Annotated in this window: 181 protein-coding genes, 5 tRNA genes, 2 pseudogenes and 1 riboswitch; of the genes and pseudogenes, 89 read left to right on the top strand and 99 right to left on the bottom strand. The window is 58.6% G+C overall.

The window, feature by feature from the left end; all coding sequences use genetic code 11:
• Nucleotides 1-325 precede the first annotated feature (325 nt).
• From focA to pflA, 3 genes are all read left to right on the top strand, one after another.
• Nucleotides 326-1,186, top strand: a complete 861-nt coding sequence (gene focA / locus ET34_RS0120685) for a formate transporter FocA (RefSeq protein WP_031525242.1) — start codon at nt 326-328, stop codon at nt 1,184-1,186.
• Between the two features lie 44 nt (nt 1,187-1,230).
• Nucleotides 1,231-3,513 carry a formate C-acetyltransferase gene (pflB, locus tag ET34_RS0120680; RefSeq protein WP_031525239.1) on the top strand — a complete coding sequence of 761 codons (2,283 nt, stop codon included), beginning with the start codon at nt 1,231-1,233 and terminating at the stop codon, nt 3,511-3,513.
• Nucleotides 3,514-3,717: 204 nt separating this feature from the next.
• Entirely contained in the window at nt 3,718-4,458 is a 741-nt protein-coding gene (pflA, locus tag ET34_RS0120675) for a pyruvate formate lyase 1-activating protein (protein ID WP_031525238.1), read from the top strand.
• A gap of 62 nt (nt 4,459-4,520) precedes the next feature.
• On the opposite strand, the gene ET34_RS0120670 is transcribed toward pflA, so the two are convergent.
• The 6 genes from ET34_RS0120670 to lrp form a co-directional block, all read right to left on the bottom strand.
• On the bottom strand, nt 4,521-5,669 hold the full coding sequence (locus ET34_RS0120670; RefSeq protein ID WP_031525234.1) for an MFS transporter: 1,149 nt from the start codon (nt 5,667-5,669) through the stop codon (nt 4,521-4,523).
• A gap of 315 nt (nt 5,670-5,984) precedes the next feature.
• Nucleotides 5,985-7,277, bottom strand: a complete 1,293-nt coding sequence (serS, locus tag ET34_RS0120665) for a serine--tRNA ligase (protein ID WP_031525233.1) — start codon at nt 7,275-7,277, stop codon at nt 5,985-5,987.
• 188 nt (nt 7,278-7,465) lie between these two features.
• Entirely contained in the window at nt 7,466-8,809 is a 1,344-nt protein-coding gene (locus tag ET34_RS0120660) for a replication-associated recombination protein A (RefSeq protein ID WP_031525231.1), read from the bottom strand.
• An 8-nt stretch (nt 8,810-8,817) separates the two neighbouring features.
• Nucleotides 8,818-9,429 carry an outer membrane lipoprotein periplasmic chaperone LolA gene (gene lolA, locus ET34_RS0120655; protein ID WP_031525229.1) on the bottom strand — a complete coding sequence of 204 codons (612 nt, stop codon included), beginning with the start codon at nt 9,427-9,429 and terminating at the stop codon, nt 8,818-8,820.
• Nucleotides 9,430-9,563: 134 nt separating this feature from the next.
• On the bottom strand, nt 9,564-13,550 hold the full coding sequence (locus tag ET34_RS0120650) for a DNA translocase FtsK 4TM domain-containing protein (protein WP_031525223.1): 3,987 nt from the start codon (nt 13,548-13,550) through the stop codon (nt 9,564-9,566).
• Between the two features lie 120 nt (nt 13,551-13,670).
• Nucleotides 13,671-14,165 carry a leucine-responsive transcriptional regulator Lrp gene (gene lrp / locus ET34_RS0120645; RefSeq protein WP_024550911.1) on the bottom strand — a complete coding sequence of 165 codons (495 nt, stop codon included), beginning with the start codon at nt 14,163-14,165 and terminating at the stop codon, nt 13,671-13,673.
• Between the two features lie 485 nt (nt 14,166-14,650).
• Here lrp and trxB point away from each other — a divergent pair, with 485 nt between their 5' ends.
• The 5 genes from trxB (at nt 14,651) to infA (ending at nt 20,500) form a co-directional block, all read left to right on the top strand.
• Nucleotides 14,651-15,619, top strand: a complete 969-nt coding sequence (gene trxB / locus ET34_RS0120640; protein ID WP_031525222.1) for a thioredoxin-disulfide reductase — start codon at nt 14,651-14,653, stop codon at nt 15,617-15,619.
• Nucleotides 15,620-15,757: 138 nt separating this feature from the next.
• Nucleotides 15,758-17,524, top strand: coding sequence for a heme ABC transporter permease/ATP-binding protein CydD (gene cydD / locus ET34_RS0120635; RefSeq protein ID WP_031525221.1), 1,767 nt, complete (start codon nt 15,758-15,760; stop codon nt 17,522-17,524).
• Nucleotides 17,525-19,246, top strand: coding sequence for a heme ABC transporter ATP-binding protein/permease CydC (gene cydC / locus ET34_RS0120630; RefSeq protein WP_031525220.1), 1,722 nt, complete (start codon nt 17,525-17,527; stop codon nt 19,244-19,246). It begins immediately after the preceding gene.
• 45 nt (nt 19,247-19,291) lie between these two features.
• Nucleotides 19,292-19,996: a leucyl/phenylalanyl-tRNA--protein transferase gene (aat, locus tag ET34_RS0120625; protein WP_031525219.1), complete on the top strand. Its 705-nt coding sequence runs from the start codon at nt 19,292-19,294 to the stop codon at nt 19,994-19,996.
• Nucleotides 19,997-20,281: 285 nt separating this feature from the next.
• Nucleotides 20,282-20,500 carry a translation initiation factor IF-1 gene (gene infA, locus ET34_RS0120620; RefSeq protein WP_001040187.1) on the top strand — a complete coding sequence of 73 codons (219 nt, stop codon included), beginning with the start codon at nt 20,282-20,284 and terminating at the stop codon, nt 20,498-20,500.
• Nucleotides 20,501-20,653: 153 nt separating this feature from the next.
• On the opposite strand, the gene clpA is transcribed toward infA, so the two are convergent.
• Nucleotides 20,654-22,930, bottom strand: coding sequence for an ATP-dependent Clp protease ATP-binding subunit ClpA (gene clpA, locus ET34_RS0120615; RefSeq protein ID WP_031525217.1), 2,277 nt, complete (start codon nt 22,928-22,930; stop codon nt 20,654-20,656).
• 30 nt (nt 22,931-22,960) lie between these two features.
• Nucleotides 22,961-23,281: an ATP-dependent Clp protease adapter ClpS gene (gene clpS / locus ET34_RS0120610; protein ID WP_031525213.1), complete on the bottom strand. Its 321-nt coding sequence runs from the start codon at nt 23,279-23,281 to the stop codon at nt 22,961-22,963.
• Between the two features lie 323 nt (nt 23,282-23,604).
• Here clpS and cspD point away from each other — a divergent pair, with 323 nt between their 5' ends.
• A complete protein-coding gene (gene cspD, locus ET34_RS0120605; RefSeq protein ID WP_024547785.1) occupies nt 23,605-23,829 on the top strand; it encodes a cold shock-like protein CspD in 225 nt (74 codons plus the stop codon).
• Nucleotides 23,830-23,902: 73 nt separating this feature from the next.
• On the opposite strand, the gene macB is transcribed toward cspD, so the two are convergent.
• Nucleotides 23,903-25,849, bottom strand: a complete 1,947-nt coding sequence (gene macB, locus ET34_RS0120600) for a macrolide ABC transporter ATP-binding protein/permease MacB (protein ID WP_031525212.1) — start codon at nt 25,847-25,849, stop codon at nt 23,903-23,905.
• Complete coding sequence (gene macA / locus ET34_RS0120595) at nt 25,846-26,961, bottom strand: macrolide transporter subunit MacA (protein ID WP_031525211.1); 1,116 nt, start codon at nt 26,959-26,961, stop codon at nt 25,846-25,848. Before macA ends, macB begins: the two co-directional genes overlap by 4 nt.
• 158 nt (nt 26,962-27,119) lie before the next feature.
• Here macA and ET34_RS0120590 point away from each other — a divergent pair, with 158 nt between their 5' ends.
• The gene (locus ET34_RS0120590; RefSeq protein ID WP_031525210.1) at nt 27,120-28,064 is read left to right on the top strand and encodes a VirK/YbjX family protein; all 945 of its coding nucleotides are present in this window, start codon (nt 27,120-27,122) and stop codon (nt 28,062-28,064) included.
• Between the two features lie 4 nt (nt 28,065-28,068).
• Here ET34_RS0120590 and ET34_RS0120585 read toward each other — a convergent pair whose 3' ends face one another.
• A complete protein-coding gene (locus tag ET34_RS0120585; protein ID WP_031525209.1) occupies nt 28,069-29,721 on the bottom strand; it encodes an ATP-dependent endonuclease in 1,653 nt (550 codons plus the stop codon).
• A 298-nt stretch (nt 29,722-30,019) separates the two neighbouring features.
• Here ET34_RS0120585 and aqpZ point away from each other — a divergent pair, with 298 nt between their 5' ends.
• From aqpZ to hcr, 4 genes are all read left to right on the top strand, one after another.
• Nucleotides 30,020-30,712, top strand: coding sequence for an aquaporin Z (gene aqpZ / locus ET34_RS0120580; RefSeq protein WP_031525207.1), 693 nt, complete (start codon nt 30,020-30,022; stop codon nt 30,710-30,712).
• A gap of 136 nt (nt 30,713-30,848) precedes the next feature.
• Complete coding sequence (locus ET34_RS0120575) at nt 30,849-31,748, top strand: LysO family transporter (RefSeq protein ID WP_031525204.1); 900 nt, start codon at nt 30,849-30,851, stop codon at nt 31,746-31,748.
• Nucleotides 31,749-31,891: 143 nt separating this feature from the next.
• Nucleotides 31,892-33,544, top strand: a complete 1,653-nt coding sequence (hcp, locus tag ET34_RS0120570) for a hydroxylamine reductase (RefSeq protein WP_031525202.1) — start codon at nt 31,892-31,894, stop codon at nt 33,542-33,544.
• Between the two features lie 10 nt (nt 33,545-33,554).
• Nucleotides 33,555-34,523 carry an NADH oxidoreductase gene (gene hcr / locus ET34_RS0120565; protein ID WP_031525201.1) on the top strand — a complete coding sequence of 323 codons (969 nt, stop codon included), beginning with the start codon at nt 33,555-33,557 and terminating at the stop codon, nt 34,521-34,523.
• Between the two features lie 44 nt (nt 34,524-34,567).
• Here the strand turns inward: hcr and ET34_RS0120560 are convergent, their stop codons facing one another.
• Nucleotides 34,568-34,999: a DoxX family protein gene (locus ET34_RS0120560; RefSeq protein ID WP_031525196.1), complete on the bottom strand. Its 432-nt coding sequence runs from the start codon at nt 34,997-34,999 to the stop codon at nt 34,568-34,570.
• 152 nt (nt 35,000-35,151) lie between these two features.
• On the opposite strand from ET34_RS0120560, the gene poxB reads away from it, so the two are divergent.
• The 3 genes from poxB (at nt 35,152) to ET34_RS0120545 (ending at nt 39,071) form a co-directional block, all read left to right on the top strand.
• Entirely contained in the window at nt 35,152-36,870 is a 1,719-nt protein-coding gene (gene poxB, locus ET34_RS0120555; RefSeq protein ID WP_031525194.1) for a ubiquinone-dependent pyruvate dehydrogenase, read from the top strand.
• A gap of 34 nt (nt 36,871-36,904) precedes the next feature.
• Nucleotides 36,905-37,906 (top strand): low-specificity L-threonine aldolase, encoded by a 1,002-nt coding sequence (ltaE, locus tag ET34_RS0120550; RefSeq protein ID WP_031525192.1) that lies wholly within the window; start codon nt 36,905-36,907, stop codon nt 37,904-37,906.
• Nucleotides 37,907-38,057: 151 nt separating this feature from the next.
• On the top strand, nt 38,058-39,071 hold the full coding sequence (locus tag ET34_RS0120545; RefSeq protein WP_031525190.1) for an NAD-dependent epimerase/dehydratase family protein: 1,014 nt from the start codon (nt 38,058-38,060) through the stop codon (nt 39,069-39,071).
• A gap of 452 nt (nt 39,072-39,523) precedes the next feature.
• On the opposite strand, the gene ET34_RS0120540 is transcribed toward ET34_RS0120545, so the two are convergent.
• Nucleotides 39,524-40,354, bottom strand: a complete 831-nt coding sequence (locus tag ET34_RS0120540; protein ID WP_031525188.1) for an N-acetylmuramoyl-L-alanine amidase — start codon at nt 40,352-40,354, stop codon at nt 39,524-39,526.
• Nucleotides 40,351-40,674: a heavy metal-binding domain-containing protein gene (locus tag ET34_RS0120535; RefSeq protein ID WP_031525184.1), complete on the bottom strand. Its 324-nt coding sequence runs from the start codon at nt 40,672-40,674 to the stop codon at nt 40,351-40,353. The genes ET34_RS0120540 and ET34_RS0120535 overlap by 4 nt, the downstream gene beginning before the upstream one ends.
• 125 nt (nt 40,675-40,799) lie before the next feature.
• Here ET34_RS0120535 and ET34_RS0120530 point away from each other — a divergent pair, with 125 nt between their 5' ends.
• The 6 genes from ET34_RS0120530 to artJ all read left to right on the top strand — a co-directional run bounded on the left by ET34_RS0120530 (nt 40,800) and on the right by artJ (nt 45,791).
• A complete protein-coding gene (locus tag ET34_RS0120530; protein WP_031525182.1) occupies nt 40,800-41,333 on the top strand; it encodes a lipoprotein in 534 nt (177 codons plus the stop codon).
• Between the two features lie 214 nt (nt 41,334-41,547).
• On the top strand, nt 41,548-42,276 hold the full coding sequence (artP, locus tag ET34_RS0120525; RefSeq protein WP_031525180.1) for an arginine ABC transporter ATP-binding protein ArtP: 729 nt from the start codon (nt 41,548-41,550) through the stop codon (nt 42,274-42,276).
• Between the two features lie 19 nt (nt 42,277-42,295).
• Nucleotides 42,296-43,027 (top strand): arginine ABC transporter substrate-binding protein ArtI, encoded by a 732-nt coding sequence (gene artI, locus ET34_RS0120520; protein ID WP_031525179.1) that lies wholly within the window; start codon nt 42,296-42,298, stop codon nt 43,025-43,027.
• Nucleotides 43,028-43,035: 8 nt separating this feature from the next.
• Nucleotides 43,036-43,752 (top strand): arginine ABC transporter permease ArtQ, encoded by a 717-nt coding sequence (gene artQ, locus ET34_RS0120515; protein WP_031525178.1) that lies wholly within the window; start codon nt 43,036-43,038, stop codon nt 43,750-43,752.
• Nucleotides 43,752-44,420, top strand: coding sequence for an arginine ABC transporter permease ArtM (gene artM, locus ET34_RS0120510; protein ID WP_031525177.1), 669 nt, complete (start codon nt 43,752-43,754; stop codon nt 44,418-44,420). The genes artQ and artM overlap by 1 nt, the downstream gene beginning before the upstream one ends.
• Nucleotides 44,421-45,062: 642 nt before the next feature.
• A complete protein-coding gene (artJ, locus tag ET34_RS0120505) occupies nt 45,063-45,791 on the top strand; it encodes an arginine ABC transporter substrate-binding protein ArtJ (RefSeq protein ID WP_031525176.1) in 729 nt (242 codons plus the stop codon).
• A 39-nt stretch (nt 45,792-45,830) separates the two neighbouring features.
• On the opposite strand, the gene ET34_RS0120500 is transcribed toward artJ, so the two are convergent.
• A complete protein-coding gene (locus tag ET34_RS0120500; RefSeq protein ID WP_031525174.1) occupies nt 45,831-46,703 on the bottom strand; it encodes a helix-turn-helix transcriptional regulator in 873 nt (290 codons plus the stop codon).
• A 191-nt stretch (nt 46,704-46,894) separates the two neighbouring features.
• On the opposite strand from ET34_RS0120500, the gene ET34_RS0120495 reads away from it, so the two are divergent.
• Genes ET34_RS0120495 through ET34_RS0120485 form a run of 3 tightly spaced genes read left to right on the top strand, consistent with a single transcriptional unit; the run spans nt 46,895 to nt 51,242 of the window.
• On the top strand, nt 46,895-48,724 hold the full coding sequence (locus ET34_RS0120495; protein ID WP_031525172.1) for a DUF2264 domain-containing protein: 1,830 nt from the start codon (nt 46,895-46,897) through the stop codon (nt 48,722-48,724).
• Nucleotides 48,725-48,758: 34 nt separating this feature from the next.
• Nucleotides 48,759-50,027 (top strand): oligosaccharide MFS transporter, encoded by a 1,269-nt coding sequence (locus tag ET34_RS0120490; protein WP_031525171.1) that lies wholly within the window; start codon nt 48,759-48,761, stop codon nt 50,025-50,027.
• Between the two features lie 24 nt (nt 50,028-50,051).
• Nucleotides 50,052-51,242, top strand: a complete 1,191-nt coding sequence (locus ET34_RS0120485; protein ID WP_031525169.1) for a glycoside hydrolase family 88 protein — start codon at nt 50,052-50,054, stop codon at nt 51,240-51,242.
• A gap of 154 nt (nt 51,243-51,396) precedes the next feature.
• Here the strand turns inward: ET34_RS0120485 and rlmC are convergent, their stop codons facing one another.
• The 10 genes from rlmC to ET34_RS0120435 all read right to left on the bottom strand — a co-directional run bounded on the left by rlmC (nt 51,397) and on the right by ET34_RS0120435 (nt 60,586).
• Entirely contained in the window at nt 51,397-52,524 is a 1,128-nt protein-coding gene (gene rlmC, locus ET34_RS0120480; RefSeq protein ID WP_031525167.1) for a 23S rRNA (uracil(747)-C(5))-methyltransferase RlmC, read from the bottom strand.
• A 50-nt stretch (nt 52,525-52,574) separates the two neighbouring features.
• Nucleotides 52,575-53,048, bottom strand: a complete 474-nt coding sequence (locus tag ET34_RS0120475; RefSeq protein WP_031525165.1) for a YbjO family protein — start codon at nt 53,046-53,048, stop codon at nt 52,575-52,577.
• Between the two features lie 116 nt (nt 53,049-53,164).
• Nucleotides 53,165-54,010: a putrescine ABC transporter permease PotI gene (gene potI / locus ET34_RS0120470; RefSeq protein ID WP_031525163.1), complete on the bottom strand. Its 846-nt coding sequence runs from the start codon at nt 54,008-54,010 to the stop codon at nt 53,165-53,167.
• Complete coding sequence (gene potH, locus ET34_RS0120465) at nt 54,007-54,969, bottom strand: putrescine ABC transporter permease PotH (RefSeq protein WP_031525162.1); 963 nt, start codon at nt 54,967-54,969, stop codon at nt 54,007-54,009. Before potH ends, potI begins: the two co-directional genes overlap by 4 nt.
• A 9-nt stretch (nt 54,970-54,978) precedes the next feature.
• Complete coding sequence (potG, locus tag ET34_RS0120460) at nt 54,979-56,112, bottom strand: putrescine ABC transporter ATP-binding subunit PotG (protein ID WP_031525160.1); 1,134 nt, start codon at nt 56,110-56,112, stop codon at nt 54,979-54,981.
• Between the two features lie 139 nt (nt 56,113-56,251).
• Nucleotides 56,252-57,364 (bottom strand): spermidine/putrescine ABC transporter substrate-binding protein PotF, encoded by a 1,113-nt coding sequence (gene potF, locus ET34_RS0120455; protein ID WP_035891824.1) that lies wholly within the window; start codon nt 57,362-57,364, stop codon nt 56,252-56,254.
• A gap of 354 nt (nt 57,365-57,718) precedes the next feature.
• A complete protein-coding gene (locus tag ET34_RS0120450) occupies nt 57,719-58,198 on the bottom strand; it encodes a type III secretion system chaperone family protein (RefSeq protein ID WP_031525157.1) in 480 nt (159 codons plus the stop codon).
• A gap of 91 nt (nt 58,199-58,289) precedes the next feature.
• On the bottom strand, nt 58,290-59,192 hold the full coding sequence (gene rimK / locus ET34_RS0120445) for a 30S ribosomal protein S6--L-glutamate ligase (RefSeq protein WP_031525155.1): 903 nt from the start codon (nt 59,190-59,192) through the stop codon (nt 58,290-58,292).
• Between the two features lie 104 nt (nt 59,193-59,296).
• Nucleotides 59,297-60,019, bottom strand: a complete 723-nt coding sequence (nfsA, locus tag ET34_RS0120440) for an oxygen-insensitive NADPH nitroreductase (RefSeq protein ID WP_031525153.1) — start codon at nt 60,017-60,019, stop codon at nt 59,297-59,299.
• Nucleotides 60,020-60,199: 180 nt separating this feature from the next.
• Entirely contained in the window at nt 60,200-60,586 is a 387-nt protein-coding gene (locus ET34_RS0120435) for an inner membrane protein YbjM (protein WP_031525151.1), read from the bottom strand.
• A 296-nt stretch (nt 60,587-60,882) separates the two neighbouring features.
• Between ET34_RS0120435 and ET34_RS0120430 the strand changes: the two genes are divergently transcribed.
• The 3 genes from ET34_RS0120430 (at nt 60,883) to ET34_RS22235 (ending at nt 64,694) form a co-directional block, all read left to right on the top strand.
• Nucleotides 60,883-62,571, top strand: coding sequence for an aspartate:alanine antiporter (locus tag ET34_RS0120430; protein WP_031525149.1), 1,689 nt, complete (start codon nt 60,883-60,885; stop codon nt 62,569-62,571).
• A 389-nt stretch (nt 62,572-62,960) separates the two neighbouring features.
• Nucleotides 62,961-63,392 (top strand): hypothetical protein, encoded by a 432-nt coding sequence (locus ET34_RS22645; protein WP_152548426.1) that lies wholly within the window; start codon nt 62,961-62,963, stop codon nt 63,390-63,392.
• 6 nt (nt 63,393-63,398) lie between these two features.
• Complete coding sequence (locus ET34_RS22235) at nt 63,399-64,694, top strand: AIPR family protein (protein ID WP_072002075.1); 1,296 nt, start codon at nt 63,399-63,401, stop codon at nt 64,692-64,694.
• 357 nt (nt 64,695-65,051) lie between these two features.
• On the opposite strand, the gene ET34_RS22730 is transcribed toward ET34_RS22235, so the two are convergent.
• The 3 genes and pseudogenes from ET34_RS22730 to ET34_RS22400 form a co-directional block, all read right to left on the bottom strand.
• Complete coding sequence (locus tag ET34_RS22730) at nt 65,052-65,324, bottom strand: hypothetical protein (protein WP_160165460.1); 273 nt, start codon at nt 65,322-65,324, stop codon at nt 65,052-65,054.
• Between the two features lie 315 nt (nt 65,325-65,639).
• A pseudogene (locus ET34_RS0120415) lies at nt 65,640-66,239 on the bottom strand (hypothetical protein); the annotation flags it as partial.
• Nucleotides 66,238-66,558: pseudogene (locus ET34_RS22400) on the bottom strand (GNAT family N-acetyltransferase); the annotation flags it as partial. The pseudogenes ET34_RS0120415 and ET34_RS22400, both read right to left, overlap by 2 nt.
• A gap of 474 nt (nt 66,559-67,032) precedes the next feature.
• Here ET34_RS22400 and ET34_RS23075 point away from each other — a divergent pair.
• On the top strand, nt 67,033-67,404 hold the full coding sequence (locus ET34_RS23075) for a serine acetyltransferase (RefSeq protein WP_236633907.1): 372 nt from the start codon (nt 67,033-67,035) through the stop codon (nt 67,402-67,404).
• On the opposite strand, the gene ET34_RS0120400 is transcribed toward ET34_RS23075, so the two are convergent.
• Nucleotides 67,388-67,957: a TetR/AcrR family transcriptional regulator gene (locus ET34_RS0120400; protein WP_031525139.1), complete on the bottom strand. Its 570-nt coding sequence runs from the start codon at nt 67,955-67,957 to the stop codon at nt 67,388-67,390. The two genes, ET34_RS23075 and ET34_RS0120400, sit on opposite strands and share 17 nt — an antisense overlap.
• Before the next feature lie 105 nt (nt 67,958-68,062).
• Between ET34_RS0120400 and ET34_RS0120395 the strand changes: the two genes are divergently transcribed.
• Both ET34_RS0120395 and ET34_RS0120390 read left to right on the top strand, forming a co-directional pair.
• On the top strand, nt 68,063-69,265 hold the full coding sequence (locus tag ET34_RS0120395) for an MFS transporter (RefSeq protein WP_413783776.1): 1,203 nt from the start codon (nt 68,063-68,065) through the stop codon (nt 69,263-69,265).
• On the top strand, nt 69,265-70,080 hold the full coding sequence (locus tag ET34_RS0120390) for a Cof-type HAD-IIB family hydrolase (RefSeq protein WP_031525136.1): 816 nt from the start codon (nt 69,265-69,267) through the stop codon (nt 70,078-70,080). The genes ET34_RS0120395 and ET34_RS0120390 overlap by 1 nt, the downstream gene beginning before the upstream one ends.
• Before the next feature lie 143 nt (nt 70,081-70,223).
• On the opposite strand, the gene ET34_RS0120385 is transcribed toward ET34_RS0120390, so the two are convergent.
• Entirely contained in the window at nt 70,224-71,459 is a 1,236-nt protein-coding gene (locus ET34_RS0120385; RefSeq protein ID WP_031525134.1) for an MFS transporter, read from the bottom strand.
• A gap of 369 nt (nt 71,460-71,828) precedes the next feature.
• On the opposite strand from ET34_RS0120385, the gene ybjG reads away from it, so the two are divergent.
• Nucleotides 71,829-72,437, top strand: a complete 609-nt coding sequence (ybjG, locus tag ET34_RS0120380) for an undecaprenyl-diphosphate phosphatase (RefSeq protein ID WP_031525132.1) — start codon at nt 71,829-71,831, stop codon at nt 72,435-72,437.
• Nucleotides 72,438-72,488: 51 nt separating this feature from the next.
• On the top strand, nt 72,489-73,250 hold the full coding sequence (deoR, locus tag ET34_RS0120375) for a DNA-binding transcriptional repressor DeoR (protein WP_031525130.1): 762 nt from the start codon (nt 72,489-72,491) through the stop codon (nt 73,248-73,250).
• Nucleotides 73,251-73,259: 9 nt separating this feature from the next.
• Here the strand turns inward: deoR and dacC are convergent, their stop codons facing one another.
• Nucleotides 73,260-74,465, bottom strand: a complete 1,206-nt coding sequence (dacC, locus tag ET34_RS0120370) for a serine-type D-Ala-D-Ala carboxypeptidase (RefSeq protein WP_031525128.1) — start codon at nt 74,463-74,465, stop codon at nt 73,260-73,262.
• 232 nt (nt 74,466-74,697) lie between these two features.
• Between dacC and ET34_RS0120365 the strand changes: the two genes are divergently transcribed.
• Nucleotides 74,698-75,324: a glutathione S-transferase family protein gene (locus ET34_RS0120365; RefSeq protein ID WP_031525127.1), complete on the top strand. Its 627-nt coding sequence runs from the start codon at nt 74,698-74,700 to the stop codon at nt 75,322-75,324.
• Between the two features lie 427 nt (nt 75,325-75,751).
• Here the strand turns inward: ET34_RS0120365 and ET34_RS22725 are convergent, their stop codons facing one another.
• Together ET34_RS22725 and ET34_RS0120360 are read right to left on the bottom strand one after the other, a co-directional pair.
• Entirely contained in the window at nt 75,752-75,892 is a 141-nt protein-coding gene (locus ET34_RS22725) for a hypothetical protein (RefSeq protein ID WP_160165459.1), read from the bottom strand.
• A 43-nt stretch (nt 75,893-75,935) separates the two neighbouring features.
• Nucleotides 75,936-77,054, bottom strand: coding sequence for a PQQ-dependent sugar dehydrogenase (locus tag ET34_RS0120360; RefSeq protein ID WP_236633906.1), 1,119 nt, complete (start codon nt 77,052-77,054; stop codon nt 75,936-75,938).
• Between the two features lie 175 nt (nt 77,055-77,229).
• Here ET34_RS0120360 and rimO point away from each other — a divergent pair, with 175 nt between their 5' ends.
• Nucleotides 77,230-78,543, top strand: a complete 1,314-nt coding sequence (gene rimO, locus ET34_RS0120355; protein WP_031525123.1) for a 30S ribosomal protein S12 methylthiotransferase RimO — start codon at nt 77,230-77,232, stop codon at nt 78,541-78,543.
• 71 nt (nt 78,544-78,614) lie between these two features.
• Here the strand turns inward: rimO and gsiD are convergent, their stop codons facing one another.
• The 5 genes from gsiD to ET34_RS0120330 form a co-directional block, all read right to left on the bottom strand.
• The gene (gsiD, locus tag ET34_RS0120350) at nt 78,615-79,526 is read right to left on the bottom strand and encodes a glutathione ABC transporter permease GsiD (protein WP_031525121.1); all 912 of its coding nucleotides are present in this window, start codon (nt 79,524-79,526) and stop codon (nt 78,615-78,617) included.
• 2 nt (nt 79,527-79,528) lie between these two features.
• Nucleotides 79,529-80,449, bottom strand: a complete 921-nt coding sequence (gene gsiC / locus ET34_RS0120345) for a glutathione ABC transporter permease GsiC (RefSeq protein ID WP_031525120.1) — start codon at nt 80,447-80,449, stop codon at nt 79,529-79,531.
• Nucleotides 80,450-80,592: 143 nt separating this feature from the next.
• The gene (gene gsiB / locus ET34_RS0120340) at nt 80,593-82,137 is read right to left on the bottom strand and encodes a glutathione ABC transporter substrate-binding protein GsiB (protein ID WP_031525118.1); all 1,545 of its coding nucleotides are present in this window, start codon (nt 82,135-82,137) and stop codon (nt 80,593-80,595) included.
• 33 nt (nt 82,138-82,170) lie between these two features.
• Nucleotides 82,171-84,036 carry a glutathione ABC transporter ATP-binding protein GsiA gene (gene gsiA / locus ET34_RS0120335; RefSeq protein ID WP_031525116.1) on the bottom strand — a complete coding sequence of 622 codons (1,866 nt, stop codon included), beginning with the start codon at nt 84,034-84,036 and terminating at the stop codon, nt 82,171-82,173.
• Between the two features lie 9 nt (nt 84,037-84,045).
• Nucleotides 84,046-84,984 (bottom strand): isoaspartyl peptidase/L-asparaginase, encoded by a 939-nt coding sequence (locus ET34_RS0120330; RefSeq protein WP_031525115.1) that lies wholly within the window; start codon nt 84,982-84,984, stop codon nt 84,046-84,048.
• A gap of 205 nt (nt 84,985-85,189) precedes the next feature.
• Between ET34_RS0120330 and moeA the strand changes: the two genes are divergently transcribed.
• From moeA to ET34_RS0120310, 4 genes are all read left to right on the top strand, one after another.
• On the top strand, nt 85,190-86,419 hold the full coding sequence (gene moeA, locus ET34_RS0120325; protein WP_031525113.1) for a molybdopterin molybdotransferase MoeA: 1,230 nt from the start codon (nt 85,190-85,192) through the stop codon (nt 86,417-86,419).
• A 1-nt stretch (nt 86,420) separates the two neighbouring features.
• Nucleotides 86,421-87,176, top strand: coding sequence for a molybdopterin-synthase adenylyltransferase MoeB (gene moeB, locus ET34_RS0120320; protein ID WP_031525112.1), 756 nt, complete (start codon nt 86,421-86,423; stop codon nt 87,174-87,176).
• 192 nt (nt 87,177-87,368) lie between these two features.
• A complete protein-coding gene (locus tag ET34_RS0120315) occupies nt 87,369-88,184 on the top strand; it encodes a Cof-type HAD-IIB family hydrolase (protein WP_031525111.1) in 816 nt (271 codons plus the stop codon).
• Between the two features lie 153 nt (nt 88,185-88,337).
• Entirely contained in the window at nt 88,338-89,603 is a 1,266-nt protein-coding gene (locus ET34_RS0120310) for a DUF1479 domain-containing protein (RefSeq protein WP_031525110.1), read from the top strand.
• Nucleotides 89,604-89,608: 5 nt separating this feature from the next.
• On the opposite strand, the gene ET34_RS0120305 is transcribed toward ET34_RS0120310, so the two are convergent.
• Nucleotides 89,609-90,679, bottom strand: coding sequence for a LacI family DNA-binding transcriptional regulator (locus ET34_RS0120305; RefSeq protein WP_031525109.1), 1,071 nt, complete (start codon nt 90,677-90,679; stop codon nt 89,609-89,611).
• A 311-nt stretch (nt 90,680-90,990) separates the two neighbouring features.
• Between ET34_RS0120305 and ET34_RS0120300 the strand changes: the two genes are divergently transcribed.
• A complete protein-coding gene (locus ET34_RS0120300; protein WP_031525108.1) occupies nt 90,991-92,292 on the top strand; it encodes an MFS transporter in 1,302 nt (433 codons plus the stop codon).
• Between the two features lie 15 nt (nt 92,293-92,307).
• Nucleotides 92,308-94,671, top strand: a complete 2,364-nt coding sequence (locus ET34_RS0120295) for a glycoside hydrolase family 31 protein (protein ID WP_031525106.1) — start codon at nt 92,308-92,310, stop codon at nt 94,669-94,671.
• A gap of 222 nt (nt 94,672-94,893) precedes the next feature.
• On the opposite strand, the gene ET34_RS0120285 is transcribed toward ET34_RS0120295, so the two are convergent.
• Nucleotides 94,894-96,489 carry an ABC-F family ATPase gene (locus tag ET34_RS0120285; protein ID WP_031525105.1) on the bottom strand — a complete coding sequence of 532 codons (1,596 nt, stop codon included), beginning with the start codon at nt 96,487-96,489 and terminating at the stop codon, nt 94,894-94,896.
• A 233-nt stretch (nt 96,490-96,722) separates the two neighbouring features.
• Here ET34_RS0120285 and ldtB point away from each other — a divergent pair, with 233 nt between their 5' ends.
• Entirely contained in the window at nt 96,723-97,643 is a 921-nt protein-coding gene (gene ldtB, locus ET34_RS0120280) for a L,D-transpeptidase (RefSeq protein WP_031525103.1), read from the top strand.
• A gap of 79 nt (nt 97,644-97,722) precedes the next feature.
• Here ldtB and ET34_RS0120275 read toward each other — a convergent pair whose 3' ends face one another.
• The 5 genes from ET34_RS0120275 to mntR form a co-directional block, all read right to left on the bottom strand.
• Complete coding sequence (locus ET34_RS0120275) at nt 97,723-99,246, bottom strand: efflux transporter outer membrane subunit (RefSeq protein WP_031525101.1); 1,524 nt, start codon at nt 99,244-99,246, stop codon at nt 97,723-97,725.
• Complete coding sequence (locus ET34_RS0120270; RefSeq protein WP_031525099.1) at nt 99,247-100,818, bottom strand: DHA2 family efflux MFS transporter permease subunit; 1,572 nt, start codon at nt 100,816-100,818, stop codon at nt 99,247-99,249.
• Entirely contained in the window at nt 100,815-101,912 is a 1,098-nt protein-coding gene (locus ET34_RS0120265) for an HlyD family secretion protein (RefSeq protein ID WP_031525098.1), read from the bottom strand. Before ET34_RS0120265 ends, ET34_RS0120270 begins: the two co-directional genes overlap by 4 nt.
• A gap of 101 nt (nt 101,913-102,013) precedes the next feature.
• Nucleotides 102,014-103,123, bottom strand: coding sequence for an SLC13 family permease (locus ET34_RS0120260; RefSeq protein WP_031525096.1), 1,110 nt, complete (start codon nt 103,121-103,123; stop codon nt 102,014-102,016).
• A complete protein-coding gene (mntR, locus tag ET34_RS0120255; protein WP_031525094.1) occupies nt 103,123-103,572 on the bottom strand; it encodes a manganese-binding transcriptional regulator MntR in 450 nt (149 codons plus the stop codon). Before mntR ends, ET34_RS0120260 begins: the two co-directional genes overlap by 1 nt.
• Before the next feature lie 189 nt (nt 103,573-103,761).
• Here mntR and mntS point away from each other — a divergent pair, with 189 nt between their 5' ends.
• Both mntS and ET34_RS0120245 read left to right on the top strand, forming a co-directional pair.
• Nucleotides 103,762-103,890 (top strand): manganase accumulation protein MntS, encoded by a 129-nt coding sequence (mntS, locus tag ET34_RS21170; protein WP_035891818.1) that lies wholly within the window; start codon nt 103,762-103,764, stop codon nt 103,888-103,890.
• A gap of 295 nt (nt 103,891-104,185) precedes the next feature.
• Entirely contained in the window at nt 104,186-105,769 is a 1,584-nt protein-coding gene (locus ET34_RS0120245; protein WP_031525092.1) for a phosphoethanolamine transferase, read from the top strand.
• Nucleotides 105,770-105,828: 59 nt separating this feature from the next.
• Here ET34_RS0120245 and ompX read toward each other — a convergent pair whose 3' ends face one another.
• Nucleotides 105,829-106,338: an outer membrane protein OmpX gene (gene ompX, locus ET34_RS0120240; protein WP_031525090.1), complete on the bottom strand. Its 510-nt coding sequence runs from the start codon at nt 106,336-106,338 to the stop codon at nt 105,829-105,831.
• A gap of 361 nt (nt 106,339-106,699) precedes the next feature.
• Between ompX and rhtA the strand changes: the two genes are divergently transcribed.
• The 6 genes from rhtA to ybiO all read left to right on the top strand — a co-directional run bounded on the left by rhtA (nt 106,700) and on the right by ybiO (nt 113,472).
• Entirely contained in the window at nt 106,700-107,590 is an 891-nt protein-coding gene (gene rhtA / locus ET34_RS0120235) for a threonine/homoserine exporter RhtA (protein ID WP_031525088.1), read from the top strand.
• 371 nt (nt 107,591-107,961) lie between these two features.
• Nucleotides 107,962-108,465, top strand: a complete 504-nt coding sequence (gene dps, locus ET34_RS0120230; RefSeq protein ID WP_031525087.1) for a DNA starvation/stationary phase protection protein Dps — start codon at nt 107,962-107,964, stop codon at nt 108,463-108,465.
• A 364-nt stretch (nt 108,466-108,829) separates the two neighbouring features.
• Nucleotides 108,830-109,576 carry a glutamine ABC transporter substrate-binding protein GlnH gene (gene glnH / locus ET34_RS0120225; RefSeq protein ID WP_031525085.1) on the top strand — a complete coding sequence of 249 codons (747 nt, stop codon included), beginning with the start codon at nt 108,830-108,832 and terminating at the stop codon, nt 109,574-109,576.
• A gap of 119 nt (nt 109,577-109,695) precedes the next feature.
• A complete protein-coding gene (glnP, locus tag ET34_RS0120220; RefSeq protein WP_031525083.1) occupies nt 109,696-110,355 on the top strand; it encodes a glutamine ABC transporter permease GlnP in 660 nt (219 codons plus the stop codon).
• Nucleotides 110,352-111,074 (top strand): glutamine ABC transporter ATP-binding protein GlnQ, encoded by a 723-nt coding sequence (glnQ, locus tag ET34_RS0120215; protein WP_031525081.1) that lies wholly within the window; start codon nt 110,352-110,354, stop codon nt 111,072-111,074. The genes glnP and glnQ overlap by 4 nt, the downstream gene beginning before the upstream one ends.
• A 136-nt stretch (nt 111,075-111,210) precedes the next feature.
• Nucleotides 111,211-113,472: a mechanosensitive channel protein gene (ybiO, locus tag ET34_RS0120210; RefSeq protein WP_031525079.1), complete on the top strand. Its 2,262-nt coding sequence runs from the start codon at nt 111,211-111,213 to the stop codon at nt 113,470-113,472.
• Here ybiO and rlmF read toward each other — a convergent pair whose 3' ends face one another.
• Nucleotides 113,473-114,402 carry a 23S rRNA (adenine(1618)-N(6))-methyltransferase RlmF gene (gene rlmF / locus ET34_RS0120205; protein WP_031525077.1) on the bottom strand — a complete coding sequence of 310 codons (930 nt, stop codon included), beginning with the start codon at nt 114,400-114,402 and terminating at the stop codon, nt 113,473-113,475.
• Nucleotides 114,403-114,517: 115 nt separating this feature from the next.
• On the opposite strand from rlmF, the gene ET34_RS0120200 reads away from it, so the two are divergent.
• The 3 genes from ET34_RS0120200 to ybiJ all read left to right on the top strand — a co-directional run bounded on the left by ET34_RS0120200 (nt 114,518) and on the right by ybiJ (nt 116,036).
• On the top strand, nt 114,518-115,144 hold the full coding sequence (locus ET34_RS0120200; RefSeq protein ID WP_031525076.1) for a flavin reductase family protein: 627 nt from the start codon (nt 114,518-114,520) through the stop codon (nt 115,142-115,144).
• A 92-nt stretch (nt 115,145-115,236) separates the two neighbouring features.
• Nucleotides 115,237-115,503 carry a DksA/TraR family C4-type zinc finger protein gene (locus tag ET34_RS0120195; RefSeq protein ID WP_031525074.1) on the top strand — a complete coding sequence of 89 codons (267 nt, stop codon included), beginning with the start codon at nt 115,237-115,239 and terminating at the stop codon, nt 115,501-115,503.
• A 272-nt stretch (nt 115,504-115,775) separates the two neighbouring features.
• The gene (gene ybiJ, locus ET34_RS0120190; protein WP_031525072.1) at nt 115,776-116,036 is read left to right on the top strand and encodes a DUF1471 family protein YbiJ; all 261 of its coding nucleotides are present in this window, start codon (nt 115,776-115,778) and stop codon (nt 116,034-116,036) included.
• An 86-nt stretch (nt 116,037-116,122) separates the two neighbouring features.
• On the opposite strand, the gene ybiB is transcribed toward ybiJ, so the two are convergent.
• Together ybiB and dinG are read right to left on the bottom strand one after the other, a co-directional pair.
• The gene (gene ybiB / locus ET34_RS0120185; protein WP_031525070.1) at nt 116,123-117,088 is read right to left on the bottom strand and encodes a DNA-binding protein YbiB; all 966 of its coding nucleotides are present in this window, start codon (nt 117,086-117,088) and stop codon (nt 116,123-116,125) included.
• Between the two features lie 32 nt (nt 117,089-117,120).
• A complete protein-coding gene (gene dinG, locus ET34_RS0120180; RefSeq protein WP_031525069.1) occupies nt 117,121-119,271 on the bottom strand; it encodes an ATP-dependent DNA helicase DinG in 2,151 nt (716 codons plus the stop codon).
• Between the two features lie 303 nt (nt 119,272-119,574).
• On the opposite strand from dinG, the gene licT reads away from it, so the two are divergent.
• From licT to ET34_RS0120160, 4 genes are all read left to right on the top strand, one after another.
• Nucleotides 119,575-120,429 (top strand): BglG family transcription antiterminator LicT, encoded by an 855-nt coding sequence (licT, locus tag ET34_RS0120175; protein WP_031525067.1) that lies wholly within the window; start codon nt 119,575-119,577, stop codon nt 120,427-120,429.
• Between the two features lie 138 nt (nt 120,430-120,567).
• A complete protein-coding gene (locus ET34_RS0120170; protein WP_031525065.1) occupies nt 120,568-122,433 on the top strand; it encodes a beta-glucoside-specific PTS transporter subunit IIABC in 1,866 nt (621 codons plus the stop codon).
• Nucleotides 122,434-122,443: 10 nt separating this feature from the next.
• Nucleotides 122,444-123,916 (top strand): glycoside hydrolase family 1 protein, encoded by a 1,473-nt coding sequence (locus tag ET34_RS0120165; RefSeq protein WP_031525063.1) that lies wholly within the window; start codon nt 122,444-122,446, stop codon nt 123,914-123,916.
• A gap of 10 nt (nt 123,917-123,926) precedes the next feature.
• On the top strand, nt 123,927-125,318 hold the full coding sequence (locus tag ET34_RS0120160) for a glycoside hydrolase family 1 protein (RefSeq protein WP_031525062.1): 1,392 nt from the start codon (nt 123,927-123,929) through the stop codon (nt 125,316-125,318).
• Nucleotides 125,319-125,357: 39 nt separating this feature from the next.
• On the opposite strand, the gene ET34_RS0120155 is transcribed toward ET34_RS0120160, so the two are convergent.
• The 4 genes from ET34_RS0120155 to rhlE form a co-directional block, all read right to left on the bottom strand.
• Nucleotides 125,358-126,683: a 6-phospho-alpha-glucosidase gene (locus ET34_RS0120155; protein WP_031525060.1), complete on the bottom strand. Its 1,326-nt coding sequence runs from the start codon at nt 126,681-126,683 to the stop codon at nt 125,358-125,360.
• Nucleotides 126,684-126,695: 12 nt separating this feature from the next.
• Nucleotides 126,696-128,303 (bottom strand): PTS transporter subunit EIIC, encoded by a 1,608-nt coding sequence (locus tag ET34_RS0120150; protein ID WP_031525058.1) that lies wholly within the window; start codon nt 128,301-128,303, stop codon nt 126,696-126,698.
• Nucleotides 128,304-128,437: 134 nt separating this feature from the next.
• Nucleotides 128,438-129,172 (bottom strand): GntR family transcriptional regulator, encoded by a 735-nt coding sequence (locus ET34_RS0120145; protein WP_031525056.1) that lies wholly within the window; start codon nt 129,170-129,172, stop codon nt 128,438-128,440.
• A gap of 71 nt (nt 129,173-129,243) precedes the next feature.
• A complete protein-coding gene (gene rhlE, locus ET34_RS0120140; RefSeq protein ID WP_031525054.1) occupies nt 129,244-130,689 on the bottom strand; it encodes an ATP-dependent RNA helicase RhlE in 1,446 nt (481 codons plus the stop codon).
• A gap of 291 nt (nt 130,690-130,980) precedes the next feature.
• On the opposite strand from rhlE, the gene cecR reads away from it, so the two are divergent.
• From cecR to ET34_RS0120115, 5 genes are read left to right on the top strand one after another with little or no spacing between them, the layout of a single operon-like run.
• Complete coding sequence (gene cecR / locus ET34_RS0120135) at nt 130,981-131,664, top strand: transcriptional regulator CecR (protein WP_031525053.1); 684 nt, start codon at nt 130,981-130,983, stop codon at nt 131,662-131,664.
• Entirely contained in the window at nt 131,661-132,650 is a 990-nt protein-coding gene (gene hlyD / locus ET34_RS0120130; RefSeq protein ID WP_031525051.1) for a secretion protein HlyD, read from the top strand. The genes cecR and hlyD overlap by 4 nt, the downstream gene beginning before the upstream one ends.
• Nucleotides 132,643-134,379, top strand: a complete 1,737-nt coding sequence (locus ET34_RS0120125) for an ATP-binding cassette domain-containing protein (protein WP_031525050.1) — start codon at nt 132,643-132,645, stop codon at nt 134,377-134,379. The genes hlyD and ET34_RS0120125 overlap by 8 nt, the downstream gene beginning before the upstream one ends.
• Nucleotides 134,376-135,503, top strand: a complete 1,128-nt coding sequence (locus ET34_RS0120120; protein ID WP_031525049.1) for an ABC transporter permease — start codon at nt 134,376-134,378, stop codon at nt 135,501-135,503. The genes ET34_RS0120125 and ET34_RS0120120 overlap by 4 nt, the downstream gene beginning before the upstream one ends.
• Before the next feature lie 9 nt (nt 135,504-135,512).
• Nucleotides 135,513-136,619 carry an ABC transporter permease gene (locus ET34_RS0120115; RefSeq protein WP_031525048.1) on the top strand — a complete coding sequence of 369 codons (1,107 nt, stop codon included), beginning with the start codon at nt 135,513-135,515 and terminating at the stop codon, nt 136,617-136,619.
• On the opposite strand, the gene ET34_RS0120110 is transcribed toward ET34_RS0120115, so the two are convergent.
• The gene (locus tag ET34_RS0120110; RefSeq protein ID WP_031525046.1) at nt 136,581-136,997 is read right to left on the bottom strand and encodes a YbhQ family protein; all 417 of its coding nucleotides are present in this window, start codon (nt 136,995-136,997) and stop codon (nt 136,581-136,583) included. The two genes, ET34_RS0120115 and ET34_RS0120110, sit on opposite strands and share 39 nt — an antisense overlap.
• Before the next feature lie 254 nt (nt 136,998-137,251).
• On the opposite strand from ET34_RS0120110, the gene ET34_RS0120105 reads away from it, so the two are divergent.
• The 3 genes from ET34_RS0120105 to ET34_RS0120095 are packed head-to-tail and all read left to right on the top strand — an operon-like array spanning nt 137,252 to nt 140,207.
• Entirely contained in the window at nt 137,252-138,004 is a 753-nt protein-coding gene (locus tag ET34_RS0120105; protein ID WP_413783774.1) for an endonuclease/exonuclease/phosphatase family protein, read from the top strand.
• Nucleotides 138,001-139,245: a cardiolipin synthase ClsB gene (clsB, locus tag ET34_RS0120100; RefSeq protein ID WP_031525043.1), complete on the top strand. Its 1,245-nt coding sequence runs from the start codon at nt 138,001-138,003 to the stop codon at nt 139,243-139,245. The genes ET34_RS0120105 and clsB overlap by 4 nt, the downstream gene beginning before the upstream one ends.
• Nucleotides 139,245-140,207, top strand: a complete 963-nt coding sequence (locus ET34_RS0120095; protein ID WP_031525041.1) for a lysylphosphatidylglycerol synthase domain-containing protein — start codon at nt 139,245-139,247, stop codon at nt 140,205-140,207. The genes clsB and ET34_RS0120095 overlap by 1 nt, the downstream gene beginning before the upstream one ends.
• A 41-nt stretch (nt 140,208-140,248) precedes the next feature.
• Here the strand turns inward: ET34_RS0120095 and ET34_RS0120090 are convergent, their stop codons facing one another.
• The 8 genes from ET34_RS0120090 to moaA all read right to left on the bottom strand — a co-directional run bounded on the left by ET34_RS0120090 (nt 140,249) and on the right by moaA (nt 144,447).
• Nucleotides 140,249-140,584: a hypothetical protein gene (locus ET34_RS0120090; RefSeq protein WP_031525039.1), complete on the bottom strand. Its 336-nt coding sequence runs from the start codon at nt 140,582-140,584 to the stop codon at nt 140,249-140,251.
• 17 nt (nt 140,585-140,601) lie between these two features.
• Nucleotides 140,602-140,844 (bottom strand): prevent-host-death protein, encoded by a 243-nt coding sequence (locus tag ET34_RS0120085; RefSeq protein ID WP_031525037.1) that lies wholly within the window; start codon nt 140,842-140,844, stop codon nt 140,602-140,604.
• A gap of 112 nt (nt 140,845-140,956) precedes the next feature.
• Entirely contained in the window at nt 140,957-141,664 is a 708-nt protein-coding gene (locus ET34_RS0120080) for a Bax inhibitor-1/YccA family protein (RefSeq protein ID WP_031525036.1), read from the bottom strand.
• Nucleotides 141,665-141,744: 80 nt separating this feature from the next.
• Nucleotides 141,745-142,197, bottom strand: a complete 453-nt coding sequence (gene moaE, locus ET34_RS0120075) for a molybdopterin synthase catalytic subunit MoaE (protein ID WP_031525034.1) — start codon at nt 142,195-142,197, stop codon at nt 141,745-141,747.
• Nucleotides 142,198-142,443 carry a molybdopterin synthase sulfur carrier subunit gene (gene moaD, locus ET34_RS0120070; RefSeq protein ID WP_031525032.1) on the bottom strand — a complete coding sequence of 82 codons (246 nt, stop codon included), beginning with the start codon at nt 142,441-142,443 and terminating at the stop codon, nt 142,198-142,200.
• The gene (gene moaC / locus ET34_RS0120065; protein ID WP_031525031.1) at nt 142,436-142,921 is read right to left on the bottom strand and encodes a cyclic pyranopterin monophosphate synthase MoaC; all 486 of its coding nucleotides are present in this window, start codon (nt 142,919-142,921) and stop codon (nt 142,436-142,438) included. Before moaC ends, moaD begins: the two co-directional genes overlap by 8 nt.
• 3 nt (nt 142,922-142,924) lie before the next feature.
• A complete protein-coding gene (gene moaB, locus ET34_RS0120060) occupies nt 142,925-143,437 on the bottom strand; it encodes a molybdenum cofactor biosynthesis protein B (RefSeq protein WP_031525029.1) in 513 nt (170 codons plus the stop codon).
• Nucleotides 143,438-143,457: 20 nt separating this feature from the next.
• Nucleotides 143,458-144,447 carry a GTP 3',8-cyclase MoaA gene (gene moaA / locus ET34_RS0120055; RefSeq protein WP_031525027.1) on the bottom strand — a complete coding sequence of 330 codons (990 nt, stop codon included), beginning with the start codon at nt 144,445-144,447 and terminating at the stop codon, nt 143,458-143,460.
• Nucleotides 144,435-144,566, bottom strand: a riboswitch (molybdenum cofactor riboswitch). (Overlaps the previous gene by 13 nt.)
• Nucleotides 144,567-144,790: 224 nt before the next feature.
• Between moaA and yvcK the strand changes: the two genes are divergently transcribed.
• Nucleotides 144,791-145,699, top strand: coding sequence for a uridine diphosphate-N-acetylglucosamine-binding protein YvcK (gene yvcK, locus ET34_RS0120050; RefSeq protein ID WP_031525026.1), 909 nt, complete (start codon nt 144,791-144,793; stop codon nt 145,697-145,699).
• Between the two features lie 42 nt (nt 145,700-145,741).
• Here the strand turns inward: yvcK and uvrB are convergent, their stop codons facing one another.
• Nucleotides 145,742-147,760, bottom strand: a complete 2,019-nt coding sequence (gene uvrB, locus ET34_RS0120045; RefSeq protein WP_031525024.1) for an excinuclease ABC subunit UvrB — start codon at nt 147,758-147,760, stop codon at nt 145,742-145,744.
• An 857-nt stretch (nt 147,761-148,617) separates the two neighbouring features.
• Here uvrB and ET34_RS0120040 point away from each other — a divergent pair.
• Nucleotides 148,618-149,328 carry an ABC transporter ATP-binding protein gene (locus ET34_RS0120040; protein WP_031525022.1) on the top strand — a complete coding sequence of 237 codons (711 nt, stop codon included), beginning with the start codon at nt 148,618-148,620 and terminating at the stop codon, nt 149,326-149,328.
• On the opposite strand, the gene bioD is transcribed toward ET34_RS0120040, so the two are convergent.
• Genes bioD through bioB form a run of 4 tightly spaced genes read right to left on the bottom strand, consistent with a single transcriptional unit; the run spans nt 149,325 to nt 152,928 of the window.
• Entirely contained in the window at nt 149,325-150,005 is a 681-nt protein-coding gene (gene bioD, locus ET34_RS0120035; RefSeq protein WP_031525020.1) for a dethiobiotin synthase, read from the bottom strand. The genes ET34_RS0120040 and bioD overlap by 4 nt on opposite strands.
• The gene (gene bioC / locus ET34_RS0120030) at nt 149,998-150,756 is read right to left on the bottom strand and encodes a malonyl-ACP O-methyltransferase BioC (protein ID WP_031525018.1); all 759 of its coding nucleotides are present in this window, start codon (nt 150,754-150,756) and stop codon (nt 149,998-150,000) included. Before bioC ends, bioD begins: the two co-directional genes overlap by 8 nt.
• Entirely contained in the window at nt 150,737-151,891 is a 1,155-nt protein-coding gene (gene bioF / locus ET34_RS0120025; RefSeq protein WP_031525015.1) for an 8-amino-7-oxononanoate synthase, read from the bottom strand. The genes bioC and bioF overlap by 20 nt, the downstream gene beginning before the upstream one ends.
• Complete coding sequence (bioB, locus tag ET34_RS0120020) at nt 151,888-152,928, bottom strand: biotin synthase BioB (RefSeq protein WP_031525014.1); 1,041 nt, start codon at nt 152,926-152,928, stop codon at nt 151,888-151,890. The genes bioF and bioB overlap by 4 nt, the downstream gene beginning before the upstream one ends.
• 68 nt (nt 152,929-152,996) lie before the next feature.
• On the opposite strand from bioB, the gene bioA reads away from it, so the two are divergent.
• From bioA to ET34_RS0120000, 4 genes are all read left to right on the top strand, one after another.
• Entirely contained in the window at nt 152,997-154,304 is a 1,308-nt protein-coding gene (gene bioA, locus ET34_RS0120015; RefSeq protein ID WP_051640585.1) for an adenosylmethionine--8-amino-7-oxononanoate transaminase, read from the top strand.
• A 57-nt stretch (nt 154,305-154,361) separates the two neighbouring features.
• Entirely contained in the window at nt 154,362-155,042 is a 681-nt protein-coding gene (locus ET34_RS0120010) for a type 1 glutamine amidotransferase domain-containing protein (protein ID WP_031525010.1), read from the top strand.
• A gap of 15 nt (nt 155,043-155,057) precedes the next feature.
• Entirely contained in the window at nt 155,058-155,534 is a 477-nt protein-coding gene (locus ET34_RS0120005; protein ID WP_031525008.1) for a kinase inhibitor, read from the top strand.
• 119 nt (nt 155,535-155,653) lie between these two features.
• Complete coding sequence (locus tag ET34_RS0120000; RefSeq protein WP_031525006.1) at nt 155,654-156,964, top strand: putative acyl-CoA thioester hydrolase; 1,311 nt, start codon at nt 155,654-155,656, stop codon at nt 156,962-156,964.
• A gap of 79 nt (nt 156,965-157,043) precedes the next feature.
• Here the strand turns inward: ET34_RS0120000 and pgl are convergent, their stop codons facing one another.
• A complete protein-coding gene (pgl, locus tag ET34_RS0119995; RefSeq protein ID WP_031525004.1) occupies nt 157,044-158,039 on the bottom strand; it encodes a 6-phosphogluconolactonase in 996 nt (331 codons plus the stop codon).
• A gap of 140 nt (nt 158,040-158,179) precedes the next feature.
• Between pgl and ET34_RS0119990 the strand changes: the two genes are divergently transcribed.
• Entirely contained in the window at nt 158,180-158,998 is an 819-nt protein-coding gene (locus tag ET34_RS0119990) for a pyridoxal phosphatase (RefSeq protein WP_031525002.1), read from the top strand.
• Here the strand turns inward: ET34_RS0119990 and modC are convergent, their stop codons facing one another.
• The 4 genes from modC to ET34_RS22220 all read right to left on the bottom strand — a co-directional run bounded on the left by modC (nt 158,999) and on the right by ET34_RS22220 (nt 161,806).
• The gene (modC, locus tag ET34_RS0119985) at nt 158,999-160,057 is read right to left on the bottom strand and encodes a molybdenum ABC transporter ATP-binding protein ModC (protein WP_031525000.1); all 1,059 of its coding nucleotides are present in this window, start codon (nt 160,055-160,057) and stop codon (nt 158,999-159,001) included.
• Complete coding sequence (gene modB, locus ET34_RS0119980) at nt 160,057-160,749, bottom strand: molybdate ABC transporter permease subunit (RefSeq protein ID WP_031524999.1); 693 nt, start codon at nt 160,747-160,749, stop codon at nt 160,057-160,059. Before modB ends, modC begins: the two co-directional genes overlap by 1 nt.
• Nucleotides 160,746-161,519, bottom strand: a complete 774-nt coding sequence (modA, locus tag ET34_RS0119975; RefSeq protein WP_031524997.1) for a molybdate ABC transporter substrate-binding protein — start codon at nt 161,517-161,519, stop codon at nt 160,746-160,748. Before modA ends, modB begins: the two co-directional genes overlap by 4 nt.
• A 137-nt stretch (nt 161,520-161,656) precedes the next feature.
• Nucleotides 161,657-161,806, bottom strand: a complete 150-nt coding sequence (locus ET34_RS22220) for an AcrZ family multidrug efflux pump-associated protein (protein ID WP_031524995.1) — start codon at nt 161,804-161,806, stop codon at nt 161,657-161,659.
• Between the two features lie 132 nt (nt 161,807-161,938).
• Here ET34_RS22220 and modE point away from each other — a divergent pair, with 132 nt between their 5' ends.
• The 7 genes from modE (at nt 161,939) to gpmA (ending at nt 169,845) form a co-directional block, all read left to right on the top strand.
• Nucleotides 161,939-162,730 carry a molybdenum-dependent transcriptional regulator gene (modE, locus tag ET34_RS0119965; RefSeq protein WP_031524993.1) on the top strand — a complete coding sequence of 264 codons (792 nt, stop codon included), beginning with the start codon at nt 161,939-161,941 and terminating at the stop codon, nt 162,728-162,730.
• A 76-nt stretch (nt 162,731-162,806) separates the two neighbouring features.
• A complete protein-coding gene (gene modF / locus ET34_RS0119960) occupies nt 162,807-164,330 on the top strand; it encodes a molybdate ABC transporter ATP-binding protein ModF (protein ID WP_051640584.1) in 1,524 nt (507 codons plus the stop codon).
• 232 nt (nt 164,331-164,562) lie between these two features.
• Nucleotides 164,563-165,579: a UDP-glucose 4-epimerase GalE gene (galE, locus tag ET34_RS0119955; protein WP_031524989.1), complete on the top strand. Its 1,017-nt coding sequence runs from the start codon at nt 164,563-164,565 to the stop codon at nt 165,577-165,579.
• Nucleotides 165,580-165,588: 9 nt separating this feature from the next.
• Nucleotides 165,589-166,635 (top strand): galactose-1-phosphate uridylyltransferase, encoded by a 1,047-nt coding sequence (gene galT / locus ET34_RS0119950; RefSeq protein WP_031524988.1) that lies wholly within the window; start codon nt 165,589-165,591, stop codon nt 166,633-166,635.
• A gap of 2 nt (nt 166,636-166,637) precedes the next feature.
• Entirely contained in the window at nt 166,638-167,786 is a 1,149-nt protein-coding gene (galK, locus tag ET34_RS0119945) for a galactokinase (protein ID WP_031524986.1), read from the top strand.
• Nucleotides 167,780-168,820: a galactose-1-epimerase gene (gene galM, locus ET34_RS0119940; protein WP_031524984.1), complete on the top strand. Its 1,041-nt coding sequence runs from the start codon at nt 167,780-167,782 to the stop codon at nt 168,818-168,820. Before galK ends, galM begins: the two co-directional genes overlap by 7 nt.
• 272 nt (nt 168,821-169,092) lie before the next feature.
• Nucleotides 169,093-169,845: a 2,3-diphosphoglycerate-dependent phosphoglycerate mutase gene (gene gpmA / locus ET34_RS0119935; protein WP_031524982.1), complete on the top strand. Its 753-nt coding sequence runs from the start codon at nt 169,093-169,095 to the stop codon at nt 169,843-169,845.
• Between the two features lie 60 nt (nt 169,846-169,905).
• Here gpmA and aroG read toward each other — a convergent pair whose 3' ends face one another.
• On the bottom strand, nt 169,906-170,958 hold the full coding sequence (gene aroG, locus ET34_RS0119930; protein WP_031524980.1) for a 3-deoxy-7-phosphoheptulonate synthase AroG: 1,053 nt from the start codon (nt 170,956-170,958) through the stop codon (nt 169,906-169,908).
• Nucleotides 170,959-171,278: 320 nt separating this feature from the next.
• On the opposite strand from aroG, the gene ET34_RS0119925 reads away from it, so the two are divergent.
• Entirely contained in the window at nt 171,279-171,692 is a 414-nt protein-coding gene (locus ET34_RS0119925; RefSeq protein WP_051640583.1) for a protein YbgS, read from the top strand.
• A 118-nt stretch (nt 171,693-171,810) separates the two neighbouring features.
• Nucleotides 171,811-172,764, top strand: coding sequence for a CDF family zinc transporter ZitB (zitB, locus tag ET34_RS0119920; protein ID WP_031524977.1), 954 nt, complete (start codon nt 171,811-171,813; stop codon nt 172,762-172,764).
• Here zitB and pnuC read toward each other — a convergent pair.
• The 26 genes from pnuC to sdhC all read right to left on the bottom strand — a co-directional run bounded on the left by pnuC (nt 172,758) and on the right by sdhC (nt 194,956).
• Nucleotides 172,758-173,480, bottom strand: coding sequence for a nicotinamide riboside transporter PnuC (gene pnuC, locus ET34_RS0119915; protein WP_031524976.1), 723 nt, complete (start codon nt 173,478-173,480; stop codon nt 172,758-172,760). The genes zitB and pnuC overlap by 7 nt on opposite strands.
• 24 nt (nt 173,481-173,504) lie before the next feature.
• The gene (gene nadA, locus ET34_RS0119910) at nt 173,505-174,566 is read right to left on the bottom strand and encodes a quinolinate synthase NadA (protein ID WP_031524974.1); all 1,062 of its coding nucleotides are present in this window, start codon (nt 174,564-174,566) and stop codon (nt 173,505-173,507) included.
• Between the two features lie 196 nt (nt 174,567-174,762).
• Nucleotides 174,763-174,838, bottom strand: a tRNA-Lys gene (locus ET34_RS0119905).
• 35 nt (nt 174,839-174,873) lie between these two features.
• A tRNA-Lys gene (locus ET34_RS0119900) sits at nt 174,874-174,949 on the bottom strand.
• Nucleotides 174,950-175,000: 51 nt separating this feature from the next.
• A tRNA-Lys gene (locus ET34_RS0119895) sits at nt 175,001-175,076 on the bottom strand.
• 3 nt (nt 175,077-175,079) lie between these two features.
• Nucleotides 175,080-175,155: transfer RNA gene (locus ET34_RS0119890), tRNA-Val, on the bottom strand.
• A 26-nt stretch (nt 175,156-175,181) separates the two neighbouring features.
• Nucleotides 175,182-175,257: transfer RNA gene (locus tag ET34_RS0119885), tRNA-Lys, on the bottom strand.
• Nucleotides 175,258-175,420: 163 nt separating this feature from the next.
• Entirely contained in the window at nt 175,421-176,221 is an 801-nt protein-coding gene (gene cpoB, locus ET34_RS0119880; protein ID WP_031524972.1) for a cell division protein CpoB, read from the bottom strand.
• A gap of 9 nt (nt 176,222-176,230) precedes the next feature.
• The gene (gene pal / locus ET34_RS0119875; RefSeq protein WP_031524970.1) at nt 176,231-176,752 is read right to left on the bottom strand and encodes a peptidoglycan-associated lipoprotein Pal; all 522 of its coding nucleotides are present in this window, start codon (nt 176,750-176,752) and stop codon (nt 176,231-176,233) included.
• A 35-nt stretch (nt 176,753-176,787) separates the two neighbouring features.
• Nucleotides 176,788-178,080: a Tol-Pal system beta propeller repeat protein TolB gene (tolB, locus tag ET34_RS0119870; RefSeq protein ID WP_031524969.1), complete on the bottom strand. Its 1,293-nt coding sequence runs from the start codon at nt 178,078-178,080 to the stop codon at nt 176,788-176,790.
• 131 nt (nt 178,081-178,211) lie between these two features.
• The gene (tolA, locus tag ET34_RS0119865) at nt 178,212-179,426 is read right to left on the bottom strand and encodes a cell envelope integrity protein TolA (protein ID WP_031524967.1); all 1,215 of its coding nucleotides are present in this window, start codon (nt 179,424-179,426) and stop codon (nt 178,212-178,214) included.
• Between the two features lie 36 nt (nt 179,427-179,462).
• Entirely contained in the window at nt 179,463-179,891 is a 429-nt protein-coding gene (gene tolR, locus ET34_RS0119860) for a colicin uptake protein TolR (RefSeq protein WP_031524966.1), read from the bottom strand.
• 3 nt (nt 179,892-179,894) lie between these two features.
• Nucleotides 179,895-180,590, bottom strand: a complete 696-nt coding sequence (tolQ, locus tag ET34_RS0119855) for a Tol-Pal system protein TolQ (protein WP_035891809.1) — start codon at nt 180,588-180,590, stop codon at nt 179,895-179,897.
• Complete coding sequence (ybgC, locus tag ET34_RS0119850; protein ID WP_031524964.1) at nt 180,587-180,991, bottom strand: tol-pal system-associated acyl-CoA thioesterase; 405 nt, start codon at nt 180,989-180,991, stop codon at nt 180,587-180,589. Before ybgC ends, tolQ begins: the two co-directional genes overlap by 4 nt.
• A 194-nt stretch (nt 180,992-181,185) precedes the next feature.
• Nucleotides 181,186-181,479, bottom strand: a complete 294-nt coding sequence (ybgE, locus tag ET34_RS0119845) for a cyd operon protein YbgE (protein ID WP_031524963.1) — start codon at nt 181,477-181,479, stop codon at nt 181,186-181,188.
• On the bottom strand, nt 181,479-181,592 hold the full coding sequence (cydX, locus tag ET34_RS22215) for a cytochrome bd-I oxidase subunit CydX (RefSeq protein ID WP_064544874.1): 114 nt from the start codon (nt 181,590-181,592) through the stop codon (nt 181,479-181,481). The genes ybgE and cydX overlap by 1 nt, the downstream gene beginning before the upstream one ends.
• Nucleotides 181,593-181,606: 14 nt before the next feature.
• The gene (cydB, locus tag ET34_RS0119835) at nt 181,607-182,746 is read right to left on the bottom strand and encodes a cytochrome d ubiquinol oxidase subunit II (protein WP_031524961.1); all 1,140 of its coding nucleotides are present in this window, start codon (nt 182,744-182,746) and stop codon (nt 181,607-181,609) included.
• 15 nt (nt 182,747-182,761) lie between these two features.
• The gene (gene cydA, locus ET34_RS0119830) at nt 182,762-184,330 is read right to left on the bottom strand and encodes a cytochrome ubiquinol oxidase subunit I (protein WP_031524959.1); all 1,569 of its coding nucleotides are present in this window, start codon (nt 184,328-184,330) and stop codon (nt 182,762-182,764) included.
• Nucleotides 184,331-185,153: 823 nt separating this feature from the next.
• Nucleotides 185,154-186,023 carry a succinate--CoA ligase subunit alpha gene (gene sucD, locus ET34_RS0119825; RefSeq protein ID WP_024548050.1) on the bottom strand — a complete coding sequence of 290 codons (870 nt, stop codon included), beginning with the start codon at nt 186,021-186,023 and terminating at the stop codon, nt 185,154-185,156.
• The gene (gene sucC / locus ET34_RS0119820) at nt 186,023-187,189 is read right to left on the bottom strand and encodes an ADP-forming succinate--CoA ligase subunit beta (RefSeq protein ID WP_029592673.1); all 1,167 of its coding nucleotides are present in this window, start codon (nt 187,187-187,189) and stop codon (nt 186,023-186,025) included. Before sucC ends, sucD begins: the two co-directional genes overlap by 1 nt.
• 111 nt (nt 187,190-187,300) lie before the next feature.
• The gene (gene odhB / locus ET34_RS0119815; protein ID WP_031524956.1) at nt 187,301-188,530 is read right to left on the bottom strand and encodes a 2-oxoglutarate dehydrogenase complex dihydrolipoyllysine-residue succinyltransferase; all 1,230 of its coding nucleotides are present in this window, start codon (nt 188,528-188,530) and stop codon (nt 187,301-187,303) included.
• Between the two features lie 14 nt (nt 188,531-188,544).
• Nucleotides 188,545-191,352, bottom strand: coding sequence for a 2-oxoglutarate dehydrogenase E1 component (gene sucA / locus ET34_RS0119810; RefSeq protein ID WP_031524954.1), 2,808 nt, complete (start codon nt 191,350-191,352; stop codon nt 188,545-188,547).
• A gap of 374 nt (nt 191,353-191,726) precedes the next feature.
• Nucleotides 191,727-192,443, bottom strand: a complete 717-nt coding sequence (locus ET34_RS0119805) for a succinate dehydrogenase iron-sulfur subunit (RefSeq protein ID WP_031524952.1) — start codon at nt 192,441-192,443, stop codon at nt 191,727-191,729.
• 16 nt (nt 192,444-192,459) lie between these two features.
• Complete coding sequence (gene sdhA / locus ET34_RS0119800) at nt 192,460-194,226, bottom strand: succinate dehydrogenase flavoprotein subunit (protein WP_035891806.1); 1,767 nt, start codon at nt 194,224-194,226, stop codon at nt 192,460-192,462.
• The gene (gene sdhD / locus ET34_RS0119795) at nt 194,226-194,573 is read right to left on the bottom strand and encodes a succinate dehydrogenase membrane anchor subunit (RefSeq protein WP_031524948.1); all 348 of its coding nucleotides are present in this window, start codon (nt 194,571-194,573) and stop codon (nt 194,226-194,228) included. Before sdhD ends, sdhA begins: the two co-directional genes overlap by 1 nt.
• Nucleotides 194,567-194,956 (bottom strand): succinate dehydrogenase cytochrome b556 subunit, encoded by a 390-nt coding sequence (gene sdhC, locus ET34_RS0119790; RefSeq protein WP_031524946.1) that lies wholly within the window; start codon nt 194,954-194,956, stop codon nt 194,567-194,569. The genes sdhD and sdhC overlap by 7 nt, the downstream gene beginning before the upstream one ends.
• Before the next feature lie 281 nt (nt 194,957-195,237).
• Between sdhC and ET34_RS23260 the strand changes: the two genes are divergently transcribed.
• The 7 genes from ET34_RS23260 to ET34_RS23065 all read left to right on the top strand — a co-directional run.
• Nucleotides 195,238-195,393, top strand: coding sequence for a hypothetical protein (locus tag ET34_RS23260; RefSeq protein WP_461785629.1), 156 nt, complete (start codon nt 195,238-195,240; stop codon nt 195,391-195,393).
• Nucleotides 195,394-195,603: 210 nt separating this feature from the next.
• On the top strand, nt 195,604-196,887 hold the full coding sequence (locus ET34_RS0119785) for a citrate synthase (RefSeq protein ID WP_031524944.1): 1,284 nt from the start codon (nt 195,604-195,606) through the stop codon (nt 196,885-196,887).
• A gap of 384 nt (nt 196,888-197,271) precedes the next feature.
• Nucleotides 197,272-197,961 carry a contractile injection system protein, VgrG/Pvc8 family gene (locus ET34_RS23105; RefSeq protein ID WP_269077685.1) on the top strand — a complete coding sequence of 230 codons (690 nt, stop codon included), beginning with the start codon at nt 197,272-197,274 and terminating at the stop codon, nt 197,959-197,961.
• A complete protein-coding gene (locus ET34_RS23100) occupies nt 197,883-199,781 on the top strand; it encodes a DUF2345 domain-containing protein (protein ID WP_269077684.1) in 1,899 nt (632 codons plus the stop codon). Before ET34_RS23105 ends, ET34_RS23100 begins: the two co-directional genes overlap by 79 nt.
• Complete coding sequence (locus ET34_RS0119770; protein ID WP_031524941.1) at nt 199,781-201,898, top strand: T6SS effector phospholipase Tle3 domain-containing protein; 2,118 nt, start codon at nt 199,781-199,783, stop codon at nt 201,896-201,898. The genes ET34_RS23100 and ET34_RS0119770 overlap by 1 nt, the downstream gene beginning before the upstream one ends.
• A 2-nt stretch (nt 201,899-201,900) precedes the next feature.
• Nucleotides 201,901-202,590 (top strand): T6SS immunity protein Tli3 family protein, encoded by a 690-nt coding sequence (locus tag ET34_RS0119765; protein ID WP_031524939.1) that lies wholly within the window; start codon nt 201,901-201,903, stop codon nt 202,588-202,590.
• Nucleotides 202,587-203,549 (top strand): T6SS effector phospholipase Tle3 domain-containing protein (locus tag ET34_RS23065; RefSeq protein WP_461785625.1); only part of this gene is annotated, 963 nt, incomplete at its 3' end. The genes ET34_RS0119765 and ET34_RS23065, both read left to right, overlap by 4 nt.

The following is a 203,549-nucleotide window of genomic DNA, read 5'->3' as shown; positions in this document are numbered from 1 at the left end:
ATAAAAATGAAACTAATCTGGTTTGTAATAGATAAGTTAAATGATGGTTGTTGATATTTATTTTATTAGGCTAAATTGCAACTTTCAGTCGTGAATACTCCATTCTAATTAACCAGAACAGACGTATCAAAAGCTATTAATTCAACTCATTTTGTAAATATTAAAATTTATTTTTTATTTATATTACAATTAGTTATCCGAAAAATTACCTATAACCCCACCTGATAAAGGGCTATAAATCTGGCGCTTTATGATCCAAGTCAAATTTTGCCCTATAATGCTTTGTTAGTATCTTCATGCCGACTTAATAAAAGAGAGAGTTAGTGTGAAAGCTGACAACCCTTTTGATCTTTTACTTCCAGCTGCCATGGCAAAAGTTGCCGAAGAAGCGGGAGTTTATAAAGCAACGAAGCATCCGCTGAAAACCTTTTATCTGGCGATTACCGCGGGCGTCTTCATCTCCATAGCCTTTGTTTTTTATATCACGGCCACAACCGGCACTGCCGCAATGCCTTTCGGGATTGCAAAGCTGATTGGCGGCATCTGTTTTTCCCTTGGTTTGATTTTATGCGTTATCTGCGGCGCGGATCTCTTTACCTCAACGGTGTTGATTGTGGTGGCGAAAGCCAGCGGTCGTATCACCTGGGGCCAACTGGGTCGCAACTGGCTTAACGTTTATGTGGGCAACCTGATTGGCGCGCTGCTGTTCGTGCTGCTGATGTGGTTATCCGGCGAGTATATGACGGCCAATGGCGGCTGGGGGATGAACGTCCTGCAGACCGCGGATCACAAGCTACACCATACCTTTATTGAGGCAGTCAGCCTCGGTATCCTGGCGAACCTGATGGTGTGCCTTGCGGTATGGATGAGCTACTCCGGTCGTAGCCTGGTCGACAAAGCATTTATTATGGTCTTGCCAGTGGGCATGTTTGTTGCCAGCGGCTTTGAGCACAGCATCGCAAACATGTTCATGATCCCGATGGGCATCGTGATCCGCCACTTTGCAAGCCCGGAGTTCTGGAGCGCGGTTGGCTCTTCTCCGGAAAGTTTTCCTCATCTGACTATCATGAACTTTATTACCGACAATCTGATACCGGTGACTATCGGCAACATTATCGGCGGCGGTTTGTTAGTTGGGTTGACGTACTGGGTAATTTACCTGCGTGGCGACGATCAACACCGTTAATGTCGCGCAGTAATAAGAAATCCACTTAAGAAGGTAGGTGTTACATGTCCGAGCTTAATGAAAAATTGGCCACAGCCTGGGAAGGTTTTGCGAAAGGCGACTGGCAGAATGAAGTAAACGTCCGTGACTTCATCCAGAAAAACTACACCCCGTATGAGGGCGATGAATCCTTCCTGGCCGGTGCAACCGAGGCAACCACTACCCTGTGGGACAGCGTAATGGAAGGCGTGAAGCTGGAAAACCGCACTCACGCCCCGGTAGACTTCGACACTGACCTCGCCTCCACCATCACCTCTCACGACGCGGGTTATATCAACAAGAAGCTGGAAAAAATTGTTGGTCTGCAGACCGATGCGCCGCTGAAACGCGCCATCATCCCGTTCGGCGGCATCAAAATGGTCGAAGGCTCCTGCAAAGCGTATAACCGCGAGCTGGACCCGTCCCTGAAAAAAATCTTCACCGAATACCGTAAAACTCACAACCAGGGCGTGTTTGACGTTTACACCAAAGACATCCTGAACTGCCGTAAGTCTGGCGTGCTGACCGGCCTGCCGGATGCCTATGGCCGTGGCCGTATCATCGGTGACTACCGTCGCGTGGCGCTGTACGGTATCGACTTCCTGATGAAAGACAAATACGCCCAGTTCCAGTCCCTGCAGGAAAAACTGGAAAACGGCGAAGATCTGGAAGCAACTATCCGTCTGCGTGAAGAGATTGCCGAGCAGCATCGCGCGCTGGGCCAGATCAAAGAGATGGCTGCTAAATATGGCTGCGACATCTCCGGTCCGGCAACTACTGCGCAGGAAGCGGTACAGTGGACCTACTTCGGCTACCTGGCTGCGGTTAAATCTCAGAACGGTGCAGCGATGTCCTTCGGTCGCGTTTCCACCTTCCTCGACGTGTACATTGAACGCGACCTGAAAGCGGGCAAAATCACCGAGCAAGACGCACAGGAAATGATTGACCACCTGGTCATGAAACTGCGTATGGTGCGCTTCCTGCGTACGCCTGAGTACGATGAGCTGTTCTCCGGCGACCCGATCTGGGCAACCGAATCTATCGCCGGTATGGGCGTAGACGGCCGTACCCTGGTGACCAAAAACAGCTTCCGCTTCCTGAACACCCTATATACCATGGGGCCGTCTCCGGAGCCGAACATCACCATTCTGTGGTCTGAAAAACTGCCGCTGAGCTTCAAGAAATACGCCGCGAAAGTGTCCATCGATACCTCGTCTCTGCAGTACGAGAACGACGACCTGATGCGTCCAGACTTCAACAATGACGACTACGCTATCGCCTGCTGCGTAAGCCCGATGGTTGTGGGCAAACAGATGCAGTTCTTCGGTGCCCGCGCTAACCTCGCGAAAACCATGCTGTATGCTATCAACGGCGGCGTGGACGAAAAACTGAAAATGCAGGTGGGTCCGAAATCTGAACCAATCAAAGGCGATGTCCTGAACTTCGACGAAGTGATGGAACGCATGGATCACTTCATGGACTGGCTGGCTAAACAGTACGTCACCGCACTGAACATCATTCACTACATGCATGATAAATACAGCTACGAAGCGTCTCTTATGGCTCTGCACGACCGTGACGTGGTTCGCACCATGGCTTGCGGTATCGCGGGTCTGTCGGTTGCTGCCGACTCCCTGTCCGCTATCAAATACGCGAAAGTGAAACCGATTCGTGACGAAGATGGCCTGGCTATCGACTTCGAAATCGACGGTGAATACCCGCAGTTTGGTAACAACGATGCCCGCGTCGATGACATGGCGGTTGATCTGGTTGAACGTTTCATGAAGAAAATTCAGAAACTTACTACCTACCGCAACGCTATCCCGACCCAGTCTGTTCTGACCATCACCTCCAACGTGGTGTACGGTAAGAAAACCGGTAACACTCCGGATGGTCGTCGCGCCGGTGCGCCGTTCGGCCCGGGTGCTAACCCAATGCACGGTCGTGACCAGAAAGGTGCGGTTGCCTCTCTGACCTCAGTTGCGAAACTGCCGTTCGCCTACGCGAAAGATGGTATCTCCTATACCTTCTCCATCGTGCCGAACGCGCTGGGTAAAGACGACGAAGTGCGTAAAACCAACCTTGCCGGTCTGATGGATGGTTACTTCCACCATGAAGCCAGCATCGAAGGCGGTCAGCACCTCAACGTTAACGTCATGAACCGCGACATGCTGCTTGACGCGATGGAACACCCGGAAAAATATCCGCAGCTGACCATCCGCGTATCGGGTTATGCCGTGCGTTTCAACTCGCTGACTAAAGAGCAGCAGCAGGACGTTATCACCCGTACCTTCACTCAGACCCTGTAATTCACGGTCTGCCTGAAAAGGCGTACAATAAAGGCTCCACAACCGTGGGGCCTTTTTACCAACCCCTTCTCCATAGCCTGTTTTGCCAGTTATCTACAGTAATGGGTATCCGCCAAAACAGACTCGACACAACCTGTAGCCTCGGGCTAAGAGGCGTTGTGCATATACAAGGTCATGGACGGCCCTTCCTGGAGAACCACCGCAATGTCAGTTATTGGTCGCATACACTCATTCGAATCCTGTGGCACCGTCGATGGCCCCGGCATCCGCTTCATCACCTTCTTCCAGGGCTGCCTGATGCGCTGCCTCTACTGCCACAACCGTGATACCTGGGACACCCACGGCGGTACCGAAATCACCGTGGAAGAACTCATGAAAGAGGTGGTAACCTACCGCCACTTTATGAACGCATCCGGCGGCGGCGTGACCGCGTCCGGGGGCGAAGCCATCCTGCAGGCCGAGTTTGTGCGCGACTGGTTCCGCGCCTGCCGTCAGGAGGGTATTCATACCTGCCTCGACACCAACGGATTTGTCCGCCGCTACGATCCGGTTATCGATGAGCTGCTGGAGGTTACCGACCTGGTAATGCTCGATCTAAAGCAGATCAATGATGAGATCCACCAGAATCTGGTGGGCGTCTCCAACCAGCGCACGCTGGAGTTCGCGAAGTATCTCTCTAAGAAAAATATCCGCGTCTGGATCCGTTATGTGGTGGTGCCGGGCTGGTCAGATGATGATGATTCCGCACATCGCCTTGGCGAGTTCACCCGTGATATGGGCAACGTCGAAAAAATCGAGCTGCTGCCCTATCACGAGCTGGGCAAACATAAATGGGTGGCGATGGGCGAAGAGTACAAGCTTGACGGCGTAAAACCACCGAAAAAAGAGACGATGGAGCGCGTGAAAGGCATCCTTGAGCAGTACGGTCACAAAGTCATGTATTAAGCGCTCCGCGTAATAAAAAAGCCTGTCAATGACAGGCTTTTTTCGTTGGCGCAAAACATGTGTTACGCGTGAGCCACCGGGGTCGGATGCTCACCGGCTTTACGCAGCAGCATCAGCAGGTAGATAAACGATACGCTGGCGATCATGATGAACAGCAGGTTGTCAGAATAGTTCTGCATCAGCATCGCGGTAAAGGTCGGCCCCAGCAGGCTGCCGATGGTGTAGCTCAGCAGCAGCGCCTGGTTCATGGCTACCAGCTGATGGTGTTCAACTTTCTCGCAGGCCCAGGCCATCGCCACCGGATAGAGCGTAAAGCCCGCTGCGCCAAGGATAAACAGCGCCGGCCCCATCGCTGCATTGCTGAGCATCGCCATGCAACCCATGATCACCACGAAGACCTGTACACGTAACACCAGCAGACGTCCGAAACGATCTGCCAGACGACCAATCGGCCACTGCCCGACGATACCCGCGCTCACCATCACTGCCATCCAGAAACCAATGCCGGAATCGCTGAATCCCTGATGATTGAGATAAAGCGGCATCAGCCCATAGAGTGAGCCCAGCACAATTCCGGAAATGATGCAGCCGTTAACCCCGAGACGCGCCTGGCGCAGACGCAGCATCGGCCAGATCTGTACCGCGTCCTGATGTTCGCTGTGTTCGTTAACGATACGCGTAAACAGCAGCGGCAGAATGGCGGCCAGCACCAGGCCCGTTACCCACGGCAGCACGTCCATCAGACCGGTCGGGGCTTTGCTGACCAGCAGCTGGCCCAGCACCGTACCAACGTAGTAGACCATCATATACGCGGCCAGCAGGCGTCCACGGTTGCGCGAGGTGCCGCTACACATCAATGCGCTCTCCACCACGACCCAAATCATGGCGCAGCCGACGCCAGCGATGAAGCGCCAGGCCAGCCAGCTCCAGAACCCCACAGTAATCCCCAGCCCAACGCAGCCTGCAGCAAAAATCGCCGAAGCAATGTAGTAGCTGTAATTAAACCCGAAGCGCTTAATCAGCGCGCCGGTTAACAGCGTGCCGAGCAGATTGCCGGTGAAATAAGAGGAGCTGACCATTCCCACCTGCCAGGTCGGCAGATTTTCATGGGCGAGCCAGAGCGGTACCAGGGTGTTTAGCACCGCGATAGCAAGGGTCAACAAAAGCAGGCCACAGAGCAAAAGCAGCACTGGCCGGGTGTATGTGGTCATGGATAAAAACCGTGAGGAGAGTCAGAATTCGTGCGCATCATGCCACCGCCAAAAACATTGTCAATCCGCCAGAAATCACGCCTGAGGCGTTTTTCTGCTTCACGATTCGATTCATTCATCCTCGTAACGAAGCGCCAGCACAGCGTTACGTTTATCTTATTGATTACATGAATTTTTAAGCGGCAGAGGATGCCAGATATCAGTTGAAAAATTTCATCAATCTTTCAGTGTCTGATAAAGCGATACCAACAGGAAAAGGGCGAGAGATGAAGGGGTAACAGGGAAAAGAAAAAGCGCCCGCAGGCGCTTTAATGATCAACCGATGAACTCAAGCCCTTTCATATAAGGGCGCAGCACTTCGGGGATCTGGATACGGCCATCAGCCTGCTGGTAGTTTTCCAGCACCGCCACCAGAGTACGCCCCACCGCCAGGCCGGAGCCGTTCAGGGTGTGCATCAGGCGCGGCTTCTTATCAGCCTTGCTGCGGCAGCGAGCCTGCATGCGGCGCGCCTGGAAATCCCCTACGTTAGAGCAGGAGGAGATTTCACGGTAGGTGTCCTGCGCCGGTACCCAGACTTCAAGATCGTACGTTTTGCAGGCGCCGAAGCCCATATCGCCGGTGCACAGCAGCACTTTACGATACGGCAGACCGAGCAGCTGCAGGACTTTCTCTGCATGGCCGGTCATCTCTTCCAGCGCATCCATGGAGTCTTCCGGACGCACGATCTGCACCATCTCTACTTTATCGAACTGGTGCATGCGGATCAGGCCGCGGGTATCACGCCCGTAGGATCCCGCTTCAGAGCGGAAGCACGGCGAATGCGCGGTAAACTTCAACGGCAGCGACTCTTCGTCAACGATCTCGTCGCGCACCAGGTTAGTCAGCGGCACTTCAGCGGTTGGGATCAGCGCGTAGTTGCTGCTGTCGGACTCTTCTTCCAGCGGACGGGTGTGGAACAGATCGCCGGCAAATTTCGGCAGCTGGCCAGTACCGTACAGGGTGTCGTGGTTAACCAGGTACGGAACGTAGGTTTCGCTGTAGCCGTGCTGCTCGGTGTGCAGATCGAGCATGAACTGCGCCAGAGCGCGGTGCAGGTGGGCAATCTGCCCTTTCATTACCACGAAACGAGAACCGGTCAGTTTTACTGCGGCGGCAAAGTCCAGCCCGCTGTGCATCTCACCGAGGGTAACGTGATCGCGCACCTCGAAGTCAAACGTGCGTGGGGTGCCCCAGCGGCTAACTTCAACGTTGTCATGTTCGTCTTTACCTGGCGGTACGCTGTCGTCCGGCAGGTTGGGGATGGCCAGTGCAATCTCGCGGATGTCCGCCTGCAGGGTGTCCAGCTCCGCTTTCGCGGCATCGAGCTCTTCACCCAGCTTGTTCACTTCCAGACGAAGTGGCTCAATATCCTCGCCGCGCGCTTTCGCCTGGCCGATGGATTTCGATCGTGCGTTGCGCTCCGCCTGCAGATTCTCGGTGTTCACCTGAAGAACCTTGCGACGCTCTTCAAGAGCGCGCAGCTTATCTACGTCCAGCTTAAAGCCCCGGCGTGCCAGTTTTTCAGCGACTGCGTCTGGCTCGGTACGCAGCAGATTGGGATCGAGCATGCTTATCCTGTGCTTATCGAATAAAAGTGAATATGGCCACAGCCTGCGGCCATACAAATGATTGAGTTACGTGTCATCTTCGGGCTGAATGGTTAGCATCCCACGCCGGTTAAAGCGCTGATAATCAGGGATACACCGGGAGCAGCGCCGATGAGCGCGCGTCCGGTAACCTTACCGCAAGGCCTGCGCTAACGGTAGCGTTTTGTGGGGCTTTTCTGATCCTGTTCAGCAAGCCAGGCGAGCTTTTCGCCAATTTTGCCTTCAAGACCCCGTTTTGTCGGGCGATAGTAGCGCGTTTGTGCCATTTCAGCGGGGAAATAGTCTTCACCAGCGGCGTAGGCGTTTGGCTCGTCATGGGCATAGCGGTACTCATCGCCATAGCCCATCTCTTTCATCAGCTTCGTCGGCGCATTGCGCAGGTGCACCGGCACATCATAATCCGGCCGGTCCCGCGCGTCGCGCAGAGCTGCTTTAAAAGCGGTATAGACAGCATTACTTTTTGGGGCACAGGCGAGGTAGACAATCGCCTGCGCAATCGCCCGCTCGCCTTCTGCCGGGCCAACCCGGGTAAAGCAGTCCCAGGCGGAAATCGCTACCTGCATCGCACGGGGGTCGGCGTTGCCGACGTCTTCCGAGGCGATCGCCAGACAGCGGCGCGCCACGTAGAGCGGATCGCCACCGGCGGAGATAATGCGGGCGTACCAGTAGAGCGCGGCATCGGGAGCCGAGCCGCGTACCGATTTATGCAGGGCGGAGATCAGATCGTAGAAACGGTCGCCTTTGTTATCGAAACGGGCGCTGCGCTCGCCGGCAATTTCTGTCAGCAAAGCCGGGAGCAGCACGCGCTTGCCGCTGTCGTCGGTTTCCGCCATGTCCGCCATCATTTCCAGCGTGTTCAGCGCCCGGCGCGCATCGCCGTTGACCAGTTCCGCGATAGCCAGCCGCGTTTCCTCCGGCAGCACGATATCCTGACCGCCGTAGCCGCGATCGTTATCGTTCATCGCCTGATCCAGCACCTGCTCAATATCCTGCGTGGTAAGTGATTTCAGCAGGTAGACGCGGGCGCGTGAAAGCAGCGCCGAATTCAGCTCAAATGAGGGGTTTTCGGTGGTCGCGCCAATGAAGGTGATAGTGCCGTCTTCAATATGCGGCAGGAATGCGTCCTGCTGGCTTTTGTTGAAGCGGTGCACTTCGTCGACAAACAGAATGGTGCGGCGACCGGCATTGCGGCTCTGACGCGCGCGCTCAATGGCTTCGCGGATCTCTTTCACCCCGGAGGTCACCGCGGAAATGCGCTCCACGTCGGCATCGGCATAACGGGCGATCACTTCCGCCAGCGTAGTTTTCCCGGTGCCAGGCGGCCCCCAGAGGATCATCGAATGGAGATGCCCTGCTTCGATTGCGCGCGGCAAAGGCTTACCCGGAGCCAGCAGATGCTGTTGCCCGATGTACTGCGCTAAATTTTCTGGCCGCATACGCGCGGCCAGAGGTTGAAAAGTATTGTCGGAAAAATCGAGCGTCAGGTTGCCCACTCAGACCTCTACTTACGTTGATCGTCCACTGTTACGCCCTGCGGCGGGGTAAACGTAAATTTGCTCGCGTCTACGGCGCCGTTCTGCTGGGCTTTCAGCGTATAGCTGCTGCGCTGATCGTCCTGCTCTACGGCGCTGAACTGATTGATGGTGCCGTTGCTGCTCACGTTAATGGTGAACTGCTTCAGGTTACCGCTGCCGGATTTCGGCGTCAGAACAAAGTCATCACCGTTTTGTTTGATGTTGTACTGCTGCCAGTCGCTGCTCTGGTTACGGGCGATCAGCATGAACGGCGTATTGCCGGTGGCGTCTTTCAGCCAGGTGGCGCTCGCCTGCTCAACAAACGGGTTATAGAACCACAGCGTTTTACCATCAGAGATCAGTACGCTCTCATCGGGCTGGGTCATGTGCCAGTTGAACAGGTTCGGGCGTTTCACCCATAAATCGCCCTGTCCTTCCTGTACCGCCGCGCCGCTGCCGTCGGTGACCTTCTGGGTGAAGCTGGCGTGGAAGCTGCCAACTTTATCAAGACGGCTTTTCAGGTCGCTTGCCGCATCTGCCCAGACGCTGGTGGCGACGAAACCGGAAAGCAGTGCGCAGGTCATTACCAGGTTTTTCATTGTTATTCTCCAGTGTTTAACGACCCTGTCGCGGGCCTTCTGTCGGAAACTGTAGACCGTCATGGCCATCGTTCGACAGGAGAAAAGACTGATTTTTCGATTGCTTACCCTTCTTTGCAAAAGGGTAAGCGGCATTATTCAAACGGTGGCGGGGCCAGTACTTCGCGGTTGCCGTTGTGGCCCTGCTCGCTGACGATGCCCTGATTTTCCATCTGTTCGATGATGCGTGCCGCACGGTTGTAACCGATGCGGAACTGACGCTGAACGCCGGAAATGGACGCCTTACGTTTCTCGACCACGAATGCCACGGCCTGATCGAACAGGGCATCAAGCTCTTCACCGCTGTCGAAACCACCGCCGCCGCCTTCGCTATCGCTGTCGGAGGTGATGCCGTCAACATATTGCGGACGTCCGCGCGCTTTCCAGTCCTGCACCACGGCATGTACTTCTTCATCCCGAACAAACGCGCCGTGTACGCGCACCGGCATGGTGGAGTTCGGGCCTGAGAACAGCATGTCACCCATTCCGAGCAGCGATTCAGCACCGCCCTGGTCAAGAATCGTGCGGGAGTCGATTTTGCTCGATACGGTAAAGGCGATACGGGTCGGGATATTCGCTTTGATCAGACCGGTAATAACATCCACCGACGGACGCTGGGTCGCCAGCACCAGGTGAATACCGGCGGCACGCGCTTTCTGCGCCAGGCGGGCAATCAGTTCTTCAACTTTCTTGCCCACTGTCATCATCAGATCGGCGAACTCATCCACCATCACCACGATGTATGGCAGCTTCTGCAGCACCGGATGTTCGGCATCCATGCTGTCACCTGGTTTCCAGTAAGGATCAGGGATTGGGCGGCCCATGCGCTCGGCTTCAAGGATCTTCTCGTTATAGCCCGCAAGGTTACGCACGCCGAGGGCAGACATCAGCTTGTAGCGGCGCTCCATCTCATTCACGCTCCAGCGCAGAGCATTGGCCGCGTCTTTCATATCGGTAACCACTTCGGTTAACAGATGCGGAATGCCTTCATAGACCGACAGTTCAAGCATTTTCGGGTCGATCATGATAAAGCGCACCTCTTCCGGAGTCGCTTTATAGAGCATGCTGAGGATCATGGCATTGACCCCCACAGATTTACCCGAGCCGGTTGTACCTGCCACCAGCAGGTGCGGCATTTTCGCCAGATCGGCTACTACCGGATCGCCGGCGATATCTTTACCCAGCACCACCGACAGCGGCGATGGACTTTCGGTGAACTTCGGACAGTCGAGAACCTCACGCAGATAGACGGTCTGGCGCTTCTTGTTCGGCAGCTCCAGCCCGACGTAAGGTTTGCCGGGAATGACTTCGACAACACGCACTGCCACGGTAGAGAGCGAGCGCGCCAGATCACGGGACAGGTTAGATATCCGCGCCGCTTTGACGCCCGGGGCCAGATTCAGTTCGAAACGGGTAATCACCGGACCCGGCGAGTAGTTCACCACGTCAGCCTTAATGCGGAAGTCCGCCAGACGCGCTTCAACCAGGCGCGCCATCTGCTGCAGTGCAAAGCTGTCAACCGGCTCCACTTCGGACGGCGGCGAGGTCAGCAGATCCAGCGACGGCAACGGCGTGCTCGGCTTGTGCACCGGGCGGTCATCGCCGTTGCGCATCAGCAGCGGATGGATCAGGCTTTCGCGCGGCTGAGCGGCGGGCTGCTGTGGCGGTGCATACTGCGGCTGCTGCACCGGCTGTTGCGGCTGTGCATATTGTGGCTGCTGCACCGGCGGCTGCGGCGGTGCGTACTGCGGTTGCGGTACTGGTTGCTGCGGCTGCGCGTATTGTGGTTGCTGCACCGGCTGCTGCGGCTGTACGTATTGTGGTTGCTGCACCGGTTGCTGCGGCTGTGCGTACTGCGGCTGCTGTACTGGCTGCTGCGGCTGTGCGTATTGTGTTTGCTGCACTGGCTGCGGCGGCGGTGTGTACTGCGGGGTGTCATCCGCATCCGGCATAAACAGCGGGGCAGACGGCGCGCTATCGGTCAGTTTTTTCAGACCCGCGTAATCCTCGTCGTCGGCGTGACCTGCATGAGACGTTGGATGCGCTTCATAACGTTGCTGCTGCTGACTGGCGAACTGTCGCGCCAGCTCGGCCTGCTCAGCGGCAAATTCCGCATCTTCATCGTGCGCCTGTGGCCCCGGTTCACCGTAGCGCTGGTGCTGCTGGGCGGCAAACTGACGGGCCAGTTCATCCTGCTGGAATACGTCGGCTTCTTCATCGCTGCCCGGCGCATGACGCTCTGCTTCACGCGACTTTTCTTCGGCCATGCGCTGCGATGGCAGTTTAATGCCATAGGAAGCCAGTTCACGACGGGTCGGTACCCGGACCGGATTAGGACGCGGGAGCTGAGGACCTACCCCTTCTTTTACTTGTGGACGCGGTGCGTCGCCCGCCAGCCCGAACACCGGGGTAAAGGCGGCGGCAGTCGCGGCAGCCTGAGCAGCACTTTGCGTGCCCGCAGCAACGGTGCCGGCGTCCGGCATGCCGATGCTGCCAGCGTCTGGCTGAGGTGCAGCTGGTGCGCTACCGACTTCATGCGCAGCGGCAGCGTGACTCGATACCGGCTGTGCGGCAACCGGACGCGCAGGCGCTTGCTCATCCTGTGGCTCAGGGATCGGGCGATACCAGGCAGCGAGCTGTTCACGCTCGCGAGCACGCTGCGCCTCCACCTCTTCAAAATGCCACAGCGGTGGACGAGCTGGCTTGCTCTCTTCTGCTGGCTGCGCCTCCTGCAGGTCAGCCGCTGGCTGCGCGTAAGGCTGTTGGTATGGCTGTTCGTGTGGCTGCTCGTATGACGGCGCATCGTATGACTGCGCAGACGCAGGCGTCTGATAAGCGGGATCTGCGGCAGGCTGAGGGCGGTTATGCCACTCCTCTTCTGCCGGATGAGCCATGTGGAACGGCTGGAATGCATCGGCCGGTGCTGGCGCAACATAGCTGGCTGGCTCCGGGGCCACAGAAGGCTCCGGTGTATGTACGGTAGGGGCAGCCTGCCACTCTACCGGCGCAACCTGAGGTTGCGGCGCAGCGGTCACGGCAGATGCCTGAGGCATCACCGCTTCTACCGGAGCAGCAAAGGCATTGGATGCCGCCGCGGTGGCTGCACCTGCCGCGGCGATCGGCGCGGCGATGGAACGGCCGCTGAACAGCGGATCGTCCGGGTCAAGTTCAGGTTGTTGCAGGCTATGGCCAGAGAACAGTACGTCATCCGCATCGGCATCAACGCCGCGCGCGCTGAACAGCACGTCATCCGGGTCATCCATACGCTTACCGGAGAACAGCGCTTCGTCGGTTTTGCGCCCCATCGGATTGGCAAACTTTTCGGCCACGCGCTGCTTGCGTGCCAGCGCACCGCGCAGAATACGCGCCCGGCGCGACTCTTTTTTCTCAACCGGAAGATCGTCCTCTTCCTCATCGTCGTACTCGTCTTCTTCATACTCGTCGTCCTGCCAGGTGTCATCCCGGCGGGTACGGTTGCTGGCGAAGGTCAGTACGCTGAGCACGACGCTACCAATTTTTTCCGCGATGCTGACCCAGGACCAGCCGGTGAACAGCGTCAGGCCCGCCGCCCAGATGCAGAGCAGTGCAATGGTGCCGCCAGTACTGTTGAGCAGCGGCATCATAGCGGTACTCAGCAGGCTGCCGATGACCCCGCCCGAGGCGAAGTACCAGATATCGTCGGCGTTGATGGCGGCCAGGCCACAGGAGGTCAGGATCAGCGCCAGCACGCCAATCAGACGCAGGGCAACAGCGAAATAGTCGATGTAGTCTTCATTGGCACGATGGCGATACGCGAACCAGCAGCCACCGACGATCATCACCGGGATGGTGTAGGCCATTACCCCAAAAATAAAGAACAGGGTATCGGCAAGCCAGGCGCCCGGCATACCACCGAGGTTGTGAATAGGCTCGTGCCACGCGGTTTGCGACCAGCTGGGATCGGATGGATTAAAACTGAGTAAGGCGGCCATCAGCCAGACGGCAAACAGCGCCACAAGGATCAGCAACGCTTCTAAAACGCGGCGTCCGCTGCTTAATTTGGTCAGTGTTACTTCTTTGTCTTCAGTGTATTCCTGGCTCAAGACAGGCACTCCAGATCCGTGATGCTAAAATGGCAAACAGCGCCGGGTTGCCCCGGCACTGCTGCTGTATGGATTAACAGGAGTGTAATCAAAATACGGTGATTTTGCACCTGATCCGTCTTAGCGGGTCTTAATAACCAGACGATTACTCTGCTTCACTTCTTCCATCACCACGTAGGTGCGGGTGTCGTTTACGCCCGGCAGGCGCAGCAGGGTTTCGCCCAATAGCTTACGGTAGGCGGACATGTCCGGTACGCGGGTCTTCAACAGGTAGTCGAAATCACCGGATACCAGATGACACTCCTGAATTTCTTCAAGTTTTTGCACTGCACCGTTGAACTGCTCAAACACATCCGGTGCACCGCGATTCAGAGTAATCTCAACGAACACCAGAAGGGAGGCATCCAGATAATGCGGATTCAGCAGCGCGGTATAGCCCTGAATGAATCCTTGTCTCTCCAGCCTGCGCACACGCTCAAGGCATGGCGTAGGGGAAAGCCCCACTCGTTTTGAAAGCTCGACGTTGGAAATGCGCCCATCCTTTTGCAGCTCATTCAGTATGTTACGATCGATACGGTCGAGATCTTTGCCAGGGCGCTTCTTGCTATCTACCATTATTATTGTCTCTCTGTATTCCTTCCCTACACCTGCCATTACCCTGTTCACATCACTGTTCAGGGTCTATTTTGAGAAGACCGGGGTGCCGGAAGGCGGTATCGATATCACGCATGGCGTCTGTCCACGCCATGCGTAGATGTCAATTACCCGGTAAAAATGCATTGTTCAGCGTGACGTTGCGCCACTCCCGGAGCAAATGCGCTTTTTCTTCATCGAATGTTTTCGCAAAAGCGCAGGGGATTGTCAAAGTAAAACATCGTTTTTTAGTAGAACGTGCCAGTAATTAGTAACCAGTAGCGATTATTCCTCATTTTACCCCCTGAATAGCGCTCTTTTTTCAGCGCAACTTGTTATGCCTGAATGGCTTATCCATTGGCTTACGCTATTACATGTATTGTTAACAAAATCGCTACGCCCTTTTTTTACCGTCACAAATTACCTACAATCCAGCCCATTGTTTGCCAATCAACAATGAGGATCTCATGGGCACGGCGAAACACAGTAAACTGTTAATTCTTGGCTCCGGCCCGGCGGGCTATACCGCTGCGGTCTATGCTGCGCGCGCAAACCTGAATCCGGTACTGATTACCGGTATGGAAAAAGGCGGTCAGCTGACCACAACCACCGAAGTCGAAAACTGGCCGGGCGACCCGCACGATCTGACTGGTCCGCTGTTGATGGAGCGCATGCACGAGCATGCCGCGAAGTTTGAAACGGAAATCCTGTTCGACCATATCACCCGCGTCGATCTGCAAAATCGTCCGTTCCGCCTGATCGGTGACAACGGCGAATACACCTGCGATGCGCTGATTATCGCCACCGGCGCCTCAGCCCGTTATCTGGGTCTGCCGTCTGAAGAAGCGTATAAAGGCCGCGGTGTTTCCGCCTGCGCCACCTGCGACGGATTCTTCTACCGCAACCAGAAAGTCGCGGTCATCGGCGGCGGCAACACCGCGGTGGAAGAAGCGCTGTACCTGGCGAATATCGCCTCGGAAGTGCATCTCATTCACCGTCGCGATAGCTTCCGCGCAGAGAAAATCCTGATTAAGCGTCTGATGGACAAAGTCGAAAGCGGCAATATCGTGCTGCACACCCACCGCACGCTGGAAGAAGTGACCGGCGATCAGATGGGCGTGTCAGGCCTGCGCCTTCGCGATACCGAAAACGCCGACAACGTGGAAACGCTGGAGGTAGCCGGTCTGTTCGTGGCTATCGGCCACAGCCCGAACACGGCGATTTTCGACGGTCAACTGGAGCTGGAAAACGGCTACATCAAAGTGCAGTCCGGTATCCACGGTAATGCGACTCAGACCAGCATTCCTGGCGTGTTTGCCGCCGGCGACGTGATGGACCATATTTATCGTCAGGCGATCACCTCTGCGGGCACCGGCTGTATGGCGGCGCTCGACGCGGAACGCTACCTGGACGGTCTGGCGCAGGGCATCAAATAAGCGCTGTAAATAAAATACCCTTGTGAGTCAATCACAAGTAAAGAAGGCGACAATGTGTCGCCTTTCTTTTTGGCTCGTTGTAACATTCGGTGCAAATTCACCCCCGGGCAGCCGTTTCCCGTAATTGCATAGCACCCCATGAACAAAACCCGTCAACAAGAACTTACCCGCTGGCTGAAAGCGCAGAGCGCTCTTTCCCGCCGCTGGCTCATGCTTTCTCGTCTGCTTGGTCTTATCAGCGGTCTGCTGATCGTGGCGCAGGCCTGGCTGCTGGCGCACCTGCTGCACAACCTGATTATGGAAGATATTCCACGCGAAGCGATGCTGCTGCCGTTTGCCTTGCTGGTGATGGTGTTCGTGCTGCGCGCCTGGGTGGTGTGGATGCGTGAAAAGGTAGGGTTCCGTGCCGGACAAAAGATCCGCTATGCCATTCGCCGCCAGGTGCTGGATCGCCTGCAACAGGCCGGGCCGGCATGGATCCAGGGTAAACCCGCCGGTAGCTGGGCTACGCTGATCCTTGAGCAAATCGACGATATGCATGACTACTATGCCCGCTACCTGCCGCAGATGGCGCTGGCGGCAATGGTGCCGCTGCTGATCGTGATTACCATTTTCCCGGTCAACTGGACGGCGGCCCTGATCCTGCTGGGCACCGCGCCGTTGATCCCGATGTTTATGGCGATGGTTGGTATGGGCGCTGCGGACGCAAACCGTCGTAACTTCCTCGCACTGGGCCGCCTGAGTGGGCATTTTCTCGATCGCCTGCGCGGAATGGAAACCCTGCGCCTGTTTTACCGGGGCGACGCCGAACGGGAAAATATTCGCCGCGCCTCGCAGGATTTCCGTAAGCGCACCATGGAAGTGCTGCGCCTCGCCTTTTTATCCTCCGGCGTGCTTGAGTTCTTTACCTCGCTGTCCATTGCGCTGGTGGCGGTCTATTTCGGTTTCTCCTATCTGGGCGAGCTTAACTTCGGCCATTACGGCACCAGCGTTACGCTGTTTGCTGGTTTCCTGGCGCTTATCCTTGCGCCGGAATTTTTCCAGCCGCTGCGCGATCTCGGTACCTTCTATCATGCCAAAGCCCAGGCAATTGGTGCTGCCGACAGCCTGAAAACCTTCCTTGAAACTCCGCTTCAGCAACCGCAGCGAGGCACTGCCACCCTGAGCAATCACGAGGCGCTGGAAATCAGCGCCCGGGATCTGGTGATCCTCTCGCCGGATGGTAAAAAGCTGGCCGGGCCGCTCACCTTTACCCTGTCCGCCGGCAAACGCGTGGTGCTGGTTGGTCAGAGCGGGGCGGGCAAAAGTTCGCTGCTGAATGTGCTGTCAGGTTTTCTGCCGTACGAGGGCGAGCTGCGCATCAACGGTATTGAGCTGCGCGAACTGGAGCCGGATCGCTGGCGCGAACAGCTGAGCTGGGTGGGGCAGAATCCACAGCTTCCCGGCGCGACTATTCGTGAAAACCTGCTGCTGGCTGGCGGCGATCCCGGGGAAGCCCAGCTCCAGGCGGTACTCGACCAGGCCGGCGTCAGTGAATTCCTGCCGCTACTGGATAACGGTCTCGATACGCCGCTCGGTGATAACGCCGCGCGTCTCTCTGTCGGCCAGGCGCAGCGCGTGGCGGTGGCTCGCGCCCTGCTCTATCGCTGCCGCCTGCTGCTGCTTGACGAGCCGGGTGCCAGCCTGGATGCCAGCAGTGAACAGCACGTGATGCAGGCGCTGACCGATGCATCCACCCGGCAGACCACGCTGATGGTCACCCACCAGCTGGATTACATTGCCGACTGGGATGAAATCTGGGTAATGCGTGACGGCGCTCTGGTAGAACGGGGTAATTTCACCAGCCTGAGTCAGACGAAGGGCCATTTTGCCGCCCTGCTTGCCCATCGTCAGGAGGAGATTTAAATGCGCGCACTGCTTCCCTATCTCGCGCTCTGGCGCCGCCACTTCTGGCTGCTGACCCTGGGCGTGGTGCTGGCGATCGTCACGCTGCTGGCCAGTATCGGCCTGCTGACACTCTCCGGCTGGTTCCTCTCCGCCTCGGCGGTGGTCGGCTTTGCCGGTATCTACAGCTTTAACTTTATGCTGCCTGCGGCGGGCGTGCGCGGGTCGGCGATCACCCGTACCGCCGGGCGTTACTTTGAACGACTGGTGAGTCACGATGCCACCTTCCGCGTACTGCAACACCTGCGGGTGAGCACCTTCAGCAAGCTGCTGCCGCTCTCGCCGGCGGGTCTGGCGCGCTTCCGGCAGGGCGAACTGCTTAACCGCATGGTGGCCGATGTCGATACCCTCGATCACCTTTATCTGCGCGTCATCTCCCCGCTGGTGGGAGCGCTGGTTGTGATCCTGGTGGTGACCTTTGGCCTGAGCCTGCTGGATGTCACCCTGGCGCTGACGCTGGGTGGCATTATGCTGCTCACGCTGCTGCTGCTCCCGCCGCTGTTTTACCGCGCGGGCAAACCCGGCGGGGAAGCCCTGACCCGGCTGCGCGGCCAGTGGCGTCAGCAGCTCACCGCATGGTTGCAGGGCCAGGCAGAGCTGACCATTTTCGGGGCCAGCACCCGCTATCGTGAGGCGATGGATGATACCGAGCAGGCGTGGCACGACGCCCAGCGCCAGCAGTCATCCCTGACCGCGCTCTCCCAGGCGGCGATGCAGCTTATCAGCGGCGCGGCGGTGGTGATTGTGCTGTGGATGGCAGCCGGCAGCGTCGGCGGCGACACCTCTCCCGGCGCGCTGATTGCCTTGTTTGTATTCTGCGCTCTGGCCGCATTTGAAGCGCTGGCGCCGGTCACCGGCGCGTTCCAGCATCTCGGCCAGGTGATCGCCTCCGCGACCCGGGTGTCGCAGATCACCGAGCAGCAGCCTGACGTGACCTTCCCTGCTAACACACAGCCGGTGCCGCCCCAGGTGGCGCTCAGCCTGCAGAATGTCAGCTTCAGCTATCCACACCAGCCGCAGCAGGCGCTGTCGGATATCACCCTGACGGTGGAGCCAGGCGAGCATATCGCAATCCTTGGTCGCACCGGCTGCGGGAAATCGACGCTGCTGCAGCTCATCACCCGCGCCTGGAACCCAGCTGCCGGCACGCTGCAGATCAACGGAACACCCATCGAGAGCTTCGACGAAGCGGCCCTGCGCGCCACCATGAGCGTGGTCACGCAGCGCGTACACCTGTTCAGCGCCACGCTGCGCGACAACCTGCTGCTGGCGCGCCCTGAGGCGAGCGATGCGCAGTTGAGTGATGCCCTCACCCGCACCGGGCTTGAGAAATTACTCGATGATGCCGGGCTGAACGCCTGGCTCGGCGAGGGTGGCCGCCAGCTCTCCGGCGGCGAACTGCGCCGTCTGGCGATTGCCCGCGCGCTGCTGCACGATGCGCCGCTGATGCTGCTGGATGAACCCACCGAAGGGCTGGATGCGGAAACCGAAGGGCAAATTCTTGATTTGCTGGCTGACGTCGCCCAGGGGAAAACGGTTCTGCTGGTCACGCATCGCCTGAAGGGGCTGTCGCGCTTCAACCGCATAATTGTAATGGACAACGGTCAGATTATTGAGCAAGGTACTCACGCTACTCTGATGGCGAACCAGGGGCGTTATTATCAGTTCCATCGCCGTGTTTAAACTATGATTGAACGGTTACTTGCCGCGTAGTGGAGCATTGTCGTCATGCGCCTGGTTCAGCTTTCTCGTCACTCTATTGCCTTTCCGTCGCCCGACGTGGCGCTACGCGAGCCTAACGGCCTGCTGGCGCTGGGGGGCGATCTCAGCCCGGCGCGGCTGCTGATGGCCTACCAGCGCGGCATTTTCCCCTGGTTTTCTCCCGGAGATCCAATCTTATGGTGGTCGCCCGACCCGCGGGCGGTGCTGTGGCCGGAAGCCTTTCACCTTAGCCGCAGCATGAAACGCTTTCATCAGCGCTCGCCTTATCGCGTCACGCTTAATCACGCCTTCAGCCAGGTAATCGCCGGCTGCGCCGCCGATCGTGATGAAGGCACCTGGATCACCCAGGATATCGTGTTAGCCTATCTTCGCCTCCACGAGCTGGGTCACGCCCACTCGATTGAGGTATGGGAAGGCGATGCGCTGGTGGGAGGCATGTACGGCGTTGCTCAGGGCGGACTGTTCTGCGGTGAGTCGATGTTCAGCCGCCGCGTTAACGCCTCAAAAACCGCCCTGCTGGTATTTTGTGACTATTTTGCGCGCAGCGGCGGCAAACTCATCGACTGTCAGGTGCTCAATCCGCACACGGCGACCCTGGGTGCGGTAGAAATTCCGCGCCATGAATATCTTCATCACCTTGATTCAATGAGACATTTACAGCTAAACAGCCACTGCTGGGTGCCGCAAGTGCTGTTTAAGCGAAGCGAGTGAATGTTTTCGGCACATTTTTTATCAGGGTGTTATAATTATGCGCGCAGAGAATAGTCTGCTGATTGCCCGCCGCCGTCTGGGACTGATCGAATCCGGTAACGCCCATCGTTTATCTCATCGTTCCCCCCATACACTGCTTGAGCTGCACTGCGGTTTAACGACGTGCGCCGGGTAATGCGCAGACAAACTTTGTTGTGATTTCAACCCGAAATCTTTACTTAACAGACAAATTTCGGCATTATCTTGCCGGTTCAAAACTACGGTAGTGATACCCCAGAGGATTAGATGGCCAAAGAAGACAATATTGAAATGCAGGGTACCGTTCTTGAAACGCTGCCTAACACCATGTTCCGCGTTGAGCTGGAAAACGGTCACGTGGTAACTGCTCACATTTCCGGTAAAATGCGCAAAAACTACATCCGCATTCTGACGGGTGACAAGGTGACGGTGGAACTGACCCCGTACGACCTGAGCAAAGGCCGCATTGTCTTCCGTAGCCGATAAGCTTTTTTCATCGCGCCTGCGTGGGGCGACCTGATTGTAAAGGCCGGGTAATTCCCGGCCTTTTCTTTGCTTATCGCGCGGGATGCTGAGTTAACGCTTAAGCGGCGCAAAAAAAACCGGGCACTGCCCGGTTTTTTTATTTCTGATTTGCACTCAGTGCGCCGCTTCCGGCTTGTGCTTCTGGGCGCTCTGGAAGCTGTAGGTGAGCTTGTCACCCTCTTTATCCAGCGCGACGGTCACCTGTCCACCATCCACCAGCGAACCAAACAGCAGTTCGTTGGCCAGCGGTTTCTTCAGGTTGTCCTGAATCACACGCGACATCGGGCGAGCGCCCATTGCGCGGTCGTAGCCTTTCTCTGCCAGCCAGTCGCGTGCTTCCTGACTGACTTCCAGCGACACGCCTTTCTGATCCAGCTGCACCTGCAGTTCGACAATAAACTTGTCCACGACCTGGTGAATCACGTCGGTCGACAGATGGTTGAACCAGATAATGTTGTCGAGACGGTTGCGGAACTCCGGCGTAAACACCTTCTTGATCTCTTCCATCGCGTCGGTGCTGTTGTCCTGACGGATCAGGCCAATCGACTTACGTTCGGTCTCGCGCACCCCGGCGTTGGTGGTCATCACCAGCACCACGTTGCGGAAGTCCGCCTTGCGGCCGTTGTTATCGGTCAGCGTACCGTTGTCCATCACCTGCAGCAGCAGGTTAAAGACGTCCGGATGCGCCTTCTCGATTTCATCGAGCAGCAGCACCGCGTGCGGATGCTTGATCACCGCATCGGTCAGCAGCCCGCCCTGGTCGAAGCCCACGTATCCCGGAGGCGCACCAATCAGGCGGCTGACGGTGTGTCGCTCCATATACTCGGACATATCAAAGCGCAGCAGTTCTATACCCAGCGCTTTCGCCAGCTGTACCGTTACCTCGGTTTTCCCGACGCCGGTCGGACCGGCAAACAGGAAGGAGCCTACCGGCTTGTGATCCTGACCAAGCCCTGCGCGGCTCATCTTGATGGCTTCGGTTAACGCCTCAATGGCTTTATCCTGGCCAAACACCAGCATTTTCAAGCGATCGCCGAGGTTTTTCAGGGTATCGCGATCGCTCTGAGAGACGCTTTTCTCCGGGATACGCGCAATGCGCGCTACCACAGATTCGATATCTGCCACATTGACCGTTTTCTTACGTTTGCTGACCGGCATCAGACGCGCGCGCGCGCCCGCTTCGTCGATAACGTCAATCGCCTTATCCGGCAGGTGACGATCGTTGATGTATTTCACCGCCAGCTCCACCGCCGCACGCACCGCTTTCGCGGTATAACGCACGTCGTGATGCGCTTCGTATTTGGTTTTCAGGCCGTTGATGATCTGTACTGTCTCGTCAACGCTCGGTTCGGTGATATCGATCTTCTGGAAGCGACGCGCCAGAGCGCGATCTTTTTCGAAGATGTTGCTGAACTCCTGATAGGTGGTGGAGCCCATCACCCGGATCTTGCCGCTGGAGAGCAGCGGTTTGATCAGGTTCGCAGCATCCACCTGCCCACCAGACGCAGCACCCGCACCAATGATGGTGTGGATCTCATCGATAAACAGAATGCTGTCGGTGTCCTGCTCAAGCTGTTTCAGCAGCGCCTTGAAGCGTTTTTCAAAATCGCCGCGGTATTTAGTCCCAGCCAGCAACGAGCCGATATCCAGCGAGTAAATGGTGCAGTTGGCGATCACTTCCGGGACGTCGCCCTGCACGATACGCCAGGCCAGCCCTTCAGCAATGGCCGTTTTACCCACGCCAGATTCACCCACCAGCAGCGGGTTGTTTTTACGACGGCGGCACAGCACCTGAATGGCGCGCTCCAGCTCTTTATCGCGACCGATCAGCGGGTCGATTCCGCCCACACGCGCAAGCTGGTTAAGATTGGTGGTGAAGTTCTCCATACGCTCCTCCCCGCCTGCTGCCTGCTCATCGTTGACCTGACTGCTGGAGTCAGAGGATGGATTCGATTCTTCTTTGCGCGTGCCGTGCGAAATAAAGTTCACCACGTCAAGGCGGCTGACTTCATGCTTACGCAGCAGATAGGCGGCTTGCGATTCCTGCTCGCTGAAAATCGCCACCAGCACGTTAGCACCGGTCACTTCGCTGCGACCGGACGACTGGACATGGAACACCGCGCGCTGCAGAACGCGCTGGAAGCTGAGCGTCGGCTGAGTGTCGCGCTCCTCTTCGCTGGCTGGCAGCACAGGTGTGGTTTGTTCGATGAAGGCTTCAAGTTCCTGACGCAGCGCCACCAGGTCTACGGAGCACGCCTCAAGCGCCTCGCGTGCCGATGGGTTACTGAGCAGAGCCAGTAACAGATGCTCGACGGTCATAAACTCGTGTCGGTGCTCGCGCGCTCTGGCGAAAGCCATGTTTAAACTGAGTTCCAGTTCCTGATTGAGCATAGGGCACCCCCCTCAAAAGTTTGCCTGTATTCAGGCTTTTTCCAGCGTACACAGCAACGGATGCTCGTTCTCCTTTGCATACTCGTTCACCATGGCGACTTTCGTCTCGGCAACCTCGGCGGTAAAGACACCGCAGATGGCCTTGCCCTGATAGTGAACCGTGAGCATCAGTTGCGTTGCACGTTCAACATCATAAGAAAAGAACTTTTGTAGCACGTCAATAACAAATTCCATTGGCGTGTAATCATCGTTCATTAATATAACTTTATACATAGATGGCGGTTTTAGCGCTTCGTGAAGCTTATCTTCCGCCATTTGGTCAAAATCGAACCAGCTGTTTGTCTTACCCATTGCCCGTCATCATCATTGGTTAACGTTACGTGAGATCCCTGACCCGCCTCATGGATGAGCAAATTGCCATCCTGAATCTACCCGATAAGCGCTATAACTATCATCTATTGCTGCCATACGCGAGCCTCGTCACAACTTCGCCCAATAGCGTTAACTGCTTCAAAATTTGATTCATCCAACCCCGTCTGCGCCCGACGATTGCTTGACGACCTGCCTGATTTCTCTAAATTGTACAAGCGTGAGCTGGCGAGGTTTTGAACAGCCCGGGCTCACTTCCGGTTGATTCCATCTCACTTAATAAGAGTTACGAAGGATGTCGAAGCATGGAAACGGGTACAGTTAAATGGTTCAACAACGCTAAAGGGTTTGGATTTATCTGCCCTGAAGGCGGCGGCGAAGATATTTTCGCTCACTATTCCACTATCCAGATGGATGGTTACAGAACGCTTAAAGCCGGACAACTCGTCAGGTTTGATGTACATCAGGGGCCAAAAGGCAACCATGCGAGTCTCATTGTGCCTCTGGTTGAGGTCGAGACCGTCGCCTGACGCGCTTTTTTATTGTGTACATCCCCTCGTCAAAATGCCAGCCCTCGTGACTGGCATTTTTATTAGCCCGCCGTTATTCCCGCGCCAGCGCATCCACCGGATTTAGCCGTGCGGCGTTGCGCGCCGGCAGCCAGCCAAAGACAACGCCGGTCACCGTGGAGCAGATAAACGCGGTCGCCAGCGCCACCGGCGAGAAACCAATCTCCCAGCCCGGTAAAAACAGCTGCAGCGTGAAGGCGATAAGCAGCGACAGGGTAATGCCTAACGCGCCCCCCACCAGACACACCAGCACCGCTTCAATCAGGAACTGCTGCAGCACATCGCTGGCCCGCGCCCCGACCGCCATGCGGATACCGATCTCCCGGGTGCGCTCGGTCACCGACACCAGCATGATGTTCATCACGCCAATCCCGCCGACCAGCAGCGAGATCACCGCCACCAGAGTAAGAAACAGCTGAAGAGTACGTGTGGTCTTTTCCGCCGTTTTCAAGACGCCGTCCATATTCCAGGTGAAGAAATCCTGCTTGCCGTGGCGCAGCGTCAGCAGGCGCGTGATCTGCTGCTCCGCCTCGGCGCTCTGGTAACCGTCCTTAACGCGCACGGTGATGGAGTTGAGCCACGACTGGCCCATAATGCGCCCGGACATGGTGGTATAGGGCAACCAGACGCGCAGCACCTTGCTGCTGCCAAACATCGACTGCTTCTCCTCGGCCACCCCGATAACCGTGGCCGGCATATTCCCCACCAGCACCACTTCCCCCACCACCGACGGTTTGTCCTTGAACAGCTGGCGGCGGCTGTTGCTGTCGAGGATCACCACCTGGGCGCGCCCGGCAAGCTGGCTGTCGTTGAAGGTGCTGCCTTCGCTGAAGGTCATGCCGTAGACGTTAAAATACTGGCCGCTGACGCCGTTGGCGCTGGCGGCGACATCCACGTTGCCGTAGCGCAGACGCAGATTCTGGGAGACCGCCGGCGTGGCGGATTCAACCCAAGGCTGCTTCTGAATCGCCGTCAGATCGTCATATTTCAGCGACTGCTGATACTGCGGATCGTCATCGCCGAAATCTTTACCGGGGTAGACGTCAATGGTGTTGGTGCCGATGGAGCGGATATCCGCCAGCACCAGCTGTTTTGCCGCATCGCCGACCACCACAATCGACACCACCGATGCGATGCCGATGATGATGCCCAGCATGGTCAGCAGAGTGCGCATTTTGTTGGCGATCATCGCCAGCCAGGCCATAGTGAGCGCTTCCTTAAAGCCGCCGATAAACTGCTGCCAGGCCGAACTGTCCTGTGGCTTATCAGCAATCGGCTGGGCGTTCACCGCTGTCGCAGCGGGCGGTGGATTAGCGATGATCTCGCCGTCGCGGATCTCTATCACCCGCTCGGCCTGGGCGGCGACGTTCAGATCGTGCGTGACGATAATAATGGTGTGGCCGCGATCGCGCAGCTGCTTAAGCGTCGCCATCACCTCTTCGCCGGAGTGGGTATCCAGCGCCCCGGTGGGTTCATCGGCGAGGATCACCTGGCCGCCGTTCATCAGGGCGCGGGCGATACTTACGCGCTGCTGCTGGCCGCCCGAGAGCTGCGAGGGCGAATAGTCGACGCGCTCCGCCAGCCCCAGCCGGGTCAACAGTTCGGTGGCGCGCTGGCGGCGTGCTTTCGGGCTGACCCCGGCATAGACGGCGGGAACTTCCACGTTCTGCGCCGCGCTGAGGTGCGACAGCAAATGGTAGCGCTGAAAAATAAAGCCGAAGTGCTCGCGGCGCAGCTGTGCGAGGGCATCGCCATCCAGCGTCGCCACATCGGTGCCCGCCACGTGATAGCTGCCGCTGCTGGGCTTATCGAGACAGCCGAGAATATTCATCAGCGTCGATTTCCCGGAGCCGGATGCGCCGACGATGGCCACCATCTCCCCGGCGTGGATCGCAAGGTTGATGCCCTTCAGCACCTCAACCTGCTCCTCGCCGGAGGGATAGCTGCGGCGAATATCCTTCAGCTCAAGCAGCACGGTCATTGTCCGCCTCCGGCGAGTTTCTGACCGGTTACCACCTCTTCACCCTCTTCCAGCCCTTTTACCACCTGCACCTGGGTATCGTTGCGCGCGCCGATAACGATCTCACGCTCGCGCACTTCCCCATTGCGCAGCACGCGAATTTTGTAGCGGTTCTCCCCCACCGGATCGCCCAGCGCCGACAGCGGTATGGTCAGGACGCCCTTCACGTTGCTGAGCTGGATGTGCACCTGAGCGGTCATATCAAGACGCAGCACCCGCTTCGGGTTCGGCACTTCAAAACGCGCGTAATAGAAGATGGCATCGTTCACCTTCTCCGGAGTCGGCAGAATGTCTTTCAGGGTGCCTTCGTAGCGGGTGAGCGGATCGCCCAACACCGTAAACCACGCCTGCAAACCCGGTTTCAGGTGGATAATGTCGGCCTCTGACACCTGGGCTTTCACCAGCATGGTGCCGAGATCCGCCAGCGTCAGAATGTTGGGCGCCTGCTGCGCGGCAATCACCGTCTGGCCCTGCAGGGTGGTGATCTGCGTTACCTCCCCGGCCATCGGGGCAATAATTTTGGTGTAATCGAGGTTGGTTCTGGCGGTATCCAGCGAGGCCTGATTGCGCTGAATTTGCGCCTCGATGGTGCCAGTCTGCGCCTCTTTCACCGCCAGCTCGGTGGCTGCGGTATCCAGATCCTGGCGCGACACCGCCTGGGTTTTCGCCAGCTGCTGCTGGCGCTGTAAGGTGACGCGGGCCAGCGCCGCCTCTGCCAGAGCCTGACGCTGCTGGGCGCGCAGCTCCATCAGCGTCGCCTCAACCTCTTTGATCTGGTTCTCGGCCTGCTCGGGATCGATAACCCCCAGCAGCTGATCTTTTTTCACCCGGTCGCCGATATTTACCGACAGCGTTTTCAGCTGCCCGCTGACCTGGGCACCCACGTCCACCTTACGCAGCGCATCGAGCTTGCCGGTCGCCAGCACGCTCTGCTGCAGGTCATTTTTACGCACGATCATCGTCTGGTACTGCGGCGGTGGGGCATTCAGCGTGGACCAGATCCAGGCCCCCGCCAGCAGCACGATAACCAGCAGCAACAGATAGCGCTTTTTAAATTTTCCCTTGATTAACATGAGATTCCTGTGTCGTTCGACGATAAGTTCGGCATTGGGCAAGGCTAAACGTCAGCTCAACAAACGGCAGATAGCCCGCGAGGTGACGGCGTGATTGACGTGCCGTTGAGTTTACCGGTGATGAAATGCCAGGGTCTATTTTCACCTGAGTAAACATCATGTCGCACGTCATTGAAAACAACACCCCGCAGGCGCTGGACCGCAGTAGCTGGCAGCTCTTTGTAGCGCTGACAACGGGGGCATGGCAACCTGCTAAATTCTGGCGTAAGGCCAGCTTTCGCCGCAAGTTTATGCTGCGCTCGCTGTTGATGCCATTTTCTACACGCAAACTGCTCAACGTGCTGACAGCGCATCCAGACTCGCAAAGCCTGCTGATGCGCCAGCCGCGACTGCCGTGCCGTCTGCATCGCCCCTATATGGCCGCTAATCTTAACCGCAAAGCCGCGCTCGACGCGCTCTGTTTTCACTATCAGACGCTTTCTGCGGCCTTAACCCCGGCGCAGTTCGCCGCGCACCTCAGCCAGTATGGAATGCGGCTGGCGACCCTCGAAGGCCGCGACGGTGCACACTACTTTATTGATTTTGTGACGCTGGTATCACTGGATAAAGAGGGTGAAAGCACGCTGGTACTGCGCGATGAGAGCCAGACGATCATTGCCGAACTGACGTTTACCTTCTGTCAGATGCAGGGCCGCAAAACGCTGTTTATCGGCGGCCTGCAGGGACCAAAACCCGAGGTGCCGCACAGCGTTATTCAGCAGGCGACCAAATCCTGCCACGGCCTGTTTCCCAAGCGGCTGGTGGTGGAAGCGGCCTGCGCGCTGGCGCAGCACTTCGGGATGGAAGCGCTGCTGGCAGTCAGCAACGAGGCCCACGTTTACCGCAGCCTGCGCTATCGCGATAAAAAGGCGCAGCTGCATGCCGACTACGACAGCTTCTGGGAATCTACCGGCGGCGTGCGGACACCGGAGGGATACTATCGCCTGCCCCAGGCCATTGCCCGCAAGCCGATGGAGGAGATCGCCAGCAAGAAGCGCGCCGAGTACCGTCGTCGCTATGACCTGCTGGATGGGATGCTGACTCAGGTTCGGGACGCGCTGTAGAGCGTCAGTCGGCGCGTCCGCGCGCCAGCCACAGCACCCGGGAGAACATGCTGCGCAGCAGCGGCGGGATCGACTCCACGCCGCGCCGCCCGGCTTCCAGCGCCACTTCAATCGCCAGATCGGGCTTTGAGGAGCGGTGGATCGCCTTGCCGATGATGCGCCGCATGTTCATCGGCACCTTGTCCGGGAGCTGGGCGACGCGATGAAACACGTCGGCGAAGCCTTGCCGGTACATAAAATGCTCCATATCGAGTGCCGGCAGCGCCGTGAGACGATCGCGCTCGTGGTCGTTATGCAGCAGTCCGCGCACCGTGGCGGCGTATTTTTTCCCCGCCTCGTCGCCGTCCACCAGCACATGCCACTCAATACCCATGCGGCGGGCGAACTTGATCAACGGTTTTAACCCCGACTGAGCAAACTCAATCACCTTTACCCCTTCCGCATCAAAATGATACCCGCACTGACGCGCCAGCTCGTTCATCACCCACACTTCGGTTTCACCTTCCACCAGCAGCCAGCAGCGCGCAAACAGCGAGGCGGGGCGATTGGTGCGGATATGAAAGGCGATACGGCGGCTGTCCTCGGCATTCATCCCCCCTGGCCCGAGCCGCCAGGCCGCCACTTTCGACGACTCGCGCACCAGCCGGCACACCTGCTCAACCGGGGTCATCGACAGCAGCTCCCCGGAGTTGGTGGTGGTGATCTTTTGCAGCGGCAACAGGTTGAGCAGGTTCCAGGCCACCGACAGCATTATCGGGTGCAGGCGCGTCTCGGGATCTTCCACCAGCAGCAGCGGGCGGGCATCCGGGTCGAGGCGCAGCGTACCTTTGGCCTGCAGCAGCGTGGAAAACAGGCCGAGGAGGATCATGCGGTACGAGCGGCCGCCGGGGGTGTCAATCATGCGGTTGATGACATCAAGATAGCGCCAGCTGCGCTGTTCATCGTGAGAGCGACGACGCAGCAACCGGGTACGCGCCTCGCCGCTGCCCTGCTCGGCGAAGTAGTGCTCCAGCAGCTGCACCATAGCGGTCAGCCCCTGGCGGATTTGCGCATCGGTCAACTGCTGCGGGCGCGCCACCAGCTCCCGCGCCAGGTAATCCAGTTCGCGAGCGGTGACCTCAACGTCCGGGGTTTCCGGCACCGTGCCGTTGCGGATGCGGCGCATAAAACGCGCATCGCGCAGCCGCAGCACCGGGTGCAGGCGGATGAGGTGCCGGGCCAGGCGTTCACTCTCCTCTGTCGGCCGCGATTCTCCCCGGGCATCAAGAAAACTGCGCCGGGTGGTTACATGACCGCCGTCGTCGCTCTCGCCTTCCAGCCGGTAAAACAGACGCGCATGACCGTCGTCGCTCTTTACCCAGCCCGCCGCCAGGCTGCGATAGCGTTGCGCCTGATGCTCACCCGGCACGGACTCGCGAAAGGTCAGAATAATATGCAGATGATGCTCACGCCCGTTCACCTGTCCGGGCGGAAACCAGAAGTCGTTGCGGGTAAACTGATACAGATCGGGCTGCGGAGAGAGCAGCAGCGTCAGGGCATCCAGCAGGCTCGACTTTCCCCAGGCATTTTCGCCGATAAGCACGTTGTTATGCTCAAGCATGAGCGACAGGCGGTTAATACCACGAAAGCCAACAATCTCAACGCGCTCAAGAAACATCACTCCTCCGGACTGAAACTGGCAGGTATTTGCCAGGCAAGTATAACGCCAGCTGTAGGCGCCCGCGGCGAATACGGTAAAAATTCCCGTTCGCCGCCTGTACCCTCCTTAATTCCAGGAATATTCAGCGAGAAATAATCTATTTTTACCGCTTATTTTGCAGCATTTGCTTTAAATCAATAAATACCTTTATGGCGGTAGCAATACCGCTGCCTGAAAATTAGAATCGCCGCGCTAAAAATACCGGGGCATTTATTCACCCCGGCATAGAATAAATGATGGATTATTTGAGGTTGTTATGTTCAGAAAATTAGCAGCAGAGTGTTTCGGTACTTTCTGGTTAGTCTTTGGCGGCTGCGGCAGCGCGGTACTGGCAGCGACTTACCCGGCGCTGGGCATTGGTTTTGCCGGCGTGGCCCTGGCCTTCGGCCTGACGGTAGTAACCATGGCTTATGCCGTGGGGCATATTTCCGGCGGTCACTTTAATCCGGCGGTCACGCTGGGATTATGGGCCGGCGGTCGTTTTCCGGCCCGGGAAATTATCGGGTATATCGTCGCTCAACTTATCGGCGGTATTATTGCCGCTGCCGTATTATGGGTGATTGCCAGCGGAAAAAATGGCTTCGACGCAGCCCTGGGATTTGCCGCAAATGGTTACGGTGAACATTCACCGGATCATTATTCCATGCTGTCGGCTATCGTCATTGAAATAGTATTAACCGGATTTTTCCTGATTATTATTTTGGGTGCCACCGATCGTAAAGCGCCGGCGGGTTTTGCGCCGCTTGCCATTGGCCTGGCGTTAACCCTGATCCACTTAATCAGCATTCCGGTAACTAATACCTCGGTCAACCCGGCGCGCAGTACTGCGGTCGCGCTGTTCCAGGGTAGCTGGGCGCTGGAGCAGCTGTGGCTGTTCTGGGTGATGCCGCTCATCGGTGGCCTTGCCGGTGGGGTAATCTACCGCACGCTGCTGGAAAAGCGTTATTGATTGCTTATGGCCCGCTAACCCGGGCCATTCGCGTTATTGCCTTGCATAAACACCCCCTTTTTTTGCAGCTTTACTCACCGTCGCGCTTTCGGTAGTGTGTTAATGCTTTGTTTCTTTGCAAGGATTTCCTGATTTCATGCTGTCCGGACTGCTTATTATTCTCGCTCCGCTTATCGTCGGCTACCTCATCCCCCTGCGTCACACTGGCGCGCTCAGGCTGATCAATCGTCTTTTAAGCTATATCGTCTATTTGATCCTGTTTTTTATGGGTATCAGCCTCGCGTTTCTCGATAACCTGGCGGAGAACCTCGTCGCGATTGCCCATTACAGTGCGGTCAGCGTGGTAGTGATCCTGCTGTGCAACTGCGCCGCCCTGCTGTGGCTGGAGCGCAGCATGCCGTGGCGGCACAACCACCATCAGGAAGCGCTGCCTTCCCGGCTGGCGATGGCGCTGGAGTCGCTAAAGCTGTGCGGGGTAGTGGTGCTCGGTTTTCTGCTGGGCCTGAGCGGGCTGGGCTGGCTGCAGCACGCCACCGCCGCCAGTGAGTACACGCTCATCTTCCTGCTGTTCCTGATTGGTATTCAGCTGCGCAATAACGGCATGACCCTGCGTCAGATTGTGCTGAACCGCCGCGGTATGATTGTTGCGGTGGTGGTGGTTGCCAGTTCGCTGGCGGCCGGGGTGATTAACGCCTTCCTGCTTAATCTGCCGCTGAAAACCGGGCTGGCGATGGCCTCCGGGTTCGGCTGGTACTCGCTCTCCGGCATCCTGCTGACCGACGCTTACGGCCCGGTGATCGGCAGTGCGACCTTCTTTAACGATCTGGCGCGCGAGCTTATCGCCATCATGCTGATCCCGGGCCTGGTTCGCCGCAGCCGCAGTTCCGCGCTGGGCCTGTGCGGTGCCACCTCGATGGACTTCACCCTGCCGGTGCTGCAGCGCAGCGGCGGGATTGAGATGGTGCCTGCCGCTATCGTGCATGGTTTTATTCTTAGCCTGCTGGTGCCCATTCTGATGGCGATTTTCACTGCCTGATACTCCTCTGGCGGTAGCCCGGCTGCCGCCAAAATTGCGCTAAATCAATTCCGATTTAACTAGCCGGTAAATCCTCTTTTCATCCCCCTGACCCTGCCTTAACCTTAAACATGCATATTAAATACAACTTATAAGGCATCAACATGTTCTGTGTGCAATGTGAACAAACTATTCGTACTCCGGCAGGCGACGGCTGCGCGTATGCGCAGGGCATGTGCGGGAAAACCGCGGAAACTTCAGATCTGCAGGATCTGCTGATCGCTGCGCTGCAGGGGCTGTCAGCCTGGGCGGTGAAGGCGCGTGAGTATGACATCATCGATCACGACGTGGACAGCTTCGCGCCGCGCGCGTTCTTCTCCACCCTCACCAACGTTAACTTCGACTCGACGCGCATCGTTGGTTACGCGCGTCAGGCGATTGCCCTGCGCGAGCAGCTGAAAGCCCGCTGCCTCACGGCTGATGCCAGCGCCCGGGTAGAAAACCCGATGGCAGAGCTGCAGCTTATCAGCGACGACCTCGGCGACCTGCAGCGGCAGGCGGCAGCATTTGCCCCCAATATTGATAAAGCCACCATCGGCGAGAATATTCTCGGCCTGCGCCTGCTCTGCCTCTACGGCCTGAAAGGGGCGGCGGCCTATATGGAGCACGCCCACGTGCTGGGCCAGTATGACAACGCGCTTTACGCGCGCTATCACCAGTTTATGGCGTGGCTCGGCACCTGGCCGGCAGACATGAATGCGCTGCTGGAGTGCGCGATGGGTATTGGTCAGATGAACTTCAGCGTGATGAGCATTCTTGATGCAGGCGAAACCTCGCTCTACGGCCACCCAACCCCGACGCAGGTCAACGTCAAACCGGTGGCGGGAAAGTGCATCCTGATTTCCGGTCACGATCTGAAAGATCTCTACAACCTGCTGCAACAGACCGAGGGCACCGGGGTAAACGTCTACACCCACGGCGAGATGCTGCCGGCGCACGGTTATCCGGAACTGCGCAAGTTTAAACACCTGGTGGGGAACTACGGCAGCGGCTGGCAGAACCAGCAGACCGAGTTTGCCCGCTTCCCCGGCCCGATTGTCATGACCTCCAACTGCATCATCGACCCGCACGTCGGCAGCTACAACGATCGCATCTGGACCCGCAGCATCGTCGGCTGGCCGGGGGTGAATCACCTTGAAGGCGACGATTTCGCCCCGGTGATTACCCAGGCGCAGCAGCTGGGCGGCTTCCCCTGGAGCGAAATTGAGCATCTGATCACCGTCGGCTTCGGGCGTCAGACCCTGCTTGGCGCAGCGGATACCCTGATCGATCTGGTGAGCCGTGAGAAGCTGCGCCACATCTTCCTGGTCGGCGGCTGCGACGGCGCGCGCGGGGAGCGTAGCTACTTCACCGATTTTGCCACCAGCGTGCCGGATGACTGCCTGATCCTGACGCTGGCCTGCGGTAAGTACCGCTTCAACAAGCTGGAGTTTGGCGATATCGAAGGCCTGCCGCGTCTGGTGGATGCCGGACAGTGCAACGACGCCTACTCGGCGATTATCCTCGCGGTGACGCTGGCCGAGAAACTCGGCTGTGGCGTAAACGATCTGCCGCTGAGCCTGGTGCTCTCCTGGTTCGAACAGAAAGCGATCGTCATTCTGCTGACCCTGTTGTCGCTCGGCGTGACCAACATCATTACCGGCCCGACCGCGCCCGGCTTCCTGACCCCGGACCTGCTGGCGATCCTGAATGAGAAGTTCGGCCTGCGTCAGGTCACCACGGTCGAGCAGGACATGCGTGAATTACTGAGCGCGTAAGGAGCAGAACATGACAATGCCAACCCCCCTCTGCCCGTGGCGGATGCAGGTGCACCACATTACCCAGGAGACGCCCGATGTCTGGACGCTGGCGCTGCTGTGCCACGACCAGTACCGCTGGCGTGCCGGGCAGTACGCGCTGGTGAGCATCAATAACAGCCCGGATATTCTGCGCGCCTACACCATATCCGCCACGCCGGGCATCAGCCCGTTTATCACCCTGACCGTACGGCGCATTGATGACGGCGTGGGCTCTGGCTGGCTGACGCAGCAGGTCAAACGCGGGGATTATCTCTGGCTTTCGGATGCTCAGGGCGACTTCACCTGCGATACAGAAGAGAATGACCGCTTCCTGCTACTGGCGGCGGGCTGCGGCGTGACGCCGATTATGTCGATGCGCCGCTGGCTGGCAAAGCACCGCCCCGCTGCCGACGTAGCCGTGATCTATAACGTGCGCACGCCGCAGGATGTGATTTTCGCCGACGAGTGGCGCGACTACCCGGTGACGCTGATGGCGGAGCAGCAGGCCACCCTCGGTTTTATCGAGGGGCGTATCACGCCGGAGATACTGGCCGCGGTGCCGGACATCGCCGCGCGCACCGTCATGGTCTGCGGCCCGGCGCCCTATATGGACGCGGTTGAACAGCAGGTGAAAGCGCTGGGCGTGACGCGCTTCCATAAAGAGAAGTTCTTTACGCCGGTGGCGGCCCCGGTCGCCTCCGGGCTGAAATTTACCACCCTGTGTCCGGCGCGGGAGTTCTATGGCCCGGTGGGCACCACGCTGCTGGAGGCGCTGGAAAGTAATAAGGTCGCGGTTAACGCCGCCTGCCGCGCCGGGGTGTGCGGCAGTTGTAAAACGCGGGTGCTTTCCGGAGAGTACACCACCACCAGCACCATGACCCTAACGGAGCGCGAGGTGGCTGACGGCTACGCGCTGGCCTGCTCCTGTCATCCGCAGAGCGATCTGGTCCTGGCGTGATCGTCATTCGGGAAAAAAAGGGCGGTAATCACCGCCCTTTTTTATTATCGCCACGCCCCTTTGCCGAAGGCGTAGCGCCCGGCACCCAGGCAGGCCACTGCCAGCGCGCCGATAAAGAAGTACATCAGATTTTCAATCGCCCAGGCGCCGGTTTTATCCAGCAGCCAGGTTTTTCCAGTGCCCACCATCAGCCAGGCCACCACCATGGTAAACGCCAGCACCAGCGCCGCCGGACGGGTTGCGATACCGAGAATAATCAGGCACGGCGCGACCACTTCCCCCACCAGCACACCGTAGGCAATAAAGCCCGGCAGTCCCTGCGCGGTGAGCATCCCGGCGATGCCTTCCACCCCGTCGATAAGCTTGTGTACGCCGTGAAACAGCATCAGCCCGCCGACAGCAAGTCGTAACAAAAGCTTTCCGAAGTCCTCATGGGCGAGCGCCCGGTTAATTGCAGCCAACATCGATGTAACCATCTGATTGATTTCCTTTTTGCCCAGAAAAAAACGCAACGATGCGTCGAAAAAAAGCAGCCTGAAACCCGCATAAACTACGGGGTTAAACGCAGGGCGTCACGGAAATTGGACTAAGCTTGTAAGCGTTATCACAAACAGGGTATGGAGGACCGATGAAACAGACCGTTGCCGCTTATATTGCAAAAACACTGGAACAGGCCGGGGTGAAACGCATCTGGGGGGTCACCGGCGACTCCCTGAATGGCCTGAGTGACAGCCTGAATCGCATGGGCACCGTTGCGTGGATGCCGACGCGACATGAAGAGGTTGCGGCCTTTGCTGCAGGCGCTGAGGCGCAGCTTACCGGCGAACTGGCGGTTTGCGCCGGCTCCTGTGGGCCAGGCAATCTGCACCTGATTAACGGTCTGTTTGACTGCCACCGCAATCGCGTGCCGGTGGTCGCCATCGCGGCGCACATTCCGTCGAGCGAGATTGGCAGCGGTTATTTCCAGGAGACGCACCCGCAGGAGCTGTTCCGCGAGTGCAGCCACTATTGCGAACTGGTTTCCACCCCGGAGCAGATCCCGCAGGTGCTGGCCATCGCCATGCACAAAGCCATTCTTAACCGCGGCGTATCGGTGATTGTCCTGCCGGGTGATGTGGCGTTAAAACCCGCCCCGGAAGAGGCAACCACCAGCTGGTACGCCCCTTCCGCGCCGGTGGTAACTCCCAACGATGAAGAGCTGAAAAAGCTGGCGCAGGTGCTGCGCTACTCCAGCAATATCGCCCTGATGTGCGGCAGCGGCTGCGCCGGCGCGCACGAGGAACTGGTCCAGTTCGCCGCAACGCTGAAAGCGCCCATCGTCCACGCCCTGCGCGGGAAAGAGCACGTTGAGTATGACAACCCGTATGACGTCGGCATGACCGGGCTGATCGGCTTCTCGTCCGGGTATCACACCATGATGAACGCCGATACCCTGATCCTGCTCGGCACCCAGTTCCCGTATCGCGCTTTCTACCCAACCGATGCAAAGATCATCCAGATCGACATCAATCCCGCCAGCCTCGGCTCGCACAGCAAAGTCGATATGGCGATGGTGGGCGATATCAAAGCCACCCTGCGCGCCCTGCTGCCGCTGCTGGAGGAGAAAACCGACCGTCGCTTCCTCGACAAGGCGCTGGACGATTATCGCGAGGCGCGTAAAGGGCTGGACGATCTCGCTAAACCGGGCAAAGAAATTATTCACCCGCAGTATCTGGCGCAGCAGATCAGCCACTACGCCGATGAGGATGCGGTATTTACCTGCGATGTCGGTACTCCGACCGTCTGGGCGGCGCGCTACCTGAAAATGAACGGTAAGCGTCGTCTTATCGGCTCGTTTAACCACGGTTCAATGGCGAACGCCATGCCGCAGGCGCTGGGCGCGAAAGCCGCCGATCCGTCGCGTCAGGTGATTGCTATGTGCGGCGATGGCGGGTTCAGCATGCTGATGGGGGATTTCCTCACCATCGCGCAGATGAAGCTGCCGGTAAAAATTGTGGTGTTTAACAACAGCACGCTTGGCTTCGTGGCGATGGAGATGAAAGCCGGGGGCTATCTGACCGACGGCACCGAGCTGGGGGAGAATAATTTCGCCCGCATCGCCGAGGCCTGCGGCATTACCGGGATCCGCGTTGAGAAATCAGAGGATCTGGATGCCGCCCTGCAGCGCGCCTTTACCATCGACGGGCCGGTGCTGATCGACGCGGTGGTCGCGAAGGAAGAGCTGGCGATGCCGCCGCAGATCAAGATGGAGCAGGCCAAAGGCTTCAGCCTCTATATGCTGCGCGCCATCATCAACGGACGCGGCGATGAGGTGATGGAGCTGGCGAAAACCAACTGGTTCAGGTAAATAAGGAGCAAACCCACTCACGACAGGAACGCCCGTGATCGATTTGCGCAGTGATACCGTAACCCGCCCGAGTGCGGCGATGAAAGCGGCAATGATGGATGCCCCGGTTGGGGACGATGTGTATGGCGACGACCCGACGGTTAATGCGCTGCAGGAGTACGCTGCAGCGCTGTCCGGCAAAGAGGCGGCGCTGTTTTTACCCACCGGTACCCAGGCCAATCTGGTGGCGTTGCTCAGCCACTGCGAACGCGGGGAAGAGTACATTGTGGGTCAGCTGGCCCACAACTATCTCTACGAAGCCGGCGGCGCTGCGGTGCTGGGCAGCATTCAGCCGCAGCCGATTGAAGCCAGCCGTGACGGCACCCTGCCGCTTGATAAGGTGGCGGAGAAGATCAAGCCCGACGATATTCACTTCGCCCGCACCCGCCTGCTCAGCCTCGAAAACACCCATAACGGCAAAGTGCTGCCGCAGGACTACCTGCGCCAGGCGTGGGAGTTCACCCGGGAACGTGGGCTGGGGCTGCACGTTGACGGAGCGCGCATCTTTAATGCGGTGGTGGAGTACGGCTGCTCGCTGAAAGAGGTGGTTCAGTACTGCGACACCTTCACCATCTGCCTGTCGAAAGGGCTGGGTACGCCGGTGGGCTCGCTGCTGGTGGGTAGCGCGGCGTATATCCGTCGCGCCAACCGCTGGCGCAAGATGACCGGCGGCGGTATGCGCCAGGCGGGCATGCTGGCGGCTGCCGGGCAGTACGCGCTGGAGCACAACGTTCAGCGCCTGAAAGACGACCACGACAACGCCGCCTGGCTGGTCGCGCAACTGCGCGAGATCGGTGCCGACGTGATGCGTCAGGACACCAACATGGTGTTCGTGCGCGCCCCGGAAGGAGCCGCTGCCGCACTGGGCGAACATATGAAGGCAGCAGGGGTGCTGATCAACGCCTCGCCGGTGGTGCGTCTGGTGACTCACCTCGACGTCAGCCGTGCGCAGCTTGAACAGGTCGTTGCCCACTGGCAGCGCTTTCTGACGCGCTGAGTGCTGCCTCATAGCGCGCTTCGGGCGCGCTATTCCCCTTCCTGCCGCTTTCCCGGCACGGTTTATTCTCTTTAGCCCTCCCCACCCATTGCATCCGCATTGATTTCACGAAAGAATGCGCAGCGACATGTCACCACCACAGCGGGTTGTTATGAAGGTACTGGTAACGGGTGCCACCAGCGGCTTAGGCCGGAACGCAGTCGAGTATTTGTTAAAGCGCGGGGTCCGCGTGCGCGCCACCGGACGCAACGAAGCCATGGGCCGCCTGCTGCAAAAAATGGGTGCGGAGTTTATTCCTGCGGATCTCACCGAGCTGGTGTCGTCCCAGGCGAAGGTGCTGCTGGCGGATATCGACACGCTGTGGCACTGCTCCAGCCTGACGTCGCCGTGGGGCAAGCAGGAGGCGTTCGACCTTGCGAACGTGCGCGCCACACGCCGCCTCGGCGAGTGGGCCGTAGCCTGGGGGGTGCGCAACGTGGTGCATATCTCGTCGCCATCGCTCTATTTTGATTTCCATCACCATCGCGATATCGACGAAAACTTTCGTCCGCCGCGCTTCGCCAATGAGTTCGCTCGCAGCAAAGCCGCCAGCGAAGAGGTGATCGGTCTGCTGGCGCAGGCTAACCCTAATACCCGCTTCACCATTCTGCGTCCGCAAAGCCTGTTCGGGCAGCACGATACGGTGTTTTTCCCGCGCCTGATGCACATGATGCGTCACTACGGCAACGTGCCGCTGCCGCGCGGCGGCGAAGCGGTAGTGGACATGACCTACCATGAGAACGCGGTGCACGCCATGTGGCTGGCCAGCTCCAGCGCCTGCGACGCGCTCCCTTCCGGCCGGGCCTATAACATCACAAACGGCGAGCCGCGCCCGCTGCGCACTATCGTGCAGAAGCTGATCGACGAGCTGGAGATCGCGTGCCGTATTCGCTCCGTGCCCTACCCTATGCTGGATATGATAGCGCGCAGCATGGAGCGGCTGGCGAATAAGTCTGACAAGGAGCCGGTGCTGACGCATTTCAGCGTCTCGAAGCTGCATTTTGATTTTACGCTGGACATTACCCGCGCCCGGCAAGAGCTTGGCTACGAACCGGTGATATCGCTCGACGAAGGCATCGAGCGCACCGCGCTATGGCTGCGCGATCACGGCACCTGGCACTGCTAGCCAGCGGTGGGTGCGCGGTAAACGGTGGGTGCACTTCGTTTACCCACCCTACAAAATTCCGCCATCCCGTAGGGTGGGTAAGCGCAGCGCACCCACCACAAAAAACAAATCATCCAATGCCAGAGGGATGGCCCCGTCCGGCATCAAAACCGCCGCGCCGCAGGCGTTGAGTCCGGGCTGGCGGTCGGGAACCGCCAGAGGGCGCGAGCCCCGGGATGGGGTATCGCGCCCGACCGGAAGCGAAACGCCGGAGGCAAGGGCAGCCCGCAGGGCCGGTTTTACTGGCCGGGAGCCGGGATGGTGAAGGGGGTGGCGGCGAGCCCCCTTCACCCGTTCACGAGCAGCGGCGTTCCCATGTAAGCGCGATGCCACGGTGAACGGAACCCTTGCCGAATTCACATAGACGTGATGTAAAAACGGCGAATGCGCGGTAAACGGTGGGCGCCCCCCGTTCACCCCTGCCCATACTTCTCCAGCAACGCATTCGCGATAGCCAGACTTTCGGCATCGGCAATTCCGCTCCACAGCGCCGGGCGGAAATGCATCTGGAACACCTGAATCACCCGCTTCTGCTGAGCCGGAGTCATCTCCGGCGTGACCGGATAGCCGTAGCGCGCCAGCGCATCCAGCAGCAGCGCGCTGTCTACCGGCGCAAACGGGTCGCGGCCATTCAGGTAAAACGCCACCCGCGGCGCATCAGGCCAGGCGCCAATGCCGTGGGCAGCCAGCTGCTGCCACGGGAACAGCGGGCCGGGGTCATCCTTGCGCTGCGGCGCGATGTCCGCGTGGGCCACCACATTCTGCGGTTTGATGTCGTAGCGGGTAATGATGTCGCGGGCCAGCTTCGCCAGCACCTGAATCTGCGCCGGGTTGAACGGTGCAAACTGCTTCGCGCCGTTAACCTTGATCCAGCCACGGTTCTCCAGCTCAATACCAATCGAGGTGTCGTTGATGCGGCTCGCCCCGCGCCAGAAACTGGCCCCGGCATGCCAGGCCAGCTCCCGCTCCGGCACCAGCTGCCAGATAAGCGGTTTTCCGCCCGACTGCGGCGGATTGTCAGGGATCAGATAGTGGGAACTGACGTGCTTATCGGTGAGGGTAGCCAGCGAGGTGTCGAAGTCGTCGGCGGTATAGTGAATCACCAGCACCTTCACGCGCGGATATGCCGCCTGCGCCTGGCGGCGGGTATCCACTTTATAGTCGCCCTTATCTACGATGCCCTTTTCACCCGCGCACCCGGCCAGCAGAGCCACCAGCGCGCACAGCCACAGCAGGCGCTTCATCGGCGGGTTTTCACCGCGGTACCGGTGACGCTCACCATCAGCATGCTGCTCTCTTTGCCGACGGTTTCGTAGTCGATATCAATGCCGACCACCGCATCGGCGCCGAGGGCTTTTGCCTGATCGCCCAGCTCGCGAAACGCGATTTCACGCGCCTTACGCAGCTCCTTTTCATAGGCACCGGAGCGACCACCGACGATGTCGCGAATGCCGGCAAAGAAATCACGGAAGATGTTTGCCCCGAGAATCGCTTCCCCGGTGACAACGCCGCAGTACTCAACAATCACCTGCCCTTCGAGCGTTGGGGTGGTAGAAAATTGCATAAAACCTTCTCCTTCTTTGGCTATCAATGCGTTAGCGCACAATATCACAGCCATATTCCTGTGCTATACGCTATGCTGAAAAAGTCCTCTGACAAGAACCGTAGTAGACAAATAAGGAAATAAAAATGCGCCACTTCGCGAAGACTTTACTTTTACCCTGCGCGCTGGCTCTCAGCGCCTGTACCACTGTGACGCCTGCCTTTAAGGATATCGGCACCCGCAGCGGTCCATGCGTGGACGGCGGCCCGGACAGCGTGGCACAGCAATTTTATGACTACCGTATCGAGCATCGCGGCCAGAACGCGGGCGACGTCGCGGCGCTGCGCCCTTATCTCAGCGACTCCCTGTGGCAGACGCTGCAAAAAGCGCAGCAGACGCATCCTGAGCAGGCGGTATTCCTGAAAGGCGATATCTTCTCCAGCCGCACCACCACCGCCGATAACGCCGTGGTTGCCAGCAGCTCGCGCATCCCGAACACCGACGCGCGTAACATTCCGCTGCGCGTTGAACTGTCTCAGGGCGAACAGCGCTGGCAGGATGAAGTGCTGATGATCCGGGAAGGCCAGTGCTGGGTGGTGGACGACGTGCGCTACCTCGGCGATGCCACCCATGCGCCCGCCGGCACCCTGCGTCAGTCGCTGGAAAAACGCGGTAGCTAAGCAAAGCGCCGCAGCGGAAGAGGGTAACCCCCGTAAATAGTCTGGCATTTATCTTCATATGCCGATATTTATTCTTACCTCCCTTCCGCTGCACTATTTTCTGCTAAGTTTAAGAGCTGACAGGCGTTGTTTTTAGGTTTTGACGCAGAAATATTGCATAACTATTCTGCCAACGTTACTATTTGCGGCCTCAATAGCTATTCGACTGTTTCGCATGAGTATTCAATTAAACGGCATTAACTGCTTCTACGGCGCGCATCAGGCGCTGTTTGATATCAACCTCGAATGCCCTCAGGGCGAAACGCTGGTGCTGCTTGGTCCGAGCGGCGCGGGTAAAAGCTCCCTGCTGCGGGTACTCAACCTGCTGGAGATGCCGCGCTCCGGTACGCTGGGCATCGCCGGTACCCGGTTCGATTTTGCAAAAGCCCCCTCCGACAGCGCGATCCGCGAGCTGCGCCAGAACGTCGGTATGGTGTTTCAGCAGTACAATCTCTGGCCGCACCTGACGGTGCTGCAAAACCTTATCGAAGCGCCCTGCCGTGTACTCGGCCTGACGAAAGACGCGGCGCGCGAGCGTGCCGGCAAACTGCTGGAGCGCCTGCGCCTGACGCCGTTCAGCGACCGCTTCCCGCTGCACCTTTCCGGTGGCCAGCAGCAGCGCGTGGCGATTGCCCGCGCCCTGATGATGGAGCCGCAGGTTCTGCTGTTCGATGAGCCAACCGCGGCACTGGATCCTGAAATCACCGCCCAGGTGGTGAGCATTATTCGCGAACTTTCGCAAACCGGTATTACCCAGGTCATCGTGACACATGAAGTGGAAGTGGCGCGCAAAACCGCGAGCCGCGTGGTGTATATGGAAAACGGCCATATCGTTGAACAGGGTTCCGCGAGCTGCTTTGCCAGCCCGCAGACCGACGCGTTTAAAAACTACTTATCTCACTGATGTCTATCGGGAAATGACAATGAAAAAAATTCTGATTGCCGCGCTGCTTGCCAGCGTCAGCCTGTCCGCTACCGCCGCGCAGACCATCCGTTTTGCCACCGAGGCTTCCTACCCTCCGTTTGAATCGATGGACGCCAACAATAAAATCGTCGGCTTCGACGTGGATCTGGCTAACGCGCTGTGTAAAGAGATCGACGCTACCTGCACCTTCACCAATCAGGCGTTCGACAGCCTGATCCCGAGCCTGAAATTCCGCCGTTTCGATGCGGTGATGGCCGGCATGGACATCACGCCGGAGCGTGAAAAGCAGGTGCTGTTCTCTACGCCTTACTACGACAACTCGGCGCTGTTCATCGGCCAGAAAGGCAAGTTCACCAGCATCGAGGCGCTGAAAGGCAAGAAAGTGGGCGTGCAGAACGGGACGACCCATCAGAAATTTATTACCGATAAGCACCCGGAAATCACCACCGTCTCCTACGACAGCTACCAGAATGCGCGTCTCGATCTGCAGAATGGCCGTATCGATGCCGTGTTTGGCGACACCGCCGTGGTCACCGAGTGGCTGAAAGCTAACGACAAGCTGGCCGCCGTGGGCGATAAAGTCACTGACAAAGCCTACTTCGGTACCGGCCTCGGCATCGCCGTGCGTCAGGGCAACACCGATCTGCAGCAGAAGTTCAACACCGCGCTGGAGAAGGTAAAACAGGACGGCACTTACGATGCCATCTACAAAAAATGGTTCCAGAAGTAAGCGCCTGAATGAACGATATGTTTCCCTTAGCAAGCGCCGCCGGGATGACCGTCGGCCTTGCCGTTTGTGCACTGGTCATCGGCCTGGCGCTGGCGATGCTGTTTGCCGTCTGGGAGTCTGCAAAATGGCGCCCGGTCGCCTGGCTCGGTACCGGCATCGTCACATTGCTACGCGGCCTGCCGGAAATTCTGGTGGTGCTGTTTATCTATTTTGGCGCATCGCAGCTGCTGCTCCTGCTCTCTGACGGCTTCAGCATTAATCTCGGCGTTATTCAGATCCCGGTGCAGATGCAGATCGACAACTTCGACGTCAGCCCGTTTCTGTGCGGGGTGATTGCGCTGTCGCTGCTCTATGCCGCCTACGCGTCCCAGACTCTGCGCGGCGCGCTTAAAGCCGTGCCGCTCGGCCAGTGGGAATCCGGCCAGGCGCTGGGCCTGTCGAAAACGGTGATTTTTTTCCGCCTGGTGATGCCTCAGATGTGGCGTCATGCCCTGCCGGGGCTCGGCAATCAGTGGCTGGTGCTGCTGAAAGATACCGCGCTGGTCTCGCTTATCAGCGTTAACGACCTGATGTTGCAGACCCGTAGCATCGCGACCCGCACCCAGGAGCCGTTTACCTGGTACATCATCGCTGCGGCGATTTATCTGGTGATCACCCTGCTCAGCCAGTACGTCCTGAAACGCATTGACCAGCGCGCCACGCGTTTTGAACGGAGACCCGGCTGATGCTCGACTATTTACCCGAACTGCTGAAAGGCCTCCATACCAGCCTGACGTTGACCGCTGCGTCGATTGCCGTGGCGCTGGTGCTGTCGCTGCTGTTCACCATCGTGCTGACCCTGAAAACGCCGGTGCTGGTGTGGATTGTGCGCGGCTACATCACGCTGTTTACCGGTACGCCGCTGCTGGTGCAGATCTTCCTTATCTATTACGGTCCGGGGCAGTTCCCGGCGCTGCAGCAGGTGCCGTGGCTGTGGAGTTTACTCTCTGAGCCCTGGCTGTGTGCGCTGATTGCGCTCTCGCTGAACAGCGCGGCCTATACCACCCAGCTGTTTTACGGCGCGATCCGCGCCATTCCCGAAGGGCAGTGGCAGTCGTGCGGCGCACTGGGTATGAGCAAGAAGGATACGCTGGCGATCCTGCTGCCTTACGCCTTCAAGCGCGCGCTCTCCTCCTACTCCAACGAAGTGGTACTGGTGTTCAAAAGTACCTCGCTGGCCTACACCATCACGCTGATGGAAGTGATGGGGCACGGGCAGTTGCTCTACGGGCGCACCTACGACGTGATGGTGTTCGGTGCCGCCGGGTTGATCTATCTGGTGGTTAATGGTCTGCTGACGCTGATGATGCGCCTGATCGAGCGCCGCGCGCTGGCATTCGAACACCGCAGTTAATCCCCCTGAAGATGCGCACCTGCTCACTGGCGGGTGCGCTGTAAACGGTGAGCGCGCTGCGCTTACCCATCCTGGAATTACGGGTACGCCGCTAAACGGTGGGTGCACTTCGTTTACCCACCCTACAAAATTCCGCCATCCCGTAGGGTGGGTAAGCAACGCGCACCCACCATGAACGCATAAGCCGAGGCGTGGCCTTATCCGGCATCAAAACCGCCGCGCCGCAGGCGTTGAGTCCGGGCTGGCGGTCGGGAACCGCCAGAGGGCGCGAGCCCCGGGATGGGGTATCGCGCCCGACCGGAAGCGAAACGCCGGAGGCAAGGGTAGCCCGCAGGGCCGGTTTTACTGGCCGGGAGCCGGGATGGTGAAGGGGGTGGCGGCGAACCCCCTTCACCCGTTCACGAGCAGCAGTGTTTGCATATGAGCGCGGCGCCACGGTGAACGGAACCATCACCGCAATCCCATAGACTTCATGCCCTAACGGTGGGTGCACTGCGTTTACCCACCCTACAGACCCACCCTGACACTGCCACAAAACATATATTTATACATTTTTATTGAATATAAATTCACTTAATGGCAAAGTCACTCCCACGCAACAGCACATCTATAACAACAAAATTGACAGACGGGAGTTCAGAAATGAAAAAGTTATTACTGGTCGCTTTACTCGCCAGCGCCTTCAGCGCCACGGCTGCAGAAAAAATCAGCTTTGCGTCATCCGCGACCTATCCGCCGTTCGAATCCCTGGATGCCAACAATCAGATCGTCGGTTTTGATATCGATCTGGCGAAAGCGTTATGCAAACAGATGCAGGCCGAGTGCACCTTTACCAACCAGGCATTCGACAGCCTTATCCCGGCCCTGAAATTCAAAAAATATGACGCGGTGATCTCAGGTATGGACATCACCCCGGAGCGCAGCAAGCAGGTGGCGTTCAGCGCTCCCTATTACGCCAACTCGGCGGTGGTGATCGCCAAAAAAGGCGCGTTCAGCTCCTTCGACCAGCTGAAAGGCAAGCGCATCGGCATGGAAAACGGCACCACGCACCAGAAATACCTTCAGGATAAGCATCCGGAAGTGAAAACCGTCGCCTATGACAGCTACCAGAATGCGATTATCGATCTGAAAAATGGCCGTCTCGATGGCGTGTTCGGCGACACCGCCGTGGTGAATGAGTGGCTGAAAACCAACCCGCAGCTGGGGACCGCCACCGATAAAGTGACCGATCCGCAGTACTTCGGCACCGGCCTCGGCATTGCCGTGCGCCCGGATAACATTGCGCTGTTGAAAAAACTGAATGATGCACTGGAAGCCATCAAAGCTGACGGTACCTATCAGAAAATCAACGACCAGTGGTTCCCGCAGTAATCGCTTTTCCGGCGGCGCGCCCCGCGTGCCGCCCCGCTGTTACCCCTTCCCCGTTACCTCCTCCCCCGACAGCTGCTTGCGGTACTGCAGCGGCGTTTCCCCTATTCGTTTCTTAAAGCAGCTAATGAAGTAGGTGGTATCCGAGAAGCCAACGCGCTGCGCGATGTCGCTGATGCTTAAGGCATGGTGGCGCAGCAGCTCGCAGGCTTTTCGCAGGCGAAAGCTGGTGAGGTAGTCGTGGATCTGCTCCCCGGTCTCCTGCTGAAAGCGCCGCGACAGGTAGCTCGCCGAGCGATTCAGCTCGTTAGCCATCTCGGCCAGCCTGAATTTGCGCCCGTAGTGCTCCTCGACCCAGAACATCACCTGGGTTGACAGCGCAGCGCTGGTGCGCGGCGGCCGGGAGGCGCTCTCCGGCATAAAGCGCAGCAGCTGCAGCATAAAGCAGACGACATCCTCATGGTCGCACTGACCGCGATTGAGCAGTGGCTCGTAGTCGGCAAAAAAGTGGTCGAGGTGCGGGTGGCTGTCAGCCAGATCGTACACCTGCGCCCGGCTGCCGCGCTGGCTCAGGGCCGCGAACCGCGCCTGACGGCGGGCAAACGGAGCCAGCAGACGATCCACCGCCCAGGGATCGAGATGGATCACCGTGCGCCGGTAGCTATCGCGCACGCTCTCCTCCACCATCACCTTATGCAGCGACAGCGGCGGAAACAGAAACAGCCGGCCCGGCCGCATGGTGTAGTGCTGGTTATCCACGATCACCACCCCGTAGCCCTCTTCCACATACAGCAGCTCCATACATTGATGCCAGTGATGGTAGCGAATCGAATTAGCGTACAGGCGACTGAACGACAGAATGGTGTCATTCAGGGGGATCAGCTCCAGCAGGGATTTTTCGCAGTCGTTTTTCACAGGACAACCGTTTTCAATTTTTGTCTCTACCCGACGAGTTATAAACCATAGTTTTAAATTTTCCTGAACAACGTGCTGGCAAATGTGTCGCCCTGTGACCCAGCTAACGTTTGCCGTACGGCTCCGTTGCCTATTCTCAATGCCATTCGTCGTCCCGCGACCCCGGTGCAAGGAACAGAGAGGCATATAAGATGGCTTACGGAGAGTGGCAAAACGCAAATCCATTGACCACCCGCCAGCAGGTGGCAGACCTGGTAAAAGGACTGCTGCAGGCGCTGGATACGCAGTTCGCTGCCGGGGAAACCGGCATCACGCTCGGGAATACCTGCGCCCACTACGGGCCGGATATTGCCCGCATGGAGGGCCTGTCGCGTGCGCTGTGGGGCGTGTTTCCTCTGCTGGCCGGGGGCGATACGCTACCGGAAGCGGAGAAGTACCTGAACGCGATCCGTTACGGCACCGACCCGCAGCATCCGGGCTACTGGGGCGATACCGGGCCGTACGATCAGCGCTTAGTAGAGATGGCGGCCTATGGCTACGGGCTGGCACTGCTGGACGGCAGGCTGACGCGTCATTTTTCCGCCCGCGAGCTGGAAAACCTGATTAACTGGCTGAGCCAGATCGACGACGCGCAGATGCCGGACAGCAACTGGAACTACTTCGCCATTCTGGTGCAGATGGGCTTTAAGCGCGCCGGGCTGCCGTGGCAGCGAGAAGCGGTGGAGCGCCGCTTTGCGATGATGGAGGCGTACTACCTGGGCGACGGCTGGTATTCCGACGGGCCGGGTCGGCCAAAGGATTACTACATCTCGATGGCATTTCACTTCTACGGCCTGCTCTACGCCACTCTGATGGCCGACGACGATCCGCAGCGCGCCGCCCTGCTGCGCAGCCGCGCCAGCCTGTTTGCCGCCGACTTTATTCACTTCTCCGCCGCCGACGGCGCGTCGATCCCGTTCGGGCGCAGCCTGACTTACCGTTTCGCTATGGTGGCGTTCTGGAGCGCGGCGGCGTTTGCCGGGCTGGACACCTTTGCTCCCGGCGTGATGAAAGGCATTGTGCTGCGTCACCTGCGCTGGTGGTTCGATAAGCCGATCCTCGATCGCGACGGTATTCTGACGCTCGGCTATGCGTACCCAAACCTGGCGATGTGCGAGGACTATAACTCCCCCGGCTCGCCCTACTGGGCGCTGAAAACGTTTCTCATCCTCGCCCTGCCGGACACGCACCCGTTCTGGCAGGCCGATGAGCTGCCGCTGCCTGCCCTGCCCGCTGTCCGGGCCATAACGCCCGCCGATCAGCTGCTGGTTCACAGCGAAGGCTCCCGCCACGCCTGGCTGCTGACGTCCGGGCAGCTGGAGCTGAACAACTACGTCAATACCGAGGCGAAATACACCAAATTTGCCTACTCCTCGGCCTTCGGTTTCACCATCGAGCGCGGGCGCTACGGGATCAAGCACGCCGCCTGCGACTCAATGCTGCTGCTGAGCGAAGGGGACGGCTACTATCGCGGCCGCCGCGGCTGCGACAGCGTGCAGACCAGCGACACGCACATCTTTTCGCGCTGGTCGCCGTGGCGGGACGTACAGATCTCAACCTGGCTTATCCCCTGCGGGGCCTGGCATCTGCGGGTACACCACATCGACAGCGCCCGGGCGCTGCATGCGGTTGAAGGCGGGTTTGCGGTGATGCACCAGCCGGGGATCACCGCCGTTGACGAACGCGACGGTGCCACGCTGATCGCCAGCGCTGTCGGCAGCAGCTGCATCGTTGAGCGCTCGCCGCGGGCGCGCCTGGCGGGCCACGTCATCACCCCGCCGAACAGCAGCATCATGTTTGCCGAATGCGCGGCCATTCCGCACCTGAGCGGCGAGTTGCCACCCGGCGAGCACTGGCTGTGCTGCGCGGTGGCTGCCGGGGTCAGCGAACCGCTGTCACCCGATAACGCCCCGCGCCTGACCCTGACTGCCACCAGCCTGCACGTGTCCGGGGCCGACGGCGAAACGACGATTCTCATTTAATAACAAACACAACATCTTCCCTGTCGAGGCTTGTATGAAAAACATTACTGCCGCCAACAAAAAAGAGTACGTCAAGATCAGTAGTTTTATCTTCCTCTACTTCTTCACCTGGTCCGCCAGTATCGGCCTGCTGGCGATCTGGCTCGGGCAAAAAACTAACCTCAGCGGCTCGGTGATCGGGACGGTATTTGCGGTCAACGGCATCTTCTCGGTGATCCTGAAGCCGGTCTACGGCTACATTCTCGACAAGATCGGCATGAGCAAATACCTGCTCTACTTCGTGGTCGGCATGTCCGCCCTGATGGCACCGTTCTTCATCTACGTCTACCAGCCGCTGCTGATCTCCCACACCATGCTGGGGATTATTGTCGGGGCTATCTATCTCAGCTTCGCCTGGTACGCCGGTGTGGCGGCCTGCGAATCCTATACCGATCGCTACAGCCGTCTGAACGGGATGGAGTTCGGCCAGATCCGCATGTGGGGTTCGCTCGGCTGGGCGGTGGCGTCGTCGTTCTCCGGCCTGCTGTTTAACCTCTCGCCGTCGTGGAACTTTATTCTCGGCAGCGTCACCTCAGTGGTGATGCTGATTGTGCTGCTGAGCCTCAAAGTCAATGCCAACACCGGCAACGCCGATGACGTGCTGTCGAAGCAGAAAATTGTATTCAGCGATGTGGTGGAGCTGATGCGCAGCCGCAAATTCTGGGCCTTCTGCCTCTATGTGGCGGGCGTGGCCTGGATGATGTTTATCGCCGAACAGCAGTTCTCGCGCTACTTCGTCACCTTCTTTGATGACGTCCAGCAGGGCAACGCGGTGTTTGGCTATCTCGGTACGGTGCAGTCCGGGATGGAATTCCTGATGTACATGGTGATCCCGCTGTTTGTGAACTACGTCGGGGCGAAAAAGGGGCTGCTGATTGTCGGGCTGGTGGTTGGCGCGCGCCTGATCATCTCCGGGCTGTGCGATTCGCATCTGCTGATCTCAATCCTCAAGCCGCTTTACGGGCTGGAGATCTGTCTGTTGCTGGTGTCGGTATTCAAGTACATCGCTGAGCATTTCGACAAGCGCGTCAATGCCACCATGTACCTGCTCGGCTACCAGGCGATGCTCTACGTCGGCAACGTGGTGGTTTCCTCCCCGGCGGGCTACCTGTATGACCGCATCGGCTTTGAGCAGACCTATATCCTGATGGGGGCTATCGCGCTCACCTTTACCCTGATTTCGGCCTTTACCCTGTCGGCATGCCAGAGCAAGCGCGACGGGAGCTACGTCGAACCTGAACACGCCGAACCGGTGAAGAACTAACCCTGCCAGCAAAAGGAGTGAACTATGCTGCACGATATCGCGTATGAACCGCTGTCCCGCCCGCCCGTTGTCCCCACCGGACGCGAGCCGCTGAAGACCGCGCTGCTGGATACCCGCCACTATGTGCTGGAGCGCCTGAAAGGGAATCTGGCGCAGTTCGGGGATAAATTCCCGGCGGAGACCTGCAAGGAGGGGCGTTACCCGCTAACCGACAACGTGGAGTGGACCACCAGTTTCTGGACCGGGCAGATGTGGCTGGCCTGGGAGATGTCCGGGGATGAGACCTTCCTGCAGGCGGCGCAGAAACAGGTGCGCTCCTTCGGGCTGCGCATCGCCGGACGCCACGATACTAACACCCACGATCTCGGGTTCCTCTATACCCTCTCCTGCGTGGCGGACTGGCGTCTCACCGGCAACCGCGAAGCGCGCGGCTTTGCGCTGCTGGCCGCCGAGGCGCTGATGGAGCGCTATCACCCGAAGGCGCAGATCATCCAGGCCTGGGGCAATCTTGACGATCCGGAGCAGGCCGGACGCATGATCATCGACTGCAATATGAACCTGCCGCTGCTCTACTGGGCCAGTGAGCAGACCGGCGATGCGCGCTACGCCGAGGTGGCGAAAGCGCACGTGCGCCAGGCCGCACGCTATCTGGTGCGCCCGGACGCCTCGTCGTGGCACACCTATTACATGGACCCGGTCAGCGGTGAGCCGCGCTTCGGCAATACCCAGCAGGGTTACGCCGATGATTCGTGCTGGTCGCGCGGCCAGGCGTGGGGTATTTACGGTTTCCTGCTGAGCTTTATCTACACCGGCGATAAAGATATGGTGACGCTGTCGAAGAAGGTCGCGAACTATTTCCTTAACCGCCTGCCGGACGATGGCGTCTGCCACTGGGATCTGGCGCTGCTGGGCAGCGACGCGCTGCGCGACTCGTCGTCAGCGGCCATTGCGGTGTGCGGTTTGCTGGAGCTGGTAAACCATCTGCCGGTGACCGATCCGGATCGCGACACCTACCAGCAGTGGGCCGAGCACATCATGAGCTCCCTGAACCGGGACTATCTGGTACAGCCTGACGACACCGGCACCGGGCTGCTGAAGCATAGCGTCTACCATCTGGCGAGCAACAAAGGGGTGGACGAGTGTTGCAGCTGGGGAGACTACTTCTACGTCGAAGCGCTGATGCGTATGACGGGGGTGTGGAAGCGGTACTGGTGAAGAGGCCACGCTTCGGCTTGTGCGTTTATGGTGGGTGCGCTTCGCTTACCCACCCTACGGGTCCAGGGCGGGTCCAGGGCGGGTGTAGGGCGGGTAAGCTTGCGCACCCGCCGTTTACCTTGCGCACCCGCCGTTTAACTTGCGCACCTACGGATTAGCGGCGTACCAGCAGCGTCAGAACTTCGTAATGCGCGGTGTGGGGGAACATATCGAACAGCTGAACGCGGGTTGCCTGGTAATCCGGTAACTGCTGAATATCTTTTGCCATGCTCTGCGCATTGCAACTGGAATAGAGGATGTACGGCGGTGCCATCTGGTTGAGATAGTCGCACAGCGCGCTGCCAATGCCCCGACGCGGTGGGTTAACCACCACCAGATCCGGCGTCGCCTGCTGGCCGGTAGCAAACTGCGTGGAGTCCAGCGCCTGGAAATGCACGTCACGCAGCCCCAGCATCTCCGCTGACTGTGTCGCACTGGCGATGGCTTCAGGCGCAATCTCAATCCCGGTCAGCTTCATCTCAGGCGTTGCGCAGTGCAGGCCAAAACCCCCCACCCCGCAAAACAGATCCCACATGTGCTGCACTGGCAGCGCCCGTACCCAGTCACGCGCCGTGGCATACAGCCCGGCGGCGACCACCGGGTTGGTCTGGAAGAAGCTCTGCGGCCGGATCCACAGTGGCACGCCGTTAAAGTTTTCCGCCAGCGCGCGCTGTTCCGTCAGCCAGATCTCCCGCTCGCCCTCCATGATCGCCATGTGCACCGGCTGGATATTGGCAGTGATCACCTTCAGCTGCGGCAGCGCCGCCTGCAGATCCGGTAGCAGCGCGCGCAGCCGGTCGAGTTTTTCCTCCGAGCGCAGCACTATGCGCAGCATCATGCCGCCGTCGAGCTGGCTTTCGGTGAGCAGCAGGTACTTCAGCTCACCGCGCTTGCGCGCCACGTTGTAGGGCGTCAGGCCGGCACGAGCAATAAAGGGTTTCAGCGCCTCAAAAACCGGGGCAAAGGAGGCGGGATAGAGCGGGCAATCGGTGAGATCTACCGGGGTGCCGTCGCGGTGCAGCATACCCAGCAGCGGTTTTTCCACGCTGCCGCTGACCACCATCTTCGCCTTGTTGCGAAACGCCTGCTCCGGCCCGCTGACCGGGGCGCACCACTCCGCCACCGGGATCTCCGCCAGCAGCTGGTGCAGGTCGTTCATTTTTGCGGTGAGCTGGTTATCCATCGGCTGTTCGATCCACTGACAGGAACGGCAGCGCCCGGCGTCATAGAGTGCGCAGTGCATAGCTAAAACCTAAAGGAAAATGCGGACCGGGATTTTAGCACGTCAGGAGATTACTGCAGCCGGAAATAGCGTCGGCTGACGGCAGGCATAAACAGCAGCAGCAGTACCAGCATGTCGGGGAGTTTTTGCATCATCAGCGAGGTGAAGATATCGCGCGGCGTTTCACCCGAGATGCTGAACAGCTCCGGGTAGCCGAAGCCGAGCGAGGCGGCACCCAGATAGCTGGCGGCGATCACCTGGGTGGCCAGATAGACCCAGCGCCCCCAGTTGCGGCCCTGCATAATCACGAAGGCGCAGCGAAACTCCACGCACAGCAGCACCAGGCTTGCGAGAAACACCAGCGTCAGGCTCCAGGTCTGGACGCTGCGATGGACAAAGTCGGCGACGCCACGCATGCCCATCAGGTTGAACAGCATAAAGAGATCGAGGCAGCGGGTTGAGATAATAGCGATAGCCGCCACCTGCACCAGCGCAGGAGCGTTAATACGGGCGTGTGACTGACGTTGTTTGCTGAACCATTCCACTGTTGTGCATTCCCTGAAGCCAGGCCGGAACTAACCCCACTCGGTTCTTCTCCCTCCGGTGAAGAACCGGGGCGCTGTCACGCCCCGATTGCACATCATTGCAGACTTTCTGACTTTCAGCCAAGTTTTGCACGCTGGATATCACGCAGGCGCTGCTTTTCTGCGCGCGCCATGATGATCCAGGCGATGAAACCGATAATGCCAACCACACCGAGGATAATCGACGCCAGGGCGTTGATCTCCGGGTTAACCCCCATGCGCACGCTGGAGAACACCAGCATCGGCAGCGTGGTGGCACCCGGCCCGGAGACGAAGCTTGCGATCACCAGGTCATCCAGCGACAGGGTAAAGGCCAGCAGCCAGCCGGAGACGATCGCTGGCATGATCATCGGCAGGGTGATGACAAAGAATACCTTCACCGGCGTGGCACCGAGATCCATCGCCGCCTCTTCAATGGAGCGATCCAGCTCGCGCAGGCGCGAGTTAATCACCACCGCCACATAAGCGGTACAGAAGGTGACGTGCGCCAGCCAGATGGTGAGCATCCCACGCTCTGCCGGCCAGCCGATGGCGTGACCCAGCGCGACAAACAGCAGCAGCAGCGACAGGCCGGTGATCACATCCGGCATTACCAGCGGGGCCGTCAGCATAAAGGCGAAGCCGTTAGCACCGCGAAAACGCCCGAAGCGCACCATCACCACCGCCGCAATGGTGCCGAGCACCACCGCCATGGTCGCCGCGCAGGCTGCAATGGTGAGGCTCAGCCCCACCGCGCTCATCATCGCGCTGTCGTGGAACAGCTCAACGTACCAGCGGGTGGACCACCCGGCCCACACCGTCACCAGCTTCGAGCTGTTGAAGGAGTAGATAACCAGCATCAGCATCGGCGCGTAAAGGAAGGTGAAGCCGATAATCAGGATCAGAATGCGCCACGGGGAGCGCACGACCGGTAAGTTGTTCATCCGTTTTCCCCCATGGTTTTATTCTGATGCTTGTGGAACCACATGATCGGCACAATCAGCAGCAGCAGCATGACGATGGCAACCGCCGAGGCCACCGGCCAGTCGCGGTTGTTAAAGAACTCCTGCCACAGCACGCGGCCAATCATGATGCTGTCCGGGCCGCCGAGCAGTTCCGGAATAACAAATTCCCCAACCGCCGGGATAAACACCAGCATCGACCCGGCGATGATCCCGCCTTTGGTCAGCGGCACGATAACGCTGAAGAAGGTTTTCAGCGGGCGCGCGCCGAGATCCAGCGAGGCTTCCACCAGCGAGTAGTCGATACGCGTCAGGGCGGTGTAGATCGGCAGCACCATAAACGGCAGATAGGCATACACAATGCCGATATAGACCGCGAGATTGGTATGCAGAATAGTCAGCGGCTGGTCAATCACCCCGAGCCACAGCAGCACGTTGTTCAGCACGCCGTTGTTTTTCAGAATGCCCATCCACGCGTACACGCGGATCAGGAACGAGGTCCAGGAGGGCAGGATCACCAGCAGCAGCAGAATATTGCGGGTAGACGGCTTGCTGTGCGCCACCGCCCAGGCCAGCGGATAGCCGAGCGCCAGACAGCAGAGCGTGGAGATCCCCGCCACCTGCAAGGATTGCAGATAGGCTTCAACATAGAGCGGATCGTCAGTCAGCTGAATAAAGTTGCCGAGGTTGAGCATGATGCTCAGTTGCCCGTCGGCCCACTCCACCAGATCGGTATACGGCGGGATCGCCCGCGCCATCTCCGCCAGGCTTATCTTAAAGACGATCAGAAACGGCAGCAGAAACAGCAGGATCAACCACAGGTACGGGAAAGCGATCACCAGCTTGCGCCCGTGGGCCATCTGCAGGCGCGCCAGCCAGAGTTTGAAACCGCGCGGCTGATGGGCGACAGGCGGCGCGTCGTGACGTTCAAAGATACTCATCGCGCCCCCTTAAACGGTGAGAACCACACAGCTATCGGCATCCCAGCACAGGCGCACTTCGTCGCCCCATGTCGGCTGCCCTTTGCGGTAGCGGTGATCGTTCTGCAACTGAGCGCTGATCATCTGCCCGCCCTTGAGGCGCACGTGGTAGATCGACAGATCGCCGAGATAAGCGATGTGCACCACCTCACCCACGGCAAAGTTGTAGCCGTCGGCCGGCGGCTCGTCGCACAGCATCACTTTTTCCGGGCGCAGCGCTACGTACACCGGCACGTTGTCCATCACCGACGCGTCCGGGTCGACTTTCAGCGGGTGGATCAGCCCCGGCGCGTCAATCACCAGCCCATCCTCCTCGCGCGCTTTCAGCAGCCCTTCGAACACGTTCACCGAGCCGATAAACTCCGCGCTGTAGCGGGTGGTCGGGTGCTCGTAGATCTCCTCCGGCTCGCCAATCTGTACAAACTTGCCGCGGTTCATGATGGCGATGCGCCCGGCCATGGTCATGGCCTCTTCCTGATCGTGGGTCACCATGACGCAGGTTGCGCCGACGCGCTCCAGAATATCCACCACTTCAAGCTGCATGCGGTCGCGCAGTTTTTTATCCAGCGCGCCCATCGGCTCGTCGAGCAGCAGCAGCTTCGGACGTTTGGCGAGGCTGCGCGCCAGCGCCACGCGCTGACGCTGGCCGCCGGAGAGCTGGTGCGGCTTACGCTTCGCAAACTCCTGCATGTGCACCAGGCTCAACATCTCGGCGACGCGGCTGTTGATTTCCGCTTTCGGCAGCCGATCCTGCTTCAGACCAAAGGCGATATTCTGCTCCACGGTCATGTGCGGAAACAGCGCGTAGGACTGGAACATCATGTTCACCGGACGCTGATAAGGCGGGACGTGCGCCAGATCGACGCCGTCGAGCACAATCTGCCCGGCGGTTGGCTGCTCAAAGCCCGCCAGCATGCGCAGCAGCGTGGATTTACCACAGCCTGAGGCGCCCAGCAGGGCAAAGATTTCACCTTTATAGATAGTGAGGCTGACGTCGTCCACGGCGTGCTGGCCGTCGAAGGATTTCGTCAGGTTACGGATTTCCAGCAGCGGGGTCAGCGCTTTCGGGGTTTTCGCCTGTGGGCGGGGAATAGCGTCGTTCACTCAGAGTGATCTCCGGCAAAAGCAGTAAACCTGTGCGGCCCGGTTGCCGCACAAATGAGAGGACAGAGACCGCTGGCCTCTGTCCATTGTGGGGCAGGCTGCCCTGCCCCGGTGCACGTGACGAACTGAAAATGCTTAGTTATTTGCCACTTTTAACTTTAGTCCACGCGCGGGTTCTGACGCGGTCAATTTTCGGCTCCTGCACCTTCAGCGTAAACATTTTGGCGCGCACGTCTTCCGGCGGATAGATGCCCGGATTGTCACGCACCTCGGCGCTCACCAGCTCGGTAGCGGCCTTGTTGCCGCTGGCGTAGTAAACGTGATCGCTGATGTGGGCGATAACGTCCGGACGCAGCAGGTAGTTGAGGAACTGATAGGCCTCTTCTTTGTTTTTGGCATCCGCCGGCATGGCGAAGACGTCAAAGAAGGCCAGCGCCCCCTCTTTCGGGATGCTGTAGGCGACGTTAACGCCGTTCTTCGCTTCTTTCGCACGGTTCGCTGCCTGCAGTACGTCGCCCGCCCAGCCTACCGCGACGCAGATGTCGCCATTCGCCAGGTCGTTGATGTACTGGGACGAGTGGAAGTAGCGAATGTTCGGACGCAGCTTGAGCAGCAGCTCGGTGGCCGGGCCGGTGTAGTCATCCGCCTTCATGCTGTTCGGATCTTTACCCAGGTAGTTCAGCACGGTCGAGAAAATCTCTTCCGGGGCATCAAGGAAGGAGACGCCGCAGCTCTTCAGCTTTTCAAGGTTTTCCGGTTTGAGCACCAGATCCCAGCTGTTAACCGGCGCGCCGGCCCCGAGGGCCGCTTTCACTTTATCGACGTTGTAACCGATGCCGGTGGTGGCCCACAGGTACGGCATCGCATATTTGTTATCCGGGTCGTGACGGGCAATCAGCTTCAGCAGTTCCGGATCGAGGTTTTTCCAGTTCGGCAGCTTGCTCTTATCCAGCGGCTGGAACACGCCCGCCGTAAGCTGGCGCTCCAGGAAGCTGGCTGATGGCACCACCAGATCGAAACCGGTGCTGCCGGCCATCAGTTTGCCTTCCAGCACTTCGTTGGAGTCGAACACGTCGTAGACCACTTTAATGCCGGTCTCTTTGGTGAAGTTCTCCACCGTGTCCGGCGCAATATAGTCAGACCAGTTATAAACGTGCAGCGTCTTTTGTTCGGCAGCAAACGAGCTGGCAGAGACGGCCATCAGTGCGCCAGCAACCACACCCGACAACCATTTTTTACCTTGGGTGGACATATCTCTTTCCTTCTTATAAGGGTAAAAACTCGCCCCGGGCGAGCTAACACAACGCGTTGGTGATATGCAATTTCTGTGCATATCTGGTCACTGCAGCGCAAAAAAGATATCGCGTATCTCCGGCAGACGTTGCACGCTTTTTGCAGCCCGGCAAGAATAACTGTAGCCAGTGTTCGAGGCTATAGCCCGGATTAAAAAACGCCTTTTATCAATTTTTTATGCAGTTTTTGTCTATGTGATAAGCCGAAACGGCAAAATGACCGGTGATTTATGCTGGGGAAAGAGGCGGAGAGCAGAATTATCGGGTGTATTACGCAGCCGCGCTGGCAGCGACTGCGCTTATTTTACAGCGGATCAGTGAAGAAAATGGTTATGCACTTCGCCCGCCGCCGCGTCCTCTTCTTCGGCGGTATAAAGCAGGTGATGGGCGCTGGCCTCAAGGATGACCATAGAGATCTGCTCTTCACTCTGCTGCAGGAAGGCGGCAAACTGCTCCTGAGTGACGCCAACCGAAACGGATAATGACTGGCAAACCACCAGCTTCGGCAGATTATCATCCTGAATATCGAGAAACGCCTTAACCGTCAGCGACCCGGCATTGATGGCTGAGAGATCGCAGGAGAGCGGCAACAGCGCTGAAGGCTTCACTTCCGCCAGCGCCGAGAACAGGATCACGTTGTCCACCAGGTCTATCTTGGCATCAAAGATACCGTCAAAATTTTGCATGTGCGGCAGGTGCAGCGCCTGACAGGTATCGCACTCAAAAAAACTCACGCCGAGCGCGTCGAGCCAGCTACGCAGGGTGTCCAGAGAAGGGACGACAAGTGAGTGCATAACGCGGGATACCTCTACAACGGATGTCAATAATCGGCATAGCTTACGCAAAAAGGCCGCGACATACCACGCCGATGCTACGATTCGCCGGTCAGCCGCCGGTTTTCAGGCAAAAACCGGGCTGCGCCTGGCGCTCTGCCCACTTGATCATCAGGGTCGCGATGTCAATCCCGGTGGTTTTCTCTATGCCTTCCAGCCCCGGCGAGGCGTTAACTTCCATCACCAGAGGCCCACGGCTGGCGCGCAGAATGTCCACGCCCGCCACGTCCAGCCCGAGAACCTGCGCGGCTTTGATGGCGATGGCACGCTCCTGCGGGGTGATGTTGGCGATACGCGCCACGCCGCCGCGGTGCAGGTTGGAGCGGAAATCGCCCTCCTTCGCCTGGCGCTCAATGGCGGCGACCACTTCATCGCCCACCACCAGGCAGCGCACATCGCAGCCCTTCGCTTCCTGGATATACTCCTGCACCAGAATCCAGGCGTTGAGGCCGCGAAACGCGTCGATGACGCTCTCGGCTGCCTGCCGGGTTTCCGCCAGCACCACGCCGATGCCCTGGGTGCCCTCCACCAGCTTCACCACCAGCGGCGCGCCGCCCACCATCTCGATCAGATCGCTGGTGTCATCCGGAGAGTGCGCGATGCCGGTCACCGGCATATCAATCCCTTCCCGCGCCAGCAGCTGCAGCGAACGCAGCTTGTCGCGCGCGCGGGTGATCGCCACCGACTCGTTAAGCGGATAACTGCCCATCCCTTCGAACTGACGCAGCACCGCCGTGCCGTAAAAGGTAATAGCGGAACCGATGCGCGGAATGACGATGTCGTAGTGGGGAAGCTGCCGCCCTTTGTAGTGCATGGAAGGCGAAAGCGGATTGATGTTCATGTAGCAGGAAGCGGGATCGAGGATGTCTACCAGATGGCCGCGCCGGGTGGCGGCTTCACGCAGACGTTTGCAGGACCAGAGCGTACCGTCCCTGGATAAGATCGCGATTTTCACCCTCTACCTCACTGTAAAAGACCGGGAAACGCTGCGTATCATACACCCCCCGCCGCGACGGGCGAAGGGCGTTTTCAGCGTGACCTGACGTGCATAAGGCGGGATTAGCGGGTGGCCCAGCCCTGCTTGTGCAGGTAGTCGAGAATAAACGGTCGGCTCTCTTTCACAATGGTGCGGCGGATGTGGTCGCTCCAGGTATCGCGGCGGGTATTACTCCCGCGCGTGAGGTAGTACTCCGCCAGCGTATCGTCGTACTCTGCCAGCTGCTGCGCATCCAGCGGCTGATAGTGGTTCTCGTGCACCAGCATCGCGGCTGGCATACGCGGTTTCACGTCCGGGTTATCCGCCGGCCATCCCAGACACAGCCCGAACAGCGGCAGCACGTGCTTCGGCAGCTTCAGCAATTCGGTGACTTCCTCAATGCTGTTACGAATCCCGCCGATATAAACCCCGCCCAGGCCCAGCGACTCGGCGGCGGCCAGCGCGTTCTGACCGAGCATCGCGGTATCGACCACGCCGAGTAACAGCTGTTCGGCCAGCCCCAGCTGCGCTTCCGGGCAGATCTGCTGGTTACGGTTGAAGTCGGCGCAGAACACCCAGAACTCGGCGGCCTTCGCCACGTGCTCCTGCCCGCCGGTTAAGGTGACAAGGGCTTTACGCATGTCCGGGTCGGTAATGCGAATAATGGAGCTGGCCTGCAGGAAGCTTGAGCTGGAAGCCGATTGTGCTGCGGCGATAATCGCCTCGCGCTGTGCCTCTGTTATCGGCTCGTCGGTGTAATGGCGAATAGAGCGGTGGGCGCGTAGCAAATCGATAGTCGGCGTCATCTCATCTTTCCTTTGTGGTTCTGTCATAACGTGTTGTGGTGTACCGCGATCGTGCAAAAACGCGACCGCTGTCACAAACATAGCAGCAGCCAGTATAGCCCGCTTCCCGCAGGGAGTGACTGGCGATACGTATTCTGAAACAGAAACACACCGCGGTTTACAGGGTGCGTGGAGGAAGGATTAGCCGTGCTGGCGCCGTCTGGCGCTGCGGTGAAAGCGCCTGAGCGCACGGAAGAACAGGAAGCTCAGTGCGCCGAGCGCGCACCAGAACACGCCGCTGAACAGCCACGCCAGCTGTTGCCACACCGAACGCAGCGGCACATTCCACAGGTGCATCATCACCAGGCAGACCGGCAGCGCCAGAATAGCGCCGATAAGCGGGGCGCTGAGGCGGCGATGGCGGGAAAAGTAGCTCGCTACCGCACCTGGCACCGCGAACAGCAGCAGACCCAGCTCGGGAACATCAGGGGTATTGAAAACCTCATGGCCTTCGAGGTGGAGCGAAACGCAGACCACAATAAAGAGTACGAAACAGCAAACAATACCTCCCCACCCTTTCATTCGCATTACTCTGCTCCTTCTGCATATTCTCGATGGCACACCCGGGTGCTGGCCGGGAGAATAGATCTCCCGATCGGATAAAGCGTGGCGGCACTCCGTGCCTGGAAAAGGATTCAATTTGTTACGCTATTCTCACTGGCTGTTGATCGTGGTTACGATTAAACTAGCGGCGCTCGTCAGTGTTGGCAGACGATATATTTCCTGATAGAGGATTTTCTTATTTGGATCTATTGACCGGCAAAACATTAGCGTAAAAAACCACACCTTTCAACAGCTTACTAGTAAACAAGAAGTTAGCCTCCGTGAATATAAACGTCGCAGAATTGTTAAACGGGAATTACATACTGTTATTATTCGTGGTGCTGACCTTAGGTCTGTGCCTGGGTAAATTACGCCTCGGCTCAGTGCAACTGGGTAATTCCATTGGTGTTTTAGTTGTTTCTTTATTGCTCGGTCAGCAGCACTTTGCGATTAACACCGATGCCCTGAATCTGGGCTTTATGCTGTTTATTTTTTGTGTGGGCGTGGAAGCCGGTCCGAACTTTTTTTCGATTTTCTTTCGCGACGGGAAAAACTATTTAATGCTGGCGCTGGTGATGGTCTCCAGCGCCCTGCTGATCGCCCTCGGGCTGGGTAAGCTGTTTGGCTGGGACATCGGCCTGACCGCCGGGATGCTTGCCGGCTCGATGACTTCCACGCCGGTGCTGGTGGGCGCGGGCGACACGCTGCGTCACTCCGGCATGAACGAAACCCAGCTGGCGCTGGCGCTGGATCACCTCAGCCTCGGCTATGCCCTCACCTACCTGATTGGTCTGGTCAGCCTGATCTTCGGCGCGCGCTATCTGCCGAAACTGCAGCATCAGGATCTGCAGACCAGCGCCCAGCAGATCGCTCGTGAGCGCGGTCTTGATACCGATGCCAGCCGCAAAGTCTTTCTGCCGGTGATCCGCGCTTACCGCGTCGGCCCGGAGCTGGTGGCCTGGGCGGACGGCAAAAATCTGCGCGAGCTGGGTATCTATCGCCAGACCGGGTGCTATATCGAACGTATCCGCCGCAACGGCATTCTCGCGAACCCGGACGGCGACGCGGTGCTGCAGATGGGGGATGACATCTCCCTCGTCGGCTACCCGGACGCTCATGCGCGCCTCGACCCGAGCTTCCGCAACGGCAAAGAGGTCTTCGACCGCGACCTGCTGGATATGCGCATCGTCACCGAAGAGATCGTGGTGAAAAACCACAATGCCGTAGGCCGCCGCCTCGGCCAGCTCAAACTCACCGACCACGGCTGCTTCTTAAACCGCGTGATCAGAAGCCAGATTGAGATGCCGATCGATGACAACATCGTGCTCAACAAAGGGGACGTGCTGCAGGTCAGCGGTGAAGCGCGCCGCGTGAAAACCGTCGCCGACCGCATCGGCTTTATCTCGATTCACAGCCAGGTCACCGATCTGCTGGCGTTCTGCGCCTTCTTTATTGTCGGCCTGATGATCGGCATGATCACCTTCGAGTTCAGCTCGTTCAGCTTCGGCATCGGTAACGCCGCCGGTCTGCTGTTCGCCGGCATCATGCTCGGCTTCCTGCGCGCCAACCACCCGACCTTCGGCTACATCCCCCAGGGCGCGCTGAATATGGTGAAAGAGTTTGGCCTGATGGTGTTTATGGCGGGCGTCGGCCTCAGCGCGGGCGCGGGCATCAATCACAGCCTGGGCGCGGTGGGCGGCCAGATGCTGATCGCCGGACTGATCGTCAGCCTGCTGCCGGTGGTGATCTGTTTCCTGTTCGGTGCCTGGGTGCTGCGCATGAACCGCGCCATGCTGTTCGGGGCCATAATGGGCGCCCGCACCTGCGCCCCGGCGATGGAGATCATCAGCGACGCTTCGCGCAGCAACATTCCGGCACTGGGCTATGCCGGCACCTACGCTATCGCCAACGTGCTGCTGACCCTGGCGGGGAGCCTGATCGTCATCATCTGGCCAGGGCTTGGGTTGTGATCGCGGTCACTGAAAATTTATAAGAAATTATTTTTTAAAAACCGCGAACTTTTTGCGGGGACGTCAGTCTGAATTAGTGCCACTGCTTTTCTTTGATGTCCCCAATTTGTGGAGCCCATCAACCCCGCCGTTTTGGTTCAAGGTTGATGGGTTTTTTGTTGTCTGCTATTTTATACCATTAAAATCACTAAGTTACGGCTCTATTCAGTCGCCAATGGCGACAAATTGGCGGCAGAGAAACGCTTATGCTAAACGGAGTCTGTATTTCTACTGTAGTCCGTTAGCTATCAGTGCATCAAAACTATCAAGCGCATACGCCGTGAAGTATCTCCATAAGATCTAGTGATAACCATGAGTGATAATAACAAATGTAAAGGAGTATAAATTTAATGAGCACAAACAGAGAAATAGCCATCCATGCCTTAAAAAGATATCTAAACCGTAACTTCGCATCTCATATTGATATGAGCAACGTTGGAAGCAAAGCGGCAGATAGGGAATTCAATCTTCTATCCAGATGTATAGCAGCAATGTCTGTTAAAATGCACAATAATGAAGTAGACAATGATATTTGTGCTGATAGCGTATGTGATGGAAGTGATGATCATGGTGTTGACGCGATATATGTTAATCACGACCAAAAAACTGTTACTGTTGTTCAATCAAAATTTGATTCAAGTGGAAATGGATCTATTGCAAGAAGTGAAATAAACGATTTCCTTAATTCATGCAAAGAAATTTTATTAGAAAAATACGATCTATTTAATGATAAATTTCGGAGATTCGAACCTGATTTGGATAAAGCATATGATGCAACATAAAAATATGTGTTTGTCTTTTCGTATAGTGGCAGGAATGAGTTAAGTGATGAAGTTAAAAGTATAATTGAACAGAATGAAAAAGAACTTAATTATGATATAGGCCCAGATGCAACAACCATTTCAATTCTTAATTTAGATAAATTAAGAGAGTACATGAGCAATCCTAACTCAGTCGAAATTGATATGGATGATGTAGAAGTTCTTCAGTATGGATTAAGTGATAATCCGTTACCTGCGGTACATGGAATAATTACTGGAGATACAGTTGCTAATTGGTGGAAAGAATACAGTGATGGACTCTTTGAAAAAAATATTAGAGGAGGTCTTGGTGACACATCAGAAGTGAACCAAGCGATCAAGGACACTCTGATAAACAGGCCGGAATTTTTCTATTATTTTAATAACGGCATAACTATTTTAGTCGATTCTTACGAGCCTAGAAGAAGGAATAACACCAGCAGGAGGGAATCGGGAGGTTTTAACTTCAAAAACATGAGTGTAATTAATGGTGCTCAAACAATAAGTACTATAGGGAAGAGTTTCTCCTCTGGTGAGGTAACACTAGATGAACTCAGTAAGGTTAAAATATCCTGCAGATTCATTAAATCCCTTATCAATAATAGTGAAGAGTCAGAGAATAATGTTAGCGATATATCCTTAGACATAACCATTGCCAATAACAATCAAAACAAAGTTACATCCAGGGATTTTGCATCAAAAGATTCTCTCCAACTTGAATTACGCAGATCAATTTCCTTAGAAACTCCTTATCAATATGAGATAAAAAGGAGTGAAACTCCAGTTGTGAATTCTTCGCCGTATATAATGGATATGGATGATGCTCTCAACTCTTTAATATGCTGCAACCCGACTACTAGAAACATTGCAAACTTAAAATCTAATAGAGGCCGTTTTTTTGAAAGCCTTACTGGTCCTTTATATAAAAGCGTATTTAATCCCAGCGTAACCAGTGTCAAAGTTATTAACTCAGTTAACGTTTATAGAAAATGCCTTGAGCATCTTTTAAAAATCGAAAAAACTCGCCCCACTAAAAGAGACGAGAAAATTGTCATTCATGGACGTTATGTTCTTATATCAATCGCCATGAATGTTCACTCTAAAATAACAAATGCGTCCTCTGTAATTTCAATCGATGCCTTACCTGATTTTAATGAAATTTTAGATGAATCATATACCATCATCGCTAATTACATTAATGATCATTATCCAACTAGTCATATGCCTCGTTTTTTTGAAAATCAACAAAAATTGAAAGAGGTATATGGTCTGTTCAATATGTAGGAATTTTTGGCGCGGATCTCACCCCTGCCATCACCACTAATAAAAGAATGGGTTACGTGAAAGCGTAACCTTTTTTGTCCATTTCCATTTACATCCATCTAGTAAATCCTTGTCCAGCACTAATCCTTGTACATCCAATGGTGATATGCCGCTTGCCATGCTTCCGACTCGTCAGAATAAGGGCTTTCCTCAATCTGCAATCACTCACCCCCTTTCGAACCGAACACCATATAACGCACGACATACTCTTCACCGCGCGGCCATAAAACATATTTACTGTCCGGCAGTCCGTTGGAAGGCATCCAATCTGAATCCTTAAGCTTTTCACTCTTGGCGATGAATATAAAGACAGCGCCATTAATTGATACTTTCCGCATTGACCCTCCAAAAAAAACTGTATGCATAACCAGTGTTATGATGTGCAACTTTTTCAGTTTGCCAGCACCTTTCTCTTTGCCCCAGCGCCACGCTAGCCCTAGCTTCCGCTCTGCTAGAGTAAACGCCGCCAGAAAATAAAATGATCCCATCAATTGACATAAAATTTATTTTTCCCTTATTTTTCTGATTGTTACATTTTTTATCGATCCTCTGCAGATCCATAAAACTGAAAAACACTGAAATTCTTTTCACTCTTTCCAGTTCGTGATTCCCGGCACGCCGCCAGTAGTGGCGCGGGCTGGCAGTCTGGTTTGAAGAAAAACAAAACTGAAAAATTTTTGTGATCCAAAACTTGCAGGCGGGTGCGGTGTAGTGCCGTTTTTGTCTGTGACACATTTATTTTGTCGGCGTGTGGCTGCGCCAGCGAAGCCAGGCGGCCGTGATCTATTTCAGGTGTGATGCCGGGGCGTGGGTCGGCTTAAGGCGCTCAGGCGACGCTCTGCAAAGCCGTACGATGGATATAAAAAAGCCCGCATTATGCGGGCGTTGTGACTACCTGGGTGATTGTCAGGCGATGATGCTCTCATACTTGCTTCTGGTTTGCTGCGCGGCTAAGGCCGTCTGGCTGAATGCACTGGCATTGGTTGGCGTACTGACGCTGGGGTGGCTGTGGCTCGCGCACTGCTGCGCCAGCTGTGCCAGTAGATCGATAGTATCCAGCATCATGTCCAGTACGTTTACACCCTCGCTGCCGATATGCACGGTTGGTCCCATCAACTGCTGGCCGCCACTGGCTACCGATTTACGCAGCGCCGCAATTTTCTCAGTAAGCGCCCCCTTCGTTTCAACGGTGATGTTACCGGCCACCGTAGTGGCCTGTTGCCCCGCGATGTCCGTCTCAGCGTCACCCTGTACGCTGGCCAGATCTTTACCGGTGGCCAGCGCGTAATCGCCCGTAACCAGCTGCTGAATTGTTCCGGCCATCAGCGTAGCCGTTCCCAGCACAGTGGTTTTATCCGTGGCCTTAATCGTGGTTTCACGCGTCACCACTTCCCGTGTTTCTGTATCTGCCGTCACACTGCGGGTCATCGAAGTTTCGCGTATAGCCTGATCGGTTTTGCGCTCCCAGTCCCCTGCCTGCGTCACGCGCTGTGAAACTTCGGCACGTAAACTGCTGCTCCGTCATCATCATTCCCCACTGGTCGCCCTGCCACTCTTTCGTTAGCGTGAAGCCAAAAGATACATACAAACGGCGGGCGGCATTCAGGCCGCTGAAGGTCCAGAGCTGGACGGTGCTGAAACCCTGCGCGTCGCTAAACGCCATCGCTTCATTTAACAGACGCTTGCCGGTTCCGGTCCCGCGGCACCCTTCATCGAGGATAAACCAGCGTAAATACGCGTCGTTATTGCCCTGGTCCTGGCCGTCAATCTGATTGCATACCTCATGCAGCCGCCCTGCAAATACCGCCAGCCCGGCGGCGCTCTTTGCTATCGAGATCCTGTCAACTGCCCAAAAAATGGCTGACTTATGGCTTTAGCTTTCCAGGAGACCAACGCCCATATCTGCGCTTTTTGTGCCTTCATCCGCAATATCACCCTATATGTCTAACCCTCAGATGCCATGCGGGGCATGATATGCCAGCGCTACACCCACCTTGAGATTTCGGATTTAACCTGGCTGTAAAAAAGATGAATATCAGAGAGACTCCAGCGGCTCACGCGCAGGCCCGCGCTGATAAAGCGAGAGGACATTAAAATCAGTTACTTATTTGGATTACTGTTTGCGTTTTCCGACAAGGGCGCGGCGCTGAGAGAGTTCTGGCGCATTGAAGTTACCCGCAAAACGCATTTCAGCTGGCATCAACTCTGGACCCACAGCCGCAACCGCCGGCGTAATTTTCTGCTGTGGTGGCGCCTGGCCAGCGAGATGTACACTCACGGCAATAAGCAGCAGCGTAAAATGGCGAAGCGTATTAACGACGCGCTCAAGGATCGTTTCACTACTGATATCGGGCTGGGTGCGCGTATCGGCGCGGGTCTGCACATACCGCACCACACCGGGGTGGTTATCTCTGACAAAGCGCGCATAGGTAAAAATCTGGTGATCCGCCAGAACACCACCATCGGCGTGGTAAGTTCCATGGGGCCGGATGAGTACATTACGCTCGGAGATAACGTCGATATCGGGGCCAACAGCTGCATCATCGGGGCCATCACTATCGGCGATAACGTCACGCTGGGGGCGATGTCGTTCGTGAACCGCGATATCCCGGCAAACTGCACTTACATCACCCGTAAAACCTCAGACGTGATCATTAAGCCTGCGCACTAGCAGAAATCGGCCGCCCCGCTATTCTCCCCACCATTTCGCGTATCGCCGCATGGCTTAGCGGCGTCGGGTCCATCACGTAGTGCAGCGTCATTCCTTCAATAAACGCTTCCAGCGCTCTGGCCGTTGGCACATCGAACCACTGCTCCAGCGTCTGCTGGCTGCGGTGCATCCAGCGCTGCATGATGGCGGTCAACGCCGGACGGCGGCTGGCGAAGGCGTACAGCTGGTACATCAGCTCCATATTGCGCGCGGTGGTCACCTGCCCTGCGGCGATTAACGCCGCAATGGCATCGCAGGCCTGGTCGGCATCTTCTACCCCCACAAAGCTCGCCTGATACTGCTCGGACATGGCGAGCGTGAAGCGGGTAAACGCCTCTTCAAGCAGCGCATCCAGCCCCGAAAAATAGTAGGTCAGCGAGCCAAGCGGTACCCCGGCGCAGGCAGCGATTTTGCGGTGGGTGATGTTACCAATCCCGTGTTCCGCCACGGCGTCCAGCGTACGCTCAAGAATAAGATCCCGTCTCGTCAGGGGGTTATCGTGTTTTTTCGCCATACTTAACGACTGCAATCTCTTGTTGAGTTGTGTACAAATGTACACATCGTTGCTAGTGTTGTGTCAACTTTTTCCGCAGGTGGTATCGCTATGACGTCAAAGGATATGTCCGCTCATGCGCTGCGGCGTCGCTGTTGGGCGCTGTTTGCTTTCTTCTTTCTTCCCGGTCTGCTGCTGGCATCCTGGGCCAGCCGCACCCCGGCGATCCGCGATCTGCTCGGGGTTTCTACCGCCGGGATGGGGATCGTACTGTTTGGCCTGTCGGTCGGGTCGATGAGCGGCGTGCTCTGCTCGGGCAAGCTGGTCAAACGCTTCGGCACAAAAAAAGTGATCCGTACCGGCATGCTGATGTCGGTGGCGGGGATGCTGGTGATGAGCCTGGCGCTGTGGCCCGGTTCACCGCTGCTGTTCGCGCTCGGGCTGGCGCTGTTTGGCGGCGGGCTGGGGTCAGCGGAAGTGGCGATGAACGTCGAAGGGGCCATCGTGGAAAAAGAGATGGGCAAAACCCTGCTGCCGATGATGCACGGCTTCTTCAGCCTCGGCACCCTGGCGGGGGCCGGTATTGGCATGACCCTCAGCGCGCTGCAGTTCAGCGCCGTGTGGCACGTCGGGCTGGCGGCGCTGGTCGCTATCGTTCCTGTTTTTATCGCCATCACCGCAATCCCGCAGGGCGTCGGGAAAAGCGGGAGCGAGGAGAGCACCGCCCACAGCGAGCATACTCGCCCCTTCTGGCGCGACGGGCAGCTGATGCTGATCGGTCTTATCGTGCTGGCGATGGCGTTCGCTGAAGGTTCGGCCAACGACTGGCTGCCGCTGTTGATGGTGGACGGACACGGCTTTAGCCCGACCTCCGGCTCGCTCATCTATACCGGCTTTACGCTGGGCATGACGCTCGGGCGCTTCTGCGGCGGCTGGTTTATCGACCGCTACAGCCGCGTGTCGGTGGTGCGTGCCAGCGCACTGATGGGGGCGTTGGGCATCGGGCTGATTATCTTCGTCGACAGCGCCTGGGTGGCCGGCGTCTCGGTGATCCTCTGGGGGCTTGGCGCGTCGCTCGGCTTCCCGCTCACCATCTCAGCGGCGAGCGATACCGGCCCGGATGCGGCAACCCGCGTCAGCGTGGTGGCGACTACCGGCTACGTGGCCTTCCTGGTCGGGCCGCCGTTGCTCGGCTTCCTTGGTGAACACTTCGGACTGCGCAGCGCCATGCTGGTGGTGCTGGCCTTTGTTATCTGCGCGGCGCTGGTGGCGAAAGCCGTGGCGCGTAAACCTGATTCGGAACATAACCCTTCAACGGAGGCTTGCTGATGGCCGTGAAACTGATCGCTGTCGACATGGATGGCACCTTTCTCAACGATGATAAAAGCTACAACCGCGCGCGTTTTCTGGCGCAGTACGCGCGCATGAAGGAGCAGGAGATCCGCTTTGTGGTCGCCAGCGGCAACCAGTACTACCAGCTCATCTCCTTCTTCCCGGAGATCGCCCATGAGATCTCATTTGTGGCGGAGAACGGCGGCTGGGTGGTGAGCGAGGGCCGGGATATCTTCAACGGCGAGCTGAGCGGCGAAGAGGTGCAGACCGTGCTCGATCATCTCCAGACGCTGCCCTGGGTCCAGGTGATCACCTGCGGCAAAAACAGCGGCTATACCCTCGCCAGCTATGATGATGCGTTTAAGCGTATGGCGGCGCGCTACTACCACCGGCTGGAGCTGGTGGAGAGCTTCAACAATATCGACGACATTTTCTTTAAGTTTGCGCTGAACCTGCCGGACAACGAATTGCTGAAAACTATGGATGACCTGACCACCGCGCTGGAAGGCATCGTGGTGCCGGTGTCCAGCGGGCACGGCTCCATCGATCTGATCATCCCCGGCGTGCACAAGGCCAACGGCCTGCGCCTGCTGCAACAACAGTGGGACATTAAGGATGAGGAAGTGGTGACCTTCGGCGACGGCGGGAATGATGTCGAGATGCTGCGCCAGGCGGGATACGGCTTTGCGATGCGCAATGCGCCAGACCGCATCAAGGCGGTAGCGCCTTATCAGGCACCGGCGAATAACGAAGAGGGCGTGCTGGAGATTATCGACCAGATCCTCGACGGCAAGCCGCCGTTTGATCGTTAGCGCTAAGGGTTCGTTGTCAACGCAGCTCCGGTGCTTCATTTTAGGGGAAACAGCGGGATTTGGTCCCCGGAGGGGCGCCGAACCCGGTGGTCGCCCCGTGTATCTCGATCTGAACGGCGCTGCGTTGCAACGAACCCGGCGCCTTACTGCGGCTGTAACCCACTGCCCACGCGCTTATCGCGCAGAAAAATCACCATCAGCCCGAGCCACAGGATGCCGCAGGCGAGATTGAACAGGCTGAACAGCCCGTTGCCGCCGCCAACCCACGCGTGCTTGCTCACCTCAATGCCGACGGTGAAGATCAGCATCTGCAACATACCCATGGCTGCCGACACCGTGCCTTTACTCATGTCGCTGGCGAACAGCGTCAGGCGCACCAGCCCGGCGTTAGCAAGACCGATGCCGAAGGCATAGACGCTCAGCCCGGCGGTCATCCACAGATAAGCGTGCGCCGAGAACACCGTGGCGAACGCCGCCAGCACCAGCCCGAACACAATCGGCCCGCCGCCAAGAATAATCAGCGCGCGCACCGTGCGACGTGCCGTCAGCTTCGCCAGCACCAGGTTACCAACGATCAGCGCCCCGAAAATCGGCACCTGCAACAGCCCGTATTCATAAGTGCTCAACCCTTCCCCGCTGATGATGATCACCGGTGACTGAGCAATCCACGCCAGCAGCGGCAGGCTGACAAAGCCAATCCCCAGCGACCCCGCCACGAAGCGCACGTTTTTCAGCACCAGCTTATAGTCGCGCCACAGCTCTTTCATGGAGAGCTTCTCGCCGAGCCGGGTCGCGGTTTCCGGCATCGCCTTCGCCAGTCCGAAGAAGGAGATTGCCGCCAGCACCGCGAACAGCACAAACATCATCTCCCACGGCGCAACGTGTATCCAGGCGGCCCCCACCAGCGGCCCGAGCAGCGGCGCAATCAGCGCCACGTTCGCCATCAGCGCCGTGATCTTGATGCACACCGCCTCCTCGAACGACTCCTGGATCGCCGCATAGCCCACCGCACCGATAAAGCAGAGGCTGATGCCCTGCAGGAAGCGCAGCGCGGTAAACTGCTCGATGTTTTGCGCCAGCAGCGTGGCAAGGCAGGTGACCATAAACCAGATCACCCCGGCCAGCATCACCGGACGACGCCCGATGCGGTCCGACAGCGGTCCGAGCAGCCACTGCAGGAACATGCCGCCAGCAAGGTAAGCCGTCATTGACGTTGGCACCCACTCAACGCCGGCCTGATACTGCTCGGCCACCGTCAGCATGCCGGGTTGGATCATATCGTTGCCGATATAGGTTGAGAACTCATACAGCACCAGACACAGCGGGAACAGCAGCGCCTGACGCCCAAGGCGTTTAGCAGACAGGTGATTGTTTTCCATACCGACTCTTCATCCACGATTTTCGCGCAGAGTGTAATGAAATGGCCGACACAGCGATACTACATTCTGGTCGATTTTCCCGTTTCGTGCCGCCGTTTCATTCCCGTTAAGGATCCTTTAAGCCAGTGGCGTTACGCTGGCCCTGCATGACCTCAGCGTTTAGCTGCAACTGTCTGATTTTCCCTGCCCTCAGGGCAAACCAGGAGTATGCCGCTGTTAGCTGTCGCGCGTAGCTTTTATGCTGTGCGACTTTTCCTTCGTGCTGCGCTGGCAGCGCGTTTCACCCGTAAGGGCTGGCGGATACGGCTGGAGCCGTATCCGGTGGCGAGTGTCCGCTCGCTGCCTGTTTTATCTGGAGAGTGTTTCACGATGATGGAAGACCTTAACCACACGCTGTTTTATCTGCTGAATGCCACGCCATCCTCCCCACAGTGGCTGATCCACTTCGCCACCTGGGCGGCAAAGGATCTGATTGTCGTTGCCCCGCTGCTGGTGGTGGCGCTCTGGCTGTGGGGGCCGCGCCGCCACGTCGGGCAACAGCGGGTGATGGTAATGAAAACCGCGCTGGCGCTGATTTTCAGCGTGGCGCTCTCCTGGACGCTCGGTCAGCTGTTCCCGCACGATCGGCCCTTTGTCGAAGGCGTGGGCTATAACTTCCTGCATCACGCCCCCGACTACTCTTACCCCAGCGATCACGGCACGGTTATCTTCACTTTCGCGCTGGCGTTCCTGTGCTGGCACCGTCTGTGGTCCGGCGTGCTGATGGGCGCCGTGGCACTGCTGGTCGCCTGGTCGCGGGTCTATCTTGGCGTGCACTGGCCGCTGGATATGCTGGGCGGTCTGCTGGTGGGTATGGTGGCCTGTCTGGCGGCGCAGATGTGCTGGCATCACGCCGGGGCATTTATTTCTCAGCTGGCGCTGCGCGCGTATCGCATCTGCTTTGCCCTGCCGATCCGCAAGGGCTGGGTGCGTGACTAACCCCGTTGCGCCGGGTAACATGATCGGCTGAAACATTCAGCGTGAGGCATCATGGAAACACGGCGCGACGAGCGAATCAGCCAGCTCATTCAGGCATTAAAACGCCGCGACAAACTGCATCTTAAAGAGGCCGCCGCCCTGCTGGGGGTATCCGAGATGACCATTCGTCGCGATCTCAATGCCCACAGCGCGCCGGTGGTGCTGCTCGGTGGCTATATCGTGCTGGAGCCGCGCAGCGCATCCAGCCACTATCTGCTGAGCGATCAAAAAACCCGTTTTGTCGACGAGAAGCGCAAGGCTGCCGCCCGCGCCGCCGCGCTGGTGCGCCCGCATCAGACGCTGTTCTTTGACTGCGGCACCACCACCCCGTGGATTATCGCCGCGCTGGATGACGACCTGCCGTTTACCGGCATCTGCTATTCGCTTAACACCTTTATGGCGCTGCAGGAGAAACCCCATTGCCGGGTGATCCTCTGCGGCGGCGAGTTTCACGCCAGCAACGCCATCTTCAGGCCACTCAACTTTAACGAAACCCTGCGCAACCTCTGCCCGGACATCGCTTTTTTCTCTGCCGCCGGGATAACCCCACGTCAGGGCGTGACCTGCTTTAATCTTGATGAGCTGCCGGTTAAACACTGGGCGCTGGAGCACGCGCAGCAGCACGTGCTGGTGGTGGACAGCAGTAAATTTGGCGAGATTCGCCCGGCCTGCATGGGGCCGGTCAACGCCTTCAGCCTCATTGTCACGGACCAGCGTCCGGACAATGAGTTTGTGGCGTTCGCCAGAGACGAAAACGTTGAGTTGCTGTGGTAGGAGAGTGGATCAGGAGAAGAGATCGCCGAACCACTGATTGAGTTTGAGCTGCACCATATCCCAGATCCGGCTGAAGAAGCCGCCCTCTTCCACCGCTTCCATCACCATCAGCGGATGCTGCTCGACGGTTTTGCCGTCGAGCTGATAATCGATGCGCCCTACGACCTGGCCTTTTTTCAGCGGCGCGGTGAGCTGCGGCTCGTTTAAGGTAAAGCTGGCTTTCAGGTTACTGAGCTGACCGCGTGGAATGGTAATGGCGGTGTTATCTCCGGTACCGAGCTTCACCTCCGGGGTATTACCGAACCAGACGCGCTGGGACACAAAGGTGCTGCCGGGTTTAATCGGATTGACGGTTTCGAAGAAGCGGAAACCCCAGGTCAGGAGCGACTCCGACTCGCGGAAGCGAATCGCATCGGTTTTGGTACCCAGCACCACGGAAATCAGGCGCATATCGCCCTGGGTTGCCGAGGCCACAAGGTTATAGCCTGCCCCGGCGGTGGTGCCGGTTTTCATGCCGTCCACGTTGAGGTTGCTGCTCCACAGCAGGCGGTTGCGGTTCGGCTGGCGGATGTTGTTGAAGGTGAACGATTTCTCTTTATGGATCGCGTACTCTTCCGGCACATCGCGGATCATCGCCTGAGCAAGCTTCGCCATATCGCGCGCGGTGCTGAACTGCCCCGGCGCATCAAGGCCGTGCACGGTTTTAAAGGTGGTGCTGGTGAGTCCGAGCTGGCGCGCATAGCCGTTCATCAGGCCGATGAACGAATCCTGACTCCCCGCCACGTAATCGGCAATGGCAATGCTGGCGTCGTTACCTGACTGGATGATGACGCCTTTATTCAGGTCCGCCACCGAAACCTGATCCCCCGGCTTGAGGAACATCAGCGAGGAGCCGCGCAGCGCCGGATTACCCGTCGCCCAGGCGTCTTTCCCCACGGTTACCATATCACTTAGCTGAATCTTTCCCGACTTCAGCGCGTGGCCTACCACGTAGCTGGTCATCAGTTTGGTCAGGCTCGCCGGATCGAGTTTTTCATCGGCGTTGCCTTCGGCCAGCACTTTACCGCTGGCGTAATCCATCAAAATCCACGCCCGGGCTTCCAGCTGCGGTGGTGCCGGTGGTTCGGCGGCGTGCGCCGCTGGCATCATGCATAACAGCAGCGCGCCCGACGCTGCCACACCCCTGAACGTTGATAAAAAAGAGAAAAAGGTCATAGGTCTCACCCGAGGTCCGTTCCAAAAATCATTACAAATCACCTGATTAGGCTAAGCGGTGAGTAAACCGCACAAATAGCCCCAGGGAAACAGCATGGAAGTAAAGTTTTTAAAGTTTGTGCGAGGGCGCTTAAACAAAAGCGCAAGCGGAGCAAATTCCCGGCAACTGTTGCGTATTTGTTATGATTAGCAGACGATGGGTTAAGCCAAAAAAACCTCACAGGAGATGCGCATGATTACCATCTGGGGCCGGGGCAACTCGACCAACGTAAAGAAAGTGCTGTGGTGTCTGGAAGAGCTGGAGCTTCCCCACAACGTGATCCCCGCCGGCGGAGCCTTCGGCATTAATAACACAGCTGAATACCTTGAGATGAACCCGAACGGTCTGGTGCCCTGCCTGCGCGATGATGAATCCGGGCTGGTGCTGTGGGAGTCTAACGCTATCGTGCGCTACCTGGCGGCAAAATATGGCCAGAAGCGCCTGTGGATCGACGATCCGGCCGCCCGCGCCCAGGCGGAAAAATGGATGGACTGGACGGCGGCCACCCTTGCCCCGTCGCACCGCAAAATTCTCATGGGGCTGGTGCGAACACTGCCGGAGCAGCGCAATCAGCAGGAGATCGATCGCGGGATTGAGGAGTGCAAGGCGCTGTTCGCCCTGCTGGATCGCGAGCTGGCCCGCCAGCCGTGGTTCTCCGGTGAAGCCTTTGGCATCGGGGATATCGCGGTCGCGCCCTACATCTGGAACCTGTTCAACTGCGGGGTGAGCTGGCCGTTATACCCGAACCTTGAGCGCTGGCGCGAGCAGCTTACAGAACGTCCGACGTATCAAAAGGTGGTGATGATCCCGGTGACGTGAGTGGGGCAGGCGGACGATTGCTCATGTTGCAGGACAGGTGTAGAGCGGGTGTAGGGCGGGTGTAGGGCGGGTGTAGGGCGGGTAAGCGCAGCGCACCCGCCGTTTACCTTGCGCACCCGCCGTTTGGGGTGTGCTAGCTATGCTCGTACGGTGGTTGTTCCGTTCACCGTGGCACCGCGCTTACATGGAAACACCGCCGCTCGTGAACGGGTGAAGGGGGCTCGCCGCCGCCCCCTTCACCATCCCGGCTCCCGGCCACTAAAACCGGCCCTGCGGGCTACCCTTGTCTCCGGCGTTTCGCTTCCGGTCGGGCGCGACACCCCATCCCGGGGCTCGCGCCCTCTGGCGGTTCCCGACCGCCAGCCCGGACTCAACGCCTGCGCCGCGGCGGTTTTGATGCCGGATGGGGCGATTCCTCTGGCATGGGTTATTTGGTTTTGTGGTGGGTGCGCAGGCTTACCCACCCTACTGGAAATGACGCGGCGGTTTTGATGCCGGACGGGGCCATCCCTCCGGCATCGTGGGATTTATTTTTATGGTGGGTGCGCAGGCTTACCCACCCTACCACTGCTGCCATCCCGTAGGGTGGGTAAACGGAGTGCACCCACCTTTTACTGCGGGCTGACCCGCAGCAGTTCGCCGTCGGACTCGTCGGTTAACACGTACAGGTAGCCGTCCGGGCCAACGCGCACGTCGCGAATACGCTGGCCGCGATCGTCGAGAATGCGCCCATCCTCGGTAACCTTATTGCCATTCACCGTCATCTGAATCACGTTCTTATCCTTGAGCGCGCCGATAAACAGCTTATTTTTCCACTGTGGGAAGCGGTCCGCATTGTAGAACGCCATGCCGCTCACCGCCGGAGAGTGCTTCCAGTAATAAACCGGCTGCTCGGTTCCGGCGACGATCTCCCCTTTCGCTTCGGGAATAGCGAACCCGCTGTAGTTGATGCCCCAGGTCGCGATCGGCCAGCCGTAGTTTTTCCCCTTCTCCGGAATGTTGATCTCATCCCCGCCGCGCGGCCCATGCTCGTTGAGCCACAGCGCATTGCTCCACGGGTTCATCGCCATCCCCTGCGGATTACGAATGCCGTACGACCAGATCTCCGGCCGGTGATTCGCCTTGCCCACATAAGGGTTGTCGTCGGGAATGCCGCCCGCGTCGGTCAGGCGCACCAGTTTACCCTGCAGTTTATCCAGCTCCTGCGCGGTGGGCCGCTGGTTGTTCTCACCCAGCGCAATATAGAGGTAGCCTTTGCCGTCAAACACCATACGGCCGCCGAAGTGGTTGCCGGTCGAGAGCTTCGGTTGCTGGCGGAACATCACCTTAAAATCCTCCAGCCGGGAGAGATCGTCACTGAGTCGCCCCACCCCGGCGGCAGTTCCCGCCTTGCCGTCGGCATCCGCCTCGGAGAAGCTGAGCCACACCTTACGGCTCTGGGCAAAATCCGGGGCCAGCACCACATCCAGCAGGCCGCCCTGGCCGTTGGCCCACACGGTCGGCACGCCGCTAATCGGGTCAGATAAGCCTTTGCCCGCCTGCCAGTGGCGCAGCTGGCCGCCGCGCAGGGTGATCAGCATTCCTTTATCTTCAGGCAAAAATGCCAGCGACCAGGGGTAATCAAGTTTGGTTTGCAGCACTTCAACCTTCTCTCCGGCGGCGCTGGCCTGCCAGGTCAGGGTGAGCAGCAGCGTGGAAAGCAGTAAACGGCGGGCGGGGATCGGCATCATAGTCTCCTTTGCGATATCACCCGATAAGGGTAGCCAGCCAGCCGGGAGAGAGAACAATTTTTACACAATCTTAATCTTAGCCGCCGGGGCCATTAACCATCAGTGGAGCCTTGTGCTAAACCCGTGTAGAATCTGCCGGTTTTTTCTTTTCTGTTTACTTTGTGAGCGTATAAGCATGCAACAACCGCGAATTGGGTTTGTCTCCCTCGGCTGCCCGAAAAACCTCGTCGACTCCGAGCGCATCCTGACGGAACTGCGCACCGAAGGCTATGACGTGGTGCCCCGCTACGACGATGCCGACATGGTGATCGTTAACACCTGCGGCTTTATCGACAGCGCGGTGCAGGAGTCGCTGGAAGCCATCGGCGAAGCGTTGAATGAAAACGGCAAGGTGATTGTGACCGGCTGCCTGGGTGCTAAAGAAGATCAAATTCGCGAAGTGCATCCTAAAGTGCTGGAGATCACCGGGCCGCACAGCTACGAACAGGTGCTCAAACACGTGCATCACTACGTGCCGAAGCCGCAGCACAACCCGTTCCTGAGCCTGGTGCCGGAACAGGGCGTGAAGCTGACGCCGCGTCATTACGCCTACCTGAAAATCTCTGAAGGCTGTAACCACCGCTGCACCTTCTGCATCATCCCGTCGATGCGCGGCGATCTCGACAGCCGTCCGATTGGCGACGTACTGGCCGAAGCCAAACGTCTGGTAGAAGCTGGCGTAAAAGAGCTGCTGGTGATCTCCCAGGATACCTCCGCCTACGGCGTGGACGTGAAGCACCGCACCGGCTTCTGGAACGGCGCGCCGGTGAAAACCAGCATGGTCAGCCTGTGTGAGCAGCTGGCGAAGCTCGGCGTCTGGGTGCGTCTGCACTACGTTTACCCTTACCCGCACGTGGATGACGTGATCCCGCTGATGGCGGAAGGCAAAATCCTGCCCTACCTCGACATCCCGCTGCAGCACGCCAGCCCGCGCATCCTGAAGCTGATGAAGCGTCCTGGCTCCGTTGACCGCCAGCTGGCGCGCATCAAGCAGTGGCGTGAGGTGTGCCCGGAACTGACCCTGCGTTCCACCTTTATCGTCGGTTTCCCCGGTGAAACCGAGGAAGATTTCCAGATGCTGCTCGACTTCCTGAAGGAAGCGCGTCTGGATCGCGTGGGCTGCTTCAAGTACAGCCCGGTGGAAGGCGCAGGTGCTAACGATCTGCCGGACCAGGTGCCGGAAGCGATCAAAGAGGAGCGCTGGAACCGCTTTATGCAGCTGCAGCAGCAGATCTCTGCTGAGCGCCTGCAGGAGAAAGTGGGCCGCGAGATCCTCGTCATCATCGATGAAGTGGACGAAGAAGGTGCCATTGGCCGCAGCATGGCCGATGCGCCGGAAATCGACGGCGCGGTCTATCTCAACGGTGAAACTAACGTTAAACCCGGCGACGTGGTGCGCGTGAAGGTTGAGAACGCCGACGAGTACGATCTGTGGGGCACGCGCGTATAAGCGTGTGAACCGGAAAAAGGCTGCCACTGGCAGCCTTTTTTATGGGTCGTATAAGCCCGCTCGGCGGAAAATTACCCTTTTATCTTCGGATCGAGTGCGTCACGCAGGCCATCGCCGAGCAGGTTAAACGCCAGTACGGTAAGGAAGATCGCCAGGCTCGGGAACAGGGCCACGTGCGGTGCCATCACCATATCGGCCCGCGCCTCGTTGAGCATCGCGCCCCACTCCGGCGTTGGCGGCTGTGCGCCGAGGCCAAGAAACGACAGGCTGGCGGCGGAGATGATCGAGGTGCCGATGCGCATGGTGAAGTAGACCACGATCGAGGAGACCGTACCCGGCAGAATATGCCGGAACAGGATGGTACGATCGGATGCCCCGATGCTGCGCGCCGACTCGATAAAGGTCTGGTGTTTCAGCACCAGCGTGTTGCCGCGCACCAGACGGGCAAAGGCGGGAATACTGAAGATCGCCACGGCGATAATCACGTTCGCCATGCCGCTGCCCATCACCGCCACCACCGCAATCGCCAGCAGGATGCCGGGAAAAGCAAACAGCACGTCGCAGATGCGCATAATGATGCGATCCCACCAGCCTTCGTAATAACCCGCCACCAGCCCCAGCACGGTGCCGATCAGCGCGCCAATCAGCACGGCAAACACCCCGGCCGCCAGCGAGATTTGTGCGCCGACCAGTACCCGGCTGAAAATATCCCGCCCCAGCGAATCCACGCCAAACCAGTGCATCAGCGACGGGCCTTCATTCAGCCGGTCATAGTCGAAGTAGTTGGCAACATCATAGGGCACAATCCAGGGCGCGACGATCGCCACCAGAATCAGTATCAGCACAAACGCGCCAGCAACCAGCGCGGTCGGTTGACGTTTGAGCCGCCGCCAGAACTCCCGTCCTGGGGTGCGCACGCTGTCGGGGCGCAGGCCGGGCATCGCGTTGAGGATCGCCTGTCGACGCCAGTTAAAAAGTCGCATCCTTATTTGTACCTGATAGCCGGGTTAATGGCGGCGTAGAGCACGTCCACCACTAAGTTGATAAGTATAAACTCCAGCGAAAACAGCAGGACTTCTGCCTGAATCACCGGATAGTCGCGCATCTCTACCGAGGCCACCAGCAGACGCCCCAGCCCCGGCCAGTTGAACACCTGTTCGACGATAATCGAGCCGCCGAGCAGAAAGCCGAACTGCAACCCCATCATAGTGACGACCGGGATCATGGCGTTGCGCAGCCCGTGCCTGAGGATCACCCAGCGCTCGCTCAGCCCTTTGGCGCGCGCGGTGCGCATGTAATCTTCGCTCAGCACGTCAACAAACGAGGCGCGGGTAAAACGCGCCATCACCGCGGCCACCCCCGCACCCAGCGTCAGCGACGGCAGAATGTAGTGCTGCCAGCTGTCGGCGCCTACCGTGGGCAGCCAGCCGAGCTGCACCGAAAACACCTGCATCAGCAGCATCCCGAGGGCAAACGCCGGGAAGGAGATCCCGGTGACCGCCACCGTCATGCTCAGCCGATCCGGCCAGCGGTTGCGCCAGACGGCGGCGATAATGCCGGTGATAAGACCAAACAGCATCGCCCATGCCATGCTGGTCAGCGTCAGCCACAGAGTAGGCATAAAGCGGCTGGCGATCTCCTCGGATACCGGACGGCGCGACACCATCGAAAGGCCGAAGTCGCCCTGCAGTACCGAGGTCATGTAGTGCCAGAACTGATACCACAGCGGCTGATCCAGCCCCAGCTGCTGGCGTACCAGTGCAATCACTTCTGCGTCCGCTTCCGGCCCGGCAATCAGCCGCGCCGGATCGCCGGGCAGCATATGAACAAATAAAAATACCAGCACCATCACGATGAACAGCGTCGGTATTAGCCCCAACAGGCGCTTTATGACGTAATTAACCATGCATAACCTTTGTTGCGCCTCGTGTTTACCGGTCATGGCGGGTGCGCGATGCTTACCCGCCCTACGGGGTTATGTTTTACCTGTGGTCGTGGGATTTTCCGGAGTGGGTACGCGAAGCGCACCCGCCGGCGATCATCCAGCCGCTATTTCAGATCCGCATCCTCGAAGCTGAACCCGGTATCCGGCATCACGTAAAACCCGGTGAGGTTTTTGCTGTGCGCAGACACCAGTTTCTCCACCACCAGCGGCGCCCAGGGCGCTTCTTTCCAGATGGTATCCTGCGCATCCTTATACAGCTTCGCCTTGTCGGCGTCGTTAGTGGTTTTCAGCGCGTTCGCCAGATCCGCATCCACCTGTTTGTTGCTGTAGAAGGCGGTGTTGAACAGCGTCGGCGGCCAGTTCTGGGAGGCAAACAGCGGTGACAGTGCCCAGTCAGCTTCGCCGGTGGAGGCGGTCCAGCCGGTATAGAACATCCGCACGCCGCTCTCTTTCTGCCCCTTGCCTTCAACTTCCGCCGCGCGCTGGCCGGCATCCATCGCCGTGATCTGCACCTTAATGCCCACCTGCGCCAGCTGCTGCTGGGTGAACTGCAACACCTTCTGCGCCGTGCTGTGGTTGTGGGAGGACCAGAGCGTGGTGGTAAAGCCGTTCGGGTAACCTGCCTCTTTCAGCAGCTCGCGCGCTTTTGCCGGATCGTAAGGCCAGGGCTGGTAACGCTGCGACCAGGCGATAGCCGGCGGCAATACGCCGGTGGCCGGGGTGGCATAGCCGGAGAACGCGACCTTCACCAGCGCCTGGCGGTTAATCGCATAGTTGATGGCCTCGCGCACCTTCGGGTTATCAAACGGCTTCTGGGTGACGTTCATGCTGATATAGCGCTGCATGATGGACGGGCTGGCCACCAGCGCCAGCTTGTCGTTTTTCTCCAGCCGCGGTGCCTGTTCGTAAGGAATCGGATAGGCGAAGTTCGCCTCGCCGGTTTGCAGCATCGCGGCGCGGGTATTGTTGTCCACGACCGGACGCCAGGTAATGGTGTCGAGCTTCGGCAGCCCCTGCTGCCAGTAGCCGGCAAACTTTTTCACCTTCACAAAGTCAGTCTGATTCCAGGTCACCAGCTCATACGGGCCGGTGCCCACCGGATGGAAACCGATCTCTTTCTTGAAATCCTTCAGCGCTTTCGGCGAGATCATCGCCGTTGCCGGATGGGCGAGAATATTGATGAAAGCGGAGAACGGCTGCTTCAGCACGATATTCACCGTGTGGTCGTCCACTACCTCGGTTTTGCTGATGTTTTTGTACAGATTGTAACGCTTGAGGCGGTTGTCCGGATTGCTGGCGCGATCGAGGTTCACCTTGACCGCCTGCGCGTTAAAGTCGGTGCCATCCTGGAATTTCACCCCTTTACGCAGGGCGATGGTCCAGGTCAGCCCGTCATCGGACACCTTATAGCTCTCCGCCAGCACATTTTTCAGTTTCATGTCCTTATCAAGGCCAAACAGCCCCTGATAGAACGACTTTGCCACCGCCTGCGAAAGGGTATCGTTGGCATCATAGGGATCGAGCGTGGTGAAGTTAGATCCCACCGCCACCACGACATCTTTGGCCGCCAGGGCCGGGGTGGCGCAGAGCATAGCAGCGAAGCCAAGCCCCAGTGCTGCTGCCAGCGTAGGCATTTTTTGTTGTGTCATTATTTTCTCCTGAGTGTCCCTGTCTGTAATTGTTTAATAAGGGCTTTGTCGCACACCGACGGGATGCCGCGCCACGAAGTGGCCGGGGCCAACGGCCACCAGCGGTAACACCTCTGGCTCCTCCCCCACCTTGCGCGTTGCGCTGGGTATCTCGTCGGAGAGCAATACTGGTTTGGTGCGACGGTGCGCCGGGTCTGCCACCGGTACGGCAGCCATCAGCTTGCGGGTATAGGGGTGCTGCGGATTCTCGAACACCGCCTGACGCGGGCCGATCTCCACAATTTGCCCCAGATACATCACCGCCACGCGGTGGCTGATGCGCTCCACCACCGCCATGTCATGGGAAATAAACAGAAACGCGATGCCAAACTCCTGCTGCAGGTCGAGCAGCAGGTTGATGATCTGGGCGCGAATCGAAACGTCGAGGGCGGAGACCGATTCGTCGGCAATCACCACCTGCGGATTGAGTGCCAGCGCGCGGGCAATGCAGATACGCTGGCGCTGGCCGCCGGAAAACTCGTGCGGATAGCGCCAGGCGTGCTCCGGCTTTAAACCTACGCGCTCCAGCAGCCAGGCAACGCGGCGCTTCGCCCCGGCCTCGTCCAGCACGCCGTGCACCAGCAGCGGCTCCATAATGGAGTACCCCACCGTCAGGCGCGGATCGAGCGATGCCCAGGGGTCCTGGAAGATAAACTGAATATCGCGCCGCACCGCCTGCATTCTGGCCCCCTTGAGGGTGTCGATGCGTTCGCCTTTGAAGGTGATGCTCCCGCCCTGAATATCCACCAGCCGCAGCAGCGAGCGGCCAATGGTGGATTTTCCGCAGCCGGACTCCCCGACCAGCGACAGCGTCTCGCCAGGCCAGAGATCGAAGCTGACCTTTTCTACCGCATGAACTTCACTGGTCACGCGGTTCAAAATCCCACTGCGAATGGGGTAGCGGGTCACCAGGTCGCGCACTTCGAGGATCGGGCCGGCATCATCGATGACCGTATTGCGGCTCGGCTCCGGGATACTCTCCCCCGCCGTCGGCACCGGAAACTTGCGCGGCGCGGCGCTGCCTTTCATCGCCCCGAGCCGCGGCACCGCGGCCAGCAGCGCGCGGGTGTAAGGGTGTTTTGGCGCGGCAAAAATCTCCTCCACCGTGCCGGTTTCTACCGCCTCGCCCTGGTACATCACCAGCACCCGGTCGGCCATATCCGCCACCACGCCCATATCGTGGGTGATAAACATCACCCCCATTGCCATCTCCTGCTGCAGCACGCGGATGAGGTGCAGGATCTGGGCCTGAATGGTGACGTCGAGCGCGGTCGTCGGCTCATCGGCAATCAGCACCGCCGGGCGGCACGACAGCGCCATCGCAATCATCACGCGCTGGCGCATGCCCCCGGAGAGCTGGTGCGGGAACTGCGACAGCATGCGTTCCGACTCCGGAATACGCACCAGGTCGAGCATGCGCCGGGCCTCTTTCATCGCCGCATCGCGGCTCAGCCCCTGGTGCAGGCGAATCGACTCGGCAATCTGCTCGCCCACTGGAAACACCGGATTCAGCGAGGTCATTGGCTCCTGAAAAATCATCGCCATGTCTGCGCCGCGCACGTCGCGCATCTGCTTGCGGTTCAGCCCGCGCAGATCGACCACCTGACCGCTGCGCCGACGCAGCAGCATCGCATCGCTGGAGACATCGCCACCGGACTGTTCAAGCAGGCGCATCAGCGACAGCGCGGTCACGGATTTTCCCGAGCCGGATTCGCCGACGATGGCCAGCGTTTCGCCGCGATGCAGCGTGAACGACACCCCACGAACCGCTTCGGTTATCTGCGCGTCATGCTGAAAACGCACCGCAAGATTGCGCACGTTCAGCACCTGGTCGTTGGGTAATTCCTGGTGTTCTGGCACCCGTGCTCCTTATTCCTGATAAATGCCGATGTTGGGCGCATCGCCCACGTAGCCGTAGCCACGGTACATACCTTCACTGTTGAACGGCAGCGCGACGTTGCCCTCGCGGTCGATGGCAATAACGCCGCCGCTGCCGCCCAGCGCCGGGATCTTGTCCATCACCACCCCGGCGCACGCCTCCTGCAGACTCATGCCGCCGTACTCCATCAGCGCGGCGATGTCGTAGGCGGCCAGCGTGCGCATAAACACTTCGCCGGTGCCGGTGCAGGAAACCGCCACGTTAGCGTTATTAGCGTAGCAGCCCGCGCCCACCAGCGGGGTATCGCCTACCCGACCCGGCAGCTTGTTGGTCATGCCGCCGGTTGAGGTCGCCGCGGCAAGATTACCCTCAACGTCCAGCGCCACAGCACCGACGGTTCCGAATTTACGATCCGGGTCGAGCGGCGCGTCATGATCCAGCACCACGCGGTCGCCCGCCTGGGCGCGTTCCAGCTGGTCGCGGCGCTCCGGCGTCGAGAACAGCGTGGGGTCCACCAGCGGCATGCCCTGCGCGGCGACAAAGGCATGCGCCCCCTCGCCGACCAGCAGCACGTGCGGGCTGTGCTCCATCACCAGCCGCGCTGCCAGCACCGGATTTTCAATGCGGCTGACGCCCGCTACCGCCCCGGCTCTCAGGGAGTAGCCGTCCATCACGCAGGCATCCAGCTCGTGGGTGCCGGCATGGGTAAACACCGCGCCTTTCCCGGCGTTAAACAGCGGACACTCTTCCAGCAGCCGCACTGCTTCCGTTACCGCATCCAGCGCGCTGCCACCGGCAGCGAGGATCGCCTGTCCGGCTTCCACCACCGCCGACAGGGCCGCGATATAGCGCTGCTCCTGCTCCGGCGTCATCTGCGCCCGGTTTATCGCCCCGGCACCGCCATGAATGGCAATCACTGCTTTTCCCATCGTTGCTCGCTCAGTGTGATGTAACCCGCGGCGGTTTTTCTATAAATATCATTACCGTGACCGCATTCTCATACGAATTTTGAATATAGAAAGATGTAAAAGTACTGTAAAGGCGTTCCCGCCCGTGAAGCTCAAATCGCTACCTACAGCCGGAGGGGGTTTTCTGCCATAATGTGCCCTTTGTCATTCCCCGCTGGAGCAACTCATGGAACAGACCGCAGGCCTTCTCCCCCTCGATATCGCCCTTAACCAGATGCTGTCCGGCCTCACGCCGGTAAGCGGAAGCGAAACGCTGCCGCTGGTGCAGGCGTTTGGCCGCGTGCTGGCCCGCAGCGTCACCTCGCCGCTTAACGTGCCGGGCTTTGATAATGCGGCGATGGATGGCTATGCGGTGCGCCTGAGCGATCTCGCCGCGCAAAACCCGCTGGCGGTGGCAGGCAAAGCCTTCGCCGGGCAGCCGTTCCACGGTGACTGGCCGGCCGGCACCTGCATCCGCATTATGACCGGCGCGCCGGTGCCCGAGGGCTGTGACGCGGTGGTGATGCAGGAAGAGACCACGGTGAGCGAAGCAGGCGTGCAGTTTACCGCTCCGGTGCGCGCCGGGCAGAACGTGCGCCTGCGCGGGGAAGATATTCGTGAAGGCGCGGTGGTCTTCGAGGCCGGGCAAACGCTGAGCGCGGCGGAGCTGCCGGTGCTGGCCTCGCTCGGCATTCCTGAAGTGGATGTGGTGCGCCGCCTGCGCGTGGCGGTGTTCTCCACCGGCGATGAGCTGGTGCTGCCGGGTCAGCCGCTCGGCAACGGGCAGATCTACGATACCAACCGCCTGGCGGTGCACGTGATGCTTGAACAGCTCGGCTGCGAGGTGCTCAACCTCGGTATTATTCCTGACTCCCCGGATGCGCTGCGTGCCGCCTTCATTGAGGCTGACCGCCAGGCCGACGTGGTGATCAGCTCCGGCGGCGTGTCGGTGGGGGAAGCGGACTACACCAAAACCATCCTCGAAGAGATGGGCGATATTCATTTCTGGAAGCTGGCGATCAAGCCGGGCAAGCCCTTTGCGTTTGGCCGCCTGCAAAACAGCTGGTTCTGCGGCCTGCCGGGCAACCCGGTGTCGGCAGCGCTGACGTTTTATCAGCTGGTGCGTCCGCTGCTCACCGCGTTACGCGGTGCGGAAAACGCAGCCCCGGTGCGCCTGCGCGCCCGCGCAGCCACGCGGCTGAAAAAATCCCCGGGCCGCCTCGACTTCCAGCGCGGCATCTACCGCCAGGATGAAAACGGCGTGCTGGAAGTGGTGACCACCGGCCATCAGGGTTCGCATATTTTTAGCTCCTTCAGCCAGGGCAACTGCTTTATCGTGCTGGAGCGCGAGCGCGGCAACGTCGAAGCCGGTGAGATGGTAGAGATCGAGCCGTTCAATGCCCTGTTTGGAGGCTGAGATGGAGCTGACCGACCAGGAGATGATGCGCTATAACCGCCAGATCGTGCTGCGCGGCTTCGACTTCGAGGGCCAGGAGGCGCTGAAAGCGGCGCGCGTGCTGGTGGTCGGTCTGGGTGGCCTGGGCTGTGCGGCCTCGGCCTATATGGCCGCAGCGGGCACCGGGGCGATGACGCTGCTGGATTTCGATACCGTGTCGGTGTCGAACCTGCAGCGGCAGATCCTGCACAGCGACGCTACGGTCGGACACGCGAAAGTGCAGTCGGCCCGCGAGGCGCTTGCCGCGTTGAACCCGCACTGCCACTTCACGACCCTTGATAGCTTACTCGACGACGAAGCTATCGCTGCGCTGGTGGCAGAGCACACCCTGGTGCTAGACTGCACCGATAACGTGGCGGTGCGTAACCAGCTCAACGCCGCCTGTTTTCGGGCGCGGGTGCCGCTGGTGTCCGGCGCGGCAATCCGCATGGAGGGGCAGATCATGGTCTTCACCTGGGCGGAGGGAACGCCCTGCTACCGCTGCCTGAGCCGTCTGTTTGGTGATGCCACGCTGAGCTGCGTCGAGGCTGGCGTCATGGCCCCGCTGGTGGGCGTCATCGGTTCGCTGCAGGCAATGGAAGCGATAAAAGTGATTGCCCATTACGGCACGCCGCCGCTGGGGAAAATCGTCATGTACGATGCCATGACCTGCCAGTTCCGCGAGATGGCGCTGCCGCGAAATCCGCAGTGTGATATTTGCGGCGACGCGGCGAAATAATGTTTCCTTCCCGGCTGATAATTGCGCTTCAGGATTTACCTGGAGCGTGATAATAACTCTCTTATTCCCCGCTTCTTTTTTATCCTCTTGATTAAGTTCAGATAATTTCTGCTTTTCCGCTTTACGCTTGTAATCGTAACGCTGCTCACTAGAATGTTTCGCATTGCCGTAATCTTTCCGGGAGTTTCAGATATGACTATTAAAGCTGTCGTCGTCGATATGGACGGAACCTTTCTTGATGACAACAAGCAGTACAACCGCGAGCGTTTTATGGCGCTGTATCAGCAGCTAAAAGCGCAGAATATTGAGTTCGTCGTCGCCAGCGGCAACCAGTATTACCAGCTGATCTCCTTCTTCCCGACGCTGAAAGATGACATCTCCTTCGTAGCCGAAAACGGCGCGCTGGTGTACGAGCACGGCAAGGAAATTTTCCACGGCGAGCTGACGAAGAACGAAGCGCGCACCGTGCTCGGCGAACTGAGCAGCGATCCGACGCTGAAGTTTGTCGCCTGCGGCCTGAAGAGCGCGTACATCAGCGACAGCGCCCCGGCGGCGTTGGTGGAGCTGATGTCGAAGCACTATCACCGCCTGCAGCCGGTGAAGGACTACAGCGAGATCGACGACACGCTGTTTAAGTTCTCGCTGAACCTGAGCGACGAGGCGATCCCGCAGCTTATTGATGTGCTGCATGAACGTCTGGACGGCATCATGAAGCCGGTAACCAGCGGCTACGGCTTTGTGGATTTGATCATCCCCGGTCTGCACAAGGCCAGCGGCCTGGGCCGTCTGCTGCAACGCTGGGGCATCTCGCCGCAGGAGTGCGTGGCCATCGGCGACAGCGCCAACGATGTGGAGATGCTGGAGCTGGTGAAATGGTCCTTCGCGATGGGCAATGCCTCCCCGGCGGTGCGTCAGGTGGCGCGTTTCCAGACCGACAGCAACAATAACGAAGGCGTGCTCAACGTCATGGAAGCGGTGCTGAACCGCAGCGCGCCGTTCGACCAGTAATTACCTTTTCACGCCGAAGCGTCCGCTTCGGCCTCCTCTCTTTTCATATTTGTGCGCTCGTGCAGTTTTTTAAACTTGCATTAACCAATCATTAACTTAAATTGTCATGTGTAATCACAATTACTTTCGAATGAAAGTTACAGCGAGGTTGCCATGCCCTTTACTTTCGAACACGCCACCCTTCCTGCCGACCACCACGCCGCTATCCGTCAGATGAAGCGCGAGCTGCGCGCTCACATCGGCGATGTGCAGGCCGTATGGGACCGGCTCAGCGATCGTCTCGCCTCGCGCGTGGCGGAGATCAAACAGCGTCAGGCCCAGGGCGATCCCATCTGGCCGGTTATTCCTTATGCCCAGTTACAGGCGGGCAGCATCACGCCGGCGCAGATCGCCGACATCAAAAAGCACGGCTGCGCGGTGATCAAAGGCCACTTCCCGCGCGACGAGGCGCTGGCGTGGGATCAGTCGATGCTCGACTACCTGGCGAAAAACGATTTTGACGCGCAGTACCGCGGGCCGGGCGACAGCTTCTTTGGCACGCTGGAAGCCTCGCGCCCGGAGATCTACCCCATTTACTGGTCAAAAGCGCAGATGGAGGCCCGCCAGAGCGATCGCATGGCGACGGTACAGTCGTTTTTGAACCGGCTGTGGCGCTTCGAGGACGGCGATACCCGCTGGTTTGACCCGGACGTCAGCGTTATCTATCCGGACCGTATCCGCCGCCGCCCGCCGGGCACCACCTCGAAAGGTCTTGGGGCGCACACCGACTCCGGGGCGCTGGAGCGCTGGCTGCTCCCGGCTTATCAGCAGGTGTTCCGCCACGTCTTCAGCGGCGACATTGACCGCTACGACCCGTGGGACGCCGCACACCGCACCGACGTGGATGAGTACAGCGTGGACAACACCACCAAATGCTCGGTATTTCGTACCTTCCAGGGTTGGACCGCGCTGTCGGATATGCTGCCGGGTCAGGGACTGCTGCACGTTATTCCCATCCCGGAAGCGATGGCGATGATCCTGCTGCGCCCGCTGCTGGACGACGTGCCGGAAGAGGAGCTGTGCGGCGTCGCGCCAGGGCGCGTGCTGCCGGTGTCGGAGAAGTGGCACCCGCTTCTGATGGAGGCGCTGACGTCAATTCCGGCGCTGGAAGCGGGTGATTCAGTATGGTGGCACTGCGATGTGGTGCATGCGGTGGCACCGGTTGAGGATCAGCAGGGCTGGGGCAACGTGATGTATATCCCCGCCGCGCCGCTGTGTGCTAAAAATCTCGCTTACGCGAAGCAGGTAGAGCAGGCGCTGGCCGCCGGTCAGTCACCGGGCGACTTCCCGCGCGAGGACTACGAGGTGAACTGGCAGGATCGCTTTACCACTGCGGATCTGAACCACAACGGGCGGCGCAGTCTCGGCATGGAGAGCTGATTGCGCTAGTCGTAAAGCCCGTCGCCCTGCACCAGGGTGCGGGTTTTTCCCGGTCGGATACGCCGCACCGACTCGCGTACCACCAGCTTGCCATTGAGCAGCAGCGTGCCGGTCGGCGCATCCGGGCGAATCAGGCGCTGCTGCAGCATCTGCACCGCTTCAGTGCCCAGCTCGTCACGCGGCACCTGCAACGCCGTCAACGGTACATCGTGGATCGCCGCCAGGTTAAAACCGTCAATGCTCATCACCGACATATCCGCTGGCACGCGCAGGCCGTGCTTCTGCAACGCCGTCACCACTCCGGACGCCATAAAATCACCGCCCACCAGCATAGCGCTCGGCAGCTCGCGCGCCGGCGTCTGCTCCAGGTAGGTCCGCATCAGGGTTTCACTTTCGCTGGCGCTGAAGTTACGGGCCACCAGCAGGTGCTGATCGTCGCTGAACGGCATATTCGCCGCCTCCCACGCATCGCGGATCCCCGCCAGCCGCAGCTCCATGGTGTAACGCCGCAGGCACAGCAGGTTCAGCACCCGCTTGTGGCCCATCTCAAACAGGTAGCGGGCAGCAAACTCCCCCAACAGCCGGTGATCCGGGGCCACGCCGGACAGGCGCATCTTGCTGTCCCGGCAGTTGATCAGCACGCAGGGTTTGCCCAGATCCGCCGCCAGATCGTGAATGTGCGCATCATCAATGCCGATCAGGATCGCCGCCTGGGCCTGGGGATCGCTGATGCGCGTCAGAAACTGGTTGGCATCGCTGTCGTTCTCCTCCAGCGCGCAGTAGCGCAGCCGCACTTCGTGGGGGGCCAGCGCCTGATTGATGCTCTGGATAACGCGGTAGTAGAAGATGTCGGAGCGCTCATCAAACGCACGCTGCGGTGCGAACACCACCAGGCTGTTGAGCAGCAGCCGCCCTGCCGCCATGCCCTGCAGCACGCCGAGCTGTTCCGCACAGGCCATCACGCGCTGACGCGCCGCCTCGCTGGTATTGGCTTTGCCGGCCAGCACCCGGGAAACCGTGCTGATTGACAGGCCGGTTTGCGTCGCGATTTGCGCGATTTTTAGCTTTTTACTCATTCTGTGATCCATCTCCGTTTGTGAAATGAAAAAAATTTCACAGGGTGCGCAGGCAGTTTTAACGGGCAAGAGCACCATACTGCCATACCAGAATGGCGCTGCGATGAAAATTTTTGCATATTTTTCGCTACAGCCGTCTGCGGGCCTCGCCTACTCTCGGGTTGTCGGACAGCTTTACCCGTACCCTCCGGCAATTTTAACAATAACCCCCTTTATATCAGGGGGATGAAATCTCTCTGCTGCTGTCCCTGCTTTGCAGGTAGCAGGTTGTTATACCAATTAATCAATCAACCGGGATGTGGAGAAGCGTTATGAGTCAAGGCATTAACGAGGGCGTAAGCGCCAGTAAAACCCGGCGCGTGGTACGCCACCTGCGCTGGTGGGTGCTGTGCCTGTTTCTGATGGGCGTGACGGTGAACTACATCACCCGTAACTCGCTGGGGATCCTCGCCCCGGAACTGAAAACCAGCCTCGGCATCACCACCGAGCAGTATTCATGGATTGTCAGCGCGTTCCAGCTCGCCTATACCCTGTTCCAGCCCATCTGCGGCTGGCTGATCGACGTCATCGGCCTGAAGCTCGGGTTTATGATCTGCGCCACGCTGTGGGCGCTGATGTGCATTTTCCACGCCGGGGCCGGGAGCTGGATCCAGCTGGCGATCCTGCGCTTCTTTATGGGCAGCGCCGAGGCCGCCGCTACGCCTGCCAATGCCAAAACCATTGGCGAGTGGTTCCCGAAGAAGGAGCGTCCGGTCGCCGCGGGCTGGGCGGGCGTCGGTTTTTCCATTGGTGCCATGCTTGCGCCGCCGATTATCTACTTCGCCCACGCCTCCTTCGGCTGGCAGGGGGCGTTTATGTTTACCGGCGTGCTGGCGCTGGTCTGGGTGGTGCTGTGGTGGCTGTTTTACCAGTCGCCGGAGAAGCACCCTAACCTCAGCGCCGACGAACTGGCTTACATTCAGCAGGATAACGAGCCGCCGCCGGTGAAGCTCCCCTTCTTCACCGCCCTGAAAACCGTGGGTAAAAACAAACGCTTCTACGGCATCGCCATCCCGGCATTTATGGCGGAGCCGGCCTGGGCGGTGATGAGTTTCTGGGTGCCGCTCTATCTGGCGAAAGAGCACGGCATGGATCTCAAACAGATTGCCATGTTCGCCTGGCTGCCGTTCCTCGCCGCCGACCTGGGTTCCGTCGCCAGCGGCTACCTCACGAAGCTGTACGTGCGCCTTTTCGGCTGCACCCGCGTTAACTCCATCGTCGCCAGCTCGGTCACCGGCGCGTTTCTGATGGTGTCGCTGGCTATCGTGACCCTGACCCGCGACCCGTACATCACCATTGCACTGATCTCCATCGGCGGCTTCGGGCATCAGATCATCTCCTGCATGCTCAGCGCGCTGGTGGTGGAGTCATTCGATAAGGGCCAGATGGCGACGGTGAACGGCATGCGCGGCTCCTGCGCCTGGATCGCCAGCTTCCTGTTCTCGCTCATCATCGGCGTTACCGCCGATCAGATCGGCTTTAACCCGCTGTTTATCGCCATGGGGCTGTTTGACCTCATCGGTGCCGTTTTCCTGATTGCTTTTATTGCTGAACGCCGCGCCTCGCGCGCCTGACAAGGGACGAGTGGAATGAAAACCCTGAAGAACTGGACCACAGAACACACCGATGCGCACCGGGTGGTGCTTAACGTGGACGGGCAACACCAGCTCTGCCTCTACGTGCTGGAGCCAAACCTGTTTCGCGTACTGATTAAACGCAAAGGCGAACTGGCGCTGGATCGCACCTGGAGCATCGCCCCGGAGCAGGACGTCCCCTGGGAGGGACGCCCGCGCGAGGATCTCTCCGGCTTCAGCCTGCCGGCCTGGCAGCTGGAGCAGGAGGCGCACCAGCTGACGGTATCCACCGACCGCCTGCGCGTCACCATCCACCAGCCGCTGTGGCTGGAGTGGCACTACCGCAATGGCGCGGGCGAGTGGCAGCCGCTGGTCAGCGACCGTCCGACCAGCGCCTATCTGCTCAACGCCCACGGCGACGGGGTGGCGCACTACCAGCGCCGGGCGGCGGATGACCGCTACTACGGCCTCGGCGAAAAAGCCGGCCCGCTGCTGCGCAACGGCAAACGCTACGAGATGCGCAATCTGGATGCGATGGGCTACAACGCGTTCAGCACCGACCCGCTCTACAAACACATTCCCTTCACCCTGACGCGCCGCGACGCGGTGAGCTTCGGGCTGTTCTACGACAACCTCAGCAGCTGCTGGCTGGATCTCGGGAATGAGATCGACAACTACCATGCTCCCTACCGCCGCTGGCAGGCGGAAGCCGGGGATATTGATTACTACCTGTTTACCGGCGAGCGGGCACTCGACGTCACCAAAGCCTTTGTGCGGCTGACCGGGAAAACCCTGTTCGGCCCGAAGTGGAGCCTCGGCTACAGCGGCTCCACCATGCACTACACCGACGCGCCGGACGCCCAGGTGCAGCTCGGAAACTTTATCCGGCTGTGCCAGGAGCACGCTATCCCCTGCGATTCGTTCCAGCTCTCGTCCGGGTATACCTCCATCAACAATAAGCGCTACGTGTTCAACTGGAACTACGACAAGGTGCCGCAGCCGCAGCAGATGACCGCCGCGTTCCACGAGGCCGGGCTGAAGCTGGCGGCCAACATCAAGCCGTGCCTGCTGCACGATCACCCGCGCTATCAGGAAGTGGCGCAGCAGGGGCTGTTTATTCGTGATTCGGAGCGTGACGGGCCGGAGATCTCCAGCTTCTGGGACGATGAAGGATCGCACCTCGACTTCACCAATCCGGCAACCATCGCCTGGTGGCAGACCGGGGTTACCACGCAGCTGCTGGAGATGGGTATCGATTCCACCTGGAACGACAACAATGAGTATGAAGTCTGGGATGGCGAAGCGCGCTGTCACGGCTTCGGCACCCCGGTTGCCATCAAGCATATCCGGCCGGTGATGCCGCTGCTGATGATGCGCGCCTCGCTGGAAGCGCAGCAGCGTTTCGCGCCGGATAAACGTCCGTATCTGATTTCGCGCTCCGGCTGCGCCGGGATGCAGCGCTACGTCCAGACCTGGAGCGGCGACAACCGCACCAGCTGGCAGACCCTGCGCTACAACATCCAGATGGGGCTGGGGATGAGCCTGTCCGGGCTGTACAACGTCGGTCACGACGTCGGCGGTTTCTCCGGCGACAAGCCCGACGCCGAGCTGTTTGTGCGCTGGGTGCAGAACGGCGTGATGCATCCGCGCTTTACCATTCACTCGTGGAATGATGACCAGACGGTCAACGAACCGTGGATGTATCCGGCGGTGACCCCGGCGATCCGCAGCGCCATCGAGCTGCGCTATCGCCTGCTGCCCTACCTGTATACCCTGCTGTGGCAGGCGCACGCCGATGATGAGCCGATGCTGCGCCCGACCTTCCTCGACCACGAGCAGGATGCGCAGACCTTCGAGGAGTGCGATGACTTCATGCTGGGCCGCGACCTGCTGGTGGCGAGCGTGGTGGAGCCGGGCGCCCGCACGCGCCGCGTCTGGCTGCCGGACAACTCCAGCGGCTGGTACGACTTTTACACCGGGGCCTGGTACAGCGGCGGTCAGTGGGTGACGCTTGACGCGCCGCTGGAAACTCTGCCGCTGCTGGTGCGCGCCGGGGCCGGGCTGCCGCTCAGCGAGCGCCTCACCCATGTGAGCGCTGAACAGGACGATGCCCGCGAACTGAAGCTGTTCCCGGTGAAAGGCAACGGGTGCAGCAAAGGGCTGCTGTTTGAAGACGATGGCGAAAGCTGGGGCTATAAAGACGGCAACGCGCTGTGGGTGGAGTGGGAGATGCGGTGCACCGCCGATGCCATTCACCTGACAGTCTCCGCCACCGGCGATTACCGCCCGGCGTGGCAGGCGATGACGGTGTCATTACCGTCGGGGGAAACCCGCCGGCTGGTGATTAACGGCGAAGAAACCGACCGCTGGGTGCGGTAAGCCTGCGCACCCGCCGCTGCTGCATATCCAAAGGTGGGTGCGCTACGCTTACCCACCCTACATGCTGCTGCAAAAGTCCTCCAGGGCGGGTAAGCCTGCACACCCGCCGCTGCTGCGTATCCATAGGTGGGTGCGCTACGCTTACCCACCCTACATGCTGCTGCAAAAGAAAAAGGCGAGCCAGCGGCTCGCCTTTTTTGCATTGGGTCTGGACGGCGGGAATTAACCGTCGATGCCTTTGCTGCGCAGGTAATCTTCGTAGCCGCCGGAGAAGTCCACCACGCGCTGCGGGGTGATCTCAATGATGCGGGTCGCCAGCGAGCTGACGAACTCACGGTCGTGGGAGACGAAGATCAGGGTGCCCTGATAGTGCTCCAGCGCCATGTTCAGCGATTCGATGGATTCCATATCCAGGTGGTTGGTCGGCTCATCCATAACCAGAATATTCGGGCGCTCCATCATCAGCTTACCGAACAGCATACGACCCTTTTCACCACCGGACAGCACTTTGGCCGGCTTCTTGATGTCGTCCTGGCTGAACAGCAGACGTCCAAGGATGCTGCGCACCGCCTGCTCGTCATCGCCTTCCTGCTTCCACTGGCTCATCCAGTCGAATACCGTCAGGTCGTTTTCGAATTCGTATTCGTGATCCTGGGCGTAATAGCCAATACGCACGTTCTCAGACCACTTCACGGTGCCGCTGTCGGCGTCGAGATCGCCCACCAGGGTTTTCAGCAGTGTGGATTTACCGACGCCGTTGGTGCCGATAACCGCGACTTTCTCGCCCACTTCCACCAGCATGTTGACGTTTTTAAACAGCGGGCCGTCTTCGAAGCCTTTGGTGAGGGCTTCCACTTCCAGCGCGTTACGGAACAGCTTTTTGTCCTGTTCGAAGCGGATGAACGGGTTCTGACGGCTGGAGGCCTTCACCTCTTCCAGCTTGATCTTATCAATCTGGCGGGCGCGAGAGGTCGCCTGACGTGATTTCGATGCGTTAGCGCTGAAGCGGCTGACGAAGGACTGCAGATCGGCAATCTGCGCCTTTTTCTTGGCGTTATCGGCCAGCAGACGCTCGCGCGCCTGGGTGGCAGCGGTCATGTACTCGTCGTAGTTGCCCGGATACACGCGCAGCTCGCCGTAGTCGAGATCCGCCATGTGGGTGCAGACCATGTTCAGGAAGTGACGGTCGTGCGAGATGATGATCATGGTGCTGTCGCGCTCGTTCAGCACCTGCTCCAGCCAGCGAATGGTATCGATGTCCAGGTTGTTGGTCGGTTCGTCGAGCAGCAGAATTTCCGGGTTGGAGAACAGCGCCTGGGCCAGCAGCACACGCAGCTTCCAGCCGGGCGCCACTTCGCTCATCGGGCCGTAGTGCTGCTCAACCGGAATACCAACGCCAAGCAGCAGTTCACCGGCGCGGGCTTCGGCAGAGTAGCCGTCCATTTCGCCGTACTGCACTTCGAGATCGGCCACTTTATAGCCGTCCTCTTCGCTCATCTCGGCGAGGCCGTAAATGCGGTCGCGCTCCTGCTTCACTTCCCACAGCTCGCCGTGGCCCATGATCACGGTGTCGAGCACGGTGAAGGCTTCAAAGGCGAACTGATCCTGGCGCAGCTTACCGATACGCTCGTTAGGATCGAGGGAGACGTTGCCCAGCGTCGGCTCTAAATCGCCACCCAGGATCTTCATAAATGTGGATTTACCGCTGCCGTTGGCGCCAATCAGGCCGTAGCGGTTGCCGCCGCCAAACTTGACGGAAATGTTCTCGAACAGCGGCTTACTGCCGAACTGCATGGTGACGTTGCTGCTAACTAACACGGTATTGTCCTGGGTAGAAATGTGATAAACGGCGCATTATGCCATAATTAAGATTACAGATCGCCCCGAGATTCCCCTGGGCGGCGTCGGGCAATTAAAGAAGGAAAATTGTGATTTCATCCACATCTGAATTCCCTGCGCTCAGGAATGCACATATAATGCGCTCCCGGACTGTCACCCCCTTTACTCAACAACTGGTCTGTGTGGCACAGACACTGAATCTAAAAACATAAATGACTATGAAAATACGCGCTCTTTTACTGGCAGCATTTGCGGTGGTTGGTTTTTGCAAAACCGCCTCAGCCGTAACTTATCCCCTGCCGACAGATGGTAGCCGTCTGATAGGCCAGAACCAGGTGATCACCATTCCGGAAGGCGCGTCGCAGCCGCTGGAATACTACGCCGCTGAGTATCAGATGGGGCTGTCCAACATGATGGAAGCCAACCCGGGTGTGGACCCGTACCTGCCGAAGCCTGGCTCCATCCTCACCATTCCGCAGCAGCTGATCCTGCCGGATACCCCGCACGAAGGCATCGTGATCAACAGTGCTGAAATGCGCCTTTACTACTACCCGAAAGGCACCAACACGGTGATCGTGCTGCCTATCGGTATCGGCCAGCTCGGCAAAGACACGCCGATCAACTGGGTAACCAAGGTTGAGCGTAAGAAAGCTGGCCCGACCTGGACGCCGACCGCCAAGATGCACGCCGAATACGCGGCCGCGGGTGAACCGCTGCCAGCGGTGGTGCCAGCCGGTCCGGATAACCCGATGGGCCTGTACGCGCTCTACATTGGCCGCCTGTATGCTATTCACGGCACCAACGCCAACTTCGGTATCGGCCTGCGCGTGAGCCACGGCTGCGTGCGTCTGCGTAACGAAGACATCAAGTTCCTGTTCCAGAACGTACCGGTTGGTACTCGCGTGCAGTTTATCGATGAGCCGGTGAAAGCCACTACCGAGCCGGACGGCAGCCGCTATATCGAGGTGCATAACCCACTCTCTACCACCGAAGAGCAGTTCACCGGTAAAGAGATTGTGCCGGTCACCCTGACCAAAGCGGTGCAGACCATCACCGGTCAGACCGACGTCGATCAGAACGTGGTTGAGCAGGCGGTGCAGAACCGTTCCGGTATGCCGGTACGCCTGAACTAACCCTGGCTGGCGGCGCAGGTCGTCAGCAATAAAAACGGGCGGTGAGAAATCACCGCCCGTTTTTTTATGCCTGAAGAACTTACCCGCGCGGCGCGTCACCAAACACGCTGTAATCCGGCATGCGCACCTGCTGGTATGGCTCCCAGCCGCCGCCGAGCGCCTTATACAGCGCCACCAGATCGAGGCTGCTCTGCACCCGCGCCTGGGCGCGCTGCTGCTCTGCCTGCGAGAGCTGGCGCTGGGCGTCCAGCACGTCGATAAAGGTTGCCATGCCCTGCCGGTAGCTGTCGCTTGCGAGGTTGAACGCGGTTTGCAGCGCCTCGATGGTTTTATCCAGCCCCGCTTCACGCTGCTGGTCGGTGCGATAGCTGACCAGCGCGTTCTCCACATCGCCCAGCGCGGTCAGTACCGTCTGGCGATATTGCAGTACCGCCGCACCCTGCTGCGCCCGCGCCACTTTCACGCTGGAGACCAGCCGTCCGCCCTGGAAAATCGGGATCGACAGCTGGGGACCCACGCTATAGAAGTGGCTGCTCCAGTCATCCAGCCAGTCCACTTCGCTGTTGCGCATCCCAAACTGGCCGCGCAGCGTCAGATCCGGGAACAGCTGCGCCACCGACACGCCAATCTGAGCGGTGGCAGCGTGCAGGTTGGCTTCGGCTTCACGCACGTCCGGGCGACGGCGCGCCAGGGTGGCGGGAATACCGGTTGCGACGATATCCGGCAGTGTTGGCAGCGGCTGAACGCTGCGCAGTTCGCTGTCCAGTGCGCCAGGGGTTTTACCCAGCAGGATCGCCAGGCCGTTCATCGCCTGACGCTCCTGGGCCTGGTACTGCGGCAGCTGCGCTTCGAGATTGCCCAGCTGCGCCCGGGCATTTTCCACATCCAGCTGCGGCGACAGGCCGCCCTGCTGGCGGTTCTGTGTCAGTTCCAGCGTCTGCTGCGCCGACGCAATCTGGGCGCTGAGCGTCGCGATAATGCTTTGCGCCCCGCGCAGTTGCAGCCAGGCGCGGGCCACTTCCGCCTCCAGCGACACCAGCGCGTCGTTACGCTGCTCAATGGCGGCCTGGCGCTGGGCGTCGGCGGCTTCCACCTGACGCCGCACCTTGCCCCACAGATCCAGCTCCCACTGGGCATCAAAGCTGCCCTGATAGAGGTTAATCGGCTGGGTCAGCGGGCCGAGCGCGCCGCGCAGTTCAGGATCGACCTGGTCAAGCTGGTCATAAACATCATGAGATTCCAGCTCCCCTTTCAGGCCGAGCTGCTGGCGGTTGGCCTGCAGATTACCGTTCACCGCCGGGAAGAAAGCGCCCCGCGCCTGATTGATCTGCTCGCGTGCGCCCGCAATGCGCAGCACCGTCTGTTGCAACGACAGATTGCCAGCGATAGCGCGCTCGATCAGGCTGTTGAGCTGCGGTGAATTAAAGGTGGTCCACCAGCGCGGATTGATGGCGTCGCTGCGGGTGCGCGACGCGACGCCATTATCGGCGCTGTCGTGCCAGCTGCCCGGCGTCTGCGGTGCCGGGGGCTGGTAGTCAGGCCCGACGGCGCAGCCGGTAAGCAGCGCAATCAGGGTCAGCGTGGGCGTAAAGCTCCTCTTCATTTAGTGTGCTCCTGCGCTGCCTTCGCTCTTGACCGGCGAAAGCAGTAAACAAAACGGAATAAGGATGACCGCTACCAGGCTCAACAGCGTAAAGACATCCACGTAAGCCAGGAACCGCGACTGCTCGATCGTCGTCTGGTACATCTGCCCGGTAGCGATGCTGGTTGGGTCGCCCACCTGAGAGGTGAAGTCGCGGATCGCCTGCGCCGAGCTGCGAATCGCCTGCTGGAACTGCTCGTTAAACGGCGACGCGTGAGTACTCAGATAGGCGCTGTGCGCCTGGGAGCGTTCGGTGATGGCGGCGGTGGAGAGCGAGATGCCAATTGAGCCGGCGACGTTACGGAACATGGTAAACAGCGCCGAGGCGTCGGCGTTGAGCTGACGCGGGATAGTGATAAACGCGATGGTAGTCAGCGGCACGAACAGGAAACCGAGGCCGATGGACTGGGCGCTGCGGAACAGCACCAGGGTTTCAAAATCGATATCCGGCGTCAGGTTACGCGACCAGAAAAACGCCGCCGCCAGGCAGAAGAAGCCGAAGGCGATGATAAAGCGCGTCTGGACAATCGGCATCAGTTTCAGCACCAGCGGAATAGTCAGCACGATCAGCACCGCCCCCGGGGACAGCACCATCCCGGACCAGGTCGCGGTGTAGCCGAGATCCTGCTGCGCCAGCTGGGGGATCACCACCGAGCTGCCGTAGAGGATCATCGCCATGCCCGCCATCAACAGGCTGGAGACGGCAAAGTTTTTATCCTTCATGCAGCGCAGATCCACCACCGGCTTTCTGGCGTACAGCAGCCAGTAAATGGCGCCGATAATGCCGATCAGCGTCAGCACCGCGAACAGGCGGATGAAATTCGAGTAAAACCAGTCGTCATCCTCGCCGCGGTCGAGCATTACCTGCAGGCAGCCCAGCCCGAGGGCGATAAGCCCGATGCCGCTCCAGTCGATGGAGAGTTTTTCTTTTGATTTGCGCTCCCACGGCGGATCTTCCAGCAGCTGGTAGATCGCCAGTACCGTGACAATGCCCACCGGGATATTGATGAAAAACACCCAGCGCCAGGAGTAGTTATCAGTGATCCAGCCGCCTAACGTCGGGCCGAGCACCGGCGCAACGATAATGGCGATGGACGACAGACCAAACGCCTTGCCGCGATCTTCCGGTTTGAAGTAGTCGAGCAGTACCGACTGCTGCGTCGGCTGCAGCCCGCCGCCGAAAAAGCCCTGCAGGATGCGGAACAGGATCATCTGCCACAGCTCGGTGGCGATGCCGCACAGGAAGGAGCAGACGGTAAACATCACAATGCAGATCAAAAAGAACTGCTTGCGACCAAACACCCGGCTGAGAAAAGCGGAGATCGGCAGCACGATGCCGTTCGCCACCAGATAGCTGGTCAGTACCCAGGTGGATTCGTCGTAGCTTGAGGAGAGCGAACCCGCCACATGCGGCAGGGCAACGTTAACGATGGTGGTATCGAGGATCTCCATAAATACCGCGAGGGTGACCACAATGGCCACCGCCCACGGATTACTGGCAGGCTGCCAGTTTTCATGGTGCGCGTCGGTCATTCGAGCGTCACCTTAGGTTCAACAGACAGCCCCAGCGGCAACGGGCGGCTCTCATCCAGCCCCTTATCGATGACAATTTTCACCGGCACGCGCTGCACAATTTTCACGAAGTTGCCGGTGGCGTTTTCCGCCGGGAACGCGGAGAAGCGCGATCCGCTGCCCTGCTGGATGCTGTCGATGTGCCCGGACAGCTCCATGTCCGGCCAGGCATCGACCTTGATGCTCACCGGGTTGCCGGGCTTCATGCGCTCCAGCTGCGACTCCTTGAAGTTCGCCACCACCCATACCTGCGGTGAAACCAGCGAGAACAGCGCGCTGCCCGCCTGCACCAGGGTGCCGGGCTGCACGTTGCGCTTCGTGACGAAACCGTCAAACGGGGCGCGCACTTCGGTATACGAGAGATTCAGCTCGGCGGTCTCCAGCTGGGCCTGGGCCTGCTCAACCTGACGCTGACGCGCTTCGACGTTGGTCTCCTGCTGGCGGATTTGCAGCGGGATCTGGTCGGCGACCTCAAGCTGCGCTTTGGCGCTGGCGAGCTGGGCCTCGGCGCTGCGCAGCTGGGCGCTGGCGGTATCGATGTTTTGCTGCGTGGTGGCGCGCGGATCGACGCCGCGCTGGCGACGGTACTGCGCCTGGGCGTTGGCGTAATCCGCCTGGGCTTTCAGCACCTGCGCCCGGGCTTCATCGCGCTGGGCCGGGTACTGCACTTTAGACAGCGCCAGCTGGGCCTGCGCCTGATGCAGCTGCGCGGTGGCAAGGCCAAGCTGCGCCCGGGCCTGATCGCGCTGGGCGCTGGCATCACGCGGGTCGATGACCACCAGCAGATCGCCCTTCTTCACGCGCTGGTTGTCTTTCACCCGCAGGTCGGTGACGTAGCCCGCGACTTTCGGCGCCACGGTGACCACGTCGCCATCGGTGAAGGCGTCATCGGTGGTTTCTTCATTGCGGGTCATAAACCACCACACCACAGCGACGATAATCATCACCACCACGACCACACCTAAAATGATCAGCGGTTTTTTACCGGGGCGCTTACGGGCGCCCTGCTTGTTATTCTCCTGCTCGTTGTCAGGAGTGGAGTTATTTTCAGCCATAGATAAGCAACGTTCCTGTCAGATAACGGCGTCACAATGACACCGTTATCTAAAATTAGGACGTTGCTATACATTTGCCAGGAAAAACTGACAATTGCGCATTAACTGATAAGGAACAGTCCGAAGCCGACCAGCGCCGCCCACAGCAGCATGGGAAGGGAATAAAGGTGAAAACGCCACCAGATGCGGCGATCGCCCGCCATTCGCAGGGCAATCAGGTTTGCCAGCGAGCCGGGCAGCAGCCCGAAACCGCCGATATTCACCGCCCAGGCCAGCAGCCGGTCAGGCGGCACGTAGTTCAGCAGCAGAATGGTAGCGGGCACGTTACTGATCGCCTGCGACAGGCCCACCGCGCTGGCAAACAGCGTCATCTGCGAGGCCTGGCTGAGCGGCGTCAGCAGCGTATTCAGCGCCGGCAGGCTGACCAGCAGATGCACGTCGATGAACATCACCATAAACACCGCCAGCAGGCTCCAGTCGATGCCGGTCAGTACCCGACGCGCCATCACCAGAAAGCCCAGCGCCACCACACCCAGCCCCCAGAGCGCCAGCTTCTGCTCCAGCGCGGCTAAAAACACCAGGTAAAGGACCAGGCTGCACCAAATCAGCCGCGGCTGCCAGGGATGGGACTTCTCATGCGCCTGATAGACCAGCGGTGCAGACGTAAAGCTGAACCAGCACACCACCAGCAGACTGGCGAACAGCACCAGCGCCAGCGGCGTCATCTGCCAGGTAAAATCGAGGAACGACAGGCCGGAGCGCCCCCACAGCAGGATGTTTTGCGGATTGCCGATGGGCGTCAGCAGCGACCCGGCGTTAACTGCCAGCGCTTCAAAGATGATGATGCGGCTTACCGGAATGGCACAGAGCTTTTTCAGCGTCAGGGTGAGCGGCACCACGATGAACAGCGCCACATCGTTAGTAAGGAAGGTCGAGAGCAGCGCTGCGGCGCATACCAGAAACAGCGCCAGCTGGCGCTCGCTGGCAAAGCGCTTCACCATGCGCATCCCCAGCACGTCGAAACAGCCGCTCAGCTCGACGCCTTTGGTGAGCATCATCAGCCCGGCGAGCGTAATGATGGTGTGCCAGTCGATAGCGGAGGGCAGATCGACAAAATGAAACGGCGCGATACCCATCAGTATCGCGCCGGTAATTAACAGCAGGTGTAGAAAGCGGTCCCGCAGGAAGGGCCGCAGCAGATTCAGCATGATTAACGCTTCCCGTGCTCGTCGCTGAAGCGGCGGAACAGCGCCAGCGTCTCTTCGCTGACGTGATGCTCCATACCTTCGGCATCGCGGCGGGCGGTGTCCGGGCTGACGCCCAGCGCCAGCAAGAAGCTTTCAACAATCTGGTGACGTTCGCGACTCTCCTGGGCCAGCTTCTCGCCTTCGGCGGTCAGAAACACGCCGCGCCACGGGATCTGCTCGATAAGCCCGACGCTCGCCAGCCGCTTGAGCATTTTCGCCACCGTGGGCTGAGACACGCCCAGCCGTGCCGCCATATCCACCTGCCGCGCTTCACCCGACTCGTGGATCAAATCGGAAATCAGTTCAACGTAGTCATCAATCAGCTCGCGGCGGTGCGCTTCGCGAACCTGACGAAATCCTTCAACGTGCTCTTCAACATTGACCAGCTGCGTCACTTTTTTCTGACGGCTCATAGCACTTCCTCATCTCGTGGCGCGTTGATTCTTATTGTCATCGGGGCGTCATTGTAAACCAGGCGCGGTGCGGCACAAATAAATTCCGAAATAGCCGTAGCTAACTAATATAGCCTGTGCTATATCTGTATGTATTGCAGTCAACAGTTCATGGATTGAGCAGGTGCCTTGTCAGTAAGGAGATCCCCGATGAACGAATTTACGAGGTGTATGCGCGTGTTTTCCCACTCCCCGTTCCAGGTCCGGTTACGCCTGGTCACTATGCTGTGCGATATGCTGAGCAGCAAACCGCAGCAGGACGACAAACCGCGTCGCTAATTTTCATCACACATGGCGCGCGGTTCACTTTTTCATTTCCTTTTTTCTGTTTTCCCTTTCCTTATATTTCAACGTTCACCCGCTTTTATTCTTCATTTTGCTGGATTTGTAATCCGTCTCGCAAAAGCATCGCAACACAGCAGTTGACCTTATTCCAGGCCGGCATTATCTTCTCGCAGCCCGCACAGGTTGCGGCGCACGGATGCGAGCCTCCCTCCTCTTCGCTGTGAATTTCAGGCAGGATTGTGACCCTTGACGCCAGGGTTTACGCATGGCGTTTTTCTGATGTTGGTATATGAACGTAACGGTTAAAGAGACCCCTGCCGCCCGTGGCTTCGCCCTCACCCCGTGGACCGGTTTTTACTTTTTACACGCCCTGCTGATAAACCTTGCGCTTGGCTATCCGTTTAGCCTGCTCTACGCGCTGGCGTTCAGCGCCATCCTGATGCTGCTCTGGCAGGTGACGCCGCGCGGGCAGAAAGCGCTGCTGGCGCTGTGCTCACTGGTGGCCGGGCTCTATTTCCCGTTTGGTCAGGCCTACGGCGCGCCCAACTTCAATACCGTGCTGGCGCTGTACGCCACCAATATGGAAGAGTCGAAAGAGCTGCTGACCATTTTTCCCTGGTACAGCTATCTGGTATCGCTGCTGATATTCGGGCTGGGAATTATCGCCGTGCGCCGTCGCCCCTCTCCCACCCGCGGCTGGCAGTGGCACGATCATCTGTGTCTCGCGATTGCGGTTGCCGCCTGCTTTGTTACCCCGGTGCAAAACCTGCTGCACGGCGGCGTGTTCGCGCTGAAGGATACCGGCTATCCGGTGTTTCGCTTTGTGAAGGACGTGGTGGTAAATAACGCCGAGGTGCTGGACGAACAGGCGCGCATGACGCAGCTGTCGCAGATGAAGGATACCTGGCAGGTGCTGAGCGTTGCGCCACGCTACCACACCTATGTGGTGGTGATCGGCGAGAGCGCACGTCGGGATGCGCTCGGCGCGTTTGGTGGGCACTGGAACAATACGCCGTTCGCCAGCAGCGTTAACGGCACGCTGTTTATGGATTACGTGGCGGCCAGCGGCTCCACACAAAAATCCCTCGGTCTGACGCTCAACCGGGTGGTGGATGATAAGCCGCAGTACCAGGATAATTTTGTCACCCTCGCCAACCGCGCCGGTTTCCAGACCTGGTGGTTCTCGAACCAGGGGCAGATTGGCGAATACGACACCGCCATCGCCAGTATCGCGAAGCGCGCTGACGAAGTGCAGTTTCTGAAAAGCGGCGATTTCGAAGCGGATAAAAACAGCAGCGATGACGCGCTGCTGAAGATGACGGCGCAGGTGCTGTCGACTAAACGCAGCCCGCCGCAGCTGATCGTCTTGCATCTGATGGGTTCACATCCGCAGGCCTGCGACCGCACGGGGGGAAAATACACCACCTTCGTGCAGTCGAAAGAGACCTCGTGCTACCTGCATACCATGACCCGGACGGACGATCTGCTGGCGCGTCTTTACCAGCAGCTGCGCAGCGCCGGGGAGAGTTTTTCGCTGGCATACTTTTCGGATCACGGTCTGGCGTTTAAAGAGCGCGGCACCCGCGTGCAGTATCTGGCCCATGACGATCGGTTCCAGCAAAACTTTCAGGTGCCGTTTATGGTTATCTCCAGCGACGACAAAACCCATCGCCGGATAAAAGCCCGCCGCTCGGCCAATGATTTTCTGATGTTCTTCTCCCAGTGGACCGGCATCAAAACCAAAAAGATCGTGAACCGCTATCGCTTTACTTCAGAACAAAAAGCCGGGCCGGTGTACATCACCAGCTTTAAACTTAAAAAAGTCGATTACACTCATCTGGGCAGCGATCTTTTTGATGTCGGCACCCGGTAAGGAATGCAGGCAAAAAAAAATCCGCCCGAGGGCGGATTTTTATTATCGCGCGGAGGCGATTAGAAGCGGTAGCCGACGCCTGCGATCCAGGTGCCAACGTCCACGTTACGGATGCGGCTCTGCTCGTAGGAGAAGTCCAGAGCGACGTTCTCGATCGGGTTGAACTGCATACCCGCACCGTAAGAGAAGCCGTAGTCGCTGGTGGTGTCGCTGTACGGGTAGTCATGGCTCTGATATTTGCCGTAGCCAACACCGACAACACCGTAGATGCTCGCCCAGTCGTTCAGACGGTAAGCCGGACCTGCAGTCAGACCGTAATACTGAGACTTGTTGCTGCTGTCAAAGCGATCGTCGGTTTTCTGGGTGTAGGTGAAAGAACCGATTACGCCCAGCGGGCTGTTATCTTCTTCGTAGCGGTATTTCAGGTTGAAACCGCCAGCTTTGTTAGCAACACCCTGGTAATCGCTCTGCGCGTAGCCGCCAGAAACGGTGGAGGTCGCTGCTACTGCAGTACCTGCGGAAACAGCCAGTACGGCTGCCAGTGCTGAAAGACATGCAATTTTTTTCATAACCACCTCAAATGTGCTTCAACTAAGTCCTAAGTTTTAAATATATCAAAACCCCGGAAGAAACTCTTTGTGATTCACGTTGTCTAACGGGGCTTTTGCTGTAACAAAACATTTCCATTTCGTTATATCCCGTTAAAAGTAAAGCATAAATCCGTAAATCCGCCAGATTATCTACTGCAATCTCAGGTTCATCTATCCAGATAATTCCTAATCCGGATACTGCCTGAATAACAGTAATGCTGGTATTGTAAGACCTTCCGCCACACTTTTTTTCAATGCTTCATCAACGGACGCAACGAATCATATGCCGTCCCGGCGGTTACTGCCGTGTTAACTCTGTAAAGAAAAGAAAGGATGCGTAATGCCCGTTTTATCTCGTCAGACGCCGGTCTGGCTGCCCGTAGTCATTCTTCTCATCGCCATGACCTCCATTCAGAGCGGCGCCTCCCTCGCTAAATCGTTGTTTCCGATGGTGGGTGCGCCTGGCGTAACGGCATTGCGCCTGGCGCTGGGGACGCTGATCCTCGCGGTGGTGTTTAAACCCTGGCGTCTGCGATTTACCCGGGCGCAGCGCGTGCCGCTGTTGATGTACGGATTGTCGCTCGGGGCGATGAACTATCTGTTCTACTTATCTATCCAGACCGTGCCGTTGGGAATTGCTGTTGCCCTGGAGTTTACCGGCCCGCTGGCGGTGGCGCTGTTTGGCTCGCGCCGCGCGGTGGATTTCGTCTGGGTGCTGCTGGCGGTGCTGGGCCTGTGGTTCCTGCTGCCGCTCGGTAAAGACGTGGCGCATGTTGATTTAACCGGCGCGGCCTGCGCGCTGGGAGCCGGTGCCTGCTGGGCGCTCTACATTATTACCGGCCAGCGCGCCGGGGCCGACCATGGCCCGGCCACGGTGGCGCTGGGTTCACTGATTGCCGCCGTGATTTTTGTTCCTCTCGGTGCGGTTCAGGCCGGTGAAGCGCTGTGGCACTGGTCGATTCTGCCGCTGGGCCTCGGTATCGCCATTCTCTCTACCGCCCTGCCCTATTCGCTGGAGATGATAGCGCTCACCCGCATGCCCACCCGCACCTTCGGCACGCTAATGAGTATGGAGCCGGCGCTGGCGGCCGTGTCGGGTATGCTGTTCCTGAATGAAACCCTGAGCCTGGTGCAGTGGCTGGCGCTGCTCTCCATTATTGCCGCCTCGATGGGGTCAACCTTAACACTGCGGCGCGAAACGCAGATTACCCGCGTCGATATCGATAAATAATCTTGTGTCCGGCACCCCGAATCCGGTGCCGGAAACAAATTGTTATAGAATCAGCCGGGTTATTTTTTGCGTATTAATCTGAATAAGCCAGACGGTAAAAATAAGGCATATTTTTGCGCGGACTATGCACCTGAGCGCAAATACGCGCTGACTATACGAATAACTATGCACCGAAAGAACTATTTCTCGTTTTACACCCCGAAACGCTGCAATCATAAGTTATGTTGCTGATGTCAATAGAAAAACCCCACAAGAGGCGCGCGCTTTGCTATTTATCCGATAGGCAATACCAACCCGGCACACGCCATATCCGGTGCTATACTTATTTCCGGTAATTGATTGGGACACTAACATCAAGAGGATATGAGATTATGAGTACCGCTAAACTGGTAAAATCAAAAGCATCCGATCTGCTTTATACCCGTAACGATGTGGCTGATGCCGATAAGAAAGCGACCATTGAGTTGCTGAACCGTCAGGTTGTTCAGTTTATTGACCTGTCTCTTATCACTAAGCAAGCCCACTGGAATATGCGCGGTGCGAACTTCATTGGTGTTCATGAAATGCTCGATGGCTTCCGTACTGCTCTGACCGATCACCTGGATACCATGGCCGAACGTGCCGTACAGCTGGGTGGCGTTGCACTGGGTACCACCCAGGTAGTGAACAGCAAAACCGCGCTGAAAAGCTACCCGCTGGATATCCACACCGTTCAGGATCACCTGAAAGAACTGGCCGACCGCTATGCGGTTGTGGCGAACGACGTGCGTAAAGCAGTGAGCGAAGCGCAGGATGAAGACACCGCGGATATCTTCACCGCTGCATCCCGCGATCTGGACAAATTCCTGTGGTTTATCGAGTCTAACATCGAATAATTTTCGCAGAATTGTTCTTCCCCCTCCGCCCGGAGGGGGATCGTTGCACCACCATAACGCACGCTTCCCCGGTCATACTCCCGTTTTCGTTACCAGCTTGTAATAATCACTTCACACAACCGTTAAAGAAAGATTGTTTTTGCAGCATATTCTGCGTAAAAACGATCTTAGCGGTTGTCAATGCCTTTCCTGCACCAAAATAGCGCACCACTCTGGTGCAATGCGCCTGACTTGCAACCGCCATTGTGCAATGTTACAAAATGCTCCCTTAGCAAAAACAGCAAGTTGTAAAACTGGCACGTTTTTTTCATGCTACGGTGCGTTCCCGCTGGGGATAGCCCCGTGGATTAAAAAAGGAAATGCTATGAAGTCGATTTTTAAAGTTTCCCTGGCCGCGCTGACGCTGGCTTTTGCGGTTTCCTCTCAGGCAGCCGATAAGAAACTGATCGTTGCAACCGATACCGCGTTCGTCCCTTTTGAATTCAAGCAGGATGGTAAATACGTTGGTTTCGACGTTGACCTGTGGGCCGCTGTCGCCAAAGAGCTGAAGCTGGATTACACCCTGAAGCCGATGGATTTCAGCGGCATTATCCCGGCGCTGCAGACCAAAAACGTAGACCTGGCGCTGGCGGGAATTACCATCACCGACGAACGTAAAAAAGCGATCGACTTCTCCGACGGCTACTACAAAAGCGGCCTGCTGGTGATGGTGAAAGCCAATAACAACGACGTTAAAAGCGTAAAAGATCTCGACGGCAAAGTGGTGGCAGTTAAAGGCGGCACCGGCTCCGTGGATTACGCGAAAGCCAACATCAAAACCAAAGACCTGCGTCAGTTCCCGAACATCGATAACGCCTACATGGAACTTGGCACTAACCGCGCAGACGCGGTACTGCACGACACGCCAAACATCCTGTACTTCATCAAAACCGCAGGTAAAGGCCAGTTCAAAGCGGTAGGCGATTCTCTGGAAGCCCAGCAGTACGGCATTGCCTTCCCGAAAGGCAGCGACGATCTGCGTGAAAAAGTGAACGGCGCGCTGAAAACGCTGAAAGAGAACGGCACCTACAACGAAATCTACAAAAAATGGTTCGGAACCGAACCTAAATAATGACAGTTCTTTTTTGAAGGGTGTTTCAGGCGCGGCTGGCTGGCACGCCTGACTCCCTTCTTCTCGGGGGCGCTCTGCCCCTGCTTTTATGTTTCAACCACGGTATACAGGAAATCATCATGCAGTTTGACTGGAGTGCCATCTGGCCCGCCATTCCGCTTTTAATTGAAGGCGCCAAAATGACCCTGTGGATTTCGGTCCTCGGTCTGGTTGGCGGCCTGGTCATCGGCCTCATCGCCGGTTTCGCCCGCAGCTTTGGCGGCTGGATCGCCAACCACATCGCCCTCGTATTTATCGAAGTGATCCGCGGTACGCCGATTGTGGTACAGGTGATGTTTATCTACTTCGCCCTGCCGATGGCATTCAACGATCTGCGCATCGACCCGTTCTCTGCGGCGGTAGTGACCATCATGATCAACTCCGGTGCTTATATCGCTGAAATCACCCGCGGCGCGGTGCTGTCGATTCACAAAGGGTTCCGCGAAGCGGGTCTGGCGCTGGGTTTATCGCGCATGGACACCATCCGTCACGTGATCCTGCCGCTGGCGCTGCGCCGTATGCTGCCGCCGCTGGGTAACCAGTGGATCATCAGCATCAAGGACACCTCGCTGTTTATCGTTATCGGCGTAGCCGAGCTGACCCGTCAGGGCCAGGAGATCATCGCCGGTAACTTCCGCGCGCTGGAAATCTGGAGCGCCGTTGCGGTGTTCTACCTCATCATTACCCTGGTTCTGAGCTTTGTTCTGCGCCTTATTGAAAGAAGGATGAAAATCCTGTGATTGAATTTAAAAACGTCTCCAAGCACTTCGGTCCGACCCAGGTGCTGCACAACATCGACCTGAACATTAAGCAGGGTGAAGTGGTCGTGATTATCGGGCCGTCCGGCTCCGGTAAATCCACGCTGCTGCGCTGCATCAACAAGCTCGAAGAGATCACCAGCGGCGATCTGGTCGTCGATGGCCTCAAGGTCAACGACCCGAAAGTGGACGAGCGCCTGATCCGTCAGGAAGCCGGCATGGTGTTCCAGCAGTTCTATCTGTTCCCGCACCTGACGGCGCTGGAAAACGTGATGTTCGGCCCCACCCGCGTGCGCGGAGCTAAGAAAGCCGAAGCGGAAGCGCTGGCGAAATCGCTGCTGGCAAAAGTGGGCCTCGCTGAGCGTGCGCATCATTATCCTTCCGAGCTGTCCGGTGGCCAGCAGCAGCGCGTCGCCATTGCCCGCGCGCTGGCAGTGAAGCCGAAGATGATGCTGTTCGACGAGCCAACCTCCGCCCTTGACCCCGAGCTGCGCCACGAAGTGCTGAAGGTGATGCAGGACCTGGCTGAGGAAGGGATGACGATGGTCATCGTTACCCACGAGATTGGCTTTGCCGAGAAAGTGGCCTCGCGCCTGATCTTCATCGACAAAGGCCGTATCGCTGAAGACGGTAACCCGCAGACGCTGATCGCGAACCCGCCGAGCCAGCGCCTGCAGGAGTTTCTGCAGCACGTTTCCTGAGTCAGCGCGTCACGATAAGCCCCTTGCGAGGGGCTTTTTTTTGCTCAATCGCACCGGAAAACTCCCTCTTTTCAGACGCCTTCAGCCCAGCGGCTATACTTACCCCTTCGCTGACGTTCTCAATCCGGAGGAGCCCGTGCCGTGGATCATTCTGCTGCTGTGTAGCCTGTTTCTTGCCCCCGTTCAGGCCGCCGTCTCACCTGCTGCCGCTGCCGCGGCAACCACTACCACCAGCACTGCCAGCGCAGACAGCGCCCCCGCTGCCGAACCCACGCTCGAGGAAAAAAAGGCCGCGTATGCGGCGCTGGCCAACGTGCTGGAAAACGAGCAGTCACGTACCGAGCTAATTGACCAGCTGCGCAAAGTGGCCGCCACCCCGGACGCCGAGCCGGTCCCGGCCCTCACTCCGGTGGAGGAGGCGCAGGAAGAGACCACGGTGCTGGAGAACGTCACCGCACTGGGGCGCGAGTACGGCGGCGAGCTGGCCTCACGTTTTGCCCAGCTGTATCGCAATATCTCCACCGCCTCGCACAAGCCTTTCAACCAGCAGACCTTCTTCAATGCCCTCACCCACTTCGCCATGCTAGCCGGCGCGGTATTCGTGTTTTACTGGGTGCTGCGCGCCGGGGCGATCCCGCTGTATCGCAAAATGGGTGAGTGGGGGCGTAAAAAGAACAAGGCGCGCTCCAGCTGGCTGCATCTCCCGGCGATGATCGTCGCGGCGTTTGTTATTGACCTGCTGCTGCTCTCGCTGGCGCTCACCGTCGGCCAGGTACTGATTGACGTGATGAATGCGGGCAGCAGAACCATTGCCCGTCAACAGGGGCTGTTCCTCAACGCCTTTGCGCTGATTGAGTTCTTCAAAGCCATCCTGCGCCTGATATTCTGCCCGCGCGTGCCGTCCCTGCGCCCATTCCCGGTGAGTGACGCCAGCGCCCGCTACTGGAACACCCGCTTAAGCGGCCTGAGCAGCCTGATTGGCTATGGCCTGCTGGTCGCGGTGCCGATTATTTCCAACCAGGTTAACGTGCAGATCGGTGCTCTGGCGAACGTCGTCATTATGCTCAGCATCACCGTCTGGGCGCTGTACCTGATTTTCCATAACAAAGCGCACATCCAGCACAACCTGATCGCGCTGGCCGACCGCTCAATGGCCTTTTTCAGCCTGTTTATCCGCGCCTTTGCGCTGGTCTGGCACTGGCTGGCCTGCGCCTATTTCATCGTGCTGTTCTTCTTCTCGCTGTTCGATCCGGGCAACAGCCTGAAGTTTATGATGGCGGCCTCGCTCAGGAGCCTGGCGATTATCAGCGTCGCGGCGTTCTTCTCCGGCCTGCTGTCGCGCTGGATCGCCAAAACCATCACCCTGTCGCCTCAGCTGCAGCGTAACTATCCCGAGCTGCAAAAGCGGGTAAACGGCTGGCTGTCGATGTCGCTGAAGCTGGCGCGCATTCTCACGGTGTGCGTGGCGATCATGCTGCTGCTCAACGCCTGGGGACTGTTTGATTTCTGGCAGTGGCTGACCAACGGCGCGGGTGAAAAAACGGTAGATATTCTGATCCGCGTCTCGCTGATCCTGTTCTTCTCTGCCGTCGGCTGGACCCTGCTGGCGAGCCTGATTGAGAGCCGCCTCGCCTCGGACATCCACGGCCGACCGCTGCCGAGCGCCCGTACCCGCACGCTGCTGACGCTGTTCCGCAACGCGCTGGCGGTGATCATCAGCACCATTACGGTGATGATTGTGCTGTCGGAGATTGGCGTGAATATCGCCCCGCTGCTGGCGGGTGCCGGTGCGCTGGGGCTGGCGATCTCGTTCGGCTCCCAGACGCTGGTGAAGGACATTATCACCGGGGTGTTTATTCAGTTTGAAAACGGGATGAACACCGGCGATCTGGTCACCATCGGGCCGCTGACCGGTACGGTGGAGCGGATGTCGATTCGTTCGGTGGGGGTGCGGCAGGATACCGGGGCGTATCACATCATTCCCTGGTCATCCATCACCACCTTCGCTAACTTCGTGCGCGGTATCGGGTCGTTCGTGGCGAACTACGAAGTGGATCGGCGGGAAGATGAAACCAAAGCCAATCAGGCGCTGCGCGATGCGGTAGAGGAGCTGATGACCCGCGAGGATATTCGCATGCTGGTGATCGGCGAACCAAACTTTGCGGGCATCGTCGGGCTGACCAACACCTCGTTCACCCTGCGCGTCACCTTTACCACCCAGCCGCTGAAGCAGTGGACGGTGCGCTTTGCCCTGGATGCGATGGTGAAGAAACACTTCGACCTGGCAGATATCCGCCCGCCGGTGCAGACCGTGCAGGTGATGCAGCCTGGGGCAGAGGCGACGCAGATGAACGCGGCGGCGGGCGGCGCACTGCCGCCTGCCAACCCAACGGTGTAATTACGCTTTGTTACGCTGCGCCCAACGCTGGCGCGCAGTCGCATCGAGGAAAGTCCAGGCGATAAAGCGGCTCTGCTTCTGACCCTGGCTCATCTCTTTCTTCACCACCTGCACGGCCCCGGCCTGCTCCAGCGCCCGGTAGAGCGCCGGCAGATTATCCCCACGCGACACCAGCGAGGTAAACCACATCACCTGGCGGGCAAAGGCTTTACTCTCATCGATCATCCGGGTGATGAACGCCACTTCTCCGCCTTCGCACCACAGCTCATCCTGCTGTCCGCCAAAGTTAAGCTGCGGCTTATCTTCCAGTCCGAGGTTACGGCGCTTGCGCTCGTTGCCCGCCTGCGCCCCTGCGGCAGAGTCGTGGAACGGCGGGTTGCACATCGTGGCGTCGTACTGCTCGTTTTTATGAATGATGCCGGTGAAGATGGCGCCAGGGGTTTTCTGGCGGCGCAGGCGAATACGCGCCTGCAGCTTGTTCGCGTCGATAATCGCATTCGCGCTTTTCAGCGCGTCGGCGTTCACTTCGCTGCCGGTGAAACGCCAGCCGTAATCGTGATGACCTATAAGCGGATAGATGCAGTTGGCACCCACTCCGATGTCCAGCACGCTGGCACCGCGCGGTACTGCGCCCTGATGATGTTCTGCCAGCAGATCGGCCAGATGGTGCACGTAGTCTGCGCGTCCCGGAACCGGCGGGCAGAGGAAGCCGTCGGGAATATCCCACTGCGCCACGCCGTAGAAGTGCGCCAGCAGCGCCTGATTGAGGGTTTTCACCGCTTGCGGGTTGGCGAAGTCGATGGTGTCCTCGCCGCGCGGCGACTGGATAATAAACCCGGCCAGCGCCGGACAGTCACGGGTTAACGCCGCAAGATCGTAGCGGCTGCGGTGGCGGTTGCGGGGATGCAGTTCCCCTTTCTGGCGCGTCATGATGATTCTCCTGTAAGTCGGCGCGTAAGATACCCGCTGCCTGCGGTGGGGTAAATAACTGACGGAAACTTTTGCCGTCGGGTAAGATGCCCTTTTGAGGTTAATCAGGTGGAATATGACAGCAAAACGCTACTACTACGAGCCGCAGCAGGGGCATGGCCTGCCGCACGATCCGTTGAACGCCATCGTCGGGCCGCGTCCGATCGGCTGGATCTCCTCGCTGGACGCTGAAGGCCGCCGCAATCTGGCGCCCTACAGCTTCTTCAACTGCTTTAACTATCGCCCACCGATTATTGGTTTTGCCAGCAGCGGCTGGAAAGACAGCGTCAGTAATATCGTGGCCAGTAAAGAGTTTGTCTGGAACCTGACCACCCGCGATCTGGCGGTGCAGATGAACGAAACCTCCGCCTCGCTGCCGCACGGTGAAGACGAGTTCGCCCGCGCCGGGCTGACGTCGGTTGCCGGTCGTCAGGTCGCCGCGCCGCTGGTTGCTGAAAGCCCGGTGAACTTCGAGTGCCGCCTGTCACAGTGCATTCAGCTGACCAGCGCCGACGGCTCGCTTATCGACAGCTGGCTGGTGCTGGGCGAAGTGGTGGCCGTGCATATTGATGAAACTCTGCTGGAAAACGGCATCTATCAGACCGCCAAAGCCCAGCCGGTGCTGCGTGCTGGCGGCCCCAGCGCCTACTACGCCATCGACGAGGCGCAGCGTTTCGATCTGGTGCGCCCGGACGCCCGTTAACGCTCGCCAGGCCCGCTGCGGCGGGCCTTTCCCGGCAGAAATCACGCTTTTTTGCTATAATTACCCCTGTGTTTAACCATGCAGGAGGTCCTATGGCTTCAGGTTGGGCAAATGACGGTGCGGTACAGGATCAGATCGACAGCACCGTAGATGATGCCGTCGCGCGGGCGCGCCGCGCGCTACCGACGGGTGAAAGCCTTGAGTTCTGTGAGATGTGCGATGAGCCAATCCCCGAGCCACGTCGCAAGGCGATACCCGGCGTACATCTGTGCGTTAACTGCCAGCAAAAAGAGGACGCGCACCGCGCCCGCTTCTCCCCCTACAACCGCCGCGGCTCGAAAGACAGCCAGCTCCGCTAGCGCAGCACGTTGTGCTGCGTTTTCTCCCTTGCGCACGATTTTTTCGGTTCAGCGTGTCCGATTGTGCCCTTCCCACTGGCCGACGTAAGCTCCGGTAAAGAAGCGTAGCGGGTAGCGCTTTTATCTTGATTATTCAGCCGCTTATATTTCATTCAAATTTTTAGAATAAGGCTGTCAATTCTTCTCGATTTTATATTCTGCTCGGGGGTGTGACAATAATCACATCGACGGAACAACGTCACCCAAACAGAATAACCTGCGAGATTACACCCATGAAAACCGTTAAATATGCTATTGCCGCTCTCACACTGTCTGCGTTCTCTTTTGCTGCCAGCGCAGCCGACCTCATCAGCAACGCTGATGCGCAGAACCTGAACAAAGTGGGTGTGGTATCGGCGCAGGGCGCAAGCACCCTGGAAGGTCTGGAAGCGGAACTGGCTGCCAAAGCCGACGCAGCAGGCGCCAAAGCCTACAGCATCACTTCAGCGATGAGCCACAACAAAGTGAGCGGCACCGCGGTGATCTACAACTGATTTATGCCTTACCCTCTCTGACTCTGCTTTATTTAGATTGACCCTCATTTTTGCCCGCTGCCACGCGGGCTTTTTTTCGTCTCTGCTCAGTACGTCTGCGCCACCTGCTCCAGCGCGTCTTCAAGCGTCGTCGCCCGCCCCGTTGCCACCAGGCAGCAGGCCAGCTCGATTTTCAGCGACACCGGCAGCGGTTCGCGCCCGGTAAGGCAGCGTTCGGTCCAGCGCGCCGTGACGTCAGCCTCTTTTGACGCCGGTAGCACGGTGGTGGGTGCCGCCTCGGCCTGACGCTCATACAGCACGCGTATGCCCTGCTCATCAATCAGATTGATTTGCGGGCAGCGCTGCGGGTTGGCGTATACCTCCCCCTCCGTGCCGTGCATCAGCAGCGCTCGCCCGCCGATGGTCTGGAAGAAGCCGCCCACTTTGGTCACGTACTCCGGGTGCGAAACGCTGGAGAGACGCAGCGCGGCGTCCTCGGCAAACGGCGTTGCCAGCTTGGCCAGGGTATGCGCACTGTTACGTACGCCCATCCGCCAGCGCAGATCGAGTTGCTGCTCCAGCGGCGGGCAGAGCGCGCTGACCGGCATATAGACCGGATGATGGCCCTCCAGCTGGGCCTGTGCCTGGCCGGCGTGCAGCGTCGGGTGGATGCCCATCAGCGTGAATACGGTTTCGCTGATCACCCGGGTGCCGTCATGGCTGACCCCGTGCACCAGCACCGGAAAACCGAGGCGGTTGAGCAACAGCGCCAGCAGCGGCGTCAGGTTGGCCTGCTTACGCGCTCCGTTGTAGGTGGGAATGACGATCGGCATCGGTTTGCCCGGCGGCGGCGTCAGGCGCACGGTCTGCTGCTGCATCGCCTCGTAAAAGCCGCGCAGCTCTGCTTCCCCTTCCCCTTTGATGCGCAGCGCAATCAGCACGCCGCCCAGCTCCAGCTCCGGCACCTCGCCGTTCAGCATATGGGTATAGAGCGCGCGCGCTGTGTCGATATCCAGATCCCGGGCATGGTTCTTGCCGCGGCCGATTTCTTTAATGATTGAGCGGTAATCCATCCGTCACTCCTTACGTCGTGCTGTTTGCGTATTCAGCGCCGACGAGGGCGGCGCGCTGCTTTTTTTGGCTCAGCCTTCACTATAACGTCTGGTGCCTCGGGCTGGGAAACAGGAAATACCGGCAGCGCGTTCAGCAGGCGCTGCCCGTAGCCTTTGGTAAACAGACGTTTGTCATAAATGATCACCTCGCCCCAGCATTCGTGGCTGCGGATAAGCCGCCCGACCTGCTGGATAAGATTGAAGGAGGCGCTCGGCAGGCTCTGCACTTCGAACGGATAGCGGTTAAGGCTTTTCAGCCACTCCCCTTCGGTGATCACTACCGGGCTGTCCACCGGCGGGAAGGCAATTTTATGGATATGCACCTGGGTGAGCAGCTCGCCTTTCAGATCCAGCCCTTCGGCAAAGGACTGTAGCCCTACCAGCACGCTGCGCTCACCGCCCTGCACGCGCTTGCGGTGCAGCTCCACCAGCCGGTAACGCGGCTGATCGCCCTGCACCAGCAGCATCAGGCGCAGGTCGGTCACGTGGGTGAGAAACTGCTGCATGGCGCGTCCGCTGGCAAACAGCACCAGCATCCCTTTGTGCTCGCCTTTTTCGACTTCCTGGCGGAAGAAGGCCGCCATCTCGGCAATATGGTGCGCTTCGTGCTCCATCAGCGGTTCGTAACGCATGCGGGGAATGACAATCCGCCCCTGATCGACATGATTGAACGGCGAATCGAGGCTGATAAAACGGTCGCCCGCCTTCTCGCGCAGGCCGCTCATCTCCTGCAGACGTGAAAAACTGTTGAGCGAGCGCAGGGTCGCGGAGGTGACCACCACATGCGGCACGCTGCGCCAGAGCAGCTTTTCCAGCTGGTCGGCAACGCGAATGCCGACGCAGTGGAACCACATATGCAGCTGGCCGTCGCGCAGCTCGCGGGTCACCCACTTCGACACCGGCGCACCGGACGCCTGGGCCAGCGAGGCCAGCCGCCAGAGCTTGCTCTGCGCCTCAAAGTGGCCGAGGGCGCGGTTCATCTGCAACAGCACCCGGTGCAGACGCACAATATCGTGGCTGCCGGTCTTCTCGCTGAGATCGTTGAGGAACAGCTCCGCCAGGCCGCGCAGCGATTCGGTAAGCTTCGCCAGCCGCTGGCAAATCTCCATGATCTCAGCCGGCAGTTCGCCCATCGCAAACCGGTACTCCGCCTCGCTGCCCGCCGGCAGATAAAGGGCTAGAATACTGTTCAGGGAGCCGATAAGTTCGGCCAGCTCCTCGCAGTGCGCGTTCAGCCGCTCGGGATTCGCCAGCGGCGGCAGGGTTTTCGGGCGGAACTGCTCCACGCAGGTCGCCACCAGTTTCGCAAACAGATCGAGCTGCAGCCGCGCCCAGGGAGCGGTGATCTCGGCGCTCATCTCCAGCGCATCGCGCGCCACGTCCGGGACGTGATGCCCTTCATCCAGCACCAGCAGCAGGTTTTTCGGCTCCGGCAGCACCGCTTCGCTCTCCAGCGCCGCCATCACCAGCGCGTGGTTTGCCACCACCACTTCCGCCTCCTGGATTTCACGCCGCGCCACGAAAAACGGGCATTCGCGGTAGTAGTGGCAGTTGCGGTTCAGGCAGCTCGCTTTATCGGTGCTGAGCCGCATCCACAGCTTGTCGTCGATCGCCTGATCGGTGTGATCGCGCAGACCGTCCCACTTATAGCTGTCGAGATCGGCTTTCAGCTTTGCGCAGCGCTGCTGCTCCTCTTTGCTGTTCGGCGTCAGCTCGTCATCGAGAAATGCCAGCAGATCGCCCTGCGCCAGGCTTTCGGTGGAGAGCGCAGCGAGGTTGCGCGGGCAGACGTAGCGCCCGCGTCCGAAAGCGGCGGTGAACTTCAGGTCCGGGATAATCTTGCGCAGCAGGGGTAAATCCTTGCTGAAGATCTGGTCCTGCAACGCCACGTTAGCGGTGCTCACCACCAGGGTTTTCTGCTCGTCCCGGGCAATGGCGATGCCGGGGATCAGATAGGAGAGGGTTTTACCGACGCCGGTGGGCGCTTCGATCGCCAGATGCCGCCCTTCATCCCCGGCCAGCGTTTTCGCCACTTCAGCAATCATCTGCCGCTGCGGCGCGCGAGGGATAAAATCGGGGATCTGCTGTTGCAGCGCCTTGTACCAGGCGGCAATTTGCGCTTTATGCGCGCTCGAAAGGGCCATCGGGAAACCTGAGATACTGTATAAACAGCCACTATTGTGGCATTTTTTAGCCCGCAGGTTGACCTTTTTTTAGCACGGCGCGGCGAAAACATTGAGCGCATTAATTCGCAGAGCTGATCACATTTCAGAGGTAAATATATTCTTTCCGCGTCCCCTGCGTTGACCGATTATCAGACGGGTGTTAGGTTTTTTATCAGTGCATTAACTTGTTACCGTTCGGCGGGCAAAACCTGAATGCAGCTTGCGGGAGACTTTCCGTAATCTGTATTTATGTTTTGCCCGTTTTGTTTTCAGGAGCCGTCGATGTTCATTAAGCAAATCCTTAATAACAATGTCGTCAGCGTGGTGGATGAACAGGGTCAGGAGCTGATCCTCACCGGGCGCGGATTAGGTTTTTCAGCCTCGGCGGGAGAACAGGTTAATATGGCGAAAATAGAGAAAACGTTTCGCCTGCACGACGACAAAATATCGGCGCGGTTCAAAGCGCTGGCGGATGAAATACCGCTGGAAATATTGCAGCTCACCGATGATATCGTGGCGCTGGCGCGCGCTGCCCTGCCGCATAAATTAAGTGAAGGGCTGTATATCAGCCTGAGCGATCATTTGCATTACGCCCTGCAACGCAGTCATGACGCGTTGACGCTGCATAATCCGTTGCAGTGGGAAGTGCGCCATTTTTATCAGGCAGAATATGGCGTCGGCCAGCAGGCACTGGCGCTGATAGCCGCCCGCACCGGCACGCTATTACCGGATGCTGAGGCCTGCAGTATCGCGCTGCATATCGTTAACGCCGGGCTGAGCACCACCACGGCGAAAACCGGCCAGATCACCCAGCTTATTTATCAGGTGCAGAACATCGTCAAATACTGGTTTCGGGTTAAGCCGGATGAGGAGAGCCTGAATTACCAGCGTTTTATTACCCACCTGAAATTTTTTGCTCAACGGGTAGTAGAAGGCGAGATTGTCGATAATGACGATGCGGAACTGTTTGCGATGGTGCAGCAGCGCTATAAAAAAACCGTCGCCTGCGTTGAGGCCATTAATGATTTTGTGCAGAAGAATTATCACCACGCGATGAGCCAGTCGGAGAAATTATATCTGACGGTGCATATCGATAACGTGATTAAAAGAATGACGCCCGCAGATACCGGGGCGTAATACCCGGGAGTAATCCCACTAATTCCGTTCAGGCTTGTTACTGTTCAATCAGGCAAACCCCAGAGGAAGCAAGACGACCGGCAGACCCGGCGATTGTTTAACACGGCGTTATTTCGCCGTGGATCTGGAGGAATGACCATGCACTATTCCCATACCGCGCAGCAGATTATTACGCGCATTGGCGGGGCCGAAAATATCGTCTCGCTGTTCCACTGCATTACCCGGCTGCGCTTTGAGCTGCGCGACATGAGCCTGGCGGATCGGGCTGCGCTCGACAACACCGATGGCGTCATGGGGGTCAACATCTCCGGCGATCAGTATCAGCTGATCATCGGTAACGAGGTGGCCCCGCTGTGCGACGCGATCCTTGACCAGCTTCCCCACCTGCGCGAGGCAGCACCCGCCCCTGCGGACGACGCGCCGCGCAAACGCCGCAACCCGGTGTCGGTGGTGCTGGAGGGGCTGTCCGGCATCTTTTCCCCCATCATTCCCGCCATTGCCGGCGCAGGTATCCTCAAGGGGGTGCTCTCGCTGCTGGTGGCCCTCAACTGGCTCGATGTCAGCAACCAGAGCTACCAGATCCTGGCGGCCATCAGCGACGGCGTGTTTTTCTTTATGCCGTTGGTGCTGGCCTTCAGCGCCGGTCACAAATTTGGTGCCAACCCCTACGTGGCGGTGGCGATGGCCGCAGCACTGTTTCACCCCAGCCTGACCACACTGTTCGCCGCTGGCGACCCCATCGCCTTCTTCGGCCTGCCGGTTGCGCCCGTTTCCTATGCCTCGTCAGTGATCCCGATCCTGCTGGCGGTCTGGCTGCTGAGCTACGTAGAACGCGCGGTTGACCGCGTGATGCCTGGCGCACTGAAAACCATGTTCGTGCCTCTGCTGTCGCTGGTGATCGTGACGCCCGTTACGCTGATAACAATCGGCCCGCTCGGCATCTGGCTTGGCAACGCGCTGTCGGGCGGCATCCTGTGGCTGGTGGCCAACATGGGGATACTGGCGGGCGTACTGGTGGGCGGTACCCTGTCGCTGATGATCATTACCGGTATGCACTACGTGCTGGTGCCGGTGATGATCAACAACATCAGCCGGCTCGGCTATGACCCGTTCAAGATCCTGTTTTACGTTGCCAACCTCGGCCAGGCCGGGGCGGCGTTCGGGGTCTTTCTGCGCTCGCGTAACAAAAAGACCAGAACTCTTGCGCTCTCCACCAGCTTCAGCGCCTCGCTGGGGATTACCGAGCCGGCGATGTACGGCATCAATATTCGCTTTAAGCGCCCATTCGCCTGCGCCCTGGCGGGCGGAGCCTGCGGCGGGGCGTTCGCGATGGCGATGGGGGTAAAGACCTATGCCTTTGCCCTGAGCGGTCTGTCCGGTATTCCGGCCCTGGTCGGCCCCACCTTCCTGTGGGCGCTGGCGAGCCTCGGGATCTCCTTTACCGTGGCCGCCCTGCTCACCGTGGTGGTTGGCTTTGAGGAGGAGGCGCAGCCGGATACCGCTGCACAGCAGGCGGGCGCACCGCTACCGCTTGCTGCCCGGGATGAGCAGATCTTCGCGCCGGTGAGCGGCCAGTTGCTGCCCCTCGACCGCCTGAGCGACCCGGTGTTTGCCGATGAGATTTTTGGCAAGGGCATCGCCATCGTCCCGGACAGCGGGGAGCTGCGATCCCCGGTTAATGGCCGGGTGGAGTCGGTGTTTGATACCCGCCACGCCCTGACGCTGCGAAGCGACAGCGGTGCCGAGGTGCTGATCCACATCGGTATCGACACCGTGAAGCTCGGCGGCGCTGGCTTTACCAGTTATATCCGCGAAGGGGAATTCGTCGAGGTCGGCCAGCCGCTGATCGGTTTCGACCTTGAAGCCCTGCGCGCGCAGCACATCGACCCCAGCGTGATTGTGATTGTCACTAATAGCGACGAATACGGCGATATCACCCCGGTAAAACAGGGCGGTATCGGCATCAATGAAGCCTGTCTGACACTTACCGCACCGGCGGTATAAGGAAAACACCATGACAATGTCGAAAGCCTTTCCGGAAGGATTTTTATGGGGCGGTGCCACCGCCGCTAACCAGCTGGAAGGGGCGTGGAACGTAGACGGCAAAGGGCTGTCCGTGTCTGACGTCTACACCTTTGACGTCACGACGCCAAAAGCGCGCTGGCTGGATCAGTGGCTGGGCATGACCCACCAGCAGGTGGCCGAGGCGCAGGACCCGAACAGCACAAAGTACTACCCCAAACGCAACGGCAATGACTTCTATCACCACTACAAAGAGGACATCGCGCTGTTCGCCGAGATGGGCTTCAAATGCTTCCGCATGTCCATCGCCTGGACGCGCATCTTCCCGCGCGGGGATGAAACCACGCCGAACGAAGCCGGGCTGGCGTTCTACGATGACGTGTTCAACACCCTGCGCCAGCACGGCATTGAGCCGATCGTCTCGCTGTCACACTACGAGATGCCGCTGGCGCTGGTCACCGATTACGGCGGCTGGCCGAACCGTCAGGTGGTGGATTTCTATGTGCGCTTCGCCACCACGGTGTTTACCCGCTACCGCAAGCAGGTGAAGTACTGGATGACCTTCAACGAGATCAACTGCGTGAAGCATCACCCCTACGTCAGCATCGGGGTCATCGAAGAAGATCACCCGAATATTGAGCAGGACAAGTACCAGGGGGCGCACCATCAATTTGTCGCCAGCGCTTTAGCGACCAAAGCCTGCCACGCCATCATTCCCGGCTCGCAGGTGGGCTGCATGATCAGCTATCAGATCCTCTACCCCAACACCTGCCACCCGGACGACCAGCTGGCGTGTGAAGAGGCCCAGCGCGTGTCGCTGTTCTTCAGCGACGTGCAGGCGCGCGGCTACTATCCCTCGTGGGCGAAGCGCATGCTGGCGGAGAAAGGCGTGGTGCTGAAGATGGCGGTGGGCGACGAGGAGATCCTGCGCCAGTACCCGGTGGACTACGTCTCCTTCAGCTACTACATGTCGAGCACCATCAGCGCGCATCCGGAAAAACTTCAGGGTGCCACCGGGAACCTGATCACCGGCGGTATTCGCAACCCGTACCTGGAGACCAGCGACTGGGGCTGGCAGATCGACCCGAAAGGGCTGCGGCTGGCGCTCAATCAGCTCTATGACCGCTATCAGAAACCGCTGTTTATTGCCGAAAACGGTCTCGGCGCGGTGGATGAGGTCAACCCGGACGGCAGCATCAATGACGACTACCGCATCGACTACCTGCGCCAGCACATCGAGCAGATCCAGGAGGCCATCGCCGACGGCGTCGACCTGTTCGGCTACACCTGGTGGGGGCCGATTGACGTGGTCAGCGCCGGCACCGCGCAGATGTCCAAGCGCTACGGCTTTATCTACGTGGACCAGGACGACATGGGGAAAGGCACCCTCGCCCGCTCGCGCAAGAAAAGTTTCTGGTGGTACAAAAAAGTGATCGCCTCCAACGGGCAGGATCTCAGCGATTAAGGAGCAGCAGATGGCACAGTTTCCTCAGCACTTTTTATGGGGCGGCGCGATAGCCGCCAATCAGGCAGAAGGCGCCTGGAACCTTGACGGCAAAGGGCCGTCTATCGCCGACGTGGTGCGCGGCGGTATCGCTTCCGGCCAGCATGACGCCATCATCGACCCGCATCTCTACTACGCCAGCCACGAGGCGGTGGATTTTTACCACCGCTATAAAGAGGACGTGGCGCTGTTCGCGGAGATGGGTTTTCAGTGCTTTCGTACCTCGATTGCCTGGTCGCGCATTTTCCCGCGCGGGGATGAACAGACCCCGAACGAAGCCGGGCTGGCGTTCTACGATAACCTGTTTGACGAGCTGCTGAAGTACGGCATCGAGCCGGTGATCACCCTCTCCCACTACGAAACGCCGCTGGCGCTCTACCAGGAGTACGGCGGCTGGAAGAACCGCGCGCTGATCGCGCACTTCACCCGCTACTGCGAAACGGTCTTCCGGCGCTATCGCGGCAAGGTGAAGTACTGGATGACCTTCAACGAGCTGAACAACATGAACCGCATGCCGTTCGCCACCGGCGCGGTGGATGCCGACGCCTCGTTGCAGATCATCTACCAGGCCAACCACCATCAGTTTGTTGCTAACGCGCTGGCGAACAAGCTGTGCCACGAAATCATTCCTGAGGCGCAGATCGGCTGCATGCTATCGCTCAGCACCGTTTACCCGGCCACCTGCCACCCGGACGACATCTTTGAAACCCAGCAGCTGCGCCGCCGCTCGCTGTTCTATTCCGATGTGATGATGAACGGTGAGTATCCGGCTTACAGCCGCCGCCTGTTCCGCGATAACGGCATTACACTGGCGATGGAGCCGGAGGATCTGGCGCTGATTGCCCGCTACCCTTCCGACTATCTGGGCTTCAGCTACTACCGCAGCGTGGTGCACAAGGCCGGGGCGCAGTTACAGATCGATACCGGCGGGGCGAAGGGCGAGGACAATCCGTACCTGAAAAAAACCGCCTGGGGCTGGCCGGTAGATCCAAAAGGGCTGCGCACGGTGTGTAACGAGCTGGCGGATCGCTACCGCAAGCCGCTGTTCATCGTGGAAAACGGCTACGGCGGGGTGGATGAGATTGCCCCGGACGGCACAATTAACGATGAAGAGCGCATCGCGTATGGACGCCAGCACATCATCGAGATGGCAGAAGCCGTTGCCGATGGCTGCGACATCATGGGGTACACCTGGTGGGGGCCGATCGACATCGTCAGTGCCGGCACCGGAGAGATGAAAAAGCGCTACGGGTTTATCTATGTTGATAAGGATAACGACGGCAACGGCAACCTGGCGCGCCGCAAAAAGCGCAGCTTCGACTGGTACAAACAGGTGATCGCCAGCAATGGCGAGGTGGTGTAACAGCGCCCTCTCCTCCGGGAGAGGGCATGCTACGGAAAGTTACTTCAGCTCTGGCCAGTAGTCGCGGTTCGCTTCGATCAGCGCATCCAGCACCCTGCGGGCTTTTTTGGCATCGACAATGGTGCGGTTGAGCGTCAGGGCCATCAGCGCTTTGGTGTAGGAGCCTTCCAGATAGGCTTCGACCGTCAGCCGCTCATAGGCGAACTGCTGCTCGATCATCCCTTTGTAGAAGGTTGGAATTTTGCCAACGCCGAACGGACGCGGGCCGTTGGCACCCATTTCGGCCGCCACTTCCACCATCACGTCGTTGTCGAGGTTCGCCACCAGGCCGTTATTCTCCACCATCACAATAAATTTTTTCTTCAGGTTGAAGGCGATAGACTCCGCCAGCTCAACGATCATGTCGCCGTGGGCATCGTTGTGCACCACGTGCACGTTCTTCGTGGTGCCCTCTGCCGCCGCGGTACGGCACTCGTCGAATACCCGCTTCTCACGGCCGTTGATCACCTCGTTGGCGCGAGTGAAGTTCGGGTCGAGCTTGCTCAGCTTGTACTCCGGGTAGAGGTAGTACTGCAGATAGGTATTCGGCAGGTAGTCCGGGAAGTCGTGGAGCATATCCGCCACCGCGGCGTAGGTATCAAGCCAGGACTGGTCGCGCTGCTCGGCGTCCACCGGCTTAAAGCCGTTGCTGGCGATAATCGCTTTCAGCTCCGGTGCCAGATCATGACCGTTTTCATCATAGAGATGGGTGAACCAGCCGAAGTGATTCAGCCCGAAGTAGACCGGGTCGAAGGTCTCGGGGTCGCGGCCCAGCAGGCGGCCATAGGAGCGCAGCAGGTTGACCGGCTGGTCGCAGATATTGATGATGCGCTCGTCATCCGGGAACGACTTTTTCAGTGCATCGGCAACGATCGCCGCCGGGTTGGTGTAGTTGAGGATCCACGCCTGCGGCGAACGCGCCCGCACGTCGTTAACCAGTTCAATCATGTCGCGAATGGAACGCATACCGTAGGCGAAACCGCCCGGCCCGCAGGTCTCCTGACCAATCACCCCGAGGCTTAACGGAATTTTTTCGTCCTTCTCGCGCATCGCGTAGCCGCCGGTACGCATCTGGCAGAAGATGAAGTCCATGTCGCGCAGGGCCACCTCTTTATCGGTGGTCCAGATTAACTCCACCTCCGGGTACTCTTCGCGGAACAGCACTTTCGCGTATTCGCCGATCACCGCCTGACGTTCAGCGTTAACGTCGAACATCACCAGCTTGTTGAGCGGCAGGCGGGTTTTCAGTTTGCACAGCGCCTTGAGTAATCCCGGCGTCCAGGTGGATCCGCCCCCGACTAAAACGATATTAAAAGCTTTTTTCATGTTACGGCTCCCTTACGACTGTTGAGCGAGTAAATTTTGCTTCACCGCGGTGGCGATACTTTCCACCTGCGGCCCATAGATAACCTGAATGTCATTCTGCGTGGCGCGGATGATGCCGCTGGCCCCACTCTGCTTCAGCGCCGGGTCCTGCACCTTTGCCATATCGGCGACCCGGACGCGCAGGCGGGTAAAGCAGCAGTCCACCGCCTGAATGTTGTCGTGCCCGCCCAGCCCTTCGATAATCAGCGCGGTTTCGCCGCTGCCCTTCCCGGCCAAAGCCGCACCGGGTGCAGGGGCGCGATCCTCCTCCTCACGGCCCGGCGTGCGGGCGTTAGTGCGCAGGATGATGAATTTGAAGGTGAAGTAGTACGCCGGGAACCAGATGACGCCGAGCAGCAGGCTGAACCACCAGGCGGTTTTTGCCCCGCCCAGTACGCCAAAGACGATGAAATCGATCAGTCCGCCCTGCACATTGCCGATCATCACGTTCAGCAGCTGCGACAGGGCAAACGACAGGCCGGTCATCACCGCATGGAAGACAAACAGCAGCGGCGAGACGAAGATAAAACTGAACTCCAGCGGCTCGGTGATGCCGGTGGTGAAGGAGGCCAGCGCCCCGGCCATCATCAGCGCTTTCACGCGCTGCTTGTGCTCCGGCTTCGCGCAGCGGTAGATCGCCAGCGCCGCCCCCGGCAGACCAAACATCATCACCGGGATTTTGCCCTGGGCGAGGAAGCGGGTGGCTTCGCGCACCACGTCGTTCGCCAGTTCGCCCGGATGGGCCAGCGCATAGTTGAAGATGCTGAGCGCGCCGATGATGCTTTCGTTATCGACATGCACCATGCCGCCCACCGGGGTAAAGCGCACGGTTTCATTGAGGATGTGGTGCAGCCCGGTAGGAATGAGGATGCGTTCGGTGAGGGCATAAAAGAAGGTACCTGCCGCCCCGGCGTGGCCGATAAACTCGCCGAGGCGAATAATGCCCCCGGCGATCACCGGCCAGATGAAGGAGAGCCCTAACCCCACCAACGGCAGCACGATCACGGTAATAATCGGCACAAAGCGACGTCCGCCGAAGTAGGCGATGGCCGCCGGCAGTTGGATGGTGTAGAAGCGGTTGTGCAGCAGTACCGTGACGATCCCGGCAATCACCCCGCCGAGCACGCTCATCTGATAGGAGAAGATCCCCAGCGTGTTGGCGAACTCGGCGGCGTACATCACCGCCTCGGTCTGGCTGTAGCCTTTGGCCATAAAGGCGCTGGCTGAAGTGGTTTCCGGCGTCAGCCCCTGGGCGGTAAGGCTGAAGTTCACCCCGACGTGCAGGGTGATAAACCCTATCACCGCCGCGAGCGCCGCGGTGGGCTTCTCGTCCCGCGCCAGCCCGACGGCGGCGGCAATGGCAAACAGCAGCGGCAGATTGCCGAACAGCGCCCCCGCCACTTTGCGTATAAAGCCAATCGCCTGCTGCATCGCCTGCGCGTGGATCATCCCCTCGCCAACAATCGCCGGATTTTGCAGCGCGGCGGCAAGGCCAAGAAAAATCCCCGCCGCGGCGATCACGGAAATCGGCATCATCAGTGCCTTTCCTAAATCCTGAACAAACTCGCCTGCACGACTCATAGTCTTATCCCTGTAAGGTGAAAAGAAGCGAACTGCATAGCGAAAGTATAACGATATATCATGTCTAGTTGTCTAGACAAGTTAACGGAGAATATGAACCCGGTCACAAAGTAGCCGGTCAGGTGAGACGGGAATTAGGGTCGTTCGGCGGTGATGGTGAACACGTAGTGCTGCTGGTTGTAGTAGATTTCCGAGACTTCAAACGGGCGGCCTTCGCTCAGCCAGGCGACCGACGTGGCGTGCAGCACCGGCTCTTCGCGCTGGATGTTGAGCATCTCCTGCACGTCTCGGGCCGGCAGCTCGGCGCGGATCTGCTTTTCACTGCGCGCTACGCTGTAGCCTTTCCGGCTGATGTAGGCGTACTTTGAGGCATTGAGATCGGCGGGGGTTAAATCCGGGAACAGATCGCACAGCATCCAGGACTGCTCAAACACGAACGGCACATCACCCACCAGCCGCAGGCGCTTCATAAACCACACGTCATCCCCCGGCGCGATGGCGAGCAGCGCGGCCATATCATGGCTGACGGGCTGGCGCTCCAGGCAGATCAGCCGGTTAACCATCGGTTCGTTGAGGGCGAGGGTGGCTTCGCTGGAGGTGAGATGGCGATCGAGCGGCAGCGCGATGCGCAGCGGCGGTTTTGCGTGCGTGACGTAGGTGCCCTGGCCGCGTCGACGTTCGACTTTGCCCTGGCGTACCAGATAATCCACCGCTTTACGGGCGGTCATACGGGCAATGCCAAACTGCTGGCAGAGTGCGGTTTCGGAAGGCAGCGCGTCGCCGGGTTTTAGCGCGCCGGACTGGATTTGCGCGGTGAGAAAGGCTTCAAGCTGAAGGTAAACCGGGACGGTGGAGTGTTTATCGATCATGAACGGGGCTCCCGAAACAGATTGCGGGGTATGTTAGCTACCCCGCAATCCGCTGACAACATCCGGAGGGATTATTCGCCGGAGGAGGCTTTACGCGGCGGACGACGACGACGCGCGCCGTCACCGGACGGACGTGATGCGCCCTCGCCTAACCAGCGGCCCTGCTTCGCGCTGTCGCCACCCTGACGGCGCGACTTCTCGCCCGCGGGTTTTGCTGCATCGCCGCCCTGACGACGCGGTTTATCACCGGTCGGCTTCGCGGCGCTGTCGCTGTTCTGACGACGCGGCTGGCCCTGACCACGACCACCGCCGCCCTGACCGCGACCGCCGCCACGCTGCTGCTGGCGACCGTTGACGATCGGCTCGGCTTTGATGCTCGGGTCCGGCTCGTAGCCCGGCAGCGCAATGCGCGGGATTTCACGCTTCAGCAGGCGCTCGATATCGCGCAGCAGCTTGTGCTCGTCTACGCAGACCAGCGACAGCGCTTCCCCGGTCGCAGCAGCGCGTCCGGTACGGCCAATGCGGTGCACGTAGTCTTCCGGCACGTTCGGCAGCTCGTAGTTCACTACGTGCGGCAGCTCTTCGATGTCGATGCCGCGCGCCGCGATGTCGGTGGCAACCAGCACGCGGATATCACCGGTTTTGAAGTCGGCCAGCGCACGGGTACGCGCCCCCTGACTCTTGTTACCGTGGATTGCCGCAGAGCGGATACCGTCTTTGTTCAGCTGCTCCGCGAGGTGGTTAGCGCCGTGCTTGGTGCGGGTAAACACCAGCACCTGCTGCCAGTTGCCTTCGCCGATCATCTGAGAGAGCAGCTCCCGCTTGCGCTTTTTGTCCACGAAGTGAACGTGCTGGGTGACCTGCTCAGAAGCGGTGTTGCGACGCGCCACTTCCACTTCCAGCGGGTTGTGCAGCAGTTTTTCCGCCAGCCCTTTGATGTCATCCGAGAAGGTCGCGGAGAACAGCAGGTTCTGACGACGCGCCGGCAGTTTTGACAGCACGCGACGAATGTCGTGGATGAAGCCCATGTCCAGCATGCGGTCGGCTTCGTCCAGCACCAGAATCTCTACGCTGTCGAGCTTGAGGGCGTTCTGGTGTTCAAGATCAAGCAGACGGCCCGGCGTTGCCACCAGCACGTCAACGCCGCCGCGCAGCTTCATCATCTGCGGGTTGATGCTCACGCCGCCGAACACCACCAGCGAGCGGATATTCAGATACTGGCTGTACGCGCTGACGTTCTCACCAATCTGCGCCGCCAGTTCGCGGGTCGGGGTGAGGATCAGGGCGCGCACCGGACGACGCCCTTTGGCGTGCGGGTTGTGCTGGGTCAGCAGCTGCAGCAGCGGCAGGGTGAAGCCTGCGGTTTTACCGGTGCCGGTCTGGGCACTGGCCATCACATCACGGCCTGCCAGCACTGCCGGGATAGCCTGTTGTTGGATGGGGGTCGGTTGAGTGTAACCCTGCTCAGCGATCGCTTTCAGGATTTCGGGGGCAAGACCAAGTGAATCAAAGGACATAACAACTCCGGACCTGCCCCTGACCGCGTGCGGTGTAGTTTTCCGGGGAAGGCATTAGGCCGAGGCCTGATAGCGAGACAAAAACCACAATGTCATGAAGGGGCGGAGTGTAGCAGTTTTTGTGATTCACCGCATAAATTCTCGCGCTGCCGCCGTGTTTCGCCCTGCGACCTGATGCTGACGTGCGTCGCAAAAGTGAAAGACGGTATAAAAAACATACGTTACAGACTGGACAAGGTCAAAAAACAGCCATATTTTTAATCAATCGATTGATTAACTTTTATCGCGCCTATGAATGCCACAACCTCACCCGTTACGCCGCGCGGCGAACAGGCCCGTAATCAGCTGATTACCGCCGCGCTTGCCCAGTTCGGCGAGTATGGCCTCAATGCCACCACCCGCGACATCGCCGCCGATGCCGGGCAGAACATTGCGGCAATCACCTACTATTTCGGCTCCAAGGACGATCTCTACATGGCCTGTGCGCACTGGATCGCTGATTTTATCAGTACCCGGTTTCAGCCCCATGCCGAGGCCGCTGAGACGCTGTTGCGCCAGCAGCCGCCGGATATAGCCGCCATGCGCGCGCTGCTGTTTCAGGCCTGCGATAACATCGTGCACCTGCTGACCCAGGACGACACGCTGAACCTCAGCAAGTTTATCTCCCGCGAGCAGCTTTCGCCGACCGCCGCCTACCAGCATATCCATCAGCAGGTGATCGCCCCGCTGCACAGCCACCTCACGCGCCTGATCGCCGCCTGCACCGGGCGCGAGGCAGAAGATACCGACACCATACTGCACACCCACGCCTTGCTCGGCGAGGTGCTCGCCTTCCGTCTCGGGCGTGAAACTATCCTGCTGCGCGCCGGGTGGAGCGGCTTTGACGCAACGAAAAGCGCCCGCATCAGCAGCGTGGTGAAGAGTCACATTACCTTTATTCTCGACGGGCTGGCCCGTAAGGAGTCTCAGGCATGAAAAAGCCGCTGTTGATCGTCGGCGCGCTGGTGGTTGTGGCCGCTATTGCTGGTGGATGGATGTGGTATCAGCACAGCAAGCCGCACACCCTTACCCTGTACGGTAACGTTGATATCCGCACCGTGAACCTCAGCTTCCGCGTCGGCGGGCGGCTGGCCTCGCTGGCGGTGGATGAGGGCGATGCGGTGCAGCAAGGGCAGACGCTCGGCACGCTTGACCGTGCGCCGTACCAGAATGCCCTGCTGCAGGCGAAAGCCAGCCTCGCCACCGCCGAAGCCAAACTCGATCTGGCGAAAGCCGGTTACCGCGACGAAGAGATCGCCCAGGCGCAAGCCGCAGTGCGTCAGGCCGAGGCGGCGTATCAGTATGCGCAGAACTTCTGGCAGCGCCAGCAGGGGCTGTGGAAAAGCCGCGTCATCTCCGCCAACGACCTGGAAAACGCCCGCTCCTCCCGCGACCAGGCGCAGGCCAGTCTGAAATCCGCGCAGGATAAGCTGAGTCAGTTCCAGGCCGGTAACCGCCCGCAGGAGATTGCGCAGGCCCAGGCAGCGGTGGAACAGGCCAGGGCGCAGGTGGCGCAGGCCGAGCTGGATCTGCACGACACCACGCTTATCGCCCCCTCCCCCGGCACGCTGCTGACCCGTGCAGTGGAGCCGGGCAGCATGCTCAACGCTGGCAGCACCGTGCTGACCCTGTCGCTCACCCGTCCGGTGTGGGTGCGTGCTTACGTCAATGAGCTGAACCTCAACCGCGCCACGCCGGGCCAGCAGGTACAGCTCTGGACCGATGGCCGCCCCGATAAGCCCTATCACGGCAAAATCGGCTTTGTCTCGCCGACCGCCGAATTCACGCCGAAAACCGTGGAAACCCCGGATCTGCGCACCGACCTGGTGTACCGCCTGCGCATTATCGTCACCGATGCTGACGACAGCCTGCGCCAGGGGATGCCGGTGACCGTCACCTTCGATGAGACGCATCATGAGTAGCGAGGGCGCAATCCGCCTGCACGGCGTGGAGAAGCGTTTCCCCGGGATGGATAAACCGGCGGTGGCGCGGCTTGATGCCGAGATCCGCGCCGGGGGCGTCACCGGGCTGGTCGGCCCCGACGGCGCGGGAAAAACCACGCTGATGCGTATGCTGGCGGGGCTGCTGCGTCCCGACGAAGGGCAGGCTGAAGTGCTGGGCCTCGATCCGATTGCCGATGATAACGCCCTGCACGCCATGCTCGGTTACATGCCGCAGAAGTTTGGCCTGTATGAAGATCTGACGGTGATGGAAAACCTGACGCTGTATGCCGATCTGCGCAGCGTCACCGGCGAAGCGCGTATCACCACCTTTGAGCGCCTGCTGGAATTCACTGCACTTGGCCCCTTTACTGACCGGCTGGCGGGGAAGCTCTCCGGCGGGATGAAGCAGAAACTGGGGCTGGCCTGCACGCTGGTCGGCACGCCGAAGGTGCTGCTGCTCGACGAGCCGGGGGTCGGCGTGGACCCGATCTCGCGCCGTGAGCTGTGGCAGATGGTGCACGAGCTGGCCGGTGACGGCATGCTGATCCTCTGGAGCACCTCTTACCTCGACGAGGCCGAGCAGTGCCGCTCGGTGCTGCTGATGAACGAGGGCGAACTGCTGTTCCAGGGCGCCCCCACTGAGCTGACGCGCCAGATGGCCGGGCGCAGCTTCCTTGCCACCAGCCCGACCATTCATAACCGCGCTCTGCTCCAGCAGGCGCTGAAGCTGCCCCAGGTGAGCGACGCCATGATCCAGGGGCGTTCGGTGCGCCTGATCCTGACCAGAGACAGCGACCCGGCACAGCTCCGCGCTGCCCCAGGCCTTGCCGATCTGGTGCTGCGCGACACGTCACCGCGCTTTGAAGATGCCTTTATCGACCTGCTCGGCGGGGCCGGAACCTCTGAATCGCCGCTGGGTGCCATTCTGCATACCGTGGAGGGCAACCCCGAAGAGACGGTCATTGAAGCCCGGCAGCTGACCAAAAAATTTGGCGATTTTGCCGCCACCGATCGGGTGGACTTCTCCGTCCAGCGCGGGGAGATTTTCGGTCTGCTCGGGCCGAACGGTGCCGGGAAATCCACCACCTTCAAGATGATGTGCGGTCTGCTGCCCCCCACCGTCGGTAAAGCGCTGGTCCTGGATCTCGATCTGAAAACCAGCTCCGGGAAAGCGCGCCAGCACCTGGGCTACATGGCGCAAAAGTTCTCGCTCTACGGCAACCTGACGGTGGCGCAAAACCTGCGCTTCTTCTCCGGGGTATACGGCCTGCGTGGCCGGGCGCAGAACGACAAGATTGCGCGCATGAGCAAGGCGTTTGGCCTCGATACTATCGCCGATCAGCCCACCGATGCCCTGCCGCTCGGCTTCAAGCAGCGGCTGGCGCTGGTCTGCGCCCTGATGCACGAGCCCGATATTCTGTTTCTTGATGAACCTACCTCCGGCGTTGACCCGCTGACCCGGCGCGAGTTCTGGCTGCACATCAACAGCATGGTGGAAAAAGGGGTGACGGTGATGGTCACTACCCACTTTATGGATGAGGCGGAGTACTGCGACCGTATCGGGCTGGTGTATCACGGCAAGCTGATTGCCAGCGGTACGCCGGACGATCTCAAAGCCCAGGCGGCAACCCGGGAGGATGACGATCCGACCATGGAGCAGGCGTTTATTACCCTGATCCACCGGTGGGATAAGGAGCATGCGGCATGAGCGCACTTTCCTGGCGGCGCGTGCGGGCGCTGTGTATCAAAGAGACGCGGCAGATCGTGCGCGACCCCAGCAGCTGGCTGATCGCGGTGGTGATCCCCCTGCTGCTGCTGTTTATCTTCGGCTACGGTATCAACCTCGACTCCAGCCGCCTGAAAGTGGGCGTGCTGCTGGAGCAGCAGAGCGAGGAGGCGCTGGACTTCACCCATGCCATCACCGCTTCGCCGTTTATTGATGCCACGGTGAGCGACAACCGCGGCGCGCTGGTGGAGATGATGCAGGCCGGAAAAATACGCGGGCTGGTGGTGATCCCGGTGGATTTCGCCAGCAACATGGCGCGCGACGGTGCCACCGCGCCGGTGCAGGTGATTACCGATGGCAGCGAACCCAACACGGCGAATTTCGTGCAGGGCTATATGGAGGGCATCTGGCAGATCTGGCAGCAGCAGCGCGCCGAGGATCGCGGCGAAACCTTTGAACCGCTGATTGACGTGCAGACCCGCTACTGGTTCAACCCGGCGGCCATCAGCCAGCACTTTATTATTCCCGGCGCGGTGACCATTATCATGACGGTCATCGGCGCGATACTCACCTCGCTGGTGGTGGCCCGCGAGTGGGAGCGCGGCACTATGGAGGCGCTGCTCTCCACCGAGGTAACGCGCGTTGAGCTGCTGCTGTGCAAGCTTATCCCCTACTACTTCCTCGGCATGCTGGCGATGCTGCTCTGTATGCTGGTGTCGGTGTTTATTCTCGGCGTGCCGTTTCGCGGCTCCCTGCTGTTGCTGTTTGTTATCGCCAGCCTGTTTTTACTCAGCACCCTGGGCATGGGGCTGCTCATCTCTACCCTCACCCGCAACCAGTTCAACGCCGCGCAGGTGGCGCTCAACGCGGCGTTCCTGCCGTCAATTATGCTGTCCGGGTTTATTTTCCAGATCGACAGTATGCCAGCGGTGATCCGCGCCTTTACGTATGTGATCCCCGCCCGCTACTTCGTCAGCACCCTGCAAAGCCTGTTCCTCGCCGGCAATATCCCGGTGGTGCTGGCGGTGAACGTGCTGTTTCTGATCGCCTCGGCGGTGCTGTTTATCGGCCTGACGTGGTGGAAAACCAAACGGCGTCTGGATTAAGGAGCAGCTATGTTTTATCGCTTATGGACGCTAATTCGCAAAGAGCTGCAGTCGCTGCTGCGCGAGCCGCAGACCCGCGCCATCCTGATCCTGCCGGTGGTGATCCAGGTGCTGCTGTTCCCCTTCGCCGCCACGCTGGAGGTGACCAACGCCACCATTGCGGTCTACAGCGAGGACAGCGGTAAACACGCCACCGAGCTGACCCAGCGTTTCAGCCAGGCGAAGGCGTTTACCCACGTGCTGCGGGTGGACAGCCCGCAGCAGATCCGCCCGACCATCGACCAGCAGAAGGCGCTGCTGCTTGTACGCTTCCCGCCGGACTTCTCGCGCCGCCTCGACAGTCTGGAGCCAGCGCAGATGCAGCTGATCCTTGACGGGCGCAACTCCAACAGCGCCCAGATTGCCGCCAACTATTTACAGCAGATGGTGAAGGACTATCAGCAGGAGCTGACCGCCTCGCTGCCGAAACCGAACAACAGCGAACTGGTGGTGCGTAACTGGTACAACCCGAACCTCGATTACAAATGGTTTGTGGTGCCGTCGCTGATTGCGATGATCACCACCATCGGCGTGCTGATTGTCACGTCGCTGTCGGTGGCGCGGGAGCGCGAACAGGGTACGCTCGATCAGCTGCTGGTCTCGCCGCTGGCAACCTGGCAGATTTTCGTTGGTAAAGCGGTGCCGGCTCTGATTGTCTCGACTTTCCAGGCGTCGGTGGTGCTGGGCGTCGGCATCTGGGGGTACGACATCCCCTTCTCCGGCTCGCTGACGCTGTTCTGGTTCACGATGGTGATTTACGGGCTGTCGCTGGTGGGCTTCGGGCTGCTGATTTCCGCACTCTGCGCGACGCAACAGCAGGCGTTTATCGGGGTGTTTGTGTTTATGATGCCGGCGATATTGCTCTCGGGATACGTCTCGCCGGTGGAGAACATGCCGGTGTGGCTGCAAAATCTGACCTGGGCCAACCCTATCCGGCACTTTACCGATATTACCAAGCAGATCTACCTGAAGGATGCGAGTCTGGGGATTGTCTGGGGAAGTTTGTGGCCGCTGCTGGTGATAGCGGCCACCACGGGACTAGCGGCGTACCTGATGTTTAGACGCAAAGTGGGCTGAGTGGCGACGGCGCTCTTTGACCAGCAGCGACACCAGCGCCGGGCCGGCGAGAATGGCAAGGCCCGCCAGCGCCAGCAGCAGGTTATTGTGCAGCACGCGGGAGAGCAGCCACAGCGCAATCATCGCCGCGCCGAAATACCAGGTGGTGGTCAGCTCTTCCAGCACGTCAGCAAAGGCGCGCCAGCGGCTTTCCGGGTGGCGCTGAAACGCCAGCATCAGGATAACGGTCACGCCGTAGAGCACGCACATGGCGAGACCGACGCGCACCAGCGCCCCGCTCATCCAGCCGGCAATCAGCATCCCGACCACCAGCAAATGCAACATAATCTGCCAGCAACTCAGACCTGTTGCGACACGAACACGCTGTTGCCACTTCATGGCTTCTCTCCTGTGGGATCTTCTACTATCAAATCAGAGTACCGCACTTTACGGAAAATTCCGTAAGGCCGCACCTTTTTGTGACAGGGACTACACTTTATTTTCATGAGGATACCTCGTTGTTCCGCTTTATGCGGCCAGCCAGACGGCACGCGGTTTCCGGCAGGTTCAGGGGACGGCGACGTCGCTTTTGCACTGCCGTAGCGAGAACAACGCAGAGAAAAACAAGATGCGCCGGGAGGCACATGGCTGACATGACAACACATTTAACGGTCAAATTACTGACCATTAATACCCACAAAGGATTCACCGCCTTTAACCGACGCTTCATCCTGCCCGAACTGCGTGATGCCGTGCGCAGCGTGTCGGCGGATATTGTCTGCCTGCAGGAAGTGATGGGCGCGCATGAAGTGCATCCGCTGCACATCGAAAACTGGCCGGACACCACCCACTACGAGTTTCTCGCCGATACTATGTGGAGCGATTTCGCGTACGGACGCAACGCCGTCTACCCGGAAGGCCACCACGGTAACGCCGTGCTGTCGCGCTTCCCGATTGAACATTACGAAAACCGCGACGTCTCAGTGGAAGGCCATGAGAAACGCGGAATGCTGCACTGTCAACTCTCCGTGCCGAACAGCGATAAGCGCTTGCATGTGATTTGTGTTCATCTGGGGCTACGGGAAGGGCACCGTCAGGCGCAACTGGAGATGCTGTGCGAGCTGGTTAACGGCCTGCCGGACGGCGAAGCCGTGCTGGTTGCGGGCGACTTTAACGACTGGCGTCAGCAGGCAAACCGCCAGCTGAAAGCGAAAGCCGGGCTGGATGAGGTATTTACCCAGGCCGATGGCCGCCCGGCGCGTACCTTTCCGGTGGCGTTCCCGCTGCTGCGCCTCGACCGTATTTACGTGAAAAACGCCCATGCCAGCAGCCCGCAAAAGCTGCCGCTGCGTGAGTGGCGTCACCTGTCCGATCATGCCCCGTTGGCTGTGGAGATCCATTTATGAAACCCGCATGGCGTGATGGTAACCGTATTGAACTGCTGGAGAACGGCGAAGCGTTCTTCCCGGCGGTATTCGCCGCAATTGATGAGGCAAAAGACAAAGTGTTCCTCGAAACCTTTATCTGGTTTGAGGATAAGGTCGGCAAAGAGCTGCACCGGGCGATCCTGGCCGCTGCCCGGCGCGGCGTCAGCGTGGAGGTGCTGCTGGACGGCTACGGCTCCCCGGATCTCAGCGACGACTTCGTAAACCAGCTGACCTCTGCCGGCGTCAAGTTCCGCTACTACGATCCGCGCCCGCCGCTGATGGGCATGCGAACCAATGTGTTCCGCCGCATGCACCGCAAAATTGTGGTTATCGACGGCGAACTGGCGTTCGTCGGCGGCATTAACTATTCCGCGGAGCATATGTCTGATTATGGCCCGGAAGCCAAGCAGGACTACGCCGTCAGGGTGCAGGGACCGGTGGTGCAGGACATCTACGCGTTCGTGCTGCAAAACCTGCCGGGCCACGAGGAGATGCGCCGCTGGTGGGGCCGTCGTCGTCATCAGGCACAGGATAACAACGCGCCGGGTGAAGCCCAGGCGCTGTTTGTCTGGCGTGACAACGACGATCACCGGGATGATATCGAGCGCTACTACCTGAAAATGCTGGCGAATGCCAAGCAGGAAGTGATCATCGCCAACGCCTACTTCTTCCCCGGCTACCGTCTGCTGCATGCCATGCGCAACGCGGCCCGCCGCGGGGTATGCGTGAAGCTTATCGTGCAGGGCGAGCCGGATATGCCGATTGTGAAGGTGGGCGCGCGCCTGCTCTATAACTATCTGGTGAAGGGCGGGGTTGAAGTTTACGAGTATCTGCGCCGTCCGCTGCATGGCAAGGTCGCAGTGATGGACGATCACTGGGCGACGGTCGGCTCCAGTAACCTCGACCCGCTCAGCCTGTCGCTTAACCTTGAAGCCAACCTGATCATACACGATCGCACCTTCAACCAGACACTGCACGACAACCTGATGCAGCTGATTGAGAAGGACTGTCAGCAGGTGGATGAGACCCTGATGCCAAAACGCACCTGGTGGAACCTCACCAAGAGCGTGGTGGCGTTCCACTTTTTACGTCACTTCCCGGCTCTGGTGGGCTGGTTACCTGCACATACTCCGCGGCTGTCCCTGGTGGAGCCGCCTGTGCAGCCCGAAATGGAGACCCAGGATCGGGTCGAAACGGATAATCCGGGAGCAAAATTCTGATGGCAAAATCACACAAGTGGCGCATGACGAAGAAGATCCTGACGTGGGTCTTCTTCATTGCGGTGGTGGTCCTGCTGGTGCTGTACGCCCAGAAAGTGGACTGGGAGGAAGTGTGGAAGGTCATTCGCGATTATAACCGCACCGCGCTGCTGAGCGCTGTCGGGCTGGTGATTGTCAGCTACCTGCTTTACGGCTGCTATGACCTGCTCGGGCGCGCCTACTGCGGGCACAAGCTGGCAAAACGCCAGGTGATGCTGGTGTCGTTCGTCTGCTACGCCTTCAACCTGACGCTCAGTACCTGGGTTGGCGGTATTGGCATGCGCTATCGCCTTTACTCCCGCCTCGGCCTGCCCAGCTCGACCATCACGCGCATTTTCTCACTCAGTATCTCCACTAACTGGCTGGGCTACATTCTGCTCGGCGGGGTGATCTTTACCTTTGATGTGGTGAAGCTCCCGGCGCACTGGTATATCGACGGCGGCACTCTGCGCATTGTCGGCATCGTGCTGCTGGCGATTATCGCGGTTTATCTCTGGTTCTGCGCCTTCGCTAAACGCCGTCACGCGACTATTAAAGGCCAGAAACTGGTGCTGCCGTCGTTCAAATTTGCCGTGGTGCAGCTGGTGATCTCCAGCGCTAACTGGATGGCGATGGGCGCCATCATCTGGCTGCTGATGGGCCAGGATGTGAACTACTTCTTCGTACTGGGGATCCTGCTGGTGAGCAGCATCGCCGGGGTGATTGTGCATATCCCGGCCGGGATTGGCGTGCTGGAGGCGGTGTTTATCGCCCTGCTGGCCGGGGAGCATACCAGCCAGGGGACGATCATCGCCTCGCTGCTGGCCTACCGCGTGCTCTACTACTTCCTGCCGCTGCTGCTGGCAATCTTCTGCTACCTGGCGCTGGAAAGCCGGGCGAAGAAACTGCGGGCGAAGAACGAAAAAGAACTGGCTAATACCTGATGGAACCGGGTGCGGCACGTTAACGCGTCGCACCCGATGGTTCAGAGGTGAATGAGTCGCTTAAACAACAATTGCCTGATGTCCTGCCGCTGTGCCAGCACAGCATGCGCGGTGATACGGTGCCCTTCCACGCTGTAAAGCACCCGATACCCCTCTTCGAGGTTGCACTCGCGATAACGCGCACAACCCAACTGCAGCAGCTCCGGGCAAACCTGTGCGCTCAGCGGAAAAAACCCTACCCGCGCTTCAAACTGGTTAATCAGCCGCGTGATAAGGGGGAGTGGCTCAACACCACGTTGGGTCAGGTGAAAGGCGATGTCCTCAAGGCAGACTTTTACCGTGAGCGTATATTCGAAACTCGTGTTCACTTGCGTCATCATCAGTCCCGATGAAATCAATCCTGTGACTGGCCGATCCTCGCCAGAAGTGCCTCTTTAGACATGACGTTGCCGTCGAGTTTGTCCTGCTCAGACAGGGTCATCATTTTGAGCAAGGCAATCGCATTTTCACGTTGCTGCTGCGCTGCCCATGACTCAATAACATACGCCGGAACGCCGTTCTGCGTCACCAGGATGGGTTCATCAAGTTCGAGCGTCGCCGCATTTTTTTTAACATAGCTGATGGTTTCTACGCGCATAAGAGTCTCCCTAAAGTGATAGTCTGAATATAGTCCTCATTCAGACTACAAACAATCCTGTATAAACAAAAACGCCGCGCAAATAGCACGGCGTTTATCTGATTTATTAGGCTTAACGGCGGTTGCCGAATATGCGCAGCAGCATCAGGAACAGGTTGATGAAGTCGAGATACAGCGTCAGCGCACCCACAATCGAGTAGCGGCGCAGGTTTTCGCGGTCGTTGACGTCAATCTGCTGACCGATGTTTTTCAGCTTCTGGGTGTCATATGCCGTCAGGCCAACAAACACCACCACCCCGATATAGGTCACGGCCCACATCAGCGCTTTGCTCTGGAGCCAGAAGTTCACCAGCGACGCCAGCACGATGCCGATCAACGCCATAAACAGAATGTTACCGAAGCCGCTCAGATCGCGTTTGGTGGTGTAGCCGTACAGGCTCATGGCACCGAACATCCCACCGGCGACCACGAAGGTGCTGGCGATAGAGCTGTAGGTGTAGACGAGAAAAATACTCGCCATCGTCAGGCCGGTAAGCGCGGAGTAGAGCATAAACAGCGAGGTGGCGACCGCGCCGCTCAGCTTATGCACCAGGCCTGAGATCACGAACACCAGCGCCAGCTGGGCGATGATAAGCCCGAAGAAGGTGATCTTACTGGCGAAGACGAACTGCATCACCGCCGGAGTATTGGCCGCATACCAGGCGATGAATGCGGTCAGGAACAGCCCGGAGGCCATCCAGCCGTAGACCTGCGCCATATAGGTTTGCAGACCGCTGCGGCCCTGAACAATAGTGCCGTTAGAGTGTGGATATCGATCCATGATGGCTCCTTTGATATCAATGAACACCGGGCGAAGCGCCCCTGTGCCTTAAGACTAACACATCTGATAAAAGTCGCCCGCTACCAGCGTCCGGCGGCATCCTTGTCACTCTGCCGCGCATCGACCCAGCGCTCGCCCTCAGGCGTGGCTTCGCGCTTCCAGAACGGGGCGCGGGTTTTCAGATAGTCCATCATAAACTCGGCAGCATCAAAGGCCGCACCGCGATGCGCGCCGGTGACGCCGACAAACACGATCTCTTCACCGGTTTTCAGCTCGCCGATGCGGTGAATAAGCGTGACGCGGGTCAGCGGCCAGCGTGACCGGGCTTCAGCCACGATCTCCGCCAGCGCCTTTTCGGTCATGCCCGGATAGTGCTCCAGCGTCAGGGCGGTGACGTTATCGCCGAGGTTATGGTTGCGCACTTTGCCGGTAAAGGTGACCACCGCGCCATCTTCGCCACAGGCGGCCAGCCACTGGTACTCGTCGCCGACGCTGAAAGGCGCATGGCCGACGCGGATGCGGGTCTGTTCCATTCAGCCTCCGGTAACCGGTGGGAAAAACGCCACTTCATCGCCCGCCTGCACGGCATGATCGAGCGGCACCAGCGTCTGATTTACCGCCGCCAGCAGCTTGCCGCTCTCCAGCGCCAGCGCCCAGCGATCACCGCGCGTTGCCAGTTCAGCACGCAGCGCCTCAACCGTCGCGTAGTCGCCCTCCACCTGCAGGTTATCGCAGCCGATAAGCTCGCGCACCTGGGCAAAAAACAGCACGTTAATCATGGTCGTCCGCCTTAAAGTCGCCGGATTTGCCACCGGATTTCGCCAGCAGGCGCACCGGACCAATCACCATATCTTTCTGCACCGCTTTACACATGTCGTAGATGGTCAGCGCCGCCACCGATGCGGCGGTCAGGGCTTCCATCTCCACGCCAGTTTTCCCCGAGAGGCGGCACAGGGACTCCACGCGCACGCGGTTGTGCGCCGGCTCGGCCTGCAGCTGCACTTCCACTTTGCTGAGCAGCAGCGGATGGCAAAGCGGTATCAAATCCCAGGTGCGCTTGGCGGCCTGAATGCCGGCAATGCGCGCGGTGGCGAACACGTCACCCTTGTGGTGACTGCCGTCGAGGATCATCGCCAGCGTCTGCGGCGCCATGGTGATAAAGGCTTCGGCCCGCGCTTCGCGCACGGTTTCCGCTTTGGCGGATACGTCCACCATATGCGCTTCACCCGCCTCGTTCAGGTGCGTAAGTTGTGACATAACCTATCTCTTCAGGTGGGGATGGAAATTACAGGGGCGGGTTCGGGCATCGAGCTGCGGCGCGATGATGTTTTCCCAGGCGGTGGTGCAGGCTTTGGTCGAACCGGGCATCACGAAAATCAGCGTGCGGTTAGCCACGCCCGCCAGCGCCCGCGACTGCAGCGTCGAGGTGCCGATCTCTTCATACGAGAGCATGCGGAACACTTCGCCGAACCCTTCAACTTCGCGGTCAAACAGCGGCAGCAGCGCTTCCGGTGCCTGGTCGCCTTCGGTAAAGCCGGTGCCGCCATTTACCAGCACCACCTGCACCTCATCATGGGCAATCCAGGCGGAGACCTGCGCGCGGATGGCGTAGCGGTTCTCTTTCACGATGGCGTTGTCCACCACCAGATGCCCGGCGTCGGTCGCGGCGTCGCGCAGATAGTGGCCGGAGGTATCGTCTTCGTCCGTGCGGCGGTTAGACACCGTCAGAATAGCGATATTAAGCGGAATAAATTCAGCGCTGGGCTGGCTCATGATCTCTCCTTGCGGCGCGGTTAGCCGCCGATATACGACAGGTTCTGGGTGATGCCGGTATTGCCCTGATGCAGGAAGTGCGTCTGCTTTTTGTGGCTGAGCGCCCCGGCAATGCGGGCTTCCAGCGCAGCCTGCTGGCTGTCGTCCTGCAGCAGCTCGCGAAGATCCACCCCGCCATCGCCGAACAGGCACAGGTGCAGCTTGCCGACAGACGACACGCGCAGGCGATTGCAGCTGGCGCAGAAATCTTTTTCGTAGGGCATGATGAGGCCGATTTCACCGGCGTAGTCCGGGTGGCAAAACACCTGCGCCGGGCCATCGCTGCGGCTGCGCAGCTGGCGGATCCAGCCGCGACGCAGCAGCTCATCGCGCAGCACCGCGCCGGAGAGGTGATGCTTGCGGAACAGCTCGCTGCCCTCGCCGGTCTCCATCAGTTCGATAAAGCGTAACTGAATCGGGCGCGGCTGGATCCAGTTAAGGAAGGTGTCGAGCTGGTGATGGTTCACGTCGCGCATCAATACGGTATTGACCTTCACCCGCTCAAAACCGGCGTCAAAGGCGGCATCGATGCCGGCCATCACCTGATGGAATTTGTCCTGACCGGTGATGGCGTGAAACTGACGCGCGTCGAGGCTGTCGACGCTGACGTTAATGGCGGTCAGACCGGCATCGCGCCACTGCGCCACGTCGCGCGCCAGACGGTAGCCGTTGGTGGTGACCGCAATCTGGCGGATGGCGGCGTTTTCACGCACCGCCGCAATCACATCGGTGAAATCGCGGCGCAGCGAGGGTTCGCCACCGGTGAGGCGCACTTTCTCAGTGCCGAGCGCGGCAAAGGTGCGGGTCACCCGACGAATTTCATCGAGATTCAGAAAGCTTTTATTGGTGACGCCGCCGGGCTTGTAGCCATCCGGCAGACAGTAGGTGCAACGAAAGTTGCAGACGTCGGTGATCGACAGACGTAAGTAATAAAACTTACGCGCAAATGCGTCAGTGAGTTGTGAGACCATGTACACCTTTCCAGTTCGGGAGGCACAGCTATTTCTGGCTGTACCCTGGTGGCTTATGCCACGGCCAGCGCGCCATATCCGAAGACCCAGGCGTGAAGGCTAGAGTGTTGTTTCATCAGTAAATGAAACAGGTAACTGCAATAGTAGCGCGTAAGCGAAGGTTGAACCATCGGCTTTTTCGCTATGTAAATATTTATATAACGAGCTTATTGCAGCAATTCTCAGCAGAATACGTGAAAGCAAATGAATTGCCATGATATGCATCATTTTACGCTGGTGACGGTTAGTTTTTTAACGTAATTTGCGCTACCGTAGCAGCGTCAGTCAGTGATAAGGATTTTCTATGCGTAATCGCACGTTTGCGGATCTCGACCGCGTTGTCGCTTTGGGCGGCGGGCACGGTCTCGGGCGCGTCATGTCATCTCTCTCTTCCCTCGGTTCGCGCCTGACCGGTATCGTCACCACCACCGATAACGGCGGTTCTACCGGACGCATTCGCCGCTCCGAAGGCGGGATCGCCTGGGGCGATATGCGCAACTGTCTGAACCAGTTAATTACCGAACCGAGCGTCGCCTCGGCGATGTTTGAGTATCGTTTTGGCGGGAATGGTGAACTTTCCGGGCATAACCTCGGAAATCTGATGTTAAAGGCGCTGGATCACCTGAGCGTGCGGCCTCTCGAAGCCATCAATATCATTCGTAACCTGCTGAAGGTGGATGCGTTTTTGATCCCGATGTCAGAGCATCCGGTGGATCTGATGGCGCTGGATGCGGAAGGCAATCATGTATACGGCGAGGTGAGCGTGGACGCGCTGGAGCTGCCGCCGACGGAGCTGATGCTCTACCCACCTGCGCCCGCCACCCGGGAGGCGGTCGATGCGATTGCCGAAGCGGACTTAATTCTGATTGGCCCCGGCAGCTTTTACACCAGCCTGATCCCCCTGCTGCTGCTGCCCGATCTTGCTCAGGCGCTGCGGCGCACCCCTGCCCCGGTGGTTTACATCGGTAATCTTGGTCGCGAGCTGAGTCCGGCGGCGGCGAGCCTGGCGCTGCATGAGAAGCTGGCGCTGATGGAACAGTACGTCGGCAAGAAAATCATTGATGCGGTGGTGGTCGGTCCGAAAGTGGACGTCAGCGGTATTGAAGGGCGCCTGGTGATCCAGGAGCCGCTGGAGGCCTCGGACGTGCCCTATCGCCACGACCGGCACCTGCTGCGCGCTGCGCTGGAAAAAGCGATTCAGGAACTGGGATAAGTACCCCCTCCCGCGGCGGGAGAGGGTCTCCGGGAGCAGGACTCAGGAGGCGGCGATAAACAGCTCGCGTAGCTGATGCAGTTTGTCGCGCAGCTCGGCGGCCTGCTCGAACTCGAGGTTCTGGGCCGCCTCCAGCATCTGGGTTTCCAGCTGCTGGATCTTCTGGCTCAGCGCCTTCGGCGTCAGCGCCAGTTCATCATCCTCAACGATCACCGGACGTGACTTACCGCGCCCTTTGGCTTTGGTTTTCGCCAGCCCTTCGCCCAGTTGCAGGATGTCCACCACCTTCTTGTTCAGGCCCTGCGGCACAATGCCGTGCTCTTCGTTGTACTTCTGCTGCTTCTCACGGCGACGCTCGGTTTCGCTAATCGCCTTCGCCATTGACGGTGTGATCTTATCGCCATAAAGAATGGCTTTACCGTTGACGTTACGCGCCGCACGGCCGATGGTCTGGATCAGCGAACGTTCCGAACGCAGGAAGCCCTCTTTGTCAGCATCCAGAATGGCAACCAGCGAGACTTCCGGCATATCCAGCCCCTCACGCAGCAGGTTGATACCCACCAGCACGTCAAACTCGCCGAGGCGCAGGTCGCGAATAATCTCCATGCGCTCCACGGTATCGATATCCGAGTGCAGATAGCGCACCTTCTCGCCGTGCTCCTCCAGGTATTCGGTTAAGTCCTCGGCCATACGCTTGGTCAGGGTAGTGACCAGCACGCGCTCGTTAATGGCGACGCGCTTGCGGATCTCTGAGAGCAGATCATCCACCTGGGTCGCTACCGGACGCACTTCGATAATCGGGTCGAGCAGACCGGTCGGACGCACCACCTGATCCACGATTTCAGTGCCGGATTTTTCCAGCTCATAGTTGCCAGGCGTTGCCGAGACGTAAATGGTTTGCGGTGCCAGCGCCTCGAACTCTTCAAATTTCATCGGACGGTTATCCAGCGCCGACGGCAGGCGGAAGCCGTATTCCACCAGCGTCTCTTTACGCGCCCGGTCGCCGCGGTACATGCCGCCAATCTGCGGAATGGTAACGTGGGATTCGTCCACCACCAGCAGGCCATCGGCAGGCAGGTAGTCAAACAGCGTCGGCGGCGCTTCGCCCGGCCCACGCCCGGAGAGGTAACGCGAGTAGTTTTCGATGCCCGAGCAGTAGCCCAGCTCGTTCATCATCTCCAGATCGAACTGGGTGCGCTGGGTCAGGCGCTGCTCTTCCAGCAGCTTGTTGTTTTCCAGCAGCGTCTTACGGCGGTCCGCCAGATCGACTTTGATCTCTTCCATCGCCTGCACGATGCGCTCGCGCGGCGTCACGTAGTGGGTTTTTGGGTAGACGGTAAAGCGCTGGATCACGGATTCAACATGGCCGGTGAGCGGGTCGAACAGCGACAGGCGCTCTACTTCCTCGTCGAACAGCTCAACGCGCAGCGCGAAATCGTCAGATTCCGCCGGGAAGATATCAATCACCTCGCCGCGCACCCGGAAGGTGCCGCGCTGGAACGCCTGATCGTTACGCCCGTACTGCAGCTCTGCCAGCCGACGCACAATGGCGCGCTGGTCGATGATCATGCCTTTGGTCAGGTGCAGCATCATCTTCAGATAGAGGTCCGGATCGCCCAGACCGTAGATGGCCGACACCGACGCCACCACGACAACGTCACGACGCTCCAGCAGCGCTTTGGTCGCGGAGAGACGCATCTGCTCGATGTGCTCGTTCACCGACGAATCCTTCTCGATAAAGGTGTCGGAGCTCGGCACGTAGGCTTCGGGCTGGTAGTAGTCGTAGTAGGAGACGAAATACTCCACCGCGTTATCCGGGAAGAACTCTTTCATCTCGCCGTACAGCTGCGCCGCCAGGGTTTTGTTCGGGGCCAGCACCATCGTGGGGCGCTGCAGGTCGGCAATAACGTTGGCCACGGTAAAAGTCTTACCCGAACCGGTCACGCCAAGCAGCGTCTGATGGGCCAGGCCATCCTCCAGCCCCTCTTTCAGGCGACGAATCGCCTCAGGCTGGTCACCTGACGGGCGGAAGGCGGAATTTAGTTTGAACGGTTTACTCATGGATGGCTACCTGATGACGATGTGCGCGGGCCGAGGGGTAATTTTACTCGCCATGCTATATTTTGCCAGTAAATTATACTGGATGGAAATCCAGTATCGGGTGACAGGATGTGCGTTATCGCGTTAAAACATGGCCCGGTTGGGCGGGCTATTTCTTCTCTGGCGATATAAAACACCAGGCCAACGGTTTATCCCCAGAAAAAGTTGCCTTTTAACATTTGTCAAGGATGCATATAAAAGTTTCATGACAGGCGATGACACTTTTCTTACAGCCATTGCTTTTAATTAACGTGCTGATATTAAATAGTTTTTAAAAAAAGGCGGCTTTCGAGCCAATTCAGGCGTAACCCGCGTCCGCTCTCGCTTGTCGCATGTTTTCTAACTCTAATACACAAGGTTATCCACAGGAATAGTGGATAACTCAACCCGAGCCAGAGTGCTACTGCCCGCAAAAGATCCCGCTGGTTTGCGCAACGCGCCGCAAAAAAAAATTTATAGCAAAATTTTGCCGGTCTCACGCCCCGTTTCCGGCAATAGCTGCTAGCCGGTAAACGCGGATCAAAAGCGATCCTTTTTTCCTGATTCTGGTGCGTCTGCACCACCATACCGCGCGTTCAGGCTCGCTACGGGTGCAGCGCCGCCAGCCGTCTGCACGAACATGCAGCACCCGGCTGCTTTTTTGTCGGTTTTGTCCCAAATAACGCTAACCCGCTGGTGATTTATCCGTGCTGGCAAGGGAATTGCAGAACTCTGTTCCTGGAACTCAATGCCGCCCGTGGGGCAAGGCGCAGGATGCCGGGTATCCGGGTTAGCAGCGGCCACGCCGCCTGAAGTCCCTCACCGAATAAGGAGTCAGCATGTTGAGTTTACGCGCGGTTAATCACTACTACGGCACGCATCACAGCCTGTGGAATGTCGATCTTGAGCTGCTTCCCGGGGAGTGCACCTGCGTGACCGGGCTGCCCGGAATGGGGAAAACCACCCTGCTGAACTGCATTGCCGGCCATCTGCCGGTGGAGAGCGGCAGCATCCTCTGGCACGACGCCGGCAAGCCGGCCCGGGACCTTAATGGGGTGAGCGCGGAGGCGCGCATGGCGCTGGGTATCAGTTACGTTCCCGAGGACCGACGCATCTTTTCACGGCTGACGGTGGAGGAAAATCTGCAGCTGGCGATGATGGCGGCTACCGGGCAGCCGCAGGCGATCCCGGGAGATATCTTCGATCTGTTTCCTGAGCTGTACGGTTTGCGACAGCGGCGCGGTGCCGAGCTGGAAGAGGAGAGTCTGCATCAGCTCAGCCTCGCCCGGGCGCTGGTGACCCGCCCGCGGCTGCTGATCCTTGACGAGCCAACCCGAGGGATTGGGCACAATATGATGCAGACGCTGTGCGCGGTGATCGTGCGCCTGAATCGCGAACTGGGGCTGACGGTGCTGCTAGTCGAGCAGCGGCTGTCGTTTATCCGCCACGTCGCTGACCGCTTCTGTCTGCTGCATCGCGGACGCAACGTGGCGCAGGGGAGCGTCGCCCAGCTGGATGACAAGCTGCTGGCGCACTGGATGGTGCCTTAGCGCAGCCCGTCCAGTTGCAGGTAGCGGCCCACGTCCTGCTGCTCCGCCTCGCCGCCCAGCCACGGGATCTCCCCGAGGAACGGGGCGTCGATCTTCTGGCGCAGCGTGGTGAGGTATTCTGCATGGCGTTTACCCTGTGCTACCACATCGTTGGCGATCCAGCCTGCCAGCGGCAGCCCGGCGCTGCGCACCGCCTGAGCGGTAAGCATGGCGTGGTTGATACACCCGAGCTTCACCCCCACCACCAGGATCACCGGCAGCTGCTCGCTGACCGCCCAGTCAGCGAAAGTCTGGCTGGCGGAGAGCGGTGTAAACCAGCCGCCCGCCCCTTCCACCAGCACCCAGTCGGCCTGACGCTCGAGTTCCCGCAATCCGTGTGACATTGCGGTAAAGTCGAGCGGCACACCCAGCTCGGCGCTGAGAATATGCGGCGAGGTCGGCTCTTCAAACACGTAAGGATTAACCTGCTCGTAGGCCAGCGCCACGCTGCTGTTGCGCTGCAGGGCCAGCGCATCGCCGTTGCGGATGCCGTCCGGAGTGCGTTCGCTGCCGGAGGCCACCGGCTTGAAACCGGCAGTACGATACCCGCGCTGCGTCGCAGCCTGCAGCAGCGCGCAGCTGGCGACGGTTTTACCGACCTCGGTGTCGGTCCCGGTGACGAAATAACGTTTAGTCACGATGTAGTACTCCAAAAATCAGATGATAACTGAGGGTCAGGCCGTGCGCGTCCCGGGGCCAGGCCGCCTCAAGCCGGGCCAGACGCTGGCGCGTCAGCAGGCCGCCGTCGCGCCCGTCGTGCAGATGCGTTGCCCCGATGCCCTTCAGCGAACGCATGGCGCTAAGCGCGTCCGGGAAATGCAGCGTCACCGTCTCCTGGTGCAGCTGATGGTGCGGCGTCGGACACGCGGCAGCTATTGCCTCAGCAGCAAGAAACTGGTTGGCGTGCGGGCGCGCATCAACGCTTTGCCAGGCGGTATGCAGCTCGTGCAATGAGCCCGCGGCGAGCGTCGAGAAACCAACCACCCCGCCAGGGCGCGTTACCCGATACAGCTCCGCCAGCCCGTCGGCGAGGCGGGTGCACCACTGCACCGCCAGATTGCTCCAGACCAGATCGAACCGCGACTCGCTCAGCGGGATATGCTCAATGTCGCCTTCAACAAAGTGATGCGCCGTGCGGTGGCGCTGGGCGTGGGCCAACATCAGCGGTGAGAGGTCAAGCGCGGTCACTTCACAGCCCTGCTGCATCCAGTGGCGGCTGAACCAGCCGGTGCCGCATCCGGCATCCAGCACGCGCCGCCCTTTCAGCGCCGGGAGATGGGCGATCAGGCGCTCGCCGCTGATGCGCTGCAGATCGGCAAAGCGATCGTAGCTCGCCGCTGCCCGACCAAACGCCGCGGCAACGGCCTGCTTATCTACCGGCTGCGTCATGAAGCGTCTCCAGCAGAGTGTCGATGTCCTCATCCTCATGGGCGGCGGTGAGGGTGATGCGCAGCCGCGCCGTGCCCGGTGGCACCGTCGGCGGGCGAATGGCGCTGCACCAGATGCCGCGCTCGCGCAGCGTCGCGGAGAGTGCGAGCGCCGCGTGATTATCCCCGACGATCAGCGGCTGGATGGCGGTGTGCGAAGCAGCCAGCTGCCAGGGAAGCTGCTGCGCGCCGTCGCGAAAACGCTGAATGTGACGCGTCAGCCTGGCACGCAGGGCATCCCCCTGCTGCACGCAATTCAGCGCGGCATGCAGCGCCACTGCCTGGGCCGGCGGCATCGCCGTGCTGTAGATCAGATGGCGGGCAAACTGCTCGAAATAGCAGGCGAGGCTCTCGCTGCACAGCACCGCTGCGCCGCTGACGCCAAAGCCTTTACCGAAGGTGACCACCAGCAGTTCAGGGTGGATCCCTGCGGCATTACAGCTTCCCCGCCCCTGCTCGCCCAGCACGCCGATACCGTGCGCGTCATCCACCATCAGCCAGGCCTGCGCCTCACGGCTCACGGCGGCGATCTCTGCCAGCGGGGCGCTGTCGCCGTCCATACTGAACACCCCTTCAGTGACCACCAGCTGCTGCCCGTCACAGGGCTTCGCCAGCGCCGCGCGCAGGGCAACAGCATCGTTGTGACGAAAGCGCGTGAGGGTCGCCGGGCTGAGGTGCGCCGCCTCCAGCAGCGAGGCGTGGCTCAGCCGATCCGCGACAATGCGATCGGGCTTTTGCGCCAGGGCCGCAATCACTGCCTGATTAGCAGCGAAGCCGGAGATAAACAGCAGCGCGCGCGGATAGCCGAGCCAGTCGGCCAGCGCCTGCTCCAGCCCGGCGTGCGCCTCGCTGTAGCCGGTTACGTGCCCGGAGGCACCGCTGCCAACGCCGTAGCGCGCCGCCCCCTGCTGCCAGCCAGCGATCACCGCCGGATGCTGGCTCAGGCCGAGATAGTCATTGCTGGCGAAGTTCAGCCAGCGCTGCCCGTCCTGGAGGCACCAGCGTCCGGCCCCCTGGTGATTAGCGGTCCGGGTGCGCAGCAGGCCGTGCTGACGGCGCTGCTCCAGCGCCTCGTCAATACGCGCCTGCCAGCTCACAGCGCCGCCGCGTTATAGAACTGGTCGGTATCGGCGTTACGCAGCCTGTCTACCAGCTGCGCCTGCTGCTCGTTGTCCCCCGCCTCAACGTGGGTCTGGGCCGGGTTCAGGCCCAGTTTACGGAACAGCTGCAGATCCTTGTCCTCTTCCGGGTTCGGGGTGGTCAGCAGCTTGCAGCCATAGAAGATCGAGTTGGCCCCGGCCATAAAGCACATCGCCTGGGTCTGCTCGCTCATCTGCTCGCGGCCGGCAGAGAGGCGCACGAAGGAGGTCGGCATCATGATGCGCGCCACCGCGATAGTGCGGATGAAATCGAACGGATCGACATCGTCATTATTGGCCAGCGGCGTTCCTTTCACCTTCACCAGCATGTTGATCGGCACGCTCTCCGGCGGCGTCGGCAGATTTGCCAGCTGCATCAGCAGCCCGGCGCGATCGGTAACGGTTTCACCCAGGCCGACGATACCGCCGGAGCACACCTTAATCCCGGCATCGCGCACTTTGTCCAGCGTGTCGAGACGCTCCTGATAAGAGCGGGTGGTGATGATATTGCCGTAGAACTCCGGCGAGGTGTCGAGGTTGTGGTTGTAGTAGTCCAGCCCGGCGGAGGCCAGGCGCTGCGCCTGCGTCTCTTCCAGCGTGCCGAGCGTCATGCAGGTCTCAAGCCCGAGCGCTTTCACCCCCTGCACCATCTGCTCCAGGTAAGGCATATCGCGCTCGTGCGGGTTTTTCCACGCTGCGCCCATGCAGAAGCGGGTTGAACCAGCGGCTTTGGCTTTCTGCGCCGATTCCAGCACCTGCTCCACTTCCATCAGACGTTCGGCCTCCAGACCCGTCTTGTAGCGCGAGCTTTGCGGGCAGTATTTGCAGTCTTCCGGGCAGGCACCGGTCTTGATTGACAGCAACGTGCTGACCTGAACGTGCTGCGGGTCGAAGTGCTGGCGATGAACCTGCTGCGCTTCAAACAGCAGTTCCAGCAGTGGTTTATCGAATAATTCAGTAACTTGCGACAAAGTCCAGCGTAAACGGTGAGCCATCGGGCGTCTCCAAAGGGTGTTGTTCATGTTGATTTCGGTGTAGTATCGTAAACCTAAATGTTTTCACTTTGGTTTACAAGTCACGTATGACACCCGACGATCTTGCCTTTGACCAGCGCCATATCTGGCACCCCTATACCTCAATGACCGCCCCGCTGCCGGTCTACCCGGTGGTTGCAGCACGCGGCTGCGAACTGGAACTTGCCGGCGGCGAGTTGCTGGTGGACGGTATGTCCTCCTGGTGGGCGGCGATCCACGGCTATAACCACCCGCGCCTCAACGCGGCGATGAAATACCAGATTGACGCCATGTCGCACGTCATGTTTGGCGGCATCACGCATCCGCCTGCCGTGGCGCTGTGCCGTAAGCTGGTGGCGATGACCCCGGCCCCGCTGGAGTGCGTGTTCCTCGCCGATTCCGGCTCGGTGGCGGTAGAAGTGGCGATGAAAATGGCGCTGCAGTACTGGCACGCCCGGGGTGAACCGCGCCAGCGTTTTATGACGCTGCGCCACGGCTACCACGGGGATACCTTCGGCGCGATGTCGGCCTGCGATCCGGATAACTCGATGCACAGCCTGTGGAAGGGTTACCTGCCGGAAAACCTGTTTGCACCGGCCCCCACCTGCGGGGTTGATGATGACTGGAACGAGCTGGACATCGTGCCGTTCGCCCGGCTGTTTGCCGCCCATCGCCATGAGCTGGCCGCAGTAATCCTGGAACCCATCGTGCAGGGCGCAGGCGGCATGCGCTTCTACCACCCGGAGTGGCTGAAGCGCATCCGTGCCATGTGCGATCGGGAGGGCGTGCTGCTGATCGCCGACGAAATCGCCACCGGCTTCGGGCGCACCGGCAAGCTGTTTGCCTGTGAACATGCCGGCATCGCCCCGGATATTCTCTGCCTTGGCAAGGCGCTGACCGGCGGCACCATGACCCTCTCCGCTACCCTCACCACCCGCAGCGTGGCGGACACCATCAGCAACGGCGAGGCGGGCTGCTTTATGCACGGCCCGACCTTTATGGGTAACCCGCTGGCCTGCGCCGTGGCGAACGAGAGCCTGGCGATACTGGAGAGCGGCGAGTGGCGCACCCAGGTTGCCGCCATCGAAAGCCAGCTGCGGGCGGAGCTGGCACCCTGCCGCGAAAGCCCGCAGGTACGTGACGTGCGCGTGCTGGGCGCTATCGGCGTGGTGGAAACGCACCAGCCGGTCAACATGGCGGCGCTGCAACGCTTTTTCGTCAGCCAGGGCGTGTGGATCCGGCCTTTCGGGCGGCTGATTTACCTGATGCCGCCGTATGTTATCTCTCCGGACCAGCTGGCGCGTTTGACCGCTGCCGTGGTTAACGCGGTTAACGACCCGGCGCTGTTTCAGAGTTAACCTCAGTCGGGGATGCACTACACTTCGGTAAGGCTTTTTACGACACCGGAGGTAAGCATGAAGATTCTGATGGTCCTGACATCCCACGATAAACTTGGCGACACCGGCAAACCGACGGGCTTCTGGCTCGAAGAGTTTGCCGCGCCCTGGTACGTGTTCCGCGATGCGGGTATCGAGGTGACGCTCGCGTCACCGGCTGGCGGCCAGCCGCCGCTGGATCCGAAAAGCGACGAGCCGGATGCGCAAACCGAGGCCACCGACCGCTTCCGCGCCGACAGCGCCGCGCAACAGACGCTGGCGTCTACCCATCGACTCAGTGAGATCAACCTCGACGAATACGATGCGGTGTTCTATCCCGGCGGCCACGGCCCGCTGTGGGATCTGGCGGAGGATCGCCACTCCATTGCCCTGATTGAAAAATACTGGGCCAGCGGCAAGCCGGTGGCGACGGTGTGTCACGCCCCGGGCGTGCTGCGCCATGCGAAAAAGCCGGACGGCACCCCGCTGGTTCAGGGGAAACGCGTCACCGGCTTTACCAACAGCGAAGAGGACGGCGTCGGGCTGACGAATGTGGTGCCATTCCTGGTAGAGGACGCGCTGAAGCAGAACGGCGGTCAGTTTGAGCGCACCGATGACTGGGGTGAATTCGCCATCACCGATGGTCATCTGATTACCGGCCAGAACCCGGCCTCGTCGGCTATCGCCGCGCAGGAGCTGGTGAAACTACTGAATCTGTAATGTGCAGGAGCTGCAATGAAGTTAATCAGTAATGATTTTAGCGACGGGGACAAGCTCCCCGCTCGCCACGTCTTTAACGGTATGGGTTACGAGGGCGACAATATCTCGCCCCATCTCGCCTGGGATGAAGTGCCGCCGGGGACTAAAAGCTTTGTCGTCACCTGCTACGATCCTGACGCGCCTACCGGCTCCGGCTGGTGGCACTGGGTGGTCGCCAATATTCCGGCGGATACCCGGGTGCTGCCGCAGGGGTCGGGGTCCGATCTGGTAGCGCTGCCCGAGGGCGCGATTCAGACCCGCACCGACTTTGGTTATGCGGGCTACGGCGGGGCTGCACCGCCGAAAGGGGAAACCCACCGCTACATTTTCACCCTGCACGCGCTGGACGTGGAGCGCCTCGACGTCGATGAAAATGCCAGCGGCGCGATGGTTGGGTTTAACGTTCATTTCCACGCCCTGGCGAGCGCCACGCTGACCGCGCTGTGGATCTGAGATATTTTGTTACTTATGGAAGCCGGTTTGTACAAATCGGCTTCCCGTTTGGCTCAACTTAGTATAAAAAGGCTGGTTTCTCAGGTACCTCTTTTTAACTTGCATAGCTGGAGCCACCCTTGAACATATTTCCGGTATCCCGTCTGGCGCTGATGCTTGCTGTCGGCGTGACACTGACCGCGTGCAGCTCAATGCCGGCGGACCAACGTCCGTCCGAACAGCACGCCCCTGGCACCGCGTCACGTCCGGTATTAACCGCTGACGAAGCGCAGAACTTCACCGCCGCCCGCTACTTTGCCTCTACCAATCCGAATGCGGCCCCGTGGTCCCCTTATGCCATTCGTCTGCCTGCGCAGCCTGACTTTGTGGTCGGCCCGGCGGGTCAGAGCGGCGTAACCCACACCACCATTCAGGCTGCAGTTGATGCCGCCATTGCCCAGCGCTCCAGCCAGCGCGTCTATATTGCCGTTCAGCCCGGTGAATATCAGGGTACGGTCTATGTTCCGGCAGCTCCGGGCAGCATCACGCTGTATGGCCTCGGCGACAAACCGCTGGATGTGAAGATCGGCCTCGCGCTGGACTCCGAAATGGACCGCAACACCTGGCGTCGTACCGTGAATCCGTCCGGTAAGTACATGCCTGGCAAACCGGCCTGGTATATGTTCGATAACTGCCAGAACAGCCGCAACGCCACCGTCGGCGTGATGTGCTCAGCGGTAGTCTGGTCGCAGAACAGCGGTCTGCAGCTGCAGAACCTGACCATCGAAAACAACCTCGGCGACAGCGTCGATGCAGGTAACCACCAGGCGGTGGCGCTGCGCAGCGACGGCGATAAAGTGCAGATCGACAAGGTCAACATTCTGGGTCGTCAGAACACCTTCCTGGTGACCAACAGCGACGTGCAGAACCGCTTCGTAACCAATCGCCAGACCCGTACCCTGGTCACCAACAGCTATATTGAAGGCGATGTGGACGTGGTAGCCGGTCGCGGCGCGGTGGTGTTTGATAACACCGAGTTCCACCTGGTGAACAGCCGTACCCAGCAGGAAGGCTACGTGTTTGCCCCGGCCACCCAGGCCAACATCTATTACGGTTTCCTCGCCACCAACAGCCGCTTCACCGCCGCGGGCGATAACGTTGCCCAGCTGGGCCGCGCCTGGGATCTGGAAGCGGGTGAAAACGGCTACGCGCCGGGCCAGACCGCTAACGGCCAGGTGGTGATCCGCGACAGCGTCATCAACGAAGGCTTTAACACCGCGAAACCCTGGGGCGATGCCGCCAGCTCGAAGCGTCCGTTTACCGGCAACGTCGGCACTCAGGATGACAAAGGCAACATCACCCGCGACCTGAACGACGCGAATGCTAACCGCATGTGGGAGTTCAACAACCGCGGCGTGGGCAGCGCCGTTGTCACCGAGCCGAAGCAGTAACGGTTCCCGGCACAAAAAAAGGGCGTATCTGCGGATACGCCCTTTTTTATTAGCTCTGCTGCTCAGAAAGTGGTGCGCATTACTGCGCGTTGATGACCACCCACATCGGCCCCTGGCCTACGGCATAACGCCCTTTTTCGCTCAGCAGCCCCTGCGCACCGTCGATAGCGTACACCGCGATATGGTGTGATTTCTGCCCGGCAGCGATCACGTATTTTCCGCTGTTATCAATATTGAAGCCGCGCGGCTGGGTTTCAGTGGGCTGGAAGCCCTCCAGCGCCAGCACGCTGCCGTCTTCGGAGATGCTGAACACCGTCAGAATGCTGGCGGTGCGGTCGCAGGTATACAGATGGCGACCATCCGGGGTGATGTGAATGTCTGCGGCCCAGCGGGTGTCGGTAAAGTCCGGCGGCATAATATCCAGCGTCTGAATACATTCGACGTTGCCGTGGGCGTTGCTGAGCTGCCAGACGTCGACCGAGCCGTTCAGCTCGTTAACGCAGTAGGCGAATTTCTGATTTGGATGGAACGCCATATGGCGCGGGCCTGCGCCCTCCACGGTGGCGACTTCCGGCGGCGTCTGCGGTGCCAGTTTGCCATCCTCGCCGAGGGTGAACAGACAGATGCGATCCTGCTTCAGCGCCGGCACCCACAGGGTGCGGTTGTCCGGCGAGATGTTCGCTGAGTGGCAGCCTTCGAGGCCTTCAACCACATCAACAATTTCCCCCGGCAGGCCGTCATTCAGGCGCGTGACGCTGACGCAGCCCGCGTTATAGGAGCCGCAGAACAGGAATTTCCCGCTGTGGTCGGTAGAGATATGCGTCGGGCTGCCCGGCAGCGCGCTGTGACCCGCTTCGGCGAGAATGCCGTCTTCCGGAGAGATGCGGTAAGCGATAACACGAAACTCCGGGCGTACGCCAACGTAGAGGAAGCGCTTATCCGGGCTGACCACCATCGGCTGCACCTGGCCGGGTACGTCAACGACCTGCAACAGCGTCAGGTCGCCCTGCTCGTCAAGACGCCAGACGTGGATCTGCTGGCTCTCGGGACTGGCGGTATAAACGGTTTGTTTCATGAATGCTCCTTTCCTGAAAACGGTGAACGTAGCCACAAGGGTAGCGTATTTATCTGTCGGTGCGCTCCGGGTTTTGCCGGGACAGCATCACGGTGTATCCTGCTGCGCAAACTTTATGATGCAACAATCTGGACTGACGAATGACCTTTCGCGTAATCGCACTCGATTTAGACGGCACGCTGCTGACGCCGCAGAAAACCATCCTGCCGGAATCACTGGAGGCGCTGCGTCGTGCGCGCGAGGCCGGTTTCAAACTGGTGATCGTTACCGGTCGCCATCACGTGGCCATCCATCCTTTTTATCAGGCACTGGAACTGGATACACCTGCAATTTGCTGCAATGGCACTTATTTGTATGATTATCATGCAAAAAAGGTCATTTCAGCCGACCCGCTGCGCCCGGAGCAGGCCATTGCCCTCACCGACATGCTGCACACCCATCACATTCACGGGCTGATGTACGTTGATGACGCGATGATGTACGAAACCGCCACCGGCCACGTGCTGCGTACCCAGAACTGGGCCCAGCGCCTGCCGGAAAATCAACGCCCGGTGTTTACCCAGGTGCCTTCCCTGAAAGAGGCGGCGCAGGAGGTGGAGGCGATCTGGAAATTTGCGCTGACGGATATTGATACCCTGAAGCTCAACGCCTTCGCCACGGAAGTGGAGCAGACGCTGGGGCTGGCCTGTGAATGGTCATGGCACGATCAGGTGGACGTGGCGCAGAAAGGCAACAGCAAGGGTAAACGCCTCGCTGAATGGGTAGCATCCCAGGGGCTGAGTATGGAAAACGTGGTGGCGTTCGGCGACAACTACAACGACCTCAGCATGCTTGAGCCGGCAGGCCTCGGCATCGCGATGGGCAATGCCGATGACGCCATCAAAGCGCGCGCCGACCGGGTGATCGGGGATAATACCGGCACCAGCATCGCCGACGCGCTCTATCAGTACGTGCTGTAATCAGGCGGTAATCGAGACGCTTTTCACCTGGGCATAGAGCCACAGCCCGGGTTTGATGGCCAGCTCGTCCCGCGCCCAGGGGCTGATGCGCGCCCACAGCGTGCGCCCCGCCACGTCCAGTTCGACTTCCACCTGGCCGTTATCGTCATAGCACTGCTTCACCTGGGCGCGCAGCAGATTACGAATGCTGCTGTACTGCGGAGGTTGCAGCACCAGCGAGACGTCCGACGCCTGAATGCGGATGCGCAGCGACGCCTGCAGCGGCTGGTCGAGGCGGTTGACCCAGACGTGCTGATCGCCAATCGCCAGCGCCGTCATGGCGTAATGCGGATGGTGCTCCAGCACCGACACTTTCAGCACGCTACTCTGCTGCTCCGGCGGCAGCCACGGGTGCATCACCCGGCTGCCCCACACGCTTTCCAGCGGACCAAAAGCTTTTACCGCACCGTTCTCCAGCACCAGCACGTTATCCGCCAGCTGCTGGATCTCATCCAGCGAGTGACTGACATACAGCATCGGCACCGAAAATTCCCGCGCCAGGCGTTGCAGCCAGGGGAGCAGCTCGCGCTTGCGCGGCAGGTCGAGCGAGGCCAGCGGCTCGTCGAGTAGCAGTAGTTCCGGCGCGGTGAGGATTGCGCGGCCAATCGCCACCCGCTGCTTCTCCCCACCCGACAGCGAGCCGGGCAGACGGTCCAGCAGCTTTTCAATCCCGAGCAGCGCCACCAGCTTGTCGAATTGTCCGGCCATGCTTTTCGCCATGCCGTATTTCAGATTGCCCGCCACCCGGTAATGCGGGAACAGGCGCGAATCCTGGAAGATGTAGCCGACGCGGCGTTTCTCAGGTGGGAGAAACACCTGCTGCGCGGTGTCGCTGAGCACGCGCTGATTGAGCACGATGCGCCCCTGCTCAGGCCGGGTCAGGCCGCTGATGGCGTTGATCAGTGAGGTTTTCCCCGCCCCGGATACGCCGAAGATGGCGGTGATGCCGGTGGTGGGCAGCGTCTGCTGGACCTGCAACCTGTGGCTGCCCAGCGTCTGGGTGAAATCAAGCTCCAGCATCAGGCACTCCCCAGCCGCTTACGGCTGATGCCGGCCAGCCATTCGGCGACCATCAGCGACACCAGCGCCAGCACAATGGCAATCACGCACAGGCGCGCGGCGGCGCTTTCGCCACCGGGGGTCTGGATCAGGGTATACATCGCCGACGGCAGGGTGCGGGTTTCGCCGGGGATGTTCGAGACGAAGGTAATGGTCGCGCCAAACTCGCCCAGCGAGCGGGCAAACGCCAGCACGGTGCCGGCGATAATGCCGGGCAGCATCAGCGGCAGCGTGATGGTGGCGAACACTCGCCAGCGCCCGGCGCCGAGGGTGCGCGCCGCCTGCTCCAGCCGCAGATCGACGGCTTCAAGCGCGAGGCGAATAGCCCGCACCATCAGCGGGAAAGACATCACGCAGGCCGCCAGCACCGCGCCGCGCCAGCTGAAGGCAAAGGTCAGCCCAAACCAGTCGTGCAGGTATTTGCCGATAAACCCGTTGCGGCCCATCGCCACCAGCAGCAGGTAGCCCACCACCACCGGCGGCAGCACCAGCGGCAGGTGGATCAGGCTGTCGAGCAATGCTTTGCCCGGAAAGGTGCAGCGCACCAGAATCCAGGCGACAAGCACCCCAAAAGGCAGGCTCACCAGCACTGCCAGCGTAGAGACTTTCAGGCTGAGAAGCACCGCCTGCCATTCAGGTTCACTCAGGATCATTTTGCCGTGGTAAATCCGTAACGTGTAAATATCGCCGCGGCCTGCGGGCCTTTCAGATAATCATAGAAGGCTTTGACCGCCGCGCTGTTGTGGTCGGCGACGATCGCCATCGGGTATTCCACTTTTTTGTGCGAGCTTTCCGGGAAGGTCGCCACCACTTTCACCTCTTTACTGGCGATAACGTCTGAGCCGTACACGATACCGAACGGCGCTTCGTTGCGCTCCACCAGCGCCAGTGCGCCGCGAACGTCATCCGCCGGGGCTAACTGCGGGCTGACGCTCTCCCAGGCACCCAGCTTTTGCAGCGCTTCTTTGGCATAGATGCCTGCCGGTACGTGTGCCGGATCGCCCACCGCCAGACGGCCACCGTTGAGCAGCGCTTTCCAGTCGGTTTTATCGCTGATGGTGAAAGGCTTCTGGCTTGAGGCTTTCGGTGCTACCACCACCAGGCTGTTGGTCAGCAGGGTAATGCGCGTCGGTTTATCCACCGCCTGCTTGTCGGCGGCGTAATCCATCCACTTCTGATCGGCGGAGATGAAAATATCGGCCGGAGCGCCCGCTTCAATCTGACGCGCCAGGGTTGAGGAGGAGGCGTAGGAGGCTACCACCTGCACATATTTCTCTTTGGTGTAACCGGCGCTGATCTCCTGCAGCGCGTTGGTCAGTGACGCCGCTGCGAAAACGGTGATCTTCTCTGCGGCCTGCGCAGAATGCACCACTGCCAGTGAAAGCGCTGCGCCAGCGGCCAGTCGAACCCATGATGTCGCCATGATTTACCTCATCTTATCGCTTCGTTATATACGCGATAATATAGCGGCTATTCTGCCTGTTTCACAGATTTATCGGCAAAAAACGCGGGAGCTTGAGAGCAAAACGCCCGGTCAGACCGGGCGTTATGAGAGGGAATTCAGCGGGTTTCTCTGGGCTTGTCTTTGTGACCAACGCCTGAGAACAGGTTGAAGATTTCACCCAGACCGTAGATGGCGCCAAGAATGATGGCCATCACTACCGGCACCATGAGCACGGCAAATACGAGACTTTTCAATAATTCCAGCATGGTCGCCTCCAGTAAAAAAGAACGTCTATTCTAGCGTCGTCGCTAAAAAACGCACTCCCCTTTTGTGCGGTGCCCGTTTGCACACCCGCGCCGCTATGGGTCACAATGCGTTTTTTGATCAGAGACCTTGCGATGCAGGCTGATATTCTCCTCACCCTCAGACTCCAGGAGCGGCTGTTTGCCGATCCGCGTCGAATTACGCTCCTTAAACAGATAGCGCAAACCGGCTCAATCAGCCAGGGGGCGAAGCTTGCGGGCATCAGCTATAAGAGCGCGTGGGATGCCATCCATGAGATGAACCAGCTCAGTGCGCAGACCCTGGTGGAGCGCGCAACCGGTGGCAAAGGCGGCGGTGGCGCACGGCTGACGCGCTACGGGGAACGGCTGATCCAGCTCTACGATCTGATGACACAGATCCAACAGAAAGCCTTTGATGCCCTGAGCGACGACACCCTGCCGCTCGACAGCCTGCTGGCGGCCATTTCGCGCTTCTCCCTGCAGACCAGCGCCCGCAATCAGTGGTTTGGCACAGTGGTTGCCAGCGACCATGATGCGCTCCAGCCGCAGGTCAGCGTGCTGCTGGCGGACGGGGCCACGCGTATTCACGCGGCGGTCACCGGGCAGAGCGCCGGGCGGCTCGGGCTGGAGCCGGGTAAAGAGGTACTGGTGCTGATCAAAGCCCCGTGGGTGTCGCTGACCCGGCAGCCAGAACAGGCAGCGCAGGCGGATAACCAGCTGCGTGGCGTCGTAACGCAGATCGACAGCGCCGGGGCGGTACATGAAGTCCTGGTGCGGCTTCCTGATGGGCAAACCCTGTGTGCCACGCTTACCGATGCGCAGTTCGCCGCCGTAGCACCAGAAGAAGGTGCTGAGATCACCGCATTTTTTAACGCCGATCGCGTTATCCTCGCCACACTCTGCTAAAACCCGGCTGCGCATTGACAAGCGCGGCGCGGCACCGTATCCCTGTCATCTTCTGCTGCAAAAAACGGGATGCATCATGACTATATTGCAGATTTCGCAAGGCACGTTTCGCCTGAGCGATACCAAAACCCTGCACATTGAGGCGCTGACCCTCACTGCCGGGGAGAGCTGGGCGTTTGTTGGCGCGAACGGTAGCGGGAAATCCGCCCTCGCCCGGGCGCTTGCCGGTGAGTTACCGCTGCTTAAAGGTGAACGCCAGTGCGGCTTTACCCGTATCGCCCGCCTCTCCTTCGAGCAGCTTCAGCAGCTGGTGAGCGACGAGTGGCAGCGCAATAACACCGATCTGCTTGGCCCCGATGAAGACGATACCGGTCGCACCGCGCGGGAGATTATTCAGCAGAACGTGCAGGATGACGCGCGGTTACAGGATCTGGCCGCGCGCTTCGGCATTGCTCACCTGCTTGAGCGCCGCTTCAAGTATCTCTCCACCGGTGAGACGCGCAAAACGCTGCTCTGCCAGGCGCTGATGGATGCCCCGGATCTGCTGGTATTTGATGAACCCTTCGATGGCCTGGATGTGGCATCCCGCCGCCAGCTGGCGGATCTGCTGGCAACGCTTCACGCGCAGGGTTATACCCTGGTGCTGGTGCTTAACCGCTTCGACGATATCCCTGACTTTATCGACTTTGCCGGGGTGCTGGCCGATTGCACGCTGGTGGAGGCAGGTGAAAAGCCAGCGCTGCTGGAGAAGGCACTGGTTGCCCAACTGGCACACAGCGAAACTCTGGCAGGCATGGCGCTGCCGGAAGCGGATGAGCCACCGGCCCGTCTTGCTCTGCCCGAGGGTACCGCACCGGTAGTGCTGCGCAACGGCGTGGTTTCTTACAACGACCAGCCGGTGCTGCACAACCTTAGCTGGACGGTAAAGCCCGGTGAACACTGGCAGATTATCGGCCCGAACGGCGCGGGGAAGTCCACGCTGCTGAGCCTGATTACCGGCGATCATCCTCAGGGCTACAGCAACGATCTCACGCTGTTCGGCGTGCGGCGCGGCAGCGGTGAAACCATCTGGGACATCAAAAAGCATATCGGCTACGTCAGCAGCAGTCTGCACCTTGACTATCGCGTCAGCACCAGCGCGCGCAACGTGATTTTATCCGGCTACTTTGATTCCATTGGCATTTATCAGGCAGTCTCCGATCGTCAGCACCAGCTGGCGCAGGCGTGGCTGGATATTCTCGGCTTCAGCCAGGCGCTCGCCGATGCGCCGTTCCACAGCCTCTCCTGGGGGCAGCAACGGCTGGCGCTGATTGTGCGGGCGCTGGTCAAGCATCCGACGCTGCTGATCCTCGATGAACCGCTGCAGGGGCTGGACCCGCTCAACCGCCAGCTGGTGCGGCGCTTTATTGATGTCGTCATCGGCGAGGGGCATACCCAGCTGCTGTTTGTTTCGCATCATGCGGAAGATGCGCCGGAATGCATTACCCATCGGCTGACGTTTGTGACCGAGGGAGATCGCTATCGCTACGATATTGTTTCCCTGCATCCGGCGAGCGCTCAGCAGACAGAAAACGCAGGCCGGGAGCCATGCCAGGGGTAACAGATAACCCTGCTCAATGTAACGGAAGCTACGGCTTCCGTTTTTTCTGGCGCTGACTTTCAGATAACCTGCAACGCGCAGGGCCACACTCTTGTTTTACAATAGGATATTGACCCGCAACCCAACGGCGTGAAACCAGTGTAAACGATTCCACTATTTTATCCCATGTCACACTTTTTCCTTCTCTGTTATGCTATGTTTATCACATACCATAAGCGTAATGGAGCGAAAAATGAGAGTTCTCGTAACGGGTGGTAGCGGTTACATAGGAAGCCATACCTGCGTGCAGCTGCTGCAAAATGGTCACGAGGTGATCATCCTCGATAATCTCTGCAACAGTAAACGCAGCGTCCTGCCGGTTATTGAACGCCTGTCCGGTAAACATCCTCTCTTTATTGATGGCGATATCCGCGACGAAGCCCTGCTGACGGAAATTTTCCACGATCATGCCGTGGACGCGGTAATTCATTTCGCCGGTCTGAAAGCCGTGGGTGAGTCCGTGGCGAAGCCGCTGGAGTACTACGATAACAACGTCAACGGTACGCTGCGCCTCATCTCCGCCATGCGCGCCGCCAACGTCACCAACTTCATTTTCAGCTCCTCGGCCACCGTCTACGGCGATCAGCCAAAAATCCCTTACGTTGAAAGCTTCCCTACCGGTACGCCGCAGAGCCCCTACGGCAAGAGCAAACTGATGGTGGAGCAGATCCTCACCGATCTGCAGAAAGCGAATCCGGAGTGGAGCATCGCCCTGCTGCGCTACTTCAACCCGGTCGGCGCGCATCCGTCAGGCGACATGGGTGAAGATCCTCAGGGCATCCCGAACAACCTGATGCCGTATATCGCCCAGGTGGCCGTTGGCCGCCGCGATTCGCTGGCTATTTTTGGGAATGACTACCCGACCGAAGACGGTACCGGCGTGCGCGACTATATCCACGTAATGGATCTCGCGGACGGCCACGTTGCCGCTATGCAGGTGCTGGCGGACAAACCGGGTGTGCATATCTACAACCTCGGTGCCGGCGTTGGCAGCAGCGTGCTTGACGTGGTTAACGCGTTCAGCAAAGCCAGCGGCAAACCGGTCAACTATCACTTTGCGCCGCGCCGCGACGGCGATCTGCCCGCCTACTGGGCCGATGCCAGCAAGGCGGACAAAGAGCTCAACTGGCGCGTCACGCGCTCACTCGATGAAATGGCTGAGGACACCTGGCGTTGGCAGTCCCGCCACCCACAAGGCTACGAAGATTAAGGATGTGTGATGGAGCAATTTAACCCGGTCGATCACCCGCATCGCCGCTATAACCCGCTGAAGGGAGAATGGATTCTGGTGTCCCCGCACCGCGCGAAACGCCCGTGGCAGGGCGCGCAGGAGACGCCAGCGAAACAGACGCTGCCGCAGCACGACCCGGACTGCTTCCTGTGTCCGGGTAACACCCGCGTCACCGGCGATCAAAACCCGCAATACACCGGCACCTACGTGTTCACCAACGACTTCGCGGCGCTGATGACCGACACGCCGGACGCGCCGGCGCAGGACGATCCGCTGATGGGTCTGGAAAGCGCGCGCGGGACCAGCCGGGTTATTTGCTTCTCGCCGGACCACAGCAAAACGCTGCCGGAACTTACTCTTCCGGCGCTGGAAGAGGTGGTCAGGACCTGGCAGGAACAGACCGCCGAGCTGGGTAAAAGCTGGCCGTGGGTGCAGGTGTTTGAGAACAAAGGCGCGGCGATGGGCTGCTCTAACCCGCATCCGCACGGGCAGATCTGGGCCAACAGCTTCCTGCCGAACGAAGCGGCGCGGGAAGATGCCCTGCAGCGCGACTATTTCGACCAGCACGGTAGCGCGATGCTGGTGGACTACGCGGCGCGCGAGCTGAAAGATGGCAGCCGCACCGTGGTGGAAACCGAGCACTGGCTGGCTGTCGTGCCGTGGTGGGCTGCGTGGCCGTTTGAAACGCTGCTGCTGCCGAAAGCGCACGTGCTGCGAATGACCGATCTGACCGATGCCCAGCGCAGCGATCTGGCACTGGCGCTGAAGAAACTGACCAGCCGGTACGACAACCTGTTCCAGACCTCTTTCCCCTACTCCATGGGCTGGCACGGCGCACCGTTTAACGGCGAAGAGAACCCGCACTGGCAGCTGCATGCCCATTTCTACCCGCCGCTGCTGCGCTCCGCGACGGTACGCAAGTTTATGGTTGGCTATGAAATGCTGGCGGAAACCCAGCGCGACCTGACCGCCGAGCAGGCCGCCGAGCGCCTGCGCGCTGTCAGCGATGTCCATTTTCGCGAATCAGGAGAATAACAATGAGTCTGAAAGAGAACACACAAGCACTGTTTGCTGAAAAATTCGGCTACCCTGCCACCCACACCATTCAGGCGCCTGGCCGCGTAAACCTCATCGGGGAACACACCGACTACAATGACGGTTTCGTACTGCCGTGCGCCATCGACTACCAGACGGTGATCAGCTGCGCGAAGCGCGATGACCGCACCGTGCGCGTGATCGCGGCCGACTATGATAACCAGCAGGACGAATTCTCACTGGATGCGCCCATTCTGGCCCATGACGCGCAGCAGTGGTCCAACTACGTGCGCGGCGTGGTCAAACACCTGCAGCAGCGCGACGGCAGCTTCGGTGGCGCGGATCTGGTGATCAGCGGCAACGTGCCGCAGGGCGCGGGCCTTAGCTCCTCGGCTTCACTGGAAGTGGCGGTGGGCACCGTGTTCCAGCAGCTTTACCATCTGCAACTCGACGGGGCGCAGATTGCGCTCAACGGCCAGGAAGCGGAAAACCAGTTCGTCGGCTGCAACTGCGGCATCATGGACCAGCTGATTTCCGCGCTGGGCAAAGAGGGGCACGCGTTGCTGCTGGACTGCCGCAGCCTTGGCACCAAAGCGGTACCGATGCCGCAGGGCGCAGCAGTCGTCATCATCAACAGCAACTTTAAACGCACGCTGGTGGGCAGCGAGTACAACACCCGCCGCGAACAGTGTGAAACCGGTGCGCGCTTCTTTACCCAGAAAGCGCTGCGCGACGTCAGCCTCGACCAGTTCAATGCGGTAGCGCACGAGCTGGATCCGGTAGTGGCAAAGCGCGTGCGTCACGTGCTGACCGAAAATGCCCGCACGCTGGAAGCTGCAGACGCGCTGGCGCAGGGTGACCTGAAACGCATGGGTGAGCTGATGGCAGAGTCCCACGCCTCAATGCGCGACGACTTTGAAATCACCGTGCCGCAGATCGACACCCTGGTGGAGATCGTCAAAGCGGTTATTGGTGATGAAGGCGGCGTGCGCATGACCGGTGGCGGTTTCGGCGGCTGCGTGGTGGCCCTGGTGCCGGAAAGCCGCGTCGCGGACGTGAAGCAGGCCGTGGAAGCACAGTACGAAGCGAAAACAGGCATCAAGGAGACGTTCTACGTCTGCAAACCTTCACAAGGAGCTGGTCAGTGCTAAAAGAGACGCCAACCCTGGCACCGGATGGATTGCCGTACCGCCTCTCGACGTTGCGTAACGCCAACGGGATGGTGGTCGCGCTGATGGACTGGGGCGCGACACTGCTCTCCATCCGCGTACCGATGAATGATGGAACCGTGCGCGAAACGCTGCTGGGCTGCCCCAGCCCGGAAGTGTATCAGCAGCAGACCGCGTTTTTAGGCGCGTCGATTGGCCGCTACGCCAACCGCATCGCCCGCAGCACGTTTACTCTCGACGGCAAACAGTTCTCGCTGCTGCCAAGCCAGGGTGAAAACCAACTGCACGGCGGCCCGGAGGGCTTCGACAAACGCCGCTGGCGCATTGTGCGTCAGAATGAGCGCGAAGTGCTCTATACCCTCGATTCGCCGGACGGCGATCAGGGGTATCCGGGCGAGCTGTGTGCTACCGCGCATTATCAGCTCAATGATGACAACGGTCTGGTGATCGAGTACCGCGCGCAGGTCGATAAGCCCTGCCCGGTGAACCTCACTAACCATGCCTATTTTAACCTCGACGGCACCCAGCATGACGTGCGCAACCACAAGCTGCAGCTGTTCGCCAGCCGCTGGCTGCCGGTGACGGCGCAAGGCATCCCGGAAGGCGATCTTGCTGATGTTGCAGGTACCAGCTTCGACTTCCGCACGCCAAAAACCATTGCCCGGGACTTCCTGAGCGATGAGGCACAGCAGAACGTGCGCGGCTACGATCACGCTTTCCTGCTGGATGCGCAGGGTGACGTTACGCAACCCGCAGCACAGGTCTGGTCGGCAGATGAGAAACTGCAGATGAGCGTGTTTACCACCGCCCCGGCCCTGCAGTTCTATACCGGGAACTTCCTCGAAGGCACCCCGGCGCGAGAACAGGGTGAGTATCAGGCGTGGCAAGGCCTGGCGCTGGAAAGCGAGTTTCTGCCGGACAGCCCGAACCATCCCGAATGGCCCCAGCCAGACTGCATTCTGCGCCCCGGCGAAGACTATCGCAGCGTAACCGAATATCGCTTCACGCCGCGGTAAGCAGAAAGCCCTCTCACGAGGGCTTTTTTTTGCCCCGGTTGCTGAATATAGCGTCAGTCATCAGCAAAATAGCAACGGTGGATTCACAACCGGCTTACACTGCACGTTTATTTTCGCTATGGTTAAGGTTTAGCGTTGCTGCTGGCGTCACCGCGGCAATATAATGAGAATTGTTATCACTCTATCAATCTCAGGCACTTACTCATTCAAGTTGCGTTGCGGCGCTAACGCGAGGCAGCTTCGATGATGACGTGTATATAAGGAGTAATAAAATGGCTGTTACTAAGCTGGTTCTGGTTCGTCATGGCGAAAGCCAGTGGAACAACGAAAACCGCTTCACCGGTTGGTACGATGTTGACCTGTCCGAGAAAGGCGTAAGCGAAGCAAAAGCAGCAGGTAAACTGCTGAAGGCTGAAGGCTTTGCTTTCGATTATGCTTACACCTCCGTGCTGAAACGTGCCATTCACACCCTGTGGAACGTGCTGGACGAGCTTGACCAGGCCTGGCTGCCGGTTGAGAAATCCTGGAAACTGAACGAGCGTCACTACGGTGCGCTGCAGGGCCTCAACAAAGCTGAAACCGCTGAGAAATACGGTGACGATCAGGTTAAGCAGTGGCGTCGTGGCTTTGCCATCACCCCGCCGGCCCTGACCAAAGATGACGAGCGTTTCCCGGGCCACGATCCGCGTTACGCGAAACTGACCGAGCAGGAGCTGCCGCTGACTGAGAGCCTGGCCCTGACTATCGATCGCGTTATCCCGTTCTGGAACGAGTCCATTCTGCCGCGCCTGAAAAGCGGTGAGCGCGTGATCATCGCTGCGCACGGTAATTCCCTGCGCGCGCTGGTAAAATACCTGGATCAGATGAGCGAAGATGAAATTCTTGAGCTGAACATCCCGACCGGCGTACCGCTGGTGTATGAGTTCGACGAGAACTTCAAACCGATCAAACACTACTACCTGGGCAATGCGGACGAAATCGCGGCGAAAGCGGCGGCAGTAGCCAACCAGGGTAAAGCGAAGTAATTCGCAAGATGTGAAAAAGGCGTGGTGAAAACCACGCCTTTTTTGTTTATGTAGCCGCGATTATCCGCGACGCGCTTTCACTGCTGCGGCAAGCTGATGCAGAATCGCGTCGGTATCTTCCCAGCCGATGCAGCCGTCGGTGACGCTCTTGCCATACACCAGCGGTTCGCCGCTCTCCAGGCTCTGGTTGCCTTCCACCAGGTGACTTTCGATCATCACGCCAACAATCGCTTTCTCGCCGTGCGCCAGCTGGTTGCAGACGTCCGCGCCCACCTCCATCTGCTTTTTGAACTGCTTGCTGGAGTTGGCGTGGCTGAAGTCGATCATTACCTGCGGTGCCAGGCCCGCTTTCTCCAGGCCGGATTTTACCTCTGCCACGTGCGCTGCGCTGTAGTTCGGCTCTTTGCCGCCGCGCAGAATAATGTGGCAGTCGCCGTTACCGCTGGTGTTGACGATAGCCGAGTGGCCCCACTTGGTGACCGACAGGAAGCAGTGCGGCGCGCTGGCAGCATTGATGGCGTCAATCGCCACCTTGATGGTGCCGTCGGTGCCGTTCTTGAAGCCCACCGGGCAGGAGAGCCCTGAAGCCAGCTCGCGGTGGACCTGAGATTCGGTGGTGCGTGCGCCGATGGCGCCCCAGCTCATCAGATCCGCCATATACTGCGGAGTGATCATATCGAGGAATTCGCCCGCTGCCGGCAGGCCGCTGTCGTTGATGTCCAGCAGCAGTTCGCGCGCGATGCGCAGGCCGTCGTTAATCTGGAAGCTGTTATCCATATGCGGATCGTTAATCAGCCCTTTCCAGCCCACGGTAGTGCGTGGTTTTTCAAAATAGACGCGCATCACGATCTCCAGCTCGCCTTTCAGGGCTTCACGCAGTCCCAGCAGGCGACCAGCATACTCTTTCGCCGCTTTGGGATCGTGAATCGAGCACGGGCCAATCACCACCAGCAGCCGATCGTCGTGCCCGTTGAGGATCTGATGGATCGCCTGACGGGCCTTAGACACGGTGCGGGCAGCATTTTCGGTTGCGGGGAACTTTTCAAGCAGCGCGACAGGTGGGAGTAACTCGTTTATTTCGGTGATGCGAAGGTCGTCATTCTGATAGTTCATCGGGCGTTTCCAGTGGATTCTACAAATTTTCCTTGATGCAATCCCCCCAATCTATATTGTCCGAAAAGAAGTGTAAACCGGCTTTTACACTACGGGCAGAAAATTCCTGGAAAGTACTAAAAGTGGTCACTAACGTAGCGAAAAACGAGATCGACACTACACTTTTTAACTGTTAGCTCTCTTTTAATGCCTTTTAACAAGAGCGCCTGCTGTTATTAAACGCAGCAAACAAATTTTTCACCCGAAACTGGTTTTTAACCAGAATATTGCACTGCACTGTTGGAAGAAGTTATCCAGCACATAACGACCAGAACAGGAGCATGAGAATGAATAAATTAGCGACGTTAATCCTGACGACCACACTCACACTGGCAAGCGGTGCAGCTCTGGCTGCAGCGGGCGGCGCTGCAAGCGGCGGTAACCAGGGCCAGGCAAATGCGGCGGCTGATGCAGGCCAGGTTGCACCGGATGCGAAAGAAAACATCGCGCCAAACAATGTTAACAATAACGACATCAATACCAGCGGAACCAATACGGCTCCGGGCGCAACCGGCAACGGTAATATGAGCGCTGATGAAGTGCACAAAAACAGCATGTGTAAAGATGGTCGCTGCCCGGACGTGAACAAAAAAGTTCAGACCGGCGACGGTATGAATAACGATGCCGGCACCAAAGTTGATGGCACCACCAACAACAATGAAGTGAATACCAAGGTAGACGGTACTACTCAGTAATCGTCTTGCCCGACGCTTCACAAAAAGGAGAGCTTACGCTCTCCTTTCTTTTTGCTATGTTTATCCCACGTTTTCTCAAGCATTGCGCACCACGCTAAGCCGCACACCGGGATGGATTATGCCGCACGACCACTCACACGCTCACCTGCCGCAGGACGCTAACGCCCGTCGCCTGCTTATCGCATTTTCTGTTACCGCCATTTTTATGCTGCTTGAGGTCATCGGCGGGATCATTTCCGGCTCGCTGGCGCTGCTCGCGGATGCCGGTCATATGCTTACCGATGCCGCCGCGCTACTGGTTGCGCTGCTCGCGGTGCAGTTCGCCCGTCGCCCGCCCGACGCGCACCGGACTTTTGGCTGGTTGCGCCTCACTACCCTCGCCGCCTTCGTGAACGCGCTGGCGCTGGTGGTGATCACGCTGTTTATCTTCTGGGAAGCGATAATGCGCTTCCGTCACCCTGAACCGGTAGCGGGTGGGTTAATGCTTACTATCGCGTTTGCCGGGCTGGTGGCTAACCTGCTGTCATTCTGGGTGTTACATCGTGGCAGTGAAGAGAAGAACTTAAACGTGCGTGCTGCGGCACTGCACGTGATGGGAGATCTGCTGGGTTCGGTCGGCGCGATTATTGCCGCACTGGTGATCCTATGGACCGGCTGGACGCCAGTTGACCCGATTCTTTCGGTACTGGTATCAGCGCTGGTATTGCGCAGCGCCTGGCGGCTGCTGAAAGAGAGTGTCAACGAACTGCTGGAAGGCGCGCCGCGCAGCGTGGATATCGCCGCGCTGAAGCGCAAGCTGTCCCGGGCGGTGCCGGAAGTGCGTGATATTCACCATGTGCATATCTGGCTGGTGGGGGAAAAACCGCTCATGACGCTTCACGTACGGGTGGTGCCGCCCCACGACCATGATGCTCTGCTGGGACGTATCCATCATTTCCTCGCTCATGAATACCAGATTGCTCATGCGACGGTGCAGATGGAGTACCAGCCCTGCAGCGGGCTGGATTGCGATTTAAGCCAGACGCAGCCGGGTCACCACCACCATGACCACGGCCACAGCCATTCTCACTGAGCCGTCAGCGGTCGCGAGCCGCGCTCCCGGGCGCTGTTGATCCACATTCTGCTGCCGTTCAGGGCGATAAAGGTCAGAATGAGATACTCCAGCGCCATTGCATACACGCCCTGCAGCGTAAAGATGGCGACGCTGATAAGGTTTATCACCACCCACAGCAGCCAGTTTTCCACGTACTTGCGCGTCATCAGGATCATCGCCACGATAGAGAGCACCATCATGCAGGAATCCCAGAACGGGAACGCATCCGGCTGAAGCTGTGGCATGGCCACGCTAATCCCTACGGCCTGCATCAGGCTTACAGCGGTGCGGGTGAGGAAGCCGAATACCGGATCGATAAACACCGTCATCAGGCCAATCGCCACCACGCAGGCGGCGATCCACGCCAGCGCTTTCTGCATCGGTAACCAGCGAATTTGCAGTACCGCCTCATCCTGGCCGGTGGTGCGCGTCCAGGCGTACCACCCGTAAACGTTAGCGGCAAAGAAGAAGATCTGAAGCAGCAGGCTGGCGTACAGCTGGATCTGGAAGAAGATGATAGCGAACAGCGTCACGTTCACCAGACCGAAGGCGTAGTTGATGGTTTTTTCGAGGCTGGCGAGCCAGATGCACAGCAGCCCGGCAACGGTCCCTACCGCTTCAATCCACGATAAATCGTACCCGCCTGTGCCAAGCGGGATATGCACCAGAATGTTCTGCGTACTAAAAAAATCCATGAGTTCCCCGAAGCGTAATCATTTCTACGCGTTGCCTTTGGTCGAAAGTCGAAGTGTAACCGCAAAATCCAGCATGCGGTTAAGCGGCTTCAACGCCCCTTCACGCAGTGCGGCGTCAACCTGTATCTCATGCACCGCGCCGCCCTGCTCCAGCGCTTCAGCAATCGCTTTAAGGCCGTTCATGGCCATCCACGGACAATGGGCGCAGCTGCGACAGGTGGCACCTTCGCCCGCGGTGGGTGCCTCAAGCAGCGTCTTCTCCGGGCACGCCTGCTGCATCTTATAAAAAATACCGCGATCGGTAGCCACGATAAGCTGCTGGTGCGGAAGTTTTTTTGCGGCGGCAATCAGCTGGCTGGTAGAGCCTACCGCATCTGCCATATCGACGATCGCCTGCGGAGACTCAGGGTGCACCAGCACGGCAGCCTCGGGATACAATCCCTTCATACGCGCCAGCGCCTGAGTTTTGAACTCGTCATGCACGATGCAGGCGCCCTGCCAGCACAGGATGTCAGCGCCGGTCTGCTTCTGCACGTAGCTCCCGAGATGGCGATCCGGTGCCCAGATAATTTTCTCCCCGAGGCTGTCGAGATGTTCAATCAGCTCAACGGCAATGCTGGAGGTGACAACCCAGTCTGCGCGCGCCTTCACGGCGGCAGACGTATTGGCATAGACCACCACGGTACGGTCGGGATGCGCATCGCAAAAGGCGGTGAATTCATCAATCGGACAGCCGAGATCGAGCGAGCATTCGGCATCAAGGGTTGGCATCAGGATGGTTTTTTCCGGGCTGAGGATCTTTGCCGTCTCACCCATAAAGCGCACGCCAGCGACCAGCAGCGTCGAGGCCGCGTGGTTGGCCCCGAAGCGCGCCATCTCCAGCGAGTCGGAGATACAGCCGCCGGTCTCCTCCGCCAGCGCCTGGATCTCAGGGTCGGTGTAATAGTGCGCCACCATGACGGCATTACGCGCTTTCAGCAGGCGTTTGATCTTCTCGCGGTAAAACTGCTTCTCATCCGCGCTCAGCGGCACCGGCTTGGTTGGAAACGGGTAAATCGCCGTTTCCGGGTCAAACATGACGCTCATCTTGCTTTCTCGTTTTGTTGACTTAACCGAAAACCCGTAGTGTACGCGAATCAGCGCCTGTGAACGGGCGGTTTTGTTTCGTATGCTAAACAAGATAACTGATGGCGGGATGATTGTCGTGGGGAAAATAGACGGGTTGAGAAGGTTTGATGAATCGCAGATAGCAAAAAGGCGCCTTTAGGGCGCCTTTTTACACTGGTGGGTCGTGCAGGATTCGAACCTGCGACCAATTGATTAAAAGTCAACTGCTCTACCAACTGAGCTAACGACCCATACTGGGGTACTACTGAGGTGATGCGCTTCGAAGTGGTGGGTCGTGCAGGGCTCGAACCTGCGACCAATTGATTAAAAGTCAACTGCTCTACCAACTGAGCTAACGACCCATTCGGGTAATGACTTCGAAGTTAATGCTTTTCCGGACACCACTCAGAAAGTGGTGGGTCGTGCAGGATTCGAACCTGCGACCAATTGATTAAAAGTCAACTGCTCTACCAACTGAGCTAACGACCCGGATGGTGGGTGATGACGGGATCGAACCGCCGACCCCCTCCTTGTAAGGGAGGTGCTCTCCCAGCTGAGCTAATCACCCAATACTGCGCTGGATACTTCTGTTAGTGGTGGGTCGTGCAGGATTCGAACCTGCGACCAATTGATTAAAAGTCAACTGCTCTACCAACTGAGCTAACGACCCACTTTTCGTCACCTCAGGCTTGCTTCGCATCCCGTGGCAACGGCGGCATATATTACTGATTTAAGATTATGGCGCAACAACTATTTCCGTCGAAACGGGTTAACTGCTTACGTTTCAGGCGGCACGACCAGAAAACCAACGGCATCTGGTCATGCACCAGGCATTACATCGCATTTAAGCGTTTTTGAGCCTGTTTGGCGCCTTCGGTGCCAGGGTACTTGCTGATCACCTGTTGGTAAACCGCTTTGGCTTTTGCCGCGTCACCTTTGTCCTGCATGATAACGCCGACCTTCAGCATAGCGTCCGGCGCTTTAGGCGATTTCGGGTAATTCTTAACCACCGAGGCAAAGTAATACGCCGCATCGTCCTTTTTCCCCTTGTTGTAATTCAACTGCCCCAGCCAGTAGTTAGCGTTCGGCTGATAGGTTGAATCCGGGTACTTTTTCACAAAATTCTGGAACGCGGCGATAGCGTCATCCTGGCGGGACTTGTCCTGCACCAGGGCAAACGCAGCGTTGTAGTCGGTATTGGCGTCACCGCTCTGTACCGGCGCACCGGTAGCAGGCGCGGCAGCCTGCTGACCATCGGTGGCTACGCCACCGGCGTTACTCTGAGCGTCAGCACCGGCAGCAGGTGCGGCACCGGCTGCTGCTCCGCTGTTCAGGCTGTCCATCTGCAATAAAATTTGCTTCTGGCGCTCTACCACCTGATTGAGCTGGTACTGACTCTCCTGAATCTGACCGCGCAGCGAATCAATGTCGGCCTGATTATCGGAAAGCTGTTGTTGAAGCTGCGTAAGCAGCTGGCTGTGCGCATTGGAAATACGCTCAAGTTGCGTGACACGGTCTTCAACCGAGCCTGAGCCTACATTACTGATTGGCGCCTGGGCAGTAGCGGCCCAGGGGGCCGCTACGCCAACCAGTAACGACAGACCCATTACGAGATGTCTGAAGTTACTGCTCATGCAATTCTCTTAGTAAACCAGTACGGCGCGACGGTTTTTAGCGTAAGCCGCTTCGTCGTGACCCAGTACTGCAGGTTTTTCTTTACCGTAAGAAACGATGGAGATCTGGTCAGCAGAAACGCCTTTACCCTGCAGGTACATTTTAACGGCGTTAGCACGACGCTCACCCAGGGAGATGTTGTACTCCGGGGTACCACGTTCGTCAGCGTGACCTTCTACGGTGACTTTGTAAGACGGGTTGCTACGCAGGAAGTTAGCGTGCGCGTCCAGCATGGCAGCGAATTCAGAGCTTACATCGTACTTGTCGAGACCGAAGTAAACGATGTTGTTCTGCTGCAGCTGCTGCATCTGCAGACGTGCCTGCTCTTCAGAAGACATGTTGCCGTTAGCGTTAGCGTCCATACCAGTGCCGGCACCCAGCATGCCTTCGCCGCTCTGATCGTTGCTGGCGTTCTTGTTAGAAGAACACGCCGCGATTGCCATTACAGGCAGAGCCAACATCAGCCCTTTCAGCACTTTGTTCAGTTGCATTTCTTTGATCCTTTAAAATTATCAGTATTTTATTATTACAGATACGGCGACCAGGCCGGGGATTTAACCTGACCATCAGTTGCCGGAAGACGCGCTTTGAAACGCCCATCTGTAGAGACCAAATTCAGCACGGATCCCATCCCCTGAGAAGAGCTGTAGATAACCATAGTGCCGTTCGGTGCCAGACTTGGCGTTTCATCCAGGAACGTTGACGATAAAGTTTGTACGCCACCGCTCACCAGATCTTGTTTAGCGATGTGTTGTGCACCGCCGTTGGAGCTGACCATCACCAGGAATTTCCCGTCAGAGCTGACATCCGCATCCTGGTTCTGAGAGCCTTCCCAGGTCAGACGCTGCGGAGTACCGCCGTTGATGCTCACTTTATAAACCTGAGGACGACCCGCCTGGTCAGAGGTATAGGCCAGGGTCTGGCTGTCCGGGAACCAGGTCGGTTCAGTATTGTTGCTGCGTCCGTCAGTGACCTGACGAATCTGACCAGAGCCGATATCCATCACGTAGAGGTTCAGGCTGCCGGTTTTAGAGAGCGCAAACGCCAGCTTGGTACCGTCAGGTGAGAAGGACGGCGCACCGTTGTGACGCGGGAAAGAAGCAACCTGACGCACCGCACCGTTGGCCAGCGTCTGGATAACCAGCGCAGAACGACCGCTTTCGAAGGTCACGTAGGCAACTTTGCTGCCGTCCGGAGACCAGGCCGGTGACATCAGCGGCTGCGGCGAACGGTGAACCACGAACTGGTTGTAACCGTCGTAGTCGGAGACGCGCAGCTCATACGGGAACTGGCCGCCGTTAGTCTGTACCACGTAGGCAATACGGGTACGGAACGCGCCCTTGATGCCGGTCAGCTTCTCGAACACTTCATCGCTGGCAGTATGACCGGCATAGCGCAGCCACTGCTTGTTCACTTTAAAGTTGTTTTGCGCGAGCACAGTACCCGGCGCACCGCCGGTATCCACCAGCTGATAAGCCACGTTGTAGCTGCCATCCGGGTTAGGCGTGACCTGCCCTACGACGACTGCATCAATACCCAGCGCAGACCAGGCCGCAGGCTGCACTTCCTGAGCGGTGCCAGGCTGCTGCGGCAGGCGAGAACGATCGAGCGGGTTAAATTTACCGCTGTTGCGTAAGTCAGCGCCAACGATGCCGCCGATATCTTCCGGCGCGGCACCAGGACCAGCCCACTGGAACGGCACGACACCGATAGGGCGTGCAGAATCCACACCCTGGGTGATCTCAATGCGCACCTCTGCGTGCAGCACCGCTGCCCACAGCATCAGAAAACCAAATGCTACTCGTAATGCCTGCTTCATCATATCTCCCTTATCAAGGCGCACAGCCACGATAATTTAGCAGAATGTTAACAAACTCAAATTGACTACACTGTTACCGCGTCGGGGTTAACCGGAGAACTTTCCCCCGGTTCATGGGGGAAAAGTGTAACTCATGGTTTGAAGTCCAGCGGTGCATTTTTGAACACTTCATAGACAGCCTGGCTTGGTGGCTTCGGTATCCTCGCCTGACGTGCCGCAGAAATTGCGGCCTGGCAGAGCGCAGGGTCACCGCCCTCAGACTGGATATCGAGCAGTAAACCGTCCGGTGCCAGCTTCACGCGCAGCGTACAGGTTTTACCCGAGTACGACGCCGCATCGTAAAACTTGCTTTCGATGGCAGACTTAATCTGCCCGGCATAGTTACTGATATCCGCGCCCGACGCACCGCTGTTTTTAGTGTTACCCGTTCCGGCAGGTGAAGCATTATTTCCTTTCGCTCCACCGCCTGTTTTAGGTGCATTCTTACCGGAGCTGAGGTCGCCGAACAGATCGTCCACGCCCTCAGCCGCTTTGGCCGCAGCGGCCTTTTCAGCTGCCGCTTTCTCAGCGGCGGCTTTTTTCTTCGCATCCGCAGCGGCTTTCTTCTCGGCGGCGGCCTTCTCGGCTGCTGCTGCTTTCGCAGCGGCGGCTTTTTCCGCTGCCGCAGCTTTCTCGGCAGCGGCTTTTTCAGCGGCCGCCTGCTTAGCCGCTTCGGCAGCGGCTTTCTTCTCGGCGTCCTGTTTGGCTTTCTTCGCGGCGGCGTCAGCTGCGGCCTTTTCGGCTTCGGCCGCTTTCTTCGCCGCCTCGGCGGCTGCTTTTTTCTGAGCGTCCGCTTCGGCTTTCTTCGCGGCGTCTGCTGCCGCTTTTGCCTGTGCGTCGGCCTTCGCTTTAGCATCGGCTGCGGCTTTCGCTGCCGCCTCTTCCGCCTGCTTCTGCTGCTCCTGCGCGCGTTTGGTTGCCGCTTCAGCCTGTTTCTGCTGCTCGGCCTGCTGGCGCGCCTGCTCCTGCGCCTCAAGCCGCTGCTTCTCTATCTCTTTGATGCGCTGCTGCTCGGCGGCCTGCTTCTCACGAAGCTCTTCTGCCTGCTGCTGAGCCTGTTTTTCACGCTGCTCCGCCGCACGCTGCGCGCTGGCCTGCTGCTGCTGTTCACGATTATGCTGCTGAACCACGGCGCCTGGATCGACCATCACCGCATCTATAGCAGACCCGCCGCCACCGCCCGCGGATGCTTCAATATGCTCATCGAACGAGCTCCAGATCAGCAGTGCAAAAAGGATCACATGCAGAACACCGGAAATAATTATCGCGCGTTTAAGCTTGCTGTTTTCTTCGGTAGCCTTTGACACTCTCGGTTTCCGTCACTGTTCGTCTGGTAAGCGTGCTTAGATCGGCTGCGTCATCAGGCCGACGGATTTCACGCCAGCCTGGTGCAACAGGTTCAGCGCCTTGATGATTTCATCGTAAGGCACCTCTTTCGCTCCGCCGATCAGGAATACCGTTTTCGGGTTTTCCTGCAGGCGGCGCTGCGCTTCGGCAATCACCTGCTCTGAAGGCAGCTGATCGAGACGATCTTTCTCCACCACCACGCTGTACTGGCCCACGCCGGATACTTCAATAATGACCGGCGGGTTATCGTTCGCGCTTACGGTTTGCGAATCGGTCGCGTCCGGAAGATCGACTTCCACGCTCTGGGTAATGATGGGCGCTGTTGCCATAAAAATGAGCAGCAGCACCAGCAACACGTCCAGCAGTGGCACGATGTTGATTTCGGACTTCAGTTCACGGCGACCACGTCCACGTGTTCTGGCCATCTCTTACCCCTTGCTGCTTTCGCTGCTGCTGCTGAACGCCTGACGATGCAGAATCGCGGTGAACTCTTCCATGAAGTTGTCGTAGTTCAGTTCCAGCTTGTTCACGCGCTGATTGAGGCGGTTGTAGGCCATTACTGCCGGAATAGCAGCAAACAGGCCGATTGCCGTCGCGATAAGCGCTTCGGCGATACCCGGCGCAACCATCTGCAGCGTTGCCTGTTTTACCGCGCCAAGCGCGATAAAGGCATGCATGATCCCCCATACCGTACCAAACAGACCGATATATGGGCTGATGGAACCCACGGTACCGAGGAAAGGAATATGGGTTTCCAGCGTTTCCAGCTCGCGGTTCATGGAGATACGCATCGCGCGCGACGCCCCTTCCACTACCGCTTCCGGCGCGTGGTTATTGGCGCGATGCAGACGCGCGAACTCTTTAAACCCCGAGTAGAAGATCTGCTCGGAGCCGGAGAGGCTGTCACGACGTCCCTGGCTCTCCTGATACAGGCGAGACAGCTCAATGCCGGACCAGAACTTATCTTCGAAGGCCTCGGCTTCACGGCTCGCCGCGTTAAGAATGCGGGTACGCTGGATAATGATGGCCCAGGATGCGATTGAGAAACCAATTAAAATCAACATGATAAGTTTAACCAGAAGGCTTGCCTTCAAGAACAAATCAAGGATATTCATGTCAGTCACTGCTTGAACTCCGCGACAATAGACTTGGGAAGCGCACGAGGCTTCATGATGAGTGGATCAACGCAGACAATCAGCACTTCAGCCTGATTGAGGAGCGTACCGTCGGCGTTGAGGATCCGCTGCGTGAATACCATAGAGGTGCCACGCATTGTTGTAATTTCGGTCTGGATGTCGAGCATGTCGTCAAGCCGGGCTGGCGCAAAATAATCAACCGTCATTCTGCGAACCACAAAGGCGACTCGCTCCGCCATCAAAGCCTGCTGGCTGAAATGGTGATGGCGCAGCATTTCTGTGCGTGCTCGTTCATAAAAGGCAACGTAACTGGCGTGGTAAACCACACCACCGGCATCGGTATCTTCATAATAGACACGAACCGGCCATCGAAACAGCGTTGTGCTCACTCTACATCCCGGTAATGCAATTCAAAACTTCGCTACTATACGCAAGCTGTCAGGGGTTTGGAATGGGTTCAGGTAAACGGAGAGTAAATATTTCCAGGCTTGTGAAAGCAGGAGTTGCAGGCGGATTACCGACAGTATTTTGCGACCGGAATCGCAGATTCATACTGCCGATATCAGCCTGTTGAGAAAGGGGGTTACAGGAAGAAAAAAACCAGCCCGGCAAGCAGCACCAGATCGGCGATAAGCGGGCAGAAAATCCCCTGCCACACGACCGCACGCGGACGAAAACCGACGCCGTGGATCACCCCGGCGCACACCGCCCACATCAGCAGGAAACCTTGCCAGATCTCAAGCCCGCTAGTTTTGGCGGCAAAACGTGACGGGTCCCAGAACATGCAGCCCGCCAGCACCAGCGCCATCACTAAGGAAAGAGCCCTTAACGGGCTCTTATCCATTACCGCATATAACGTCGCGATAAGCTTATTCATCAGTGTTCTTCTTTACCGGCTTTGGCGGCTTCAACGTGCTCAAGCGCCAGCGCGGTGATGATGCCAAACGCACACGCCAGCAGCGTTCCCAGAATCCATGCGAAGTACCACATATTCAGCTCCTGACTTAGTAAAGAGAGTGGGTGTTGCTTTCGATATGTTCTTTGGTGATGCGACCGAACATCTTCCAGTAACACCAGGCGGAGTACAGAAGAATGATCGGAACAAACACCGCGGCAACCCAGGTCATGAGGTTCAGCGTGCGCTGGGTGGAAGTCGCATCCCACATGGTCAGGCTGGCGTTCATCATGGTGCTGGACGGCATCACGAACGGGAACATCGCGATACCGGCAGTCAGGATAACGCAGGCCAGCGTCAACGAGGAGAACAGGAACGCCCAGGCACCCTTCTCAATGCGTGAACACAGCACGGTCAGCAGCGGCAGTGCAACACCCAGCGCCGGGATCGCCCACAGTACAGGCATGTTGTTGAAGTTGGTGAACCAGGCACCCGCCTGACGCGCCACCTCTTTATTCAGCGGATTAGACGCCGCATAACGGTTCAGTTCCGAGGTCACCACGTAGCCATCGATGCCGTACATCACCCAGACACCTGCCAGCGCAAAGCAGACCATCATCACCAGCGCGGCAATCTGCGCCACGGCGCGTGAGCGCAGGTGAACTTCACCGACGGTACGAATCTGCAGGTAGGTCGCACCCTGCGCCAGGATCATGGATACGCTCACCACACCCGCCAGCAGACCAAATGGATTGAGCAGCTGGAAGAAATTACCGGTGTAGAACAGACGCAGATCGGAATCGATGTGGAACGGTACACCCTGCAGCAGGTTACCGAACGCCACGCCAATCACCAGCGGCGGCACGAAGCTGCCGATGAAGATGCCCCAGTCCCACATGTTGCGCCAGCGCATATCTTCAATCTTCGAGCGGTAGTCAAAACCGACCGGACGGAAAAACAGCGAGGCCAGCACCAGGATCATCGCCACGTAGAAACCCGAGAAGGCAGCGGCGTACACCATCGGCCAGGCAGCGAACAGCGCGCCGCCTGCGGTGATGAGCCATACCTGGTTGCCGTCCCAGTGCGGAGCAATGGAGTTAACCATAATGCGGCGTTCAACGTCGTTGCGGCCGATGATGCGCGACAGCATCCCCACGCCCATGTCGAAGCCGTCAGTGACCGCAAAACCAATCAGCAGAATGCCGACCAGCAGCCACCAGATAAAACGCAATACTTCATAATCAATCATTTGACGACTCCTGTCTTAGCGTGCCGGCTGAGTAGCCACGGTGGACTGCTCGTAGTGATAACGACCTGTTTTCAGACTGCTCGGCCCGAGACGTGCAAATTTGAACATCAGGAACAGCTCGGCAATCATAAACAGCGTGTAGAGGCCGCAGATCAGGATCATCGAGAACAGCAGGTCGCCGACGGTCAGGGAGGAGTTCGCCACCGCGGTCGGCAGCACCTCACCGATAGCCCAGGGTTGACGGCCGTATTCGGCAACAAACCAGCCTGATTCGATAGCAATCCACGGCAGCGGGATACCGTACAGCGCCGCGCGCAGCAGCCATTTTTTCTCGCCGATGCGGTTACGAATCACGGTCCAGAACGCGACGCCGATAATCAGCAGCATCAGGATGCCGCAGGCCACCATCAGACGGAAGGCGAAATAGAGCGGCGCAACGCGTGGGATGGAGTCTTTCATCGCCTGTTGGATCTGGGCTTCGGTAGCGTCAGAGACGTTCGGGGTATAGCGTTTCAGCAGCAGACCATAGCCGAGGTCTTTTTTGATGCTGTTGAAGTCATCGCGCACGCTCTGATCGGTGGAACCGGCACGCAGCTGCTCAAGCAGCGCATAAGCCTTCATACCGTTACGGATACGCTCTTCATGCTGCACCATCAGATCCTTAATACCGATAACCGGGGTATCAACGGAACGGGTGGCGATAATCCCCAGCGCGTACGGGATCTGAATGGCGAATTTATTCTCCTGCGCCTCCTGATCCGGAATACCAAACAGGGTAAACGACGCCGGTGCCGGCTGGGTTTCCCACTCCGCTTCGATAGCGGCCAGTTTGGTTTTTTGCACGTCGCCCATTTCGTAACCGGACTCATCACCCAGCACGATAACAGAGAGGATCGCCGCCATACCGAAGCTGGCAGCAATGGCGAAGGAGCGCTTCGCGAAGGCAACGTCGCGGCCGCGCAGCAGGTAGTAAGCGCTGATGCCGAGGATAAACATCGCGCCGCAGGTATAGCCTGCCGCCACGGTGTGCACGAACTTCACCTGCGCAACCGGGTTCAGTACCAGCTCGGAGAAGCTCACCATCTCCATACGCATGGTTTCGAAGTTGAAGTCGGAGGCGATAGGGTTCTGCATCCAGCCGTTCGCCACCAGGATCCACAGTGCCGAGAGGTTAGAGCCAAGCGCTACCAGCCAGGTCACCGCCATGTGCTGTACTTTGCTCAGGCGATCCCAACCGAAGAAGAACAGACCGACAAAGGTCGATTCGAGGAAGAACGCCATCAGGCCTTCAATGGCCAGCGGCGCACCGAAGATGTCACCCACATAGTGCGAATAATAAGACCAGTTGGTTCCGAACTGGAATTCCATGGTCAGACCGGTCGCCACGCCCAGCGCAAAGTTGATACCAAACAACTTGCCCCAGAATTTGGTCATATCTTTATAGATTTGTTTGCCGGAAAGCACATAGACCGTTTCCATAATGGCCAGCAGGAACGCCATACCCAGCGTGAGCGGCACAAAAAGAAAGTGGTACATTGCGGTCAAGGCAAACTGTAAGCGCGACAGTTCGACAATATCTAACATCCTGACTCCTTGCTCTTCGCATGAAGACTTCGAGCGCAAAACTTAATTAAAAGCTTCGCAGCGCATGCCCCAATAGAAAAATTTGCTTCCAGAAATCCCGGCCATTCACAATAAATGTGAATAGTGAGATGGAAAGGTTACAAATTGGTTAATAAAAACTGGAATTGATTTCGCCAATATATTACGCCGCAATCCCCTCACAATAAACAGGTTTTTGCGTTGTCATTTCTGCGTTTTACGACGCCGATCAATTTCCCGCCAATTTAGCACGAAACGGCTGGTTTGATCTGCCGCAATTTTACTTTTAAAGCAGAAAAAAACACGACTGAAATATTGATTAAGATCAATTTTATAAGCCATTGTTAACGATGTTTTTCCCGGCAGCTCAAGCGGTAACAGTTATGTTGCCATTATGTTTAATATTTGACGTTAAACCGTTAGCGGCAGGCGTTAATTATAAATCTGCATTATTTAATTTATGTGAGATGATAATAAAATTGAGCATCAAATATTAATTATCTGTTAAATCCATCACGTTTCAATCCACATAAATAAACGACCTGACTTATTACAAATTATTCACCACAGATAGCATATATTTAACACTTATTATCGGTTGATTAACGCCACTTATTTCCGGCTCGCGTTTAATTATGTATACGGCTGAACAACAGCGTTTGTTAGCGTTAATCAGGGCGTGCTACCGGTGCAGAGAGCCCGCAGTACCGCTTTACAGGCAAAAAAAAGCCACCCGAAGGTGGCAACCATGTCGAAAAGCTTCTTCGAATAGTAAACCCTCCGCAGTACGGAGGGATGAGAGTAATTATTTGAGAATGGTTTTCAGCGCATCGCCGATGTCGGCGAGGCTACGTACGGTTTTCACGCCTGCGGCTTCCAGCGCGGCAAACTTCTCGTCAGCCGTGCCTTTACCACCGGCAATGATTGCCCCGGCGTGGCCCATACGCTTGCCTTTCGGCGCGGTAACGCCCGCGATGTAGCCCACAACCGGCTTAGTGACGTGGTCTTTGATGTATGCCGCCGCTTCTTCTTCCGCGCTGCCGCCGATCTCACCGATCATCACGATCGCTTCGGTCTGCGGATCTTCCTGGAACAGCTTCAGGATATCGATGAAGTTAGACCCCGGGATCGGGTCGCCGCCGATGCCCACACAGGTGGACTGGCCGAAACCGTAATCGGTGGTCTGCTTAACCGCTTCGTAGGTCAGGGTGCCGGAGCGCGACACGATACCCACTTTGCCTGGCTTGTGGATGTGGCCCGGCATGATGCCGATTTTGCATTCGCCTGGGGTGATAACACCCGGGCAGTTCGGGCCAATCATACGCACGCCAGCTTCATCCAGCTTCACCTTCACGGTCAGCATATCCAGCGTCGGGATACCTTCGGTGATGGTGATGATCAGTTTGATGCCTGCATCAATGGCTTCCAGAATGGAGTCTTTGCAGAACGGAGCCGGTACGTAGATAACGGACGCGGTCGCGCCGGTCGCTTCTACCGCTTCGCGCACGGTGTTGAACACCGGCAGGCCGAGGTGCGTGGTGCCGCCTTTGCCCGGCGTTACGCCGCCGACCATCTGGGTTCCGTAGGCAATCGCCTGTTCGGAGTGGAAAGAGCCCTGGCTGCCGGTGAAGCCCTGGCAGATCACTTTGGTGTTCTTATCGATCAAAACAGACATTATTTCCCCTCCACGGCAGCAACAACCTGCACTGCTGCATCCGTCAGACTTTGTGCTGCAATAATATTCAGACCGCTTTCTGCCAGCTTCTGTGCGCCCAGCTCGGCGTTGTTACCTTCCAGACGAACCACGACCGGTACGTTAACGCCCACTTCTTCCACCGCGCCGATGATACCGTCGGCGATCAGGTCGCAGCGCACGATACCGCCGAAGATGTTAACCAGTACGGCTTTCACTTTGTCGTCGGAGAGGATGATTTTGAACGCTTCGGTGACGCGCTCTTTGGTCGCGCCGCCGCCCACGTCAAGGAAGTTCGCCGGGTCGCCGCCGTGCAGCTTAACGATGTCCATGGTGCCCATTGCCAGGCCCGCACCGTTAACCATGCAGCCGATGTTGCCATCCAGCGCCACGTAGTTCAGTTCCCACTGCGCAGCGTGAGATTCACGCGGATCTTCCTGCGAGTGGTCGCGCATTTCGCGCAGATCCGGCTGGCGGAACAGGGCATTGCCGTCGGCGCCCAGTTTTCCGTCGAGGCAGATCAGATCGCCCTGCTTCGTGATAACCAGCGGGTTGATTTCGATCAGCGCCAGGTCACGCTCGAGGAAGATGGTCGCCAGACCCATAAAGATTTTGGTGAACTGCTGAACCTGCTTGCCTTCCAGGCCCAGTTTGAACGCCAGTTCGCGACCCTGGTACGGCATCGGGCCGGCCAGCGGATCGAGGGCGATTTTGTGGATCAGGTGCGGGGTTTCTTCCGCCACTTTTTCAATTTCCACGCCGCCTTCGGTAGAGGCCATGAACACCACGCGACGGGAGCTACGGTCAACCACCGCGCCCAGGTAAAGCTCTTTATCAATATCGGTTGCCGCTTCAACCAGGATCTGGTTAACCGGCTGACCGTTGGCGTCTGTTTGGTAGGTCACCAGACGCTTGCCCAGCCACTGCTCGGCGAACGCGCGAATATCTTCTTTGCTGTTTACCACTTTCACGCCGCCCGCTTTACCGCGGCCGCCAGCGTGAACCTGGCATTTTACTACCCACGGACCAGCGCCAATTTTGGACGCCGCTTCTTCAGCTTCACGCGGGGTATTACAGGCATAACCTACCGGAGCCGGCAGGCCATAACGGGCAAACAACTGCTTTGCCTGATATTCGTGTAAGTTCATGAGTTCTGTCCATCAAGAGTGTAGAGCTTCACGCTCGGAGTATGGAAAATGCCGCCCCGCAGCGGGGCGACGAGAAAATCAATACCGGCGGGAGTTGCCCCCCGCACCGGGCTACACGTCCAGCAGCAGACGCGTTGGATCTTCCAGCAGCTCTTTAATGGCTACCAGGAAGCCTACGGATTCACGGCCATCAATCAGGCGGTGATCGTAAGAGAGCGCCAGATACATCATCGGCAGGATCTCAACTTTGCCGTCAACCGCCATCGGGCGATCTTTGATGGCGTGCATCCCGAGGATGGCGCTCTGCGGCGGGTTGATGATCGGCGTGGACATCAGGGAACCGAATACGCCGCCGTTGGTAATGGTGAAATTACCGCCGGTCAGGTCTTCCACGGTCAGCTTGCCGTCGCGGCCTTTGATCGCCAGATCCTTGATGCGTTTTTCGATGTCGGCCATGCCCAGCACGTCAACGTCGCGCAGAACCGGCGTCACCAGGCCACGCGGCGTGGAAACCGCCATGCTGACGTCGAAGTAGTTGTGGTACACCACATCTTCACCGTCGATGGAGGCGTTCACTTCCGGGAAGCGCTTCAGGGCTTCAACCACCGCTTTCACGTAGAAGGACATAAAGCCCAGGCGGATGCCGTGACGTTTTTCGAAGGCGTCGCCGTACTGCTTGCGCAGATCCATGATCGGCTTCATGTTCACTTCGTTGAAGGTGGTCAGCATCGCGGTAGAGTTTTTCGCTTCCAGCAGACGCTCGGCCACGCGCTTGCGCAGACGGGTCATCGGCACGCGCTTCTCAGAGCGGTTGCCGGCCACCGGCTGTACTGCCGCCGCCTGCTGCTCAGGCGCTTTAGCGCTTTCCGGCTGCGCGGATTTCGCTTTCGCCAGATGTTTTTCCACGTCTTCACGGGTCAGACGGCCACCGACGCCGGTGCCTTTGATCGCGTCCGCGTCCAGGGTGTGCTCAGCCAGCAGGCGACGGATCGCCGGGCTAAGGGCATCGTTGCTCTCTTCGCTCAGCGAGGCCTGCTGGCGCTGCGCCGGCGTGGTCTCGTTGCTGTCAGATTTCGCGCTGCTCTCTTTACCGCCGCTGTTGCCTTCACGCAGGCGGCCCAGGATCTGACGCGAGGTAACGGTTGAACCTTCCTCTTCCAGCACGGCATCAAGGATACCGTCCGCGGACGCCGGCACTTCCAGTACCACTTTGTCAGTTTCGATTTCTACCAGCACTTCGTCGCGTTGGACGCTGTCGCCCGGTTTTTTATGCCAGGTGGCTACGGTTGCATCGGCAACGGATTCAGGCAGGTCAGGAACAAGAATATCTACGCTACTCATTATTTATCCTTTAATTAATCGACGTTCAGCGCGTCATTGACCAGATCTTGCTGCTGTTTCTGGTGAACGGACATATACCCTACCGCCGGGGAGGCAGAGGCCGGGCGGCCTGCATAACGCAATGCAGATCCAAACGGAATCACTTCGCGGAAATGGTGCTGGCTGCAGTACCAGGCGCCCTGGTTGAGCGGCTCTTCCTGGCACCAGACGAAATCATGCACGTGAGCGAACGGCTTCAGCGCTTCCTGCACCGCGTGATGCGGGAACGGATAAAGCTGTTCGATACGCACGATGGCAACGTCTTTTTGATCGTTCTTACGGCGTTGCTCCAGCAGGTCGTAATAAACCTTACCAGAACAAAGGACTACGCGCTTCACGCCCTGCGGATCGAGCTCGTCGATCTCGCCGATGGCTGGCATGAAGGTGCCGTTCGCCAGTTCGTCGAGGCTTGAAACCGCAAGCGGATGACGCAGCAGCGATTTCGGTGACATCACCACCAGCGGACGGCGCATACCGCGCAGCGCCTGACGACGCAGCATGTGGTAAACCTGCGCCGGCGTGGACGGGACGCACACCTGCATGTTCTGTTCAGCGCACAGCTGCAGATAACGCTCCAGACGCGCGGAAGAGTGCTCCGGGCCCTGGCCTTCATAGCCGTGCGGCAGCAGCATCGCCAGACCGCACATACGGCCCCACTTCTGCTCGCCGGAGCTGATGAACTGGTCAATAACTACCTGCGCACCGTTGGCGAAGTCGCCGAACTGCGCTTCCCAGATGGTCAGCGTGCGCGGCTCAGCGGTGGCGTAACCGTACTCAAATGCCAGCACCGCTTCTTCAGACAGCACCGAGTCCCAGACCTTAAACTGGCCCTGGCCGTTGTGAATGTGCTGCAGCGGCGTATAGGTTGAGCCGTTGGTCTGGTTATGCACCACGGCGTGGCGGTGGAAGAAGGTGCCGCGCCCGGAGTCTTCACCGGACAGGCGAATCGGAATGCCCTCATCAACCAGCGTGGCGTAAGCGAGGTTTTCCGCCCCGCCCCAGTCGAACATTTTTTCGCCCGCTGCCATGGCCTGACGGTCGGCATAGATTTTTGCCACGCGGGACTGCATCTCGATGGCTTCCGGCACGGTGGCGATACGCTTCGCCAGCTCCTGCAGGCGCTTCATCTCTACCTTATTCGGATAGCTTTCGTCCCACTCGTGGTTCAGATACGGCGACCAGGTGAAGGAGTGCATGTTCATCGGACGCAGCTCTTTCACCACGCACTCGCCGGCATCCAGCGCGTCACGGTAGAGGTTCACCATCTCGGTGGCGTCTTCCAGCGAGGCGACTTTTTCCTGCTCCAGACGGTCAGCGTAAAGTTTACGCGGCGTCGGGTGCTTTTTGATTTTCTGGTACATCAGCGGCTGGGTTGCGCTCGGCTCATCGGCTTCGTTATGGCCGTGACGGCGGTAGCACACCAGGTCGATAAACACATCGCGTTTGAAGGTGTTACGGAAATCCAGCGCCAGGCGGGTGACAAAGGCTACCGCTTCCGGATCGTCCGCGTTAACGTGGAAGATCGGCGACTGCACCATTTTACCGATATCGGTGCAGTACGGGGTCGAGCGGGCATCAAGCGGGTTCGAGGTGGTGAAGCCCACCTGGTTGTTGATAACGATACGCACGGTACCGCCCACTTCGTAGCCGCGTGCTTTGGACATGTTCAGGGTTTCCTGCACCACGCCCTGCCCGGTCACCGCCGCGTCACCGTGAATGGTGATCGGCAGTACTTTATTGCTGCTCGGCTCGTCCAGACGATCCAGACGGGCGCGAACGGAGCCCATCACCACCGGACTGACGATCTCAAGGTGCGACGGGTTGAACGCCAGCGCCAGGTGCACCAGGCCGCCGTCGGTTTCGATATCGGAGGAGAAGCCCATGTGGTACTTCACGTCCCCGGTGCCGAGGTGTTCTTTATGTTTGCCCGCGAACTCGTCAAACAGCTCCTGGGATTTTTTGCCCAGCACGTTAATCAGCACGTTGAGACGGCCGCGGTGCGCCATACCCAGCACCACTTCACGGGTGCCGCTGTTGCCGGCGTGGCGGATCATCTCTTTCAGCATCGGCACCAGCGCATCGCCGCCTTCCAGCGAGAAGCGCTTCGCACCCGGGAATTTCGCGCCTAAGTAGCGCTCCAGCCCTTCGGCGGCGGTCAGCTCGCTGAGGAAGCGTTTTTTCTCTTCGACGCTGAAATTAGCCTGACCGGCAACGGATTCGATACGCTGCTGGATCCAGCGTTTCTCTTCGGTGCTGGTAATGTGCATGTACTCAGCGCCGATAGAGCCGCAGTAGGTCTGCTTCAGGGCTTCCAGCAGCTCGCCAAGCTTCATGGTCTCTTTGCCGATGGCAAAGGAGCCGATGTTAAAGCTTTCCTGGAAGTCGGCGTCGGAGAGGTCGTGGAACGCCGGGTCGAGATCCGCAACGCGGTCCTGTTTCCACAGTCCGAGCGGGTCGAGGTTAGCGTGCTGATGGCCGCGGAAGCGGTACGCGTTAATGAGCTGCAGGACTTTAACCTGCTTCACATTGGTGTCCGGGTCGGACACTGAGGAGGAGTAACGTGTGGCATCTTTCGCCAGGCGGCGGAAATAATCACGCGTTTTGGAGTGGAACTGATCCGGTCTGGCCCCGGTGCCAGGTAACTGCTGGAACATGGAGCGCCAGTGGGCGTCCACTGAGTCAGGATCGGTTAAGAAGTCTTCATAGAGCTGTTCTATCCAGCTCTGGTTAGAACCAGAGAGATAAGAAGAGTCCAGCCAGGCTTTCATTGCGCCGTTCTGCATCGTGATCCCTTAAGCATCTGTATGCTTACTTCGCCGTGGATAACTACATCGCGCACTTATCAGCGCACGCACCAGGGTTCACCTGCGAGCTCTTCTCATGGGGCCCGCGAAGGAACCTTTAAAAACTGCCATTAATCTTCTTCGTTCAGGCTGCGACGTCGCTGGTTGCCTTCGCTTACCCCAGTCACATAGTTCACTATGCTGCTGGGGATGCGCTCAGTTGCCGCCTTGTCTCGCTCTGAACGCCTCGATTACTGGTACTACTGTGTAGCGGTTTTTAAAGGTTTCCTGCTTTTCCCTCTCCCCTCAGGGAGGGGGGCATTTTTTGTAGGGCGGGTAAGCGTAAGCGCACCCGCCACTACCACAACACTTACTTACGCGCTGCGCTGCAACAACATCGATTTGATGTGGCCGATGGCGCGCGTCGGGTTCAGCCCTTTCGGACACACACTGACGCAGTTCATGATGCTATGGCAGCGGAATACGCTGAAAGCGTCACTTATGCCGTCGAGGCGGCTGTCGGTTTCGGTATCGCGGCTGTCGATCAGGAAGCGATACGCGGCCAGCAGGCCCGCCGGGCCAACGAACTTGTCAGGGTTCCACCAGAATGACGGGCAGGAGGTCGAGCAGCAGGCGCACAGAATGCACTCGTACAGACCATCCAGCTTTTCACGCTGATCGGGAGATTGCAGATGCTCTCTCGCCGGTGGATTTTGCCAATTATTCAATAAGTAAGGCTTAATCTTCTCATATTGGGCATAGAATTGCCCCATGTCCACCACCAGATCGCGGATAACCGGCAATCCAGGCAGCGGGCGGATAACAATTTTCTGCTTGCCGGCCCCGAGCGCGGAAACCGGGGTAATGCAGGCGAGGCCATTCTTACCGTTCATGTTCAGACCGTCGGAACCACATACCCCTTCGCGGCAGGAGCGGCGGAAGGAGAGGCTCGGGTCTTTCTCTTTGAGCAGCATCAGGGCATCGAGCAGCATCATGTCGCGCCCCTCTTCCTGCTCAAGGGTGTATTCCTGCATCCGCGGCGCGTCATCGACGTCCGGGTTATAGCGATAGATTGAGAATTCGAGTTTCATCACCGTCTCTCCGCAATTAGTAAGTACGCACTTTCGGCGGGAATGCCGGACGCAGTTTCGGCTCCATGTTCACCTCACGGCGCGTCATGGATTCGCTTTGCGGCAGATACAGGGAGTGGCACAGCCAGTTTTCATCATCGCGATCCGGATAATCGAAACGACTGTGCGCCCCGCGGCTTTCAGTACGAAAGTTCGCAGAGACCGCCGTGGCAAACGCGGTTTCCATCAGGTTATCCAGCTCCAGGCACTCGACGCGCTGGGTATTGAACTCGCTGGAGGTGTCATCCAGACGGGCGTTTTTCAGGCGCTCACGGATGGCCTTCAGCTGCTCAAGCCCTTTGGCCATCGCATCGCCTTCGCGGAATACCGAGAAGTTATGCTGCATGCACTCCTGTAGCGCTTTACGGATCTCCACCGGATCTTCGCCGTCGCGGTTGTTGTTCCAGCGGTTGAGGCGCGCCAGCGAGGCTTCAATGTCTGATTCGCTGGCATCGCGCAGCGGACCCTGCTCGGCGATGGACTCCTGCAGATGCAGACCGGCTGCGCGGCCAAACACCACCAGGTCGAGTAGCGAGTTGCCGCCGAGGCGGTTCGCGCCGTGTACCGATACGCAGGCGATTTCGCCGACGGCAAACAGACCCGGGATCACCACGTCTTCGCCCTGCTCGTTTACGGTCAGCGCCTGGCCGGTCACTTTGGTCGGAATGCCGCCCATCATGTAGTGGCAGGTCGGAATAACAGGAATCGGCTCTTTCACCGGGTCAACGTGGGCAAAGGTACGGGAGAGTTCGAGGATGCCCGGCAGACGGGATTCGAGCACGTCTTTGCCAAGATGATCGAGTTTCAGTTTCGCGTGCGGCCCCCACGGGCCGTCGCAGCCGCGGCCTTCGCGGATTTCGATCATGATGGAACGCGCCACCACGTCACGACCCGCCAGGTCTTTGGCATTTGGAGCATAACGCTCCATGAAGCGTTCACCGTGTTTGTTCAGCAGATAGCCGCCTTCACCACGGCAGCCTTCGGTCACCAGGACGCCAGCCCCGGCGATGCCGGTCGGGTGGAACTGCCACATCTCCATATCCTGCACCGGCACGCCTGCGCGCAGCGCCATGCCAACGCCGTCGCCGGTGTTGATGTGGGCGTTAGTGGTAGACTGGTAGATACGGCCTGCCCCGCCGGTTGCCAGCACGGTCGCGCGGGCTTTGAAGTAAACCACTTCACCGGTTTCGATGCACAGCGCAGTACAACCCACCACCGCACCGTCCTGGTTTTTTACCAGATCGAGCGCGTACCACTCCGAGAAGATAGTGGTCTTGTTTTTCAGGTTCTGCTGATAAAGGGTGTGCAGCAGGGCGTGACCGGTACGGTCAGCAGCGGCTGCGGTGCGCGCTGCCTGCTCGCCGCCGAAGTTTTTCGACTGGCCGCCGAACGGACGCTGATAAATTTTACCGTCATCAAGACGAGAGAACGGCAGACCCATGTGCTCAAGCTCAAGGATCGCTTCCGGTCCGGTTTTACACATGTATTCGATAGCGTCCTGGTCACCGATGTAGTCGGAACCCTTAACGGTATCGTACATGTGCCATTCCCAGTTATCTTCATGGGTATTGCCGAGGGCAACGGTGATACCGCCCTGCGCGGACACGGTGTGAGAACGGGTAGGAAACACTTTGGAGAGCAGCGCACAGGTCTGGCCGCTCTGGGAAATCTGTAACGCCGCGCGCATACCTGCGCCGCCTGCGCCTATAACAACAGCATCAAACTCTCTGACTGGCAAATTCATCACACACCCCACACCACAACGAATCCATAAATAACGTAAACCAGCAACGCCAGAACCACCGCCAGTTGCAGGAACAGGCGCAGCGCAACGTGTTTAACGTAGTCGGTAAACACCTGCCACATGCCAATCCAGGCATGAATCAACACCGAGAACAGCGTCAGCAGGGTGAATACTTTGGTGAAGGCGGAAGCGAAGAAGCCGCTCCAGATCTCGTAGGTCAGCTCGCCGTTCAGAGCGAAGAAACCGATCAGATAGACGATATACAGGGTGATAACAATGGCGGTGGCGCGTACCAGAATAAAATCATGAACGCCATTGCGACCCAGTGCGGAAGCGTTGCTTACCATACGAGGACTCCTGCGAGAAGCGAAAGCACGACGGTGATAACGAAGGAAAGGTTAGCGGAGCGTTTACCTGACGCGAAGGTCTCTTCCAGATAGCCAAAATCCATCAGCATGTGACGTACGCCGCCGACGACGTGATACGCCAGTGCGGTGAGAATGCCCCACATAATGAATTTGACGAAGAAGCTGTCCATGATGGAGGACGCGGCCAGAAAACCTTCGGGTGAAGAGAGCGACAGCCCCAGCAACCAGAGCAGAATACCGACCGCCACAAAGGTGATCACGCCGGACACGCGGTGGAGGATGGATGCTATAGCCGTTACAGGAAACCGGATCGTTGTCAGATCCAGATTAACAGGTCTTTGTTTTTTCACGGTTATGCCCACATTGCTGTTCTTATTGTTTCCTACCTCCGGGTCTGCTAACCGGGTCAGACAGCGTCACTTTTCTATAACTCTGCGTCATGCAAAAACAACTGCTTCCAGATGTTAAAACGACGGGTTACTACGCTGGGTGGCTCCTGATGCAGGGGTTTCCGGAGACCTGGCGGCAGTATAGGCCGTTCACAATATCATTACAATTCACCTACAAATTGTTTGGTGTCTTTTGCTCTGAACAGTGACCAGGATCACGATAACAACATAATTTTAAAATTTAATCATCTGATTTGACAAATGTTAAACATTATTGTTACAAAAATCAGCCGAAAAGGCATATAATTCGTAAAAGTTATGGGGTCGTGCTTTCACCTGAGAATAAGTTATGTAACAGTGTGTCGGTATTGACCGCAGTGACCTGGCCCGGTATTAGTGATAGAGATTAACGAATAATACGGATTGCTAACGTCCTGATTTGCCGTGAATTCGCCGTAATACGCACGTTTCCTGCACGCGCCCATCGCTCTGTACCCTGATGTCCTCCTCTACCGCAGAGCAGCGAGCCAAATAACAAACTGGTAACGTAAGTCCACGGACTGAAATGCAAATCTGGTCGCCAGCAGTCTTAAGGTAATAAGGCGCTAAGGAGACCGTAAATGGCTGATGTTAAAGCAAAGATCACGTATAACGGTGATGATGCTATCGAACTGAATGTGCTAAAAGGCACGCTCGGTCAGGATGTTATTGATGTTCGCAGTCTTGGTTCAAAAGGTGTGTTCACTTTCGACCCCGGCTTCACCTCAACCGCATCGTGCGAATCCAAAATCACCTTTATCGACGGTGACGAAGGTATCCTGCTCCACCGCGGTTTTCCCATCGATGAACTCGCGACCAACTCCACCTATCTGGAAGTGTGCTATATCCTGCTTTACGGTGAAAAACCGACCCAGGAAGAGTACGACGACTTTGTTACCACGGTAACCCGCCACACCATGATCCACGAGCAGATCACCCGTCTGTTCAACGGCTTCCGTCGCGATTCCCATCCGATGGCAGTGCTATGCGGCGTGACCGGCGCGCTGGCGGCGTTCTACCACGACTCGCTGGATGTGAATAATCCGCGTCACCGTGAAATTGCCGCTTTCCGCCTGCTTTCCAAAATGCCGACAGTAGCGGCGATGTGTTACAAGTATTCAATCGGCCAGCCGTTTGTCTATCCGCGTAACGACCTCTCCTACTCCGGTAACTTCCTGAATATGATGTTCTCCACCCCGTGCGAAGAGTACGTGGTGAACCCGGTGCTGGAACGCGCAATGGATCGCATCCTGATCCTGCACGCTGACCACGAGCAGAACGCCTCCACCTCCACCGTACGTACCGCAGGCTCCTCCGGCGCTAACCCGTTCGCCTGTATCGCTGCGGGCATTGCCTCCCTGTGGGGACCGGCACACGGCGGCGCTAACGAAGCGGCACTGAAGATGCTGGAAGAGATCAGCACCGTTGAGCATATTCCGGAATTCGTGAAGCGTGCGAAGGACAAAAACGACTCCTTCCGCCTGATGGGCTTTGGTCACCGTGTTTACAAAAACTATGACCCGCGCGCCACTGTGATGCGTGAAACCTGTCATGAAGTGCTGAAAGAGCTGGGTACCAAAGATGAACTGCTGCAGGTGGCGATGGAGCTTGAGCATATCGCGCTCAACGACCCGTACTTCATCGAGCGTCAGCTTTACCCGAACGTCGATTTCTACTCTGGCATTATTCTGAAAGCGATGGGTATTCCGTCCTCCATGTTTACCGTGATCTTCGCGATGGCCCGTACCGTCGGCTGGATTGCGCACTGGAACGAGATGCACGACGACGGCATCAAGATCGCCCGTCCGCGTCAGCTCTACACCGGTTACGAAAAACGTGAGTTCACCAGCAATCTGAAAAAATGATTGTCTGCGTGAGCAATGAAAAACGCGCCTGCGGGCGCGTTTTTTTATGGCCGGAAATTACGGCGGGTTTCCACACCCATAACATCTTCAGGCTACGCGAACAGGTAATGCATTCCATTCCGGTATAACAGCAAAGCGGCATCCAATACAGGTGCGGATTTTATTTGCGGAGAGTCCTGGATAATGGGGGTTATATATTAAGGCAGTGAATTACTTTATTTGATGAATTACATTTTATGAATTATTTACCAATAAACAAATAAACGAGCAGATAATATTTTGTAAGCGTTTATTTTTGCGTCATGAAGCACTATTTTCATTTCCAGACTGCGGGCGTATTATTTTTTTGAGCGTTTCATTGCGCTATCAAAAGGATATTTGACGATGGCAGGACAACCAGACAGGGTTCAACAGCAGGATACCCTGAATCGTTATTTACTGAATTTCCCACACAGTAAAAAAGTTTCAGCGGATGTTCACTCTTTTACCGGGAAAGAAGAACTCAGCAAGCCTTACCGCTACACCATCCGCTTTACCAGTCCGAATCAGAATATCGCCGTCCGGGACGTTCTTAACCAGATGGCGGAGTTTATTCTGCGTGCCCCTAACCCAAAAGCCGGCTGGCACAATCAGCAACCCTGGCTGTCGGTGCGTCAGATAAACGGCGTGATCACGTCGTTTTCCCGCCTGAAATCTTCCCCCGATCACGCGCTGTATGAGTGCGTGCTGGAGCACGAGCTGGCGCTACTGGATCGGAATTACCGTTCTGCCGTGTATATGGATGTGACCGTACCTGAACTTGTCACAACGTTGATGAAAAAGAGCGGGCATTTCGATGGTTACAATATCGATTTTGACCAGTTGAACCACAGCTATCCCGAACGGGAAATGATTATTCAGTGGAAAGAAACCGATCTTCAGTTCATAAGCCGCCTGTTGGCTGAGGTAGGGATCTGGTTCCGTTTTGAAAATCACGAAAAAGTGCCGGTGAAACGGTGGTTATTTTCGGTGACGGGGAACGTCGTTACGTCTTCTGCAATAAACCGCTGCCATACGTCCGTTATTCCGGTATGACCAGCCATGAAGAGTACATTACCGAACCCGAAGAACAGTACCAGCTTATTCCTGAAAATGTGCTGGTCCGCACCTATAACTACCGCGACCCGCTTTCTCACCAGGCAGATAAAACCATCACCAGCAATGATATTCCCGACGGAATAACCCGCGGGAAACAGTACCACTACGCCGATCCTTATCTCTCCGCCGGTGATTTTTATGGGACAGAGGCGGAAACCGCCACGTTCTACGCCCGCCTGCGTTATGAACGCCTGCTGAATAAACAGAGTGTGCTGGGGGTAACCACCAACGATCCAGCCCTGCTGCCTGGCGTGATGTTTCACCCGACAGGGAACATTCCTGACGGATTTACCTCAGGGGTTCTCGTCACCACGATGACGCTCTCCGGCAGTCGCGCACAGCATTACAGTGCTGTTCTCAGGGGAATCCCCTATCTGAACGGTTACAGCTACCGTCCGGAATATCTGCCGCGGCCGGCGATCGCCGGAACGGTGCCCGCCAGAGTGGTGGCCATCGGGAGCAATAAAACCTATGCCGGGCTGGATGCGAAAGGCCGCTACCGCGTGAAATTTGATTTTGATCTTGATGAAAAGCGCGACGGTTTTGACAGTGCGCTGATGCGTCTGGGCCGGCCATACGGCGGAGATGTTTTTGGTTTTCACTTCCCGTTGCTGGAAGGAACGGATGTGGCTGTAGCCTTTGAAGGTGGCGATCCCGATCGGCCTTTTATCGCCCACGTGTTGCATGACGGTAGCCATCCGGATTTGGTCAACCACCGCAATGACACCCGCAATGTCATCCGCACAGCTTCATTTAACAAGATTCGCCTGGAAGATCGTCGCGGTAAGGAACATATCAAGATTTCGACGGAGTACGGCAAGGGACAGCTTAGCCTCGGCCACCTGGTAGACGCCAAAGGTGGAAAGCGTGGCGAAGGGGTAGAGGCCCGCACCGATGACTGGATGGCACTGCGTGCCGCCAAAGGGGTGCTCATCACGACAGAAGCCCAGCCGCGGGCGCAGGGTAAGCAGCTGGATATGACGGCCGCCATTGTGCAGCTGGAAAAAGCGTTGTCGCTGGCGATGACGTTGCAACAAAGCGCGGCAACGGCCGGAGCCGGTAATGTCGATACCGACCAGCAGAACCAGTTGAACCAGGCGCTGCGCAATCTGACCGGGCCGGGTCTTCTGGCGTATGCCGAAAAAGGAACAGCGCACGTTACCCCGGCGAGCCTGCAACTTTCTGCCGGCAAGGATGTGATTGTAACGGCGGGCCAGGATACCAGCGTGAACGTGGTGAAAAAGTTCTCGTTGGCGGTGGGGGAAAAACTCTCGCTGTTTGCCCGGAAACTTGGCATTCAGCTGATTGCCGGAGCCGGAGATATCACCACGCAGGCCCAGCGCGGTGCCATGCATATGCTTTCGCAGCATGATTTCTCGATAGCCAGTACCGCCGGGCAGATGAACTGCAGCGCTAAACAGGGCATACAGCTGGCTTGTGGCGGTGGCGGGATACGTGTCAGTCCGAACGGACTGGTCACCATTTTCTCGCCGACGGGTATTGAGCTGAAAGCCCCGAACCTGAAATACGACGGCCCTGAAAGCGCGCAGGTAACGGTCCCGCCGTTCAATCAGGGCGCATTCAAACTCCGCTATCAGTTGCACGCGGGAGACGACCCGGAGCAAATTCTCGCGAACAAAAAATTCAGGCTGACCAGCTCGGCCGGAAAGGTGGTAGAAGGTGTTACGGACAGCAACGGCCATTCATCGTTACTCGATGCCGACGATCTGGATACCTGGAAAATGGAGTTACTGTGATGACGGACGTTAAAAAAAGCCCCTATGCGCCACGGGTGATATCCGAGGGGGATATTCCGGTACATAAAGATCTGGGGGTGGTCGCTCAGACTCGTCGCGTTGGCGTACCGCGCCCCATGCCGGGGATCGTGATCCTGGTGCACGGGGTAAACGACGTGGGTGAAGCCTACCAGAATCAGGAAAAAGGCATTCTCGCGGGCCTGAGTAAGCGCCTGGGCCGCCAGGATTTTTACGCGCATGAATGGGGGGAGTACAGAATCACCCGGCCGGGTCGTTCACCTGTGATCCCGTTTTACTGGGGCTATAAGCCGGTCACGCATGAAGATTATGTGGCGGACCAGAAACGCTATCGTGATGAAGTCCGCAAGATAAATGATGCGGCCCACCTGCCCTACGACGCGTATCAGGAAGATAACGTCCGTAAAAAAACCGATCTGGGCAATGACGGGCAAGGCACGCTGAAGTACCAGAACGATAACTTTGGTAACGTGCTGGAGACGAACTTTTCCAAAGGCGGCGGAACCTTTGCCAACGCCACCACCACCATTCCCGATATGCTGGGGCCGGGTGCCGGGGGCGTCGCGCTGGGCGCCGTCGGTTTTCTTTCCCTGCATGCGAACGGCGGAGACTTCACACACCCCATCTTTAATAACCCGCACCGTATCTATCAGTTTTTTGCCGCCCAGCGCCTGGCAGATTTGATTTTGCAGATTCGACGTGAACCTGAGACAAAAAACGATGTGATTAACGTGGTGGCCCACAGCCAGGGGACGATTATCACCATGCTCGCCAATATGCTGGTCAAGCAGGCCGGGCAGGCTCCGGTTAACTGCGTCATCCTGAACCATTCCCCCTATTCTCTCGAATCCCGTACCGCTGAAAATTTACAGCCCGGCCATCACCAGACGGATGAAGCCCGACAGCAGACGTTTAAAAATTTCTGTCGCCTGATGGCAACGCAGTACACAGGCGGCGTGCTGGATGAGGCGGCCCTGCAGGAAATGGAAGCCACCTGTACGCTGCGTAAAGCCTCCGATAACCCGTTACGGCAGGATGCCCGCTGCGCCCGTAACAACAACGGCAAGGTCTATAACTACTTCTGCCCGAATGATGGCGTCGTGTCCCTGATGAACGTGCAGGGCTTGGGCTGGCGGGGGATCCCCCGGACTATTGCGAAGGACATCCCTAACTTATACCAGCGGGTCTTTTATCAGCACGGTGTGGTGGGTCTGGCCCCCACAGAAGACGAGTTCACGCTTCCTCCGCGTAAAACGGGCGATGCGGATTACAGCGGTATGGCGAATACGGATTATCCCACCTCCGGCTCGGGTGTTGTCGTGAACGGTGAAGCGCTGCCGGAGACGTTCATCTTTGCCCTTCAGGGGCAGGCTAACCATCCCGATAACGACCCGAAAACCAGCGACAAGCCCTACACCGCCTATATCGACCCGGACAGCCCGGACGCCTGCATTTCGTATTCTGCAAAAGCCCACACCATCAAACTCACTCACTCGGCCACCTATGCCGTAAACAGCTATCAGCGTATCGGCTGGCGGCCCGGACATATTCTGACGCCTGAAGAACTGGAAATGGAAAGCAACGACCGCAAAGTGACGGTGATTAAGGGTGTTGTGACAGGTTCGAAAGATTATCAGTTCGTCACGCTGACCTGGCTTCGTTCGCGCGAGGAGCTGGAAAAGGAGTGGATGAAGTCAGACCCGGTGGGGTACAGCCAGCATTCTTCCATCGTCATGAGTGAGTATGCCCCGTCGCATGCGATGGCGTTTGACCTGGCTATCGGCCAGTGCAGGGCGTTCGACTACAGGGCGGGCAAATTCTGGGAAGACCTGCTGCACCGGGCTGACTGGCGTGACCCGCTGAATAAGAACCCTGATGCGAAGGAGTATTACCGGTCAGGGAAGCTGCCTTTAGACGAAACAAAGCGGTATATGAATAAGCCCGTTGAAGTACTACCCAAAGATGTTGTTAACCAGTTCAGCAACGCCACATCCGTTAAACCATCCCGCGACCTGGCTACCGGAAACCAGGAAGTAAAAAACCTGCAATGGGATATGCCAAGGCCTAAAAGTGATGCCGCCTTAGCGAAGGGAGATTAAATATGAAGGGATTGTATTCAGCCCTGACTGCGCTGCTGTTAGCGGCCGGATGCCAGGCAAAGGAGCCGCCGACGCAGGTGGTTTATCGTTTTGACGATCACCGTTATCTGGAACTGAAGGGCTGGGACTGCGAGGGAGAGCTCTGGTACGTCGACACGCTAAAAGATATCCATAGTCAGGTATGGAGCCAGTATTACCGAATATTTACAAAGAAATTTGTTCATCCTTCTGAACGCTACATGGCAGTTTCCTCGTGGGGAGGTGGATTTACAGTTTCAAAAGATTACGGGAAAACCTGGACCGGTGCGCATTATTCGCCCGGAGAAAATGAGCCTAATGGTGATAACCGACCACCTTATGATGACATTCTTTCTTTCACTGTCGTCAACGACCAGGGTTTTTTGCAGACGAAACACCGGCTGTATATGTCGTCCAGACCGTTTGATGACCCGCGCGTTCTGCCTGGCGGTCCGGGCATTCATTACGAACTGCCTGATGGTATTAAAGGGGATATTACGCCGCAGTTTCCGGGGCCAGCATGGGGACTGGATTACATTACAAAAGAGGCATTAGTAAACGATACAGCGAAATATCATACCAATTATCAGGACCTGCCCGACAAAGTACCAGAAGTGAAGGGATACACCGGCTGGGATCACATGCGTTGTGACATGGATGCGGGGCGGAAATGATGCAGGGACGTTATTCAATGCTGACCGGACTCGGTTTTCTTTCCCTGCATGCGAACGGCGGAGACTTCACACACCCCATCTTTGAGAACCCGCACCGTATCTATCAGTTTTTTGCCGCCCAGCGCCTGGCAGATTTGATTATCCAGATTAGGCAGCCACTGGAAACCCGGAATGATGTGATCAACGTGGTAGCGCACAGCCAGGGCACGATTATCACCATGCTCGCCAATATGCTGGTGAAACAGGCGGGTTATGACCCTGTTAACTGCGTCATCCTGAACCACTCCCCCTATTCTCTCGAATCCCGTACCGCTGAAAATTTACAGCCCGGCCATCACCAGACGGATGAAGCCCGACAGCAGACGTTTAAAAATTTCTGTCGCCTGATGGCAACGCAGTACACAGGCGGCGTGCTGGATGAGGCGGCCCTGCAGGAAATGGAAGCCACCTGTACGCTGCGTAAAGCCTCCGATAACCCGTTGCGGCAGGATTCCCGCTGCGCCCGTAACAACAACGGCAAGGTCTATAACTACTTCTGCCCGAATGATGGCGTCGTGTCCCTGATGAACGTGCAGGGGTTTGGCTGGCGGGGGATCCCCCGGACTATTGCGAAGGACATCCCTAACTTATACCAGCGGGGCTTTTATCAGCACGGTGTGGTGGGTCTGGCCCCCACAGAAGACGAGTTCACGCTTCCTCCTCGTAAAACGGGCGATGCGGATTACAGCGGTATGGCGAATACGGATTATCCCACCTCCGGCTCGGGTGTTGTCGTGAACGGTGAAGCGCTGCCGGAGACGTTCATCTTTGCCCTTCAGGGGCAGGCTAACCATCCCGATAACGACCCGAAAACCAGCGACAAGCCCTACACCGCCTATATCGACCCGGACAGCCCGGACGCCTGCATTTCGTATTCTGCAAAAGCCCACACCATCAAACTCACTCACTCGGCCACCTAC

The sequence above is a fragment of the Siccibacter colletis genome, from assembly GCF_000696575.1.
Taxonomy (GTDB): domain Bacteria; phylum Pseudomonadota; class Gammaproteobacteria; order Enterobacterales; family Enterobacteriaceae; genus Siccibacter; species Siccibacter colletis.
This window is presented reverse-complemented; position numbering and strand designations above follow the sequence as displayed.

Coding starts and splice junctions, on each gene's coding strand:
- moaC (WP_031525031.1), bottom strand. CDS start 142,921: ATGTCACAACTTACGCACCTGAACGAGGCGGGTGAAGCGCATATGGTG.
- ET34_RS0120005 (WP_031525008.1), top strand. CDS start 155,058: ATGAAGTTAATCAGTAATGATTTTAGCGACGGGGACAAGCTCCCCGCT.
- ET34_RS0120170 (WP_031525065.1), top strand. CDS start 120,568: ATGCACTATTCCCATACCGCGCAGCAGATTATTACGCGCATTGGCGGG.
- galT (WP_031524988.1), top strand. CDS start 165,589: ATGGAGCAATTTAACCCGGTCGATCACCCGCATCGCCGCTATAACCCG.
- ET34_RS0120435 (WP_031525151.1), bottom strand. CDS start 60,586: ATGCGAATGAAAGGGTGGGGAGGTATTGTTTGCTGTTTCGTACTCTTT.
- cydX (WP_064544874.1), bottom strand. CDS start 181,592: ATGTGGTACTTCGCATGGATTCTGGGAACGCTGCTGGCGTGTGCGTTT.
- rhtA (WP_031525088.1), top strand. CDS start 106,700: ATGCCCGTTTTATCTCGTCAGACGCCGGTCTGGCTGCCCGTAGTCATT.
- ET34_RS0120080 (WP_031525036.1), bottom strand. CDS start 141,664: ATGGATCGATATCCACACTCTAACGGCACTATTGTTCAGGGCCGCAGC.
- nadA (WP_031524974.1), bottom strand. CDS start 174,566: ATGAGCGTCATGTTTGACCCGGAAACGGCGATTTACCCGTTTCCAACC.
- ET34_RS0120385 (WP_031525134.1), bottom strand. CDS start 71,459: ATGGAAAACAATCACCTGTCTGCTAAACGCCTTGGGCGTCAGGCGCTG.
- ET34_RS0120535 (WP_031525184.1), bottom strand. CDS start 40,674: ATGCAATTTTCTACCACCCCAACGCTCGAAGGGCAGGTGATTGTTGAG.
- mntS (WP_035891818.1), top strand. CDS start 103,762: ATGAACGAATTTACGAGGTGTATGCGCGTGTTTTCCCACTCCCCGTTC.
- artP (WP_031525180.1), top strand. CDS start 41,548: ATGAGTATTCAATTAAACGGCATTAACTGCTTCTACGGCGCGCATCAG.
- tolB (WP_031524969.1), bottom strand. CDS start 178,080: ATGAAGCAGGCATTACGAGTAGCATTTGGTTTTCTGATGCTGTGGGCA.
- yvcK (WP_031525026.1), top strand. CDS start 144,791: ATGCGTAATCGCACGTTTGCGGATCTCGACCGCGTTGTCGCTTTGGGC.
- potH (WP_031525162.1), bottom strand. CDS start 54,969: ATGAGTATCTTTGAACGTCACGACGCGCCGCCTGTCGCCCATCAGCCG.
- macB (WP_031525212.1), bottom strand. CDS start 25,849: ATGACCGTGCTGCTTGAGCTGAAGGATATTCGCCGCAGCTATCCCTCC.
- rlmC (WP_031525167.1), bottom strand. CDS start 52,524: ATGCACTGCGCACTCTATGACGCCGGGCGCTGCCGTTCCTGTCAGTGG.
- ET34_RS0120200 (WP_031525076.1), top strand. CDS start 114,518: ATGACAGCAAAACGCTACTACTACGAGCCGCAGCAGGGGCATGGCCTG.
- ET34_RS0120095 (WP_031525041.1), top strand. CDS start 139,245: ATGGCAAAATCACACAAGTGGCGCATGACGAAGAAGATCCTGACGTGG.
- pflA (WP_031525238.1), top strand. CDS start 3,718: ATGTCAGTTATTGGTCGCATACACTCATTCGAATCCTGTGGCACCGTC.
- ET34_RS0120010 (WP_031525010.1), top strand. CDS start 154,362: ATGAAGATTCTGATGGTCCTGACATCCCACGATAAACTTGGCGACACC.
- galK (WP_031524986.1), top strand. CDS start 166,638: ATGAGTCTGAAAGAGAACACACAAGCACTGTTTGCTGAAAAATTCGGC.
- ET34_RS0120275 (WP_031525101.1), bottom strand. CDS start 99,246: ATGAAGAGGAGCTTTACGCCCACGCTGACCCTGATTGCGCTGCTTACC.
- modE (WP_031524993.1), top strand. CDS start 161,939: ATGCAGGCTGATATTCTCCTCACCCTCAGACTCCAGGAGCGGCTGTTT.
- ET34_RS0120585 (WP_031525209.1), bottom strand. CDS start 29,721: ATGTTTCTTGAGCGCGTTGAGATTGTTGGCTTTCGTGGTATTAACCGC.
- odhB (WP_031524956.1), bottom strand. CDS start 188,530: ATGAGTAGCGTAGATATTCTTGTTCCTGACCTGCCTGAATCCGTTGCC.
- ET34_RS23075 (WP_236633907.1), top strand. CDS start 67,033: ATGGCGAAGCGTATTAACGACGCGCTCAAGGATCGTTTCACTACTGAT.
- ET34_RS0120125 (WP_031525050.1), top strand. CDS start 132,643: ATGAGTAGCGAGGGCGCAATCCGCCTGCACGGCGTGGAGAAGCGTTTC.
- moaB (WP_031525029.1), bottom strand. CDS start 143,437: ATGAGCCAGCCCAGCGCTGAATTTATTCCGCTTAATATCGCTATTCTG.
- ET34_RS0120310 (WP_031525110.1), top strand. CDS start 88,338: ATGCCCTTTACTTTCGAACACGCCACCCTTCCTGCCGACCACCACGCC.
- dacC (WP_031525128.1), bottom strand. CDS start 74,465: ATGACCTTTTTCTCTTTTTTATCAACGTTCAGGGGTGTGGCAGCGTCG.
- ET34_RS0120195 (WP_031525074.1), top strand. CDS start 115,237: ATGGCTTCAGGTTGGGCAAATGACGGTGCGGTACAGGATCAGATCGAC.
- rhlE (WP_031525054.1), bottom strand. CDS start 130,689: ATGTCCTTTGATTCACTTGGTCTTGCCCCCGAAATCCTGAAAGCGATC.
- ET34_RS0120155 (WP_031525060.1), bottom strand. CDS start 126,683: ATGAAAAAAGCTTTTAATATCGTTTTAGTCGGGGGCGGATCCACCTGG.
- ET34_RS0120160 (WP_031525062.1), top strand. CDS start 123,927: ATGGCACAGTTTCCTCAGCACTTTTTATGGGGCGGCGCGATAGCCGCC.
- lrp (WP_024550911.1), bottom strand. CDS start 14,165: ATGGTAGATAGCAAGAAGCGCCCTGGCAAAGATCTCGACCGTATCGAT.
- lolA (WP_031525229.1), bottom strand. CDS start 9,429: ATGAAAAACCTGGTAATGACCTGCGCACTGCTTTCCGGTTTCGTCGCC.
- aqpZ (WP_031525207.1), top strand. CDS start 30,020: ATGTTCAGAAAATTAGCAGCAGAGTGTTTCGGTACTTTCTGGTTAGTC.
- ET34_RS0120145 (WP_031525056.1), bottom strand. CDS start 129,172: ATGATCGATAAACACTCCACCGTCCCGGTTTACCTTCAGCTTGAAGCC.
- ET34_RS0119925 (WP_051640583.1), top strand. CDS start 171,279: ATGAGAATGAATAAATTAGCGACGTTAATCCTGACGACCACACTCACA.
- gpmA (WP_031524982.1), top strand. CDS start 169,093: ATGGCTGTTACTAAGCTGGTTCTGGTTCGTCATGGCGAAAGCCAGTGG.
- macA (WP_031525211.1), bottom strand. CDS start 26,961: ATGTTAATCAAGGGAAAATTTAAAAAGCGCTATCTGTTGCTGCTGGTT.
- ET34_RS0120400 (WP_031525139.1), bottom strand. CDS start 67,957: ATGGCGAAAAAACACGATAACCCCCTGACGAGACGGGATCTTATTCTT.
- ET34_RS0120395 (WP_413783776.1), top strand. CDS start 68,063: ATGTCCGCTCATGCGCTGCGGCGTCGCTGTTGGGCGCTGTTTGCTTTC.
- ET34_RS0120315 (WP_031525111.1), top strand. CDS start 87,369: ATGACTATTAAAGCTGTCGTCGTCGATATGGACGGAACCTTTCTTGAT.
- ET34_RS0120090 (WP_031525039.1), bottom strand. CDS start 140,584: ATGACGCAAGTGAACACGAGTTTCGAATATACGCTCACGGTAAAAGTC.
- cydC (WP_031525220.1), top strand. CDS start 17,525: ATGCGCGCACTGCTTCCCTATCTCGCGCTCTGGCGCCGCCACTTCTGG.
- ET34_RS0119805 (WP_031524952.1), bottom strand. CDS start 192,443: ATGAAACTCGAATTCTCAATCTATCGCTATAACCCGGACGTCGATGAC.
- ET34_RS0120305 (WP_031525109.1), bottom strand. CDS start 90,679: ATGAGTAAAAAGCTAAAAATCGCGCAAATCGCGACGCAAACCGGCCTG.
- ybjG (WP_031525132.1), top strand. CDS start 71,829: ATGATGGAAGACCTTAACCACACGCTGTTTTATCTGCTGAATGCCACG.
- moaE (WP_031525034.1), bottom strand. CDS start 142,197: ATGGAACAGACCCGCATCCGCGTCGGCCATGCGCCTTTCAGCGTCGGC.
- ET34_RS0120300 (WP_031525108.1), top strand. CDS start 90,991: ATGAGTCAAGGCATTAACGAGGGCGTAAGCGCCAGTAAAACCCGGCGC.
- ET34_RS0119785 (WP_031524944.1), top strand. CDS start 195,604: ATGGCTGATGTTAAAGCAAAGATCACGTATAACGGTGATGATGCTATC.
- trxB (WP_031525222.1), top strand. CDS start 14,651: ATGGGCACGGCGAAACACAGTAAACTGTTAATTCTTGGCTCCGGCCCG.
- poxB (WP_031525194.1), top strand. CDS start 35,152: ATGAAACAGACCGTTGCCGCTTATATTGCAAAAACACTGGAACAGGCC.
- cydD (WP_031525221.1), top strand. CDS start 15,758: ATGAACAAAACCCGTCAACAAGAACTTACCCGCTGGCTGAAAGCGCAG.
- ET34_RS0119765 (WP_031524939.1), top strand. CDS start 201,901: ATGAAGGGATTGTATTCAGCCCTGACTGCGCTGCTGTTAGCGGCCGGA.
- glnH (WP_031525085.1), top strand. CDS start 108,830: ATGAAGTCGATTTTTAAAGTTTCCCTGGCCGCGCTGACGCTGGCTTTT.
- ET34_RS0120670 (WP_031525234.1), bottom strand. CDS start 5,669: ATGACCACATACACCCGGCCAGTGCTGCTTTTGCTCTGTGGCCTGCTT.
- sdhA (WP_035891806.1), bottom strand. CDS start 194,226: ATGAATTTGCCAGTCAGAGAGTTTGATGCTGTTGTTATAGGCGCAGGC.
- moaA (WP_031525027.1), bottom strand. CDS start 144,447: ATGGTCTCACAACTCACTGACGCATTTGCGCGTAAGTTTTATTACTTA.
- cydB (WP_031524961.1), bottom strand. CDS start 182,746: ATGATTGATTATGAAGTATTGCGTTTTATCTGGTGGCTGCTGGTCGGC.
- infA (WP_001040187.1), top strand. CDS start 20,282: ATGGCCAAAGAAGACAATATTGAAATGCAGGGTACCGTTCTTGAAACG.
- cpoB (WP_031524972.1), bottom strand. CDS start 176,221: ATGAGCAGTAACTTCAGACATCTCGTAATGGGTCTGTCGTTACTGGTT.
- deoR (WP_031525130.1), top strand. CDS start 72,489: ATGGAAACACGGCGCGACGAGCGAATCAGCCAGCTCATTCAGGCATTA.
- ET34_RS22645 (WP_152548426.1), top strand. CDS start 62,961: ATGAGCACAAACAGAGAAATAGCCATCCATGCCTTAAAAAGATATCTA.
- zitB (WP_031524977.1), top strand. CDS start 171,811: ATGCCGCACGACCACTCACACGCTCACCTGCCGCAGGACGCTAACGCC.
- licT (WP_031525067.1), top strand. CDS start 119,575: ATGTTCATTAAGCAAATCCTTAATAACAATGTCGTCAGCGTGGTGGAT.
- modB (WP_031524999.1), bottom strand. CDS start 160,749: ATGATCCTGAGTGAACCTGAATGGCAGGCGGTGCTTCTCAGCCTGAAA.
- ET34_RS0120085 (WP_031525037.1), bottom strand. CDS start 140,844: ATGCGCGTAGAAACCATCAGCTATGTTAAAAAAAATGCGGCGACGCTC.
- ET34_RS0120270 (WP_031525099.1), bottom strand. CDS start 100,818: ATGACCGACGCGCACCATGAAAACTGGCAGCCTGCCAGTAATCCGTGG.
- pflB (WP_031525239.1), top strand. CDS start 1,231: ATGTCCGAGCTTAATGAAAAATTGGCCACAGCCTGGGAAGGTTTTGCG.
- hlyD (WP_031525051.1), top strand. CDS start 131,661: ATGAAAAAGCCGCTGTTGATCGTCGGCGCGCTGGTGGTTGTGGCCGCT.
- ET34_RS0120110 (WP_031525046.1), bottom strand. CDS start 136,997: ATGAAGTGGCAACAGCGTGTTCGTGTCGCAACAGGTCTGAGTTGCTGG.
- sucD (WP_024548050.1), bottom strand. CDS start 186,023: ATGTCTGTTTTGATCGATAAGAACACCAAAGTGATCTGCCAGGGCTTC.
- rlmF (WP_031525077.1), bottom strand. CDS start 114,402: ATGACGCGCCAGAAAGGGGAACTGCATCCCCGCAACCGCCACCGCAGC.
- ET34_RS0120575 (WP_031525204.1), top strand. CDS start 30,849: ATGCTGTCCGGACTGCTTATTATTCTCGCTCCGCTTATCGTCGGCTAC.
- ET34_RS0120265 (WP_031525098.1), bottom strand. CDS start 101,912: ATGGCTGAAAATAACTCCACTCCTGACAACGAGCAGGAGAATAACAAG.
- ET34_RS0120485 (WP_031525169.1), top strand. CDS start 50,052: ATGCTGCACGATATCGCGTATGAACCGCTGTCCCGCCCGCCCGTTGTC.
- moeB (WP_031525112.1), top strand. CDS start 86,421: ATGGAGCTGACCGACCAGGAGATGATGCGCTATAACCGCCAGATCGTG.
- ybgE (WP_031524963.1), bottom strand. CDS start 181,479: ATGAATAAGCTTATCGCGACGTTATATGCGGTAATGGATAAGAGCCCG.
- ET34_RS0120545 (WP_031525190.1), top strand. CDS start 38,058: ATGAAGGTACTGGTAACGGGTGCCACCAGCGGCTTAGGCCGGAACGCA.
- artQ (WP_031525178.1), top strand. CDS start 43,036: ATGAACGATATGTTTCCCTTAGCAAGCGCCGCCGGGATGACCGTCGGC.
- glnP (WP_031525083.1), top strand. CDS start 109,696: ATGCAGTTTGACTGGAGTGCCATCTGGCCCGCCATTCCGCTTTTAATT.
- cydA (WP_031524959.1), bottom strand. CDS start 184,330: ATGTTAGATATTGTCGAACTGTCGCGCTTACAGTTTGCCTTGACCGCA.
- ompX (WP_031525090.1), bottom strand. CDS start 106,338: ATGAAAAAAATTGCATGTCTTTCAGCACTGGCAGCCGTACTGGCTGTT.
- gsiC (WP_031525120.1), bottom strand. CDS start 80,449: ATGGTTAATTACGTCATAAAGCGCCTGTTGGGGCTAATACCGACGCTG.
- ET34_RS0120105 (WP_413783774.1), top strand. CDS start 137,252: ATGACAACACATTTAACGGTCAAATTACTGACCATTAATACCCACAAA.
- dinG (WP_031525069.1), bottom strand. CDS start 119,271: ATGGCCCTTTCGAGCGCGCATAAAGCGCAAATTGCCGCCTGGTACAAG.
- hcr (WP_031525201.1), top strand. CDS start 33,555: ATGACAATGCCAACCCCCCTCTGCCCGTGGCGGATGCAGGTGCACCAC.
- ET34_RS0120560 (WP_031525196.1), bottom strand. CDS start 34,999: ATGGTTACATCGATGTTGGCTGCAATTAACCGGGCGCTCGCCCATGAG.
- moeA (WP_031525113.1), top strand. CDS start 85,190: ATGGAACAGACCGCAGGCCTTCTCCCCCTCGATATCGCCCTTAACCAG.
- serS (WP_031525233.1), bottom strand. CDS start 7,277: ATGCTCGATCCCAATCTGCTGCGTACCGAGCCAGACGCAGTCGCTGAA.
- gsiB (WP_031525118.1), bottom strand. CDS start 82,137: ATGACACAACAAAAAATGCCTACGCTGGCAGCAGCACTGGGGCTTGGC.
- artJ (WP_031525176.1), top strand. CDS start 45,063: ATGAAAAAGTTATTACTGGTCGCTTTACTCGCCAGCGCCTTCAGCGCC.
- galE (WP_031524989.1), top strand. CDS start 164,563: ATGAGAGTTCTCGTAACGGGTGGTAGCGGTTACATAGGAAGCCATACC.
- modF (WP_051640584.1), top strand. CDS start 162,807: ATGACTATATTGCAGATTTCGCAAGGCACGTTTCGCCTGAGCGATACC.
- ET34_RS0120390 (WP_031525136.1), top strand. CDS start 69,265: ATGGCCGTGAAACTGATCGCTGTCGACATGGATGGCACCTTTCTCAAC.
- bioB (WP_031525014.1), bottom strand. CDS start 152,928: ATGGCTCACCGTTTACGCTGGACTTTGTCGCAAGTTACTGAATTATTC.
- ET34_RS0120540 (WP_031525188.1), bottom strand. CDS start 40,354: ATGAAGCGCCTGCTGTGGCTGTGCGCGCTGGTGGCTCTGCTGGCCGGG.
- potI (WP_031525163.1), bottom strand. CDS start 54,010: ATGAACAACTTACCGGTCGTGCGCTCCCCGTGGCGCATTCTGATCCTG.
- sucC (WP_029592673.1), bottom strand. CDS start 187,189: ATGAACTTACACGAATATCAGGCAAAGCAGTTGTTTGCCCGTTATGGC.
- uvrB (WP_031525024.1), bottom strand. CDS start 147,760: ATGAGTAAACCGTTCAAACTAAATTCCGCCTTCCGCCCGTCAGGTGAC.
- mntR (WP_031525094.1), bottom strand. CDS start 103,572: ATGAGCCGTCAGAAAAAAGTGACGCAGCTGGTCAATGTTGAAGAGCAC.
- gsiD (WP_031525121.1), bottom strand. CDS start 79,526: ATGCGACTTTTTAACTGGCGTCGACAGGCGATCCTCAACGCGATGCCC.
- ET34_RS0119990 (WP_031525002.1), top strand. CDS start 158,180: ATGACCTTTCGCGTAATCGCACTCGATTTAGACGGCACGCTGCTGACG.
- pal (WP_031524970.1), bottom strand. CDS start 176,752: ATGCAACTGAACAAAGTGCTGAAAGGGCTGATGTTGGCTCTGCCTGTA.
- pgl (WP_031525004.1), bottom strand. CDS start 158,039: ATGAAACAAACCGTTTATACCGCCAGTCCCGAGAGCCAGCAGATCCAC.
- modC (WP_031525000.1), bottom strand. CDS start 160,057: ATGCTGGAGCTTGATTTCACCCAGACGCTGGGCAGCCACAGGTTGCAG.
- clpA (WP_031525217.1), bottom strand. CDS start 22,930: ATGCTCAATCAGGAACTGGAACTCAGTTTAAACATGGCTTTCGCCAGA.
- ldtB (WP_031525103.1), top strand. CDS start 96,723: ATGACTATGAAAATACGCGCTCTTTTACTGGCAGCATTTGCGGTGGTT.
- artI (WP_031525179.1), top strand. CDS start 42,296: ATGAAAAAAATTCTGATTGCCGCGCTGCTTGCCAGCGTCAGCCTGTCC.
- ET34_RS0119770 (WP_031524941.1), top strand. CDS start 199,781: ATGACGGACGTTAAAAAAAGCCCCTATGCGCCACGGGTGATATCCGAG.
- aat (WP_031525219.1), top strand. CDS start 19,292: ATGCGCCTGGTTCAGCTTTCTCGTCACTCTATTGCCTTTCCGTCGCCC.
- clsB (WP_031525043.1), top strand. CDS start 138,001: ATGAAACCCGCATGGCGTGATGGTAACCGTATTGAACTGCTGGAGAAC.
- ybiJ (WP_031525072.1), top strand. CDS start 115,776: ATGAAAACCGTTAAATATGCTATTGCCGCTCTCACACTGTCTGCGTTC.
- ET34_RS0120495 (WP_031525172.1), top strand. CDS start 46,895: ATGGCTTACGGAGAGTGGCAAAACGCAAATCCATTGACCACCCGCCAG.
- ET34_RS0120530 (WP_031525182.1), top strand. CDS start 40,800: ATGCGCCACTTCGCGAAGACTTTACTTTTACCCTGCGCGCTGGCTCTC.
- ET34_RS0120450 (WP_031525157.1), bottom strand. CDS start 58,198: ATGCACTCACTTGTCGTCCCTTCTCTGGACACCCTGCGTAGCTGGCTC.
- cspD (WP_024547785.1), top strand. CDS start 23,605: ATGGAAACGGGTACAGTTAAATGGTTCAACAACGCTAAAGGGTTTGGA.
- ET34_RS0120360 (WP_236633906.1), bottom strand. CDS start 77,054: ATGATGCCGATCCCCGCCCGCCGTTTACTGCTTTCCACGCTGCTGCTC.
- sucA (WP_031524954.1), bottom strand. CDS start 191,352: ATGCAGAACGGCGCAATGAAAGCCTGGCTGGACTCTTCTTATCTCTCT.
- moaD (WP_031525032.1), bottom strand. CDS start 142,443: ATGATTAACGTGCTGTTTTTTGCCCAGGTGCGCGAGCTTATCGGCTGC.
- ET34_RS0120590 (WP_031525210.1), top strand. CDS start 27,120: ATGTCGCACGTCATTGAAAACAACACCCCGCAGGCGCTGGACCGCAGT.
- ET34_RS0120165 (WP_031525063.1), top strand. CDS start 122,444: ATGACAATGTCGAAAGCCTTTCCGGAAGGATTTTTATGGGGCGGTGCC.
- dps (WP_031525087.1), top strand. CDS start 107,962: ATGAGTACCGCTAAACTGGTAAAATCAAAAGCATCCGATCTGCTTTAT.
- ET34_RS22220 (WP_031524995.1), bottom strand. CDS start 161,806: ATGCTGGAATTATTGAAAAGTCTCGTATTTGCCGTGCTCATGGTGCCG.
- artM (WP_031525177.1), top strand. CDS start 43,752: ATGCTCGACTATTTACCCGAACTGCTGAAAGGCCTCCATACCAGCCTG.
- ET34_RS0120150 (WP_031525058.1), bottom strand. CDS start 128,303: ATGAGTCGTGCAGGCGAGTTTGTTCAGGATTTAGGAAAGGCACTGATG.
- ET34_RS0120115 (WP_031525048.1), top strand. CDS start 135,513: ATGTTTTATCGCTTATGGACGCTAATTCGCAAAGAGCTGCAGTCGCTG.
- ET34_RS0120365 (WP_031525127.1), top strand. CDS start 74,698: ATGATTACCATCTGGGGCCGGGGCAACTCGACCAACGTAAAGAAAGTG.
- aroG (WP_031524980.1), bottom strand. CDS start 170,958: ATGAACTATCAGAATGACGACCTTCGCATCACCGAAATAAACGAGTTA.
- nfsA (WP_031525153.1), bottom strand. CDS start 60,019: ATGACGCCGACTATCGATTTGCTACGCGCCCACCGCTCTATTCGCCAT.
- potF (WP_035891824.1), bottom strand. CDS start 57,364: ATGTCCACCCAAGGTAAAAAATGGTTGTCGGGTGTGGTTGCTGGCGCA.
- ET34_RS0120295 (WP_031525106.1), top strand. CDS start 92,308: ATGAAAACCCTGAAGAACTGGACCACAGAACACACCGATGCGCACCGG.
- tolR (WP_031524966.1), bottom strand. CDS start 179,891: ATGGCCAGAACACGTGGACGTGGTCGCCGTGAACTGAAGTCCGAAATC.
- clpS (WP_031525213.1), bottom strand. CDS start 23,281: ATGGGTAAGACAAACAGCTGGTTCGATTTTGACCAAATGGCGGAAGAT.
- ET34_RS0120490 (WP_031525171.1), top strand. CDS start 48,759: ATGAAAAACATTACTGCCGCCAACAAAAAAGAGTACGTCAAGATCAGT.
- ybiB (WP_031525070.1), bottom strand. CDS start 117,088: ATGGATTACCGCTCAATCATTAAAGAAATCGGCCGCGGCAAGAACCAT.
- hcp (WP_031525202.1), top strand. CDS start 31,892: ATGTTCTGTGTGCAATGTGAACAAACTATTCGTACTCCGGCAGGCGAC.
- ET34_RS0120245 (WP_031525092.1), top strand. CDS start 104,186: ATGAACGTAACGGTTAAAGAGACCCCTGCCGCCCGTGGCTTCGCCCTC.
- sdhD (WP_031524948.1), bottom strand. CDS start 194,573: ATGGTAAGCAACGCTTCCGCACTGGGTCGCAATGGCGTTCATGATTTT.
- cecR (WP_031525053.1), top strand. CDS start 130,981: ATGAATGCCACAACCTCACCCGTTACGCCGCGCGGCGAACAGGCCCGT.
- bioC (WP_031525018.1), bottom strand. CDS start 150,756: ATGACGCAGCCGGTAGATAAGCAGGCCGTTGCCGCGGCGTTTGGTCGG.
- pnuC (WP_031524976.1), bottom strand. CDS start 173,480: ATGGATTTTTTTAGTACGCAGAACATTCTGGTGCATATCCCGCTTGGC.
- modA (WP_031524997.1), bottom strand. CDS start 161,519: ATGGCGACATCATGGGTTCGACTGGCCGCTGGCGCAGCGCTTTCACTG.
- rimO (WP_031525123.1), top strand. CDS start 77,230: ATGCAACAACCGCGAATTGGGTTTGTCTCCCTCGGCTGCCCGAAAAAC.
- ET34_RS0120120 (WP_031525049.1), top strand. CDS start 134,376: ATGAGCGCACTTTCCTGGCGGCGCGTGCGGGCGCTGTGTATCAAAGAG.
- ET34_RS23105 (WP_269077685.1), top strand. CDS start 197,272: ATGGCAGGACAACCAGACAGGGTTCAACAGCAGGATACCCTGAATCGT.
- ET34_RS0120040 (WP_031525022.1), top strand. CDS start 148,618: ATGTTGAGTTTACGCGCGGTTAATCACTACTACGGCACGCATCACAGC.
- ET34_RS0120330 (WP_031525115.1), bottom strand. CDS start 84,984: ATGGGAAAAGCAGTGATTGCCATTCATGGCGGTGCCGGGGCGATAAAC.